This is a genomic window from Nonomuraea glycinis (genome assembly GCF_014646515.1).
Taxonomy (GTDB): domain Bacteria; phylum Actinomycetota; class Actinomycetes; order Streptosporangiales; family Streptosporangiaceae; genus Nonomuraea; species Nonomuraea glycinis.
In genome coordinates this window covers 115,344-343,005 of the sequence record NZ_BMNK01000006.1, presented here as the reverse complement: position 1 = coordinate 343,005, position 227,662 = coordinate 115,344, and the positions used below count along the sequence as shown (strand labels likewise).

Annotated in this window: 209 protein-coding genes, 2 tRNA genes, 1 pseudogene and 4 CRISPR repeat arrays (1 of these 216 running past the window's edge); of the genes and pseudogenes, 92 read left to right on the top strand and 120 right to left on the bottom strand. The window is 70.2% G+C overall.

Features of this window, described 5'->3' with window-relative positions; all coding sequences use genetic code 11:
- Window positions 1–173 precede the first annotated feature (173 nt).
- Window positions 174–930: direct repeats of the CRISPR family, unit length 30 nt; unit sequence GTTGAGACCCCTCGCAGGGGCGATGAGGAC.
- A 268-nt stretch (window positions 931–1,198) separates the two neighbouring features.
- From IEY87_RS19845 to IEY87_RS19810, 8 genes are all read right to left on the bottom strand, one after another.
- Window positions 1,199–2,242 carry a hypothetical protein gene (locus IEY87_RS19845; RefSeq protein WP_189140171.1) on the bottom strand — a complete coding sequence of 348 codons (1,044 nt, stop codon included), beginning with the start codon at window positions 2,240–2,242 and terminating at the stop codon, window positions 1,199–1,201.
- 163 nt (window positions 2,243–2,405) lie between these two features.
- Window positions 2,406–4,601, bottom strand: a complete 2,196-nt coding sequence (locus IEY87_RS19840) for a hypothetical protein (RefSeq protein ID WP_189140170.1) — start codon at window positions 4,599–4,601, stop codon at window positions 2,406–2,408.
- A gap of 104 nt (window positions 4,602–4,705) precedes the next feature.
- Complete coding sequence (locus IEY87_RS19835; protein WP_189140169.1) at window positions 4,706–6,928, bottom strand: TIGR03986 family type III CRISPR-associated RAMP protein; 2,223 nt, start codon at window positions 6,926–6,928, stop codon at window positions 4,706–4,708.
- Window positions 6,925–7,473 (bottom strand): type III-D CRISPR-associated protein Csx19, encoded by a 549-nt coding sequence (csx19, locus tag IEY87_RS19830; RefSeq protein ID WP_189140168.1) that lies wholly within the window; start codon window positions 7,471–7,473, stop codon window positions 6,925–6,927. Before csx19 ends, IEY87_RS19835 begins: the two co-directional genes overlap by 4 nt.
- On the bottom strand, window positions 7,470–9,062 hold the full coding sequence (locus IEY87_RS19825; RefSeq protein WP_189140167.1) for an RAMP superfamily CRISPR-associated protein: 1,593 nt from the start codon (window positions 9,060–9,062) through the stop codon (window positions 7,470–7,472). The genes csx19 and IEY87_RS19825 overlap by 4 nt, the downstream gene beginning before the upstream one ends.
- On the bottom strand, window positions 9,059–11,344 hold the full coding sequence (locus tag IEY87_RS19820) for an RAMP superfamily CRISPR-associated protein (protein WP_189140166.1): 2,286 nt from the start codon (window positions 11,342–11,344) through the stop codon (window positions 9,059–9,061). The genes IEY87_RS19825 and IEY87_RS19820 overlap by 4 nt, the downstream gene beginning before the upstream one ends.
- Window positions 11,341–12,897, bottom strand: a complete 1,557-nt coding sequence (locus IEY87_RS19815) for a Cas10/Cmr2 second palm domain-containing protein (protein WP_189140165.1) — start codon at window positions 12,895–12,897, stop codon at window positions 11,341–11,343. The genes IEY87_RS19820 and IEY87_RS19815 overlap by 4 nt, the downstream gene beginning before the upstream one ends.
- Window positions 12,882–13,874: a hypothetical protein gene (locus IEY87_RS19810; protein ID WP_189140164.1), complete on the bottom strand. Its 993-nt coding sequence runs from the start codon at window positions 13,872–13,874 to the stop codon at window positions 12,882–12,884. Before IEY87_RS19810 ends, IEY87_RS19815 begins: the two co-directional genes overlap by 16 nt.
- Window positions 13,875–14,317: 443 nt before the next feature.
- Window positions 14,318–14,876: a CRISPR direct-repeat array (repeat unit 30 nt; unit sequence GTTGAGACCCCTCGCAGGGGCGATGAGGAC).
- Window positions 14,877–15,156: 280 nt separating this feature from the next.
- Between IEY87_RS19810 and IEY87_RS19805 the strand changes: the two genes are divergently transcribed.
- The 13 genes from IEY87_RS19805 to IEY87_RS19745 all read left to right on the top strand — a co-directional run bounded on the left by IEY87_RS19805 (window position 15,157) and on the right by IEY87_RS19745 (window position 32,144).
- Window positions 15,157–15,885: a CRISPR-associated endoribonuclease Cas6 gene (locus IEY87_RS19805; RefSeq protein WP_189140163.1), complete on the top strand. Its 729-nt coding sequence runs from the start codon at window positions 15,157–15,159 to the stop codon at window positions 15,883–15,885.
- Window positions 15,882–17,285, top strand: coding sequence for a hypothetical protein (locus IEY87_RS19800; RefSeq protein WP_225277501.1), 1,404 nt, complete (start codon window positions 15,882–15,884; stop codon window positions 17,283–17,285). The genes IEY87_RS19805 and IEY87_RS19800 overlap by 4 nt, the downstream gene beginning before the upstream one ends.
- Window positions 17,286–18,320, top strand: coding sequence for a type I-B CRISPR-associated protein Cas7/Cst2/DevR (cas7i, locus tag IEY87_RS19795; protein ID WP_189140162.1), 1,035 nt, complete (start codon window positions 17,286–17,288; stop codon window positions 18,318–18,320). It abuts the gene before it with no gap.
- Entirely contained in the window at window positions 18,317–18,994 is a 678-nt protein-coding gene (gene cas5 / locus IEY87_RS19790) for a CRISPR-associated protein Cas5 (protein WP_189140161.1), read from the top strand. Before cas7i ends, cas5 begins: the two co-directional genes overlap by 4 nt.
- Window positions 18,991–21,327 (top strand): CRISPR-associated helicase Cas3', encoded by a 2,337-nt coding sequence (gene cas3 / locus IEY87_RS19785; RefSeq protein WP_189140160.1) that lies wholly within the window; start codon window positions 18,991–18,993, stop codon window positions 21,325–21,327. The genes cas5 and cas3 overlap by 4 nt, the downstream gene beginning before the upstream one ends.
- Window positions 21,324–21,821, top strand: a complete 498-nt coding sequence (locus tag IEY87_RS19780; protein WP_225277500.1) for a CRISPR-associated protein Cas4 — start codon at window positions 21,324–21,326, stop codon at window positions 21,819–21,821. Before cas3 ends, IEY87_RS19780 begins: the two co-directional genes overlap by 4 nt.
- Window positions 21,822–22,802, top strand: a complete 981-nt coding sequence (cas1, locus tag IEY87_RS19775; RefSeq protein ID WP_189140159.1) for a CRISPR-associated endonuclease Cas1 — start codon at window positions 21,822–21,824, stop codon at window positions 22,800–22,802. It begins immediately after the preceding gene.
- A gap of 6 nt (window positions 22,803–22,808) precedes the next feature.
- Window positions 22,809–23,072 (top strand): CRISPR-associated endonuclease Cas2, encoded by a 264-nt coding sequence (gene cas2 / locus IEY87_RS19770; RefSeq protein ID WP_189140158.1) that lies wholly within the window; start codon window positions 22,809–22,811, stop codon window positions 23,070–23,072.
- 133 nt (window positions 23,073–23,205) lie between these two features.
- A CRISPR array of direct repeats spans window positions 23,206–24,090; the repeat unit is 30 nt; unit sequence GTCCTCATCGCCCCTACGAGGGGTCTCAAC.
- Window positions 24,091–24,134: 44 nt separating this feature from the next.
- The gene (locus IEY87_RS19765; RefSeq protein WP_189140157.1) at window positions 24,135–25,610 is read left to right on the top strand and encodes an SAVED domain-containing protein; all 1,476 of its coding nucleotides are present in this window, start codon (window positions 24,135–24,137) and stop codon (window positions 25,608–25,610) included.
- A gap of 268 nt (window positions 25,611–25,878) precedes the next feature.
- A CRISPR array of direct repeats spans window positions 25,879–26,445; the repeat unit is 30 nt; unit sequence GCCCTCATCGCCCCTACGAGGGGTCTCAAC.
- Between the two features lie 402 nt (window positions 26,446–26,847).
- The gene (locus tag IEY87_RS19760; RefSeq protein ID WP_189140156.1) at window positions 26,848–28,068 is read left to right on the top strand and encodes a sensor histidine kinase; all 1,221 of its coding nucleotides are present in this window, start codon (window positions 26,848–26,850) and stop codon (window positions 28,066–28,068) included.
- The gene (locus tag IEY87_RS19755; RefSeq protein ID WP_189140155.1) at window positions 28,065–28,730 is read left to right on the top strand and encodes a response regulator transcription factor; all 666 of its coding nucleotides are present in this window, start codon (window positions 28,065–28,067) and stop codon (window positions 28,728–28,730) included. The genes IEY87_RS19760 and IEY87_RS19755 overlap by 4 nt, the downstream gene beginning before the upstream one ends.
- Window positions 28,731–28,878: 148 nt before the next feature.
- Complete coding sequence (locus IEY87_RS19750; RefSeq protein ID WP_189140154.1) at window positions 28,879–29,649, top strand: ABC transporter ATP-binding protein; 771 nt, start codon at window positions 28,879–28,881, stop codon at window positions 29,647–29,649.
- A complete protein-coding gene (locus IEY87_RS19745; protein WP_189140153.1) occupies window positions 29,646–32,144 on the top strand; it encodes an FtsX-like permease family protein in 2,499 nt (832 codons plus the stop codon). The genes IEY87_RS19750 and IEY87_RS19745 overlap by 4 nt, the downstream gene beginning before the upstream one ends.
- A gap of 216 nt (window positions 32,145–32,360) precedes the next feature.
- Here the strand turns inward: IEY87_RS19745 and IEY87_RS19740 are convergent, their stop codons facing one another.
- Window positions 32,361–33,017, bottom strand: a complete 657-nt coding sequence (locus IEY87_RS19740; RefSeq protein ID WP_189140152.1) for a TetR/AcrR family transcriptional regulator — start codon at window positions 33,015–33,017, stop codon at window positions 32,361–32,363.
- A gap of 84 nt (window positions 33,018–33,101) precedes the next feature.
- On the opposite strand from IEY87_RS19740, the gene IEY87_RS19735 reads away from it, so the two are divergent.
- Entirely contained in the window at window positions 33,102–33,563 is a 462-nt protein-coding gene (locus IEY87_RS19735; protein WP_189140151.1) for a cupin domain-containing protein, read from the top strand.
- Window positions 33,564–33,625: 62 nt separating this feature from the next.
- Here the strand turns inward: IEY87_RS19735 and IEY87_RS19730 are convergent, their stop codons facing one another.
- The 3 genes from IEY87_RS19730 to IEY87_RS19720 form a co-directional block, all read right to left on the bottom strand.
- A complete protein-coding gene (locus IEY87_RS19730) occupies window positions 33,626–36,256 on the bottom strand; it encodes a hypothetical protein (protein ID WP_189140150.1) in 2,631 nt (876 codons plus the stop codon).
- Between the two features lie 164 nt (window positions 36,257–36,420).
- Window positions 36,421–37,044 carry a DUF6461 domain-containing protein gene (locus IEY87_RS19725; protein WP_189140149.1) on the bottom strand — a complete coding sequence of 208 codons (624 nt, stop codon included), beginning with the start codon at window positions 37,042–37,044 and terminating at the stop codon, window positions 36,421–36,423.
- A 137-nt stretch (window positions 37,045–37,181) separates the two neighbouring features.
- Window positions 37,182–37,796 (bottom strand): TetR/AcrR family transcriptional regulator, encoded by a 615-nt coding sequence (locus IEY87_RS19720; protein ID WP_225277499.1) that lies wholly within the window; start codon window positions 37,794–37,796, stop codon window positions 37,182–37,184.
- A 49-nt stretch (window positions 37,797–37,845) separates the two neighbouring features.
- Here IEY87_RS19720 and IEY87_RS19715 point away from each other — a divergent pair, with 49 nt between their 5' ends.
- Window positions 37,846–38,796 (top strand): NADP-dependent oxidoreductase, encoded by a 951-nt coding sequence (locus tag IEY87_RS19715; protein WP_189140147.1) that lies wholly within the window; start codon window positions 37,846–37,848, stop codon window positions 38,794–38,796.
- 31 nt (window positions 38,797–38,827) lie between these two features.
- Here IEY87_RS19715 and IEY87_RS19710 read toward each other — a convergent pair whose 3' ends face one another.
- A complete protein-coding gene (locus IEY87_RS19710) occupies window positions 38,828–39,295 on the bottom strand; it encodes an adenylyltransferase/cytidyltransferase family protein (protein WP_189140146.1) in 468 nt (155 codons plus the stop codon).
- 158 nt (window positions 39,296–39,453) lie between these two features.
- On the opposite strand from IEY87_RS19710, the gene IEY87_RS19705 reads away from it, so the two are divergent.
- A complete protein-coding gene (locus tag IEY87_RS19705) occupies window positions 39,454–39,897 on the top strand; it encodes an ATP-binding protein (protein WP_189140145.1) in 444 nt (147 codons plus the stop codon).
- 29 nt (window positions 39,898–39,926) lie between these two features.
- On the opposite strand, the gene IEY87_RS19700 is transcribed toward IEY87_RS19705, so the two are convergent.
- On the bottom strand, window positions 39,927–40,898 hold the full coding sequence (locus IEY87_RS19700; protein WP_189140144.1) for a helix-turn-helix transcriptional regulator: 972 nt from the start codon (window positions 40,896–40,898) through the stop codon (window positions 39,927–39,929).
- A 207-nt stretch (window positions 40,899–41,105) separates the two neighbouring features.
- On the opposite strand from IEY87_RS19700, the gene thrS reads away from it, so the two are divergent.
- From thrS to IEY87_RS19680, 4 genes are all read left to right on the top strand, one after another.
- Complete coding sequence (thrS, locus tag IEY87_RS19695; RefSeq protein WP_189140143.1) at window positions 41,106–42,281, top strand: threonine--tRNA ligase; 1,176 nt, start codon at window positions 41,106–41,108, stop codon at window positions 42,279–42,281.
- A 92-nt stretch (window positions 42,282–42,373) separates the two neighbouring features.
- Window positions 42,374–44,383, top strand: a complete 2,010-nt coding sequence (locus IEY87_RS19690; RefSeq protein ID WP_189140142.1) for a TRAP transporter permease — start codon at window positions 42,374–42,376, stop codon at window positions 44,381–44,383.
- Window positions 44,380–45,321 carry a TAXI family TRAP transporter solute-binding subunit gene (locus IEY87_RS19685; protein WP_225277497.1) on the top strand — a complete coding sequence of 314 codons (942 nt, stop codon included), beginning with the start codon at window positions 44,380–44,382 and terminating at the stop codon, window positions 45,319–45,321. The genes IEY87_RS19690 and IEY87_RS19685 overlap by 4 nt, the downstream gene beginning before the upstream one ends.
- A gap of 20 nt (window positions 45,322–45,341) precedes the next feature.
- Window positions 45,342–45,875: a DUF1850 domain-containing protein gene (locus IEY87_RS19680; protein ID WP_189140141.1), complete on the top strand. Its 534-nt coding sequence runs from the start codon at window positions 45,342–45,344 to the stop codon at window positions 45,873–45,875.
- On the opposite strand, the gene IEY87_RS19675 is transcribed toward IEY87_RS19680, so the two are convergent.
- Complete coding sequence (locus tag IEY87_RS19675) at window positions 45,770–46,738, bottom strand: magnesium transporter CorA family protein (RefSeq protein WP_225277496.1); 969 nt, start codon at window positions 46,736–46,738, stop codon at window positions 45,770–45,772. The two genes, IEY87_RS19680 and IEY87_RS19675, sit on opposite strands and share 106 nt — an antisense overlap.
- Entirely contained in the window at window positions 46,739–47,452 is a 714-nt protein-coding gene (locus IEY87_RS19670; protein ID WP_189140140.1) for a DUF72 domain-containing protein, read from the bottom strand.
- 72 nt (window positions 47,453–47,524) lie between these two features.
- On the opposite strand from IEY87_RS19670, the gene IEY87_RS19665 reads away from it, so the two are divergent.
- Window positions 47,525–49,108, top strand: coding sequence for a YibE/F family protein (locus IEY87_RS19665; protein ID WP_189140139.1), 1,584 nt, complete (start codon window positions 47,525–47,527; stop codon window positions 49,106–49,108).
- Here the strand turns inward: IEY87_RS19665 and IEY87_RS19660 are convergent.
- Both IEY87_RS19660 and IEY87_RS19655 read right to left on the bottom strand, forming a co-directional pair.
- Entirely contained in the window at window positions 49,039–49,914 is an 876-nt protein-coding gene (locus IEY87_RS19660; RefSeq protein ID WP_189140138.1) for an NAD(+)/NADH kinase, read from the bottom strand. The genes IEY87_RS19665 and IEY87_RS19660 overlap by 70 nt on opposite strands.
- A 208-nt stretch (window positions 49,915–50,122) precedes the next feature.
- Window positions 50,123–50,196: transfer RNA gene (locus tag IEY87_RS19655), tRNA-Pro, on the bottom strand.
- Between the two features lie 157 nt (window positions 50,197–50,353).
- Here IEY87_RS19655 and IEY87_RS19650 point away from each other — a divergent pair.
- From IEY87_RS19650 to IEY87_RS19635, 4 genes are all read left to right on the top strand, one after another.
- Window positions 50,354–50,779, top strand: a complete 426-nt coding sequence (locus IEY87_RS19650) for a helix-turn-helix domain-containing protein (RefSeq protein ID WP_189140137.1) — start codon at window positions 50,354–50,356, stop codon at window positions 50,777–50,779.
- Window positions 50,780–50,847: 68 nt separating this feature from the next.
- Complete coding sequence (locus tag IEY87_RS19645) at window positions 50,848–51,393, top strand: hypothetical protein (protein ID WP_189140136.1); 546 nt, start codon at window positions 50,848–50,850, stop codon at window positions 51,391–51,393.
- Between the two features lie 5 nt (window positions 51,394–51,398).
- A complete protein-coding gene (locus IEY87_RS19640) occupies window positions 51,399–52,085 on the top strand; it encodes a hypothetical protein (RefSeq protein ID WP_189140135.1) in 687 nt (228 codons plus the stop codon).
- 6 nt (window positions 52,086–52,091) lie between these two features.
- Window positions 52,092–52,286, top strand: coding sequence for a hypothetical protein (locus IEY87_RS19635; protein ID WP_189140134.1), 195 nt, complete (start codon window positions 52,092–52,094; stop codon window positions 52,284–52,286).
- 92 nt (window positions 52,287–52,378) lie between these two features.
- Here the strand turns inward: IEY87_RS19635 and IEY87_RS19630 are convergent, their stop codons facing one another.
- The gene (locus IEY87_RS19630; RefSeq protein WP_225277495.1) at window positions 52,379–52,768 is read right to left on the bottom strand and encodes an ATP-binding protein; all 390 of its coding nucleotides are present in this window, start codon (window positions 52,766–52,768) and stop codon (window positions 52,379–52,381) included.
- A gap of 42 nt (window positions 52,769–52,810) precedes the next feature.
- Window positions 52,811–53,584 (bottom strand): SigB/SigF/SigG family RNA polymerase sigma factor, encoded by a 774-nt coding sequence (locus IEY87_RS19625; protein ID WP_189140132.1) that lies wholly within the window; start codon window positions 53,582–53,584, stop codon window positions 52,811–52,813.
- 213 nt (window positions 53,585–53,797) lie between these two features.
- Between IEY87_RS19625 and IEY87_RS19620 the strand changes: the two genes are divergently transcribed.
- Window positions 53,798–54,154 (top strand): STAS domain-containing protein, encoded by a 357-nt coding sequence (locus IEY87_RS19620; RefSeq protein ID WP_189140327.1) that lies wholly within the window; start codon window positions 53,798–53,800, stop codon window positions 54,152–54,154.
- On the opposite strand, the gene IEY87_RS19615 is transcribed toward IEY87_RS19620, so the two are convergent.
- Complete coding sequence (locus IEY87_RS19615) at window positions 54,151–54,852, bottom strand: ANTAR domain-containing response regulator (RefSeq protein ID WP_225277494.1); 702 nt, start codon at window positions 54,850–54,852, stop codon at window positions 54,151–54,153. The genes IEY87_RS19620 and IEY87_RS19615 overlap by 4 nt on opposite strands.
- Before the next feature lie 73 nt (window positions 54,853–54,925).
- On the opposite strand from IEY87_RS19615, the gene IEY87_RS19610 reads away from it, so the two are divergent.
- From IEY87_RS19610 to IEY87_RS19600, 3 genes are all read left to right on the top strand, one after another.
- Window positions 54,926–56,758, top strand: a complete 1,833-nt coding sequence (locus tag IEY87_RS19610) for a SpoIIE family protein phosphatase (protein ID WP_225277493.1) — start codon at window positions 54,926–54,928, stop codon at window positions 56,756–56,758.
- 163 nt (window positions 56,759–56,921) lie between these two features.
- A complete protein-coding gene (locus IEY87_RS19605) occupies window positions 56,922–57,968 on the top strand; it encodes a glycosyltransferase (protein WP_229699359.1) in 1,047 nt (348 codons plus the stop codon).
- A 27-nt stretch (window positions 57,969–57,995) separates the two neighbouring features.
- On the top strand, window positions 57,996–58,589 hold the full coding sequence (locus tag IEY87_RS19600) for an FMN-binding negative transcriptional regulator (protein ID WP_189140129.1): 594 nt from the start codon (window positions 57,996–57,998) through the stop codon (window positions 58,587–58,589).
- Window positions 58,590–58,696: 107 nt separating this feature from the next.
- Here the strand turns inward: IEY87_RS19600 and IEY87_RS19595 are convergent, their stop codons facing one another.
- Window positions 58,697–59,749 (bottom strand): PucR family transcriptional regulator, encoded by a 1,053-nt coding sequence (locus IEY87_RS19595; RefSeq protein WP_189140128.1) that lies wholly within the window; start codon window positions 59,747–59,749, stop codon window positions 58,697–58,699.
- Window positions 59,750–59,824: 75 nt separating this feature from the next.
- Here IEY87_RS19595 and IEY87_RS19590 point away from each other — a divergent pair, with 75 nt between their 5' ends.
- Together IEY87_RS19590 and pruA are read left to right on the top strand one after the other, a co-directional pair.
- The gene (locus IEY87_RS19590; protein WP_189140127.1) at window positions 59,825–60,742 is read left to right on the top strand and encodes a proline dehydrogenase family protein; all 918 of its coding nucleotides are present in this window, start codon (window positions 59,825–59,827) and stop codon (window positions 60,740–60,742) included.
- Window positions 60,743–60,744: 2 nt separating this feature from the next.
- Window positions 60,745–62,370 carry an L-glutamate gamma-semialdehyde dehydrogenase gene (pruA, locus tag IEY87_RS19585; RefSeq protein ID WP_189140126.1) on the top strand — a complete coding sequence of 542 codons (1,626 nt, stop codon included), beginning with the start codon at window positions 60,745–60,747 and terminating at the stop codon, window positions 62,368–62,370.
- Between the two features lie 66 nt (window positions 62,371–62,436).
- Here the strand turns inward: pruA and IEY87_RS19580 are convergent, their stop codons facing one another.
- From IEY87_RS19580 to IEY87_RS19565, 4 genes are all read right to left on the bottom strand, one after another.
- Window positions 62,437–64,743, bottom strand: a complete 2,307-nt coding sequence (locus IEY87_RS19580) for a xanthine dehydrogenase family protein molybdopterin-binding subunit (RefSeq protein WP_189140125.1) — start codon at window positions 64,741–64,743, stop codon at window positions 62,437–62,439.
- Complete coding sequence (locus IEY87_RS19575; protein WP_189140124.1) at window positions 64,740–65,729, bottom strand: FAD binding domain-containing protein; 990 nt, start codon at window positions 65,727–65,729, stop codon at window positions 64,740–64,742. Before IEY87_RS19575 ends, IEY87_RS19580 begins: the two co-directional genes overlap by 4 nt.
- Window positions 65,726–66,226, bottom strand: coding sequence for a 2Fe-2S iron-sulfur cluster-binding protein (locus IEY87_RS19570; RefSeq protein WP_189140325.1), 501 nt, complete (start codon window positions 66,224–66,226; stop codon window positions 65,726–65,728). The genes IEY87_RS19575 and IEY87_RS19570 overlap by 4 nt, the downstream gene beginning before the upstream one ends.
- Before the next feature lie 77 nt (window positions 66,227–66,303).
- Entirely contained in the window at window positions 66,304–66,963 is a 660-nt protein-coding gene (locus tag IEY87_RS19565; RefSeq protein ID WP_189140123.1) for a TetR/AcrR family transcriptional regulator, read from the bottom strand.
- Between the two features lie 183 nt (window positions 66,964–67,146).
- Here IEY87_RS19565 and IEY87_RS19560 point away from each other — a divergent pair, with 183 nt between their 5' ends.
- On the top strand, window positions 67,147–67,389 hold the full coding sequence (locus IEY87_RS19560; RefSeq protein WP_189140122.1) for a hypothetical protein: 243 nt from the start codon (window positions 67,147–67,149) through the stop codon (window positions 67,387–67,389).
- Window positions 67,390–67,424: 35 nt separating this feature from the next.
- The gene (locus tag IEY87_RS19555) at window positions 67,425–67,823 is read left to right on the top strand and encodes a PIN domain-containing protein (protein ID WP_225277491.1); all 399 of its coding nucleotides are present in this window, start codon (window positions 67,425–67,427) and stop codon (window positions 67,821–67,823) included.
- A gap of 24 nt (window positions 67,824–67,847) precedes the next feature.
- Here the strand turns inward: IEY87_RS19555 and IEY87_RS19550 are convergent, their stop codons facing one another.
- Entirely contained in the window at window positions 67,848–70,823 is a 2,976-nt protein-coding gene (locus IEY87_RS19550) for a DUF7824 domain-containing protein (RefSeq protein ID WP_189140120.1), read from the bottom strand.
- 176 nt (window positions 70,824–70,999) lie between these two features.
- On the opposite strand from IEY87_RS19550, the gene IEY87_RS19545 reads away from it, so the two are divergent.
- The 3 genes from IEY87_RS19545 (at window position 71,000) to IEY87_RS19535 (ending at window position 75,194) form a co-directional block, all read left to right on the top strand.
- Window positions 71,000–73,276 (top strand): hypothetical protein, encoded by a 2,277-nt coding sequence (locus IEY87_RS19545; RefSeq protein WP_189140119.1) that lies wholly within the window; start codon window positions 71,000–71,002, stop codon window positions 73,274–73,276.
- A 572-nt stretch (window positions 73,277–73,848) separates the two neighbouring features.
- Complete coding sequence (locus IEY87_RS19540) at window positions 73,849–74,901, top strand: hypothetical protein (RefSeq protein ID WP_189140118.1); 1,053 nt, start codon at window positions 73,849–73,851, stop codon at window positions 74,899–74,901.
- A 113-nt stretch (window positions 74,902–75,014) separates the two neighbouring features.
- Window positions 75,015–75,194 carry a hypothetical protein gene (locus tag IEY87_RS19535; protein ID WP_189140117.1) on the top strand — a complete coding sequence of 60 codons (180 nt, stop codon included), beginning with the start codon at window positions 75,015–75,017 and terminating at the stop codon, window positions 75,192–75,194.
- A 72-nt stretch (window positions 75,195–75,266) separates the two neighbouring features.
- On the opposite strand, the gene IEY87_RS19530 is transcribed toward IEY87_RS19535, so the two are convergent.
- The 20 genes and pseudogenes from IEY87_RS19530 to IEY87_RS19435 all read right to left on the bottom strand — a co-directional run.
- Window positions 75,267–75,680 carry a type II toxin-antitoxin system VapC family toxin gene (locus IEY87_RS19530; protein ID WP_189140116.1) on the bottom strand — a complete coding sequence of 138 codons (414 nt, stop codon included), beginning with the start codon at window positions 75,678–75,680 and terminating at the stop codon, window positions 75,267–75,269.
- Window positions 75,677–75,901, bottom strand: a complete 225-nt coding sequence (locus IEY87_RS19525; protein WP_225277490.1) for a FitA-like ribbon-helix-helix domain-containing protein — start codon at window positions 75,899–75,901, stop codon at window positions 75,677–75,679. The genes IEY87_RS19530 and IEY87_RS19525 overlap by 4 nt, the downstream gene beginning before the upstream one ends.
- Window positions 75,902–76,106: 205 nt before the next feature.
- The gene (locus tag IEY87_RS19520) at window positions 76,107–76,394 is read right to left on the bottom strand and encodes a hypothetical protein (RefSeq protein ID WP_189140115.1); all 288 of its coding nucleotides are present in this window, start codon (window positions 76,392–76,394) and stop codon (window positions 76,107–76,109) included.
- A gap of 161 nt (window positions 76,395–76,555) precedes the next feature.
- The gene (locus tag IEY87_RS19515; RefSeq protein ID WP_189140114.1) at window positions 76,556–76,798 is read right to left on the bottom strand and encodes a hypothetical protein; all 243 of its coding nucleotides are present in this window, start codon (window positions 76,796–76,798) and stop codon (window positions 76,556–76,558) included.
- A gap of 113 nt (window positions 76,799–76,911) precedes the next feature.
- On the bottom strand, window positions 76,912–77,280 hold the full coding sequence (locus IEY87_RS19510; RefSeq protein WP_189140113.1) for a hypothetical protein: 369 nt from the start codon (window positions 77,278–77,280) through the stop codon (window positions 76,912–76,914).
- 236 nt (window positions 77,281–77,516) lie between these two features.
- Window positions 77,517–78,071 (bottom strand): hypothetical protein, encoded by a 555-nt coding sequence (locus tag IEY87_RS19505; protein WP_189140112.1) that lies wholly within the window; start codon window positions 78,069–78,071, stop codon window positions 77,517–77,519.
- A gap of 87 nt (window positions 78,072–78,158) precedes the next feature.
- Entirely contained in the window at window positions 78,159–78,353 is a 195-nt protein-coding gene (locus IEY87_RS47195) for a NucA/NucB deoxyribonuclease domain-containing protein (RefSeq protein WP_225277521.1), read from the bottom strand.
- 48 nt (window positions 78,354–78,401) lie between these two features.
- Window positions 78,402–78,632 carry a hypothetical protein gene (locus IEY87_RS19495; protein ID WP_189140111.1) on the bottom strand — a complete coding sequence of 77 codons (231 nt, stop codon included), beginning with the start codon at window positions 78,630–78,632 and terminating at the stop codon, window positions 78,402–78,404.
- A 253-nt stretch (window positions 78,633–78,885) separates the two neighbouring features.
- A complete protein-coding gene (locus IEY87_RS19490) occupies window positions 78,886–79,404 on the bottom strand; it encodes a hypothetical protein (RefSeq protein WP_189140110.1) in 519 nt (172 codons plus the stop codon).
- 564 nt (window positions 79,405–79,968) lie between these two features.
- Window positions 79,969–80,595, bottom strand: a complete 627-nt coding sequence (locus tag IEY87_RS19485; protein WP_189140109.1) for a DUF6461 domain-containing protein — start codon at window positions 80,593–80,595, stop codon at window positions 79,969–79,971.
- Window positions 80,596–80,606: 11 nt separating this feature from the next.
- Window positions 80,607–81,344 carry a VOC family protein gene (locus tag IEY87_RS19480; RefSeq protein ID WP_189140108.1) on the bottom strand — a complete coding sequence of 246 codons (738 nt, stop codon included), beginning with the start codon at window positions 81,342–81,344 and terminating at the stop codon, window positions 80,607–80,609.
- Between the two features lie 67 nt (window positions 81,345–81,411).
- Window positions 81,412–82,755, bottom strand: a complete 1,344-nt coding sequence (locus IEY87_RS19475) for a class-II fumarase/aspartase family protein (RefSeq protein ID WP_189140107.1) — start codon at window positions 82,753–82,755, stop codon at window positions 81,412–81,414.
- Entirely contained in the window at window positions 82,752–84,242 is a 1,491-nt protein-coding gene (locus IEY87_RS19470) for an NAD-dependent succinate-semialdehyde dehydrogenase (RefSeq protein WP_189140106.1), read from the bottom strand. The genes IEY87_RS19475 and IEY87_RS19470 overlap by 4 nt, the downstream gene beginning before the upstream one ends.
- A 66-nt stretch (window positions 84,243–84,308) precedes the next feature.
- Window positions 84,309–85,001 carry a type 1 glutamine amidotransferase domain-containing protein gene (locus tag IEY87_RS19465; RefSeq protein WP_189140105.1) on the bottom strand — a complete coding sequence of 231 codons (693 nt, stop codon included), beginning with the start codon at window positions 84,999–85,001 and terminating at the stop codon, window positions 84,309–84,311.
- Between the two features lie 167 nt (window positions 85,002–85,168).
- Complete coding sequence (locus IEY87_RS19460; protein WP_189140104.1) at window positions 85,169–88,675, bottom strand: type 1 glutamine amidotransferase family protein; 3,507 nt, start codon at window positions 88,673–88,675, stop codon at window positions 85,169–85,171.
- Window positions 88,672–89,484 carry a carbohydrate ABC transporter permease gene (locus tag IEY87_RS19455; protein WP_225277488.1) on the bottom strand — a complete coding sequence of 271 codons (813 nt, stop codon included), beginning with the start codon at window positions 89,482–89,484 and terminating at the stop codon, window positions 88,672–88,674. The genes IEY87_RS19460 and IEY87_RS19455 overlap by 4 nt, the downstream gene beginning before the upstream one ends.
- Entirely contained in the window at window positions 89,481–90,404 is a 924-nt protein-coding gene (locus IEY87_RS19450; protein WP_189140103.1) for a carbohydrate ABC transporter permease, read from the bottom strand. Before IEY87_RS19450 ends, IEY87_RS19455 begins: the two co-directional genes overlap by 4 nt.
- Complete coding sequence (locus IEY87_RS19445; protein WP_189140102.1) at window positions 90,401–91,702, bottom strand: extracellular solute-binding protein; 1,302 nt, start codon at window positions 91,700–91,702, stop codon at window positions 90,401–90,403. Before IEY87_RS19445 ends, IEY87_RS19450 begins: the two co-directional genes overlap by 4 nt.
- Complete coding sequence (locus IEY87_RS45855) at window positions 91,699–92,025, bottom strand: alpha-L-rhamnosidase C-terminal domain-containing protein (protein WP_229699366.1); 327 nt, start codon at window positions 92,023–92,025, stop codon at window positions 91,699–91,701. Before IEY87_RS45855 ends, IEY87_RS19445 begins: the two co-directional genes overlap by 4 nt.
- Window positions 92,026–92,031: 6 nt before the next feature.
- A pseudogene (locus tag IEY87_RS19435) lies at window positions 92,032–94,225 on the bottom strand (family 78 glycoside hydrolase catalytic domain); the annotation flags it as partial.
- A gap of 124 nt (window positions 94,226–94,349) precedes the next feature.
- On the opposite strand from IEY87_RS19435, the gene IEY87_RS19430 reads away from it, so the two are divergent.
- Window positions 94,350–95,135 (top strand): DeoR/GlpR family DNA-binding transcription regulator, encoded by a 786-nt coding sequence (locus tag IEY87_RS19430; RefSeq protein WP_225277487.1) that lies wholly within the window; start codon window positions 94,350–94,352, stop codon window positions 95,133–95,135.
- 17 nt (window positions 95,136–95,152) lie between these two features.
- Here the strand turns inward: IEY87_RS19430 and IEY87_RS19425 are convergent, their stop codons facing one another.
- Window positions 95,153–96,022: an AraC family transcriptional regulator gene (locus IEY87_RS19425; protein ID WP_189140098.1), complete on the bottom strand. Its 870-nt coding sequence runs from the start codon at window positions 96,020–96,022 to the stop codon at window positions 95,153–95,155.
- Between the two features lie 92 nt (window positions 96,023–96,114).
- Here IEY87_RS19425 and IEY87_RS19420 point away from each other — a divergent pair, with 92 nt between their 5' ends.
- Window positions 96,115–96,906 (top strand): phytanoyl-CoA dioxygenase family protein, encoded by a 792-nt coding sequence (locus IEY87_RS19420; RefSeq protein ID WP_189140097.1) that lies wholly within the window; start codon window positions 96,115–96,117, stop codon window positions 96,904–96,906.
- A gap of 56 nt (window positions 96,907–96,962) precedes the next feature.
- Here the strand turns inward: IEY87_RS19420 and IEY87_RS19415 are convergent, their stop codons facing one another.
- A complete protein-coding gene (locus IEY87_RS19415) occupies window positions 96,963–97,721 on the bottom strand; it encodes a VOC family protein (RefSeq protein ID WP_189140096.1) in 759 nt (252 codons plus the stop codon).
- Between the two features lie 281 nt (window positions 97,722–98,002).
- Between IEY87_RS19415 and IEY87_RS19410 the strand changes: the two genes are divergently transcribed.
- Window positions 98,003–98,965, top strand: coding sequence for a TIGR01777 family oxidoreductase (locus tag IEY87_RS19410; RefSeq protein WP_189140095.1), 963 nt, complete (start codon window positions 98,003–98,005; stop codon window positions 98,963–98,965).
- A gap of 9 nt (window positions 98,966–98,974) precedes the next feature.
- Here the strand turns inward: IEY87_RS19410 and IEY87_RS19405 are convergent, their stop codons facing one another.
- Together IEY87_RS19405 and IEY87_RS19400 are read right to left on the bottom strand one after the other, a co-directional pair.
- Window positions 98,975–100,387: a WGR domain-containing protein gene (locus IEY87_RS19405; protein WP_189140094.1), complete on the bottom strand. Its 1,413-nt coding sequence runs from the start codon at window positions 100,385–100,387 to the stop codon at window positions 98,975–98,977.
- Window positions 100,388–100,651: 264 nt separating this feature from the next.
- A complete protein-coding gene (locus IEY87_RS19400) occupies window positions 100,652–101,059 on the bottom strand; it encodes a RidA family protein (RefSeq protein ID WP_189140093.1) in 408 nt (135 codons plus the stop codon).
- Window positions 101,060–101,122: 63 nt separating this feature from the next.
- Between IEY87_RS19400 and IEY87_RS19395 the strand changes: the two genes are divergently transcribed.
- Window positions 101,123–101,761, top strand: a complete 639-nt coding sequence (locus IEY87_RS19395; RefSeq protein ID WP_189140092.1) for a TetR/AcrR family transcriptional regulator — start codon at window positions 101,123–101,125, stop codon at window positions 101,759–101,761.
- A gap of 82 nt (window positions 101,762–101,843) precedes the next feature.
- On the opposite strand, the gene IEY87_RS19390 is transcribed toward IEY87_RS19395, so the two are convergent.
- From IEY87_RS19390 to IEY87_RS19380, 3 genes are all read right to left on the bottom strand, one after another.
- Entirely contained in the window at window positions 101,844–102,329 is a 486-nt protein-coding gene (locus IEY87_RS19390) for a hypothetical protein (RefSeq protein WP_225277486.1), read from the bottom strand.
- Window positions 102,330–102,439: 110 nt separating this feature from the next.
- Complete coding sequence (locus IEY87_RS19385) at window positions 102,440–103,168, bottom strand: DUF4142 domain-containing protein (RefSeq protein ID WP_189140091.1); 729 nt, start codon at window positions 103,166–103,168, stop codon at window positions 102,440–102,442.
- A gap of 88 nt (window positions 103,169–103,256) precedes the next feature.
- Complete coding sequence (locus tag IEY87_RS19380; RefSeq protein ID WP_189140090.1) at window positions 103,257–103,871, bottom strand: helix-turn-helix domain-containing protein; 615 nt, start codon at window positions 103,869–103,871, stop codon at window positions 103,257–103,259.
- Between the two features lie 68 nt (window positions 103,872–103,939).
- Between IEY87_RS19380 and IEY87_RS19375 the strand changes: the two genes are divergently transcribed.
- Together IEY87_RS19375 and IEY87_RS19370 are read left to right on the top strand one after the other, a co-directional pair.
- Window positions 103,940–105,265: an MFS transporter gene (locus IEY87_RS19375; RefSeq protein WP_189140089.1), complete on the top strand. Its 1,326-nt coding sequence runs from the start codon at window positions 103,940–103,942 to the stop codon at window positions 105,263–105,265.
- 34 nt (window positions 105,266–105,299) lie between these two features.
- On the top strand, window positions 105,300–106,106 hold the full coding sequence (locus IEY87_RS19370) for a serine/threonine-protein kinase (RefSeq protein ID WP_189140088.1): 807 nt from the start codon (window positions 105,300–105,302) through the stop codon (window positions 106,104–106,106).
- Window positions 106,107–106,113: 7 nt separating this feature from the next.
- Here IEY87_RS19370 and IEY87_RS19365 read toward each other — a convergent pair whose 3' ends face one another.
- Window positions 106,114–106,866, bottom strand: a complete 753-nt coding sequence (locus IEY87_RS19365) for a lysophospholipid acyltransferase family protein (protein WP_189140087.1) — start codon at window positions 106,864–106,866, stop codon at window positions 106,114–106,116.
- Window positions 106,867–106,972: 106 nt separating this feature from the next.
- On the opposite strand from IEY87_RS19365, the gene dhaK reads away from it, so the two are divergent.
- From dhaK to IEY87_RS19350, 3 genes are all read left to right on the top strand, one after another.
- Window positions 106,973–107,953 carry a dihydroxyacetone kinase subunit DhaK gene (dhaK, locus tag IEY87_RS19360; protein WP_189140086.1) on the top strand — a complete coding sequence of 327 codons (981 nt, stop codon included), beginning with the start codon at window positions 106,973–106,975 and terminating at the stop codon, window positions 107,951–107,953.
- The gene (gene dhaL, locus IEY87_RS19355; protein WP_189140085.1) at window positions 107,953–108,570 is read left to right on the top strand and encodes a dihydroxyacetone kinase subunit DhaL; all 618 of its coding nucleotides are present in this window, start codon (window positions 107,953–107,955) and stop codon (window positions 108,568–108,570) included. The genes dhaK and dhaL overlap by 1 nt, the downstream gene beginning before the upstream one ends.
- A gap of 87 nt (window positions 108,571–108,657) precedes the next feature.
- Complete coding sequence (locus IEY87_RS19350; protein WP_189140084.1) at window positions 108,658–109,032, top strand: PTS-dependent dihydroxyacetone kinase phosphotransferase subunit DhaM; 375 nt, start codon at window positions 108,658–108,660, stop codon at window positions 109,030–109,032.
- On the opposite strand, the gene IEY87_RS19345 is transcribed toward IEY87_RS19350, so the two are convergent.
- From IEY87_RS19345 to IEY87_RS19335, 3 genes are all read right to left on the bottom strand, one after another.
- Window positions 109,029–110,693 (bottom strand): thiamine pyrophosphate-binding protein, encoded by a 1,665-nt coding sequence (locus IEY87_RS19345; protein WP_189140083.1) that lies wholly within the window; start codon window positions 110,691–110,693, stop codon window positions 109,029–109,031. The genes IEY87_RS19350 and IEY87_RS19345 overlap by 4 nt on opposite strands.
- Entirely contained in the window at window positions 110,690–111,451 is a 762-nt protein-coding gene (locus tag IEY87_RS19340) for a cyclase family protein (protein ID WP_189140082.1), read from the bottom strand. Before IEY87_RS19340 ends, IEY87_RS19345 begins: the two co-directional genes overlap by 4 nt.
- A gap of 69 nt (window positions 111,452–111,520) precedes the next feature.
- The gene (locus IEY87_RS19335; protein ID WP_189140081.1) at window positions 111,521–111,823 is read right to left on the bottom strand and encodes an Rv1352/Rv1906c domain-containing protein; all 303 of its coding nucleotides are present in this window, start codon (window positions 111,821–111,823) and stop codon (window positions 111,521–111,523) included.
- Between the two features lie 4 nt (window positions 111,824–111,827).
- Between IEY87_RS19335 and IEY87_RS19330 the strand changes: the two genes are divergently transcribed.
- The gene (locus tag IEY87_RS19330; protein WP_189140080.1) at window positions 111,828–112,124 is read left to right on the top strand and encodes a hypothetical protein; all 297 of its coding nucleotides are present in this window, start codon (window positions 111,828–111,830) and stop codon (window positions 112,122–112,124) included.
- Between the two features lie 41 nt (window positions 112,125–112,165).
- On the opposite strand, the gene IEY87_RS19325 is transcribed toward IEY87_RS19330, so the two are convergent.
- A complete protein-coding gene (locus tag IEY87_RS19325) occupies window positions 112,166–112,594 on the bottom strand; it encodes a CBS domain-containing protein (RefSeq protein ID WP_189140079.1) in 429 nt (142 codons plus the stop codon).
- A 157-nt stretch (window positions 112,595–112,751) separates the two neighbouring features.
- Between IEY87_RS19325 and IEY87_RS19320 the strand changes: the two genes are divergently transcribed.
- Genes IEY87_RS19320 through IEY87_RS19280 form a run of 9 tightly spaced genes read left to right on the top strand, consistent with a single transcriptional unit; the run spans window position 112,752 to window position 121,383 of the window.
- Entirely contained in the window at window positions 112,752–114,146 is a 1,395-nt protein-coding gene (locus tag IEY87_RS19320; protein WP_189140078.1) for an aminopeptidase P family protein, read from the top strand.
- Between the two features lie 50 nt (window positions 114,147–114,196).
- Window positions 114,197–114,805, top strand: coding sequence for a 4'-phosphopantetheinyl transferase family protein (locus IEY87_RS19315; RefSeq protein ID WP_225277485.1), 609 nt, complete (start codon window positions 114,197–114,199; stop codon window positions 114,803–114,805).
- 9 nt (window positions 114,806–114,814) lie between these two features.
- Entirely contained in the window at window positions 114,815–114,991 is a 177-nt protein-coding gene (locus IEY87_RS19310) for a hypothetical protein (protein ID WP_189140077.1), read from the top strand.
- Window positions 114,992–115,032: 41 nt separating this feature from the next.
- Window positions 115,033–115,491: a MarR family winged helix-turn-helix transcriptional regulator gene (locus IEY87_RS19305; protein WP_189140076.1), complete on the top strand. Its 459-nt coding sequence runs from the start codon at window positions 115,033–115,035 to the stop codon at window positions 115,489–115,491.
- A 59-nt stretch (window positions 115,492–115,550) separates the two neighbouring features.
- Window positions 115,551–116,204, top strand: a complete 654-nt coding sequence (locus IEY87_RS19300) for an LppX_LprAFG lipoprotein (RefSeq protein WP_189140075.1) — start codon at window positions 115,551–115,553, stop codon at window positions 116,202–116,204.
- Window positions 116,201–117,730 carry an MFS transporter gene (locus tag IEY87_RS19295; RefSeq protein ID WP_189140074.1) on the top strand — a complete coding sequence of 510 codons (1,530 nt, stop codon included), beginning with the start codon at window positions 116,201–116,203 and terminating at the stop codon, window positions 117,728–117,730. Before IEY87_RS19300 ends, IEY87_RS19295 begins: the two co-directional genes overlap by 4 nt.
- A gap of 41 nt (window positions 117,731–117,771) precedes the next feature.
- Window positions 117,772–118,863 carry a GNAT family N-acetyltransferase gene (locus tag IEY87_RS19290; RefSeq protein WP_189140073.1) on the top strand — a complete coding sequence of 364 codons (1,092 nt, stop codon included), beginning with the start codon at window positions 117,772–117,774 and terminating at the stop codon, window positions 118,861–118,863.
- The gene (locus IEY87_RS19285) at window positions 118,860–120,026 is read left to right on the top strand and encodes a DegT/DnrJ/EryC1/StrS family aminotransferase (RefSeq protein WP_189140072.1); all 1,167 of its coding nucleotides are present in this window, start codon (window positions 118,860–118,862) and stop codon (window positions 120,024–120,026) included. The genes IEY87_RS19290 and IEY87_RS19285 overlap by 4 nt, the downstream gene beginning before the upstream one ends.
- On the top strand, window positions 120,016–121,383 hold the full coding sequence (locus tag IEY87_RS19280; protein WP_189140071.1) for a lipopolysaccharide biosynthesis protein: 1,368 nt from the start codon (window positions 120,016–120,018) through the stop codon (window positions 121,381–121,383). The genes IEY87_RS19285 and IEY87_RS19280 overlap by 11 nt, the downstream gene beginning before the upstream one ends.
- Before the next feature lie 44 nt (window positions 121,384–121,427).
- Here the strand turns inward: IEY87_RS19280 and aspS are convergent, their stop codons facing one another.
- The 5 genes from aspS to IEY87_RS19255 form a co-directional block, all read right to left on the bottom strand.
- Window positions 121,428–122,693, bottom strand: coding sequence for an aspartate--tRNA(Asn) ligase (gene aspS / locus IEY87_RS19275; RefSeq protein ID WP_189140070.1), 1,266 nt, complete (start codon window positions 122,691–122,693; stop codon window positions 121,428–121,430).
- Between the two features lie 299 nt (window positions 122,694–122,992).
- Window positions 122,993–124,387 (bottom strand): ribosome biogenesis GTPase Der, encoded by a 1,395-nt coding sequence (gene der / locus IEY87_RS19270; RefSeq protein WP_189140069.1) that lies wholly within the window; start codon window positions 124,385–124,387, stop codon window positions 122,993–122,995.
- A gap of 30 nt (window positions 124,388–124,417) precedes the next feature.
- Complete coding sequence (gene cmk, locus IEY87_RS19265; RefSeq protein ID WP_225277484.1) at window positions 124,418–125,074, bottom strand: (d)CMP kinase; 657 nt, start codon at window positions 125,072–125,074, stop codon at window positions 124,418–124,420.
- 52 nt (window positions 125,075–125,126) lie between these two features.
- Window positions 125,127–126,485, bottom strand: a complete 1,359-nt coding sequence (locus IEY87_RS19260) for a carotenoid oxygenase family protein (protein WP_189140068.1) — start codon at window positions 126,483–126,485, stop codon at window positions 125,127–125,129.
- 62 nt (window positions 126,486–126,547) lie between these two features.
- The gene (locus tag IEY87_RS19255) at window positions 126,548–127,180 is read right to left on the bottom strand and encodes a TetR/AcrR family transcriptional regulator (protein WP_189140067.1); all 633 of its coding nucleotides are present in this window, start codon (window positions 127,178–127,180) and stop codon (window positions 126,548–126,550) included.
- 123 nt (window positions 127,181–127,303) lie between these two features.
- Here IEY87_RS19255 and IEY87_RS19250 point away from each other — a divergent pair, with 123 nt between their 5' ends.
- Window positions 127,304–128,167: a glycosyltransferase family 2 protein gene (locus IEY87_RS19250; RefSeq protein WP_225277483.1), complete on the top strand. Its 864-nt coding sequence runs from the start codon at window positions 127,304–127,306 to the stop codon at window positions 128,165–128,167.
- Window positions 128,168–128,241: 74 nt separating this feature from the next.
- On the opposite strand, the gene IEY87_RS19245 is transcribed toward IEY87_RS19250, so the two are convergent.
- Window positions 128,242–129,336, bottom strand: coding sequence for a prephenate dehydrogenase (locus tag IEY87_RS19245; RefSeq protein ID WP_189140066.1), 1,095 nt, complete (start codon window positions 129,334–129,336; stop codon window positions 128,242–128,244).
- 21 nt (window positions 129,337–129,357) lie between these two features.
- Window positions 129,358–129,717, bottom strand: coding sequence for a chorismate mutase (gene aroH / locus IEY87_RS19240; RefSeq protein WP_189140065.1), 360 nt, complete (start codon window positions 129,715–129,717; stop codon window positions 129,358–129,360).
- A 352-nt stretch (window positions 129,718–130,069) separates the two neighbouring features.
- Between aroH and IEY87_RS19235 the strand changes: the two genes are divergently transcribed.
- The gene (locus IEY87_RS19235) at window positions 130,070–131,212 is read left to right on the top strand and encodes an RNA-guided endonuclease InsQ/TnpB family protein (protein WP_189140064.1); all 1,143 of its coding nucleotides are present in this window, start codon (window positions 130,070–130,072) and stop codon (window positions 131,210–131,212) included.
- Between the two features lie 220 nt (window positions 131,213–131,432).
- Here IEY87_RS19235 and IEY87_RS45850 read toward each other — a convergent pair whose 3' ends face one another.
- The 7 genes from IEY87_RS45850 to pyrG all read right to left on the bottom strand — a co-directional run bounded on the left by IEY87_RS45850 (window position 131,433) and on the right by pyrG (window position 139,960).
- Window positions 131,433–132,482, bottom strand: coding sequence for a pseudouridine synthase (locus IEY87_RS45850; protein WP_225277482.1), 1,050 nt, complete (start codon window positions 132,480–132,482; stop codon window positions 131,433–131,435).
- Between the two features lie 1,268 nt (window positions 132,483–133,750).
- Window positions 133,751–134,323, bottom strand: a complete 573-nt coding sequence (scpB, locus tag IEY87_RS45845; protein ID WP_268241360.1) for an SMC-Scp complex subunit ScpB — start codon at window positions 134,321–134,323, stop codon at window positions 133,751–133,753.
- A gap of 541 nt (window positions 134,324–134,864) precedes the next feature.
- Window positions 134,865–135,683, bottom strand: coding sequence for a segregation and condensation protein A (locus IEY87_RS19220; protein WP_189140063.1), 819 nt, complete (start codon window positions 135,681–135,683; stop codon window positions 134,865–134,867).
- Entirely contained in the window at window positions 135,680–136,621 is a 942-nt protein-coding gene (locus IEY87_RS19215) for a ParA family protein (protein ID WP_189140062.1), read from the bottom strand. The genes IEY87_RS19220 and IEY87_RS19215 overlap by 4 nt, the downstream gene beginning before the upstream one ends.
- 144 nt (window positions 136,622–136,765) lie before the next feature.
- Window positions 136,766–137,671 (bottom strand): site-specific tyrosine recombinase XerD, encoded by a 906-nt coding sequence (locus tag IEY87_RS19210; protein WP_189140061.1) that lies wholly within the window; start codon window positions 137,669–137,671, stop codon window positions 136,766–136,768.
- A gap of 16 nt (window positions 137,672–137,687) precedes the next feature.
- Entirely contained in the window at window positions 137,688–138,299 is a 612-nt protein-coding gene (locus tag IEY87_RS19205) for an NUDIX domain-containing protein (protein WP_189140060.1), read from the bottom strand.
- On the bottom strand, window positions 138,296–139,960 hold the full coding sequence (pyrG, locus tag IEY87_RS19200; protein ID WP_189140059.1) for a CTP synthase: 1,665 nt from the start codon (window positions 139,958–139,960) through the stop codon (window positions 138,296–138,298). Before pyrG ends, IEY87_RS19205 begins: the two co-directional genes overlap by 4 nt.
- 109 nt (window positions 139,961–140,069) lie before the next feature.
- Between pyrG and IEY87_RS19195 the strand changes: the two genes are divergently transcribed.
- The 3 genes from IEY87_RS19195 to IEY87_RS19185 are packed head-to-tail and all read left to right on the top strand — an operon-like array spanning window position 140,070 to window position 142,654.
- Window positions 140,070–140,735, top strand: a complete 666-nt coding sequence (locus IEY87_RS19195) for an acyltransferase (RefSeq protein ID WP_225277481.1) — start codon at window positions 140,070–140,072, stop codon at window positions 140,733–140,735.
- Between the two features lie 9 nt (window positions 140,736–140,744).
- Window positions 140,745–141,869 carry an NAD(P)H-dependent flavin oxidoreductase gene (locus tag IEY87_RS19190; RefSeq protein ID WP_189140057.1) on the top strand — a complete coding sequence of 375 codons (1,125 nt, stop codon included), beginning with the start codon at window positions 140,745–140,747 and terminating at the stop codon, window positions 141,867–141,869.
- Window positions 141,866–142,654, top strand: coding sequence for a GntR family transcriptional regulator (locus IEY87_RS19185; protein ID WP_189140056.1), 789 nt, complete (start codon window positions 141,866–141,868; stop codon window positions 142,652–142,654). Before IEY87_RS19190 ends, IEY87_RS19185 begins: the two co-directional genes overlap by 4 nt.
- On the opposite strand, the gene IEY87_RS19180 is transcribed toward IEY87_RS19185, so the two are convergent.
- Window positions 142,611–144,992 (bottom strand): GcvT family protein, encoded by a 2,382-nt coding sequence (locus tag IEY87_RS19180; protein ID WP_189140055.1) that lies wholly within the window; start codon window positions 144,990–144,992, stop codon window positions 142,611–142,613. The genes IEY87_RS19185 and IEY87_RS19180 overlap by 44 nt on opposite strands.
- Before the next feature lie 69 nt (window positions 144,993–145,061).
- Here IEY87_RS19180 and IEY87_RS19175 point away from each other — a divergent pair, with 69 nt between their 5' ends.
- The 3 genes from IEY87_RS19175 (at window position 145,062) to IEY87_RS19165 (ending at window position 147,434) form a co-directional block, all read left to right on the top strand.
- Entirely contained in the window at window positions 145,062–145,967 is a 906-nt protein-coding gene (locus IEY87_RS19175) for a phosphotransferase (protein WP_189140054.1), read from the top strand.
- 4 nt (window positions 145,968–145,971) lie between these two features.
- Window positions 145,972–146,568, top strand: a complete 597-nt coding sequence (locus IEY87_RS19170) for a DUF4126 domain-containing protein (protein WP_189140053.1) — start codon at window positions 145,972–145,974, stop codon at window positions 146,566–146,568.
- Window positions 146,569–146,828: 260 nt separating this feature from the next.
- Complete coding sequence (locus tag IEY87_RS19165; RefSeq protein WP_189140052.1) at window positions 146,829–147,434, top strand: hypothetical protein; 606 nt, start codon at window positions 146,829–146,831, stop codon at window positions 147,432–147,434.
- Here the strand turns inward: IEY87_RS19165 and IEY87_RS45840 are convergent.
- On the bottom strand, window positions 147,395–147,973 hold the full coding sequence (locus IEY87_RS45840; RefSeq protein WP_225277480.1) for a hypothetical protein: 579 nt from the start codon (window positions 147,971–147,973) through the stop codon (window positions 147,395–147,397). The genes IEY87_RS19165 and IEY87_RS45840 overlap by 40 nt on opposite strands.
- 116 nt (window positions 147,974–148,089) lie before the next feature.
- Between IEY87_RS45840 and IEY87_RS19155 the strand changes: the two genes are divergently transcribed.
- Together IEY87_RS19155 and IEY87_RS19150 are read left to right on the top strand one after the other, a co-directional pair.
- The gene (locus IEY87_RS19155) at window positions 148,090–148,950 is read left to right on the top strand and encodes an SDR family oxidoreductase (RefSeq protein WP_189140051.1); all 861 of its coding nucleotides are present in this window, start codon (window positions 148,090–148,092) and stop codon (window positions 148,948–148,950) included.
- Between the two features lie 351 nt (window positions 148,951–149,301).
- A complete protein-coding gene (locus IEY87_RS19150) occupies window positions 149,302–150,747 on the top strand; it encodes a carboxylesterase/lipase family protein (RefSeq protein WP_229699358.1) in 1,446 nt (481 codons plus the stop codon).
- A gap of 284 nt (window positions 150,748–151,031) precedes the next feature.
- On the opposite strand, the gene IEY87_RS19145 is transcribed toward IEY87_RS19150, so the two are convergent.
- Entirely contained in the window at window positions 151,032–151,901 is an 870-nt protein-coding gene (locus IEY87_RS19145) for a class I SAM-dependent methyltransferase (RefSeq protein WP_189140049.1), read from the bottom strand.
- 318 nt (window positions 151,902–152,219) lie between these two features.
- Here IEY87_RS19145 and IEY87_RS19140 point away from each other — a divergent pair, with 318 nt between their 5' ends.
- The gene (locus tag IEY87_RS19140; RefSeq protein ID WP_189140048.1) at window positions 152,220–153,215 is read left to right on the top strand and encodes an NAD(P)/FAD-dependent oxidoreductase; all 996 of its coding nucleotides are present in this window, start codon (window positions 152,220–152,222) and stop codon (window positions 153,213–153,215) included.
- A gap of 491 nt (window positions 153,216–153,706) precedes the next feature.
- On the opposite strand, the gene uvrB is transcribed toward IEY87_RS19140, so the two are convergent.
- Genes uvrB through IEY87_RS19120 form a run of 4 tightly spaced genes read right to left on the bottom strand, consistent with a single transcriptional unit; the run spans window position 153,707 to window position 157,864 of the window.
- A complete protein-coding gene (gene uvrB / locus IEY87_RS19135) occupies window positions 153,707–155,812 on the bottom strand; it encodes an excinuclease ABC subunit UvrB (RefSeq protein WP_189140047.1) in 2,106 nt (701 codons plus the stop codon).
- Between the two features lie 35 nt (window positions 155,813–155,847).
- The gene (locus IEY87_RS19130; protein ID WP_189140046.1) at window positions 155,848–156,081 is read right to left on the bottom strand and encodes a helix-turn-helix transcriptional regulator; all 234 of its coding nucleotides are present in this window, start codon (window positions 156,079–156,081) and stop codon (window positions 155,848–155,850) included.
- Window positions 156,082–156,095: 14 nt separating this feature from the next.
- Window positions 156,096–156,950, bottom strand: a complete 855-nt coding sequence (locus IEY87_RS19125; protein WP_189140045.1) for an ABC transporter permease — start codon at window positions 156,948–156,950, stop codon at window positions 156,096–156,098.
- Window positions 156,947–157,864 (bottom strand): ABC transporter ATP-binding protein, encoded by a 918-nt coding sequence (locus IEY87_RS19120; RefSeq protein ID WP_225277479.1) that lies wholly within the window; start codon window positions 157,862–157,864, stop codon window positions 156,947–156,949. The genes IEY87_RS19125 and IEY87_RS19120 overlap by 4 nt, the downstream gene beginning before the upstream one ends.
- 141 nt (window positions 157,865–158,005) lie before the next feature.
- Here IEY87_RS19120 and IEY87_RS19115 point away from each other — a divergent pair, with 141 nt between their 5' ends.
- The 7 genes from IEY87_RS19115 to IEY87_RS19085 all read left to right on the top strand — a co-directional run bounded on the left by IEY87_RS19115 (window position 158,006) and on the right by IEY87_RS19085 (window position 164,668).
- Entirely contained in the window at window positions 158,006–159,607 is a 1,602-nt protein-coding gene (locus IEY87_RS19115) for an SPFH domain-containing protein (RefSeq protein WP_189140044.1), read from the top strand.
- Window positions 159,604–160,833 carry an SPFH domain-containing protein gene (locus IEY87_RS19110; RefSeq protein ID WP_189140043.1) on the top strand — a complete coding sequence of 410 codons (1,230 nt, stop codon included), beginning with the start codon at window positions 159,604–159,606 and terminating at the stop codon, window positions 160,831–160,833. Before IEY87_RS19115 ends, IEY87_RS19110 begins: the two co-directional genes overlap by 4 nt.
- 9 nt (window positions 160,834–160,842) lie before the next feature.
- Window positions 160,843–161,616, top strand: a complete 774-nt coding sequence (locus IEY87_RS19105) for a sporulation protein (RefSeq protein ID WP_189140042.1) — start codon at window positions 160,843–160,845, stop codon at window positions 161,614–161,616.
- Window positions 161,617–161,793: 177 nt separating this feature from the next.
- Window positions 161,794–162,870 (top strand): hypothetical protein, encoded by a 1,077-nt coding sequence (locus tag IEY87_RS19100; protein WP_189140041.1) that lies wholly within the window; start codon window positions 161,794–161,796, stop codon window positions 162,868–162,870.
- Between the two features lie 9 nt (window positions 162,871–162,879).
- On the top strand, window positions 162,880–163,494 hold the full coding sequence (locus IEY87_RS19095; protein ID WP_189140040.1) for a hypothetical protein: 615 nt from the start codon (window positions 162,880–162,882) through the stop codon (window positions 163,492–163,494).
- 10 nt (window positions 163,495–163,504) lie between these two features.
- On the top strand, window positions 163,505–164,308 hold the full coding sequence (locus IEY87_RS19090; protein WP_189140039.1) for an inositol monophosphatase family protein: 804 nt from the start codon (window positions 163,505–163,507) through the stop codon (window positions 164,306–164,308).
- 207 nt (window positions 164,309–164,515) lie between these two features.
- Window positions 164,516–164,668 carry a hypothetical protein gene (locus IEY87_RS19085; RefSeq protein ID WP_189140038.1) on the top strand — a complete coding sequence of 51 codons (153 nt, stop codon included), beginning with the start codon at window positions 164,516–164,518 and terminating at the stop codon, window positions 164,666–164,668.
- 79 nt (window positions 164,669–164,747) lie between these two features.
- On the opposite strand, the gene IEY87_RS19080 is transcribed toward IEY87_RS19085, so the two are convergent.
- Together IEY87_RS19080 and IEY87_RS19075 are read right to left on the bottom strand one after the other, a co-directional pair.
- Window positions 164,748–165,209 carry a hypothetical protein gene (locus tag IEY87_RS19080; RefSeq protein ID WP_189140037.1) on the bottom strand — a complete coding sequence of 154 codons (462 nt, stop codon included), beginning with the start codon at window positions 165,207–165,209 and terminating at the stop codon, window positions 164,748–164,750.
- A 38-nt stretch (window positions 165,210–165,247) separates the two neighbouring features.
- Window positions 165,248–166,420 (bottom strand): ArsB/NhaD family transporter, encoded by a 1,173-nt coding sequence (locus IEY87_RS19075; protein WP_225277478.1) that lies wholly within the window; start codon window positions 166,418–166,420, stop codon window positions 165,248–165,250.
- 57 nt (window positions 166,421–166,477) lie between these two features.
- On the opposite strand from IEY87_RS19075, the gene IEY87_RS19070 reads away from it, so the two are divergent.
- Together IEY87_RS19070 and IEY87_RS19065 are read left to right on the top strand one after the other, a co-directional pair.
- The gene (locus IEY87_RS19070; protein WP_189140036.1) at window positions 166,478–172,057 is read left to right on the top strand and encodes a WD40 domain-containing protein; all 5,580 of its coding nucleotides are present in this window, start codon (window positions 166,478–166,480) and stop codon (window positions 172,055–172,057) included.
- A 139-nt stretch (window positions 172,058–172,196) separates the two neighbouring features.
- Window positions 172,197–172,691 (top strand): Rossmann-fold NAD(P)-binding domain-containing protein, encoded by a 495-nt coding sequence (locus IEY87_RS19065; protein WP_225277477.1) that lies wholly within the window; start codon window positions 172,197–172,199, stop codon window positions 172,689–172,691.
- A gap of 13 nt (window positions 172,692–172,704) precedes the next feature.
- Here IEY87_RS19065 and coaE read toward each other — a convergent pair whose 3' ends face one another.
- The 6 genes from coaE to polA form a co-directional block, all read right to left on the bottom strand.
- Window positions 172,705–173,307, bottom strand: coding sequence for a dephospho-CoA kinase (gene coaE / locus IEY87_RS19060; RefSeq protein WP_189140035.1), 603 nt, complete (start codon window positions 173,305–173,307; stop codon window positions 172,705–172,707).
- Between the two features lie 20 nt (window positions 173,308–173,327).
- On the bottom strand, window positions 173,328–173,774 hold the full coding sequence (locus IEY87_RS19055) for a GNAT family N-acetyltransferase (protein WP_189140034.1): 447 nt from the start codon (window positions 173,772–173,774) through the stop codon (window positions 173,328–173,330).
- 9 nt (window positions 173,775–173,783) lie between these two features.
- Window positions 173,784–174,995 (bottom strand): epoxide hydrolase family protein, encoded by a 1,212-nt coding sequence (locus IEY87_RS19050; RefSeq protein ID WP_225277476.1) that lies wholly within the window; start codon window positions 174,993–174,995, stop codon window positions 173,784–173,786.
- 213 nt (window positions 174,996–175,208) lie between these two features.
- Complete coding sequence (rpsA, locus tag IEY87_RS19045) at window positions 175,209–176,690, bottom strand: 30S ribosomal protein S1 (protein ID WP_189140033.1); 1,482 nt, start codon at window positions 176,688–176,690, stop codon at window positions 175,209–175,211.
- A 202-nt stretch (window positions 176,691–176,892) separates the two neighbouring features.
- The gene (locus tag IEY87_RS19040) at window positions 176,893–177,984 is read right to left on the bottom strand and encodes a polysaccharide deacetylase family protein (protein WP_189140032.1); all 1,092 of its coding nucleotides are present in this window, start codon (window positions 177,982–177,984) and stop codon (window positions 176,893–176,895) included.
- 102 nt (window positions 177,985–178,086) lie between these two features.
- Window positions 178,087–180,777, bottom strand: coding sequence for a DNA polymerase I (gene polA / locus IEY87_RS19035; protein ID WP_189140031.1), 2,691 nt, complete (start codon window positions 180,775–180,777; stop codon window positions 178,087–178,089).
- Between the two features lie 104 nt (window positions 180,778–180,881).
- Here polA and IEY87_RS19030 point away from each other — a divergent pair, with 104 nt between their 5' ends.
- The 6 genes from IEY87_RS19030 (at window position 180,882) to IEY87_RS19005 (ending at window position 186,167) form a co-directional block, all read left to right on the top strand.
- Complete coding sequence (locus IEY87_RS19030; RefSeq protein ID WP_189140312.1) at window positions 180,882–181,253, top strand: PaaI family thioesterase; 372 nt, start codon at window positions 180,882–180,884, stop codon at window positions 181,251–181,253.
- Between the two features lie 562 nt (window positions 181,254–181,815).
- Window positions 181,816–182,967 carry a branched-chain amino acid ABC transporter permease gene (locus IEY87_RS19025; protein ID WP_225277475.1) on the top strand — a complete coding sequence of 384 codons (1,152 nt, stop codon included), beginning with the start codon at window positions 181,816–181,818 and terminating at the stop codon, window positions 182,965–182,967.
- A gap of 11 nt (window positions 182,968–182,978) precedes the next feature.
- Window positions 182,979–183,965, top strand: coding sequence for a branched-chain amino acid ABC transporter permease (locus IEY87_RS19020; protein WP_189140029.1), 987 nt, complete (start codon window positions 182,979–182,981; stop codon window positions 183,963–183,965).
- Entirely contained in the window at window positions 183,955–184,890 is a 936-nt protein-coding gene (locus IEY87_RS19015; protein ID WP_189140028.1) for an ABC transporter ATP-binding protein, read from the top strand. The genes IEY87_RS19020 and IEY87_RS19015 overlap by 11 nt, the downstream gene beginning before the upstream one ends.
- Window positions 184,887–185,684 carry an ABC transporter ATP-binding protein gene (locus IEY87_RS19010; RefSeq protein WP_189140027.1) on the top strand — a complete coding sequence of 266 codons (798 nt, stop codon included), beginning with the start codon at window positions 184,887–184,889 and terminating at the stop codon, window positions 185,682–185,684. The genes IEY87_RS19015 and IEY87_RS19010 overlap by 4 nt, the downstream gene beginning before the upstream one ends.
- Window positions 185,685–185,765: 81 nt before the next feature.
- Entirely contained in the window at window positions 185,766–186,167 is a 402-nt protein-coding gene (locus tag IEY87_RS19005) for a hypothetical protein (protein WP_189140026.1), read from the top strand.
- Window positions 186,168–186,239: 72 nt separating this feature from the next.
- On the opposite strand, the gene IEY87_RS19000 is transcribed toward IEY87_RS19005, so the two are convergent.
- Window positions 186,240–187,535 (bottom strand): ABC transporter substrate-binding protein, encoded by a 1,296-nt coding sequence (locus tag IEY87_RS19000; protein WP_189140025.1) that lies wholly within the window; start codon window positions 187,533–187,535, stop codon window positions 186,240–186,242.
- A gap of 190 nt (window positions 187,536–187,725) precedes the next feature.
- Here IEY87_RS19000 and IEY87_RS18995 point away from each other — a divergent pair, with 190 nt between their 5' ends.
- Window positions 187,726–188,580, top strand: a complete 855-nt coding sequence (locus IEY87_RS18995; RefSeq protein ID WP_189140024.1) for a hypothetical protein — start codon at window positions 187,726–187,728, stop codon at window positions 188,578–188,580.
- Here the strand turns inward: IEY87_RS18995 and IEY87_RS18990 are convergent.
- On the bottom strand, window positions 188,577–189,161 hold the full coding sequence (locus IEY87_RS18990) for an ANTAR domain-containing response regulator (RefSeq protein ID WP_268241359.1): 585 nt from the start codon (window positions 189,159–189,161) through the stop codon (window positions 188,577–188,579). The genes IEY87_RS18995 and IEY87_RS18990 overlap by 4 nt on opposite strands.
- A 105-nt stretch (window positions 189,162–189,266) precedes the next feature.
- Here IEY87_RS18990 and IEY87_RS18985 point away from each other — a divergent pair.
- From IEY87_RS18985 to dapD, 3 genes are all read left to right on the top strand, one after another.
- Window positions 189,267–189,350: transfer RNA gene (locus IEY87_RS18985), tRNA-Leu, on the top strand.
- A 175-nt stretch (window positions 189,351–189,525) separates the two neighbouring features.
- The gene (locus tag IEY87_RS18980) at window positions 189,526–189,945 is read left to right on the top strand and encodes a pyridoxamine 5'-phosphate oxidase family protein (RefSeq protein ID WP_189140023.1); all 420 of its coding nucleotides are present in this window, start codon (window positions 189,526–189,528) and stop codon (window positions 189,943–189,945) included.
- A 43-nt stretch (window positions 189,946–189,988) separates the two neighbouring features.
- Window positions 189,989–190,957, top strand: a complete 969-nt coding sequence (dapD, locus tag IEY87_RS18975; RefSeq protein ID WP_225277474.1) for a 2,3,4,5-tetrahydropyridine-2,6-dicarboxylate N-succinyltransferase — start codon at window positions 189,989–189,991, stop codon at window positions 190,955–190,957.
- Between the two features lie 60 nt (window positions 190,958–191,017).
- On the opposite strand, the gene pyk is transcribed toward dapD, so the two are convergent.
- The 4 genes from pyk to gltB form a co-directional block, all read right to left on the bottom strand.
- Window positions 191,018–192,448, bottom strand: a complete 1,431-nt coding sequence (pyk, locus tag IEY87_RS18970) for a pyruvate kinase (RefSeq protein WP_189140021.1) — start codon at window positions 192,446–192,448, stop codon at window positions 191,018–191,020.
- Window positions 192,449–192,584: 136 nt separating this feature from the next.
- A complete protein-coding gene (locus tag IEY87_RS18965) occupies window positions 192,585–194,168 on the bottom strand; it encodes a S8 family peptidase (RefSeq protein ID WP_225277518.1) in 1,584 nt (527 codons plus the stop codon).
- Between the two features lie 198 nt (window positions 194,169–194,366).
- The gene (locus IEY87_RS18960; protein WP_189140019.1) at window positions 194,367–195,845 is read right to left on the bottom strand and encodes a glutamate synthase subunit beta; all 1,479 of its coding nucleotides are present in this window, start codon (window positions 195,843–195,845) and stop codon (window positions 194,367–194,369) included.
- Window positions 195,846–195,859: 14 nt separating this feature from the next.
- Window positions 195,860–200,365: a glutamate synthase large subunit gene (gltB, locus tag IEY87_RS18955; RefSeq protein WP_189140018.1), complete on the bottom strand. Its 4,506-nt coding sequence runs from the start codon at window positions 200,363–200,365 to the stop codon at window positions 195,860–195,862.
- 197 nt (window positions 200,366–200,562) lie between these two features.
- On the opposite strand from gltB, the gene IEY87_RS18950 reads away from it, so the two are divergent.
- Complete coding sequence (locus IEY87_RS18950; protein WP_225277473.1) at window positions 200,563–202,095, top strand: bis-aminopropyl spermidine synthase family protein; 1,533 nt, start codon at window positions 200,563–200,565, stop codon at window positions 202,093–202,095.
- A 342-nt stretch (window positions 202,096–202,437) separates the two neighbouring features.
- On the opposite strand, the gene IEY87_RS18945 is transcribed toward IEY87_RS18950, so the two are convergent.
- The 14 genes from IEY87_RS18945 to IEY87_RS18880 form a co-directional block, all read right to left on the bottom strand.
- Window positions 202,438–203,031: a hypothetical protein gene (locus tag IEY87_RS18945; protein ID WP_189140017.1), complete on the bottom strand. Its 594-nt coding sequence runs from the start codon at window positions 203,029–203,031 to the stop codon at window positions 202,438–202,440.
- Window positions 203,031–203,846 (bottom strand): hypothetical protein, encoded by an 816-nt coding sequence (locus IEY87_RS18940; RefSeq protein ID WP_189140016.1) that lies wholly within the window; start codon window positions 203,844–203,846, stop codon window positions 203,031–203,033. The genes IEY87_RS18945 and IEY87_RS18940 overlap by 1 nt, the downstream gene beginning before the upstream one ends.
- Window positions 203,843–204,547 (bottom strand): VIT1/CCC1 transporter family protein, encoded by a 705-nt coding sequence (locus tag IEY87_RS18935; RefSeq protein ID WP_189140015.1) that lies wholly within the window; start codon window positions 204,545–204,547, stop codon window positions 203,843–203,845. Before IEY87_RS18935 ends, IEY87_RS18940 begins: the two co-directional genes overlap by 4 nt.
- Window positions 204,544–205,590 carry a prolipoprotein diacylglyceryl transferase gene (lgt, locus tag IEY87_RS18930; protein ID WP_189140014.1) on the bottom strand — a complete coding sequence of 349 codons (1,047 nt, stop codon included), beginning with the start codon at window positions 205,588–205,590 and terminating at the stop codon, window positions 204,544–204,546. Before lgt ends, IEY87_RS18935 begins: the two co-directional genes overlap by 4 nt.
- Window positions 205,591–205,616: 26 nt before the next feature.
- Window positions 205,617–206,369 (bottom strand): DsbA family protein, encoded by a 753-nt coding sequence (locus tag IEY87_RS18925; RefSeq protein ID WP_189140013.1) that lies wholly within the window; start codon window positions 206,367–206,369, stop codon window positions 205,617–205,619.
- Entirely contained in the window at window positions 206,335–206,895 is a 561-nt protein-coding gene (locus tag IEY87_RS18920) for a MauE/DoxX family redox-associated membrane protein (protein ID WP_189140012.1), read from the bottom strand. The genes IEY87_RS18925 and IEY87_RS18920 overlap by 35 nt, the downstream gene beginning before the upstream one ends.
- A gap of 326 nt (window positions 206,896–207,221) precedes the next feature.
- Window positions 207,222–208,022: a tryptophan synthase subunit alpha gene (trpA, locus tag IEY87_RS18915; RefSeq protein ID WP_189140011.1), complete on the bottom strand. Its 801-nt coding sequence runs from the start codon at window positions 208,020–208,022 to the stop codon at window positions 207,222–207,224.
- Between the two features lie 122 nt (window positions 208,023–208,144).
- Entirely contained in the window at window positions 208,145–209,365 is a 1,221-nt protein-coding gene (gene trpB / locus IEY87_RS18910) for a tryptophan synthase subunit beta (RefSeq protein WP_225277472.1), read from the bottom strand.
- A 23-nt stretch (window positions 209,366–209,388) separates the two neighbouring features.
- Window positions 209,389–210,228, bottom strand: coding sequence for an indole-3-glycerol phosphate synthase TrpC (gene trpC, locus IEY87_RS18905; protein ID WP_189140010.1), 840 nt, complete (start codon window positions 210,226–210,228; stop codon window positions 209,389–209,391).
- Window positions 210,229–210,349: 121 nt separating this feature from the next.
- Window positions 210,350–210,781, bottom strand: a complete 432-nt coding sequence (locus IEY87_RS18900; protein ID WP_189140009.1) for a DUF2752 domain-containing protein — start codon at window positions 210,779–210,781, stop codon at window positions 210,350–210,352.
- A gap of 5 nt (window positions 210,782–210,786) precedes the next feature.
- Window positions 210,787–211,374 (bottom strand): CD225/dispanin family protein, encoded by a 588-nt coding sequence (locus tag IEY87_RS18895; RefSeq protein WP_189140008.1) that lies wholly within the window; start codon window positions 211,372–211,374, stop codon window positions 210,787–210,789.
- A 212-nt stretch (window positions 211,375–211,586) separates the two neighbouring features.
- Window positions 211,587–212,189, bottom strand: coding sequence for a Trp biosynthesis-associated membrane protein (locus tag IEY87_RS18890; protein WP_189140007.1), 603 nt, complete (start codon window positions 212,187–212,189; stop codon window positions 211,587–211,589).
- Complete coding sequence (gene hisI / locus IEY87_RS18885) at window positions 212,190–212,564, bottom strand: phosphoribosyl-AMP cyclohydrolase (RefSeq protein WP_189140006.1); 375 nt, start codon at window positions 212,562–212,564, stop codon at window positions 212,190–212,192.
- A gap of 48 nt (window positions 212,565–212,612) precedes the next feature.
- Window positions 212,613–212,948: an STAS domain-containing protein gene (locus tag IEY87_RS18880; RefSeq protein ID WP_189140005.1), complete on the bottom strand. Its 336-nt coding sequence runs from the start codon at window positions 212,946–212,948 to the stop codon at window positions 212,613–212,615.
- Between the two features lie 149 nt (window positions 212,949–213,097).
- On the opposite strand from IEY87_RS18880, the gene IEY87_RS18875 reads away from it, so the two are divergent.
- Together IEY87_RS18875 and IEY87_RS18870 are read left to right on the top strand one after the other, a co-directional pair.
- A complete protein-coding gene (locus tag IEY87_RS18875; protein WP_189140004.1) occupies window positions 213,098–213,934 on the top strand; it encodes an MEDS and STAS domain-containing protein in 837 nt (278 codons plus the stop codon).
- On the top strand, window positions 213,927–214,313 hold the full coding sequence (locus IEY87_RS18870; protein ID WP_189140003.1) for an ATP-binding protein: 387 nt from the start codon (window positions 213,927–213,929) through the stop codon (window positions 214,311–214,313). The genes IEY87_RS18875 and IEY87_RS18870 overlap by 8 nt, the downstream gene beginning before the upstream one ends.
- 149 nt (window positions 214,314–214,462) lie before the next feature.
- On the opposite strand, the gene IEY87_RS18865 is transcribed toward IEY87_RS18870, so the two are convergent.
- Window positions 214,463–216,262 carry an ABC transporter ATP-binding protein gene (locus IEY87_RS18865; protein ID WP_189140002.1) on the bottom strand — a complete coding sequence of 600 codons (1,800 nt, stop codon included), beginning with the start codon at window positions 216,260–216,262 and terminating at the stop codon, window positions 214,463–214,465.
- Window positions 216,259–218,118: an ABC transporter ATP-binding protein gene (locus IEY87_RS18860; protein WP_189140308.1), complete on the bottom strand. Its 1,860-nt coding sequence runs from the start codon at window positions 218,116–218,118 to the stop codon at window positions 216,259–216,261. Before IEY87_RS18860 ends, IEY87_RS18865 begins: the two co-directional genes overlap by 4 nt.
- Window positions 218,119–218,169: 51 nt before the next feature.
- On the opposite strand from IEY87_RS18860, the gene IEY87_RS18855 reads away from it, so the two are divergent.
- Window positions 218,170–218,811 carry a TIGR03085 family metal-binding protein gene (locus tag IEY87_RS18855; RefSeq protein ID WP_189140001.1) on the top strand — a complete coding sequence of 214 codons (642 nt, stop codon included), beginning with the start codon at window positions 218,170–218,172 and terminating at the stop codon, window positions 218,809–218,811.
- 122 nt (window positions 218,812–218,933) lie between these two features.
- On the opposite strand, the gene IEY87_RS18850 is transcribed toward IEY87_RS18855, so the two are convergent.
- Window positions 218,934–219,560: a MerR family transcriptional regulator gene (locus IEY87_RS18850; protein ID WP_189140000.1), complete on the bottom strand. Its 627-nt coding sequence runs from the start codon at window positions 219,558–219,560 to the stop codon at window positions 218,934–218,936.
- A gap of 262 nt (window positions 219,561–219,822) precedes the next feature.
- Here IEY87_RS18850 and IEY87_RS18845 point away from each other — a divergent pair, with 262 nt between their 5' ends.
- Both IEY87_RS18845 and IEY87_RS18840 read left to right on the top strand, forming a co-directional pair.
- Entirely contained in the window at window positions 219,823–219,984 is a 162-nt protein-coding gene (locus IEY87_RS18845; protein WP_189139999.1) for a hypothetical protein, read from the top strand.
- Window positions 219,985–220,023: 39 nt separating this feature from the next.
- A complete protein-coding gene (locus tag IEY87_RS18840; RefSeq protein WP_189139998.1) occupies window positions 220,024–221,385 on the top strand; it encodes a glutamine synthetase family protein in 1,362 nt (453 codons plus the stop codon).
- Here IEY87_RS18840 and hisF read toward each other — a convergent pair.
- The 9 genes from hisF to hisD are packed head-to-tail and all read right to left on the bottom strand — an operon-like array spanning window position 221,382 to window position 227,352.
- Window positions 221,382–222,143 carry an imidazole glycerol phosphate synthase subunit HisF gene (gene hisF / locus IEY87_RS18835; RefSeq protein WP_189139997.1) on the bottom strand — a complete coding sequence of 254 codons (762 nt, stop codon included), beginning with the start codon at window positions 222,141–222,143 and terminating at the stop codon, window positions 221,382–221,384. The two genes, IEY87_RS18840 and hisF, sit on opposite strands and share 4 nt — an antisense overlap.
- Entirely contained in the window at window positions 222,140–222,514 is a 375-nt protein-coding gene (locus IEY87_RS18830) for a Rid family hydrolase (RefSeq protein WP_225277471.1), read from the bottom strand. Before IEY87_RS18830 ends, hisF begins: the two co-directional genes overlap by 4 nt.
- 48 nt (window positions 222,515–222,562) lie before the next feature.
- Window positions 222,563–223,285, bottom strand: a complete 723-nt coding sequence (priA, locus tag IEY87_RS18825) for a bifunctional 1-(5-phosphoribosyl)-5-((5-phosphoribosylamino)methylideneamino)imidazole-4-carboxamide isomerase/phosphoribosylanthranilate isomerase PriA (protein WP_189139996.1) — start codon at window positions 223,283–223,285, stop codon at window positions 222,563–222,565.
- Window positions 223,285–223,614: a hypothetical protein gene (locus tag IEY87_RS18820; RefSeq protein ID WP_189139995.1), complete on the bottom strand. Its 330-nt coding sequence runs from the start codon at window positions 223,612–223,614 to the stop codon at window positions 223,285–223,287. The genes priA and IEY87_RS18820 overlap by 1 nt, the downstream gene beginning before the upstream one ends.
- Window positions 223,607–224,242 (bottom strand): imidazole glycerol phosphate synthase subunit HisH, encoded by a 636-nt coding sequence (gene hisH / locus IEY87_RS18815; protein ID WP_189139994.1) that lies wholly within the window; start codon window positions 224,240–224,242, stop codon window positions 223,607–223,609. Before hisH ends, IEY87_RS18820 begins: the two co-directional genes overlap by 8 nt.
- Window positions 224,236–224,391, bottom strand: coding sequence for a CG2302 family histidine operon protein (locus IEY87_RS18810; RefSeq protein WP_189139993.1), 156 nt, complete (start codon window positions 224,389–224,391; stop codon window positions 224,236–224,238). The genes hisH and IEY87_RS18810 overlap by 7 nt, the downstream gene beginning before the upstream one ends.
- On the bottom strand, window positions 224,388–224,981 hold the full coding sequence (hisB, locus tag IEY87_RS18805; RefSeq protein WP_189139992.1) for an imidazoleglycerol-phosphate dehydratase HisB: 594 nt from the start codon (window positions 224,979–224,981) through the stop codon (window positions 224,388–224,390). Before hisB ends, IEY87_RS18810 begins: the two co-directional genes overlap by 4 nt.
- Window positions 224,978–226,048 (bottom strand): histidinol-phosphate transaminase, encoded by a 1,071-nt coding sequence (locus IEY87_RS18800; RefSeq protein ID WP_189139991.1) that lies wholly within the window; start codon window positions 226,046–226,048, stop codon window positions 224,978–224,980. Before IEY87_RS18800 ends, hisB begins: the two co-directional genes overlap by 4 nt.
- The gene (gene hisD / locus IEY87_RS18795) at window positions 226,045–227,352 is read right to left on the bottom strand and encodes a histidinol dehydrogenase (RefSeq protein ID WP_189139990.1); all 1,308 of its coding nucleotides are present in this window, start codon (window positions 227,350–227,352) and stop codon (window positions 226,045–226,047) included. The genes IEY87_RS18800 and hisD overlap by 4 nt, the downstream gene beginning before the upstream one ends.
- Before the next feature lie 171 nt (window positions 227,353–227,523).
- Here hisD and IEY87_RS18790 point away from each other — a divergent pair, with 171 nt between their 5' ends.
- A protein-coding gene (locus IEY87_RS18790) for a hypothetical protein (RefSeq protein WP_189139989.1) crosses the window boundary here: on the top strand, window positions 227,524–227,662 show its 5' portion. 65 nt of this gene lie beyond the right edge of the window; 139 of the gene's 204 nt are visible here — the first part of the coding sequence; it begins with the start codon at window positions 227,524–227,526; its stop codon lies beyond the right edge, outside the window.

Sequence of the window (227,662 nt, the reverse complement as noted above, 5' to 3'; positions counted from 1 at the left end):
AGGACCAGATAATGGCCGGGCCGATGCTGGTCAAGGACGGGTTGAGACCACTCGCAGGGGCGATGAGGACCAAGGACGAGGGTCCCTCCAGTCCTGAGCCGTTGTAGTTGAGACCCCTCGCAGGGGGCGATGAGGACCAGCTGGTCGGCACCCTGGCGTCAGCCCTTCTACCTGGTTGAGGCCCCTCGCAGGGGCGATGAGGACGCCCTGCCCCTACGGCGCCGCCATGCCCAGGCTCGTGTTGAGACCCCTCGCAGGGGCGATGAGGACTCTTCGCGCCGTAGGCGCGCTACCCACCGTCACGCGCGGTTGAGACCCCTCGCAGGGGCGATGAGGACGGCGCGGTCAAGAAGCATCCGTGCGGCGCCGTCTGCGGGTTGAGACCCCTCGCAGGGGCGATGAGGACGCGGGTGCCATGGCGGTGAATGCCTCGGACAAGCTGTTGAGACCCCTCGCAGGGGCGATGAGGACGGGCACGCGAGGACGCCGAGGGCGCGATCACGGTCGTGTTGAGACCCCTCGCAGGGGCGATGAGGACTCGGGCAAGCTGAGCGGGCCCGGCACGGGCACCTCGTTGAGACCCCTCGCAGGGGCGATGAGGACCCCCGGTAGCTTCCGGATCTTCACCACCAAGCGGTTGAGACCCCTCGCAGGGGCGATGAGGACTCGAAAGGATCAGCATGGGCAAGCCCAAGACAGCCCGGTTGAGACCCCTCGCAGGGGCGATGAGGACGCCACGGCAGGAACCGCGCCGCTGACCATCACCGGGTTGAGACCCCTCGCAGGGGCGATGAGGACCGCAGGTCGGCGGCGTCCGCCGGGCGGGGACCTTGTTGAGACCCCTCGCAGGGGCGATGAGGACGAGCGGCTGGTAGGTGGTCTTGCGGCTGATGGCGACGTGTTGAGACCCCTCGCAGGGGCGATGAGGACCCCAAAGTAAAGTCCCAGGCCAGACTACGCAAGAGGACCCGCTTACTGAGCCATTCTGCAGCGAACCTCCGGTAACGCAGTAACCCCCGGAGGTTCGCTGCACAAACCAGCTCAGCAGGCACGAGGGGACCACGTTCGAGCTGCCGGTGAAATATGCCCCCCATACGCTTTCTATCCCGGGATGCCGAGGACGATCTTCCCCTACCTCAGCCGTTAGCGTTGCCATTCCACGATCACCTGCCTGTTGGATACCCGATGCCTCGATAGATCATGTGCACTCTGCGGCCACCCAGTCCAGGCCGGCCGAGCAGGCGAGCCGGATCAGGGTTCGTACGAAGGTCTCGGCGGCTTTCATGTCGATGCTGAACTGCCGGGTGACCCACGCGAGCAGTTGCGGGCCGCTGGGGAGGACGGTCGCCGAAATGGCCCTGAGGAGGGCCCGGTAGTGGTCTTTGGCCTGTCGGGCTCCCTGGTCGGCGATGAGTGCGGTGAGGGTTCGACGAGCGAAGTGGGCGTTCTCTCGATCGATGATCAACTCTTCGGGCGCGGAGACCGTGGTCTGAGCGGACGCCGACAGTTCCTCTGTCGTGGACAGGTAGGTGACCACGTTGGCGCAGTAGAAGGCGGGGTGTAGCTGGCGAAGCTGTTCCAGCTTGTTCCGAAGCATGCGCTGCGCGTGTGAGCGGTCCATGCCGGAGGCGCGATCGATCAGGTCGCCGGGGATGTCCAGCGGGTCACGGGCGCCCTTCCGCAGGCGCAGGATGGCGTTGAGGAGCAGCTCGAACTCATGGTCGTCGGTGCGCAGCGGTGCCGCCCAGGCCGCTGTCTTGAGGTCTCGGGCCGGTTGCGCGGAGGCGCCGCGGGCTTGGGCATCGGCTCGGGCCACTTTCGCTTCGATGCTGCGCAGCTCGTAGTGCACGAGCTGCGCCCGGGCGGCACGGATGTACGGCAGCTCGTGCGGCGCTGGGCGGCGGCGGATCTGAGCGGCGGCCTGATGGAGCTCTTCGGCGGTCAGGGGGGTGGCCAGCCACTGCGCGATGGCGTCCATTTCCCGGATGGGTTCACCGGTCTTCGTCCGTGGCGGGGTGCCACTCATGGTGTCGCTGAGCCGGTTGTATCCCTCCAGGAGGAGGTCAGCGATGGTCTGCTCACATTCGTCGCACCAACGTGGAGCTTGTACGCCCTGACACGGCCGGCCGCGATGGCGGGCCCGACGGAGGGGCCGGGCTGCGGCGTCGCGAAGCGCGGGGGAAACGAGAATGAAGTAAGAGCAGAAATCGATGGGCTTGATACCCAGGTCGGCGATGGACACGCGAAAGCTCCCTCCGAGTTCGGCAGAGGGCGTCGGGGGACGCGCTCTGACGGCATCGGCTCCCGAAGTCTCGGGAACCCTCAGAAGAAGCGATATGCATCGCTCAGGTCCGCTGGCAGTCGCCGTTGGACATCACGAGATTGGCAGGAACCTTCCCACCACGTCAACCGCCTTCCTGAAATATGAATTCAAGTGCTTTTGTAACCGATTTGTACTTCATGATGAGTTCTGTGTCCGTTTTAGACGGTCCCTTAAGCTCGCGTACGGCTTGCAGCAGAAGTTCGTGAATTTCACCGCCGCCACCCCGGCGACGAGGAGCACGCCATCGACGGTCCAGACCATGGCCGTGTGCCGAACGGTTGGCCCGCAGCGACAGCTTGTCGATGGCAGGGCGGGGTTCGCGGATCTCTTCCCAGCGACTCCAGGGGAACAAGGCCGGCCGGAGCGCTGTGACCGCCAGGTACGCCGCCAGGTCGGGCTGGTCGCCGTGCACATGGGCGATGAGGAGCAGCCTCTGCCGGGCAAGGGCGAACTCGTCTGGGCCCCTTGGGATGCGTGGACAGGCACCGTACAGGTTGACTTCCAGGCTTTCGAGAGCAGGCAGCACGGAGCGCAGTTGGGCGGAGCCGCGTTCCAGCAGTCGGCGGGCCGTGCGGAGGTCGAGGCGTTTGACGGCGCTTACGGCAAGCTGCGCCAGCATCCGATCAGCGCCGAGCCGAGCGAGTACCGGACGACCCCCTCTTACCTGCGGTGAAGAGCCAACGCGGGTCAGCTCCATCATCGACAGGGGACACGCGGCTGTCAGTGACCATGCCACTCCTGCGGCGATCATGCCGTAGTTGGTCAGAGGAGGGCCGGGGTTGAGGAACAGGACGATCTCGTCCACGTCTCGCAGACTGCCCGATCCGGTGCGGCCGGTGGGCTGAGCTTCCGCCCTCATGGCGTCGACGACGGTGTCACGGACGCGGTCGACCCCTCCCTGGACGCCTTCCACCACACGGACGTCCACGTCGGCGTAAGTCATGGTGATCTTCCGCGCGATGCGGCGGGCCCGGTCGAGACTCTCGGGACTGGCCAGTAGGCGGATCCGGGCCATGCCACGGCGGAGAAATCGCTCCCGTCGTTTCCAGAGCTCGGTGAGGATGACTTCCGCGGTGTGCCGGTCTTCCACCTCAACGCCCTCGCGGTCGAGGCCGACTCCGACAAGGGCGAGGACGTCGCCGCTGCCGACGACGGGCCACGCGGTCTGCCCGGTATCAGCGATGAGCCGGTTCGCTCGATCCCCGTTCTCCCATCGTTCGATGACCGTCAGCAGAGTCGGCGGGAGAGGGCCCGGGTGGAGTTGTCCAGGTTTCAGGTGTGCGCGGTGCGTGGCGGCGGCGGTGTACAGCTCGGTCAGGGCCGAGTCGCGAATCATCCGTACGCAGGCCGAGTCCAGGTCCTCGTTAATGGACCTGGCGATCTGCCGGATGAGCGCGGACAGACCCCCATCCTCCGCGACCCTGGTCCCCAGCGCATCGATGAGGCGCTCAACCTCCCTCCTAGTGGCCGGAGCCAACGTGGCCTTCTCCGCATCGAAGAAGCGGCGTAGTTGTTCGCCGTACCAGGCGCGCAGGAGGCCATAGTCGGCGGCCTCGCCCCGGCCGAAGCGCTCGGACACGGCTGCCTGAACGGTCGCCCACGTTCCTGCCGAACCTGACCACTCCGGCTGACCGGCAGCGAGGTGTTTCATCAGCCCAGGGTCGGCCGCCTGACGGGCCGCGAGGATCTGCCACAGGGGTGCGTTGACGGGATCTACATCGGAGAGCGCATCCCAGAAGCGGTGCCTTAACAGCCAGGACTTGAGGTGCGAGTCCGGGTCGGCGGGCTGGTTCAGTGTGTAGGGCTCTGTCGGTGCGTCGATGTGGAAAATGCGGACCGGATGATGGGTCTCCAGGGCGGCGCAGACGGCGCCGACGCTGAGGGAGAAGGCCCCTGAACCGCAAGTGACCAGGAGCTCTGAAGCCGGGTTCTGATCCAGCCAGTCGCACAGCGCAGCGGAAGTGTCGTGAATGGTGGGGCCTGCGACTTCGACCACAGAGACGGTGGACGACGGGAAGCGGGCTCCGCACAGGCCGTCGTCCGAGGTCAATCCGGCTTTGATCTCCGCGGCGCAGGCGGCGAATGTGGCGAGATGCGCGCCACGGCTGTTGGTGGTGCCCAGCAGGACGATGCCGGTGATGCGGAGCCCGGCGGCCATCGCGTCGAAGATCTTGCGGAGGGGGCGACGATCTTTGTCTGCCCCCTCCGGGTCGCCTTCGAGGTCGGGTGCGGAGCCTGGAACTCCGAACCCCAGGTCTCCGTCGCCGACGGCATGCACCAAAAGCACTCGGGTGTCTGGAATCTCATCCTCCGCGACAGAGAAACCGAAGCGAACTGGATGAGACTAGCCCCCGCCGCCGACAATTCGGATGCGATCGAAAACTAGTTCTGTTTCCGGTCCTTACGATTGGCCCGACGCTCTTGATGCCCGTTTTTCCCGTTTCGAGGTCGACTTCGCCCGCCCGTATCTCTTGATGCGGACGCGTTCCCGTTCTCGTCCATATAGATCTCCAAGGGCGGTTCACTTCCCACCGGCCGTGGCAGCGAACGTCCCCGCCCATGCACGCTCGCATTACCTTTCAGCTGTTCGTTGGCGGTAAACCACTTGTATTGGACGCCACGCGGGTCAGGCGGTGTCGCGGCCCTGACATCGAGACCTTCGCGCCGGACCCGGGGATAGTGGACCGGCAGAGTCGGGACACCACGTGAGACGGCGAGCATCGCCTCGTGCACGGTCTTCAGGACAGGCGAGGCTTCCGCCAGGGCGTTGAACTTCTCAAGCGCCGTGTCCAGGACCGCACGGCAGTCCCTTTCCGGAAGTACTCCGGAGAGCGTCTGGTAGTACCTCCTGTAGTCGGACCCGTCATGCAGTTCGGCCTGTTCGATGGCCATACGAACGCTGCCGAAGCCTAGAGGGCGGCCGAACCCGAGGCGGTGGAAGTGACCGGGCGGGAGATCGAACAGCCAGGCAAGCGCACCCAGTTCGTATTCGTCGACGTCACGGACCTCCACCGTGAAGCGGAATGTGGTTCCGGGGAGCACCCAACCCCCGATCGAACGGTTCTGGCTGTCTCGCTGCTCGGGGTACGTGGTGGCGAAGCGTCTACGGTCGGGCGTCAGCGGGGCGGAGTCGTCGATCGCGGTACGCGGGCGCAGGTATTCCCGGTAGCGTCCGCCGACCGCGATCTGGGTGGGATCTGTGCCTCCGCTCGGCACCTTCCAGTGTTGCTCCGCATCCAGTCCGGCGTGATGCCAGTACATCTTGCGGCCACGCAGTCCGCGCCCGTGGCGGTAGATGTCGGCCTTCTTGGTGCCGTCTTTGACGGGCTGATCGGGGCGTGCGGCACTCTCCGCGACGTAGAAGCGGCCCTGCTGTGGCTTGGGCGTGCTGAGGATGGCCAGAGGAAGCCCGTCCGGGGAGAGGTCGCGTATGACTGTTGGCTCGCGGTCGCATGTCACTGGACCGACGCGTAGCCGGCCTCGATAGCCGGCATTCCCTGCGTTCTTGCCAGGAGCGACCCAGCCGAACAGACGATCGGCGGGCGACATTTTGCCATAGTTGAAAGTGGGAGCGAGGGATTCGTCGAGAAGATCGCCGGGGGAGACATTGTAAACATCGCGTGGGATAGGGACCGGATAAAGCCGTTCGACTTCACGGCTCTCTTCGTGCACAAGGGCATAGCACACCGTGCCGACCTTGAGTTCCTGGTGATCGGCATTGTGGATGTGCGGACTCCAGGCAAGCTTTCCCGGCCCCTCCCCGATTCGTTCACCGGGGTCGGCCGGGCGGCCATCGTCAGTCGTGCGCTCGTAGAGCTCTGCAGGGGGATGCGCGCTCTTGTAGCTTGCGATGAGATGGTTCCAGTCAGTGACGATTTCTGCCCAGGGGCGCGCAAGTTTGAGTTGTTCAGGTTTTGGCATTCCTGGGTAAAAGATCCTCTCGAACCGCTTTCCCTCGATTGTCGGCCCGGTGATATAGGCGATACCGTTGACCAGCCGCTCTTCCCCCCTCTCTCTCAAGACTCTGGCGTCAGCGTTGGGAACGAAGTCGATGACCTCCATCCGGTTCAATTTTCCGCGTTTGATGATGGCGCGAACGCGCTGCATGTGAGCCGGCGGGCGCTGAACGAGTTGCTTGCCTTGCTTGTCGTACATCTCCAGGAGCGCTGTTTCGAATCGAAGCAGCCTGCCGTCCCCCGCCACCCAGACGGGCACCAACTTGAGCGCAAAACCGGCGTCCCGACGGAACCCCAGCGGCTCCTCGTGCCCGTGGAAAACGCCGAAGCGCGAGTTGGTGACCGTCTCGAAGGCTGATCGCAGCATGCCCTTCACGGCGGTCGCCGCCAGATAGGGACGACCATCACGCAGCCGAACGGGATATACGTCATGGCCTTCCTCTCCGCTCGACGGAGGATACGCCCGCGCCGGATCCAGGAGCAGGAGCGGTGTTTCGGTGGTCAAGGCGACTTCGATGCGACCGCTCCAGCGCCCCGGATGCAGGCGAGCCCGGGAAGGCGGTGGCCCGTCCTGAAGCGGCTTGGGCAGTCCGTCACGGGGAAATGCCGGGGCGAAGGTGTACGGGTTGAGAAAGCCTTCGGCCATCATGCCGGTCCTTCCACTGAATAGGGCTCGAAACCGACGAGCCTCTCCTCGGCGACATAGGCGTTGCCGTGTTGGTCATCGGCGACGACGTATTCCCGGGCGACCAGCCGTACCCGCTCCGCTGCCACGCCGGCCATCGGAAGGGCGAGCGTGCCGACCTGCCTGGAGCGCAGCGTCACCCATCCTGCCGCAGGTGCCGCGTCCTTGCCCCACACCAGGTAGTGAACCGGCAGGGTGGTCACAGCCCGCATCGGCTCCAGGCGCCCGGGGAACGTGGACGGAAGCAGTTGCTCTTCTTCGGCCAGCACCACAGCGCGCTGCCCGCTTTCCACCCAGCGGAGCTCGACCTGGGGTGTGAACACCCGAGCTTCGAACACGGGGTCCAGGTCGACCGCGCCTGCGGGTGTCCGGCACTCACCAGCCTGGACCTGGGCGACGCGGTAAGCCGCGGGCGAGGTCAGCAGGGCGCAGCCTCCTTCGACGCCTGCCTTAGCCAACGCCTCGCCCAGAGCGAGATCGTCGGCGTAGGCGGTGTAGAGCATGGTCATGATGCCTCCTGCGCGAGGTACACGGCCCACGCCTCGGACAGGGCAGAGGCTGTGGATCCGGTGAGGGCGTTGGCGAGCGACACCTGATCCGGCCACGGGCCGCCGGTCAACTTGATGTCGAGGACCTCCACGTCACCGAACCCGCGGTTGGTGGCCGCGCCGATGGCGATCCGGCCCTCCGCCAGGTCGCGGAGGACGAAGAGCAGCAAGGCGAGACCGATGTTCTCCGCCGTGTCGAGGCGAGTGAGGTCCACGGAGAGCCGGATCGGCTCCCATCGCACGTTGTACGGCTCCAGCACGCTGAACAGCCGTCCGTCCGACGCGCCTCCGGTCCATCGGTCGAGCGCGACGTGGTCCGAGCGTTCCAGCCCCAGGTCTGCCAGACGGTCACGGACCTGCTCCGGCATCGAGGGCGACTGGTCACCTTCCGAAGGCCCGGTCTCCTCGTCGAATCCCGTCACCTTCGCCCACAGCTCTTGGGGGATGGTCACGTCGGCCAGGCATTCCTCCGCACGCAACGCTCCCGCTCCCCTGCTGCCAGCGTCGTCTCGTGCCGCGCCGAACAGCGTGCGTACCGCACAGAGCTGGTCGAGCTGTGCTCGGAACGCTGCACTGTGTTTAGCGGCCGATTCGCCAGGCAGGGCCGAAGGCGCGGGAATGCCTCGTACGGTGCGCTCGACCAACTCGGCATGCGTACGCAGCATCCCCTTGATCGATGAGCCCGGCAGCACCAGCGTGAGATGTCGTCCGTCGATCCGGGTGGTCAGGGGCATGGTGTCGACGAACAGCCCGTCGGCGCCGGAGCGCACCATGACCGGCGCGGTGGGAGTCCACGCGATCCGTACGTCGAGAATGCGCCGGCGCTCCGGCAGCTCCAATGATGTTGAGCGCAGTGAGGCGACCGTCCGTTGCCTGGAGGGATCGTTCCGCAGTACGGCCAGGAGCCCTTCAGGAGAGTCGAACCGGTCGACGACCACGTCAAGCGGGTCGTCCAGCAGCCGTACCGAGCCGAGCCCTTTGCTGGTCGCCGCGCCGAGGCGGACCTGTTGTCCGCTGAGCGCGCCCAGCAACGCCCCCAGCAGGGCCTCATCACGGTCGGCGGCATCCCTCGACTCGATGACGAGCTCCAGCCGCAGGTAACAGCCGATGGGGACGACGTGCCTGCCGTACAGGAACTCCGGCGCCGCCGCGCCGGTCACCCGGTCGATGCCCACGGACGGCCGGAACTCCAGAGCATCGGGCTCAAGAGGATCCACCGGAACGCCACGCTCGTCGGTCGCCGTCGTGTCGGCCACCAGCGCGTCCGCGACGATCACCCGGCTGGCCTGACCGTCATCGCCCTCCTCGGGGGCGTACCCCCACAGCTCGTCCATCGCGGTGGAGGTCCCGCCCGCGCCGCGGCACCAGGCCCGCAGTACTCCGGCGAGCGTGGTGCCCGGCACGTACAGCCGGCCCTTTCCGTCCACGGCGATGGACTGGGGTTCGGACGGGTCGTGGCCGAGGCCGCCGACGTGCAGAGGCGACTCGGTACGCAGCCAGCCTCGCACTCTGATCCGGCTGGTCACCCGACGCTCTGTCAGCGCGCTCATCGCTTGCTCCCTTCGACTTCCCCGGCTGCCTCGGCCCGGCCGTGTGCGGCGAGACAGGAGTCGACGAGGACGCGCAGGGCCTCCGCCCGCAGATCTGCTCGTAGCCTCTCCGCACCGTCCGTCGTGGCGACCAAGCGGTCCTCCTGAAGCGAGAGCAACGTCCAGATCTTGTCCGGGTCTTCGAGCAGTTCACGAAACCCATCGACCTCTTTCTGAGGCCAGTCGGGGCGGCCCGCCTTCTTCCGTGTCAACCAGAGGAAACGGGAAACAGCCCGCCCGGATGACAGCTCACGGACGATCGCGCGCAAGGCGTTCAGCTGGGTGGGCCTCACTCCGGCAGGTACGATCTCGGCGCGACGCTGGCTGTCGCCGCGGATGCCGTCACAGCTGCGCCGGATCTCGCTCAGCCACGCCGCACGCTCGAAGATCCGCGCTTCCTCGTATCCCTTCTCACCGGGCGCGAGCAGAGGTTCGGTGTGGGCAGCGCCCTGCTCGGCCGTCTTGGCAGCCGTCCCGCCTGCGGAGATGGAACGAGTCAGCAGGTCGTGATCCAGTTCCAGTTGCCCGAAGCCTTCGCTTCGACGCTCCCCGACGCCCGCGGCACGCACTTCCGCCAGTACATGGGCGGGGATGGGGCCGCCGGTGACCGCGAACGTGAGGCAGCTTCCGGCGGCCAGGCCGTACAGGGTGGTGCGTGGCATACGCCAGCCACGGTGCCAGCTCTCCGTACGATGCGCGCCGACCGCGACCGTCGCGCGGCCTTCCTCCGGGGCGATCTCGGGTTCCAGGTGCACGCCGGGGGCACCTGCTTGCGCCAGCGCCTGCTCCAAGGCCCGGGCGACGTCGTTCAGGTCCGTGCTGGGACGTAGCCGACAGTCGCGGACCAGCAGATCCGACAGCAGCCACACCCGGAGCTGATCAACGGCTCCCCTGTCGCCGCGCTGATCGGCGACGGGCCGTACGGTCACCTTCGCTTGCCCGTAGTCGTCCTTGGAGGAGCGGCCGATCCGCCAGCGGCCCGACATCCGCTGCTCCCAGCCAGGATCCAAGCGACCCGCTCGGACGCGTACCTCGGCACGCAGCACCGTCCGGGCGGCCAGCGCCCGATAGACGTAAATGCCGCCGATCTCCCTGGTGGGCCGTTGCGAGAGGTCCTGGATGCTGTTGTGCATCCGAACCGTGGTGTACGGCTCGACGATCTCCGCCGTTTCTGGGACGACATATCCGTTCTTGCACGGCTTGCCCGTCTCGACAGAGCCCGCCATCCGGTTGCCGATGACCTCCTTGCCGCCCTTTGCGCGCACGAGCACGCGAGGCGCGGGAAGTGTACGTGCACCAGTCGCGGCCTGGGGTGTCGCGGCCGTCACCACGAGATCGCCGGTGCGTACCAGCGCGTGGGCCTTGCCGCCGAGCCTCCGGACCACCTCCGGCATCAGGCACCAGCCGGGAACATGGGTCTCGCCGCTCATGACGTTGCCCAGAACCGTGGTGGCGGCCAGGATCGGCTGCTCGACGGCGATGACGAGCTCCACCCGCTCCCAGCCCTGCTCTCCCCCGGCCGGCGCTGTCGTGTGGACCGGGATGGCGCATTCGGGAGCCGGAGGTGGACCGGGCACGTCCGTGATCGACCAGTCCGGTACGGCATCCGGCCCTTCGAGAGCCATCGTGCAGCGGCCCGCGCCGCGCCGCCGCTTGCCGCCGATGTTCTCCAGCAGTCGCGCCCCGGCCGTCAGCAGCAGCATCGCCGCCCGGCGCTGCCCCTCGTCCAGGTCGGCGAACCCCTCGACGCGGCCACGCCCGGAGAGCGTCAGCCCCGCCCGGGCCATCTCGTCGAACCAGAGCTTGCCTTCACTGGCGGTCCCCGAAGCCGGATCGATGGCCACGCCCGGCTTGCGGAACGTGGTCGCCCAGGCCAGTTGCGGCCGTTCCCGCAGCAACCGGGTCAACCTCTCCGGCAGCCGCAACGGTCCTTCGACCGTCAGTGCGGCGGCTCGCAGGAGGCCGTCACCGGTCGCGTACTGATCACCGAACAAGAAGCCCAGCCACTCGTGCCATACCCCGTCGGCTCCGCTGTCGAGCGCCTGCGCCGCGACTTCGCAGGAGTCCCGCCACACTCCCACGAGCGTCTTGGCCGGGATGATGGGCGCGGCAGGGCCGCCGGAGCCGTCCTCGCCGTCCCGCTGGACGATGCGATCGACGTAGCCCCGCGCCCCCGTTCCCGTGCCCACCCGCCAGTCGCTCATCATGAACAGCGAGATCGTGAACTTTCCGTCGCCGCTCATCGTGCCTCCGGCAGGAACTGCAGCGCCGCCATCGCATCCAGCAAACCCGTCACCTGCTTGCCCTCGCTTCCGTCATGGACGGTCCACACCAGTTGGCCCTCGTGCGTCAGGTCTTCCAGAGCCCGTTTCCGCACCCTGTCCCCGGCGTATCGATGGCGGAGCAGTTCGAGCCGGGAGGCGGCCACGTCCGGCGCGAGGCACAGCCCTTCGCGCAGGTCGTGTGCCGCCCCGCGGGCGATGAGCAGCTCGCCGTGCTCGTCCTCCCGCCGCAGCGCCGCCACTCGCCGCTCCAAGTCCTCCCAGGTACGCCCATGAGCGCGCTCCTCCCGCGCACCAGCTCCGACCAGGTACGGAGAAGCGGAGCGGCTCGATCCGCCGGAGAGCGAGACGCTCGTACGGATCCGGTCCAGGTTCGGCGCCGAGCTCTCGTACAGCGCCACGAAGGCCAGCGCGGAACTCCACTGCTTGACCTTCTTCGCCTCTTCAGTGGCGAGCTTCTCCGCGAGCTCGTACGCGAAGTGGAAGGGATAGTTGCGCTTCACGATCGCCACACCGGCGCCCGCGCCCAGATGCGGAAGCTCCAAGGCGTCGAGCAACGGGCGCAGGTGCTCGTCGCGGGCCGTCTCTTCCTCGAACGCCTCCAAATAGTTGCGGGTGAAGGGCAGCGCCACGTCCCCCTCACACACCACCGTGAGGTCATCGCCTCCGACCACGAGCGGCAGCACCGGAAGCGCCGCCTGCCCTCGGCTCGTACGTTCCAGTGCGCTGGTCAAGGCACGCTTCGCGCAACCGTCCACCCCGAGCGAAAAGCTCCGTAGCGCGTTCGCCTGAGCTCGGTCGTCGTCACCGTTCCTGGACTCGACCACGCTGCGGAACACCTCACCCAAGCCGTTGCCGTCAGCGTGCACCACCGCCACCCAGTCGGCCTCCAGCCCCAGCCGGTCCACCATCTGCCGCATCCGCCGCCGATCAGCCGAAACCCGCTCGCCCAACCGCTCCAGCGCTCCGGGATAGGCGGCCAGCTTCTTCATCGCCTCCGCCGACCTCGCCTGCACGGGTTCGTCCCGTCCTTCACGACGCATGCCCGAGGCGGGCAGCCCGCTGGACGCGCAGTCGGCGACCAGCGGCAACCGCAGGAACCGGCCCTCAGGGCTCGGTCGCAGCTCCCGTACGGCACCGAGCCGCGACTGCGCGCCGCGCAGGACGGCTGCCAGCTCGCCGGGGGGACATGCGATCACCGCTCCGCAGAGATCCAACCCAGGCGCCTCTTCCAGAGCCCGGCGGGTCAGCACCGTCACCAGTCGGCGTCCGGCGTCCGGATCCTTGACCAGCACCGAAATCCGGCCTGCCGCAGCTACCAGGAGTTCCGCCTCGTGGGTCTCGATGCGCCACGTACGGTGATCGAAACCCTGGAATGTGTCGGCCAACGCCTCGAACACCCAGGTCTCGTTCACCCTGGCGATGAGGTCGGACGCACCGACGATCTCCTGGCGTTTGCCCGAGGCGAAGATGTATCTCTGGTTGCCGGCTGTGGCCATCACGACGAGGTGCACGGCTCACTTTCCTTCCGGTAGGGGTTCGGCACGGCTCGCACCTTGTGGCCGAGGAGCCAGCCCAGGGCCAGCGCGACGCTGGTGGGTGCGGCCAGGAACAAGCGGGGCTGTAGGGAGGCGTACTCGGGGTGGGCGGTGTTCCAGGTGCGCCAGGTCGCGTATACCAACCGCACCGCCAGCTCGAAGTCCCGTACGGTCTCCGGGATGTTCGCCGGGCCGCCGTCGATGACGAGCGCCGCCCGGCACTTTTCCTTGCGGCCGTCAGTGTCAGCGCAGCCCTGCTGAGCTGCGAGGAGCGCCTCGGCCACCATCTGCGGGTTGTCCGACAGATGCACGATGAGCGCGACGGCCTGGCCGTCCGGGTCGGCCTTGAACGCGGGCTCTTCGATCACCGTGGCGAGCCTGGCCGCCTGTGCCGCTTCGTCCTTCGTCAGCGGCTCCTTCAACCGGCTACTCAGCCGTACAGCAGGGAAGAAGTCCGCATCGACGCTTTCCGAGCGCTGCGGGACGACCGGCGTGATCTCCCCAGGCCGCTGCCGGTCTGGATCGACGCCAAGCCCTCGTAACTCCCGGTGGACGTGGAACTTGAGCTTGGTCCCCAGCTCGAAGGCGTCGGGGAGGGCGGCGTTGATGTAGATCGAGACCGGGGTGGCCGGGTCGGATTCGGACAACTCCATGAGCCGAGCCGTCACGAGGCTACGGACCAGCTCCAGCGTGTCCGCACGATCCCGCCGCGCGGCCGAACGGGCCTCAGCGTCCGCCTCCGGTAATGGCCCGGAGATGTCCCGCTCCACGGTGAAGCAGGAGTCCCTGTGCCGTCTGGCATGATCGATCGCTGCCCTGGTCCACTGGCTGTTCCACGGATCCCGCCAGGGGGCCCTGGGCAACGTGATGACAATGCCCACACCCTTGCTGCGCTGCTGCCACAGGTTGATGCCGGCGAAGACCCCGGCCGCCCCCAGACACAAGATCGTCAACAACCACTGCTGTTGACCCAGCCAACCTTTGATCACATCGGGCAACGTTCCGGCAGCCACGGCCGCCGCCACACCCGCAAGCGCCGCCACTATCCAGCCGGATGTCTTCCCCCAAAGGTTCCCAGGCCCTCTGAGCACCGCCATGCGCATTCCCTCCCAAGCTTGCCCTCCATCTCTTACTGATGGACGACGCGCGGAGCCCGCTGAAATGGGCGCGCTCGTCGCTATGCCTGGGAGGTAGATCCGGTTGGACCTTGCAGAGGCTATGAGCGCCACCGCACTGATGCTGCAGCGCCTTGATCAGGTGGAGTTGAGACCCCTCTCAGGGGCGATAAGGCCCCGCAGACCGCTACCTGGTGGTCGGCCCGGAGATGTTGAGACCCCTCTTTAGGGGGCGATGAGGACCTCGACTGGTCGGAGGGACCGAACAACGTCGCTGTGATGTTGAGACCCCTCTTAAGGGCGACGAGGACCGCCCCCGCCGACATCAGGAACCTGGTACCCGAATGGCTGTTGAGACCCCTCTTAAGGGCGATGAGGACTTAGCTGCACCCGTCGATGACCTACGAGCGTCGCTCGTTGAGACCCCTCATAAAGGCGACGAGGACTGGCCTACCGGTCCCATCCGTCACGCTGAACTTCCGGTTGAGACCCCTCGCAGGGGCGATGAGGACTAATGGCTTCACCTGACGGCGCTTGCCCACTTCTACGTTGAGACCCCTCGCAGGGGCGATGAGGACACCCACTACGTCGGCCCCGAAGTCCGCACCAGCACGTTGAGACCCCTCGCAGGGGCGATGAGGACCGGCCAGCAGCTGGCCGACTCGTCCGTCCTCGTCATGTTGAGACCCCTCGCAGGGGCGATGAGGACGTCATCGCCGCCGCCGGTGGTATTCGCGTTTCACCTGGTTGAGACCCCTCGCAGGGGCGATGAGGACAGCCGTCGGAGGCGTGGAGCGCCGAGAAGCAGGCGTTGAGACCCCTCGCAGGGGCGATGAGGACCCCAAGGTAAAGCCACTGGTCAAACGGCACAAGAGATGCGGCTTCAGGAGTTGTTTTGCAGTGAACCTCCGGTTGTGCAGAAAACTCTGGAGGTTCGCTGCAAAACCATGATCACATGACGGCGCCTGATCACGTTGAGGACCACGAGCAACCATACCAACTGATCTCGTGACCGCTCGTACCACCTTCCTGGCCTGCAGGAATGACCTCCGATCGGGGTCAGCCGAGTCTTCGTCCATCTGTAGTAGGTGGAAGGCGACGAAGAGCAGAGGAGACAACGATGCGGGTGCGCGTGGAGGTCAGTACGACGGCCGCAGAGATCCCGTGGGGCATGGTGCTGGCACCGGGCAGGGGGCTGATCTATGACGTGCTCAACCGCGAAGCCCCCGTGGTCGGTCGGTACTTCCACGCCGGGGGGATGGAGCCGTACGGCATGGTGCCTGTGGGGCATGGGGCTCCAATGTTTCCGCTGGCGAAGCGCCGGAAGGGGAAGTACGCGGCGGGCGGGCAGGGCTGGTTCGAGGTGGGAAGTCCCATCCTCGATGTGGCGGCCGTGCTCGTACAGGGCATCAAGCAGCGCGAGCTGCTCGACTGGGGCGGGACGGCGCTTCACGTGGTGAGCGTGACCGCGGTGGATCCGCCGGAATTCGCCTCGGGACGGGCGCGCTTCAGGACGAGTACCCCGGTCGTCATGAAGGGGTCGGGGCGCGACTCGGCAGGGATTCGGACCACTCGGCAGGCGTGGCTGCTGCCGACGGATCCGGAATTCCCGGCGTACCTGCAAGGCAATCTCCGGCGCAAGGCGGAGACGCTGGGGCTGGACCCCAAGGTGTCGCTGACGGAGATCTCCTGGGTCGGAGGCAAGCGCTCCTATCGGGTCGGGCAGGGGGCCAAGCCGGGAGCACCGATAGAGGTGGAGCTGGTCGGGGCGCCCGAGACTCTGCAGGCCATCTGGAGCTGGGGGCTGGGGCAGGCCAACGCCGCCGGCTTCGGCTGGGTGTCCGCGTGAGCGAAGCCGGCCACCAAAGCCGACTGGCGCTGACAGCCCACCCTCTTCAACGGATAGGCGCGTACGCGCTGGTGCACCTGGGGAAGGGACCCGCACCTGAGTCGCTGCTGCCCGAGGCGTTCGACCGTGCCGTGGAAACGGTGACGAAGGACGCCGTCCGTGCCGCGTTGGTGCGGGACGGCAAGAGCGCGGAGGGGTTCTGGCTCAAGGCGAGCATGTCGTTCTTCCCGAACTCCAAGATGAATCATCACAGCAATGCGAAGAGGGACGACACCACGATCGGCGACGCCGTGCGGACCTGGCGTCGGATGCCGGACGAAGCGCTGTGGCCGGCGGCGGGGTGCATGCTGTGCGGGTGGCAGGCGGTGGGGTTCTTCGGCAAGGTGGATGTCCCGCTGGCCGAGAGCGATCTCTACCGGAACAACACGCCCCGAGGGCACTCCGGGATGGCTCTCTGCTGGCCGTGCCTGTGTTGCTTCTACGCCCTTCCGTACGGTTGCCGCCTGACCGGTGGACCGTCGATCGCGCTGCACAGCTGGGACGAGCGGTTCATGGCGCGGACCCTGTCACGGCGGGTGGAGCGGAATCAGCAGCTGATCGCGTTGGGCAAGCCCGAGTCGAAGGGCGTGGGCACTGACGAGGTGCTGGCCCTGCAGGCGTTGAGGCTGCATGAGGATCGGCTGACGGCGGGCGTGGAGTTGCTGGTATTCAGCAACAACAACCGCGGCCAGATGCTTGAGATCCAGTCCTTGGAGCAGCCGCTGGCCGAATGGCTGCGGCGCTCGTCACGCCCGCCGCGCTCGCGTGGCTTCGCGGCGCTGCTACGCGCCCATGCGACTGCGGACAAGGCAGGCATCGTCGCTCTGGCGCGCAACGCCTTTCGCGCGCCAGAGCGCATCGTCGCTGCCTGCAGCCGGTATCTGACGGCACACCTCGACCAGGGCCTGATCCGCAAGGACACCACGGAGCTCGCCGAGTTGTGCCTGTCCTTCGTGAGCGAGGTGACGCGAATGAACCAGAACGAGATCGACGAGATCAAGGCCGCAGGCGCGCAGGTCGCGACATGGCTGAAGGCGGATAACTCCGCCGGACAGCTACGTGCGTTCAACGCGACCCTTAAAGAGCAGCCACGGATGCGGCATTGGCTGATGCGTCGCAATATCGATGCGCTGCTCGATACGGCAGACAGAATCGATGGTCCGCTCATCACCGAGAGCCAGTTCCGGCTGCTGTTCGACCCGGAGGTCGACCAGGCCTGGTTCCACCGGCAGCTACTCGTCGTGTCGGTGGTCCAGCATCTGCACGAGCTCGGCTTCGCGCCTGCGGATCGGGCGGAGGTAGCCGACGAACATCAAGAACACCCCGAGGACCTGGACTATCTCAAAGGCGAGGAGTCGTAGATGAGCTACTTGGTGGGGAAAATCGTCCTGGACGTGACCGCCGGGGCGCCGAACAACGGGCTGGGCGAGGACAACGTCGCCCGGGTGAAGCAGCTACGGGTCGGCCGAGACGTCCATCCGTACGTCTCGGCGCAGGCGTTCCGGCGTTGGGTCAGGGACTCGATGCCCGCGAACGAGCCGGTGTCGCCGGTGATCCGTTCCGGCAGTGGTCAGAAGCAGCAGGCGTACACCAGCGGCCGGCCCGACCTCTACCTGGACGACGACATCTTCGGCTACATGGTCGCGGTGAAGGGTGACAAGGCCAAGACCTGCCAGCGTGACACCGTCCTCGCCACGGGGACGTTCGTCTCGGTCGCGCCGCGCCGCCCGGATCGGGACTTCGGCACGATGAGCCGTGGTTTCGCTGCGGGCGAGAATCCGGTGCTGCACGGGCATGAGTTCTACAGCGCTGAGCTGGCCGGCGACGTCCTGCTGGACCTGCCCAGGGTCGGCGTGTTCGAGACCGACGGCGGCGGGCTGAAGGTGGCGCTTCCCGAGCCGGCCGCCAAGGAGGCCAAGGAGAACGGCGCGGAGGACGTCAGCTTCAGGGGGGCGTCCGCATTGCGGCTGGGGATCGTGGAGCGGCGCCGCCGGGCCGCCCTGCTGCTACGGACCCTGTCCGCCGTACGCGGCGGGGCCAAGCAGTCGCTGCACTACGGTGATCGGACTCCGGCCATGGTCCTGCTGGCGCCGGTCAAGGGTGGCATCAATCCGTTCACGAGGGTGCTCGGGGTGCGGATGGAGTGTACCCAGTTCGACGCGGCGGTGCTGCGGGCTGAGATAGAGGCGTGGGCCGATGAGCTGGACGGCCCGGTCCTGCTCGGCTGGGCGCCCGGGTTTCTCGGCGCGCAGCAGGATCACGTACGGTCCGAACTCGCCGAGCTGATCACCGCGGGCACCCTCATCCTCGATCATCCGAGGTCGCTGCTGAACGCGCTGGCCCAGCAGATCGAGCGCGGCGAGCGGGATTCCTGGTTCGAGGACCCGAAGGGATGACGACGCCAGTTGAGGCGTTGCGGGTGACAGTGACGGCGCCGATCGTCTCTTTCCGCAACCCGCTGTACGCCGGAGTCCAGCTGACGCTGCCGTGTCCGCCGCCCGCTACGGTCGGCGGCATGCTGGCCGCCGCAGCCGGCGGATGGGACGCGGTCGACCCGGCACTGTGCTTCGGGATGGCGTTCCACGCTCGTGGGACGGGAGCCGATCTAGAGACCTACCATCCGCTGGACGCCACGGGGAAGAAGGCCGATCCGACGCCGCGAGAACGTGGCTTCCTCGCTGACGCCACGCTCACCCTGTGGCTGAACACCGACCTTGAAATGTGGGAGCGCCGGCTGCGCAGGCCGGTATGGCCGCTGCGGCTCGGCCGGAGCCAGGACCTGGTCGCGGTCACCACGCAGCGTGTGATCCTGCACGTGGGGTCGGGACTGCAGGGTCACGCCGTACTGCCCGAAGGCTCAGAGCCGCGGCCGGTCGGCACTCTGCTGCGGCTGCCCACCGCCATCTCCGTGGATCGGGGGCGCACCCGATGGGACAGCTATCACTTCGACGCCACCGGCCGCGGAAGCATCCTGGTGGCCTGCGATTGGGTCGACGAGGAGGGGCAGGCGGTCGCGCTCGTGCCGCCGGTCCATCCCTGCCAGTTCACCGCCGTGAGTACGTCGTCATGAACCTGCAAGGTCTCCTCGCCAAGAGCCGGCCACGTGAACAGCTCACCGCGCATCTGGCTGCGACTCTGGACGGCGCCATCGCCCTGCGCTGGCGCGTCGGTACCGTCTCCGCTCTGGATGAGGCGACCGATGGGCTGTTCTGGGCGGCGGCGTGCCTGGCCGGGCTGTGCCATGACGCCGGCAAGATCCCGGATGGCTTTCAGGCGATGCTGAAAGGCCAGATCAAGGCTTGGGGAGAGCGGCACGAGGTCGTCTCCCTGGGATTTCTCCCGGCGTTGATCAAGGATGATCACCTGCTGCTGTGGACGGCGACAGGTGTCGCCACCCACCACCGCTCGCTGGAGGGCGGCCGTGGGCCACTCCTCTTGGCCTATGGAAACGCCTCCGACACCGAATGGCGTGACCGTCTTCAGCCGATTCCGCAGAACGCCGCCGTGGAGTTGTCCATTTGGTTGCACGGCACGGCACAAGGGGCACAGCTACCGACAACCCCGGACCCCCAGCATGAATTCGACGTCATCGGGGAGGCCCGGCAGCTTTTCGACTCCCTGTGGCAGTGGTGGGAACAGCCGGCCTCGCACAAACGAGGGCTGGCCGCGGTTCTCCTGCAAGGGGCTGTCACGCTGGCCGACCACGTCTCCTCCGCCCACGGCGTCATGCACATGCGTCAACCACTGGATGCCGCATTCCGCCCTCAGCTGGAACGCGTGCTGGCGGACAAGGGCCATCAACTCCGCCCTCACCAATCCGACGCCGCGGCCACCGACGGCCACCTGCTGCTCCGCGCCCCCACAGGCTCAGGCAAAACGGAGGCCGGGCTGCTCTGGGCTGCCGCGCAGGTAGGCCAGATCTCCACCGAGACAGGCGGCATCCCCCGGGTCTTCCTCACCTTGCCCTACCTCGCCTCGATCAACGCCATGGCAGTCCGGCTCGGGCGGCTGCTGGGAAACGACGACCTGGTCGGCGTGATGCATTCCCGCGCCGCCTCCTTCCACCTGGCCGGCGCCATCTGCCCGGACGACGAGATCGCCGCCGCCCGCAAGGCCGTCTCCCGGGCGGCGGCGACCCGGCTGTTCCGGGAGACCGTACGCGTCGGCACGCCGTACCAGATCCTGCGCGGTGTACTGGCTGGGCCGGCGCACTCCTCCACGCTGATCGACAGCGCGAACTCGGTGTTCGTCCTGGACGAACTGCACGCCTACGATCCTCGGCGGCTCGGCTACATCCTGGCCATGGCGGGCCTGTGGGAGAAGCTCGGCGGACGTATCGCCGTACTTTCAGCGACCTTGCCCGATGCCCTCGCCGACCTGTTCCGCACCGCGCTGGAGGCGGCGATTCAGGTGGTCGAAGCCGACACGACGGATACGCCGCTACGCCACCGGCTCGGCTTGCGCGACAGGCACCTCACCGACCCGAAATCGGTCGAGGAGATACGGCAGCGACTGGCGGAGCATGAGGCGGTGCTGGTGGTGGCCAACAACGTGGCCGATGCCCAGCACCTGTTCGCCGAGCTCTCACCCGCTGTGGACGAAGACGCGGCCTACCTGCTGCATTCACGGTTCCGGCGCATGGACCGCTCCGCCCTGGAGACCGCCATCGGGAAACGTTTCGGCGTCGGCTGTGGCCGTCATCCAGGGTTGGTGGTCGCCACCCAGGTCGTCGAGGTGAGCCTGGACGTCGACTTCGACTGCCTGTTCACCTCGGCAGCGCCCCTGGAGGCCCTGCTGCAGCGCTTCGGCCGGGTCAACCGCATAGCGGCCCGGCCGCCGGCCGACGTCATCGTTCACCCGGCCACGTTCGCACCTCGTCGCGCCCAAGGCCCGGATTTCGCCGACGGCGTCTACCCGCGAACACCGGTGGAGAGCGGATGGAACATCCTCAGCGCGTACGACGGCGAACCGGTCGACGAAGCCCAGGCTCGGCTCTGGCTGGACGAGGTGTACGGCACGGCGTGGGGCCAGGAATGGCATGACGAAGTCGAGCGCCACCGTCAGGAGTTCACCGACGCCTTCCTGGGATTCGCCCACCCGTTCATCAGCAGGGACGACCTCGCCGAACGCTTCGACGAGTTGTTCGACGGGACAGAAGCCGTTCTGGCGGAAGATCGTGATGCGTACGAAGCGGACCTGCACAGCGCTGACGGGGACCAGAAGGCGGGACGTCTGCTCGCCGAGCGGTATCTCATCCCGATGCCCTATTGGGCTGCGCCCCTCACCACCTGGGAAAAGAAACTCGGCGTACGCCTCCTGAACGCCGACTACGACCCCCGGCTGGGCCTGGGCCAGATCCGGGGACCGGCCGTACAAGCCTATGAAGCAGGGGAGGTCCTGTGATCACGGCAGATGATGTGGGCGGGGTTCATATCAAGTACCTCTACCACTGCCGGCGCCAGTTGTGGCTGTACGTCCGAGGGTTCCGGCCCGAACAGCTCAGCAGCACCGTCCAACTCGGCGAAGCGGTCCACGAAACGTCCTACAGCCGGAGCTCACCCATCGACCTGGGCGCCGCGAAACTCGACCACCTGGACGGCGCCGCCTGGGTGCACGAGATCAAGTCCTCCGCCAAACCCCGCCGAGCCGACGAAGCTCAGGCCATGCACTACTGTCTCCGACTCCATGACGTCGGAGTGGCCGCACAGGGCGGGATCCTCCACTATCCCAAGACCCGCCGCACCAAGCGCCTTCCGTACACCTCCGAAGCCGCCGAACAGGCCGCCGCCGACATCCGCGAGGTGCTCGCGGTCGTCTCAGAGCCCGAATCACCACCGCGGTTGTCACGTTCGGCCTGCCGTGGCTGTTCCTACACCGACTACTGCTGGAACGAGTAGATGCCTACTGCCTCCCGCACCTACTGGCTCACTACACCCTGCCGGATCCAGCGCAAGGACCAGTCCCTGCGTATCGAACGGATCGGAGGCGAGCCCCTACACATCCCGATCACCGACGTACGCGACATCGTGGCGTGCGAGTCCGTCGACCTCAACACCGCCGTGATCAGCCTGCTCAACCGCCATCACATCAACGTCCATTTCCTGAGCCATTACGGCGACTACGCCGGCTCACTCCTGACGGCCGACACCAGCGCCTCCGGTCAGACCGTCCTCGCCCAAGCCCGCCTGGCCGGGGACGACGCGGCCTCTCTGGACATCGCCCGTGCCATCGTGACCAGCGCGGCGGCGAACATCCGTCGCGTGATCGACCGCAAGCTCCTCGCCCGCCCCATGGAACGCCTCGAATCCTCCGTCGCCGCGGCGGCCACCCGAGAAGAACTCATGGGCGTCGAAGGGACCTTCCGCCGCTCGGCCTGGGCCGTCATGGACACCCGTCTGCCCGACTGGCTGAAACTGGAGGGCCGGAGCAGGCGGCCGCCGCGCAATGCCGGAAACGCCTTCATCAGTTACGTCAATGGCATCGTCTACGCCCGGCTGCTGTCCGCGGTCCGCCTGACGCCCCTGCATACGGGCGTGGCCTTCCTTCACAGCACCATGGAACGCCAACGGCACTCGCTGGTCCTCGACCTGTCGGAGGTGTTCAAACCGCTCTTCGCCGAACGTCTCCTGCTACGGCTCGCCAGCCGGGGGCAGCTCAAGCCCACCCACTTCGACCTCGACGTCAACCAGGCCATGCTCAGCGAGACCGGCCGCCGCTTGGTCGTCCAGACGGTACGGGACGAACTGGCCGTAACGATCCATCACCGTGGTCTGGGACGCAACGTCGCCTACGACGAACTTCTTTACCTCGAGGCTCTGCAGCTCACCCGCCGCTGCCTGGAAGGCGTCCCGTACAAGCCGTTCAAGATTTGGTGGTGACGCGACATGTACGTCGTGGTCGTCTACGACACCCTCGCCATACGGAACGCCGCGATCTTGAGGCTGTGCCGACAGTACCTGCACCACGTGCAGCGCAGCGTCTTCGAAGGCAGCCTCAGCCCGGCGCAGCTACGACGTTTCCATCATCAGGTGAAGGAGGTGATCGACGCTGGGTACGACAGCGTGCTGGTCTTCACCTTTCCCCCTGGGACGACACCTGAGCGGCAGGAGTGGGGGGTCGGCCAGCCCGCTCCGAGCGACATCCTCTAGAGACCACGACCATATGATGATCAAGGATTTTTGCAGCAGACCTCCCGGCTCGCCTGCACGACCGGAGGTTCACTGCAAAACATGCCCGATAAGCCAAGCTAAAGAGGCTCCTGAGCTGTGGCTTTACCTTGGGGTCCTCATCGCCCCTACGAGGGGTCTCAACCGAGGCACCTGCTTCGTCACGACCAGCCCTTCCCGCTCGTCCTCATCGCCCCTACGAGGGGTCTCAACTTGATGTGGATAGGGAGAACGGCGGGCACGGCGAGGGTCCTCATCGCCCCTACGAGGGGTCTCAACCACTCGCCTTCCGCGCCCGCCACGAGAAGGACATCCGGTCCTCATCGCCCCTACGAGGGGTCTCAACGCATGATCGAGGCCGAGTCTGCGGAGCTGATGGAGGTCCTCATCGCCCCTACGAGGGGTCTCAACACCATCTTCATGAAGGCGATTCGCTGGAATCTGAGTCCTCATCGCCCCTACGAGGGGTCTCAACCCGGACAGGCCGAACGACTGGGCGCTGTAGCCGGTCGTCCTCATCGCCCCTACGAGGGGTCTCAACGACTCCGTTTCGACGCTGCCCCACATGGACATCGTCCTCATCGCCCCTACGAGGGGTCTCAACGACCTGACCGGCTCGCGCGGCGCGGCGGCCGTACCGGGTCCTCATCGCCCCTACGAGGGGTCTCTACCTCATGATCAGTCCTTTCGCTACTTGACGAGGAGGTCCTCATCGCCCCTACGAGGGGTCTCAACGTGGAGACGGAGCGGAAGCTCGCGACCATCAGAGGGTCCTCATCGCCCCTGCGAGGGGTCTCAACGTGCACGTGGACGACCATGGCGGTTGGTCGTACACGTCCTCATCGCCCCTACGAGGGGTCTCAACGCGTCCGGATTTCGGCGCTGGGCAAGTTTTGTGCCATGTCCTCATCGCCCCTACGAGGGGTTCCAACATCCGGATGTCGATGCCGCCCGTGATGTCCAGCGTCACGTCCTCGTAGCTCCTATGAGGGGTCTCAAATGGACCTGCCGCTCAGCGTCACCCAGTTCGCCTCAGGAGGCCCAATGACCGTACTGCGACCCGCCACCGGCCCCAACTCTCGCAGCGGCGTTCGCCGCTCCGGCGACCGTTACCAGGACCTGATCGGGTGGAGCGCCGCCATGCGCGTCATGCACCCCACGAACGACATTCAGCGACTGGAAATCGAGGTCAATGGCGTCGGAAACATAGACGACGTGGTCCTTCGTTCCGCGAGCGGACGGCACCACTATGCCCAGGTCAAATGGACCACCAATCCAACCAACATGATCGACCACTCCTACCTCACCAAACAAGACACCAAGAAGAGCAAGTCGCTGCTGCAGAAGCTCTTCCACAGTTGGAAGAAACTCACCACAGCGGGAGACCCGCCGGTCATGGAGTTGGTCACCAACCGCGTCCTCGACCCAGGCGATCCCCTGCTCAGCCTGTTGGACGGTCGAACTGACCTGCTCAATCCCGCTGCCCGCCTGCTGACACCAGGCTCGGCCGCTGATGCACGTCTGAACGAATGGGCAGAGCACCTGAGCTGTACCCGCGGGGAAGTCCTCGACATGCTCGACTCGCTCCACTTCAAGCCCGGCCTGTCGATCAGCAGCGAGCGAGACCGAGCCCAGAGCCTCATGCTGGCAAACGGACTCCTCGGCGACGCCGACGCCCTTGATCGCGGCATCGGCATCGTCACTGACTGGGTTCTCGAAGGCCGCCGAGAAATCACCCTCGACGACATCACCATGGAGGTCGAACGTATGCGACTACGCTCCGACGACCCACGCGCGGTGCTCCTCATACAGGCCATCGACCGCGACCCGAATCCCGGCGACGCCACGGTGGCGTTGGACTGGGTCGACTTGTATGAGGAAGATTCACCGCCGACCAGACGCCAACCGCGTGACCCCGCCGACTGGGCTGCCATGAGCAACGATATCGATGACGCCGTAGCGCGCCTCCGCTCCCAAGGCTTTAAGGATGTTGTCGTCCGCGGCGCAATGCGACAAGCCACCTTCTTCACGGTGGGTGCCCGACTGGCACAGGTAACCGGAACAAACGTCAGCCATGTCCGATTCGGCATGCCCTGGGCTTCCAATGCTCCGCGGATCGCAGTCCCGGATCTCCAGCGCTCACTCGTCCCGATCGACGCAGGCAACCACCTGGCAGTCGCCATCGGCATGACCGACGACCCGGTCCCAGCAGTGACCGCCTTCGTGAAGGCTACGAACCTTCCCGTCCGATCCCTACTTGCCCTCACACCCGCTGAAGGCCCCAATGATCAGTCGGTGGCCGGCCCTGGTCAAGCCGTTGCATACGCGCAATCGCTGCGCAACGCGGTCCGCGCACAGCTCGAAAGCACACCAGCCGAGCGGGTACACCTCTTCCTCGCCGGCCCTGGAGGCCTCGCCCTGCTGCTTGGCCACCGGTGGAACCGCGTCGCGCCCACCACCGTGTACGAGGATCTTGGCTCAGGCCACGGCTATACCGCGGCGTTCTCCATCGACGCATAGACGGTCAAACCACAGAAGGCCAAGGGCGCTGAAGCCATAGACAGCGAGGGCAACGGTGTTGTGTTGATCAAGAAGCTGCCCCTCTTCTTGCCTCGCCCAACTCAGATGCACGTTGGTCTTTGCTCCACCCTCTAGAGAGCGCGAAGCACAAAATGATCAAGGATATTGCAGCAAACCTCCCGGCTTTTCTGCACGACCGGAGGTTCACTGCAAACCCTCCCCGCTTGACGTACCTGAAAGGGCTTCTGAGCTGTGACTTTACGTTAGGGCCCTCATCGCCCCTACGAGGGGTCTCAACGTCCAGGGCTTGGGGAGGCGGAGGGTGTGGTTGCGGGCCCTCATCGCCCCTACGAGGGGTCTCAACATGGTGGCGGGTGACTTCTCCTCTTCGGCCAGGGCCCTCATCGCCCCTACGAGGGGTCTCAACTGGATGGCGTAGTCGTACGGGCTGTAGGTTGGCGCGCCCTCATCGCCCCTACGAGGGGTCTCAACGTGTACTCCTGGGCGTTGTACTCGGCGCGGCAGGCCCGGGCCCTCATCGCCCCTACGAGGGGTCTCAACCTCCTTCAGCTGAAGCTCACCCCGGGCGCTTCCGCCCTCATCGCGCCCTCATCGCCCCTACGAGGGATCTCAACATCACGGCTGGCGCTATCGCGGCCAACGCGATCACCGTCCTCATCGCCCCTACGAGGGGTGTCAACGCTCATCCTGCGGCGGTAGCCAGCCCTTGCGAGCGGTCCTCATCGCCCTTACGAGGGGTCTCAACCCGACGCCTTGGCCGTAGCGTAGCCGTAGCCGAGCTGTTGTCCTCATCACCCCTACGAGGAGTTTCAACAAGTTCCCGAGCTCCTCCGCGTACCCCTGCACGATCTTGTCCTCATCGAGGGCTCGGGCCGCTGATATTGGGGGCGGTTCTGCGTCTGCCACCCCTCGGTGTCGGCCAACCCCCTGGAAAGCCCAGGTGGGGATCTGCCCAGCGGCTTGGCGATCGCTCAGGCTTTTAAGGTCTGCTGCAACCATCCTTGATCATCGTATGGCGTGGTCTCTAGAGGATGTCGGTCGGAGCGGGTTAGCCAGATTACCGGCCGGTTCGTCGGTCAGGTGCAAGCCGAGCTGGCCGTACACCTCGCCCTTGTCCTTCGGATTCGTGCTCCTGGACGCACATACGTTGCAGCCGACTGACTACGACCGTGGTCGGATGGCAGCGGCTTCGGTCCCGTCTACGGTGGTAGGCGTCATGCCTTCTCCGGACCGCTCCGCCCTCGGCCGGCTGCTCCGGGACGCCCACCCCGTCGGCCGGCTGCTCCGTGATGCCCGGCTCGCCGTCGGGCTGGCTGCGGCCGGTATCGCCGTCTACCCGCATCTGCCCCAGGCGGTGCTCGTCGTGGCGATGTGCGCCCCTCTGGTGCTGCGCCGCACCTACCCGTGGGCGGCGCTGGCCGTGTCGGGCGTCGCGGGCGTGGTTCACGTCGTGGTGCTGGCTGATCCGACGCTGTCGGTCGTGGCCGTGCCGGTCGTGGTGCACAGCCTGGCCCGCTGGTCGAGGATCGGGGCGGCCCGGGCCGCGCTGGTGGTGGGGCTGATCGGAGCGGTGGTCGGGCCGGCTCGGTGGCTGATCGGCCGGCCGGAAGCGCCGACCCTGAGGGATTGGGTGACCTCGATCGCGGGCAACGGCGCCGTTGTCGTCGCCGCGTTCGTCGTCGGCCGGCGGGCCCGCGAGCAGGAGGAGCTTCGGGCGCGGCGGGAGCGGGAACAGGCCGAACGGCAGCGGCTGGCGCTGGCCGAGCACGAACGGACCGTCCAGGCGGCGGCGGCCGAGGAACGCACCGCGGTGGCCCGGGAGGTCCACGACATCGTCGCGCACTCGCTGTCGGTCATCGCGGTCCATGCCGAGGGCGGCCGGGCGCTGACGGCGCGGCACCCGCAGCGTGCTCCGGAGATTCTGGAGACCATCGCCGAGACGGCCCGGGAGGCCCTCGACGATCTGCGGGAGCTGGTCGCGATGCTGCGCGGCGACGGACCCGCGACGGCCGACCGATCGGGAGCCAGTTACCGACCGGCGCCCGGGATCGGCGACATCGACGAGCTGGTGTCCCGGCTCGACGGCCGGGTCCGGCTGCGGGTCGCCGGCAACCGGCGGCAGGTCGGCCCGGTGGCCGGGATGACGGTGTACCGCCTGGTCCAGGAGAGTCTGACCAACGTGCTGCGGCATGCCGGACCCGACGCCGCGGTCGACGTACGGCTCGACATCGGCGAGCGGGCGATCGACCTCGTCGTGCGCGACGACGGGTACGGTGCGGCGTCGGTCGCCAACGGCCGGGGCACGGGCCTGGCGGCGATGCGGGAGCGGGTCCAGTTGCATGACGGCACCCTGACCGCGGGCCCTCGCGCCGGCGGCGGCTTCGAAGTGCACGCGGTCCTTCCGGCGCACCGTACGACGGGATCGGCGGGCGGATGACGCTCGGCCTGTTCCTCGTCGACGACCAGCGGCTCGTCCGCGCCGGGCTGCGGATGATGATCGAGGCGCAGGACGACCTGACGGTGGTGGGTGAGGCCGGTGACGGCCGGGAAGCCGTCACGAAGCTGCAAGGCGTCGCCGCCGACGTGGTGCTGATGGACGTCCGGATGCCGGTCATGGACGGCGTCGAGGCGACCAGGCGGTTGACCCGGCTCGGACACCCGGCCCGGGTCCTGATCCTGACCACGTTCGATCTGGACGAGTACGTGTTCGCGGCGCTGCGGGCCGGTGCCGCGGGGTTCCTGCTCAAGGACTCCCGCCAGGAGGAGCTGCTGGCGGCGGTCCGCGGCGTCGCCGCCGGCGGCTCGGTCGTCGCGCCGACCGCGACCCGGCGGCTGATCGCCCACTTCGTCGACCGATTGCCGGGCGGGCCGGCCGCCCCCGACGAACGCCTCGGGCTGATCACGCCCCGGGAGGTCGAGGTGCTCGACGCGATCGCGTCCGGTGCCACCAATGCCGAGATCGCGGACCGGCTGCATCTGGCCGAGGGCACGGTGAATACCCACATCGGCAACCTGTTGTCGAAACTGCAGTGCCGCGACCGGGTCGCCTTGGTGCTCTTCGCGTTCGAGGCCGGCGTGGCCACACCGGACCGCCGGTAATTTCCGGACTTGTCCTCCCACGACGCCGCAGTCCTACGACCACGGTCGTAGCGGCCGATCCGAAGACCGGACCGTGGGCCGATCCGTTCCCGCCTGCGGCTTCGTACGTTGGGGCGCGACGGAATCGGCAGCGACAGACAGGGTTTTCATGACCGCACACAGCTCCGCCGTGGACCGCCAAGAGCCGCAGGGCGCGACCTCCGCGGCCGCCGCACGGGACCTCACCAAGACTTACGGCACCGGCGACACGGCCGTAGCCGCGCTGCGTGGCGTCACGGCCGACTTCGGGCACGGGACGTTCACCGCCGTCATGGGCCCGTCCGGCTCCGGCAAGTCCACGTTCATGCACTGCCTGGCCGGGCTCGACCGGCCCACCAGCGGTCAGGCGTACATCGGCGGCCAGGACATCTCCACGCTCGACGACCGGCGGCTGACCCGGGTCCGGCGGGACCGGATCGGGTTCGTGTTCCAGTCGTTCAACCTGCTTCCGACGTTGACAGCGGTGCAGAACATCCTGCTGCCGCTGGATCTCGCAGGCCGTCCGGCGGACCCCGCCCGGCTCGCCACCGTCGTGGACTCGCTGGGTCTCGGCGACCGTCTGGACCACCGTCCCGCCGAGTTGTCCGGCGGGCAGCAGCAGCGGGTCGCGATCGCGCGTGCCCTGGTGACCGGACCGGAGGTGGTCTTCGCCGACGAGCCGACCGGCGCCCTCGACTCCCACACCGCGGCGACCTTGCTGGCCTTCCTGCGCCGCTCCTGCCGTGAGCTGGGCCAGACGATCGTGATGGTGACCCACGACCCGATCGCCGCCTCCTACGCCGACCGGGCGCTGCTGCTCAGCGACGGTCGGATCGTGGACGAGCTGAACGACCCCACCGCGGACGCGGTCCTGGGAGCGATACGGAGGCTCGCCGCATGACCACCGGCCGCCAGACCCGCTTCCCCATGACCCGCAACGCGCTCGCCGAGTTGCGCCACAAACCGCGCCGCGTGATCGCCGTCATCGTCGCGATCATGATCAGCGTCGGTTACCTCACCGCCTCTGTGACCATCCTCGCCGGCGAGACGGCGACGTTCGAGCACAGCACCATCGCCCGGGTCTCCGAGACGGACGTCGTGGTCACCGTCCGCACCGACGACCCGGCCGCGCAGGCCGATCTGGTCGCCAGGGTCACGGACGTGGCCGGGGTCGCCTCGGCCGACCTCAGCTTCCTGTCCCGCGGATGGGTGACCGGCGCCTCCGATTGGGTGCAGCAGCAGTCGGTCCCGGCCAACCCGAAGCTGCGCTGGACGGACCTGGCCGAGGGGCGCTGGCCCGGGACGCCCGACGAGATCGTCCTCGGTAACGTCACCGCGCGGCAGCTCAACCTGCGCGTCGGGGACCGGGTCACGATCAACGACAGCAACACGATCAACGGCAGCAGTTCGTCCGCGACGCTGACCGTCACCGGCCTCACCCAGGAGGGCGACACTCTGCTGTCCGGGCTGGCCCTGAGCTCCTTCGTCGCACCGTCGTTCTACACCGTCGCCGACGCGATCCACACGTCGGGGCAGACGGAGATCCTCGTCATCGGCGACGGCACGGTCTCGCAGGAGCGGCTCGCCGAGCGGGTCACGGCGGTGGCCGGAGGCAACCGGGTGGAGACGTCCTCGGGGATGGTCCAGCGCATCATCTCCCAGAGGACCCAGGGCGTGTCCATCTTCCTACTTCTGCTGCTGGTGTTCGGCGCGGTCGCGCTGCTGGTCGGAAGCATCATGATCGTGAACACGTTCCTGATCCTGGTCGCACAGCGGCGTCGGCAGATCGGGCTGCTACGGGCGGTCGGCGCCCAGCGCGACCATATCCGGCGCGGACTGCTCGTCGAGGCGACCGCGATCGGCGTCACCGGGTCGCTGCTCGGCGTCGGGCTCGGCGTGGCGCTCTCGGCCGTGGTCGCGGTCGTGCTGGGCGGGCAGTTCGCCGTGCCTGCCGGGCAGGTGATCGCCGTCGCCGTCGTCGGGGTCGCGATCGCGGTGCTGTCGGTGCTGGTGCCGGCGCGACGGGCGGCCATGATCGCGCCACTGGACGCGCTCCGCACCGTCGCCGGCGACGCGATTGGGCGCCGGACGTCGCTCGTCCGTCGTGCCGCGCCCCTGGCCCTGGTCGCGCTCGGGCTGGCCGCGATCGGCCTCGGCTTCACCGGCACCGCTTTCGCGCTGCTGTACTCCGTCGGCGGGTCGTTCGTGTGCGCCGTCGGGCTGCTCGCCGCCATCGGGCTGTACCTGCCCGCGCTGCTGCGCGGCCTGGGCTCGACCCTCCGCCGTACCGGCCCGACCGCGCGGCTGGCCACCGACAACACGTTGCGCAATCCCGGCCGGGCGGCCGCGACCGGCGCGGCGCTGATGCTCGCCGTCGGGCTGGTCGTCTCCCTCCAGGTCGGCGCCGCGAGCATGAATGCGACGGTCGACAGCAATCTCGACGCCCGCTTCCCGGTCGACGTCACCGTGTCGATGTTCGAGGGGCCGCTGCCGGCCGGCGTGGTCAGCGACATTTCCGCGGTCGCCGGGATCTCCGACGCCACGGGGGTACGGTCGGCGCGGGTCACCTTCGAAGGCGGCGGGAAGCCGAAGCCCGTCCGGGCGCTGAGTCCCGACGTCGAGGCGATGGCCATCGTGTCGGCACCGCGCCCGCCGATCACCGCCGGGGTCATTCTCGCCGACCCGTACCTACTGGCCGACGCCGGCATCCGGGACGGCAGTTCGGTCACCGTCACCGGCCGGTCCGGGTCGGTGACCTTACCGGTCGAAGGGGACCACCTCGCACCCACCGACGGGCTGATCGTCGCGCCCCGTGTGCTCTCGGCCCTCGACGGAGATGCCCCCGTCAGCACGGTGTGGGCGAAGGCCCGGCCGGGGGCCGACATCACCGAGCTGCGGTCGCGGCTGCGTACCGTCGTCGAACCCCTCACCGGCGCGGAGATCGGCGGTGGGCTGACGGGGAAGGCCATCTACCACACGGCCCTCGACCGGCTGCTGGCGCTGACCACCATGCTGCTCGCGGTGGCGGTCTTGATCGCGCTCGTCGGCGTCGGCAACACCCTCGGCCTGTCGGTGTTCGAACGTACCCGCGAGTCCGCGCTACTGCGCGCCCTCGGGCTGCAACGTCGGCAGCTGCGCTGGATGCTCGCCATCGAGGCGGCCCTGCTCAGTCTCGCCGGTGCCGCCGTCGGCATCGCCGCCGGGACGTTCTTCGGCTGGGTCGGCACCTACGCGGTCAGCCGCGAACTGAGCCTGGAGAACATCCGGTTCGCCATGTCGGTGTCGCAGACACTCGGGGTCACCGTCGTGGCCGTCGTCGCCGGTATCCTCGCTTCGGTCCTGCCCGGCCGGCGGGCGGCCCGGGCGACGCCGGTGGAGGCCCTCGCCGAGACATGACCGCGCGGGCCTCGCAAAACGTGACCGCGCGGGCCTCGATCGTGGCGGACCTCTTGCGATCGGTGCCCAGCTTTCGACCCTTATGGGAACCGTAGTCCTTTGTCGAGACGGCATCCCCTTGCAGAGCTGGACGAGTAAGTCCCAGGTGGCCGTGATGCGGAGCCGACGTGGACGACGCTGCGTCGGCGGTGCCGTCAAGCTGCGTCGGCAGTGCCGTCAAGTCGGGAGGGGCGGGTCGACCGAGTTCTGGTTGGGGTCGACCGAGTTCTGGTTGGGGTCGACCGAGTTCTGGTTGGGGTCGACCGAGTTCTGGTTGACGGTCGTGCGCAGAGAATGCAACGCGTCCGGCAGAAGATCGCGCAAGGTTCGGGTCTCGCCCGGTCGCGTCCATTTCCGGAATGCCGCCTGCTGCGCGAGCATGGCGGCACCGGCGGCGAGGAACGCGGTTTCAGGATCACCGCACCGCGCGTGCAGCACGGCTGCGATGGCCTCGGTGAGCGCGGCGTTCTTGCTGAGCTCGCGCTCCTGCAACTCCGGGTTGGCGGCAATGACAGCGTAACGGCGCGTCACCACGGCACGGCGATTCTCCAGCATCTTGTCGGCGACGACTTCCAGCGCGCGCACGACGGCGTCGAGCGGCGGCAAGGTGTCGTCGCCGCCCGCGATCTCGCCGATGATCTCCTGCTGCAACTCTGCGCTCAACCCGAACAGCACCTCGCGCTTGTCGGCGAAGTGGTTGAAGAACGTCCGCTGGGTGAGCCCCGCCCGCTGGACGATCTCGGCGACCGTCGTGCGCTCGAACCCTTGCTCGTCGAAGAGCTCCAACGCGGCGGCCTGCAGGCGCTCGACTGCGTCCGGTTTCCATCGCGGCATGCCATGAGTCTAGCGACTGCACAATGTGCAGTCACCGGTGCTACAGTGATTGCACAAGATGCAATCACATCAGGAGGCTTCCCCATGGCTGAGGTATCGATCGTCGGCCCCGGCGAGGGCGAACTCATCGCCAACGGTCCGTCGCAGATCCGGATCCTCGAAGACGGCAGTAACACCGATCACCGCCTGGGAATCGGTGAAGTCGTCATTCCCCCGCACACTCCCGGTCCTCCGCAACACCGCCACGCACAGCACGACGAAGGCTTCTATGTGCTCTCGGGCAACGTGCGGTTCACCATAGGGACGGACAACCACGACGTCGGTCCCGGCACCTGGGTCACGGTCCCGCCGGGCGCACCGCACACCTTCGCCAACATGGGCGACGACCCGGCGGTCATGCTGACCACCTTCACGCCGGATCTGTACGTGCAGTACTTCCGCGACCTCAAGGCCATGGTCGAGTCCGGGCAGCCCATGTCACGCGAGACCATGGCGCCGATCTGGAAGAACTACGCCACCGAACCATCCACCGAATTCGCACGGTAACCGCCTGCCGGCATCGCCTCCGCTACGTAAGCGATCGTCCGCGGATTCCTGGCACAAGGACGCTATCCGGACAGCACCTCGTACAGGTGCCGGGCCTCGTGCAGCACGAGGCTCGGCCCCTTGCGCGCGGCCAGCGCCGCCAGCCCGTCGATCTCCCCTCTCGCGCCCGCGAGCGTGGCCGCCCGCGCGGCGACGCCCAGCAGGTCGCCCAGCCCGGCGCGCGGCCGTTCGCCATCGGAGGGGATCAGGCGGGGAAGGGCCGCGGTGAGCAGCCGCCACACCTCGGCGTGCGCGCCGGCGTCCGTCAGGTCGCCGAGCGCTGCGGCGCTCCGCTTGAGCACGACGAACTCGAGCCGGATCAGCTCGATGAGGGCCGCCCCGCACGCGGCGGCCGGGAACCGCCCGCGCGCGGCCAGCGTGAGCGCCGCGTCGGCCGCCGCCGCCCGCGGCTCGTCCCGCCGGTGGCCCAGCCCGCTCACGAGCACGGCCGCGGTGGCCGCACCCACCGGGCCGTCGCCGTGGGCCAGAGCCGCCAGCGTCTCCATCCTGGGGTCGTTCGAGCTGGACAGGTCGGGCCCGGAGCGGATGAGCCAGGCGGCCACGATCTCGCGGTACGACGGCATCATCACCGGCCACCACACGACGTCGTGCCGGTAGGAGAGGTAGACGTAAGGGGAGTCGAAGACCCACAGCTCCTCCAGCCAGTCCGGCAGTCCCTCAGGTGGCACGACCTTGGGCAGCAGCCGGCGGTCGGACAGGTAGTACGCCTGCTCGTTCTGCACCGCCCAGTCCACGTCGGGATCGGGCCAAGCGCCGTCGCGCAGCCACGCGGCCAGGGTGCGGCCCGCCTGTGAAGGCAGTTTCTCCGCTCGTACGAGCAGGTCGGGATCGGTGTTCCGGGGCAGCCGCAGCAGCGCCTGCTTGAAGTCGGCGGGCAGCGGCTCGGTGCCCGCCAGCCGTTCCATGCGCTCCACCAGGGTCGCGGCCTCCACATGGCCGGTAGGAGCGGTCGGCGTGGCGAGCAGCGCGGGGATCGTCTCTCCGCGCTCGAAGAGCGCGATCACCTCCTCCAGGCGATGCCGGAGGAGACGCTGGGGTGGCCAGTCCTCAGAGCCGCGGTACGTGCGCGTCCCGGCCGATGACGTGCTCACCCGCCGGCTCTGCTCGGGCGCCACGATCGCCAGGGCGCAGCGGGCCAGCAGGGTACGGGTGTCGCGGTGGTAGGCGTTGCGGTCGAACACCTGGCTGTCGGGGTCGCACGGCAGCGATCGGGTCTCCTCCCACCACTGCCACAGCGCCGCCGTCATCGCGTCGCGATCGCCATGGGTCAGTTCGACCAGCCCGGCCAGGACGCGTTCGCAGCGCAGCGGTTCATCCATCCAGCTCAGCGCCCGCAGTTCCGTGACCACCTCGGCCGGTGAGGTGAACGGCGGTGCGAGCCCGGGCAGCGCGGGCATGCGCAGCACGGCGGCGGCCGGCCGCTCCGGCTCTGTCTCGTCGACCGGGCCATAGGCAGCGGCGACGCGTTCGCGCAGGGCGCTGGGCAGCCTGGTCGCGGCCTCGCGGATCGACTCGCGGCCGGGGGCGTCCACATACGGGACCAGCTTGACCGCTAGCCGTACCGCGCGCTCGCGCAGGGCAGGGGTGTCCACATCGAACACGACGGCCAGTGCGGGCACCGCGCCGCCACCCCTCGACGCGGGCGTACGCGCCAGCCACTGCACGGCGGCCCGTAGGAGGCCCTTTTCCCGCCGGTATACCAGCGACCCCAGGGCCTCGGCGAACAGCTCGTCGTCCAGCAGGTCCGCGGCCTCGGCCCGCTGCAGCTCGTCCACCGCGAGCTGCGCCAGCGGCGGCGCGGCCGACGGCAGCAGGCGCACGAAGTCCAGGACCGGGATGTCCGCCGGTTCCGGCCGCAGCAGCCGCCACAAGCCTACGAACGGACTGATCTCCATGTCCGAGCCGCCGGTCATGAACCGCCTGGCGCAGCCGGCGATGAGCGTCGCGCGCGGTATCCGGCCTTTGTCCGCCAGCTCCGCCAGCTCGCCGATGGTGCTCCGCCCCAGATCCCAGCGCAGCTCCATGACCAGGGGAGCGGCCACGCCCGGCACCTCGAACAGGCGCGGCAGCAGGGCGTCGAGCAGCGGATCACCGTCGAGGAGGTTGCCGTGGACGCGTCGCCGCCATACCTGCCGCCAGACCCATCCGGCGACGAACGCGTCGCCGTCCGGCGGCTCGACGCCCGTCTCGGCCACCAGTGCGGCGGCCAGCTCCCAGCCCGGCATGCCATCGCTGCGCCGCGACGCCCTGCCGGTCGGCGGCCTCAGCCGGTCCGCCAGCCGGACGGCCAGGTCGCGCCGCCACTCCAGGGGACGGTGCCGCAGCAGGGACACGATGCGGGCGGCGTCCTGCTCGGGGGCTCGCGGCTCGCGCAGCTCCCTGCGGTTCAGCCAGGTCGCCACCTGCTCGGCCCCAGACAGGCAGGCCGCCCCTGTCAGCCGGTACCCGGACGCCAACTGCGTCTCGATCTCCCATCGGGCCTCGAACCCGCCCCGGAGCTCCTCGGCCAGATGCGCGGGAAGCTGCACAGCGACCGCCTTCCGCCCCAGATCGCTCAGCCCGTCCAGGAAGGTCGTCAGATCTTCGTCGTCGCGCGCTTCGATGCGGTCAAGGACCTCGTGCCAGGGGTTCATCCGGACACCTCGCACCAAGAATCGATCATGGTCCCGGACCCTAACCACCGGCTCCGACAATCCAGCCTTCCACGACCGGAGCCCGGACCTCCGCGCGGGTTGGGGGTTCCACTCTTCAAGGTCATCGCGGCGTGTGAGAGCCGTCCCCGAAACGGCACCCCCATTCAGACGTCGTGGTCATCGCCTTCCTCTCGAGCGGACGCGGGAATGACGTATCTGGTGTGCGGGCCGTTCAGCCACGCCTGGTCGAGTTCCCTCCCCGTGACGCGGCCGATGAGGCGTAGAGCCGAGGTCACCTCGGCTGCGGCCGTGTCGCCTTGGAAGGCCAGCCCGTCCAGGTAGGCGTCCAACGCATCCGGATCAGTGCCGTCCCGCTCCTCCGGATCCCCGACCACCAGGGTCGTCATGACCTCGCCGTTGACCACGTATTCGAGGTCTTCGACCCCCTCCAGTTCGTACAGGGGCCAGCCGAGATAGAGCAGCCGCCCGCCGTCCCGAGTCAGCTCGACCCAGGACCGCCATCGCCACGCGTCGTACCCGTCGAGTTGGATCACCTGGACCCAGCCCGGTGCTTGCGGGCCGATCCAGATGACGCCATCGCCGTGCTCCGTGTAGCTGCCGGTGACGATTTCCCGCCAGCCGCAGGCCCGGGCACTGCTCGGATCGGCGCCCAGCCTCCGTGCCACCTCTTCGACCTCCAAGCCTTCCACCCAGATGCTCCGGAACGGCGTGTCGTAGTCGATGCCGTGAGCGACGAGGAGCTCCCAGAGGTCCTTGTCGGTGTCCAATTCCGCGCTCCTTCTTCACGTACGAGGGCCGGTACGCGGGAGCGGCGACTCCCGCGCACCGGCATGGCACTGATCCAGCGCCCCCTCTCGGTCGTTCACGAGGGCGACAGGATCGCCGGGAGGTGGACGCTGAGGCGCTACTGAACGGCCGGCAGCAGGCGGACAGCCGGTGGGAGGGGGGCGGGGGCGGGGGCGGCGTGGAAGGACTGGGTCATCAGGGCGGCGAAACGGCGTGATGCCGCTGCTCGCTGTTCGGGTGACTCGGCGCGGATGCCCTCGTTCGCCATCATCGCCATGATGAAGTCCTCCAGGACGAAGTCGGCCCGCAGGCTTCCGGCCTCCTTCGCACGCCGGATGAGGTCGAGCAGCAGCCGGATCGTCCGGTCGCGGTCTGCCTTGAAGTACGGGAGCCGTGAGGTGAAGGCGCTGGACAGGCCGCGGTCGAGGGCGTGTGCCTCCATCAGTTTCTCGATCACCAGGCAGAACCCGCGCCACGGGTCGGCCTCCGCCAGCCCTTGCTCGACGACTGCCGAGCACAGGGCCATCGGCTCGGCGAGGACCTCGCTGAGCAGTGCTTCCTTGGTGGGGAAGTGCCGATAGACGGTGGCCGCGCCGACCTGGGCCCGCCGGGCGATCTCGCGGATCGGCACCTCGAGGCCCTCGGCGGCGAAGGCCGCGCGGGCGACCGCGAGGATGCGCGCGCGGTTGTCGCGGGCGTCCGAGCGCTGCTGCTGACTCACTTCGGCCGTCACCGCTCTCACTTTAGTCAAACGGGCGGGGTGTTCCGTTACGGTGCGGCGCATGAGAGCTGTTCAGTTTTCCGAGTACGGCCCGGCCGGCGTGGTGCATGTCGCCGAGGTCGAGGAGCCGCATGCCGGGCCGGGGGCGATCCGTATCGCCGTACGGGCGTCCGGATTGTCGGCGGGAGAGACGTACATCCGATCGGGGAAGATGCGTGCGGTGGTGCCGGCGACGTTCCCGTACCGGACCGGGTTCGACGCCGCGGGCGTGGTGGACGAGGTCGGTGCCGGCGTCACGGGGGTCGGGGTCGGCGACGAGGTGTTCGGCATGACCGCGGCGACCGCGCGCGGCGCCAACGCCGATCACGCGGTCCTGGTCGCCTGGGCGCCGAAACCGGCCGCGTGGAGCTGGGAGGAGGCCGGTGGCGCCGCGGGCAGCGTCGAGACGGCCACCCGGGTGCTCGACCGGCTCGCGGTCGGCGCCGGGCACACCGTGCTGGTGCAGGGCGCGGCCGGCGGGGTGGGCACGGTCGCGGTGCAGTTCGCGCTCGCCCGGGGCGCCACCGTCATCGGTACGGCCGGGGAGCACAACCACGACTTCCTGCGCTCCCTCGGCGCGCAGCCGACGACGTACGGGGCGGGCCTGGTCGAACGGGTCCGCGCGCTGGCGCCGGGCGGGGTGGACGCGGTGTTCGACTGCGCGGGAGGGGCGCTGCCCGACCTGATCGCCATCGCCGGGGATCCGGCGCGCGTGGTGACGATCGCTCCGGACTTCACCGCGGCGGCCCTCGGCGTGCACCTGTCGCACGGCGCGCCGGCCGGTGACCCGGCGACGGCCGTTGGCGCCGCCGACCCGCTGGCGGTGCACGGCCTCGGCATCGCGGTCGAGCTCGCCCAGCAGGGCCGGCTGCGGGTGCCGGTCGCGGCGGCGTTCTCGCTCACCGAGGCCGCCTCCGCGCACGAGCTGAGCGAGAGCCGGCACGCCCGCGGGAAGATCGTGCTGGTGAACTGACCAGCCCCACCGCCGCTCGCGGGGGCTGTCGTCAGCCCTTGCCCGCGGCGTTGACGATGCGGGTGGTGGAGCGGTCCGGGATGGCTTCCAGCTCCCAGCACTCCGCCTCCAGCAGCGCGGCGGCCGTGCGGCGGGCGGAGGCGTGCGGGTCTCCCGCGGTGTGCGCGAGCGCGCCGGGCCGCATCGGGGCCAGCAGGTCGATGTAGTCCTCGGGTCCGTGCGCGTCCGGCGGTCCGGTGACGATGAACACCCCCGTCACGAACCGCAGCGCCGCCATCACCTCGGCCCGCTCCGGGGCCGGGTTGAACGGCCGCGACGGGCCCTTCCAGGCCCGCACCCGCGGGTCGTCCTCGATCCCGACGACCAGCGGCCGGCCGCGCGCGGCGACGGAGCTCAGGTAGCGCACGTGTCCCACGTGCAGGATGTCGAAGACGCCGGTCACGACCGCTGCCCCCGGGTGGTCGTACCGCTGCACCCAGACGGCCTCCAGGCTGCTCACGCAGGCACTCCTCCTAGTCGACTCGTCGATCGCAGCGTACTCGGTCCACCCGTGCCACCGTGCGAGCGACCTTGAGAAAGGGCATTCCTACCTTTTCGCGATAGTCCCTGGCACCAGTGTGGCGCGTCTCATGACGTCGCCGTCATCAGGGGGTCGCCGTGACACCGTCCTCGCAAGAGACCATCGATTCGGGCTCCCACCGGCTCGAACTCCGCTTCCCGGGGATCCCGTCCGAGGTGGCGGGGGCGAGGCGTCTGGTGACCGCCGTGCTCGGGCGGGACCACCCGCTGCACGACGACTGCGTGCTGCTGACCAGTGAGCTGGCGACGAACGCGATCCTGCACTCCCGGTCGGGGGCCGGTGGCGAGTTCAAGGTCACCGTGCTGGCGGCGCCGGACATGGTGCGGGTGTGCGTGGAGGACGGGGGCTCCGACGAGCCGCCGTGCGCCTGCCGTACCAGCGCGCAGTCGACCGGGGGGCGGGGGCTGCCGCTGCTGGAGGCGATCAGCCACCGCTGGGGGTTCATCCGCGGGGAGGGCAGGACGGCGGTCTGGTTCGAGTTGCCGCTGGCGACGGCCCCAGCGGGCTGGGCCGCCGTCTGAACGTCCCGCCTGCATAAGCCCTCCGCCGCTTAGACGTCCAACCGGCACAGGCCCTCCGCCAGTGCCTTGGTGGTGAGGCGGGTGCGGCTGTCGCAGCCGAGTTTGGCGAAGATGTGCTCCAGGTGGGTCGTCACGGTGCGCACGCTGAGCACCAGGGCGGCGGCGATCTGCGGGTTGGAGTCACCGGCCGCGACCCGGGTGAGCACGTCCACCTCCCGGCCCGTCAGGTCGTACGGCAGCGAGCAGGGCCGCTCGGCGACCACCGCGCCCTGCAGCGCGCCCTGGAAGCCGACTCCGGCCCGCATGAGCCGGGTCTCGTGCCACTGGCCGCGCGGGTCGAGCCAGAGGCCGTGCCGGTTGAGCTCGCGGGAGTCGATGAACGCGCGGGCGTAGCCGGCCATCGCCGGGTCGTCCCACAGCGCCGCCGAGGTCTCCAGGCCGGGCACGTCGCGGCGGGTGCCCACCCGGTCGAAGGCGACCGCGCGGAACCCGGCGGGCAGCCCGACCGGGTCGATCACGCACTTGGCCAGGTCGGTGACGTGCGCCAGCATCGGGCTCGCGGCGGTGACCAGCGCGGGGGTGACGTCGGCGAAGGCGTCCCTGGTGGTCAGGTGCAGCAGCCCGGTGTAGCGGCCCTCGGTCAGGAACAGCGGCGCGGTCAGCCCGGCCCGCCAGCCGTAGGGCGCCAGGTGGCGGCGGAAGTAGCGCTCGGTGCCCGGCTCGGGCATCGTCACCGGCTGCCGGGTGGCCAGGGCCGCGCGGTAGGCGTCGAGGCCCGCGTACTCCTCGGCCGCGTCGCCGTCGATGCGCGCGTGCCCGTCGGAGACGACGCTGTGGTGCCGGCCGGTGGCGGAGTCGAAGGCGACGAACTCGTAGGCGTCGAGGGGCACGACCCGGCGCAGCGCCGTCATCGCGCCATGTGCCCCGCTGCCGCCGGCGACCTGGTAGCCGACCTCGGCGAACGCCCGCAGCTGGCGGAGGTTCAGGGTGATCTCGGCCACGGCTCTTTATATCATTTTGACCTTTTCTTGACGCTTCGTCGTGCCGAAATTCAAGAGCCGGAGCGGGAGCGCCGGTGCTAGCGTTGCGGCCATGCAGCGCGCTTACGTCACGACGACGCCGGACCCTGTCCCGGCGCGCTGATTCCTGCTCCCCGGGCGAACGCCCGGGGAGATCGGTCGTTCGCCCCTTCCACCCAAGGGATGATCATGAACGACCACCGCAGGCTCGGCCGTGAGCTCGGCCTCTTCGACGCCGATCCGCTGATCGGCTCCGGCCTGCCCTTCTGGCTGCCGGCCGGCGCCGCCGTCCGCAAGGCCATCGAGGACTACGTGCACGAGCTCGAACGCCGGCACGGCTATCAGCACGTCAACTCGCCCGTGCTCGGCAAGCGGGAGCTGTACGAGAAGTCGGGGCACTGGGCGCACTACGCCGAGGACATGTTCCCGCCGATGGCGGTGGGCGGGGAGGAGTTCGTGCTGCGGCCGAGCCTGTGCCCGCACCACGCGCTGATCTACCGCTCCCGGCAGCGCAGCCACCGCGACCTGCCGCTGCGCATCGCCGAGCTCGGCGGCATGTACCGCGCCGAGTTGTCGGGCGTGCTCGGCGGGCTGAGCAGGGTGCGGGCCATCCAGCTCAACGACGGGCACACCTTCTGCGCGCCCGAGCAGGCCGCGGCCGAGGTGTCGGCCGCGCTCGACCTCATCGAGGCCGCGCACGCCCAGCTCGGCATCCGGGCCGCCCGCTACCGGCTGTCGCTGCGCGGCGAGGGCGCCAAGTTCGTGGACGACCCCGGCATGTGGCAGCGCTCGGAGAGCGTCCTGCGCGAGGTCCTGCGGCAGCGCGGGCGCGCCTTCGACGCCGAGCCCGGCGAGGGCGCCTTCTACGGCCCGAAGATCGACGTCCAGATCGCCGACTCCGCCGGGCGCGAGTCGACCCTGTCGACCGTTCAGGTGGACTACTACCAGCCTGACCGCTTCGACCTCGGCTACGCCGGCGGCGGCCGGCCCGTCATGGTGCACCGCAGCGTGGTCGGCGGCCTGGAGCGGCTCATGGCCCACCTGATCGAGGTGCACGCCGGCGCGTTCCCCGCCTGGCTGGCGCCCGTGCAGGCGGTCGTGCTGCCACTGTCCGACGCCGAGCTGCCCGCCGCCGAAGATCTGGTACGGCGAAGCGTCGCGGCGGGGCTCAGGACCGAGTTGGCCCCGGCTGACCGGGGGACCCTCGGCGCCCGGATCAGAGCGCACCGGCTGGTGCCGTACCAGCTCGTGGTGGGGCCGCGTGAGGTGGCGAGCGGACAGGCGTCCGTGCGGCTGCGCGACGGCAGCCAGGCGGGCCCGGTGCCACTCGCGGAATTGGCCGATCGGTCCAGGTCGCGGTTCTGAGCCGGGCGATTGATCAAATAAAGGTAACAGAGGCTTCCCACAGCCAGTAAAGGGACTTTAAATGGCCCCAACGCCCTGTCGGGAGGAACGACTTGACCGAGCTCAGTGACCGGGAGGCGGAGCTGGTCTCCGCCCACGAGCAGGAACGACCCGCCCGCCGATTGCCCGACCCCCTCAAACTCGGCGCCTGGATCGTGGGCGGATCGCTGTCGGCGTACTCGATCGCGGTGGTGTTCTTCCCGGTCGAGGCGCTGCAGCATCGGATGACGTTCCTGGCGGTGGCGCTGCCGCTGGTCTTCCTCAGCTACCGCTCCGGGCTGGGGCCGGCGATCCGGCGGCTGCGCGAGCGCCGCGCCGGCCCGCCGGACCCGACCGCCGTGCCCGTGACGGCGGGCGGGCAGCCGCCGGTGGGGGCGCGGGTCGAGTGGCCGAGTGTGGGTGACTGGCTGCTGGCGGCGGCCTCCCTGGCGGTGCTGGTCTATCCGCTGCTCGGCATCGACGCCTTCCGCGACCGGGGCTCGGGCGCGGCGCTGAGCGAGCTGGACGTCGTGGCGGGGCTGGTGCTGACGGTGCTGCTGCTGGAGGCCGTCCGGCGCACCGTCGGATGGTCACTCACCCTTATCTGCGCCTTTTTCCTGGCGTACGCCTATTTCGGCGCATATTTGCCGATCAACTGGACGATCGGGCACCGAGGATTCGACCTTGACCAGATCGTGTCGCAGCTCTACACCGGCACCGAGGGCTTTTTCGGCGTCCCTTTGCAGGTGGCGGCCAGCTACATCATCCTTTTCACCATCTACGGCGCCGTTCTGGATTTCTCCGGCGCCAGCAAGTTCTTCATCGACCTGAGCTTCGCCGCCTTCCGCAAGTCCCGCGCCGCCCCCGGCCGCACCGTCACCACGGCGGGCTTCCTGCTCGGCACCGTCTCGGGATCGGGCGTGGCGACCACGGTCAGCCTGGGCAGCGTCGCCTGGCCGGTGCTCAGGCGGGCCGGCTACCCGAAGGAGCCGGCGGGCGGCATCCTGGCGGCGGGCGGCATCGGCGCGATCCTGTCACCGCCCACGCTGGGCGCGGCGGCGTTCATCATCGCCGAATATCTCCGGGTCAGCTATCTGGAGGTGCTGGTCTACGCGACGATCCCGACGATCCTCTATTACCTGGGCATCTTCCTGGCCATCGAGATCGACTCGCGCCGCTTCAACACCCACGCCGTGGCGGTGGACGCGCCCAGGGCCGGCCGGCTGCTGCTGCGCTTCGGCTACCACTTCAGCTCGCTCATCCTGATCGTCGTGCTGATGGCGCTGGACCGCTCGGCGTTCCAGTCCGTGGTGATCGCCACCGCCATCGCGTTCGCGCTGTCCTTCCTGGACCCTGCGCACCGGATGGGGCCGGGCCGGATCGGCCAGGCGCTGGCCAAGGGCACGCTGGAGGTGCTGCCGGTGACCGCGGTCTGCGCGGCGGCGGGCATCATCGTCGGCGTCATCACCCAGACCGGGCTCGGGCTCAACCTCAGCTCGATCATCGTGGACCTCGCCGCCGGCAACCTCGTCCTGACCACGGTCATGTCCGCCGTGGCGGTCCTGCTGCTCGGCCTGGCGGTGCCGGTGACGGCGAGCTTCATCATCGCGGCGGTGATCATCGCCCCGGCGCTCACCGCGCTCGGTGTGAGCCCCGCGGAGGCGTACATGTTCGTGTTCTACTACGCGGTCCTGTCGGAGGTGAGCCCGCCCACGGCGCTGTCGGCGGTCGCGGCGTCGGCCATCACGGGCGGCAACACGTACAAGACCATGATGATGACCTGGCGTTACACGTTGCCGGCCTTCCTGGTGCCGTTCGCGTTCGTGCTCACGCCGAATGGACAGGCGCTGCTGGGCCAGGGGCCGATCACCGTCGTGCTGCTGATGGCGGCGGTCTCGGCGGTGGCGGTGGCGGCGCTCGCCATGGCGACCGGCGGGCTCAGCGGCCCGGTGGAGCGGCTGCTGGCGACGGTCGCCGCGGCGCTGCTGCTCTTCCTCGAACCCGTCCCGATCGCCGCGGGCTTCACTGTGCTGGCGGTCGCGGCAGCCGTTCATCTCTTCAGAAGAAGGAGCGTTTCAGCGTGAAGCGGATCATGGCGCTATTCGGCGTGGCCGTTCTGATCGCGGGCTGCGGCGGTGGCTCGGGGGGTGCGGGCAACCGGCTGTCGATCGCCACCGGTGGCACCACCGGCGTCTACTACGTCTACGGGGGCGGGCTGGCCAAGCAGTTGTCCGCCAACATCGCCAACACCCAGGCCACCGCCTCGGTCACCTCCGCCTCCATCGAGAACATCAAGCTGCTGGCCACCGGCAAGGCCGACATCGGCTTCTCGCAGTCCGACACGGCGGCCGACGCGGTCAACGGCACCGGCTCCTTCACCGAGAAGCAGCCGATCAAGGCGCTGGCCCGCATCTACGACAACTACGCGCACGTGGTGGTCGCGCCGGGGGTCGCCGCCGGGAAGGTGGCCGACCTGAAGGGCCGGACGGTCTCGCTCGGCCCGCCCAACTCTGGTACGCAGGTCGTGGCCAGGCGCATGCTGGAGGCCGCCGGGCTCAACCCGGACAGCGACATCTCCAAGCAGCAGCTGTCGATCAACGAGTCGGTGCAGGCGGTGAAGGACGGCACCATCGACGCGTTCTTCTGGGTGGGCGGGCTGCCCACGGCCGGGGTGGTGGACCTGGCGACGACCCGGTCGGACATGAAGATGCTCGACACCTCTGACGTGCTCGCAAAGATGCAGGCCGAGCACGGCGAGCAGTACGTCGGCCTGGACATCGACATGAGCGTCTACAAGCTGACCGGCACGATCAAGACGGTCGGGATCGCCAACGTGCTGCTGGTGCCGGACACGATGAACGAGCAGCTCGCCTACGACATCACCCGGACCCTGTTCGAGAAGAAGGCCGAGCTCGCGGCCGTGCACCCGGAGGCGAACAAGCTCGACCTGAGGCTCGCCCAGCAGGTGGCGCCGGTGGCGCTGCATCTGGGCGCGGTTCGCTACTTCAAGGAGGAGGGCTGATCAGACTGGTTCTGGCGCTGGTGACGGTGCTGGCGGCCGGCTCCGGAGGCGGGGCCGGGCGCCTGTCCGTGAACGGGCTGGTCCTCCCCCGCTCCGGCGTGTTCGCGATCGGCTACGTGCACAGCGTCTACCACGCCCCCTCCGCGGAGGTGTTCACCGTCGAGGGCGGCCGCTTCACCATGCGCGCCGTCGTCTCCGACAGCGGTGGCGTGCTCGACTACTACGCGCTGGACGGCGAGCGGAGCCGCACGCCGGGCGGGCGGTGGCTGCTGCGCCTGGCCGTGCCCGCGACGTACGACGAGCTGCCGCTGCTCACGACGCCCATCGGCCGCAGGACGCTGCTGGCGGGCGGGCGCTGCCTGCCGCTGTATCCTGCGTCGGGAGCGCGCCGGGTGCGGGTGGCGGTGGAGCTGACCTCGCACGACCGGGGCGGCCCGTGCCCGCCGCCTTACAGCCAGTCCTTCTTCTTGAACGCCGCGTACAGCACCACCGAGGCGACGGCCACCAGCACCAGCGACAACCAGAAGCCCCACGGCTCATTCGAACCGGGGTAGGGCACGTTCTGGCCGTAGAAGCCGGTGATGGCGGTCGGCACCGCGATGATCGCCGCCCAGCTCGTCAGCCGTTTCATGATCTCGTTCAGCCGGAAGCCCTGCTCCGCCAGGCGGGTCTCCCGCATGTTGGCCAGCAGGTCGCGCAGCGACTCGACCCATTCGCTGGTGCGCAGCGCGTGGTCGTAGACGTCCTCGTAGTAGGGGGCCATCCTGGGGTCGGCGGCCAGCTCCTGGTCGCGGCGGCGCAGGGTGCCGACGACCTCCCGCATCGGCATCGTGACCTTGCGGAACCTGACCGTGGCCTTGCGCAGGTCGTACATCCTGCGCTGCAGCTCGCGACCGCCCGACGGCCGCTCCTCGAACAGCGCGTCCTCCAGTGTCTCGGCCTGCGCGTCGAGCTCCTGGACCACGGCGAGATGGCCGTCGACCACGTAGTCCAGCACGCCGTGCAGCAGGAAGGCGACGCCGTGGCCGGCCAGGTGGGGAGCGGCGTCCCAGCGCCGCAGCACCTCGTCGATGTCGAAGCGGTCGCTCTGCCGCACGGTGACCAGGGCGTTCGCGGTGACGAAGAGGTCGACCTCGGCGAGGTCGACGTTCTCGCCGTCGAAGTGTGCGGCATAGACGGCGATGAACAGGTGATTGTCGTATATATCGACCTTCGGGCGCTGATGGTCGTTGTGCACGTCTTCGACCGCCAGCTCGTGCAGCCCGAGCTCCTCCCCGACCACGGCGAGCTCCTCGACCGTCGGGGAGCACAGGTCGAACCAGACGACGTTCCGGCCGTCGGCCACGTAGTCAGAGACCTCCGCCACCGGGAAGCCTTCCTTCTCCAGAAGGCCGTTTCTGTACAGACGTGTACGCACTTAGATGAGTCTGGCAAAGCGCTCGGCATTCCGCACGGCGGCACCGTGGGGATCGTTGTTGAAATACACGTACGCGTCCCGCCAGCCCGCCTCGCGCACCCGCCTGGCCCAGGTCCTCAGCGCCGTGTCACCGTACGAGGGCGTGGGGGTGGCGCGGCCCTCGTGCAGCCGTACGTAGCCCCAGGACGCGGTGTCCCAGAACGGGTTCTGCGGCCGGCCGAGCCGGTCCGCCCAGCACAGCGCCGCCTCGTGGGCCCGCAGGACCTTGCGCGTCTCCTCCGTCCACCACGACGCGTGCCTGAACTCCACCGCCACCCGCACCCCGCCCGGGAAGCAGCCCAGGCACCGGTCCAGCCTGCCCGGATCGGCCTTCAGCGTCGGCGGCAACTGCAGCAGGATCGGGCCGAGCTTGTCCCCCAGCCCCGCCACGGCCTTCATCAGCCGCTCGACCGGCTCCTCCGGCTCGCCCAGCCGCTTGATGTGGGTGAGAAACCTGCTCGCCTTCACGGCCATCACGAAGCCGTACGGAGTCCGCTCGCGCCAAGCGGCGAACGTCTCCGGCGACGGCAGGCGGTAGAAGGCGTTGTTGCTCTCGACCGTGCCGAATCGCTCGCCATAGGTCTCCAGCCAGAGCCGCTGCGGGACGTCCTGCGGGTAGAGCACGCCGCGCCAGTCGCGGTACTGCCATCCGGAGGTGCCCACCAGCGTCGTCATGCGAGCGGTCTACCCAGCAGGTCGAGGTGCAGTACTGTCTCATCGCGAAGTCCACGGGGAGGCCGATTCGGGATGGGCGCCAATCACTCGCACGGCACCGCCGTGCCCGCGTCACGGCGGGCCGTGGTCGCCACGCTGGCCGTGCTGCTGCCGCTGGCGATCGCCACGCTGGTGGCGCTGGTGTGGCTGTGGCCCGAGGGCAGGACCGGGTCGGCGGTCCAGGAGTCCGGCTTCCAGCGCCTCACCGGCACGATCACCGCTGTGACCCTGGAGCCCTGCGGCGAGACGCAGCCGGGGGCGCCCAAGCCGCACCCGGCCACCTGCGGGAAGGCCACGGTCTCGGTCGAGGACGGCGAGCGGGTGACGCTCTCGCTGCCGAGCGGCCCCGGCTCGCAGCGCTTCGCCGCGGGCGACGACGTGATCCTGCTGCACCACCCGGAGGCCGAGCCCGGCACACCCGCCTACCAGCTGTCCGACCATGACCGCTCGACGCCGCTGTGGCTGTTCGGCGCGGCCTTCGCGCTGGCGGTGATCGCGTTCGGCCGCTGGCGCGGCGTCACCGCGCTGGCCGGGCTGGCGATCACGTTCGTGCTGCTGCTGACATTCGTGATCCCGGGCATCCTGGAGGGCCGGCCGCCGATGCTGGTGGCCATCGTGGGCGCGGCGGCGATCATGCTGACGGTCCTCTATCTCACCCACGGGTTCACGCTGGCGACGTCGATGGCCCTGCTCGGCACGCTGGCCAGCCTCGTCATCACCGGAGCGCTGTCCTACGCCGCGATCGGGCTGGCCCGGCTCAACGGCATCACCGACGACAGCTCCTTCACCCTGGACATGAGCCTGTCGATCGACACCCAGGGGCTGCTGCTGGCCAGCATCATCATCGGCGCGCTCGGCGTCCTCGACGACGTGACGGTCACCCAGTCGGTCACCGTCGCCGAGCTGGCCGCCGCCAACCCCTCCTACGGGTTCCGCCGGCTCTACCGGGCGGGCAGCCGGGTCGGCCGGGCGCACATCGCCTCGGTGATCAACACCATCATCCTCGCCTATGCGGGCGCCTCGCTGCCGCTGCTGCTGCTCTTCAGCATCGGCGAGCAGCCGCTCGGCGAGGTGCTGACCACGCCGGTCCTCGCCCAGGAGATCGCCCGCAGCGTCGTGGGCACGCTCGGCCTCATCGCCGCCGTGCCGATCACCACCGCGCTGGCCGCCCTCGTGACGGCCCGCCGCGACCCGCCGGACACGGGCGCGCACCCCGACCCGCACGACCACACCGACCCGGACGACCACCCGGACCACCCGGACCGCCCCGACCGCCCGGACCCGCACGACCTGTGGACCCCCCGCGACCGGGCCGACCCGTACGACCGCGCCGACCCGTACGGCCGACCGGCCGCGCACGATCCCGCCGAGCCACCGTCCCGACCGGCCCGGCACCGCCGCTCACCCGCCCAGCCCACCTCGGCCGCCCAGCCCACCTCAGCTCAGCCCACTTCGGGCCGGCGCAGCTCGGCCCAGCCCAGCCCAGCTCAGCCCACCTCAGCTCAGCCCACTTCGGGCCGGCGCAGCTCGGCCCAGCCCAGCCCAGCTCAGCCCACTTCGGCTCGGCCCACCTCGATGCTGCCGTCCACCCGTAGCTTGCGCCGCGCCCGTTCGTAGAAGGTGGTGCCGAGACGCACCACCTTGGCCGCGCCCGGCACGGCGGTCACCGTGATCCGGTCGCCCGGCCGCACGTGCCCGACCACCATCCCGTCCAGCTCGACCGCCAGCCGCCCGCTGGCCGGCAGCAGCTCCAGCGCCACCTCCTCGTCGGCGGGCAGCACCAGCGCCCGGTTGAAGGAGGAGTGCGCCGCCGCCGGCACCACGAGCACCGCCTCCACCCGGGGCGACACGACCGGGCCGCCGGCCGAGAAGCTGTAGGCGGTCGAGCCGGTGGAGGTGGCCACGATCACCGCGTCGGCGGCGTAGTTCACGAACGGATGCCCGGCCGGCGTGATGGTCACCGCGGCCAGCCCCTCCCCCGGGGTGCGGACCAGCGCGATGTCGTTGAACGCGGTCAGCTCCGCCGTGTCCGCGAGCCTGGTGCGCACCGCCATCCGCGGCTCGACGGTGTAGCGGTGTCCATCGATGGCCGACAGGGTGTCGGGCAGCTCCTCGACGTCGATCTCGGCCAGGAAGCCGAGCCGCCCCAGGTTGACCCCGAGCACCGGCGTGTCGCGCCCGGCGATCAGCCGCATCGTCCGCAGCATGGTGCCGTCACCGCCCAGACTCACCAGCAGGTCGGCCCGCTCCACCAGCGAGTCGGCGTCCACGGCCACCGCGCTGCAGTCGATCCGGCCCACCTCCTCCGGCAGCCCGAGCACGGTGACGCCGCGCTCGGCGGCCCACCTCAGGATCGTGTCGATCGCCTTCTTGGAGTCGCGCCTGGGATGCAGCACCAGGCCGACCGTTCCCACCATGCCCATACAGACACCATAGGGGGCCCACCACGACACCTCGGGAGCCCGGCTCGGCCCGGAGCGGCCGGTCGCGCCGCGCGCATCGCCGTACGGGGTCCGTTCGCGGTCCGCTCAGGGCCTCGAACGGGTTCGCACGGGCTCCGAACGGGTCTTTCGGGCCGGGAAACGAGAAGGGCCCGATCAACGATGTTCGCTGATCGAGCCTCTCCATGCGTCGGGGTAACCGGATTCGAACCGATGACCTCCTGACCCCCAGTCAGGCGCCCTACCAAGCTGGGCCATACCCCGGAAACTGCTGCTCAGAGCCGTGGCGAATGTGGTGGATTCCCTCGGTTGCGCAGGAGAAAGACTATCACGGTTGCGAGCCTCGCGATCCGTGCTCGAACCGCCTGGCCGATGGGCCGGCACCGTAGTCTGAGAAGGTACGGGAAGCGGAGGTGGCCGGGTGGGACGCAGGCCGACGATCGATCGGGACGAGCTGGCCAGGCTCGTCGCCGAAGGGCTGAGCGTGCAGGAGCTGGCCGCGCGCTTCGGGGTGAGCGAGTCCGGGGTGCTGCAGGCCAAGCGGGCGGCCGGGCTGGCCAAGCCGATGCTCGACCACAGCCGCGCCGTCCCGTGGAAGCTGGCGCGCGCGCACGCCCAGTCCGGGCCCGCCACCAACCTGCGCAACCTGTCGGCGGCGGCACAGGGCAGGCCGCCCGCGGCCGAGCGGCTCAACACCGCGCTGCGCTGGGCCCAGCGGCTCGTCGACGCCGGGCTCGACGTGAGCTACGACCCGGCCGCCGGGTTCACCGAGGTCCCTGCGGACGCAGCCGGCTCACATGTCGCATCCGTGCTGGCCGCGGCCGGGCAAGGCCTGCAACAGGGCTGATCCGGGCGTTTCGCGGGCCCGTTCTCGGGAAGACGCCGGTCTCAACACAGAGACCGGAGGCGAACATCATGACCACCTTCATCTGGGTGGCCGTCGTCGTACTCGCGGTAGTGGCGATCGCCGCGGTGGGCTATGTCGTGCTTCAGCAGCAGCGCCGCAGCCACCTGCGCGAACGCTTCGGCCCCGAGTACGAGCGCATGATGGCCGAGCACGACAACAAGCGGGAAGTGGAGCAGGAGCTGATCGCCCGCGAGCAGCGCCACGCCGACCTCGACATCCGGCCGTTGCCGGAGGAGTCGCGTGAGACCTACGCCAGCCGCTGGACCGAGGTGCAGGAGCGCTTCGTCGACTCGCCCGGCTTCGCGGTGACGGAGGCCGACCAACTGGTCGCCGCCGTCATGGCCGAGCGGGGTTACCCGACCGAGAACTTCGAGCAGCGGCTGTCCGACCTGTCGGTGGGCCACGCGAGCACGCTGGACCACTATCGCAAGGCTCACGACATCAGCGGGCGCGCGGCCAGGAAGGCGGCCTCCACGGAGGAGCTCCGCCAGGCCATGGTGCACTATCGCTCGCTGTTCGAGGAGCTGCTGCACGAGACCTCCAGAGGACGGTGACAGACATGCACGACGAGCTCAAGGTGCCCTCGCAGCGGGCGGACGACGCCCGCGACGGCACCCAGGACGACCACGAGGACCCCACGTACCGCGCCCCCTACGCCGGCACGGACGACGACATGCTGGTCGCGGCCGACCCCGACCCCCGAACCGGCCCCCACTCCCGGACCGACCCCGACCCCGACTCCCTCACCGCCCCCGAGCACGAGAACGACTTCGAGCACGAGAACGACGTCGACTCGCGGACCAACTCCGGTCCCGGGAACGATTTCGACTCCCGGACCCACCCCCACCACAGGACCGCCCCCGGGATCGAGCCCGATGCCGGCACGGACTCCGAGGCCGTGATCGTCACCGAGACCGGCCGGCTCCCGGCCGACGAGACCCCCTCGCACGCGGCGCCCAAGGAGATCGTCCTGTTCGACCAGGACCCCGCCGAGGCGCAGGCCCGCTGGCGCGACCTTCAGGCCTCGTTCGTCGACGACCCAGGCCAGGCCGTCCACCGTGCCGACGACCTGGTCGAAGAGGTCGTCGAGGCTCTCACCAGCTCGCTGACCGCCCGTACGGGCGAGCTGCGTGAGCGGTGGAAGAGCGCCGACGGCGGCGACACCGAGCAGCTCCGCCTGGCGCTGCGCGACTACCGGGGCGTGCTGGAGCGCCTGCTGGCCCTCTCCGAACCGAACACGAGGTGATGTGACATGCTCGCCATCGTCGCAGCGATCATCTTCGGGCTGGGCTTCCTGCTCGACCTGCTGGACACGCAGATCGCCGGGAGCATCTCGGGGACGACCTTCATGCTGCTCGGCCTGACCCTGCTGGCGCTCCACCAGGCCGGCATCGGCACGGCCAGCATCAAGACCAACGGCGGATGGCGCGGCCGCGCCCGCCGCTGACCCGTACCTGTCGCAGCACTTTCGCGGCGCACCCGAACCACCGGGTGCGCCGCGCGCGGCGTTGTCAGGCGTCAGGTGTCAGGCGTCAGGCGTCAGGCGCTGGCAGGGAACCGCATGACCACCGTGCTGCCCCGGCCGCCGATGCGCAGCGTCAGGTCGGAGGAGAGCAGCCGGGCCACCCACAGCCCCATGCCGCCCACCGCCCCGGGCACCGGCCCTGCCTTCCAGTTGCCCTCGTCGTGCACTTCGACGACGATGTCGCCGTTGTCGGACCAGGTGCGCACCTGGGCGTCCCCGGCGCCGTGGGTGACGGCGTTCGTGGCCACCTCGTTGACGGCGATCACGAAGTCGTTGACCGACTCTTCCGACATGCCGACATCACGCGCCCCGGATTCGGCGAACTCCCGGACCTGAGGCAGGTCCGGGAGCCCGAAGCTGAGCCGTCGTACGGGCGCGCCGGGTGGCGGACTCGTGGAGTCCACCCGAGGATCCGCGTCCTCTCTCATCACCCGGCAACCGCCTTCTCAGCCGACCAGAAGCTCTGCGCGCAGTTGGTCGAGAACCTTACGGAGAATTCTGGACACGTGCATCTGCGAGATGCCGAACTCCGCCGCGATCTCGGCCTGTGTCATGTTGCCGAAGAAGCGCAGCAGCAGGATGTGCTTCTCTCTGGACGGCAGCGCGTCGATCAGCGGTTTGACCGCCTCCCGGTCGACCATGGTGCTGAGGGTGTCGTCGTCCTCCGGGATGACGTCGCCGAGCGAGGCGGCGTCGTCCTCGGTGCCCAGCGGCGCGTCGAGGGAGAGCGTGCTGTAGGCCGCGGAGGCGTCGAGGGTGAGCAGGACGTCCTCCTCGGAGATGTTCATCTTGGCCGCCAGCTCGGCGATGGTGGGCGAGCGGCCGAGGTCCTGGCTGAGGTCGGCGACGAGCCGGTTCAGCTCGGAGCGGCGTTCCTGGTAGAGGCGGGGCACCCGGATGGCCCAGGTGCGGTCGCGGAAGTGGCGTTTGACCTCTCCGGTCATGGTGACCACCGCGTACCCCCTGAAGGCGTGGCCGAGGGTCGGGTCGAAGCCGTTGATGGCCTTCATCAGGCCGACGTAGGCCGCCTGGAGGAGGTCTTCCAAGGGCTCGCCGCGATAGCGGTAGCGCCTGGCGATCTCCATGGCGAGCGGCCGATGCATCTCGACGATACGTTCGCGTACCCGTTCTCGCTGGCTGTGCGGGGCGTCGTGCCTGACCATCTCGGCCAGAAGCGCTTCGGCGGTCATCTCTTCGAGGACGAGTGTCTGCGCAGCCATGGCTGCTCCTCATCTGGGTTTCAGGCGCCCCCCGCATGAGAAAAAGCCCATGCAGCGGCGCGCCTCGCTCTACTTCGAGACGAAAGCCCTCTGCTGGACTTCTCCCCCAGTATCCCCTATCTTCCGCGAAATATCCCGTCTTGCGTCACGGGAGGGCCGCAATGCGTGAAGGCCAAGGCTTTCGGTGGACTTCGGTAATGTTGCCCCGTGACAATGCCCGAGAACGGCGACGGGTCAGTGGCGGCCCTGACCCTGACATCGTCGACAGCGGCCGAGATCTCTGTGATCAAGGTCGACGGTGTCCTTGACGCCACCACGCGCGAACAGTTCGCCGACTACCTCTCGCTGGCCGGTCCGGATCTGATCCTGGACCTCGGTGGGGTGACGTTCATGGACTCGCGCGCACTGGGGCTGATCGTCCACCACTGGCAGACGAGCCTGACCTCGGAGACCAAGTTCGCCCTGATCGGTGTGGAATATTCGAAGTCCAAGGTGATGTGGATCACCGGACTGGCCCAGCGACTGCCGATCTACGACACCCTCGACGACGCCCTGGCCGCCATCGGCTAACGACGATTCTTCGTCTGATGCTCCTCGACCAGCAGGCGCGCCAGGTCAGCCACCTTCACCTGGTGATGCTGGGAGATCCGGCGCAGCTCCTCGAAGGCGGCCTCGGCCGTGCACCCGCTGGTCTGCATGATGATGCCCTTGGCCTGGTCGATCAGCGCCCGGCCGGCCAGGGCCTCCTGCAGCTGGGCGGCGTCGGTGCGCACCTCTTCGAAGTCCCACATGTTGGCCATGGCCACCCCGACCTGCTCGGTCAGCATGCCGGCGAGCGACTGGGCGCCCTGCGGGGAGAACGCGCCGCGGCGTACCGAATACAGGCCCACGATCAGCAGGACGGGGGACACCTCGATCGGGACCGCCAGGACCGAGCGCACGCCCCAGCGGGTGGCCAGAGCGGCGTAGCGCGGCCAGCGGCTGTCGGCGAGCACGTCGGCGACGGCGACGCGGTTGCCGGTCTTCCTGGCCTCGATGGACGGCCCTTCGCCCAGCTCACGCTCGCTTTCGACGAGCATGATGAGCTCGCTGTGCGAGCCCGACACCAGGACGCGATGGTCGCGCCAGTGCTCGGCCGAGCCGCCCGAGCAGCCGGGCACGCCGCCCGCCAGCGCCGTGGTCAGACCGCGCAGCACGCTCTCGGTCGAGGTGTCCTCGCCGAGCCGGCCGAGCGTCGCCAGATTACGGGCGAGCCCAGGAGTGATCATCGCAGTGGATTCCATAACATCAAGCCCCTACCCCTTATGGCGACCATTATCCCGTGTGGCGTAGCGTCGGAGGATGACCATGCCGGACCTCGATCACGCCCTCAACGCACTTGAGGGGCGTGTCTCGTCGTTGCGTGAGGCGAGGGCCGCATATCCCGCGGATCTCGGCCCCACCCTCGATGCCGCGCTCGCGGAGCTGGACACCGCCGCTGAGCTGCTGGCCGAGGCCCGCGAGCAGTTGGGCAAGGCGCCCCGGCGCTCCGCCGGGAAGAAGGACGGGTCGCAGCGGGAGCTGAAGCTGCTGCGCCAGGTGTTCCGGGCCTTTCCGGTGCCGGTCATCGTGCTCGACGGCGGCGGCATGGTCAGGCGGATCAACCCCGAGACCTCGCGGATGCTCGGCAGTCCCGACGGCTATCTCGTGGGCCGGTCGTTCCCGCTGCTGGTGGATGTGTCGCGCCGGGCGGCGTTCCGGTCCCATCTGACGTCGGTGCTGCAGATCGGGCAGCCGGCGGCGTTCGAGACCCGGCTGGCGCACCAGGGCAGGACGCACACGGTGCAGCTGGCGATCTCGCGGCTGACGATGCCGGGCGAGCCGCAGCAGATGGTGGCCGTGGTGGCGCTGCCGACGCAGGTGCAGCTGCCCGAGCCGGGCTCCCGGCGGCCCGAGCTGTCCGACGGCGCGCTGGTGATGGCCGCGGCCAAGCGCCAGGACCTGCTGGCCAGGATGGGCAGGCTGCTGCTGGACGAGGAGGCGCTCCGCCAGCCGGTCGCGCTGCCCAGAGCGACCCGGCTGCTGGCCGCCGAATGGGCCGACTGGGTGATCGCGGACATGGTCCGGGACGGGCTCCCCCGGCGCTCGGTGGTGGCCGGGCCGAAGAACCTCCCGGTGGCCGAGCTGACCCGGCAGGTCGAGGCGACCGCCCCGGCCGGCGCCCAGGTGGTGACGCAGGTGCTGGAGCGCCGCTCGGGCGTGGTGCACGAGATGGTCGACGACGAGACGCTGCTCGGGTTCTGCGCCGAAGGGCCGCTGCTGACCGTGATGGGCGCCGGGTCGCTGCTGTGCGTGCCGATCGGCGACGGCGACGGCGTGCTGACGCTGGTACGCGCCCACGACCGGCCCCCGTTCACGCTGGCGGACCTGAGCGTCATGCAGGACATCGGGATGCAGCTCGGCTTGGCGGTGCGCGCGCAGAGCAGCTTCCAGAGCCGTTCGCGGGCGGCCGACGCGCTGTCGGCCAGCGTCGCCCCGCGGAGCCTGCCGGACGTGCCCGGTTACGAGGCCGCCGCGGTCTACCGGCCCGGTTCGTCGGTCGGCGCCGAGTTCTACGACGTGTTCCCGGTCGGCGGCGGCTGGGGGTTCGCGCTGGGCGGCGCGGCCGGTAAGGGCGAGGAGGCCGCGTCGGTCAGCGCGATGGTCAGGGGCGGGCTGCGGGTGCTCAGCGTCTGGGAGTCCGACCCGGACCCGGTGGTGCGCAAGGTCAACAAAGCCCTGGTCGAGCAGGGCACCGGCCTGTTCGTGATGGCCCTGGCCGGATTCGTGAAGGGCCGCCGGATCCGCATGTCCTCGGCCGGCCACCACCCGGCGGCGCTGGTGCAGCCCGACGGCTACGTACGCTTCGCCGCCGGCGGCGGCGTCCCGCTCGGCATCGCGCCCGAGGCGGAGACCAGCACGGAGGAGATCACGCTGGCCGTCGGCGAGACGCTGGTGCTCTATTCGGAGGGCCTCATCTCCTCCAGGAACGAATTGGGCGAGCCGTACGGCGAGGAGCGGCTGGCGGACGTCCTGGGCAGATGTGCGGGGCAGGGGCCGTCCACCGTGGTCAAGGCCATCGAGGAGGACCGCAACGCCTTCTCCGCCGGGCAGGTCTGGGACGAGATCGTGGTGCTTGCCCTACGCGGTGTCTGATTCGGCAGGGTTTGCGAATCGGCAGAAAATGGGTATGGTCTTGCCGTAGACCGACGTGCCTAAGACGCAGGCACACCTTGAAGGCTTTTCAACGCTGAGGTGTGCCATGAATATCGCAATCGTCGCTTCCGGTTCCGGCAATAAGCGTCACCAGATCCTTTCGGTGGCCCGTGAGCTTGGACGTGAGCACCACGTCACGATCTACTCCCGCCGCGAGAGCGCCGACGGCAAACCCAGGACGAGGGTGGCCCCGGGTGTCACGGTGGAGCACATCGGTGTGGGACCGGCCCGCAGCTTGAGCCCGGCCGACGTGGTGCCGTTCCTCAACGACGTGGGCGACCATTTGATGAAGCGCTGGCAGCAGGACCGCCCCGACGTGATCCACGCGCACTCGTGGACCTACGGCCTGGCCGCGGTCACCGGCGCCAAGGGCCTGGACGTGCCGGTCACCCATACCTTCCACACCGTCGACGCGGCGCACCTGAAGCTGGAGCGGGCGCTCGGCCGCCGGGCCAGGGTGGTCATCGCGGGCTCGGGCGACGAGGAGTCGGCGCTGATCAGGATCGGCGTCCCGCGCAACCACATCGCCATCGTGCCCTACGGCGTGGACACCGAGCGCTTCCACCGCCAGGGCCTGACGGCCGCGCGCGGCGCCCGCAGGCGACTGCTGCACGTCGGCCCGCTCTCCCCCGACCGGGGCGCGCACACCATCGTCCGCGCGCTGCCTGGCCTGACGGACGTGGAGCTGGTCATCGCGGGCGGCCCCGACCCCGAGGAGCTCGAGGACGACAGGGACGCGCGGCGGCTGCGCGCCCTGGCCGAGCAGCTCGGCGTCGCCGACAGGGTGACGATGCTGGGCCAGGTCAAGCGCGCCTCGGTGCCCAAGCTGATGCGCAGCGCCGACGCCGTGGTGTCGGTGCCGCGGGAGGCCACGAGCGGCATCGTGGCGCTGGAGGCCATGGCCTGCGGCGTGCCGGTGATCGCCTCGGCCGTCGGCGCCCACCTCGACTCCGTCATCGACGGCGTCACCGGCCTGCTGGTGCCGCCGGACCGGCCCGCCAGGACCGCGCGGCTGGCCCGTGAGCTGCTCACCGACCCGACGCTGCGCACCGCGCTCGGCTACGCGGGCGCCGACCGGGCCCGCTCGCGCTACTCCTGGGAGCGCGTCAGTCAGGAGCTCCTGCGCGTGTACGAATCCGCCTGCGCGTAGCGAACCGGCGTCTTATATGGTCACCGCATGCTGATCCACCCCTGGGATGCGGGCACCGAGGACCAGGCGCTCGCGTACGTGAAGGACAACCAGTTCGGGCACCTGATCGCGGCCGGCCGGGGCCGGGACGTGCCGGTCGTGGTGCCCACCCAGTTCCTGCTCGTGGACGATCGGACGGTCTGGCTGCATCTGGCCAGGCCCAACCCCATCTGGCCCGCCATCGAGGAGAACCCCGCGGTTCTGCTGTCGGTGGCGGGCCCGTGGGCGTACATCGACGGCCGGTGGCGGGCCGAGCCCGGCACCGACCCCGCGCTCGGCGTCCCCACCACGTACTACTCCTCGGTCCAGCTCACCTGCCGGGCCGAGATCGTCGCCGACCCCGAGGGCAAGCTGGAGATCCTGCGCGCCCAGCTCGGCGACCTGGAGCCCGGCCACGGTGATCCGGCCGCCATGCCGCGGCTGCTGTCGGGGCTGCAGGGCCTGCGGCTGGCCGTGACGGAGATCCGCGGCAAGTTCAAGTACGACGGGCACAAGGACGCCGGGGTGCGCGAGCAGGTCGCCCGGGGCCTCACCGAGCGCGGCGGCCCCGGCGACGAGGCGGCCCTGCGCCACCTGGCCTGACCCTCAAGCCACCCGGCCTGACCCTCAAGCCATCCGGCCTGGCCTTCAAGCCCGGCCTGGCCTGACCCTCAAGCCCGGCCTGGCCCCCAGGCCACCAGGCCTGGCCCTCACCGCAGCCGGCCGGCCTTCAGCCCCAGGTGGACGGCGAGGCGGTCGTCGCCGTCGGACAGGTCCCGGTGGGTCAGCCGCTCGGCCTTGCCCAGGCGGTAGTAGAGCGTCTGGCGGTGGATGCCCAGCTCGGCGGCGGCCTTGTTGGCGTGGCCGCCCAGGTCCAGATAGGCCTCCACGGTCTGGGCCAGCTCCGGTTCGAGGGCGGCGACCTCGGCCGCCAGCTCCCGGAGATCGCCGGGACCGAGCCTGGCCAGCAGCCGGTGCACGCCGAGATCCTCCCAGCGGGCGACGGGGGCGAACCTCGGGAAGTGCTCGGCGATGCGCAGCGCCTGCTTCGCCTCCCGCCAGCTCTGCCAGGCGTCCGCCGGATCGGCCCGGGGCGCGCCGAGTCCCGCGACGGTGCCGTACGCGCGCTGGGTGGTCTGGGCGACCTCGGCGGCCAGGTGCGCCGGGGCGAGCAGCGCGACCGGTGAGCCGGCGCGGGCGAGCACGCCGCGCGGGAGCGTCCACAGGGCGGCGACCCGCTCCTGTGACTCGCGCACCGCGATCACGGTCACCGGGCCCGGCAGCTCGATCGAGACGTCGGCGCGCTCCTCGGGGTCGGCGGACAGCAGAAGTGTGAGGCTCCGGCCGAGGTCCTGGCGGCTTCTGGCCTCCTGGGCGAGCGCGGCGGCGGCCCTGGAGACGAGCGGCGCGACCCGCGCCAGCGCGTCGTCGGTCAGGCTGCCCGACTCCAGCAGCCACAGGTAGCCGTAGACGACGTCGCGGTGGCGCAGCGGCCAGCAGACCCTGGCCAGCACCTTGAGGTCGGCGTCGGCGGGGATGCGCACCGGGTCGTGCGCCCGGGCGATGCCGTAGCGCTCGAAGTAGTCGCGCACCTCCCCCGTGGCGCGCCGGCGCAGGATGGACTCCTGGCGGACGGTGTCGATGTCGCCGTGCTGCGCGCCGTACGCGAGCAGCCGGAACGAGCGGTCCTCCAGCGTCGCCGACGCGCCCAGCACCCGGGCTATCTCGTCGACGATCTCCTGCAGATCGGTGGCTTTGTACATATGTATGACAGCCTGCCACACCCCGCGTTACGCCCGTCAATGGCCCTGCCTGAACAGGCGTTTTAGGCTGAAGACATGTTGGGTCAGCTGCTGTTCGCCGCGTCCCGGAACGCGCTCGTGCGCCGCTCCGTGACCGCCTTCCCGCTCACGCGCAAGGTGGTCGACCGTTTCGTCGCCGGGGAGAGCGTCGCGCAGGCCCGCGACGCGGTCCGGCGGTTGTGCGGCGCGGGCCTCACCGTGACCGTCGACCATCTCGGCGAGGAGACCCGCGACGCGAGCGCCGCGGCCGCCACCGCGAGGGCGTACGTCACGCTGCTGGAGGCGCTGCGTCCGCTGGAGCTCGGGGGCAAGGCCGAGGTGTCGGTCAAGCTGTCGGCCGTCGGGCAGGTCCTGGACGAGACGATGGCGCTGAAGCACGCCCGCGAGATCTGCGCGGCCGCCGACGCCGCCGGCGCGACCGTCACCCTCGACATGGAGGACCACACCACCGTCGACTCGACGCTGCGCATCCTGCGCGAGCTGCGCGCCGACCACCCGTCGACCGGCGTGGCCATCCAGTCCTACCTGTTCCGCAGCGAGGAGGACTGCCGGGCGCTCGCCGCCGAGGGCACCCGCGTACGGCTGGTCAAGGGCGCCTACAACGAGCCCGCCTCCGTCGCCCACCAGAGCAGCACCGAGGTGGACAAGGCGTATGTGCGGTGCCTGCGCATCCTCATGTCGGGGAAGGGGTACCCCATGGTGGCGACGCACGACGACCGGATGATCTCCATCACCGAGCTGTTCGCCGACCGCTACGGCCGCTCCCGGGGCGACTACGAGTATCAGATGCTGTACGGCATCCGCACCGACCGGCAGGAGGCCCTGGCCGGGGCCGGTCACACCGTCCGGGTCTACGTCCCCTACGGCGGCGACTGGTACGGCTACTTCATGCGCCGCCTGGCCGAGCGCCCCGCCAACGTCGCCTTCTTCCTTCGTGCCCTTGGGGGTAAGTGAAAATGGACGCCATCAGCAACGTGCCGGTTCCCGCGAACGAGCGGATCTACGGTTACGCACCCGGCAGCGCCGAGCGCGCCGCGCTGGAGAAGCGGATCAAGGAGCTGGCCGGCACCACGATCGACCTGACCATGACCATCGACGGCGACCAGCGGCTGGGCGGCGGCACGCCCATCGACGTGGTGCAGCCGCACAACAAGGCTGCCGTCCTGGGGCGTATCAACGACGCTACGGCCCAGGACGTGCACGACGCCATCGCGAGCGCGCTGCGGGCGGCCCCCGACTGGCGGGCGCTGTCCTTCGACGAGCGCGCCGCGATCTTCCTGAAGGCGGCCGACCTGCTGTCCGGGCCGTGGCGGGCGACGCTGAACGCCGCGACCGTGCTCGGCCAGTCGAAGTCGGCGCAGCAGGCGGAGATCGACGCGGCCTGCGAGCTGATCGACTTCCTGCGGTTCAACGTCTCCTACGCCCGGCAGCTCTACGCCGACCAGCCGATCTCCTCGCCCGGGGTGTGGAACCGGATGGAGTACCGGCCCCTTGAGGGCTTCGTGCTGGCGATCACGCCGTTCAACTTCACCGCCATCGCCGGCAACCTGCCGACCGCGGCCGCCCTGATGGGCAACGTGGTGGTGTGGAAGCCGTCGCCGACGCAGCAGTTCGCGGCGCACTTCACCATGCGGCTGCTGGAGGCGGCCGGGCTGCCTCCGGGCGTCATCAACATGGTGACCGGCAACGGCCAGGCGATCTCCGAGGTCGCGCTGACCCATCCGGAGCTCGCCGGGATCCACTTCACCGGCTCGACCGCGACCTTCCAGCACCTGTGGGGCACGGTCGGCGCGAACATCGCCTCCTACCGCGGCTACCCGCGGCTCGTCGGCGAGACCGGCGGCAAGGACTTCGTCATGGCGCACCCGTCCGCCGACCCCGGCGTGCTCGCGACCGCGCTGATCAGGGGCGCGTTCGAGTATCAGGGGCAGAAGTGCTCGGCGGCCTCGCGCGCCTACGTGCCGCGCTCGGTGTGGAGCCGGATGCGCGACGACTTCGTGGCCACGGCCGAGTCGCTGACCGCCGGGGACGTGGCGGCGAACCTGTCGACCTTCATGGGCGCGGTGATCGACGAGCGGGCCTTCGCCAAGCACAAGGCCGCCATCGACCGGGCTCGTGAGGTGTCCACCATCGACGTGCTCACCGGCTCGTACGACGATTCACTCGGATATTTCGTGAAGCCGACCATTCTGGAGTGCGCCGACCCCACGGACGAGATCTTCGTCAAGGAATACTTCGGCCCGATCCTCGGCGTGCACGTCTATGACGACGGCGACTACGACGCGGTGCTGAACCAGATGGAGAGCATCGCGCCGTACGCCCTGACCGGGTCGATCATCGCCCAGGACCGTTACGCCATCGCGGCGGCCTCGGAGCGGCTGCGTTTCGCGGCGGGCAACTTCTACGTCAACGACAAGCCGACCGGCGCGGTCGTCGGCCAGCAGCCCTTCGGCGGCGCCCGCTCCTCCGGCACCAACGACAAGGCGGGCTCGATCTACAACCTGATCAGGTGGGTCAACGCCCGCACGATCAAGGAGACCTTCGTCCCGCCGACCGATCACCGCTACCCGCACATGGGCTGACGACCGATCCGTCCCGCGCCCTCGGCTCCACGAGAGCCGGGGGCGCGGGCGTACCACCTCAGCCGTTCACAGCAGCTTGTCCAAGGTGATGGGCAGGTCGCGGACGCGTCTGCCGGTCGCGTGGTGGACGGCGTTGGCGAGCGCGGCGGCGACGCCGGTGATGCCGACCTCGCCCAGCCCGCGCAGCCCGAGCGGCATGGTCGGGTCGGGCTCGTTCAGGTAGTGGATCTCGATCGGCGGGACGTCGGCGTGCACCGGGACGTGGTACTCGGACAGGCTCGGGTTCATGATCCGGCCGGTGCGCGGGTCGATGAGCGTCTGCTCGCTCATCGCCATGCCGATCCCCATCACGATGCCGCCCCGGAGCTGGCTGCTCGCCGTCTTCGGGTTGATCACCGTGCCGACGTCGAACGAGCCGACCCAGCGGGAGACGCGGACCTCGCCGGTGTCCGGATCCACCCGTACCTCACAGAAGTGCGCCCCCGTCGCGGCCTTCACCCAGCGTCGCCGGTCCCGGAGGAACTTCGTCATGAAACGGACCTGTCCGGCCACCGCCCCGAGCCCGGTGTCGGACCCGACCGCGGCATCGACCGAAGGCCGGCCCGCCCGTCCGAGAATGTCGGTGTACTTCTCCCCCACGCCCGGCTTGCCGATCTGGTAGAGCCCGCCGTCACGGGCTTCGAGGCGGTCCAGGCGTTGACCGCGCAGCGGCGACTCGCCCGACCGTCTGGCCAGGGCGAGCATCGACCGCTTCAGCTTGTCGCACGCGGCCAGCAGGGCGGTGGCCACGCTCGCGGTCTGGGTGGCGCCGCCGGCCATCGGCGCGATGGGCAGCTCCGAGTCGCCGTACTCCACCTTGACGGAGGCGAGCGGCACGCCGAGCGCGTCGGCGGCGATCTGCCCCTGTACGGTCGCCCCGCCCATCCCCATCTCCTGGAAGCCGCACCGCACCACGACGGTGCCGTCGACCGACAGCCGTACCGTGATGTTGGCGTTCAGTTGCACGGGCGGATGGTAGGCCGACGCGACGCCCATGCCGACCAGCCATCTGCCGTCCCGCATCGAGCCCGGCTGCGGCGTCCGCCGCGACCAGCCGAACTTCTCCGCCCCGAGCGCGTACGCCTCCCGGAGCATCCGGTTGGAGAAGTCCTTCCCGTCGAGTGGATTCTTGGCGGGCTCGTTGCGCATCCGCAGCTCGATCGGGTCGAGGCCGAGCTCGCCGGCCAGCTCGTCGACGGCCGCCTCCAGCGCGAAGGTGCCGATCGACTCGCCGGGCGCGCGCATGAACGTGTTCGGCAGCAGGTCGAGCTCGACGATGTTCTGCTGGAGCAGGATGGTGGCGGCGTCGTAGAGGTGCCCGGACGCGGCGGTCACCGGCTCGGGCCTGCCGCCGATCCTGCCGATCCGCGACACGCTGGTGTGGATCAGGGCGGTCATCCTGCCGTCGGCGTCCGCGCCGAGCGCCACCCGCTGCGCCGAGGGGGTGCGTCCGCCGACCGTGTGGTAGATGCTCTCGCGGGTGAGCACCATCCGCACCGGCCGGCCGGTCACCCGTGCCGCCATCGCGGCGAGGATGGTGCCGGCCCAGACCGAGCCCTTGCCGCCGAAGCCGCCGCCGACGTACGGCGCGATCACCCGCACCCCCGCCACCGGCACGCCGAATCTCAGGGCGAGATGCTTGCGCACCCAGTCGATGCTCTGCGTCGCGTCGTGGACGGTGAGCCGGTCGCCGTCCCACGCCGCCGTCGTCGCGTGCGGCTCGATCGCGTTGTGGTGGTACGGCGGCGTGGTGAACCGCAGGTCCACCGAGACCGGCGCCGCCGCCAGTGCGGCCTCCGCATCGCCCTTCTTCTCTTCGCCGGGCGATATCAGGTCGCCCTTGACCGGTGTGGCGTTCTTCTCCTCGGCCGCGAAGTCCACCGTGGCGGGGAGTTGATCGTAGGTGACCCGGACCAGGAGCGCGGCGTGGCGCGCGGCGTCCAGGGTCTCCGCGACGACGACCGCGACCGGCTGGCCGTTCCAGTGCACCTCGTCGGTGTTGAGGTAGTCGAGCGACGTGCCGGAGACCATGCTGCTCAGGTTCAGCGGGCTCGGCGAGAGCGCCGGTTTCAGCGCCGGCGCGTTCTCATGGGTGAGCACCGCCAGCACGCCTTCGACGGCGGACGCGTCCGCCGTGTCGATCGCGGTGATCCGGCCGCGGGCGACCGTCGCGTGCACCAGGGCGGCGTGCGCGAGGTCGGGATAGGGGTATTCGGCGGAGAACCGGGCCGTGCCGGTCGTCTTGGCCGTGCCGTCCACCCGGTCGATCGGCTTGCCGACGCTGAGTTCCTTCGCCTCGCTTCGGGGCGGGCTCGCCACCTCGGTCTGGGTCATGCCACGCTCCCGTCCAGCGCACGTAGCGTCGCCACGATCGCGCGCCGAGCCAATTCGATCTTGAATTCGTTCTCCGGCCGGCCGACCGCGGCGCTGAGCTCCGCCGCCGCCGCCCGCTGGTAGGACTCCTCGCCGGCCGGCGCGCCGAGCAGGATCCGCTCCGCCTCATGCGCCCGCCACGGCTTGGTGGCGACCCCGCCGAGAGCCAGCCGGACCTCCGACACCATGCCGTCCCGTACGTCCAGCGCGGCGGCGACGGAGACCAGGGCGAAGGCGTAGGAGGAGCGATCCCGCACCTTGCGGTAGCGCGACTTCGCCGCCACCGGCAGGGCCGGCAGCTCGACCGCCGTGACCAGCTCGTCGGCGGCCAGCTCGGTCTCGAGGTGCGGGGTGCTGCCCGGCAGCCGGTGGAAGTCGGCCAGCGGGATGCGGCGAGTTCCGCGTACGCTCTCCACCTCCACGATCGCGTCGAGCGCGGCCAGCGCGACGCACATGTCGGAGGGGTTCGTCGCGATGCACGACTCGCTCACGCCCAGGACGCCGAGATTGCGGTTGAACCCGCCGATCGCGTCGCAGCCGCTGCCCGGCTCGCGCTTGTTGCAGGCCGCGGCCGAGTCGTAGAAGTAGGCGCAGCGGGTGCGCTGCAGCAGGTTCCCGCCGACGGTCGCCATGTTCCGCAGCTGGCCGGACGCGCCGCTGAGCAGCGCCTGGGACAGCATCGGATAGCGTGTCCTGATCAGCCGGTCGGCGGCGAGGTGACTGTTGCGGACCAGCGCGCCGATCCGCACGCCGCCGCCGGGCAGCTCCTCGATCCCGGTCAGCGGGAGCCTGGTGATGTCGATGACCGTGTCGGGCGTCTCGATGTCCTCGCGCATCAGGTCGACGAGGTTGGTGCCGCCGCCGATGAACTTCGCGTTGGGGCTGGCCCCGATCGCGGTGATGGCCGAGGCGACGTCGGGGGCGCTCACGTACGCGAAGGATCTCATCGGGCGACCTCCTGGATGGCGTCGACGATGCCGTTGTAGGCGCCGCAACGGCACAGGTTGCCGCTCATCCGCTCCCTGATCTCGGCCTGGGTCAGCTCGGCGTCGGTCAGCTCTGCGTCGCCGTGCCGGTGCTCGGTCACGGCGCTCGGCATGCCGGCGGCGTGCTCGGCCAGCATGCCGATGGCGGAGCAGATCTGGCCGGAGGTGCAGTAGCCGCACTGGAAGCCGTCGTGCCGGACGAACGCCCGCTGGAGCTCGCCGTCGGTGACGCCTTCGATCGTGGTGATCTCGCGGCCGGTGTACTGCACGGCGAGGGTCAGACAGGCGTTGATCCGCTCGCCGTCGGCCAGCACCGTGCAGGCGCCGCAGGCGCCCTGGTCGCAGCCCTTCTTCGTGCCCATCAGGCCCAGGTGCTCGCGTAGCGCGTCGAGCAGGCTGACCTGCGGCGCGAGCTGGAGTGTCCGGTCAGCGCCGTTCACCCGCAGCCGTACCTCCATCGTGTGCCCGGCCGGACGCGGCCGTACCTCAGGATGCAACGTCACCGATTCTCCAATGATCAATGGTTATGTCAGGCTCAACCGCAAGGGAAACGCGGCGACTCGCGGCCCTGCTGCGAGCCCTCCGCCGCGGCTTGACGAAGCTGCTGTTCGACGAGGGCGCGCGTGGTGCGGGCCGCCCGCGCCTCGGCTGCCGCGAGGGGGGTCAGTTCGTCGCCGGGGACGCCCTCCTGCAGGAAGAACGCGAGGCCGTGGGCGGCGGAAGCCATGCAGATGAGCAGGTCGAAGGCGGCGGCCTCCGTGGTGGTGACCCGCCTCGCGATCGGCAGCAGCGTGTCGAAAAGGGCGTGGACGACCTCGGCCAGCTCGGGATGTCGGGTCTTGTCCAGGCCGGCGTTGAACATGATGTCGAAGAGCGCCTGCTCCTCGCGGGCGAAGCGCACGTACGCCGCGGCCAGGGCGGCCAGCTGCTCGGTGGGGTCCTCGATCCCCGACATGGCCTCCCTGAAGCGCCGATCCTGCTCGCGGTAGCCCTTGACGGCGAGCGAGGCGAGCAGGGCGTCACGATCGGCGAAGTGCTTGTACGGCGCGGCGACGCTCACCCCGGCCCGGCGACAGGCCTCCGCCAGGGTGAACCCATGCGGCCCACGCTCGGCGACAAGCACAAGCGCCGCCTCCTCCAGCGCCTTACGAAGGTCCCCATGGTGCTGCCCGGTACTACGCCGTCTGCCGATCACGCCATGAGGTTAACACTATTCACCTGTTGAGGTGAATAGCATTTACCTATTAAGGTTAACGAGATTTACCTATGGGAGACGTTCCTTCTGAGCCCCGAGCAGGCGCAGACGTCCGGCCCAGCTGATCATCCACCAGGCATCCGATCAGCCTCGCTATGCGACTTCTAGTGGCATACTTGTCTCATGGCCTTTCCACAGCCCGCAGACCCGACGGTGAAAAAATCGGTGACTCTTCGCCGTTCGCTCGCCGAAGAGATCGAGAGCCGGACCGGTCCTCGTGGGTTCTCCCACTTCGTCGACCAGGCGGCCGAGTACGGCTTGGCGCTCCTCAAGGCCGAGGAGATCGTCACCGATCACGAGCGCAGGGTGGGCCCGCTGTCCGATGAGGTCATGGAGGAAGCCCGGCGGGCATGGTCCGGCGAGTAGGGCGAGCGGGCGCTTCGTTCCCGACGCCCTTGTTCGTGCTGGACGCGCAGCCGTTCTCCCTCCTGGGAGAGGATGACGCCAAGATCGTGGCCCGGATCGCTGTCGCCCGGGAGGAAGGGTTCATCCCGGCGATCAGTGCCGTGACGCTGGCCGAGGTGCGCCGCTCAGGAGCGATCGGGAGGCGTCTCATCTGGCAGCGGGCGCACTTGACTGTCGTTCCCGTGACCGAAGCAGTAGCGGATCTCGCCGGCCTCCTGTTGGAGGACGCGGGCTTGGATGGACACGAGTGTGTTGTGGACGCCCTCGTCGTGGCCTCGGCCGCCGCAGGAAACGGTCCGGCCAAGGTGGCGTCCAGCGACGGTTCACACGTCCCCAAACTGATCGGCGCAGCCAGGCTCAGACGAGATGCGCCGATCGGATGGGTGCCGGTCTAAGCAGATCGAGTTCGTCACGGCCTGTCATGACGCTCCCAAGCCATGTACCGGATGGCCGAGCTGGTCACGCAGTCGTGCGCATTCGCGCACGAACCGGCTGCGGCCCCCGCTCGCCGCGTACGCCGTCACCTGCGGGATCGCGCCCCGCGCTCCCGCCCAGGTCGCCGTGTCCGCCGCGAGCGTCATCGCCTCGGTGTGCACGACGGCCGGTCGCTCGCCGGGGCCGGGCAACAGGGCGGGCAGCAGGGTGGTGAGAAGCCGCCAGATCGTGGCGTACGCGCCCTGCCGCGCCGCGTCCGTCAGCACCCGCACCACTGCCCGCTCCTCGAACCTCGGCGTGCGCCGGAGCAGCAGCGCGACCTGTTCGCCCACCGCCTCGGCCGGCAGATCTCCTCTGGCCGCCATCCGCAGCAGCAGCGGCGCCGCCTCCGGATGCCCGGCGGCCACGAAGTAGGCCAGGGTGAGGGCCATCGCCTCTCCCGTGGGCCCGTCCGCGTCGGCCAGTGCCGCCACGAACACCGGCGCGATCGTCGGGTGGAGCAGGAACCGCAGGTAGTTGGTGGCCACGACCTCCCGGTGCGACGGCAGGACCGCCGGCCACCAGCCCTTCTCGCCACCGTGGTCGTCCCAGCCCCAGCGCGTCGGCTCGCGCAGCAGCTCGTCCAGCAGTTCGTGGCCGGTCGGCTCGGCTCGCAGCCTCGGCCTCAACCGGATCTCCCACGGCCGGTGATCCGGCTCGTGCTCGTCGAAGTAGCGGTCGATGGCGCCGTCCAGGTAGCCCCACCGCAGGCCCGTCTCCGGGTCGGGCAGCCCCTCCCCCGCCAGCCAGGTGGCGGCGGTCGCGGCGGCCGGCGAGCCGACGCGCGCGGCCCTTCCGGCCGCGTCCGGGTGGCGTCCCCGGGGCAGCCGCACCAGTGCCTGCGCCAGGTCGGCGGGCAGCGGTTCGACGCCCGCCGCCGCGCACTCCGCCAGCCGGTCCACCAGCACGTCCGGGTCGAGATGGCCGGTCATGAGCGTGGGCGTGGCCAGCAGCACGGGCGGCAGCGTCCCCGCCCGCAGTCCCGCGTAGATCTCACTGAGCCGGTGCAGCACGAACATGTGCGGCGGCGAGACCTGCGACGGCTGCGGCAGGCGGTGCCTGCGGCGCGACTCCACCGCCGGATCAGGCGGCTCGGGCTTCATGAACAGCGGCCGGGGCCCGGAGTAGGCGATCCGGACGCGGAAGCCGCGTGGCTCGCCAGGCGCCGGCGGAGGGACGTGCAGCCCGTCGCGCATGGCCGCCACGCGCTCCTTGGACACGCCGAGCTCCAGCAACTGCTCGAAGATCTCCTCGCGTACGTGCTCGGGCACGTGCCCGAACGCTCGCTCCGGCTCGCTCTCCTCCTCCGGCTCCCCGTCCCCGTCGTCCTCCTCCTCACCGTCCGGTACGAGTCCGACGCGCACCCGGAAGCTCGCCCCCGCCCAGGGGTCGAAGGGCTCGGGTTCGGGCGGCCCGGGGTCGGTGCCGGGGGCCAGCACTTCCTGCGTCAAGGCGGTGAACCAGGATCGGGCGTCGACCCACCTGTCCTGCTGGAACAGGTAGGAGTTGTCTCCGCCGTGGCCGGCGGCCAGCGTGCGCCGCATCTCCTCCCGATCGCCGGCGGCCTGCCGTACGAACGCGGCCAGCCACCGCTCGTAGTCGGGCCACTGATACATGTTCCAGGGCAGGTGCAGGGTGGGCTCCGGGAACGGCTCGGGCGCGGGTGACGCGGGCAGCGGCGGTGGGGTGAACGCCTCGCGCTGTTCCTGGGCCGTCACTTCCCCGCCGTACACGGCCGCCACCCGCGTGCCGAGCGCCGCCGGCAGCATCGGCACGGCCTCGGCGACGGCCTCCCCGGCCGGGGCGAAGGCGGCGGCGTGCTTGAGCGCGATCCTGGCCGCCCGCCCCTGGACCTCGTAGGAGGCGTGCCCGAACGCCGTCGCGAGCGCGGGCGCCAGCTCGGCGGCGTGCGGCAGCTCCCGCTCCAGCCAGCGCAGGCCCTCCAGGGCGAGCTTGGCCTCGGGCCGGAAGGTCAGCGCGCCGATGGCCTCGACGACCTCGGCTTCCTCGTGCGGACCGCCGTACCGGACCTGGGCGAGCGCCAGCTCGGCGACCGTGCCGGGAGCGGCGGGCAGCAGCCGCAGGTAGTCGCGGACCCGGGCGGCGGCCTCCTGCGGCGTGGGGTCGAGCATCCGGTGCAGCCGGACGAAGAAGCGCAGGCCGGTCGCGTCCCCGCCGCGCAGGAAGCGGCGCAGGCAGCCGTCCAGCAGCTCCGCGCGCGACACCCGGCCGGTCTGCTGCAGCCGTCCGAGCAGGGACAGCCAGCGGGTGGGGACGGGCTCCAGGCGTTCCTCGCGCAGCACGCGACCGGCGCCCTCGGCTTCGAAGATCCGCGGCAGCAGCGGGCCGATCAGCGGGTCGTCGGCGGCCGGCCTGGCGCGGAGCCAGGCGGTCACGAGCGGGTCGTGCTCGGGCGGCGGGGCGCCGCAGGCCCGCAGCAGCGCCAGCGCCAGCGGGGCGTTGCGGTCGTCGGCCGTGCGGATCTTCCGGGCCAGCCGGACGGCCACCTCCGCCTGCCAGCCGGCCGGGCGCGCGGCCAGCACCCGGACCACCTCCTCCACCCCGGCCCGCCGGCCCGCGAACTCGCGCCGGGTCAGCCAGGCGACAGCGGCGGCGGGACCGGCCAGCACGCCCGCCCCCGCGATCCGCAGCACTTCCCCGTGCCCGTCGATCTCATCCCGCTCGCCGCTGTCCCACTCCCCCTCCCACTCCCCCTCCCCGTCGCCTTCGCCCTCGTCCTCGCCGAGCGACCAGCGCTCTCTCGCCTGGCGGTCGGCGGCCGCACGCAGGTCTTTACGCAGCTCCGGCAGACGCCGGGCGACCTCGGCGCGCTCGGCGTCGGACAGGGTGACCACGAGGTCGGCCAGACCGCGGGCGTCGCGGGCGGTGATGCGGTCGCGGACCTGCGCCCAGGCCGTCATGAGGTCACCTGTGCGGAAGTTGATGAACACGTCATGGACGGCAACATAGAGATCATCTCCGACAATCCGCGTCGACCAGGATGGGCGATCGTCGCGTCTTGATCAACTTTCTGGTGGCCCGCTAGGGTTGGGCGCCTTTGTTCGGATCTTGATCACTCGTTCCCGAGGATGTTCCCGTGCGCCGCTACCGTTTCGGCAGAATCGCCGCGTTCGTCGCCGCCGTCTACGTGGCCGCGGTCGTCGTGTCCGGCGTGCTCGCGCTGACCACCGGCGACCCGGCGCTGCTGCGCGAGATCGTCACCGGGGGCTGGGATCCGGACTTCATGCCCTACACCTGGTGGGTGGAGCTCCTCATGGTGGCGGGCGGGATCCTGCAGGGCTGGGCCTACTGGCAGGTGCTGCGCGGCCGGCCGGCCGGCGCGGCGGCCGTCAACGACAGGCCGGTACGGCTGCTGCGGGTGGCCCTGTATCTCAGCGTCGCCTGCACGCTGCTGTACCGGCTGCCGATCCCGTACGAGTGGTGGCTCGGCCTGCCCGGCGATCTGCTCGACTTCGCCGTCGTCTGGCTGTTCTTCGTCGTCCTCGCCGGCGCATTGCCCCGTTGGCTGCGGGTGCTGGGGCTCGTGGTGGGCTTGGTGGACGCCGCTATGGGAACGGCCGCCACCGTCGTCTACGGCCTCGGCCTGTGGTCCGCCGCGCCCTACGTCTCTCCGTACCAGCTCGGCAATGTCGTCTACCTGCTGTGGCTGGTGCCGGTCCTGGCCGGGCAGGCCAGGGACGCGCGCTGGTCCCGGGGGACCGTGCGCATCGGCATGGCCTCGGCGGTGCTGTCGCTGCTGTCGTCCGGCGGGCATTCCATCGTCTCGTTCGGCGGCTGGGGCGTCGACTACGACCTGGTGATCATGATGGTCCTGGGCATCCTGGGCGTCTTCGGGACGGTGTGGCTGGCCCGCTCCGCCCACGACCTGGGCGGCCCGCCGCCCGTACCGTCCCCGCCGCCTCCCTCCCGGGTCGCGCCGGCGCGGCCGTGGCCCCTCGCCGCCGTGGCCGTGGCGCTCCCGCTGATTCCCGCGGCCGTCAACCTCGCCGGTGGGATGCCCGTATGGACCGGCCCTCGGGGATGGGTCGACGACCTCTTCCACGGGTACGTGGGCTACCCGGCGACCGTGCTCTGGGTCGTCGTGGACGTGCTCGTCGGGGTCGGCGCGCCGGCCGTGCTGATCCTGGTCGCGGTCGTACGCAGGACCCAGCGACTGCTGCGCGTCACGATGTCGGCCCTGATCGTCGCGGCCGCGGCGGGCGTCGTCAGCGCGACCACCACCGAGCGCGAGGCGGACTGGCAGCTCATTCCCGACATGGCCGAGCAGCGGCTGGCCCTTTACCCGGGCGGGGTGTTCGACCTGAACGACAACGGCGAGGTCCTCTTCGGCCTCTCGCCGTCGTGGTACAGCGCCGCCCTGGCCGCCTCCGCCCTCGTGCTGCTCCTCCTGTACGGCGCCCCGCCCGCCGCCCGTCTGCGACACCACGTCCTCGTGACGGCGCTGGCCGCCTCCGTCGCCCTGTGCTTCCTGCCGGCCGCCGACCAGTCACGCGGCCCGGTCACCACAGCCAGGGACTGCTCACCACCCGAACCCTGGGAGACGAACGGCGAGCCGGTGGCACCCGAGCCGCTCACCGGCCCGCGCGCCTTCATTTGCGCGGTACGCCAGCGGCAGACGCTCGCGTTCGCCGCCACCACCCCCGACCAGGTGCTGCTCGACCACGGCCGCCGCCTGTGCGGGGCCTACACCCGTAACGACCCGCGCGAGCTGGCCCGCCTGCGGGACACGGAAGGGCTGAGCGTCGACCATCTGAGCGGAGTGCTCGCCGGGATCTGCCCGGCCGCGAACGCGAAGATCACCGCGGAGGCGGCCGCCCGGCAGCGCGAGTCCGAGGAGTTCGTCGCCGAGGAGCGGCGCAAGTGCGACGCCACCCCACGCCACCACCCCCTCATCCGGCCCGCCAAAGCGATCCGCCTCAAGGAGCCGGAGTGGCCGGAGGTGGGGCTGGGGCTGTACGACGAGCCCTCTGCCGAGGGTAAAAGCACCAGCGTCGGCCCGGTCAACGTCGCCCCCGGCCAGGTGACGGTGGGGACGCATCCCGACTTCCACGTGTGCGTCACGCTGGAGACCTACACGCGCCGCCCACCGGTCGAGACCAAGGGCTGGGACCATGTCGTCGAGGTCGGCTTCACCAACCGGAGCGGCGAGATGACGTTCACGGACAGCCTGAGCGGCACCGAACTGCCCGACCTGTCGCTCAACGGCCGCAAGGGGCACTATCGCATCCGCGTGCACCGGGCCTGGTTCCCCTGGAAGGGCGACGAGTACGGCACCCAGCGGCTGCTGATCATGGCGTACCCGGGACCGGGAGACAAGGCCGTCGTCCACCGCAAGCCCGCCAAGAACCGCTGACAGCCGTGGCCGTGGGGGTGGCATGTCTGGGGCTCACCGTGCTGCTCCTGAGCACTCGCTCCGCGCGGGTCGCCTTCCGGGCACTACGCAACCGATTCACGATCCGCTAGCGTCAGCTTCCGCGTATGTGCGCCGTCCACGTGCTTACACCGCCCGCTTGTCCAACACCATCCCCGCCTGGCGCCCTCATCCCCCGCAGATCAAGCCTGCCCGCATGGCACCCCCCCCGGCAGGGCTCGCCGTCCGCGCTTGGGCCATTGCGCCGTCGTCCCAGACGGCCACATGTTCACCCTCGAAGACGACCTCCCGACCAGCAAGGTACCGTCGCCGGGGTGAAGTATCCGCTGACGCTCGCGGAGCCGCACCTCGCGTAAACACCTCCGGCAGCCCGATGGCGGCTAGCCCAACGCTTGCGAATCAACGAAGAAGCGTCCGTATCATGTGCGCCTTGTTCCATCTGCCGAGGTCACACGATACGGCTGGCTTCACGAGCAAGAGCGGAACACTACAGAATTGCAGGCAGCGGCGCACTATACCAGACACATAACGACTGTCTAGGTTACGCTCACACGGTGGGAGTAGCCAACTGGATCGCGGTCGCGGCCGTACTGGCCGCGCTCCTGGGATCTGGAATCACCCTGTACATAAGTCGGCACCGCCGTCCGAAGATAAAATCTGACATTCGGGTCAACGGATTAGGGACTGATGGCTATCCCCGCCTCGATGTGCAGGGGATCGAGACCCCACAGGGGGTTCTGAGTCAGACCGCGCCGACGATAGATGTCCGCCTCGTGAATTCAGGAACCGGCACGACTCTGATTGTCGGCTGCGATATCGAGGTCATTTGGGCTCATCGGTTCAAGCACGTTCGACCACCCATCGCGAAGCATGACCGAGGCGGCGCCGCCCTGCTTCCAGCGTCCGCACACTATGTAGCACTTCTGCCGAGCCCGGAGGAAGCCAACGGACGGTCGTTCACGGGTAGGAAGGCCGAGCCGCACCCGTTGGAGGTGGCGCTTCGCGGATCCGACGGGCTGAACTTGTCTCACGAGTTGAAACCGGGCGAGGCAGACCGGTTCGTCGTTCGAGTCGAGGTCAAGCCGCATGGAGGCGGGACGCTCTTCGATCATGCGATGCCTGGCGACGATAGGCTGGCCTACCAGGTCCGGTTGTCGATCCGATACGTCGGCGGGCGTAGGACGCAGCAGCTCGTCACCGACAAGATCGGCATCGTCTCGCCCGCGAATGAACTCACCTTTCCGGAAACGGGGCAGATTCGGGAAATCGTTGACCGGTTTCGCCGCGAGGTTACCGAGATAGAGAACGAGATCAACACAGGCCTCCGCGATGCCGGCCGAAGGCCGTTCAACTGGGCGAAGCTGAGGAGTTCCAGCGCACGTGACCTCGAAGCGTTCCACGACACAATCGGGCGAAGCAGGATGTTGACTCCTGCCTTTCTGTCTCCCGACGAAGCGGTCCGTACTTTTCTGGACGACTTGAAACAATTCTGCCGCTCGGTTCTAGACGAAATACCGCGAGAATCCGATCTCGCGCAAGTCTTCTTTCCTCCGGCGCGAAGGACACTGGTCGAGATCGAGAAGGTCCGCTCCGAGGAGTTCGGATAACCGGCGGCACGTGTTGTCATGGACGCTTCATGTAGTTAGGTCGTTCATCCGACCGTTCTTCACCCCACGACGGACCGTCATCCGCGCAATGCCGTACTGCACCATGCGAAGGCATGCAGCCGGTTCACCGCGTGACCATCACGAAGACGACTGAGCGGCACAAGATCCACTCATCCAAGGGGGCGTTCATCCGCGAGATCGACCGGCGCTTCCGGTGGTCGGAGCGCCCGTGCGGGCTGCACGAGGTGGCCGAGTCCACGGGCGAGGGCCCAGCGACGCAAAGCCGGGCATGACGTCCTGCTCGGACGAGGCGAGGTCAGCCGCGGCCGGCACGTGGCTGAGCAGCGCTTCGGGCGGCACGATGTCTATGCCGGTGGCGTTGGGTAGCGGTGGATCTCGGCCCGGTGGCCCGCCGAGCCGGCGAACTTCGCGTCGTCGGTGAGCAACGGCACTCCCAGCAGTTCGGCGAGGGCCACATACATGCCGTCATAGGCGGTCATGTCGTTGCGCAGCTCCAGCACGCGTGACTGCAGAGGCAGCATGGGATGCCGGACGATCCTGAGTTGCGCGTAGCGCTCCAGCATGACCTGCGCCCTCGCCTCGGAGATGCGCACCTCCGGCTTGCTGGTGATCACATGCCCGCGCACGACCGAGGCGATCTCGACATCGATCAAGACCGGGGCGTGCAGCCTGCGAGCCAGCCGCTGCCGAAGAAGGCCATCGCCCTTCACATTGGCCAGCAGACGGAAGACGATCGAGGCGTCGACGACCAGGCTCACCTACCGCCCTCGCGCATCGTCTCGCGAACGAAGTCGGGATCGTACGGCACCGGCTCGTCGGCGGCGATCCTGGCCATCACTTCGTCCAGCGTCGGGGTGCCCGCCTCCTCGTTCAGAAGGTCGCGCACGAAGGCGGTCAGCGACTTGCCTTCACGCTCGGCCCGAGCTTTCAGCGTCCGCTCCGTCACATCAGGAACATCCCTGATCTGTATCGTCCCCATGCCACCAATTCAGCATGCACATTGCATGCACGCTCGCCGTCCCCGTGTCCTCGAACTCGTCTACACGGCGAACGACATGGCCGGGCTCGCCCATGACCTCGGCGATCCGACCTCCCCCTCACTCCGCCCCCAGGCCACGACCCCCGCCACAGCCCGAACGGGACTTGAGGAAGCCTCGCGAGCCTAGGACGAGCAAGCCGCACTGCTATTTGGCCCTGCCCGCGAGGATCATCAACCACAGCTCTTCAGCCTCGCCGAAGGAGCGCGGATGACTCTCACTGACCTTGACCATGGACTTGAGCCGGTCAGTCCTGCGCACCCACGCCAGCCCTCCAGCGGTGCGGAGCTCGTAGACGCGCGGCCCGCACTCACAAGTGTGCCGTCGCACCCGGACCCAATGAAAGCGCGGCAGCGGCTCGCACCACTCGACCGACTCGGCGTCAAACCGCCGAGGGCGGACGTGCGGGCCGCGAAAATCAGGGGACTCCTCCATAGTCGCCTCCACAGGTTGAGCGGCTGCTTGCTGTAGGTGGCCCCGCTCCCCCGTCCCTCCAGTCGGAAGAGCGGGAACCACCCCCACCCGGCGTCCGCGCTACGGACCGGGGTCTTGCCTGCCCGACTCGCGCAGTCGCCAGTGGACGGGAGCCAGGCCGTCTATGGGGCGTGGTTCTGCGTCGCGGCCAGGTGCTGCGCCACCAGCTCGCGGAAGATGTTCCGAGCGGCGAGGGCAGGGCCACGGGCGATCTCCTGCCAGGCAGCGGCGTATGACTTGCGGTGGGTGACCAGGTGCACGCCACCTTCGCGGCGCAGCTGGTACAGGCCGCAGCACGACATCTCGATCACACGCAAGCGCACGCCGGTGGCGGCGTAGGGAGACCACTCTGGCTTGTCGATCATATTGGGGGCTCCTCTCGGCGCAGCCCTCAGGTGTGCACCATCAGGGCGCGGGCCAGTGTGCGAGGCAGGGCATGGGTGGCGTTCAGCGGGATCTCGTACATGAGGCCGGGCCACTACGTGTCGAAGGAGTGACGGTACGTCAGGGAGAAGCATGGGAAAAATGTAGACCCGCCGGATCCGACGCCGATGGGCCATCTTCCTGACGTCGAACCCAGTAACTCGGAGCTCGCATGGCGCGTGGGCCGTACCGTTGACCTGTGATTGACGCCGGCGGTGAACAACCGGTCTACCTGCAGGTCGCAGCGGTCCAGGTCGTCGATGTCGTCGGCGCCGCAGGCCATCCCGGCGACGATCGTGGTGACCTTCGCCGCCGCGTTGGCCCCCTCCGCGGCGCTCAGGGCCACGTACTCGCCGGCCAGACGCTCCAAGCCCGCCCGCTCGGCCAGTCGCAGCGCCGGAGCCAGCCCGCCGTAGGCGATCACGTGCTCATCGTCGAAGATCGCATGCGTTTTGTCAGCGGCGTGGGAGAATCGCACTTACGAGGTGCCCTTCTGATCTGGCTGATTGAAGCGTAGAGAACTCCAATCCTCCCAGGTCAAGGGGCACCTCGCCTCATTTCACGACATACGCATCAGATTTCAAGCCGTGGATCCAGGCTAAACGGCATTGGGGGCCGCCAGGCGGTCGGAACAATCAGCCGATATGACCGAACCGTTAGTCATTGAGGTGGGGGCATGACGCACAAGAGTCCCTGTGATGAAATCCAGGCGCGGTCGAGGAATCGCCCGGTAATTCTTCCCAGAATGATCAGAAACTGGTCCAGTATCTCTGCGTCTGACAAACTGTGGTCGCTGGTCAGATCTTCCCCATGGGCGCGGTATTCTTCCTCGTCTTCGATACTTCTATACTCACCATCGTGCGTATATACCGGCTCATCCAGTTCCTCGATTGCGCCGATGTAGGAAATTTCAAATGCACGCCGGCCATAGCGGCTGAGCGCCTCTGCAGACGATTCTTGCCCACCGGCGAGGACAAGAACATGGGACCAGCCGGGTGCATGCGACGTGATCCAAACTCGCTGCTCAGAACTCGCGGCATCGTACGACCTCATGGCCTTTTGAAAGTCGCACGTCTCCGTGGCCTCCGCCGGGAAGCCCAGACGCCGGGCCACCTCGTGACCATCCTCAATGCTGACCCATAGGGCGCAGAACCATCCGTCGAGCCCGTGCTCCACCAGAAGACGCAATTGGCTTTCGACCGGAAAGAGACTCACGAAATTATCCAGCTTCCCCTGCCTGAGAGCCCGAAAGAAGGACAACGAACGGCAGTACGCCTTTCGCTGCTCTCCTCTTGTCAGGCCTCAGGGCTCAATGAGCACCCAGAAGGAGTTTCCTGTCCCAACTCGATACTCAGTGTACCACGCGCCGATTTTGCGGCCATGGGTCAAGCTGTGGGACTTGTTCAAGGCCCGCAGCGAGTAGTTGCCCCGGGCGGTGCCGGCCCCTTCCTTGGACGAGGCGAATGGATACTCGTCGCAGCTGCTGGGTCCACTTATAGGCAGTTTGTCCGGCCTCCAGGCAGCCAGATATTTGTCCGGCTGATATTATTTGCAGTAGTTGATGTAAACTTTATGCCGATCATTGTTCGCGGGGATCAGCCAGCTCATTTCCTGCGACGTTCCCACATCCATGAACATCTCGATCTTGGAGAATCGCGTCCTGTTGACGTCCTGGTCCCCAGACTTGAGTTCTGTCAGCGGGGTACTCTTGGCTGCCCAGTTCCCGACGGTTATCGTCTTTGGCTGCTCGGTGCCGAGCGTCTTGCGGGTGGGCACGCAGTCGGCGTTCTTCGTGCAGGAGTCGCGCGACGTACTGAACGAGTGCACGGGAGACGTCGAGCGTGGCACGATGAGCAATCACGTGGAGCCTTCCGGCTGGCTGAGATTCTTGTGGTGAGAGCTCTTTTACCGGGGGCTCCACGTCTGTTTCCGGCGTTCGGCGACTCCTCCCGAAAATCCCGGAATGCCGCTGACGGCGTCCAAGAAATCCCAATTGCCCGCACTATTTCGCTGAGATCACCTCAGTGAGTCAACGAGGCCAGGCGCCTCTGGGGACACGGTAGAGGACGCGCGACGCCGTGAACCAGTCCCGATCGAGGAACCGACGCGTGACCCGCCCCGCCAGGATGAGATAGCTCTCCACCATCTCCTCGAACCCGAGATTGTAGCGTTCTTCCAGATCAAGCGTGTAATTCCGGAATTCTTCGAGCACCCCCAGCGGGCCCAGGAGTTCTCCATCGTAGTAATAGAGCATTCCCTCATCATCGAGTTCGGCTAGGTCAGCCCTATGGTGATGAGTGATGATTCGCCTACCTCCGGAGCTCGCCGCCGGTTGAAATGGAAGCCACCCCGTCAGGGTGACGGCGACGGACCAGCCAGGAGAATGCATCCCAATCCAGGTCATGGTGTCCCCGGAGTCATCGTCGGCCAGGTCGAATGACGTATCGAGATCACAAAGAATGCCCGAACTCGGATCGGCCCGGAATCGTTGCGCGGCCTCTTCGATATTCTCCGTGTCGATCCAGGTCGCATCGAACGAGCCGTTCAAGAGGTACTCCTCCAAGAGGTCCCATTGCCTCTCCGCAGGAATTGCCTGCGACATGTCTGCCATCTCACTTCTTCGGTTCTTCGATTCTCGGAAAGAGTGTGGGGTGGAGGCGATCTCATAGCCGCCTCCACCCCACAGTTGGCCCACTGGACCCCGGGAACCTGCCAAGCCGGTTAGGTTGCCGTGCCGTCCGGCCATTCTGCGGTCAGGGCTAGCTCACGATCTTGACCCAGAACTGATTATCGGTCACTACCCGGAAATCTGCCTAGAAGTAGGTGAGTGCATCTCCATGCCGCGAGGCGATCGCCCGGCTCGACCTCGCCATCGCGCTGGCCGACCTCGGAGCCCCCGAAGACGCCCTGAGTGTTGGCCTTCGGGCCCTCGATTCACCCAGAATCGTTGCCCCTGTCTGTACTCGCGCGACTGACCTGGACCACGCACTCGCCGCCAGATATCCGGGAACGAGCCAGGCCGAGGAGTTCCACGGCCGCCTGACAATGCTGTACCAGGCCATGACGTTGCGTGATCTGATCTCCGGTCAGGTGGGACGCCCGTGATCCAGTCTTAAGGCCAGAGCTCGCCATCGTCAGGCGGCACATCACGGGCGTGAGGCCCTTGGACGAATCGCACGTGCTCACGGCTCAGCCACTCAGCGATCAGACGGACTCCGGTGATCCGCTCCACCAGGATGAGGGCGTGCATCTTCCACTCGTCGAACGGCGGCGTCCCCGACGTCACCAACAGCCCTGAAAGAAGATCGGCAACCGGGGATGGGTCACCGTCGGGCTCGGCTCCCCACCGGAAGCGGCACAGCTGTTCTCCCTGTCGGGCATAGTGCAAGTCGTAGTGCCCGAGCGTGTCCCCAAGATGTATGGACACGGCTTCCCCACTTTCGGAGAGCCTCGGCAGGCTTTCGGAGCCATTCCAGTCGTCGGGTTCCACAACGACGAACCAGGAACCCAGCTCTCCGATGACCAACGTTTTCCCATGGCCGGACCACTGGACGTGGTGCCCCGCCTCCCCCCTCGCCTCAGACAGGGAGCAAGGCACGGCGCTGGAGAGCTCTCCTCCAAGGGCAACGGCCACGTCCTCGGCGCTCGCAGCCTGACACCAGGTGATGCTTCCGTCGGGAAGAGATTCGGCAAGGTCGGCAACGACGCCGCGGTAGAAGGCTTCGAGGTCAGTCGACATTGATGTCTGCGTCAGCCCCGTCCGAGGACGCAGAACTCGTTGCCCTCCGGGTCGGCCAGGACCGTCCACGGGACATCGCCCTGGCCCACATCGGCGGCGGTGGCGCCCAGGGTCCGTAGCCGGGCCACCTCCGTCTCTTTAGCTTCAATGGGGTCCGGCAGCAGGTCGAGGTGGATGCGGTTCCATACGGTCGGTGGGCCGGGCGTGCGGAGCAACTCCAGGTAGGGGCCCACGCCCTTGGCGGAGCGCAGGCTCGCGTGGTCGTCGGTGACCTCGTGCAGGGTCCAGTCCAGCGCCTCGTCCCAGAACCGGGCCATGGCTCGCGGGTCGGCGCAGTCGACCACCACCGCGGCGATCGGCCCGGTGTCCCGGTAGATCTCCCGGGGCTCCAGCACGCAGAACACGTTGCCCTCCGGGTCGGCCAGGACCGTCCACGGCACGTCGCCCTGGCCCACGTCGGCGGGCGTGGCGCCGAGCTCCCGCAGCCGCGCGACCAGCTCCGCCTGATGCGCGGCGGAGGTGGTCGCGAGGTCGAGGTGCACGCGGTACTTCACCGTTTCGGGGTCCGGGACGGTGACGAGATCGACGTAGAAGGCGTCGGGGTCCGGCCAGGCGAAGCCCTCGGGTTCGAGGTTGGTCACGCCGGGCGCCTCGCTGGACATGCCCCAGCCGAGCGCCGCCGCCCAGAACCGGCCGAGCGCCACGTCATCCCGAGCCTTGACGTTCACCTGGATCAGTCGCAGTGCCATGCCACCGATCATAGGACCGGGCCCTCACGCAGCGTCTCGCGTACGAGGCCGAGATCGTGCGCACGGGCTAGCCGGTGATGGACCGGGTCATCGCCTGGGCGCTGCCGAGGTAGGCGGTGGGGTCGCTCAGCTGCCGGATCCGGTGCTCGCCGAGGCTCGCGACGACGGCCGGGGTCTTGAGCAGTTCGTCTACGAGGCCGGTCCCCGCTTCCGTGGCCCGGGTGCACGCGTCGGAGACGAGGTGGTGGGCTCGCTGACGGCCGAGGTCGGGCGCGAGGGCCATCATGACGGCCTCGGCGAGGATGAGCCCGCCGGTCAGGCCGAGGTTCTCGCGCATCCGTACGGTGTCGACCTGTAGGTTCGCCAGCGCGTGGGCGGCCTGGGTGAGAGAAGAGGACAGGAGCAGGAACGCTTCGGGGATGACGGCCCACTCGACGTGCCACGGACCGGTGGCGCGCTCGAAGTCCTGCAGCGCCGCGTCCAGCATCGCCGAGGACTTGTCCCGGAGGAGCTTCGCGGCGGCGATCATGAGCTCGCTGGAGATGGGATTGCGCTTCTGCGGCATGGTGGAGCTCGCGCCGCGCCCCGTGACGTACGGCTCGGCCAGTTCCCCGAACTCGGTCGAGCACATCAGGGCGACGTCCGTGCCGATCTTGCCGACGGATGCGCCGATGGCGGCGAGGAGCCCGACGATCTCGGTGAGACCGTCCCGCGCGACGTGCCAGGTGATCCCGGGGTCACGGAGGCCGAGCTCCGCGGCGAGTTCGGCGCGTACGCGCAGGGCGTCGGGGCCGGGCCCGAGGGAGGCCAGGGTGCCGGCTGCGCCGCCGAACTGGACCATCAGATCGCGTCGCCGCACGTCGGTGAGCCGCTCGGCGTGCCGGTCCAGTGCCGAGAGCCAGACCGCGACGCGGTATCCGAAGGTGATGGGCAGGGCGTGCTGGAGGTGGGTCCGGCCGACGGTGACGGTGTCGATGTGCGTGGCGGCCAGCCGTCGAAGGTGATCGCGCAGCCGGTCGAGGGCATCGGAGATCAGGTCCAGGCCCCGGGCGCACCGCAGCACCGTCGCGGTGTCCATGATGTCCTGCGTGGTCGCGCCCCAGTGCAGGTAACCGCCCGCGTCGCCGCATTGCTCGGCGAGCTGGGTGACGATCGGCAGGATGGGGTATCCGACGTTGGCGGTGTCGCGGCGCAGCCGCTCACGGTCGAGGCGTGCGGGGTCGCAGCGTGCGGCGATGGCGGCCGCGGCGCTCTGCGGGATGATCCCGACGCGGGCCTGCGTCCGCGCCAGCGCCACTTCGACGCGGACGACCGTGCTCAGGTACGCCTCGTCGCCGAAGACGGCCCGCATCTCAGGCGTGCCGAACATGTCGCCGAACAGCATGGAGTCGAAGACGGTGCTGCCGCTCATCGGACACTCTCCGGGTGAGGCGCCAGGTCGATGGCGAGGTATTTCTGTTCCAAGTACTCGTCGATGCCGGTGTTGCCACCTTCCCGGCCGATGCCGGACTGCTTCATGCCGCCGAACGGGGCGCTGGGGTCGGAGACGTATCCGCGGTTGAGACCCACCATGCCGGTTTCGAGCCGCTCGCTCATCCGCAGGGCCCGGTTCAGGTCCCGGGTGTAGAGGTAGCCGACGAGGCCGAACTCGGTGTCGTTCGCGTCGCGGAGCGCTTCGTCCTCAGTGGTGAAGGTCCGGATCGCCGCGACCGGGCCGAAGATCTCCTCGCGGGTGATGCGCGCGCCGGCGGGGATGCCGGTGAGCACGGTCGGGGGGTAGAAGTAGCCGGGGCCGTCCGGCAGCACGGCGCCGGCCCGTACCCGCGCGCCGGCCGCGACCGTTTCGTCCACCAGGTCCGCGACGCGGCGGCGCTGGCGTTCGTCGATCAGCGGCCCGAGGTCGGCCGCGGGGTCGGTGCCCGCGCCGAGGGCGATCGTGCCCATGCGCGCGACCAGCTTCCGGGTGAACTCCTCGGCGACGCCGGCGTGGACGAGGAAGCGGTTGGCGGCGATGCACGCCTCACCGATGTTGCGGAGCTTGGCGGTCATCGCGCCGTCGACCGCGGCGTCGAGGTCGGCGTCCTCGCACACGATGAACGGGGCGTTGCCGCCGAGCTCCATCGAGGTCCGCAGCACGGTGCCGGCCGCTTGCGAGAGCAGGAGGCGGCCGACGGGGGTGGACCCGGTGAAGGACAGCTTGCGCAGCCTGCCGTCCCGGAGGAGAGGCTCGGTGACCGCGGCGGCCTGGCCGGTGGGGATGATGTTGAGGACGCCGTCGGGCAGCCCCGCCTCGGTGAGCACACCGGCGAGCGCGGCCGTCGTGAGCGGTGTCTGCGCCGCAGGCTTGACGATCATGGTGCAGCCGGCTGCCACGGCCGGTCCGATCTTCCGCGCCGGCATCGCCAGCGGCGCGTTCCATGGGGTGATCAGCAGGCAGGGGCCCACCGGTTGACGGGTGACCAGGACGCGGGCCGTGCCGTCCTCGCTGACCTTCCAGGTGCCGTCGATCCGGACGGCCTCCTCGCCGAACCAGCGCAGGTAGTGCGCGCCGTACCGTACCTCCGCCCGGGACTCGGCCAGTGACTTGCCCATCTCCAGGGTGATCAGCAACGCGAACTCTTCCATGCGCTCGATCAGCAGGTCGTGAGCGCGACGCAGGATCTCTCCCCGGCGGCGCGGGGGGACCGCCGCCCAGCCGGGCTGGGCCGCGCTCGCGGCGTCGAGGGCGGCCAGCGCGTCCGCCGGGGTGGCGTCGGACACCTCGCACAGGTGCCGGCCGGTGGCGGGGTTCTCCACCGGGAACGTCGCGCCGCCGGTCGCGGGCCGCCACCGCCCGCCGATGAGCACTCCCTTCTCCACCTGACCGATGACGTCGTACTGGGGCAGGGTCGTTTCCACAGAGCTCTTCCTTCGAGGGATCGTGGCAGGGCGGGCGCTTCCGGCCGGGAAGGGCCGTGCGGTCGGTCAGGCGAGTGCGGCGATCATGTCGGTGGCCAGGGTGGCGCTGGAGGCGGGGTTCTGGCCGGTGAACAGGTTGCCGTCGCGCACGTTGTGCTGCTGGTACGCCGGGCCGCCGGAGTGCCGCGCGCCCAGCTCCCGCAGCCGGGAGGCGAGCAGCCACGGGGCGCCTTCGGCCGTGCCGAACAGCTCCTCCTCCTCGTCGGTGAACGCGGTCATCGCACGCCCGGCGAAGAGCCAGTCGCCGTTGGCGTCCACGGCGCTGAGCAGGCCCGCCGGGCCGTGGCAGACGGCGCCGATGATCTTCCCAGCCGCGTCCGCCTTGGTGAGCAGCCGGCCGAGGTCGGCGTCCTGGTAGAGGTCGACGACCGGGCCGTGCCCGCCGGGCAGGACCACCGCGACATAGTCGTCGATGTCGACCTCGTCGAGTTTGAGCAGGGGGCCGAACTCCCGCAGCGCCTTCTCGGCGTGCGCCACGTAGTGCGCACTATCGGCTCCCGCGATCTCCGGGTCGGCGCTGTGCAGGTCGAGCGGCTGCAGCACCCCGCCCGGGGACGCGAAGTCGACCGTGTATCCGGCCTCGACGAACTTCTCGTGCGGCGCGGCCACCTCCTCGGCCCAGTAGCCGGTCGGGTACGCCGAGCCGTCGGTCCGCTCCCAGACGTCGGCGGCGGACATGACGATCAGGACCTTGCTCATGGGACTGCGCCTCTCTGCGGTGATCAGGCGTGGGGCCGCCCCGAGCGGTTCTCGGGGTACGCCTCCAGCTTGGTCCGCCTTGCCCGGCCGTGGCGGCGCATATCACGCCCTGTACGACCGCGGACGGGGCAACCTAGGACGCACAGACCCAGCCCGGCTCCGCGAGCTCAGGGCAGGCGCAGGCGTACGGGGCCGAACAGTCCGGTGGTGCGCTGGCCGGCGAAGACGAAGTGGGTGGGGCTCACCTCGTCCAGGTAGGGGGCGAGCGTGCCGAGGACCAGGATCTCGATGGTGTTGTCGCCGTCGTCCAGCCGGACGTCGAAGGTGTACGGCGAGCACACCCTGATGCCGCAGGGCCGCCCGTTCACGCTGACCTCGGCGGTGCCGCGGACCCGGCCCAGGTCGATCAGGCCGGGCCCGGCCGTGGCGCTGACCGTGGTGCGGTAGCGGACGCCGCCGCTGTAGCCCGCCAGCCCGTGCTCCTCCCAGTCGCCGAGCCGCATGCGGCCGGGCCCGCAGGTGTAGCGGACCGGTCCGGTCAGCGCTGCCCCGGACCGGGCGCCGGGGGTCGTCGTCACCCGGAGCTCGCGGCCGTCGACTATCTCCACGGGGCCGGCCGCGTCCACCTGGATGCCGGTCACGCCGGGAGGCGGGTCCAGCAGGAAGCGCTCGACGCCGGGCCGGCTGCCCGGCAGCGCGAACCCGGCGGGCAGCGCGGCCGGACGTCCGTCCAGCCAGCCCGCCTCGGGGAGCGGATGCGGCCGGGGGCGCAGGTACAGCGCCGCGGGATCGCCGTGCTGGCGTCGCCGTACGCGCGGCCGGGACGACCAGCCGGGACCGGAGACGACCAGCCCGTCGACCAGCACCCAGCCGTCGGACTCCACCCGGATCGTGTTGTCGCCGGGCCGCAGCAGGTGGGCGACGTCGTAGCGGCGCACGCGCGGGATGTCCGCCTCCTCGTACGGGTCGAACCCGCCCTGCCTGCCCGCCTCCGCGCCGTTGACGTACACCACGCAGGGCGCGGTCGAGGCGACCTGGATCAGCTCGGGCGCGCCGGCGGGCACGGTCGTCTCCAGCGGGCCGGCGATCCACTCGGGCCGGGCCGCGTCGGCGGGGTCGGCCACCAGGCAGACGTAGGCCCGCAGGTCGAGCTCCTCGTCGGGGACCAGGAGCAGCTCCAGCGCGTGCTCGCCGGGCGCGAGCGGTGACAGGGTGACGGCGGCGTAGCCCGGGTCGTCGAGCGGCTGCTCGTCGCCGTCCAGCCAGAGGGTCTTCGCGGCGCCGGCGCCGACGGCCAGCCACGCGGGCCGGCCCGGCGGCACGGTGAGGACGCTGCGGAAGCGGGCGTGCCCGCCCGCCTCGACCCGGCCGAAGGCGAGGAACTCTCCCGGTACGTGCCCTTTCGGGCCCAGCGTGTCGCGGTGGATGGGGTCCTTGCGCAGCCCGCGCGAGGCCGACCAGACCGAAGGCGTCCACGGGCCGTCAGGGGCGCGCGCCCGATCGCGGTCCGCCCCGGCGACACCGCCTTCGGCCCGCCCGCCGCCGACCCGCTGCTCCCCACGGGGGCCGAACGTCGCGTGCACCGGCTCCCCGTCCGGCGTGCGCAGCGTCCAGTGCTCGACGGTGGCGCCGCTGCCGAAGTCCGACCAGGTGTCGTCCAGGGTCGGCACGAGCTCGACGGCCCACTCCTCCCCCAGATCGACCTCCTTAAGGTACGGCGTGGGCGGGGCCTCGACGGCGACGTCACTTCCGTCGAACACGAGCAGCGCGGCGGGCCCGTCGTCGAAGGGCACGACGACCTCCACGGCGTCGCCGTCCAGCGTGTACGGCAGCGCCCTCGGCTCGCCGCCGAACAGGCGGGCCAGCAGCGGGGTGCCCGAGACGCCCCTGACCTTGACCCGCATCTCGCGCGCGTACCTGCCGGGGTCGAAGTCGATGGCGGCGTCCAGCCAGCCCAGGTCCACGCCGCGCTCCTCGGGCCGGCCCACCCCGATCCGGCTGGCCATGGGAGACGCTGCGGTGAGGAACACCAGCGTGGTGTCGCCGACCTCGCGCACCAGCGGCGGCACCGGCGCCTCGACCCGCCGGACGAGCCCGGCCAGCGCCTCGCCGAGTTGCTCGCTCGACGCCACGTACGCCGCGTCGCCCGTCTCGAACCGGGCCCGCAACCGCGGCGAGTCCGGCAGCGCGCCCACGGCGACCAGCAGCCCGCCGCCGCTCACGAACTCATCCAGCCGGGCCGCGACGTCCTCGTCGAGGACGGTGACGGCGGGCAGGACGAGCGCCCGGTACGCCTCGGTGGAGACCGTCAGCCTGCCGCCGGTCACGGCCGCGCGCCGCACCGAGTCGTCGTCGATCACGTCGGCGTCGAGGCAGAGCCGGTCGAGCGCGCCAGGGACGGTGGCGAACCACGCCATGTCCCCCACGATCTCCCGGTACACCCGCTGCGCCCGCGCCGCGTCACCGCCAGGACCGAGGTCCGCCGAGGACGACGGCATGGCCGGGACACCCGCCGTACCCGCTGTGCCCGCCTGCGCGGTCGTGGTGGGGAGCAGGACCGCGACGTCGCAGGCGTGCCGGCCCAGCGACAGCGCGGCGCACAGCCGGGTGACCGCGTCCGCGAAGACGCGGTGGTGCCGCCAGTACGGCTGACGCCAGTCGGTGGACGGCGGCGCCCACTCCCACCAGCCGCGCTTGGTCGAGTAGTAGACCGCGTGCGGGTTGTAGAGGGTGGCGCCGGCCCGCAGCCAGGGCAGCAGCCAGTCGAAGGTCTCCTCAAGGGTGCCGCCCCACCCGCTGGAGTGGAACGCCTCGATCCAGGTCCGGGGCCTGCCGTACAGGTGGGCGAGGGAGGAGTGCAGGCGCGCGTCGCCGTGGTGGTCGGATCCGGGCGCGCTGAACCAGCGGTGGGTACGGGCATAGTCGGCGTAGAGCCGTACACCGTCGACGGGGTGCCCGGCGCGGGCCGGGTCCTGCTGGTCGCACCCGTTGAGCAGCCCGTTGCGCTCGTGCCAGGCGGCGAGCGGGCGGAAGAACGCCTCCTCGGCCAGCTCGGCGCGGGTCACCTGGTAGGCCCGCCAGTCGGGGTCGGCGATGGAGAACTCCCGCCCCCGCCGGGCCGCGTACTCCTCGGCGAAGGAGGCCGACCAGGTGGGCAGGGTGGGCAGCTCGTCCTGGAACGACCCCACGATCACCCGGCCGAACCAGTGGCCGAGTCGGCGCTCGAACTCCCCGTGCACCCGGTCGAGCAGCACCGCGCAGGCCGTACGGGACAGGTAGTCGAAGCCGCGGACGGAGACGGACCCGTCGGCGGCCAGCCACTGACCGGCGAACTCCGGACGCTCCTGCACCAGGCGCGCCTGAAGGTCGGCGCCGGAGAAGCCGAGCTGGTCGTAGAACCACAGGTAGGCGCCCAGCTCATGAGCGTCGGCGCAGACCTCGTCGAGCAGCCGCCACCACGCCTCGGACAGGAACGGCGGGTCGTCGGCGTCGGCGCCGAACAGCGGCCCTGACGGGGCCAGGTTCAGGATGACGAGGTTACGCACCCCGCCGGCGACCAGGCGTTCCATCTGCCAGCGCAGCCGGTCCCGGCGCAGCGGCTCGCCGCTCCACCACCAGATGGCCGCCGGCGAGTGGGAGGCGGGCGGCTCGCGGAGCACGTCGAAGACGTTCATCCCTTGAGCCCGCTGGCGAAGCCCTTGATGACGTAGCGCTGCAGCACCAGGAAGACCGCCACGATCGGCAGCGCGCCCAGCACCAGCCCGGCGAAGACCAGGCCGTGGTCGGAGACGTACTGCCCGACGAAGGCGAAGACGCTGACCGGGACCGTCTCGAAGCCCGAGCCGCCGAGGTAGAGCAGCGGGGTGAAGAAGTCGTTCCAGATGAAGACCGCGTTGAGGATCAGCACGGTGCCGGTGATCGGCCGCAGCAGCGGGAAGACCACGCGGGTGAACGCGGTCAGCTGGGAGGCGCCGTCGATCTGGGCGGCGCTGGCGTAGTCGGCGGGCAGCGCGCGGATGAAGCCGGTGTAGAGGAAGACGGTGAACGGGAGCTGGATGCCCGTGTAGAAGATGATCATTCCGGCGTGCGTGCCGAGCAGGCCGAGGCCGGTCACCAGCTCGTACAGCGGGATCATGCCGAGCTGGAACGGCAGCACGATGCCCAGCAGGAACAGGATGTACAGGCCGTAGCCGAGCCGGCTCTTCACCCGGGCCAGGTAGTAGGCGGCGAACGAGCCGAGGGCGATCAGCGCGATGAGGCTGGCCACGGTGATCACGGTGCTGTTCATCAGCGACGGGCCGAGCGCCGCCGCCGTCCAGGCGTTGGCGAAGTTGTCCAAGGTGGGCGGGGCGGGCAGGGCCAGCGGCGTCTGCGAGATCTGCGCCGGGTCCTTCAGGGACAGCGCGACCAGGGTATAGACGGGGAAGAGGAAGGCCACCGCCACCGCGATCATGACGATTTCGAGCAGGAACGTTCTTCTCACGCGGTCACCTCACGGCTGCGCAGGTAATAGACCTGGACGAGGGAGACGGCCGCCACGAACAGGGCGAGCACGAGGGCGATGGCGGTGCTGTAGCCGAACTTGCCGAAGACGAACGCCTGCTTGTACAGCACGGTGGACAGGGTTTCCGTGGCGTAGCCGGGGCCGCCGTTCGTCGTGGCGAAGATCTGGTCGAACAGCTTGAGCCCGCCGATCGTGGAGAGCATCATGTTGATCGTCAGGGCGGGGGCGAGCAGCGGCCAGGTGACGTAGCGGAAGCGCTGGAAGGTGCCCGCGCCGTCGATCATCGCCGCCTCGTGCAGCTCCTTGGGCACGCCCTCCAGCCCGGCCAGGAAGATGACCATGGAGTAACCGGCGTACTGCCACACGACCATGCCCGCGACCGACCACAGCGCGACCGACGGGTCACCCAGCCAGTTGACGTCCAGGCCGAGCAGCCCGTTCAGGCCCGCCGACGGGTCGGGGTTGTAGATGTACTTCCACAGGAACGCCACCATCACCGGGCTGACGACCACCGGCGCGAAGAAGATCACGCGCAGCAGCGCCCGGCTCCTGAGTTTGGCGTGCACGCCCAGGGCCAGCAGCAGCCCGATGCCGTTCTGCACGGCCACGATGGCCAGGGTGAGCAGCAGCGTGTTGCCGATCGAGCCCATGGCCTGCTCGTCGCCCAGCAGCGTCCGGAAGTTGGCCAGCCCGACGAAGGACATGTCCTCGCCGATCCCGCTCCAGTCGGTGAAGGCGTAGAACACGCCGCTGATGGCGGGATAGAGCACCACCAGCGCGTAGACGAGCAGAGCGGGCGCGGCGAAGAGCCAGGACGGGGTAGTGATGCTGAAGCTCCGCCGCCGGCCCGGCCTCCTGGTGGCGGCCGGGCGCGACGTCGCGGTGGTGGTGGGGGTCACTTCTGGTACGCCTCGTCCATCTTCTTCAGTGCCTCGTCGATCGTGGCCTTGCCCGCGAGCAGCTCCTGCACGACCGCGAAGTGCACCGGCTGGACCTCGGCGTTGGGCCAGCGCTGGTCCATGAACGGCACCGCCCGGTCCTTGGTGAACGGCAGGAACGACTCCACCGCCGGGTCGATGGTCGAACTCGCGTCCTGGGTGAGCGGGATGGCGGCGATGGCCTTGGCCCAGGCGTTGATGCTCTCCTGCTTGCCGAGGAAGTCGATGAACGCCTTCGCCTCCTCGACGTTCTTGCCCTTGGCGCTGGCCCCCAGCCCGACGACGACGCCGGCCGGGATCCACACCGAAGCGGCGTCGTCGGCCCCCGGCACGGGGAACATCGACAGATCGTCCGCGGCGGAGGCCGCCTTGCGGAAGTCGGGCAGCACGGCCGACACCTGGATCGCCATGGCGGCCTTGCCGGTGGCCACCATCGAGATCTGCTGCTCGAATGTGGTGCCGTTCGGCTTGTCGTTGAAGAAGCCGCGCTTCTGCAGCTCCAGGTACATCTCCATGGCCTGGCGCCAGCCGGAGCCGGCGAAGGTGGCCTGACCGGCGCTCTGCTTGTCGTCGAACGTCGGGTCCTTGGCGTAGACGGTGGAGGGCACCAGCGCGTACGTGATGAGCTGGGTGACCCACGGCGTCTGCGCGCCCAGGGCGATCGGGGTGATGCCGGCCTTCTTGAGCTTGTCGCACACGGCGAGGAACTCGGTCCAGGTGGTCGGCGGCGCCGCCACCTTCGCCTTCTCGAAGGCCTTCTTGTTGTAGATCGCGCCGATGACCGACGATCCGGCGGAGTAGATGTAGGTCTTGCCGTCGAGCTGGAAGGCGGGCTTGAACCCGGCGGGGATCGTCCGCGTCCACGGCTGGGCGGACAGGTCGGCCAGCAGTCCGGCCTGGCCGATCTGGGTCATCGACATCGCGCTGCCGCTGCCCGGGTACACCACGTGCAGGTCGGGCGAGTTGCCCGCGCCGAGCTGGGTGCGCACGGAGGTCTGCACCTGGTCGGTGGGCGCGAAGGAGGCGTTGATCCGCACCGACGGCTTGGCCTGCTGGTAGGCGGCCAGCAGGCTGTCCATCGGCGCCTTCTGGTCGGCCACGCCGACGAACTTCAGCTCGGTCGTGGCGCTCGGGCCGCCCGTGGTGGCGGCGGTGTCCGGCCTGGTCGAGCAGGCGGTGGCGGCGGCCGCCACCGCGAGCCCGCCCATCATGCGGAAGAACTGGACGCGGCTCATCCTGGCGTTGCGCAGATCGGTCATGCTGTCGTCTCCTCGGTCGTGCGAAAGGTGTGATCCCCCGAGGGCACCTGGTGGGTCTGCCCGTCGGGCAGGTGGACGGTGGCGCTCGCGCCGGGCGGGACGGTCACGGCGAGGTGGAAGTCCCCGCCGCGGCGCTCCCAGGACACGGCGATGCGGCCGCGTACGGACTCGTAGGAGGCTCGGGCCCAGGTCAGCTCGCCGGGCAGCGGGCGGATCACCAGCTCGCGGTAGGCGACCGAGTCCGGCGCCTGGGCGATCCCGGCGACGCCGCCGTACAGCCATTCGCCGACCGAGCCGAACGCGTAGTGGTTGAAGGAGTTCATCGAGGGGGCGCCGGCGCCGTCCCACCGCTCCCAGACCGTGGTGGCGCCGCGCCGTACCTGGTAGCGCCAGGACGGCGGTGCGGTGCGGTTCAGCAGCGCGTGCGCCAGGTCGGCGTGGCCGTGCTCGGACAGGACGGGGCAGAGCAGGTTCACGCCCAGGAATCCGGTCTGCGGGCCGTGCTCCCCGACCAGCTCAGCGAGCCGGCGCGCGGCGGGAACGATCCACTCCGGCGGCAGCAGGCCGAAGGCGAGAGCCAGCAGGTATCCGGTCTGGGTGTCGCCGGTGAGCCGCCCCGGAGCCGATGCGAACGTTTTAATGAAGGCTGCGCGAATATCGTCGGCCAGCGCCCTCATCCGCTCCGCCTCGGCGGTCCGGCCGATCACCTGGGCGGCCCTGGCGGTCAGGTCGGCGCTGCGGTGGAAGAAGGCGGTGGCCAGCAGCTCGCGCGGGGTGGCGGGGCCGGGTGACAGCCAGTCGGCGTAGTGCGGGCCGGTCCTGGCGCGCCAGGACCGGGTTGTGCCGCCGGACGAAGTCGACCCAGGCGGCCATAGAGTCGATGTCGAGGAAGCGGGGATCGCCGTACACGCGGTACAGGTGCCAGGGGATCAGGACTCCGGCGTCCGCCCAGCCGGGCGCGCCCTCCTCGGCGACGCCGCTCAGCCGGGGCGCGACGTTGGGGAAGCCGCCCTGCGGGGTCTGCGCGTCGCGCACGTCCCGCAGCCACTTGGCGAAGAACGCGGCCACGTCGGCGTTGAGGCAGGCGGTCGGCAGGAACACCTGGGCGTCCGCCAGCCAGCCGAGCCGCTCGTCGCGCTGCGGGCAGTCGGTCGGAACGCTGACGAAGTTGCCGCGCTGCCCCCACTCGATGTTTCGCTGGAGCTGGTCGAGCTCCGGGTCGGAGCACGCGAACGTGCCCGCCTGCGGGGTGTCGCTGTGCAGGACCACGGCCTTGACCTCGCCGAGGACCTCCACTCCGGTGATCTCGGCGTAACGGAAGCCGTGGTAGGTGAAGCCGGGCTCGAAGACGGTGGCCGGTCCCGCGCTGATCAGCACATCGGTCGCATCGGCCGTGCGCAGGTTCGCGGTGTCCAGGCCGCCCTCGGCGTCGAGCGTCTCCGCGTGCCTGATCGTCACCCGGCTGCCCGGCTCCAGAGCCGGTACGGCCAGGCGGACGCGGCCCGCCAGGTTCTGCCCGAAGTCGACCAGGTGCGTGCCGGGGCCGGTGCGGGTGACGGCGGCCGGCGCCAGGTCGCGTACCGCCCTGACGGGCTCGTCCAGCGACGGCACCAGCGGCGCGTGGTCGTGGCCGGTCACCACGGCCGGGCTCCAGGAGGTGTCGTCGAAGCCGGGGAGCCACCAGCCGGGCGTGACCGCGCGCAGGTCGTGGCACTCGCCCTTGAGCAGGTCGGCGTAGCGGACATGGCCGCGGCCGGCGCGCCAGCCGTCACCGGTGGCGACGATCTCGGCCGAGCCGTCGGCGTAGGTGAGGTGCAGCTCGGCGATGAGCTCGGGGAACGTCCCGTAGTGGTAGCCGGGCCGGCGCGGGTCGAAGCCGGCGAAGCCGCTCCACCAGCCGTCGGCGAGGGTGACGGCCAGCACGTTCTCGCCCTCGGTGAGACAGCTCGTCACGTCGTAGGTCTGGTACTGGATGCGCCGGCGGTAGTCCGTCCAGCCGGGGGCGAGCTCGGCGTCGCCCGCGCGGTGGCCGTTGATCCTGGCTTCGTAGAGCCCCTTCGCGCTGACGTACAGCCGGGCCGCCGCCACCGGCGAGCGGGCCTCGAAGGCGCGGCGAAGCTGGGGGCAGGCGGCCAGGCCGTGGTCGCGGAGCGCCAGGTCGCCCTCGGTGGGCGGGTCGACGTGCTCGACGGCGTCGGGGTCGGCCGCGATCCAGGCGGCCGTCCAGTCACCCTGGCCGGTCTCGAACCACGAGCGCGCGGTGCTCGACGTTCCGTCGCCGGCCCAGAGCGTGACCTGCCAGCTGTACCTGGTGCGCGGGCGCAGCGGCGGCCCGGCGTACCTGACGCCGATCGCGGCGGGGTCGTCCAGCCGCCCGCTCGACCACAGGCCGTCCACCTCCACGAGGCAGGCCACCGGGTCGGCGCCGCTGAGCCGCCAGGACAGCAGCGGCGCGGAGGCGTCCGTGCCGAGCGGGGTCGCGCGGTGGTCGCAGCACAGGCCGTAGGGCCGCACGGAGCCCATGCCGCACCTCCATGTTGCTTGAGTGTTAACTTAACGCCAGATTTGTTAAAAGGGACGGTATGAGTCGCCCAAGATGACTGTCAAGAGTAGGATTCGCGCGGTCCAGGAGAAGGTGGGAGCTCAGGTGAACGCACGGCAGCACATCTCCGGCAGGTCCGCGCGGCGGCAGGAGATGGCCGAGCACATCGTGCGCCAGGGTTCGGTCTCGGTGACCGAGCTCGCCGAGAGCTTCGCCGTGAGCGTGATGACCGTCCACCGCGACCTCGACGAGCTGGAGCGCCAGGGCATGGTGCGCAAGGTGCGCGGCGGCGTCACCGCCCAGGCCTCCAACGTCTGGGAGAGCAACATCGCCTACCGGCTCAAGGCGCACATCGCCGAGAAGGACGCCATCGCCCGGCTGGTGGCCGGCCTGATCGAGCCGGGCAGCTCCGTCATGCTCGACGACTCGACCACGGCGCTCGCCGTCGCCGGCCATCTGGCCGAGGCGGCGCCGCTGACCGTTGTGACGAACTTCCTCGAGGCGATCAGGCTACTCGCCGGCAATCCCGACATCCGGCTCATCGCGCTCGGCGGTGAATATCACGCCACCCATGACTCCTTCCTCGGCCTCGGCTGCGTCGAGGCGGTCGACGCGGTGAGCACCGACGTGGTGGTGGTCTCCACCTCGGCGGTCTCCGACCAGTACGCCTTCCACCAGGAGCAGGAGATCGTCCTGGTCAAGCGGGCGATGCTGCGCTCGGGCGGGCGGCGCATCCTGGCCGTGGACGGCTCCAAGCTGGCCCGCGTAGCGCTGCACCGGGTCGCGCCGCTCGCCGACTTCGACGTCATCGTGGTCGACTCGAACGCGCCGCACGAGCTGCTGCAACGGCTGCGGGACCACCACGCCAACGTGCAAGTCGCACAGTTATAACACGATCGGCGTTATTTCTAACAGCCCCGCGTGGGTCCGCTCCGTCGCCGGTATTCCGTGGGCGTCAGCCCGACCAGCGTCCGGAATCGGCGGGCGAAGTACGTCGGGTCGTCCCAGCCGACGGCGGCGCCGACCCGGGCGACCGGCAGGGTCGAGTGGGCCAGCAACGTCGCGGCGCGCTCGGCCCGCAACCGGGCCAGGAAGCCCAGCGGAGTCACCCCGGTGTACTGCCCGAACAGCCGGCCGAGATAGGCGGGATCCAGGCTGACCGCCCGGGCGAGCTCGTCCAGTCGCCACGGGACCTCGGGCGCCGCCTCCAGCCGGGCGACCGTGGCGGCGACCGCGGGATGGACGGCCGGGCCGGGCGCCTCCCGTTCCGGAGCACGGCCGTCGACCAGGATGCCGAGCACCGTGACCAGCCTGCCCAGCACGCGGCCCGGCCGGGCCTGACCGGCCCCGAGGTCCCGTTCGAGCAGGCCGATCTCCACGATGGCCTCCTCGGCGGCGGCCGGATCGACGCTCGTGACGGCCACGCCGTGCGTCCCGGACGCCACCGGGTCGGTCCACAACACCCGGCGCAGCATCGGGATGTCGGACAGCGCCGCCAGCTCGGTCCGCAGCGCCTGGGTGGACAGGCAGCAGTTGGCGACGGTCAGGCCCGCGCAGTCCCGGAACCCGTGCCAGGCGCCCGGCCGGAGCACGATGACCGCGCCGAGCCGCAGCGCCTGCTCGCCCTGGCTGGTCACATGCCGGCCGCTGCCGGCGCCGATCACCGCGATCTCGAGAAAGTCGTGCGCGTGCGGCTCGATGCCGGCCTCCAGCCGGTGAACGCCTCCCAGGACCGGGCCCCCGGCGAACAGCGCGTGCTCGTGCAGCGTGGCAGGCATGTCGGGATCGTACGACTACTCGCCGGAATAGGGCTAGCCCGCGGCGGCGGCCCGCGACGACGCTGGGAGCATCCCCACTCTGGAGGTCAGCGATGACAACGACCACGACCGAGCAGTCCCGTAGCGACCTCGGCGCGGACGGCACGGTGCCGGACGAGCTTGTCCAGGCCTATCGCGAGCACGGATTCGTCCGAGTGCGAGGCGTTCTCGAGCCGGCGCGGACCGAGCGCTTCCGGGCCGGCGCGGAGGCGTTCCTGGCGGCGCATCGTGCGGAGAGCCTGGAGCAGCGGGGCGTCTTCAGCCAGCTCGTCAACGTCTGGCAGCGTGACGGGACGCTGCGGGAGCTCACGCTGGACCGGCGGCTCGGCCGGATCGCCGAACAGCTCGCCGGGTTCCCGCTGCGGCTCTGGCACGACCAGATGCTGGTCAAGGAGCCGCACAACAACGCCGCCACCGAGTTTCACCAGGACCGTCCGTACTGGCCGCACGCGGGCGACCGGCTCCCGCTGTCGGCGTGGATCGCCCTGGTCGACGTCCCGCCGGAGCGCGGCTGCATGACCTTCCTGCCGGGCACCCAGCATCGCACCGGCCTGCGCCCGCAGGACCTGCACCAGGAGGAGGACCTGTTCGCGGCGGACCCTTCCCTGCGCTGGATCCCCCGCGTGACCCTGCCGCTGCGCGCCGGCGACTGCACCTTCCACAGCGGCTACACCGGCCACATGGCGCTGCCCAACCGCACCGATCAGGCCCGGCTGGCGCATGTCACCATCTACATGGACGAGGCGACCGCCTACAGCGGGACCTCGCACGTCGTGACCGACCCCCTCGGCCTCACGGCGGGCGACCGGCTGGACGGCGACACCTTCCCCCGCCCCTGGGCCTGACGACCGCCGCCCGGCTCGCCTGCGGTGACAACCGTCAGGCGGGGCTGGGCGGCAGCTCAGACGGAGCTGGTGACGACGGCGAAGCGGGCCTCGTGCGGGTCGGCCAGCACCGCCATCCGGCCCACGCCCTTGACGTCCTCCGCCGGGGCGTGGACCGTACCGCCGAGCTCGCGGCAGCCCGCCACGGCGGCGTCGCAGTCGCGCACCTCGAAGTAAGCCAGCCAGTGCGGCAGGTCACCGGACTCGAGCGGGAGCAGGCCGCCCATGGACGAGTCGGCGTCGCCGCCGGCCGGGGAGATCAGCGGGTAGGTCGTGTCCCCCATCGGCCTGTCCTCGAACCGCCAGCCCAGGACCGACTTGTAGAAGGCGCGGACGGCCGTGCTGTCGGGCGCGTGCAGCTCGACCCAGGCCAGCGAGCCGGGTTCGTTCACCAGGTCCACACCGGGGACTTCGGCGGGCCGCCAGGCCGCGAACCGGGCGCCGGCCGGGTCCTCGAACTGTGCCATCTGCCCCTGGGGCGCCAGCTCCACCGGCTGCAGCACCACGGTGCCGCCCGCCGGCTCCACGGTCCGGGTGGTGGCCTCGCAGTCCTCCACCGAGAAGTAGGGGATCCAGGCCGAGGTGACCGCCTCCCCCATGAGCGCGCCGATCCCGGCGACGTTCCTGCCGCCGACCTGACAGAAGGTGTACTCGGGCACCTGATCCTGGAACTCCCAGCCGAACAGGCCACCGTAGAACCGCTTCGCGATCTCGATGTTGAAACTGTCGAGCTCGATCCAGCACAGGGAGCCGGGCAGGAACTGGGTGGTGAGCATGGCGTGCTCCATAGTCACTATGTGACGGTGGTGCGAGGGCGCCACCCGTCACTCCGAGCCTGGCATGGGTCCCCCGCAAAACAAGTACGACCAGCACAAACGAACAATGTTTGACCGGCGGCAGGCCGGGACTTGAGCATGGCCCTGCCCCGCTGCCACCACGGCGACGTCCGCGCGGACATCCGATGTCGCGCCAGTGGCCGAAGCCCTCGGATGGGGCCCGTTTTGAACGCGTTCAACTCGCTGCGCTAGGGTCGTCCCAGACGCCTGGGGGGACCCCGATGAAGATTGTGATACCCGGCGGAGCCGGGCAGGTAGGCACGATCCTGAAGCGCGCGCTGACCGCGGCGGGCCATGAGGTCGTGGTCCTGACCAGACGGCCGGCGCGCGAGCGTGAGGTCCGCTGGGACGGCGAGAGCCTGGGCCCGTGGGCGGCGGAGATCGACGGCAGCGACCTCGTCGTCAACCTGGCCGGGCGCAGCGTCAACTGCCGCTACACCGGGGCCAACCTGCGCGCCATGATGGACTCGCGGGTGCACTCGGCCAGGGTCGTGGGCGAGGCGATCGCCGCCGCCGTACGGCCTCCCCGGGTCTGGTTGCAGATGAGCACCGCCACCGTCTACGCCCACCGCTTCGACGCGCCCAACGACGAGACGACCGGCGTCATCGGCGGCGCCGAGAGCGGCGTCCCGGGCTACTGGGCCTACAGCGTGGAGATCGCGAAGGCGTGGGAGCGGGCGCAGGAGCGCGCCGAGACCCCGCGCACGCGCAAGGTCAGCCTGCGCACCGCCATGGTGATGAGCCCCGATCGCGGCGGCGTCCTCGACACCTTGCTGCGGCTGACGCGGCTCGGCCTCGGCGGCCCGATCGCGGGCGGCGCCCAGTACATCTCCTGGATCCACGACCGCGACTTCGTCCGCGCCGTCGAGTTCCTGGCCGACCGGGACGACCTCACCGGGCCGGTCAACCTCGCCGCGCCCGATCCCTTACCGCAGCGCACGTTCATGCGCGTGCTGCGTGCCGCGTGGGGTGTCCCGGTGGGCCTGCCCGCGACGAGGTGGATGGCCGAACTCGGCGCGTTCGCGCTGCGCTCGGACACCGAGCTCCTGCTGAAAAGCCGCCGCGTCACCCCCGGCCGCCTCCTGGAGGCGGGTTTCGCCTTCGACCACCCCCGGTGGCCGCAGGCCGCCGACGACCTCGTCCGACGCGTGCGCGGCGGGCTTGTCCCCCACGACATCCGTTGACGGAACGGGTCAGAGCAGGCGCCTGATCTCCCCGTAAACGCGGTAGAAGCCGCCGCGTCCCGCGGAGCGGACGCCGTCGACGAGGTAGCGGGCGCCCGGTTCGCGGATCTCCTTGGGAAACTGCACGTTCCACGGCTCGTGGCCGGGCGTGACCACGCGGACCCGCAACCGCTCACCCTCGCGCAGGCACTCCACGATCACGCCGTTCGCCGCGTCGGTGGTGGTCTCCAGCGCGACCGACGGCTCGACCGTCGCCAGCGACGCCGCCGCCTTCACGTCCACCCGCTGCGGCACGGTGCCCGCGCGGGCCGCCGTGATCGCGGCCTCGCTCGCGTCGATGCAGGCCAGCGAGCCGTCGGTGGTGACGATGTAGAGCCGGTCGTCGAGGAACTGCATGGAGAAGGCCGAGCCGCAGCCGGTGCCGAGCTTCCACAGCCGCTCACCGGAGGCGTCGAAGCAGTAGACCGAGGAGTGGTTGTCGCCCGCGAAGACATAGCGGCCGCCCGGCGAGGTGGCGCACGAGTAGACGGCGCCGTCGCATCGGTAGACGGCCTCGACCCGGCCGTCGCTCTTGGCCAGGCGGTGTACGGAGCTTCGGGCGGTGCCGGCGTAGACCGCGTGCTCCTCCTGCCAGCCGAACAGCACGTCTTTCACCTGGGCGTTCTCCCAGACGGGCGTGCCGTCCTCCACGTTGTAGCGGGCCACGCCGTTGGAGTGCCCGTGGTAGACGCCGGTCTCGTCGCACCTGACCATCCAGCCGGAGTCGCCCCGGCCGGTGCGCGCCCACTGGAACTCGTCCTCGTAGTCGATCGTGGTGATCCGTCCGGCCCCGTCGGAGACGCCGAGGACGCCGTCGTGGATGTCGAGCCAGTAGATGTCCACGTCGGCGGTGATCTCGTACGCGGCCCTCGGGACCTTGCCGCTGAGGTCGTACACCTTGCCGTCGTCGCAGCCCGCGTAGATCCAGAAGTCGTCGGCGACGATGCACTTGACGCCCTCGGGCAGGCGGTAGCGGTTCGTGACGGTGCCGGTGTGCGTGACGGTGTAGACGTCGCCGTGCTGGTTGCCGACCCAGCAGCGCTCCTCGTCGACGAAGATCCCGAAGGCGGCGGCGCCGCTGTCGAAACGCCACAGGACGGGCGCCTGCTGGGCGGTGGAGCGGCTGCTGGCGATGGCTCTGCGGGTGACCGCCCTGCGCTGCCGGACGCCTCGTACGGCGGGCGCGTAGCCCTTGCGGACCTTCTCGCCGATCTTCTTGGCGGCCACGGCCTGCGCCTTGGCCTGGTCGGCGAACGCGCTGACCTTGGTCTGGCCGCTCTCCCCGATGCGCCCGTAAGTGATCGCGACCTGCGATCCGGACACGATCACCTCGTAGAACTTGTGCGCTCCGCCGCCGTCCTCGGACAGTTCAAGGTAGGTCATGTCCCGCTCTCCAGATGGTCCAGGGCCGATCAACTCCCCGAGACGCTAGAGCATGGCGGTGACAAAGACGGATATTTCCTAATCACTCCAGGAGACTGGCGTCGACCACGGCCCGACCCGCGACTGGCGGGCACGCCGCGGCCGGGGACGGTGCCGCGACGGCATCCGCCAACTCACCACCAGCCTGGCCCGCCCCTACGGCACCATCGGCCGCTCACCCGAGGCGCGCGATCAGTGCGGCGAGGTCCGACCGTACGCGCGGGGTCAGTCGAGGACGGCGGTGGCCTCGACCTCCAGCAGGATGTCAGGCTCGGCCAGGGCGGCGACGCCCACCAGGGTGGCCGGCGGGACCGGGGCGACCCCCAGCTTCGCGGCGGCGCGGGAGACCCCTTCCAGGAACAGGGGCATCTTGTCGAGGCTCCAGTCGACGACGTAGACGGTCAGTTTCGCCACGTCGTCGAAGGAGCCGCCGATCCCGGCCAGGGCGGTGCCGACGTTGAGGTAGCACTGCTCGGCCTGGGCGACGAGGTCGCCTTCGCCGACCCGGCCGCCGTCGGCGTCGCGGGCGACCTGGCCGGCGATGAACACCAGCTTCGATCCCGTGGCGATCGACACCTGCCGGTAGATCTCGGGCTTGGGCAATCCGTCGGGGTTCACCAGGGTGATGGGCATGCGGCCTCCTTGTTCGTGGGTTCCTCGATACTATAGCAGTGCAATGCTATGTATTCTGGTGCCATGGCGAGGACGAAGGATCCGGCGGTCCGCACCCTGCTCATCGAGCGGGCCGCGCACATGCTGCGCACCCGCGAGCCCATCACCCTGCGCTCGCTGGTGGCCGGGACGGGCGTGTCGACGATGGCCGTCTACACCTACTTCGGCGGCATGGACGGCATGTGGCAGGCCCTGCGGCAGGAGGGCTTCACCCGCCTGGGCGCCCGGTTCACAACGATGACGATGTCCACGGACCCGGTGCGGGACCTGACCGCCCTGATCGCGGCCTACCTCCGCAACGCCCTGGACCACCCTGACCTCTACCGGGTCATGTTCGACGCGAGCGTCGGCCTCGAAGACCTCAAGGCCGCGGACGCGACCCTGGAATACCTGGTCCAGGCCGTCCTGCGCGCCAGGGACACCGGCCGCTTCCACGCCGGCACCGTCCCCTTGGAGCTCGCGATCCAGAGCTGGGCCGTCGCCCACGGTCTGGTCTCCCTGGTCGCGGGCGGCCCGCTGCCCCGCCAGACGCTCGACCACGGCGTGCCCATGCTGACCGCGCTGTTCGTCAGCGCGGGCGACGAACCCGGCAGATGCCGCCGATCGGTCGAGCACGGCTGGCGGCCGTTGTCCGGCCCGGACGCCGGATCGCAGCCGGAATGAGTCCTACGGCCGCTCTCCCGGCCCGACAGACGCCGGCGACGTCAAGTTGGCGACAGCCATGGCCCGGGAGACGCCGGCGACGTCAGTCGGCGTCGGCCATGGCCCGGCGGTGCCGGGACTCCGTCGCCGCCGTCCCGGAGCCGGCGAAGGTGGCCAGCAGCACCAGCAGGGCCGCCTGGGCGAGCATGCCGGGCGCCAGCGGGGGCGCGTTGCCGACCGCCTTGGTGAGCGCGTACCAGTACTGCGAGACGACGGACATGCCGGCCCAGGTCCCGTCGAGACTCTGGTCGAACGAGCCCATGGTGAAGTTGGCGGACACGTGCGCGTACACCCCGATGGCGGAGGCCAGCAGCACCGCGCCCGCGATCACCCTGATCGTGCGGGTCAGCCCGCGAGACTCCTTGAGCAGCAGCAGCACCGCGGCGACGGCCAGAAGCGCGAGGGCGGCCCACGGGACGAGCTGCTGCGGGCTGCGCCAGTGCCGCTCGGCGAACAGCTCGAACGCCGCGCCTAAGACGGCGATCGCCGTCAGTGCGGCCAGCGCCCGCCGCATGAATGTCGCGCTCATCTTCACTGAGCCCATGGTGACCCGTCTCCCTGTCTCGGCCTGTGCCGTCCATGGTCACCGTGTCAGCTGAAAGTGATCTCTGCGGAAGATGAAGGTCTCATGAGAAGAGGTCAGACCGGGGGCGGGGTCGGGAAGGCGTCGGGGCCGGCCAGGCCGGTGCTCTCCAGCAGCCGCTGGTGGTTCAGCACCGCCGCGTTGCACTCCTCCGCGTACTTGCGCACCAGCGTGTTCTGGGTGGTCCCGCGCACCGAGCCGATCGCGGGGAAGATCCCGCCGTGCGCCAGCCGCAGCCACTTGACGTAGGTGACGTCGTAGTCCCGCCCGGTCCTGCTGGTGATGTCGGCCATCCAGCGCGCCTGATCCTCGGTGGGCTTCACCGGCAGCCGGATGTCGAACTTCTTCGCCAGGTCGAGGGCCCCTTTGTCCAGTACGTGATGCTGCGCGGCGATCTCCTTGCTGATCGTGCGCACCTTGGCGCTACTGGCGCGCTGGATCGCCTCCTGGGCCATCGTCATCTCCCACAGCGTGGCGAGCCGTACCTTCTTGATCAGGTCACGGTCGAGGGGCGACAGCGGACCCCATTTCGTGGGCCAGGTGCTGTTGTCGTCCTTGCCGCCCGCCGTCGCCGCGGGCGCCGCCGACGGGTCCGGTTGGGTGAGGCTGGTGGCGGCCGGCGCCAGCTGATCTTCCGGAATCTCCTCCGCGGGTAACGAGGCGGCGTCGGCGACCCTCGCGGTGTCGGCGCTGCGCACGCCCGCGGGGAGGGAGCAGGCGGCGGTGGTGAGCGCGACGGCGCCGCACGCGGCGGCGAGAACGAGACGGCCACGTCGAGAGCGCATCTGCCGTCATCCCCTTCCAGATCGTCGGGTATGACTTGACCAGTTATGCACCGATCTACAGGGGGTACGCACGGCAGCGCGAGATCGTTCACCGCGCCGGCCCGTCCACCTCCTCGACCCCCACGGGGAAGACGTCGAAGTGCACGATCACGTGCGCCGTGCCGGGATCGGGGGCGCCCGGGGACGCGCCGATCCGGCGATCCGAGAGTGCGCGGTAACGCTCCAGCACCTCGAAGATTTCGTCCCGCATCCCCGCCGTCTCCCCGGCCGTGAGCCGCAGGGAGCGGCGGCCGAGGCCGCTGGCCTGGACCCACTCCTCCGGCGTGCTGTCGGCCTCCTCGCGCCACCGGGTCAGCTCGGCGCCGCGCTGGCGTACGACCTCGTCGAGCAGGAACGCGAGCGCGCCGGCGGCGTCGGCGTCGGCGGGCGACTCGCCGTAGGAGAAGCCGCCCGGCGCCACCCGCCAGTATTTCTCCTTGCCGCGCCCCAGCTCGGGCACCGCCTCGATCATCTCGTGCCGGGCCAGCTCGCGCAGGTGGTAGCTGGTCGCGCCGGTGTTCTGGCCGACCAGTCCGGCGAGCCGGGTGGCGGTGGACGGGCCGTGCTCCTCCAGCAGCTCGTACAGGCGCAGGCGGAGGGGGTGGGCGAAGGACTTGAGCGCGTTGGCGTCGAGAGTCCGGGCGGAAAAGCTCTTGCGCGGCATCGGTGTGCAAACCTATCTTTGCAAAGTAATCTATGCACAGCTTTCCTTACACACTAGCGGAGTGAGTCATGGCGCGTCTCGGCCGATCGTTCGGCTTTCTGCTGTCCGCCACCGCGCTGTCGAACCTCGCCGACGGCGTGCTGAAGGTGGGCGCGCCGCTGCTGGCGCTGACGTTCACCCGCTCCCCCGTCCAGGTGGCGCTGGTGGGGGCGGCGGCCACGCTGCCCTGGCTGCTGCTGGCCCTGCACGCGGGCGCCCTCGCGGACCGGCTCGACCGCAGGCGCATCATGGTGCTGGCGAACGTGATCCGCGCGGCCGTCCTGATGGCCGTGGCCGTGCTCGGCGCGCTCGGCCTGATGAACCTGTGGATCATGCTGGTGGCCGTGCTGCTGGCCTGCGTGAGCGAGGTGTTCGCGGACGTCTCGGCGCAGTCGGTGCTGCCGATGACGGTCGCACCCGCCCACCTCACCACGGCGAACGGGCGCGTGGTGAGCACCCAGACGATCGGCAACGACTTCGCCGGCGCGCCCGTGGCCGGCCTGCTGGTCACGCTCCTGCCCGCCGCCGTCTTCGGCGCCCCGGCCCTGCTGTACGGCGCGGCGGGCCTGCTCCTGCTGGGCATGCGCGGCCGCTTCCGGCCACAGCCCGAGAACACCGGACCAAGGCTCCCGGACCGGCACCCTCGACCCGAGAGCACCTCAAGCGGCACCGGGCGGCGGTCGATGGCCGGGGACATCGGTGAGGCGCTGCGCTACCTGTGGCGGCATCGCTTCCTGCGCACGCTGGCCGTCTCCGCCGGACTGCTCAACTTCGCCAGCGCCGCCTACTTCGGCGTGCTCGTGCTGTGGGTCGTCGGCGACGGGTCGCGGATCGGGTTGGATCCGGCCGGCTACGGGCTGGTGATGACGGCGCTCGCCGTGGGGGCCGTGGCCGGGTCGCTGGTGTCGGACCGTGTCGTCCGGCTGTTCGGCGAGGGCCGGGCACTGGCAGGCCTGTGGCTGATCAGCGCGCTGCTGCACCTGGTCCCCGTACTGCTGCCGATCGCCTGGCTGCTCTATCCGACCGCCGTGGTGTGGGGCGCCGCCGGGGCCGCGGCGAACGTGCTCGTCATCACCGCCCGCCAGCGGCTCATCCCCGCCGGCCTGCTGGGCCGGGTGAACTCCGCCTACCGTCTGATCGGCATGGGCGGGATGCCGATCGGGGCGGTGCTGGGCGGGGTGCTGGGCGAGTTCGCCGGGCTTCCGGCGGTCTTCCTGAGCGCCGCGGGCGTCTGCTTGGCCGCTGTCGGCCTCCTGTGGCGTGTCGTACCCGATCGAATTTCATCGCCTCTGACCAGCGACGCTTCGATTCCCGACATATCCAGATCACGTTCGGCACCCAAAGGCCTGCGCTGAGATGACATGATTACCCCGTCAATGAGGGGATGGTATGCGGGAGATCGGCGGACGGTACCTCCTGAACGAGGAGGCCGGTCGTGGGGGCATGGGCGTCGTCTGGCGTGCATTCGACCAGCTTCTGCACCGAGAGGTAGCGCTCAAGGAGCTGACGCTGGCCGGGGAGGCCGAGATGGTGCGCCGGCGCGTGCTGCGCGAGGCGCGCATGGCGGCCAGGTTGTCGCACCCCAACATCGTCACGGTCCACGACCTCATCGAAGAGGGCGGCAAGCTCTGGATCGTGATGGAGTACCTTGACGGGCTCTCTCTTCACCAGTTGCTTTCCCAGGTGGGCACGCTGCCCGCGCAGTCGGTGGCGGCGATCGGCCAGCACCTGCTCGCGGCGCTGCGCACCGCCCACCAGGCCGCGGTGCTGCATCGCGACGTGAAGCCGGCCAACGTCATGCTGACGGGCGACCGGGTGGTGCTGACCGACTTCGGCATAGCCACGGCCGAGGGCGACATCCGGAAGGTCACCTCCAGGCGGCTGCGCGGCACACCCGCGTTCATGGCCCCGGAGCGGCTGCACGGCGGCCCGGCCAGCAAGGAGGCCGACATGTGGTCGTTCGGCGCCACGCTCTACAGCGCCATCGAAGGCCAGCCGCCCTACCCCGGGCAGGACGCGGCCACGGTGCTGGGGATGGCCCGCAGCGGCGGCTACCCGCCGCCGCGCCGGGCCGGTGTGATGCGCCCGCTCATCGAGGGCCTGCTGCACAACGACCCGGTGCGGCGCTTCACCCACGAGCAGACCGCCGGGTTGCTCGCGGGCATGCGCGCCGGCAGCTACCAGGCGGCCATCTAACCCGCGCTCAGTCCTTGGCCTTGGCGGCGCGGGCGCGGGCCTCTTCCTCGTCCATGGCGGCCGCCTCCTCGGGGGTGGGCGCGGTGCCGCCCAGGTGCGCGGGCTGCCACCAGACGCCCTGCGGGGTCTCCGGATAGGTCCGCTGCGCCCGGTCCACCAGGCTCGACAGCCGGGCGTGCAGGTCGGCCACGTGCTGGTCGACGTCCTCGCCCCGGCGCGGATTCATCGGCTCGCCGACCAGGATGGTCAGCGGCACATGGCGCTGCAGGAGCTGCTTCTTCCTGCCCTTGGTCCAGATCCGCTGGCTGCCCCACAGCCCGACCGGGATGATCGGCACCTTGGCCGCCTGCGCCATCCGGATGGCGCCGTTCTTGATCTCCTTGACGGTGAAGGAGCGGCTGATCGTGCCCTCGGCGAACACCCCCACCACCTCCCCCGCCTTCAGCATGCGCAGCGCCGTGGCGTAGGAGCCGGCGCCCGCCTCGCGGTCGACCGGGATGTGGTGCATGCCGCGCATCAGCGGCCCGGAGATCCGGTGGTCGAACACGTCCTTCTTAGCCATGAAGCGCACCAGCCGCTTGGCCGGCAGCGCGCCGTATCCGGCGAAGATGAAGTCGAGATAGCTGATGTGGTTGCTCACCAGCACCGCCCCGCCCGAGCGCGGCACGTGCTCGGTCCCCTCCAGGTGGAAGCGGTAGTCCAGCACGCGAAACAGGGTCCGCGCGGTGGCCAGCACCGGCGGGTACACGATCTCAGCCATGACCAGAAGGTAGCCTATTCCGGCCGGTTCCTTGGCATGCCCGCCCGCCGCGAGCGATTCGCCGACGGCGCTTGCCGCCGGGCGAAAACGGGCAGATGTTACGACCATGAAGAAGCTCATCAACGCGGCCGACTCCGTGGTCGAGGACGCCCTGGCGGGCCTCGCCGCCGCGCACCCGGCGCTGCGGGTCCGCAACCGGGTCGTCCACCGGGCCGACGCGCCACGGCCGGGCAAGGTCGCCTTGGTCTCCGGCGGCGGCTCCGGGCACGAGCCGCTGCACGCCGGGTTCGTCGGGCACGGCATGCTCGACGCGGCCTGCCCCGGAGAGATCTTCACCTCGCCGGTGCCCGACCAGATCATCGACGCCACCCAGGCCGTCGACGGCGGCGCCGGTGTGCTGCACATCGTCAAGAACTACACCGGCGACGTGCTCAACTTCGAGATGGCCGCCGAGCTCGTCGAGGACGTCGAGGTGGCGAGCGTGCTCGTCGACGACGACGTGGCCGTCCAGGACTCCCTCTACACGGCGGGCCGGCGCGGCACCGGGGCGACGCTGTTCGTGGAGAAGATCGCCGGCGCGCTGGCCGAGGAGGGCGCGCCCCTGGCCGAGGTGGCGCGGGTGGCGCGCGAGGTGAACGAGCGCAGCCGCTCCTTCGGCATCGCGCTGACCTCTTGTACGACACCGGCGGCCGGCCGGCCCACCTTCGATCTGCCACCGGGCGAGGTGGAGCTGGGCATCGGCATCCACGGCGAGCCGGGCCGGACCCGGGTGCCGCTGGCGCCGGCGCGGGAGCTGGTGGCGGTGGCGATGGCCGCGATCCACGGCGACCTGCCGCTGCGGGACGACCTGCTCGTCCTGGTCAACGGCATGGGCGCCACCCCGCTGATCGAGCTGTACGTCGTCTTCGCCGAGGTGGAGGCGATCGTGCGCGGCAAGGGGGCCCGGGTGGCGCGCTCGCTGGTGGGCAACTACGTGACCAGCCTGGACATGCAGGGCTTCTCGGTGACGGTCTGCCGGCTCGACGCCACCCTGACGCGGTTGTGGGACGCGCCCGTCGAGACGCCCGCCCTGCGCTGGGGACGCTGATGGACACCGACTTCTTCCTCGCCTGGTTCGCCGGCATGGCCGAGCTGATCCGGCTGCGCCGCGACCACCTGACCGAGCTCGACGCCGCCATCGGCGACGCCGACCACGGCACGAACCTCGACCGCGGGTTCGCCGAGGTGCGGCAGGCCCTGGCCGAATGGCCGCCGACCTCGCCGGAGCAGGTGCTCCTGTCCGCGAGCAACACCCTGATCCGCCGCGTCGGCGGCGCCTCCGGGCCCCTGTACGGCACGGCGTTCCGGCAGATGGGCAAGGCGCTGGACGCCCCGGTCACGCCGGCCGGGTTCGCCGCGGCGTTCGAGGCGGGGGTGCGGGCGGTGGCGCGGCTGGGCAAGGCCGCTCCCGGTGACAAGACCATGCTGGACGCGCTGGCCCCCGCCTCCAGGGCGCTGACGCAGGCCGTACAGGAAGGGGTGGAGGTGCGGGAGGCGTTCGAGCGGGCGGCGCGCGCGGCCGAGGAGGGGGCGCTGGCGACGATCCCGCTGCTGGCCCGCAAGGGGCGGGCGAGCTATCTGGGCGAGCGCAGCATCGGGCACGAGGACCCGGGCGCGGCGTCCTCAGCGCTCATCATGGCCGCGCTGGCGTCGGTGGAATCCTGATGAGGCGCTCGGCGCCGTCCCGCAGTGCGGCGGTCTTGTGATGGCCGGGATCGTCCACGGCGCCGGGCTCGCGGCGGAGGTCTGCTGATGGTGGGTGTGGTGCTGGTGTCCCATAGTGCGGGGCTGGCGGAGGAGGCGGTGGCGCTGGCGCGGGGGATCGCCGGGGAGCGGGTGCCGATCGTGGCGGCGGGGGGCACCGAGGACGGCGGGCTGGGCGCCAGCGTGGACCTGATCGAGCGGGCGGTCCGGGACGCCGACCAGGGCGACGGGGTCGTTCTCATCCCCGACCTGGGCAGCTCGGTACTCACCGCCCGGCTGCTGGAGGTGCCGGGGCGGATCGTGCTGGCGGACGTGCCGTTCGTCGAGGGCGCCGTCTCGGCGGCCGTGGCGTCGGGCGGCGGCCTGCCGCTGGCCGGCGTGCTCGCCGCCGCCGAGGAGGCGCGCGGTCACCGCAAGCTCTAGTGCCCCCTGAACGCCTCCTCCAGCCACCAGGACGGGCGCTCACGGGTGACCTTGGCGTTGACGAGCAGCGGGCGGTCCCGCGGCCCCGTCAGCCAGCCGGCCACCCCGGCCAGGTCGGCGGGCTCGGTGACCGTGACGGCGTCGAACCCGTGCCCCCGGGCGATGGCCGCCAGGTCGGCGGGCGGGAACCTGACCGTGTCCAGCGGGTGCCCGTGCGGCCCGAAGTGGTGCACCTCCGCGCCGTAGGCCTCGTCGTCGTAGACCACGACGAGCATCGGCAGCCCGAGGCGTACGACGGTCTCCAGCTCGGCGGCGCTCATCAGGGCCCCGCCGTCACCGAGCGCGGCCACCGGCAGCCGGTCCGGCCGCGCGACGGCGGCGCCGATGGCGGTGGCCAGCCCCAGCCCGACCGCCTGGAACGCCTGCGTGAAGCAGAAGCCTGCCTCATCAGGGACATCCAGCATCATCGCGGGATATCCCATGAAATTTCCGGAATCAGTGGAGACGAGCCGTTCGTCGGGGAGCAGGTCGTCCAGCCCGATCGTGAGTGTCCGCGGGTCGATCCGCCCGTCGCCACCCTCGTCGGTGTACGGCACCGCCCGCCACCGCCCCTCCTCCCGGACCCGCCCGGCCACCACCGCCGACCGGTAACCCCGCTCCTCGCGCGGCCCGGAGGGCTCGACGATGTCCCGGACCTGCCGGGCCACCCGCGCCACGTCCCCCACCACGCCGAGGTCCGCGGGCACGTAACGGCCCACGGCCGCCCGCTCGAGATCAACCTGGACGACCTTCGCCTCCGGCCCGATCAACGCCCCGTGCCGGGTGGTCCACATGTTGAGCCCGCACCCCCAGCCCACCACCAGGTCCGCGTCGCGGATCAGCTCGGCGGCCAGCGGCGTGGCGAACCCGCCGCTCACGTCCAGGTCCCACGGGCTGCCCCGGAACAGGCCCCGGGCCACCGCCGAGGTGGCCAGCAGGGCGCCAACGAGTTCGGCCAGCTCCTCCAGCTCGCGCCGGGCCCGGCGCGCCCCGCGCCCGGCGACGAACACCGGCCGACGGGACGCCATGAGCAGCCGCCCCAGCGCCGCCACCTCCTCCGGCAGGGCGTCCACCGGAACGGGCGAAGGCCGGTCGCGGAGCCGACCGGCCGCGCGCTCCAGCCGCTCCCAGGACTCCCCGGCCGCCGCCGCCTGCACGTCGAGCGGGAGGTTGAGCAGGACCGTGCGCCGCTCCTCGACGGCGATCCGGAACGCCTCCAGCGCGTCCTGCCCGGCCGTGCCCGGGTCGCCGGCGCGCATGGGCACCGCGCCCACCGCGCGGGCCACCGCGTCCTGGTCCATGGCGAAGTTGGAGCGGGCGTCGGTGGCCTCCCCGGCCAGCACCACCATCGGGGTCCGGCTCTTGGCCGCCTCGGCGAGCCCGGTGAGCGCGTTGGTGAAGCCGGGGCCCTGGTGCACGGAGACGACCGCGAGCTTGCCGCTCATCCGGGCGTAGGCGTCGGCCATGGTGGCCGCGCCGCCCTCGTGCCGGGCCGCGACGAACCGCGCGCCGTGGCGGACGAGCGCGTTGGTGACGTGGAAGTTGCCGCTGCCGACCACGCCGAAGACCACCTCGGCCCCCGCCGCGGCGAGAACCCCGCCGACGGCATCGGCGACGATCAACGCTCGACCAGGGCCAGGACTCGCACCGGGCTGCCGGAGCCGCCCACGATGGGCAGCGGCGGGGCCACCACCACGGCCCCGGTCACCGGCAGGCGGTCGAGGCCGCGCAGCTGGGTCAGGCCGTACTTGCCCGCGCCGAGCAGGAAGGAGTGGCAGGGGAACGCGGGCTCGAAGGAGTGGGCGGCACCCGCGTCGGTGCCGACGGTCTCCACCCCCACCCCGAGGATCGGCGTCTCCTCGGCCAGCCACTTCGCGCACTCGACGGAGATGCCGGGGGTGCGCGCGCCGTTCAGGAACTGGTCCTGGTCGTCGGACCTGGCATCCCAGCCGGTGCGGTAGAGGAGCCAGCCGCCGTCGGGCAGGGCGCCGTTGACCCGCTCCCACTCCTGGACGTGCTCGATCTGGAGCAGGAAGTCGGGGTCCTCGGCGGCCTGGGCGGCGAAGTCGAGCACCACGGCGGGCGCCAGCAGGCTGGTCACCGGCACCTGGGAGACGTCCTGCCCGTCGGCCCCGGTCACCCAGTGGATCGGCGCGTCGAAGTGGGTGCCGGTGTGCTCGCCGGTGTGGATGTCGTTCCAGTACCAGGCGGGGCCGCGGTCGTCGTAGCGGCTGATCTCCTCCAGCCGGAACGGGATCGTGTTGCTGAACGGCTCGGGCAACTGGAGGATCGGTGTCTTCTCGGTCAAGGGAGCGGTCAGGTCGATCACCTCGATCGAGCCGTTACGCACGCTGTCCATAAAGCTCCGCAACACCGACATGTCATCCTCCTTGGTGGCTGAGGGCAGTCTGCTACGCGCGCATGGCCTGTGCAAACACCGTTCGAGGTGTCACCCCTTGGTCCACTCCGCGCAGCCCGCCGTCTGGAAGCCCTTGTCCGTGGCGAGGATGGTGACGCTGGCGGGGCCCGGCGGCAGTCCGGCCGCGATCACGTCCCCGGCGTCGCCGCCGGTGCTGTCCAGGCGGGCCCAGTAGCACTTGTCGACGCCGGTGATGGGGCCGGTGGTCCGGTAGGTGCCCGGCTGGATGTCCACGCCGACGACGAGCGTGCGCATGGCCCCGAAAGCGCCGAGCAGGTCGGCGCCCGTCCCGTCCTCGGGCAGCCCCGTCTGCGGCACGCCCGTGGAAGGCACGCCCGTGGACGGGGCTCCTGTGGCCGGTGATCCCGTGGAGGGGGCTCCCGTCGAAGGGGCCCCCGTCGCCGGGGGCCCGGAGGTCGCGGGCGGGGCGGTGGCCGAAGGGGACGCGGAGGGCTGGGCGGGCGGCTGCTCGGCAGGGGTCGTGCCCTCCACCGTCACCGTGACCCTGGGCGCGGGTGAGGACGACGTCTCACCCGAGCCCATCCCGGTCAGGAACCCGAGGAGGAACCCCAGCACCGCGGCCATCCCGGACACGAGCAGGATGATCGTCGGACTGCTCGACGCGCGTGGGTAATCAGAGGGCCCGTACATCACCTGGACAGCGTCCCACCCGCGTCAACGCTGCAAATAGTCCACCAGCGACGCCTTCTCGATCTCCAGCTCCTCGATGGCGCTCTTGACCACGTCACCGATGCTGACGATGCCGATCAAAAGGCCGTTCTCGACCACCGGCATGTGCCGCACCCGGTGGGTGGTCATCGTCGTGCGGAGCTCTTCCACGTTGTCGCCCGGTCCGACCGTACGGACCTCGGCGGTCATGATCGACGAGACCGGCTCGTCGAGGATCGCGGCGCCCCGGTCGTGCAGGCGGCGCACCACGTCACGCTCGGAGACGATCCCCGTGATCGTGACCCCGTCAGGGGAGACCACGACCGCTCCGATGTTCCGCTCGGCCAGCTGTGCCAGTAGTTCGCGGACGGTTGACTCCGGCGTCACCGTCGTGACGTCGCTTCCCTTGCCGCGCAGGATCGTACCGATGAGCATCTGCACCACCTCGGCCTTCAGTTACCCGAGCGGGACCCGGCTAAAGCGCTCCGCTCGACCTGGTTCCAAGGCAAGCGCGCTGGTAGGGACGGCGTCAAGGGAGTGCCGTTAAGCTGCGCGTACAGAAAACCACGCGAAACCACCCGCAGGGACACGTATGACCGAGCCGCTCAACATCGGAAGCCATGATCTGCCCGTCACCGAGGAGCTGACCGCGTTCATGCGCACGGGGTGGGCCGACACCCGGCGCACCGGCGTGCCGGCGGTGGCGGTCGCCCCGTGGGCGGCCAAGCGGCGGGCCGCGCTGGCGGACCGCTTCCCCGGCGAGCGGCTCGTCGTGCCGTCGGGGACGCTCAAGGTGCGCAGCAACGACAGCGACCACCGGTTCCGGCCGCACAGCGCCTACTCCTACCTGACGGGCGCGAGCGAGCCGGGAGACGTGCTCGTCATCGAGCCGTCCGGCGAGGCCCGGCTGTACGTCAGGCCGCGCTCGCCGCGCGAGGAGGGCGAGGAGTTCTACCGTGACCGCCGCTACGGCGAGTTCTGGGTGGGCCGCAGGCCGGATCTGGCCGAGGCCGCGGAGCTCTACCAGGTGGAGTGCGCGCACCTGCGCGAGCTCGACCTGAAGGGCCCGGCCAGGGTGCTGCGCGGGGTGGACCCGTCGGTGGACGCGATGGTGGATCCGGGCGAGGGCGACGCCGAATTCGAGGGCTTCCTGTCGGAGATGCGGCTGATCAAGGACGAGTGGGAGGTCGGCGAGCTGCAGAAGGCCGTCGACGCCACCGCCCTCGGCTTCGAGGACGTGGTGCGCGCCCTGCCGCGGGCGCTCGGGCACCCGCGCGGCGAACGCTATGTGGAGGGCGTGTTCGGGCTGCGTTCGCGGCTGGAGGGCAACGCGGCCGGCTACGACAGCATCGTCGCCTCCGGCGCGCACGCCTGCGTCCTGCACTGGATCCGCAACGACGGCGCCCTGCGCCCGGACGACCTGCTCCTGCTGGACGCGGGCGTCGAGTCCGACACCCTCTACACCGCCGACATCACCCGCACGCTCCCGCTGTCAGGCCGCTTCAGCCCGGTGCAGCGGCAGGTGTACGAGCTCGTCCACGCCGCGCAGGAGGCGGCCATCGGCACGCTCAGGCCGGGCGCCCGCTTCCGTGACTTCCACCTGGCCGCCATGCGCGTCATCTGCGAGGGGCTGCACGAGTGGGGGGTGCTGACCGACTCACCCGACGCGCTGATGGAGTCGGGCCTCTACCGCCGGTACACGCTCTGCAGCAGCGGCCACATGCTCGGCCTCGACGTGCACGACTGCGCCAAGGCCCGGGCGGAGACCTACCTGGACGGGGTGCTGGAAGAGGGCCAGGTGCTGACCGTCGAGCCCGGCCTCTACCTGCAGCCGGACGACCTCACGCTGCCGGCGGAGTTCCGCGGGCTGGGGGTGCGCATCGAGGACGACCTGGTGATCACGGCCGACGGCGCCCGGCTGATGTCCTCGGCACTCCCCCGCCACCCGGACGAGGTGGAGACCTGGATGTCGGCCCTCCTCGGCTGAGATCCCCCACGAACTCGGCTGAGATCCCCCACGAAGGAGGAGACACGCCCATGACGATCGGCCCGGTGGCGATGGGCGGGCGGCCCGAGGAGGTGCGCGCGCCCGAGGAGTGGCTGACCGAGGTGGAGCGCGAGCGGGCCGCGAGGTTCAGGTTCGACGCCGACCGCCGCTCGTTCACGGCCGCCCACCTGCTGGTACGGATCTGCGCCGCCGCGGTCCTGGGCGTCCGGGCCGAGGAGCTGACGCTGCTGCAGCACTGCGACACGCACGGGCCCGGGCACGGCAGGCCGTACCTTGAGCAGGCCCCGGACCTGGGGGTGAGCTTCAGCCACACGCGCGGTTACGTGTGCGCGGCGGCCGGGCCCGGCCGCGTGGGGGTGGACGCGGAGCGGATCCCGGCGGGGCCGCTCGACCAGGCGCTGGCCGGCCTGGCGCTGACCCCGCGCGAGCGGGCGCTGGTCACCGGCAACGACGAGCTGATCAGGCACTGGACGCGCAAGGAGGCGCTGATCAAGCGCGGCGAGCTGACCCTGGACCGGATGGGCGCCGCAGAGCAGGACTGGACGGGCCGGCATCTGCTGGAGTGGCGCGTGGAGCCGGACATCATAGTGGCCGTTATCACCGATGCGGAAGCCGGTAGGCGGCCTATCAGCGGATAGCCTGGAGACATGTTCTACCGTAAGCCTCTCGAAGAGCGTATCGCCGACCGCGTTGCCGCGCGCAAGCCACTCGAAGAGGGCAAGACGTTCGAGCATGGACCGGCCAAGTTCGTCTTCGTCTCGCTGCTCGTCGCCGTCGTGCTCATGCACGTGGTGGGCGTGGCGATCGTGATGGCCTTCCACTAGCCGACCCCGTTGGTTACTCTTCGTACGCTAGATTGGCAATCATGAGCGCGCCTCGCTGGCTTTCCCCCGCCGAGCAGCGTGCCTGGCGCACCCACCTGGCCCTGCACAAGCTTCTCATGCACCGCCTGGACCGGGAGCTGCAGGAGCACGCCCTGTCCCTGAACGACTACGAGATCCTGGTCAACCTCTCGGAGAGCCCCGACCGGCGGATGCGGATGAGCGACCTGGCCGACGCGACGATCCAGTCGCGCAGCCGCCTGTCCCACCAGATCTCCCGGATGGAGATCAAGGGCCTGGTCATGCGGGAGGGCTGTCCCGACGACCGGCGCGGCACCTACGCGGTGCTCACCGACGAAGGGTGGGCGACGATCCAGCGGGTGGCTCCCGTGCACGTGACCGGCGTCCGCGAGCACTTCGTGGACCGGCTCACCGACGACCAGCTCGAAGAGCTGGTCAACGCCTACGATCCGATCGTCGAGCATCTGAAAAAGCTGCGCTGACACCCAACCGATATCGGCGACGGCGCGCGGCCTTTCCGCACGCTCGCTACGATCCGCTCATGCTCAGAAAGCTCCTCGCCTCCGCCCTCGTCTTCGCCGTGCTGTCAGCCTGCTCGTCAGGCGCCGGCGAGGAGCTGCCCGCCGGGCCCGACCTGATGAAGAAGGCCGCCGAGGCGATGAAGACCGTCAAATCGGCCACTTTCTCGATCGCCACCGAGGGCAAGCCGAACGTGCCGGTCAAGAAGGCCGACGGCCGGCTGACCGCGGCGGGCGACGCCGACGGGACGATCACGCTGGACGTGCTGGGCAGCCTGCAGGAGGTGTCCTTCGCCCTGATCGGCGACACCGTGCACTTCAAGGGGCCGACCGGCGGCTTCCAGAAGATGACCAGGCAGCAGCTCGCCCAGCTCTACGACCCCTCGCTGATCCTCAGCCCCACCAAGGGCATCGCGCAGCTGCTCAGCTCGGCGGCGGAGGCCAGCGTGGAGGCCGAGGAGGCCGGCGCCTACCGGGTGGCCACCACCTTCTCCGCGCAGACGCTCGGCACGCTGGTGCCGGGGGTCACGCAGGCCGTCAACGGCAAGGTCTGGGTCGACAAGGCCAGCAGCAGGCTCACCAAGGTCGAGCTGCCGCTGCAGAACGGCGGGGTGACGGTGTCATTGAGCGACTACGACGCGCCGGTGACGGTCACGCCGCCTCCCACGGCCGGATGAGGCGCGCCCGCCGGGTCGCGCTCGGCGTGGGCGGGGCGGTGGTGCTGCTCGCCGCGCTCGACGCCTACGTGGTCGTGACCGTCCTCATCGACATCGCCGCCGATCTCGGCATCCCCCTCAACCGCCTGGAGCGGGCCACCCCCGTGGTCACGGGCTTCCTCCTGGGGTACATCGCCGCGATGCCGCTGCTCGGCCGGTTGTCGGACCGTTACGGGCGGCGGCCGCTGATCCACGCCTGCCTGGCGGCGTTCGCCGCCGGCTCGGTGCTGACGGCGTTGGCGACCGGGGAAGTGACGGTGGTGGCGGGCCGCACGGTCCAGGGGGTGGCCGGTGGCGCGCTGCTGCCGATCACCATGGCGCTGATCGGCGACCTGTGGGGCGAGCGCGAGCGTCCGCTGGCCCTCGGCGCGGTGGGCGCGGCGCAGGAGCTGGGCAGCGCGCTGGGCCCGATCTACGGCGGGGTGCTGGCGCTGATCCCGAGCGCGCCGGTGTTCGGCCTGGAGCTGGGCCGCTGGCACGCCATCTTCTGGATCAACCTGCCGCTGGCGCTCGCCGCGGCGCTGGCCGTGCAGTTCGGCATCCCCAAGGCGCCGGTGCGGACGGAGCGGGCGGCGGGCCGGATCGACGGCGTCGGCGGCGCGCTGCTCGCCCTGGCGCTCGGGCTGCTCGTCGTCGGGCTCTACAATCCCGATCCCGCCAAGGCGATCCTGCCGCCCTGGGGGGTGCCCGTCATCGCGGCCGGGCTCGTGGTGGCGGCGGCGTTCGTGTGGTGGGAGATCCGCTCCCCCGTGCGCCTGCTCGACCTGACGGGCGTCAGGAAGGGGCCGCTGCTGGCCTCGCTCGGCGTGAGCTTCCTGACCGGCGCGGCGCTGCTGGTGACGATGGTGTTCGTGCAGTTCACCGCGCAGACGCTGCTGGGGATGGAGGCGCTGGAAGCCTCGCTCGTGCTGGGCAGGTTCCTCATCGCGCTGCCGGTCGGCGCGCTGCTGGGCGGCCTGCTGACCCGCCGGCTCGGCGACCGGGTCGTCACGGTGGCGGGCCTGCTCGTGGCGGCCGTAGGTTACGCGCTGATGAGCCGCTGGCCGCTGGACCTGGCCGGTGCCCGGTTCGTGATGGACGTCGATCTGGTGGTGGCCGGGCTCGGCGTGGGCCTGGTGATCGCGCCGGTGTCGGCGGCGGTGCTGCGGGTGACTCCGTCCGCGCAGCACGGGGTGGCGTCGGCGGCGGTCGTGGTGGCGAGGATGATGGGGATGCTGATCGGCATCGCCTCGGTGTCGGCGTGGGGCTTCTACCGTTTTCAGTCGCTGACCGCGCATCTCGACACCCCGGTGCCGTTCGGCGTCGACCAGGCCGTCTTCGCCGAGCGGCTGGCTGACTATACGGCCAAGGTGCGGGCGGCGTTACATGTCGAATACACGGAGATGTTTTTGATCACGGCGGTTCTCTGCCTTCTGGGGGCGGGTGTGGCCATGTTCATCAGCGGACGTCAGGCCGACATTCCCACCCAGTCGCATTTAAGCCGGTAAGATCACTTGTTTCCCTTTTGGCGAAATTCTGAAGGAGTGAGATGCCGGAATTCACAGTGATCCGTCCTCATGAGTTGAGCGCCTCCGATATTGCCGCGTGGCGCGAGATGCAGCGTGCCCAGCCCCATCTGGCCAATCCGTTTCTCAGCCCCGACTTCACCCTCGCCATGGGCGAGGTGGACGATCGGGTGCGGGTGCTCATCGTGCGCGACGAGGCGGGCATCGCCGGTTTCCTGCCGTACGAGCGCACCGGCGGCGTGGGCGCGGCCGTGGGCTCGTGGGTGTCGCTGTCCCAGGGGGTGATCCACCGTCCGGGAGCCGAATTCGACGTGGACGCGCTGCTGCAGGCCTGCGGGCTGCACGTCTGGGAGTTCGGCTGCCTGGTGGAGCGGCAGCCCTGGTTCGCCCCCTACATCAGGCAGAGCCTGGAGGCGACGCTGCTCGACCTGAGTGACGGCTACCCGGCCTACGAGGAGAAGCTGAAGGCCAGGTCCCCGAAGTTCCTGAAGAGCACCCAGTACAAAGAGCGCAAACTCGGCCGCGACGTCGGCGAGGTGACCCACGTGTTCGCGGTCGACTCCGACGAGCAGTTCCGCCTGTTAAGGGAATGGAAGTCCGCCCAGTATCTGCGCATCGGCCGCCCTGACCGCTTCAGCAAGGACTGGGTGGTGCGGCTCGTCGAGCGGCTGCACGCCATCGACACCAAGGACTTCGGCGGCGTGCTGTCCATGCTGTACGCCGGCGGACAGCCGGTGGCGGGCCATTTCGGGCTGCGCTCGCACTCGACCCTGATCGGCTGGTTCCCCGCCTACGATCCGGCCTTCTCCAAGTATTCACCCGGCCTGATCCAGCACCTGCGGATGGCCGAGGACGCGGCCGCCCTCGGCCTGGACGCCCTCGACCTCAGCGTCGGCGCGGGCTATGAGTACAAAAGCGCGCTGGAGAGCCGGACCACGCCGGTGAGCGAGGGCATCGTCCGCCGGCACACGCTCCAGGCGGGCGTCCACTGGGCGCGCACGGAGCCGGTGCGCCGGGTGCGGCAGCGGATGCTGGACACCCCGGCCATCTACCGGCTCGCGGACCGGGCGCTCAAGAGCTACGGCCGCATCCGGACGAAGGGCGAGCCTCGATGAAGGTCGCCGACCTCGAGTCCGCCATGGCCGAGCGGATCGGCCAGGGCTGCCTGCACGTGCCGTCCGCGCGGTTCGGGCTGCTGCTGGCACTGCGCCACTGGTTCGCCCCCGGCGACCGGGTGCTGATCTCCCCCACCAACTGCGAGACCGTGCTGTTCATCGCGCTCGCGGCCGGGCTCACCCCGGTGATGGCGCCGGTGTCGTGGCGCGACGGCAACATCGACGTGCCCCGCGTCGACTGGACCGGCCTAGCCGGCGTGCTCACCACGCACCTGTACGGCCAGCCCGACCGGGTGGCCGAGCTGCGCGCCGAGTGCGACCGCCGCGGGCTGGTCCTCATCGACGACGCCGCGCACGCCTTCCAGACCGTGGCCGACGGGCGCCCGGCCGGCCTGTCCGGGCAGGCGGGCGTCTTCAGCCTGGCCAAGCACGGGCGGGCGATGTCCGGGGGCTTCCTCACCACCGCCGACCCCGGCGCGCTGGCCGAGCTGGCCGCGGCGCGCGAGGAGCTCCTGCTGCCCGGCGGCGCGAGACTGGGCGCGGTGCTCCGGCCGGTGCTCCGCGAGACGATCTACCGCACCGGGCTCGTCCGGCCGGTCTGGCACGCGCTCAAGCGGCTCGGCCTGGTCACCTGGACCGGGCACCGCTACCCCACGACGGCGGCGGAGGTGGCCAAGGCGTCCGGTGACCTCGCGGCGATGGACCCGTGGCTCCGCATCGACCTGGACGACTGGCGGGCACGCGCCGGGTCGGCGCTCCTGCGCTTCCAGCGCTCCCGGATGAAGGTGATCGACCGCGAGCGGGACCGCAGCATGGCCGGGGTCGAGCTGCTGCGCGCCACCCCCTGGGCGGCGCAGGGCGTCCGCGAGGCGCCGGTCCAGCCGCTCCTGCGGGTGCCGCTGCTCGTCGCGGACCGGGACGAGGCCGTCACCGCGCTGGAGGGGCAGGGCGTGGTGCCCGGCTTCATCTACGATCCGCCGCTGGACGATTACCTGTCAATGATTCCCCAAGGCCCCACGCCTGAGATCGCGCGCTGGTGGACGAGCCACGTGCTGCCCGCCGACCCGCTCGACGCCGCCCGCATGGTGCGGCTGCTGGAGCGGCTCGGCGTACGGCCCCTCGATCATCCCGCGCCGGAAGGACCCCCGCCCCATGGCCGGTAACCCACCCGAGATGGCCAGTGACGCACCCCAGCAGACCGGACCCGCCCCCAAGGCAGGGCTCGGCCTGGTGCGCAGGCTGCGGACCGACCTGCGCAACCCGCTGTTCCTGCAGGGCTACGCGCTGATGGCCAACACGGCCGCCACCGCCGTGCTGGGCCTGGGCTACTGGTTCCTGGCCGTACGGCTCTACAGCCCCGCCGCGTTCGGCGAGGGGCAACTGATGATCACGGCCATGCGCCTGTTCTCCTCGCTGGTCGGGCTCGCCTTCGTCGGGGTCATGGCCAGATTCATCCCGATCTCCGGGCGCGGCACCGCGAAACTGATCCTGCGTGGCTACGGCGTCGCCGGGGTCACCGCCGTGCTGGCGGCGCTGGTCTTCCTGCTGACCCTGCCCCTGTGGGGACCGGCGTACGCGGAGCTGGACGGCCTGCTGCCCGCGCTGTTCTTCCTCGCCTCGGTGCTCGTCTGGACGATCTTCACCTTGCAGGACGTGGTGCTGGCCGGGCTGCGTCAGGCCGTCTGGGTGCCGGTCAACAGCACCCTGTTCGGCGTGCTGAAGATGGGCCTGCTGGTGGCGCTGGCGTTCGCGCTGCCCCAGGGCGGGCTGTTCGGCGGGATCTTCGTCTCTTGGATCGTTCCCACCGCGGCGGCGCTGATCCCGATCAGCTGGCTCATCTTCCGGCGGGCGATTCCCCAGCACGTGACCAGGACCGCCGCCCAGCACACCGTCCCGCCGGGGCTGCGCGAGATCGGCAGGTTCGTGGCCGGTGACTTCTCCGGCACCCTGTCCACGCTCCTGGTCCTCTACCTGGTGCCCGTCATGGTCGGCGCCTGGCTGAACGACCCCGCGCAGTTCGGCTACTTCTCGGTGACCCACACGCTCGGCTGCATGATGGGCCTGCTGGCGGCGAACATGGCGGTCTCGCTGACGGTCGAGGGCTCCCTCGACTCCGCCCGCCTCGCCCAGACCACCCGCAACGCGCTGCGCCGCACCTTCCTCATCGTCGGGCCCATCGTGGCGGTCGTCATCGCGGCGGCCCCGCTGATCCTGCTCGTCTTCGGCTCCGAGCTGTCCGAGGCCGGCACCCCGCTGCTGCGCCTGATGGCGCTGGGCGTGCTGCCGATGGCGCTGGTGGAGATCCGGCTGGGCACACTGCGGGCGCGCAGCGAGGCCAGGAAGCTCGCGATGATCCAGATCGGCATGACGGTGCTGGTGTTCGGCAGCGTCATCGCGCTGTTCCCGGGCTTCGGCGTCACCGGGGTGGGCTACGGACTGCTGATCAGCCAGACGGTGACCGGGCTGTGCGTGCTTCCCGGGCTGCGCAGGATCGTGGCGCTCTCCCGTACCGAGTCCTGACCCGGCCGCCCCCGGGGCGGGCCCGGGGGCGGCGGGTCAAGCGGTCACGGCGAGAGCCGGTGCAGGTCGCGCGGGAAAGCGGCGGCCTGGCGGATGTTGGCCGCGCCGGTCAGGCGCGCCGTCCAGCGCTCCAGCCCGATGGCGAACCCGCCGTGCGGCGGCATCCCGTACGCGAACGCCTGAAGATAGCCCTCGTACGGCGCCGCGCTCTCACCCCGCTCGGCCAGCGCTCGCAGGTAGTCGCGGTGCCGGTGCAGCCGCTGGCCGCCGGTCACCAGCTCCAGCCCACGGAACAGCAGGTCGAAGCCGTTGGAGTAGCCGGGACGCGCCGGGTCGGGATGGGTGTAGAAGGGCCGCTTGGCCATCGGGTAGCCGGTCACGAACAGGAACTCCGAGCCGTGCTCCGTCAGCGCCCACCGCGACAGCCACCGCTCCTGGGCCGGGGACAGGTCCGGCTCGTCCTCGCCGGTCATCCGCTGCGCCTCGGTGAAGTGCACGGCCGGGATCTCGGCGGGCACCTCGGGCAGCGTCAGGCCGAGCGTGGCGACGGCTGCGGCGGCCCGCTCGCGTACGGACTCCAGCATGCCCGCCACCGCCTCGCGCAGCACCGCCATCACCTCGCGGTGGTCGCGCACGAAGCCCAGCTCCGCGTCGAGACTGGTGTACTGGGCCAGGTGGCGGACGGTGTCGTGCGGCTCGGCCCGGAAGACCGGCCCCACCTCGTAGACCCGCTCGAACACCCCCACCATCGCCTGTTTGTAGAACTGCGGCGACTGCGCGAGGTAGGCGGGGCGGCCGAAGTAGTCGATGCCGAAGACGTTCGCGCCGGACTCGGTCGCCGAGGCCACGATCTTCGGGGTGTGGACCTCGGTGAAGCCGAGCCGGTCGAGCACCGCCCGGAAGCCTGCCACGCTCGCCGCCGAGATCTCCAGCGGAGCTCTGAGCGCCGGGTGCCGCAGGGTGACCGGGGCGTGGTCGAGGATCGTCGGCAGGGTGGCCGGCACGACCGGGCGGTAGAGGTCGAACGGCGGCGCCTCGACCGGCTCGGACAGCACGTGCAGCTCGGGGCCGGTGAGCTCGACACCGCCCGGCGCCCGGGGGTTGGCCGTCACGGTCCCGGTGACCTCGACGACGCTCTCCTCGCCGGGCAGGTCGCCGCCGTGGCAGACGGCCTGCGCCAGCCCGGCGCGGTCCCGGATGACGAGGAAGGACACGGATTTCAGCAGCCGGCGGCGATGGACCCAGCCGGCGATCGTCACTCGTTGGCCGGCGTGCTCGGTGAGCTCCGCCGACAGGACACGAGAGATCATCACAACTCCTCACGAGGAAGTGCATGACCCCTTGGGAGTGCGGGGGAGAAGGGGCTCCCGGTGCCACCGCACTTTCGCCGCCCGCGAGGGGCGGCCTCCACGACCCGATGACGGGGGTCAGACCGGCGGGGCATTTCCTCCCCGCACTCGGGAGTGTCTTCGCCAGGGGGCGCGGGGCCGCCTTTTCAGCGGTCGGCGGCTCTCTCGGCCCGCGCGGGCCCTGGCTACTCGTCTCCGTCTACGCGTTGCCGTGGATCGTACCCAGGCGGGCTCTCGTCAGGCAACGCGATTCGGCGGCGTCAGCGATCCTTCTTCTGCCGCTTCTCCCGGATCTTCATCGTGACCTCGATCGGCGATCCGGCGAAGCCGAACTCCTCGCGGATCCGGCGCTCGATGAAGCGGCGGTAGGTGTCCTCCAGCCAGCCCGAGGTGAACAGCACGAACTTGGGCGGCTCGGTCGACGCCTGCGTGGCGAACAGGATCTTCGGCTGCTTGCCGCTGCGCACCGGCGGCGGCGTCGCGTGCACCAGGTCGGTCAGGAACGCGTTGAGCCTGGACGTCGGCACCCGGGTGGACCAGGAGTCCAGCGCCTTCTCCAGCGCGGGCACGAGCCGGTCCATGTGGCGGCCGGTCAGTGCGGAGATGTTGACGCGCAGCGCCCACGGGGTGCGGACGAGCTGCCTGTCGATCTCCCGCTCCAGGTAGTAGCGGCGGTCCTCGTCGACGAGGTCCCACTTGTTGAAGGCCACCACCATGGCCCTGCCGGACTCGATCACCAGGCTGATGATGCGCAGGTCCTGCTCGGTGAGCGGCTCGCTGGCGTCGATCAGCACGATCGCCACCTCCGAGCGGTCGAGCGCGGCCCTGGTGCGCATGGCGGCGTAGAAGTCGGCGCCCTGCAGCTCGCGGTCGCGCCGCCGGATGCCCGCGGTGTCGACGAACCGCCAGGTCTTGTCACCGAGCTCGATCAGCTCGTCGACCGGGTCGCGGGTGGTGCCGGCCATCGGGTCGACCAGCACCCGCTCCTGCCCCGCGAGCTTGTTGAGCAGGGAGGACTTGCCCACGTTGGGCTTGCCGAGCAGCGCCACCCGGGCGGGCCCGCGCTTGTCGCCGAACGTCACCGCCGGCGTCTCCGGCAGCGCCTCGAGCACCACGTCGAGCAGGTCGCCGCTGGAGCGGCCGTGCAGGGCGGAGACGGCGTGCGGCTCGCCGAGGCCGAGCGACCACAGGGCCGCGGCCTCCATCTCGATCTGCTGGTTGTCGACCTTGTTGGCGGTCAGGATGACCGGCTTGCCGGACTGACGCAGGATGGAGCCCACGATCTCGTCGGCGTCGGTGGCGCCCACGGTCGCGTCGACCACGAACACGATCACGTCCGCCAGCTCGGCGGCGATCTGCGCCTGCTCGGCGATGCGCAGGTTCATCCCGGTGGCGTCAGGGTCCCAGCCGCCGGTGTCGACGACGGTGAACCGGCGTCCGCGCCAGTTGGCTTCGTAGGTGACGCGGTCGCGGGTCACACCCGGCACGTCCTCGACGACCGCCTCGCGGCGGCCGATGATGCGGTTGACCAGTGTGGACTTGCCGACATTCGGCCGTCCGACGATGGCCACGACCGGCAGCGGAGTGCTGTCGGCCGTTTCCTCGGTCACGTCTAGCTCGTCGAGGTCAGCCTCGACCCAATTCCCCGTGGACACGATGTCTCATCCTTTTAGAGTCCCGCACCCTCAGGTGCGCTCCTTGACCAGTCTCAGCACCTCCGCGATGACCTCTTCGAGGTTGAGCGCGGTGGTGTCGAGCTCGATGGCGCCATCCGCCAGCGAGAGTGGATCTGTCTTGCGTGTCGAGTCCAGCGTGTCGCGCCTGGCCATGGCGGCCTGCTGCGCTCGCGCGGTGGTGCCGGTCAGCTCCGCCGAACGGCGCTGGGCCCGGGCCTCGGCGCTGGCCGTCAGATAGATTTTGACGGGCGCGTCCGGGGCGACGACGGAGCCGATGTCGCGGCCTTCGACCACGATGTCACCGGTGCCGACGATCTCCTGCTGGAGCGCGACGAGCCGCGCCCGCACCTGCGGCACCGCCGCCACGGCGGAGACCGCGGAGGTCACCTCGTCCTGCCTGATCGGCTCACCCACGTCGACGCCGTCGACCTGGATGGACGGGGCGTCGGGGTCGGTGCCGGAGACGATCTCGGGCTCGCCGGAGCGGGCCGCGACCGCGGCCTGATCGGCGAGGTCGACGCCCTGCCGGAGCATCCACCAGGTCATCGCCCGGTATTGTGCCCCGGTGTCCAGGTAACGCAGTCCCAGCGCGCGAGCGACTCCGCGCGACGCGCTCGACTTGCCCGACCCCGAAGGGCCGTCCATGGCGATGACCAGACCGGCCACGGTCTCTCCCTCTTCACGTTTGACCTAACCTGAAGAGGTTACCGCCTCCCGGTCAGTCACTCACCCAGCTGCCGTGGAAGCCGAGCGGCACCCGGGCCGGCAGGTGCACGGTGGCGACCGGCTCGCCGGTGAAGTCCTGCGCCGACAGGATCACCAGGTCGGCCGCGCCCCGCTCCGGATCGTTGACGAAGGTCATCACATAGCCGTCGTCCTCGCCCTCGCCCGACTCCACGAACACCGGCTCCCCCACGTAGGCGTCCCGGCCGAACCGCCGCTCCTGCTGGGTGCCGCGCTCCAGGTCGTGCTTGATGAGCGTGTTGTCGAACGCCACGTCCGGGAGGTCCTCCATGGCCAGGTCCCGCTGGTGGACCACATCGACCAGGTCATGGGTGGCCACGGTATAGCCGTAGCGGTACGGCCTGCCGGTGAGCCGCTCGTTCATCCGCGGGAACTCCTGCGTCCGATCGTCCAGCCGGGTCTCGCGCACCGTGCCCGACGCCAGGTCGATCCGCCAGCGGTCCAGCGTGGGGGTGCCGCCCGTGTCGAGGCGGGCGTCGACGAAGCGCTTGGGGTAGCGCACCACGTCGACCACGACCTGGTCGCCGTCGTCGTAGGCGTTGAGCGTGTGGAAGACCCAGCACGGGTTCACCTCGAACCAGCGCACCTCGCCGGTCCGGCGGGACAGCAGCCCGAGCCGGGAGGCGTGCTCGTCGTTCCACGCGTACGGCAGCGGCGTGCCCTTCTCGGCGTGCGCCATGCTGAAGGTGACGGGCAGGTCGTAGAGCACCACGAACCGCTCGGTCAGCGCGAAGTCGTGCATCATGGGCGCGTCCGCGATGGGGATGTCCGTGGTCCGCGTGACGGTGCCCTTGGCGTCGAGCACGATGTGCTGGTGGTGGTCCCAGCCGAAGAAGTACGCCATCGCGTGCAACTCGCCTGTGGCCGGGTCCAGGTGGGTGTGCGCGGCGTATCCGCCGGGCAGCCCGCCGTCGAAGTCGCACGCGCCGATCGTGTCGAGCTCGTAGCTGAGCTCGTACGGCAGCGCCCCCGCCTCCACGGTCGCGAACGTACGGCCGGCCACACCGATCACGTGCGTGTTGGCCGCGAAGTCCATGCCGCCGTGCGTGGGGCCGGGCCTCGGCTCCTCGCCGAGCCGCCGGGCGACCTCGGCGCTGCGCACCCACCGGTTGCGGTACCACTCGGCGCGGCCGTCGCGCAGCCGCACCCCGTGCACCATGCCCTCGCCCAGGAACAGGTGGGAGGCGCCCGGGTCGTCGAGGCCGAGCGGGTTGGGGCCGTTGCGCAGGTAGCGGCCGTTGAGCTCGGCGGGGATGCGGCCGGTGACCGCCAGGTCGAAGGCGGTGATCTCGTCGGTGACGGGGGCGAGACCACCTCGGTAAGGCGTCGACATCAGGGGATCCTCTCGTCGTGCGTCATGAAGGAACGTCGCGTGTCGGGACGGAATGTCGTGCGTCAGGAACACCGTGCGTCAGGAACGTCGCCTGTCAGGAAAGGGCTGAGCACCGAGGCGCAGAGCAGCCGGTAGCGCTGCTCCCCCTCGGCTCGGTCGAAGAAGCCCGCGAGCTCCAGGCTGACCGCGCCGTGCATGGCCATCCAGAGCACGTCGGCGATCTCCGCGTCGGAGCCGCCGTGCAGCAGCCCGTGCGCCAGGCAGCGGCGGACCCCGGCCACGAGCAGGTCGAAGGACCTCTTCGCCTCCTGCCTGGCCGCAGGGCTCGGGGTGAAGCCGGGCACGCCCCCTTGGAACATGACGCGGTAATAGTCCGGCTGGTCCAGCGCGTAGCTCCGGTAGGCGTCGATACCGGCCCGCAGGTGCGTCATGGCGTCCGGGCCAGGGGGCGCGGCCAGCAACCGCCGCTCGAACCTGGCGAACCCCTCCAGCCAGAGCGCCTCGCTGAGCCCGTCCTTGCCGCCGAAGAGCGTGTAGATCACTTTGGTGGAGCAGCCGACCTCGGCGGAGATGCGGCGCACGGTCAGTGAGGCCGGGCCTTCGGTGATCAGGAGGTGCGTGGCCGCGTCCAGGATCGCGGCCCTGACGACATCCTGGCCCTCGCGCTGGGCTTGCTGATAAGTGGTGGCGCTCATCCGAAACATCGTTTCTGTCCGGTAACACTGTTACCCACTCTTTGTACGCCCCTCTCAACGCCCCGTCAAGCACGAGTAAGCGCGGTGTTCCCGGAAAGGAAGGCATGGGGCGAAGGAGCCGAGATGGCGGATTTGAGAGACATGGCCGGCAGGGTGACGGTGGTGGTCGCCACCATGAACCGGCTCCGCGCGCTCCAGCGCTCGCTCCCCCACCATCCCAGCCCGGTGATCCTGGTCGACAACGGCTCCACGGACGGCACCGTCGGCTTCGTCCAGCGCCACTTCCCGCACGTGCGCGTCGTCGAGGCCGGCCGCAACCTGGGCGCGCCCGCCCGCAACCTGGGCGTCGAGCTGGCCGAGACGCCCTACGTGGCCTTCGCCGACGACGACTCCTGGTGGGCCGCCGGCGCGCTGGACCTGGCCGCCGACGTCCTCGACGCCCACCCACGGCTGGCCATGCTCGGCGCCCGCGTCCTCGTCGGGGCCGAGCAGCGGCTCGATCCGGTGAGCGAGGAGATGCGGCGCTCACCTCTCGGCGTACAGGACGACCTTCCGGGGCCCAGCGTGCTCGGCTTCCTGGCGTGCGGGGCGGTGGTGCGCAAGAAGGCGTTTCTGGAAGCGGGCGGATTCGACGAGGTGATCTTCTTCTTCGGCGAGGAGGAGCGCCTGGCCATGGACCTGGCCGCCCAGGGCTGGGGGCTCGCCTACGTCGACGCCGTGGTGGCGCACCACCATCCGTCGCCGCCCCGCGACCCCGCCGGACGGCAGGCGCTGGCGGTGCGCAACGCCGTGCTCACCGCCGTCCTGCGCCGCCCCTGGCGCGTGGTGGCCCTGCGCTCGCTCGGCGCCCTGCGCCGCGGCCCCCTGGGCTGGCGCGGACTGCGTACGACGCTGCCACGCCTGCCCCAGGCGCTGGCCCAGCGCCGGCAGCTCCCACCCGACGTCGAGCAGGCACGCCGCACCCTCGAGCGCGATCACGGTACGTGACCGAAGGGGTGGCAAAGTCAGCGCCGCGCCCTTCCCCAGTCCAGCCTCCGGCGTCGGGCGTCAGGCGTCCAGCGTCAGGGAAGCTGCCAGTCGCGTTCGCGCAGGGCCTGGGCGAGCACCGGGGCCGAGTCCGGCTGCACCGACAGCTCCGCGATGCCGAGCGGCAGGCCGGGCGCGTGCTCCAGGCGCACGTCCTCGACGTTGACCCCGACCTCGTCGCAGATCTGGAAGAGCCGGGCGAGCTGGCCCGGACGGTCGCCGATGACGACCTGGACGACGACGTAGGCGGGAGCCGGGCCGCCGTGCTTGCCCGGGATGCGGTCGTGGCCCGCGACGCCGCGCTTGAGCAACTGGGTGATCTCGCCGTGTGCCGTGCCGTCGCCGTCGGCCAGCGCGCGCAGCGCGGACGCGGCCTCGGCCAGGTCGTGGGAGACCGCCTCCAGCACCTCGGCGACCGGGGCGGCGTTGCCCGACAGGATGCCCAGCCACAGGCCGGGGTCGCCGCCCGCGATCCGGGTCACGTCGCGCACCCCCTGCCCCGCCAGGCCGAGCGCGACCTCGGTGGCGTCGGACAGGCGCGCCGCGACCGCCGCCGCGGCCACATGCGGAGCGTGCGAGACGACCGCCACCGCCCTGTCGTGATCGACGGCGTCCACCTCGACCGGGTTGGCGCCGCACAGCTCGATCAGCCGCAGCACGGCCGCCCTGGCCGCGCCGGACGCCTCGGCCGTCGGGCAGATCGCCCACGGCCGGCCCAGGAACAGGTCCGCGCGGCCCGCGCCGGGCCCGGACTTCTCCCGCCCGGCGAGGGGATGAGAAGCCACATAGCTGGTCAGATCGCAGCCGAGCCGGGCGGCGCACTCGATCGGCTCCGCCTTGACGCTCGCCACGTCGGTGTAGAACCGGGCGACGCCGCCCTTCTGCAGCGACAGCAGCTCGTCGGCGACCTGGCCCGGCGGCACCGCGATCACCGCGAGGTCGATCGCCTCCGCCCGCCGCTCGTCCGGCTGCCATTCCTCCCCCGCGCCCAGCTCGCGCGCCAGCCGGACGGCGCCCTGGTCACGGTCGGCGAGCAGCACCCGCACGCCCTTCTGACGCAGCGCCAGCGCCAGCGAGGTGCCGATGAGACCGGTGCCCACCACCAGAACGGTGCGGAGTTCGGAGGCCATGTCTTCGTCCCGGATGCTTGATTACTGAGCGATGTCCTGGCGCAGCGCGACGGCGCCACGCAGGTAGACGTGCTGGATGGCGGCGCGCGGCCGGTCGGTCTCCACATGCGCCATGAGCCGCACCACCCGGGGCAGCGCGCCGGGCACGTCGATCTCGGTGGTGCAGATCAGCGGCACATCGTGGAAGCCCAGCTTGCGCGCCGCCAGCGCGGGAAACTCCGCGGTCAGGTCGGGCGTCGCCGTGAACAGCACGCTGATCACGTCATCCGTGGTGAGCTCGTTGCGCGCCATGATCTGGGCGACCAGCTCGGTCGTCCCCTCGATGATCGAGTCGCGGTCGTTGGCACCCACCTGGATGGCCCCGCGGATCGCCCTCACCATGCGCTTCGCTCCTTCTATAAGCGGGAGAGCCCGTGCGGAGATTCGCACGGGCTCCTGCGTTCTGGCCAGGCTACCAAAGGTCCGCAAAAAGCCCTGGCCTTCAGGCTGGGGATGAATGCGGTTCCCGTCAGGGGATGGCCTGCCGGTAGGCGGGGCAACCAGGCAGGAGTGCGTGGTGCGGACCATGGACCGGTCGCGCTGGTCGGCGTTGCCGATTGATGCATGCCGCGTCGGTATGCGTCTGGCTTGGACATGGGAGTAGCCGCTAGCATGTTCGAGTTCGCGGAAAGTGTGCGATCCATTGCACAGTGTTAGTGGTTGTGTTTGTGGTCATGGAGAGGGGTGGTGTTCAGTGAAGCTGCGCTACAACTACCGGCTGTACCCGGACGCGCCCCAGCAAGCGTCTCTGGCTCGGTTGTTCGGGTGTGTCCGGGCAGTATGGAACGACGCGCTGGCCCGACGTAAAGCCGCGTGGAAAGCCGACAGGGCACGGATCAGTGGCCCACGGTTGCAGCAGATCTGCATCACCGCCGCCAAGCGCACTCCTGAACGGGACTGGCTCGGACAGGTGTCCCCGGTGCCGTTGCAGCAGTCGCTGCGGGACCTGGACGTGGCCTATGGCAACTTTTTCGCTTCGGTGTCGGGCAAGCGTAAGGGCCCGAAGGTGGGGTTGCCGGTGTTCAAGTCGCGCCGTGATCACCGCCAGTCGGCCCGGTTCACCACCACCGCATTCAGGCTCCGCCCCGGCGGTGCTGGGAATGCGTTGTATCTGGCGAAGATCGGTGAGATCGAGGTGCGGTGGTCGCGCGAGCTCCCCGCTCCGCCGTCGAGCGTGACGGTCGTCAAGGACGCGGCGGGCAGATATTTCGCCTCCTTTGTCGTTGACGTGCCGGACGACAGCCAGGCCTTCCCCCGCAGTGATGCGGAGACGGGGATCGATCTCGGTCTGACCCACTACGCGGTCACCTCCGACGGCGAAAAGATCGCCAACCCGAAGTGGCTGCGCCGCAGGGAACGCAAGCTGAAGAAACTTCAGCGTGCCCTGTCACGCAAGAAGAAGGGCAGCGCCAACCGCACCAAAGCCCGCATCAAAGTCGCCCGTCAGCACGCCAAGGTCAGCGATGCCCGCCGGAACTTCCTGCACCGGACCAGCACCACGATCGTCCGCGAGAACCAAGTGGTGGCGGTCGAGGGCCTGGCCGTGCGAGGACTGGCGCGGGGCAGACTGGCCAAGAGCGTCAACGACGCCTCCTGGGGCACCTTCCTACGCCTGCTGGAAGGCAAAGCCGCCCGCTACGGCCGCAGCTTCATCACCATCGACCGCTGGTATCCCTCCTCCCAGCTGTGCCCCTGCTGCGGCCACCGGATCGGGAAGCTCAGCCTGGATGTCCGTGTCTGGGACTGCCTCTCCTGCGGCGAGCACCACGACCGTGACATCGCCGCCGCACTCAACATCCTGGCCGAAGGCATCCGCCTGAAAACCCGAACGATGTGAACGGCCTGAACGACTCAAACGGCCCGCACGATATGGGGTCGGTGCATGACGTGGCCGCCGGGCTGGCGGACACCCGAAACGACTGTGAAGGGCAGGTAAGACCAGGCAAGGCGATCCCGAACCTGGCACCGCCCGAAACCTCCACCGCGCACGCGGCGTAGAAGCAGCAGTAAACACCCCGCCGCGAGACGGGAGACTCCCGTCTCGCGGCGGGATGAAGTCAAAGCTTCACGGCCGCGTACAGTTCGCCTACTTCCTTCAGGCTCAGCGACCTGATGGTGCCGGGCTTGGTACGGCCCAGCTTGACGGGCCCGAACTCGATCCTGGCCAGGTCGATGATCCGGTGACCCGCCTCTTCGAGCATGCGCCGTACGACATGCTTGCGGCCCTCGTGCAGCACCACCTCGACCAGCGCCTGCTGGCCGTGCTCCTGCACGATCGCGAAGCTGTCGGCCTTGGCCAGGCCGTCCTCCAGCTCGATCCCCTGCTTGAGCCTGCGGCCCAGGTCACGCGGGATCGGGCCGGGGACCTTGGCCCAGTATTTCTTCTGCACGCCATAGCTCGGGTGCGTCAGCCGGTTGGCCAGCTCACCGTCGTTGGTCAGCAGCAGCAGGCCCTCGGTCTCGGTGTCGAGCCGGCCCACGTGGAACAGCCGCGGCGCGAGCTCCTCCACATAGTCGGCCAGGCACGGCCGCCCCTGCGGGTCGTCCATGGTGGAGACCACGCCGATGGGCTTGTTCAGCGCGTAGTAGACCAGGTCGGGCGCGGTCGGGATGCGCTTGCCGTCCACGTGGATGATCTGCGTGGCCGGGTCCACCTTGGCCCCGAACCGCCGCACGACCTGCCCGTTCACGGTGACACGACCGTCACCGATCATCTCCTCGCAGGCACGCCGGCTGGCCACGCCCGCCTGGGCGAGCACCTTCTGCAGCCGGACGCCGCCGGGCACCTCGGTGGTGTCCCGCTCGTCGGTGTAGCCGGCGGGGAAGAGGGCGGGGTCACGCATCGGCTGACGCGCCGTCTTGAACCGGTCCCTGGGCGCCTGCGCCCGCCCGCCACGGCTGTCGCCGTAGCCGGCGCGCGGCGAGCCGCCGACCGTCTGCACGTCATCTCGTCTCGGGGTACGGCCACCGTCCCGGGTACGGCCGGCTCCCTCATCACGCCTGCCGAACCTGGCGCGGGTCGTGCCCCCCTGGGAGGCGCCTTCCCTGCGCCCGCTGCGGTCGGCCTTGAACCCGCCACGGTCCTCGCGGTCACCACCGCCGCGCACCGGACGGGACCCGCCACGATCGTCCCGCGAGCCCGTACGGCCCTCGTCACGGCCGCCACGCGAGTCCGAGCGGAAGTCACCACGAGACGTCGAGCCCTCACGGGGTGCGGAGCTGTAGCCCTCACGGGGTGCGGAGCTGTAGCCCTCACGGGAGCGATAGCCCTCACCCTCGCGGTGAGCGGAACCCTCACGGGAGGTCGACCCGTAACCGTCCCGGGAGGCGGAACCGGAACCCTCGCGGGAACCGTAGCCCCCACGGGAGCCGGAACCCTCGCGGGAACCATAGCCGTCGCGGGAGGTAGAACCGGAGCGCTCGCGCGAAGTCGAGCCGTAGCCCTCACGAGATGCTGAGCCGTAGCCCTCGCGGGAGCTGGAGCCCTCGCGGGAGCCATAGCTCTCGCGGCCGCCGGGGCGGGAGTCGTAGCCGCGCTCGGACCTGCCGCCGGCGAAGCCCGTACGCTCGCGGCTGTCACGCCCAGGCGACCTGCCGTACCTGGTGCGGGCCCCGCCACGGTCGGCGCGGAGCGAGTCACGGCCGGATCCGGCTTCGCTCCTGGAGTCGCGGCCATTGCCACGACCGGCGTCGTCACGGCGGGGGCCGCCGCGAGAATCGGTGCGGGGCGCGCCACCGCGAGAATCGTCGCGGCGGAATCCACCACGGGAATCGTCGCGGCCACCCCGGGCATCGCGGTCATCGCGGCGGAACCCACCGCGGTCGTCGCCACGGGAACTCCCCCGCGAACCGCCGCGGTCATCGTTGCGGGACGTCGTCCGCGAAGCGCCGTAGCCGCCACGGTCGTCGCGGGAACCGCCGCGCGGGCCGCCGAAGCCGCCGCCGCGCGAGTCACCGCCACGGGAGCTGCCGCGCGGGCCACCACGGCTGTCGCCACGGGGGTCATCGCGACGCGGGCCGCCGCGCGCGTCACCGCGCGAGTCGTCGCGGCGCGGGCCGCGTGCCTCACCACGGGAATCGTCGCGGCGCGGGCCGCGTGCCTCACCGCGTGAGTCGTCACGGCGGGGAGCATGCGCGTCGCTGCGTGAGTCGTCGCGGCGGGGACCGCCGCGGGTGTCGTCTCGGTGGGAACCGCCGCGGGTGTCGTCTCGGTGGGAACCGCCGCGGTCGTCGCGGCGGGGACCGTCACGGAAGTCGTCGCGGCGGGGACCGCCGCGCGAGTCGTCCGAACGGAAGGCGGGACGTCCACCACGGCCTGCGCCGCCGGTGCGTCCACGACCGCGTCCATCACCGGACGGGGTGCTTCGCCTGTTGATCACTTTGTTGTCTCCTCGAGGTTTTCCACGTCGTCGGGGAGGAAGGGCGCGAGCTCAGGAAGCTCGCTCAGATCCTTCAGTCCCAGACGTTCAAGGAAGTATGAGCTTGTCCGGTAGAGCAGTGCTTGGCTCTCCGGGTCGGAACCGGCCTCTTCGACCAGCCCCCTCGCGACGAGCGTCCGTATGACGCCATCGCTGTTGACACCGCGTACCGCGGCTACGCGAGCGCGGCTCACCGGTTGCCGGTAGGCCACGACCGCAAGTGTTTCCAGCGCGGCTTGGGTCAGCCGCGTCTGCTGGCCGTCACGGACGAACCGCTCGACCAGTTGCGCACAGTCGGCGCGCGTGTAGTAACGCCAGCCGCCTGCGACCTGTCTCAGATCGAAACCCCGTGCGGCGGCAGTGTATTCCTCGGACAGCTCCCGCAGGGCCGCCGCCACCTCCTGTGTGGGGCGCTCCAGCACCTGAGCGAGGGTGATTTCGGCGACGGGCTCGTCGACGACCAGCATGATGGCTTCGAGCGCCGCCTTGAGCCCGGGCCCCTCCACCTGCTCCTCAACGGACGCCGTCACAGCGGACGCGCCCGTTGCGCCGAACTCCACCGCCCCAGTACTCACCGCACCGGCGCCAGAAAAGGCCACCGGCGAATCCTCCCCCGCGCTTCCGGCACCCTCCGCGCGCCCGGCAGCCTCGGAATCCTCGGCGCTCCCGGCACCCTCCGCGCGCCCGGCGCCCTCGGAACCCTCGGCAGTCCCGGCACCCGCAGCGCTCTCGGTGCCCCGTGCGGTGTCGATGCCCCGTGCGGTGTCGGTGCCGGAAGGATCAGCGCCTGGGTCGGTGACGGCCGAGGTAAGGGCGGCATTGGCTCCAGCGACATCAGGCCCAGCGCCGTCAAGACCAGCGCCGTCTAGGTCAGCGGCATTCAGGTCAGCGGCATTCAGGTCAGCGGCATCTAGGTCAGCGCCGTCCAAACCAGCGGCGTCGAGGGCCTCGGTTGAGTCGGAGGGCTTGGGGGTGGGGATTGGTTCGGGGTCGGGGGGTGGGGAGGCGAGGGAGCCTGGGAGGGTCATCCAGGCGGGGATCCGGTCCGTGTCGAGGGCCTCGTCGGGGTGGTCAGTCATCTGCAGGCTTCTCCGGACTCTCCTCGTAGTCGTCGCCCACCGAGACGTCACCGTCGTCGGCGCCTGTCCAGGTCACGTGCAGGTCGCCGAGTGGTTCGAGCTGGTCGAACGTGACGGCCGACTCCCGGAAGAGCTCCAGGACGGCCAGGAAGCGGGCGATGACCTCGTAGGTGCCCTCGCAGTCGGCGACCAGGGCCCGGAAGGTGGCCCTGCGCATCCGGCGCAGGCGCTGGATCAGGATAGCGGCTTGCTCGCGGACGCTGGCGAGCGGTTGGTAGATGTGGCCGACGTTGACGGTCGGGGGAAGCTTGGGGGTGAAGGCACGGGCGGCGATCCTGGCGAGCTGTTCGGGGCCGATGCCAAGGATGAGCTCGGGCAGCAGGTCGGCGAACTGGGGCTCCAGGGGCGCGGTCCGGGGGAAGCGGAGGGCTTCGGAGGCCATCCGCCCGGCGAAGACCTTGGCCACCTCCTTGTAGGCCTTGTACTGCAGGAGGCGGGCGAACAGCAGGTCGCGGGCCTCCAGCAGGGCCAGGTCCTCCTCGTCCTCGACCTCGCCCGAGGGCAGCAGCCGGGCCGCCTTGAGGTCCAGGAGGGTGGCGGCGATCAGCAGGAAGTGGCTGGTCTGGTCGAGGTCCCACACCGGGCTGCGGGAGCGGATGTAGGCGATGAACTCGTCGGTGACCTGGGAGAGGGAGATCTCGGTGATGTCGAGCTTGTGCTTGGAGATCAGGCCCAGCAGCAGATCGAAGGGTCCCTCGAAGACGTCCAGGTGAACCTGGAAACCCTGAGGCTCGGTCTGCTGCTCGGTCACCTGGCCATTGTGGCAGCCGCGGGCCAGCGCGACAGCACTTCGCGCGCGAGCTCGCGGTAGGCGTTGGCGCCCAGGGACGACGGGTCGAAGGTGGTGATCGGCTCGCCGGCGACGGTGGCGTCGGGGAAGCGGACGGTCCGGTTGATCACCGTGTGGAAGACCTTGTCGCCGAACGCCTCGACGACGCGGGCGAGGACCTCACGGCCGTGCAGGGTGCGGGCGTCGTACATGGTGGCGAGCAGGCCCTCGATCTCGAGGTCCTCGTTGAGGCGCTCCTGGACCTTGGTGATGGTGTCCATGAGCAGCGCGACGCCGCGCAGCGCGAAGAACTCGCACTCCAGCGGCACCATGACGCCCTGCGCGCAGGTGAGGGCGTTGATGGTGAGCAGGCCGAGCGACGGCTGGCAGTCGATGAGGCACACGTCGTAGTGCGGCAGCAGCGGCTTGATGACGCGGCCGAGCACCTGCTCGCGGGCGACCTCGGTGACCAGCTGGACTTCGGCGGCCGACAGGTCGATGTTGCTGGGCAGCAGGTCGAGGCCCTCGACGCCGGTTTCGAGCAGCACGTCCTCGGCGGTGACGTTGCGCTCCATCAGCAGGTTGTAGACCGTGAGGTCGAGCTGGAGCGGGTTGATGCCGAGGCCGACGGACAGGGCGCCCTGCGGGTCGAAGTCGACGAGCAGCACCTTGAGGCCGTATTCGACGAGGGCGGCGCCGAGGTTGATGGTGGTGGTGGTCTTGCCGACCCCGCCCTTCTGGTTGACCATGGCGACCACGCGCGCCGGGCCGTGCGTCACGGGCGCGACCGGCTCGGGGAACACCGGCCGGGGCCGCCGCGTGGGGCCCAGATTGACGCCGCTGGAAGGCGCGTTGGTCTTGGTGTCACCCCAGGGGTTGTCGGGGGTCCCCGGGGTCGAACCGTTGGTCTTCACAGTCACCAGCTCGAACCTCCCTGACGATCCCGAACCGGACCGTCCGGACGGACACTATGGCGTCACCACCAAACCCGGCAAGGCGGCACGCCGGAGTCACACGCGCAAAGGGGGCACGCCGGAGTGCCGCGTGACCCAGAAAACTATAGATCACTTCAGGGCACGGGGATGCGCCGCGGCGTAGACCTCGCGGAGCTTGTCGACGGTGACCAGGGTGTAGACCTGGGTGGTCGTCACCGAGGCGTGGCCGAGCAGCTCCTGGACCACCCTAACGTCGGCGCCGCCGTCGAGGAGGTGGGTTGCGAAGGAATGGCGGAGAACGTGCGGAGATATCCCGGCGAGTCCGGCTCGGTCGGCGGCGGACTGCAGCACCTCCCAGGCTCCCTGCCTGGTCAGCCGCCCGCCCCGGGCGTTGAGGAACACCGCGGGGGTGCCGCGGCCGTGGGCGAGCAGGCCGGGCCTGGCTCTGACCAGGTAGGCGTCGAGTGCCGAGCGGGCGTAGCGGCCGAGGGGGACCACCCTGGCCCGGCCGCCCTTGCCGCGCAGCAGCACCTGCTCGTGCTCCAGGTCGTCGACCGCCAGGCCGATGGCTTCGGAGATGCGGGCGCCGGTGCCGTACAGGACTTCGAGCAGGGCGCGGTTGCGGAGGGTCAGGGGCGCGCCGTCGGGGCCGGAGGCGGCGATGAGCCGCTCGACCTCGTCGACGGCGACGGCCTTGGGGAGCCTGCGGAGCTGGCGCGGCGGTCGTACGGCGCGGGCGGGGTCGTGCTGGGTGGCCCCCTCGCGCAGCGCGAAGCGGTGCAGGCCGCGGACGGCGGAGACGGCGCGGGCGGCCGAGCCGGCCACGAGGGCGGGATGTTCGCCGTCGCCCTCGCGCAGCGCGACGAGGAAGGCCCGCACGTCGGCCTCCCCCACCTCGTCGAGGCGGAGGCGGCCGCGGGCCCGCAGATGCTCCAGATAGCGGCGCAGGTCACGACGGTAGGACGCGAGCGTGTTGGCAGCAAGGCCCCGCTCCACCGCCAGATGGGCGAGGTAGCTGGAGAGCACCGCCTCCACGGCTCTGGTCCTTCCGTCAGGCCTCGGGTGCGTCGGCGGGGCGCATCAGGCCGAACCCCTCAACCGAAGCCGCGTACGCGGCGAGGATACCGGCCACCGCCGGGGAATTGTGGATCATTCCCATGAGGGCTTTCTCGACGGCGTCGGCCAGCGGCACCCATTCGACCGGCATGCCGATCTCCTCGTGCCGGTGGACGAAGCCGTTCTCCTCCTCGGGGATCTTCGTCAGGTCGCGGGCCAGGAAGACGCGGATGCGCTCGTCGGACATGCCGGGCGAGGTGTAGAGGTCGACCAGGGTGTGCCAGGTGCGGGCGCGGTAGCCGGCCTCCTCGGCGAGCTCCCTGGCGGCCCCGGTGACCAGCGATTCGCCTTCTACGTCGCGCAGTCCGGCGGGCAGCTCCCACAGCAGGTGGCGCGTCGGGTGGCGGTACTGCCGGATGAGCAGGACCCGGTCGTCGTCGTCGAGCGCCACCACGGCGACGGCGCCGGGATGGATCACGTAGTCGCGGTCGGCGTCCTCGTCGCCGGGCATCCGCACGGTGTCGGTGACGACGTCCATGACGTGCCCGCTGAAGCGCCGCTTGGACTCCACGACGTCCCACGCCTCGGGCGTGTCCTCGATCTTCACTTGGTCACCTTGTCGGCGAAGCGGCTGTCGGCGTAGACGAGGGCGGCGGTGATGAGCCCCTTGAACATCGGGTTGGCCCGGGTCGGCCGGGAGCGGAACTCGGGGTGCGCCTGGGTGCCGATGAAGAACGGGTGCGTCTCGGGGGGCAGCTCGGTGTATTCGACCAGGCGGCCGTCGGGCGAGAGCCCGGAGAAGACCAGCCCGACCTTCTCCAGCTTGGCGCGGTAGGCGTTGTTGACTTCGTAGCGGTGACGGTGGCGCTCGTCGACCTTGGCCTTGCCGCCGTAGAGCTTGCGGGCCAGCGTGCCGTCGCCGAGCTTGGCGGTGTAGCTGCCCAGGCGCATGGTGCCGCCCATGTCGCGCTCGCCGGCGACGACGTCCTCCTGGTCGGCCATGGTGGAGATGACGGCGTGCTTGGTGTCGGGGTCGAACTCGGCGGAGTTGGCCTCGGTGATGCCGGCCATGTTGCGGGCCGCCTCGATGACCATGCCCTGCATGCCGAGGCAGATGCCGAGCAGCGGGATCTTGTGCTCCCTGGCGTGCCGGATGGCGCCGATCTTGCCCTCGATTCCGCGCACGCCGAACCCGCCGGGGATCAACACGCCGTCGACGCCGTCGAGCTCGCGCTCGGCGCCTTCGGGGCTCTCGCAGTCGTCGCTCTTGACCCAGCGGATGTTGACGCGGGCGTCGTTGGCGAAGCCGCCGGCGCGCAGCGCCTCGGTGACCGACAGGTAGGCGTCCGGCAGGTCGATGTACTTGCCGACCAGGGCGATGGTGACCTCCTTGGCCGGGCGGTGCACGCGGCGCAGGAGCTCCTCCCACTCCTTCCAGTCGACGTCCCGGAACGGCAGGCCGAGCCGGCGTACGACGTAGGCGTCGAGGCCCTCGGAGTGCAGCACCTTGGGGATGTCGTAGATGGAGGCGGCGTCGACGCAGCTGACCACGGCGTCCTCGTCCACATCGCACATCAGGCTGATCTTGCGCTTGATCGCCACCTGCACGGGCCGGTCGGAGCGCAGCACGATGGCGTCGGGCTGGATGCCGATGCTGCGCAGCGCGGCCACGCTGTGCTGGGTGGGCTTGGTCTTGAGCTCGCCGGAGGGGCCGATGTAGGGCAGCAGGGAGACGTGCAGGAAGAAGACGTTGTCGCGGCCGACCTCGTGCCTGATCTGCCGCACCGCCTCCAGGAACGGCAGCGACTCGATGTCGCCGACCGTGCCGCCCACCTCGGTAATCACCACGTCCACCTCGGGGCCCGCCATGCCACGGATGCGGTCCTTGATCTCGTTGGTGATGTGCGGGATGACCTGGACGGTGTCGCCGAGGTATTCGCCGCGCCGTTCCTTGGCGATGACGTTGGAGTAGACCTGGCCGGTGGTCACGTTGGCCGAGCCGTGCAGGTGGGTGTCGAGGAAGCGCTCGTAGTGGCCGACGTCGAGGTCCGTCTCGGCGCCGTCGTCGGTGACGAAGACCTCGCCGTGCTGGAACGGGTTCATGGTGCCGGGGTCGACGTTGAGGTAGGGGTCCAGTTTCTGCATCGTGACGCGCAGTCCGCGTCCCTTGAGCAGGCGGCCGAGGCTGGATGCCGTGAGCCCCTTGCCGAGACTGGAGGCGACACCGCCGGTGACGAACAGATGCTTGGTTTGCGATGCGCTGCGCAAGGAGGCTCCCGTGGCTCGAGGTGTGGTCAAGTGTCCACGGGCTCTCAGGATATCAAACAACGTCCCCGACATGCCCGAACAGGGCGACCTAGCGGTAACTTTGGTCCTTATGTCACTTGTACGGCGGGCGGTGGGCACGCTCATCCACCGTGCCTACGCGGCGATCCGCAGCGCGGGCGCCATCACCCCGGCCTCTCCGGGAGGTCACGCGTTCCGCCGCCTGGGTGACGGCGCGAAGATCGCTTTCCCGCCGGGGGCCATCTTCGGCGAGCAGTGGATCGAGATCGGTGACCACACCCTGATCGGCGAGCGCGTGTCGCTGTCGTGCGGCATGTGGCCGGGCGCCGACCTGGGCCCGGACTCGATCCTGCGGATCGGCCCGAGCTGCTCGATCGGCCGCGGCTCGCACATCGTCGCCCACCAGTCGATCGACATCGGCGCCGACGTCTTCACCGGCCCGTACGTCTACATCACCGACCAGAACCACGTCTACGACGACCCCGAGACGCCGATCGGCAGGCAGTGGCCGCGCAACAGCCCGGTCTCGATCGGCTCGGGGTCATGGCTCGGCACGGGCTCGATCATCCTGCCGGGGACCAGGCTGGGCCGCCAGTGCGTGGTGGCGGGCGGCGCGGTGGTGCGCGGCGAGTTCCCCGACCACAGCGTGGTGGCGGGCGTGCCGGCCAAGCTGGTACGCAGCTACGACGCGGACTTAGGCTGGCACGCGAACGACCGCTTGGTCACCACCTGGACCGAGCATGCTTCTGGCGGTTAGCGTCAGATCATGCGGACCGCTATCTGCGAACGCCTCGGCGTCGAATTCCCCCTGTTCGCCTTCAGCCACTGCCGCGACGTGGTGGCCGCGGTCACCAACGCGGGCGGTTTCGGCGTGCTCGGCGCGATCGCGTACACACCCGAGCAGCTCGACACCGAGCTCACTTGGATCGACGAGCAGGTGGGCGGCCGGCCGTACGGCGTGGACGTGCTCGTGCCCGGCAAGGTCGACGCGTCCGCGCTGGACGGGGGCGCGCGGCTGGCCGAGTCCATCCCCGAACGGCACCGCGACTTCGTCACCCACCTGCTGTCGAAGTACGGCGTGAGCGGCCCGGCGCCGGTGGCCCGCGCCTCGGCGGACGAGCTCGGCAGGCGGGTGACCGCGGCGGGCGCGACCGGGCTGGTCGAGGTGGCGCTCAAGCACCCGATCGGGTTGATCGCCAGCGCGCTGGGGCCGCCGCCGCCGGAGATGGTGGCCGGCGCGCGGGCGGCAGGGGTGCCGGTCGCGGCGCTGGTCGGCACCGTGGAGCACGCGCGCAGGCAGGTGGCGGCGGGCGCCGACCTGATCGTCGCGCAGGGCACCGAGGCGGGCGGCCACACCGGCGAGATCTCCACGATGGTGCTGGTGCCGCAGGTGGTCGACGCCGTGGCGCCGGTTCCGGTGCTGGCGGCCGGCGGCATCGCCTCGGGGCGGCAGATGGCCGCGGCCATGGCGCTCGGGGCGCAGGGCGTGTGGTGCGGCTCGGTCTGGCTGACCACCGAGGAGGCCGAGACGGCGCCCGCGGTGAAGCGGAAGCTGCTGGCCGCCTCCTCGCTCGACACGGTCCGCTCCCGCTCCCGTACCGGCAAACCGGCCCGGCAGCTCAGGTCCGCCTGGACCGAGGAGTGGGACGCCGGCCAGGAGAGCCCGGGACCGCTCGGCATGCCGCTGCAGATGCTGGTGGCCGAGACCGCCATGCAGCGCATCGGCCAGGCCGCCGAGCGGGGCGAGCCCGGCGCGGTGGAACTGGCCAACTACTTCGTCGGGCAGGTCGTGGGCCAGCTCGACCGGGTCAGGCCGGCCCGCGAGGTGGTCTACGAGATGGTGAGCGAGTTCGGTGACGCGGTGGAGCGGCTGGCCCGGCTCTCCCGGTGACGGACCGCCTCGGGGCCTTACCGGAGCTGCTGCGCGGCACCGGGATCCCGGCGCACGTGCAGATCGAGCGGTGGCTGCTGGAGTCGATCGCGGGCGGCGAGATGGAGCCCGGCGACCGGCTGCCCGGCGAGCGCGCGCTGGCCGCGCGGCTCGGCGTGAGCCGGATGACCCTCCGGCAGGCGCTGGCCACGCTGGAGCGTGACGGCGTGCTGGTGCGGGTGCCCGGCCGGCGCGGCGGCGCGTTCGTGACCGAGCCGCGCATCGAGTGCGACCTGACGGGGCTGGCCGGGTTCACCGAGCAGATGCGGCGCGCGCACCTGCGGGCCGAGGCGCGGATCCTGGTGGCCGCCACCGTGCCCGCCTCCCCCGCCGTGGCCGCCGCGCTGGAGGTCCCGGCCGGCGAGCCCGTGCACGAGGTGGCGCGGGTGCGCTCGGCCGGGCAGACGCCGGTGGCGCTCGAACGGTCCTTCTTCCCCGCCCTGCCGGGCTTCCTGGCGCAGGATCTCGGCGGGTCGCTGTATGCGCTGCTCGCCGGGCGCTACGACCTGGCGCCACGCACCGCGCTGGAGCACCTGGACCCGGTCATCGCCGCGCCCGCCGAGGCGGCCGAGCTCGGCATCGAGCCGGGCACGCCGCTCATGCTGATCGAGCGGACCGCCTACGCCGAGGACGGCGTCCCGGTGGAGTACGCGCGCGACCTGTTCCGCCCCGACCGGGTGCGCGTCTCGGTGCGCAGCGGTGTCAGCGCAGCCGCTCCCCCGCCGGGTCGTACAGCGGATCACTGACCACGCTCCCGGCCACCCAGGCGCCTTCCACCTCGACCTCCACCTTGGTGCCGGGCTCGGCCTCCAGGTAGGCGTAGGCGATGGACGACGCCACCGTGTGGCCGTAGCCGCCGGAGGTCACGCGGGCCACCACCTGCCCGTCGATCCGTACCGGCTCGTTGCCGAGGGCGACGGCCGCAGGGTCGCCGAGCGTGAGGCAGCGCAGCCTGCGCGCCGGGTGCGGGTCCAGCGCGTCCTTGCCGAGGAAGTCCTTGTCCCGCTTGACGCAGAAGCCCAGCCCGGCTTCGTACGGGGTCGTCTCCGGGCCGAGGTCGGCGCCCCAGACGCGGTAGCCCTTCTCCAGGCGCAGGCTGTCGATGGCCTTGTAGCCCCCGGCCAGCATCCCCTGCGGCTCGCCCGCCCGCCACAGCGCCTGCCAGAGCGCCAGGCCGTACTCGCTGGAGCAGTAGAGCTCCCAGCCGAGCTCGCCCACGAACGTCACGCGCAGCGCCAGCACCGGCACGTCGCCGACGGTGAGCTCCCGTGAGGTCAGGAACGGGAACTCCAGCGGGTCGGGGGTGAGGGTGGACAGGATGTCGCGGGCGCGTGGCCCCCACAGGCCGAAGCAGGCGTACTGGCCGGTCACGTCCGCGACGCGCACGTCGGCGCCGCGCAGCCGGGCCTGCTTGCGCAGCCAGCCCAGGTCGTGCGAGCCGAAGGCGGTGCCGGTGACGATGAGGAACTCCCGCTCGGCCCGCCTGGTGACGGTGAAGTCGCACTCGATGCCGCCCCGGCGGTTGAGCGCCTGGGTGTAGGTGACCGCGCCGACCTCGCGGGCCACCCGGTTGTCGCAGACCCATTCCAGCAGCGACGCCGCGTCCGGGCCGGTGACCTCGATCTTGGCGAACGAGCTCTCGTCGAACAGGCCCGCCGCCGAGCGGGTGGCCCGGTGCTCGGCGGCGATCGCGGGTGAGAAGTTGCGCCCGGCCCAGCCTCTCGGCCGCTGCCCGTCCGCGCCCTCGGCGTTGCGCTCGTAGTGGTTGACCCGTTCCCAGCCCGCCTTCTCGCCGAAGACCGCGCCGTGCGCGGCGTGCCAGCCGTAGACCGGGGAGACCCGGAGCGGGCGGCCCGCCGAGCGCTCGTCGCCCGGGTAGCGGATGTCGTAGTAGGTCTCGTAGTTCTCCACGGCGCGGGCCAGCGTGTAGGACGGCGAGCGGTACTGGCGGCCGAAGCGGCGGATGTCCATGTGCCAGACGTCCATGCTGGGCTCGCCCTCGACGATCCACTCGGCCATGACCTTGCCGATGCCGCCTGCCCCGGCGATGCCGTGCGCGCAGAACCCGGCCGCCACGTAGAAGCCGCCGACCTCGGTCTCGCCCAGGCAGAACTCGTTGTCCGGGGTGAACGCCTCCGGCCCGTTGATCAGCTTGCGGATGCCGACGTCGCCCATGGCGGGCACCCGGATCCGGGAGTTGTCGGAGATCTCCTCCAGGCGCGGCCAGTCCTCGGCGAGGAGGCGGCCGTTGAAGTCGGCGGGGATCGCGTCATAGCTGGTCCGATCGGCCGTCCACGGCGCGCAGGTGCGTTCGTAGCCGCCCATGACCAGCCCGCTCACCTCTTGCCGGTAGTAGACGAGCAGGTCGGGGTCGCGCAGCGTCGGCAGCCCGGTGTGCTCGTGGAAGCCCTCGGTGACCACGTACTGGTGCGACATCGGCACGATCGGGATCCGCACGCCGGCCATCCGGCCGAGCTCGGCGGCGAACATGCCGCCGCAGTTGACCACGATCTCGCAGTCGATGTCGCCCTGGTCGGTGCGGACCCTCGTCACTCTGCCGCCGGTCACGTCGAGGCCGAGCACGCGGGTACGGGTGCGGATCCGGGCGCCGCCCTGCCTGGCCTTGGCGGCCAGCTCGTAGCACAGCCGGGAGGGGTCGATCTGGCCGTCGGTGGGCAGGTAGGCGGCGCCGACGACGCCCTCGGGGTTCATCAGCGGGAACAGCTCGACGGCCTCGGCGACGGAGATCTCCTCCAGCGGCAGGCCGAACGTGCGCGCCCAGCCGATCTGGCGGCGGATCTCGGCCATCCGCTCGGGGGTGGAGGCGAGCTTGATGCCGCCGCACTCGGTCCAGCCCGCGTCCAGCGTCCGGTAGAGCTCGACGGAGTATTGGTTCATCCTGGTCAGCGTGGGGTCGGCGCGGAGCTGACCGACCAGCCCCGCGGAGTGGAAGGTCGAGCCGCTGGTGAGCTCGTCACGCTCCAGCAGGACCACGTCCCGCTCGCCGAGCCGGGTCAGGTGGTAGGCGACGGAGGCGCCGCCCACGCCACCTCCGATGATCACGATGCGGGCCGAGTCGCTCATGCTGGCGAGGCTAATCGCCGCATGATCAAAGGTCTAGACCGTTCGGCGGGGTGGCGCTTAGCATCGACCATGGCCATGCCCGAGGTCCTCGACCGCATTCCCCTGCTGTCCGGTGTGCCCCGCTCCGTGGAGGAACTGCCCGGCGGGATGACCAATCGCAACTACAAGGTCACCACACCCGGCGGGGCCTACGTGGTGCGGGTGTGGGCGAGCGACGGCTCGCTGCTCGCCATCGACAGGGACGCCGAGCACGCCGCCTCGATCGCCGCCGCGCGGGTGGGGGTGGGAGCGCCGGTGCACGCCTATCTGCCGGCCGAGGGCGTGCTCGTGGTGGGGTTCATTCCTGGGCGCACGTTCACCGAGGCCGATCTGCGGGAGCCGGCCAACCTGCCTCGGGTGGCGCGGGCCTGCCGGCAGTTGCACGCGGGGCCGCGGTGTGTCCGTGACTTCGACATGTTCGACATTCAGCGGCGTTACCTGGCGATCGTGCGGGAGCGGGGGTTCCGGCTGCCCGCCCGGTATCTGGACTTCATGCCGCAGGTGGCGCAACTAGCGAAATGTCTGGAAATACAGGCAGAAGGCACCGTTCCGTGTAACAACGACCTGCTGCCGGGCAACATCATCGACGACGGCGACCGGCTCTGGCTGATCGACTACGAGTACGCGGGCAACAACGACCCCTGCTTCGAGCTGGGCAACGCCTGGAGCGAGTCGGACCTGCCGCTCGACCACCTCGACGAGCTCGTCACCGCCTACTACGGCCGCCGCCTGCGCAACAAGATCGCCCGAGCGCGGCTGCTCGGCCTGATGTCGAAGTACGGCTGGACCCTGTGGGCCTCCATCCAGGACGGCGCCAACGACACCATCGACTTCGACTTCTGGGGCTGGGGCATGGAGAAGTACGAGCGGGCGGTGGCCGAGTTCGACGGACCGGACCTCGCGCGCCTCATGGACGAGGCGGCGCGGGCAGACTAGAGCCATGTTCGCCGCACTCACAGGGCTGGGCCTGTCCACCGCCGCCGGCCTGAACGCCTACATCCCACTGCTGGTCGTCGGCGTGCTGGCGAACCTCACCGACGCGGTGAAACTGCCGGACGGCTACGACTGGCTGTCCAACTGGGGCGTGCTGGCTGTCATCGCGGTGCTGCTGGTGGCGGAGATGGTGCTGGACAAGGTGCCGGTCGTCGACAGCGTCAACGACGCGATCCAGACGGTGGTGCGCCCGGCCTCGGGCGGCGTGGTCTTCAGCGCCACCAACGCCGCCGCCGAGCTCGACGGCTCCACCTGGATGACGGCGAACCCCTGGGCGAGCTGGCTGCTGGGCATCGTGGTGGCGCTGGCCGTACACGCGCTGAAGTCGGCGACCCGGCCGGTGATCAACGCGGGCACCGCGGGGGTGGGCGCACCGGTCGCGAGCACCGCCGAGGACGCCGGCGCGCTGGGCATGAGCCTGATCGCGGTGTTCATGCCGCTGCTGGTCATCGTGGTGTTGGCGCTGCTCGCGCTGGCGGCCTGGTGGGCGATCAGGAGAGTACGCCGCTTCCGGGCGAGAAAACAGAGTCGCCCGGCGGGCTGACCCGCATCCGCCTCCAGGGTGATTCACCGGCACCCCTGACGTCCGTACCGTGAGGTCGAGGCGGACGATCGCCTGCACGAGCCGTCCGGGCCATCGTGGTCCCCGCCCGGCGCCCGGACGTACCCGGGCCCGGCAGCACGTCCCGCTGCCGGGCCCCGGATCGAAGGCCACCCGCCCAGGAACCCCACGTCGCGCCCGCTCGTTGCATCCGACGAGTGCGGCCCAAGGGAGATATCCTCAAGGCGAGAACTCAACAGGAGGTGGCCACGATCAGCGAAATCATCCTCATCGTGCTGGTGATCCTGGCATTCCTCCTACTGGTGGCCGGAGTCGGCATCTACTTCCTGGTCAAAGTAGGCAGGAAGGCCGCGGTCAAGGCGAGGCAGGCCACGACCAGACTCACCACGCACGTCAACGCGATGGGCACCGGCGACGCCGCCGAGGTGGAGCGCCTCCGCCTCGACCTGCGGCGCGAGGTCTCCCTCACCCGCCAGGCCGTGGAGCAGGCCCAGCAGCAGGGCTGGGGCCTCGGCGACCTGCCGGTCCTGCTGGCGGACCTGACCGCCCAGGCCGACGTCCACGACAGCCAGCTCGGCATGTACGCCCAGCAGCGCCGCGTTTCCCCTTACGTCGACCACACCACCCTCGACCGGCTGCGCCAGCACCAGGCCAAGCTGACGGCCATGTGCGCCCGCATCCGCGCCGACCTCCTCAGCGACCAGGTCCAGCACACCGCCACCGGCATCAACGACCTGCACTCCCGCACCGACCTGGAGATCGAGGCCCGCCGCCGCGCCCCCGACCCCCTGGACGAGATCGACGACCTCTACCGCCGCACCATGCAGGACCGCCGAGACCCCTCCTGAGCCCTCCGCCCGACGCCTCCTGACGCCGGGCCGGCCCAGGAGGCGACCCCGAGGACGGCCTCCCCTGACGGATTCCCTCCTCCGCTGGGGCGCTGGACCGCCGACGGTCCCGGACGCGCATCGGTTTCCCGGTCAGGCGCCGAGGCCACCCCGCCACTCGCGGTGAACGATTCGGCGTACTCCGCCGCCGAACCTCCCTTGTCGAGGACCGCGCGGGCCGCCTGCGCCTGTGCGGTGCCGGGGAGATGCCCGTCGAGCAGGATCGGGAGCGAGAGCCTGCGGCCCAGCACCTCCTTCGCCGAGATCCCGTACGGCCTGCGTACCACTGACACGTTGACCCGCAGCGCATGCTCGTTGCCGGGCGGCACGCCGGGACGGTCGACCTCGATGGCGGCGTACCGGTACCTATGGGCCCGGTCACAAGCGGCACAGCCGGCGGGCCCCCGGCTCAGCGCGCCCCCGCACTCCGCGCACGTCAGCCGATCGTAGGCGGCGTCGACGACCCGCCAGAGATGCCGATCGACCTCGTCGACCACCATCTCGGCGATCCTTGGCTCGCCAGGTGTGCCTGACAGAAATCCCAGTCAGCCAACTCACCCACCATCCCACCTGTGCTACGGTTCTTCTAAGTCAGTCAACTAACTAAGGAATCGATATGATCGTTGTAACGGGAGCGACCGGAAACGTCGGACGCACGCTGGTCCGGCTGCTCACCCAGGCCGGCGAGCCGGTGACGGCCGTTTCACGGAAGATCACCACCGCCGACGTGCCGCAGGGAGTGCGGGCCGTCGCCGCAGACCTGGCCGACCCGGCAAGCATCCTGCCCGCCCTCGCCGGCGCCGACGCGATGTTCCTGCTGATCTCCGGCGACTTCGTGGCCGTGGCCGACAACCCCAGCGACATCATCAGCACCACCCTGAGCAACGCCAAGGCCAACGGAATCACCCGCGTCGTGTTGCTGTCCTCCCAAGGCGTGGCAACCCGCCCAGAGTCCCCCTCGCACGGCAAGATGGGCCAGTCCATCGAAGACGCCGTCCAGCGGTCCGGCATGGACTGGACGATCCTGCGCCCCGGCGGTTTCCACTCCAACGCCTACGCCTGGGCCGAGCCCGTCCGTACTCGGCGAACCGTCGCCGCCCCCTTCAGCGACGTCGGCCTTCCGACGGTCGACCCGGACGACATCGCCGAAGTCGCCGCCGTGGCCCTGCGCGAGAACGGCCACACCGGCCGGACGTACGTCCTGACGGGCCCTGCCCTCACCACCCCCCGCGAACGAGCCGCGGCGATCGGCGACGCACTCGGCGAGCCGATCCGCTTCATCGAGCAGACCCACGACGAGGCCCGCACCCAGATGCTCCAGTTCATGCCTGAACCCATCGCCGACACCACCCTGGCCATCATCGGCACCCCCACCCCGGCCGAGCAGCGCATCAGCCCCGACATCGAACGCATCCTCGGCCGCACCGCCACCCCCTTCACCCACTGGGCCCACCGCAACGCCCCAGCCTTCCGCTGACCCAACCGTCACCAACCCCCACTGCCCGGTCGCCGACCAGGGACGGCTTCGGCGCACGGAGCAACATTTCCGGAAGGCGCCAAAAGTCAACTCAATGCAGGTTTCCCACCCATCTGGGCTGCCCCTTAATGCTTTGCCGGTAGATGGCCCGCCCTGAGATGCTCGGCCGAGCAGGAACGGAGAGGAACCCGCAAAGTGGCCGTCACCGCATCCAGCAAGCCATCCGAGTCCGAGCCGGAAGTCCGCACACCGGCCGGCATTCTCCGCGGCGTCCGGGAGGCGGCCTTCCGGGGCGACCGCCAGCCGGACTCAGCGGACCTAGCGAGCTTCCTCGGTGGCCGGGAAGCAGGCTTGGCAGTCTTCCGGGGCATCCCGTTCGCCGAGCCGCCGGTCGGCGCCCATCGTTTCGCCGCGCCGCAGCCGGTGCGCGGCTGGGACGGGGTTCGCCCGGCGGTCGCGTACGGCCCGCCGCCCCCGCAGTCCGGCGTGTTCAGGACGGCCCAGGCCACCACTGGCGACGACGGCGACGACTGGTTGACGGTCAACCTCTGGACACCGGAACCGGATCCGGCGGCGGGGCTCCCGGTGATGGTGTGGATCCCCGGCGGCGGTTACGCCATGGGCGACTCCAGCCTCCCGGAGTACGACGCCGGGCACCTGGCCGGGAGCGGAGCCGTGGTCGTGACCCTCAACTACCGTCTCGGTATCGAGGGGTTCGCGCAGATCGACGGAGCCCCGGCCAACCGGGGACTGCTCGACCAGGTCGCGGCCCTGCAGTGGGTACGGGAGAACATCCGGATGTTCGGCGGCGACCCGGACCGGGTCACGATCTTCGGGCAGTCGGCGGGCGGCGGATCAGTCGCCGCGCTGCTCGCCATGCCGCGCGCCGCCGGGCTCTTCCGCCGGGCGGTCGCGCAGAGCGTACCCGGGACGTTCTTCTCCCCCGAGCTGGCCGCCGACATCGCCGCCGCCTGCGCCGCCGAGCTCGGGGTACGGCCCACGGTGTCCGGCCTGTCGGCGGTGGCCCCGGCCCGGCTGCCCGGCGCGGGCGACGCGATCTTCGCGGAGATGGTCCAGTGGCGGGAGCGCTGGGGGCAGATCACCCACCGGCCGATCCCGTTCGCACCGGTTGTCGACGGTGACGTCCTGCCGGCGACCCCTTGGCAGGCGCTGGCCGACAGCGCCGCCCAGGACGTCGAACTCCTCGTCGGGCACACGCGTGACGAGCACCGGTTGTTCAGCCTGATCGACGGCGTGCTCGGCCAGGTCACGCCCGAGCAGACCGAGACCGCCCTGCGCATGCTCGCCCCCGGCCCGGACGGTGCACGCCGCTACCGGGAGGCTTTCCCGGCCGCGACCGATGAGGAGCTGTACGAGCTGGTCAACGCGGACTGGTTGTTCCGCATGCCGAGCCTCCACCTCGCCGACGCGCAGCTCGCCGGGGGCGGCCAGGTCCACCTCTACGAACTGACCTGGCCCGCCCCGGGAATGGACGGCGCCCTCGGCGCCTGCCACGGCCTGGACGTGCCGCTCGTCTTCGGCAACCTGAGCAGCGGACGGCCCGCCATGCTGATCGGCGACCCGCCCTCCCCAGCGGCGAAGGATTTGTCCGCGCAGATCCGCAGTGCGTGGACGGCGTTCGCCGCACACGGCGACCCGGGCTGGCCTCCGTACGACACCACCCACCGCCTCGCACAGCTCTTCGACACACCGCCAACGGTCGCCCGCTACCTAGAAGAGACCTCGCGACTGCTGTGGCAGAACCACACCTTCCCAGCACTCCCACTGCTCACATAACACGCTGAGGAGATCGAGCAGGGTCCCCCTGGCCCTGGTACCAAGCGACAGGTCGAGTGACCGACGGCATCACGACCAAGAGCGAAGCGCATCTCGCCGCACCTCGAGCAGGGCAGCACGAGCAGAGGCAGCACGGGCCGGCGGCCGATCCCGGGAGATCTCGCTGCCGTTGGTCTCACCAGGAGCTAGCCACGAGGGAACGTTCCGCTGAGACCGGAGCGCTCAACAGCCCGGCCGTGCCCCTCTCCTCCGTCACGAAGGCTGGCCGGCGTGGAGATCGCGGATCAGCTGAGGCGTGCTGCCCAGACGGTGCGCTCGGTGCGTACCGAGAGGTCGTCGCGGCGCAGGATGCTGTGCGGGCCGTCCGTGTCGAGCAGCCGGTCGAGCGCGGCGAGGTCCGCGGCGGGAAGCGCTTGTGCGACGGCACCGCGGATGCGTAGCAGGCTGCTGAGCGCGTAGCGGCCGACGGCCTCGCTGCGCGAGCCTTCGATGTTCACGGCGATGGTGCGCTCGCCTTCGAGGGTGAATTGGGCGGCGGTCAGCATCGGCCCCCAGTCAGCGCCGCGGTGGGGCATGCGTTCGGCGTGGAGGTGTTCGGTCACTGCGTGGCAGCGGTCTTCCAGGCCGGGCCGGTCCTCTGGAGCGTTCTCGGGCAGGAAGCGGGGGAATCCAGCCAACTCGACGACGGCGAACAGCCCGCCGGGCGCGAGCATCCGGTGGACGTTGCGCAGCACGCGATCGGGATCGGCCATGTGGTGCATCGAGGCCGAGGCCCAGACCAGGTCCGGCGTGCCGAGGTCGGGCCAGTCGGCGGCGTCGAGGTCGGCCTGGACGGTGCGTACGCGGTCATCCACCTTCTGGGCGCACGCTTTCTTCCGCAGGCGCTGCAAATGTCCGGGCGAGGCATCGACGGCCAGGACGTGCGCCTCGGGCAAGCGGTCGAGGAGAGCGAAGGTGCCTGCTCCGGTGCCGGAACCCAGGTCCACGATATGGCGCGGGCTGCTCTTCAGGGGCAGCCAGGCGATGATGGAGTCGATGTGCTCGCTCAGGACCTCCGCGTCCAGGTCGAGGATCTCCGCCTGATCGGCGTCGTCCTGCTGGTGATGACCGTGCTGCGCGCCGTGGTCGGTAGTGTGCGGGTGTACGTGGGTCATGCCGCCACCCTAAGGCGACTTTGCCTAGATAGCATGACACCTCCCGTTATACGCAAGATGTTGCCGCCTAACGGTGCCCCACGCGCAAGACGCCCCCGTACGGCGGGCGCGTTGGCGGCGCGGGCGGCCAGCTCTTCCAGGAACCAGCCCTGTGCGACCCGCAGAGCCCGGATGTATTTGCGTACGAGGCCGTCAACGTCACCGATTTATTGCTCCATAAGCAATATCATATGCCTTTGGTGCAAGACGGACCTAGCGTCGTACACAGAAGTACAGAAGGGCCCGAAGGGCCGGGCCCTAACGACGAAAGGACGCGACATGTCTGTACGGACTTCCGCGTACGCGAGTGACGCACTGCCCGGTGAGACCGTGGACGTCGTGGTGATCGGCGGCGGCGCCGCGGGCCTGAACGGTGCCCTGATGCTGGCCCGCTCCCGCCGTTCGGTCATCGTGATCGACAGCGGGACGCCCCGCAACGCGCCTGCCGATGCCATGCACGGCTTCATCGTGCTGGACGGCACGCCGCCCACAGAGCTGCTCAAGCGCGGCCGGGAGCAGGTGCGCCAGTACGGCGGCCGGGTCGTCTTCGGAGAGGTGACCTCTGCCGAGCCGGCCGCCCCGACCCTCGACGGTGATCTGCGTTTCGAGGTCGGCCTGGCCGATGGCCGCACGGTGACGGCACGCCGCGTGCTGGTGGCCACCGGCCTGCGGGACGTACTGCCGAACGTGCCCGGTCTCGCCGAGCACTGGGGGCACGGTGTGGTGCACTGCCCGTACTGCCACGGCTGGGAGGTGCGCGACGAACCGATCGGCATCCTCGCCACCGGCCCCGCCTCGATCCACCACGCGATGCTGTTCCGCCAGCTGACCGACGATCTCGTCTACTTCACCCAGGGCACCGATCTCGACGACGATACCCGAGCGCGCTTCGCCGCCCGCGACATCCGCATCATCGACACCCCGATGCAGGAGGTCGTGACGAGCGAGGACGGCGGCATCGCGGGGGTGCGCCTGACCGACGGCACGGTCGTGGCCCGCCGCGTCCTCGCGGTCGCCACCCGGATGCGGGCCCGCACCGAGGGCCTGAACGGCTTGAAGCTGCCGATGGAGGACCTGCCCGACAACATGGGCTCCCGCTTCGCCTCCGGCATGGCCGGCACCACCGAGGTCCCAGGCGTATGGGTCGCCGGCAACGCCACAGACCTGGCCGCCCAAGTGGGCACCTCCGCCGCAGCAGGCGCCCTGGCCGCCGCCCACATCAACGCCCACCTGACCACCGCCGACACCAACACAGCCCTCACCGCCACCGCCTGACATCAACCCCATCCCAGCCCTCTGCTATCCCCGGCCACGGCGCAAGCGATGACGGACGACCCGACCCGCCACCAAAACCGCCAGCGACAGAGGCACAAGCACAAAAGCGGAAGGCGAACATCATGCCCGCTACGGAGGGCGAGCGACCGTGAGAGGTCAGCTCGTCGCTGCGGCGACCAACCCGCACGTGTGCCGGAAAGTGACGGCTTCAGCTACGGCGAGCTCCCAGCACCGGAGCCCAGCGACGTGCTTCAGCATCGGCGATGCCGGCAAACCCCGAAGCCCCAGCCCGCACCACGGCGCCCGGCAACGAGCAGGCCGGGAACAGTCGAGCGGAGGTGGGCGGGCGTTCCGGCCGACTTAAGACCGTGCCAAGTACCGCCGCACCCGCCCGAGGCCGAAGGCGAACATCACCAGACCCCAGGCAATCGCGGTCGGCCGGAACGCCCGCCCACCTCCGCGGCCACGCACCCCAAGACGCACAAAGGGGGCTACTTGACCCCAGCCTCCCGCATATCCCGCAACTCCCGCTTAAGCTCCTTGATCTCATCCCGCAACCGAGCAGCCACCTCGAACTGCAGATCAGCCGCAGCCTGATGCATCTGCTCAGTCAACGACTCGATCAAAGACTCCATCTGCGCCCGAGGCAGCTCCCCAGCGATGGCCCGAGCATGCTGCCCCGCCTTGGCCGCGAACCCAGGCACCGGCGCCTTGCCCCGAGACTGCTGCCGCCCACCCCCCATGAGCTGCTGCGTATCAGCGTCCTCCCGCTGCAACGAGTCCAGAATGTCCGCGATCTTCTTCCGCAGCGGCTGCGGATCGATCCCCCGAGCCTCGTTGTAGGCCACCTGCTTGGCCCGCCGCCGGTTGGTCTCGTCGATGGCCCGCTCCATGGACGGCGTCACCTTGTCGGCGTACATGTGCACCTGCCCGGACACGTTACGAGCCGCCCGCCCGATGGTCTGGATCAGCGAGGTCTCCGACCGCAGGAACCCTTCCTTGTCGGCGTCCAGGATGGCGACCAGCGACACCTCGGGCAGGTCGAGCCCCTCGCGCAGCAGGTTGATCCCCACCAGCACGTCGTAGTCCCCGCTCCGCAGCTCCCGCAGCAGCTCGATCCGCCGCAGCGTGTCGACCTCGCTGTGCAGGTAACGCACCCGGATGCCGAGCTCCAGAAGATAGTCCGTCAGGTCCTCCGACATCTTCTTGGTGAGCGTGGTGACCAGCACCCGCTCATCACGCTCGGCCCGCTCGCGGATCTCGTGCACCAGGTCGTCGATCTGCCCCTTGGTCGGCTTGACGACGATCTCGGGGTCGATGAGCCCGGTGGGCCGGATGACCTGCTCGACGACCTCGCCCTTGGCCCGGCCGAGCTCGTAGGGCCCGGGGGTGGCCGACAGATAGACCGTCTGCCCGATCCGCTCCAGAAACTCTTCCCACTTCAGCGGCCGGTTGTCGAGCGCCGACGGCAGCCGGAAGCCGTGGTCGACCAGGGTGCGCTTGCGGGAGGCGTCGCCTTCGTACATGGCGCCGATCTGCGGCACGGTCTGGTGGGACTCGTCGAGGACGAGCAGGAAGTCCTCGGGGAAGTAGTCGAGCAGCGTGTTGGGCGCGCTGCCGGGCGAGCGGCCGTCCATGTGCCGCGAGTAGTTCTCGATCCCGGAGCAGGTGCCGATCTGCCGCATCATCTCCAGGTCGTAGGTGGTGCGCATGCGCAGCCGCTGGGCCTCCAGCAGCTTGCCCTGCCGCTCCAGCTCCGACAGTCGCTCGGCCAGCTCGGCCTCGATCCCGGTGACGGCCGCCGTCATCCGCTCCTCGCCGGCGACGTAGTGGGAGGCGGGGAAGATGTAGAGCTCTTCGTCCTCCGTGATGACCTCGCCGGTCAGCGGGTGCATGGTGGACAGCTTCTCGATCTCGTCGCCGAACATCTCGATCCGGACGGCGAGCTCTTCGTACTTGGGGATGATCTCGATGGTGTCGCCGCGCACCCGGAAGGTGCCGCGGGTGAAGGCGAGGTCGTTGCGGGCGTACTGCATGTCGACGAGGCGGCGCAGCAGCTGGTCGCGGTCGACGTCCATGCCGACGCGCAGCCGGGCCATGCGGTCGACGTATTCCTGAGGCGTGCCGAGGCCGTAGATGCAGGAGACGGAGGCGACCACGATGGTGTCGCGGCGGGTGAGCAGCGAGTTGGTCGCCGAGTGACGCAGCCGCTCCACCTCGTCGTTGATCGAGGAGTCCTTCTCGATGTAGGTGTCGCTCTGCGGGACGTACGCCTCAGGCTGGTAGTAGTCGTAATAGGAGACGAAGTATTCGACCGCGTTGTTGGGCAGCATCTCCCGCAGCTCGTTGGCGAACTGGGCGGCGAGCGTCTTGTTGGGCTGCATGACGAGCGTGGGCCGCTGCAGCCGCTCGATGAGCCAGGCCACGCTGGCCGTCTTGCCCGTGCCCGTGGCGCCCAGCAGGACGTTGTCCTTCTCTCCGGCCAGAATGCGGCGCTCCAGCTCGGCGATGGCCGTCGGCTGGTCGCCGGAGGGAGTCATCTCGGTGACGACCTCGAAGGGCGCCACCTTCCGCTGCAAATCTGTCACCGGTCGCATCCTGCCAATGTAGGCGACCCCACCGACAGAAACCCTCAGCCGGTCCGCTCACCGATGCGGGGGAAGGGCGTGGTGGAGAAGATCACCTCGACGGGCACGTCGAAGTAGTCGGCGATGCGCAGCGCCAGGTAGAGGCTGGGGCTGTATTCGCCGCGTTCGAGGTAGCCGACGGTCTGGTAGTGCACGCCGAGGGTGTCGGCCAGCTGCCTGCGGGTGACTCCGCGTTCGGCGCGCAGCAGGGCGATGCGGTTGTAGACGGTCTCGCTCATCGTCGCCCATCTTCTCAGCCGATGCGCTGCAGTGCCCGCTCGCGGCGCGCCATCATCAGCGAGCCCGATTCGCGCCTGGCCATCCTGCGCAGGATCGGCGGCGCCAGCACGAGCCCGGCGACGGACCAGGCGAGGAGCACGCCGAGCGTCTCCAGGGGCCGCCAGGAGCCACCGAGCTCGGCGGCGGCCGCCGCGTCCGGCAGCAGCGCCGCGCGCATGCCGAGGCCGAGCCAGTAGAGCGGGAACGCCTGGGCGACGGCCTGCAGCCAGGTGGCCAGCGCGGTGATCGGATAGAAGATGCCGGAGACGCTGGAGAGCGCGCCGAACAGGAGCATCGACAGGCCCGCTGCCGCCTGCGGGCTGTTGGCCAGCGAGCCGATCACCGCGCCCCACGGCAGAGTGGCCACCAGCCCCAGCGCGGCCACCCACGCCACGGTGAGCCATGCGCCGAGTCCCGCCCCGGTCAGCTCCGGCACCAGGAACAGGCCGGCGACGAGCACGATCAGCAGGCCGGACACGGCGGCGAGCGAGAGCGACACGATCCGGCCGACGAGGTAGCCGACCATGCCCTGCGGCAGCGCCTTGGCCCGTAGCAGGGTGCCGTCCTCGCGCTCGACGGCCAGCGCGCCGACGGCTCCGGAGAGCCCGTTGAAGGCCATGCCGATGCCGAGGACGCCCGGCAGCGTGGCCGCGGCCAGGGACAGGTCGGTGCCCGGCACCTTGGCGTCGCGCTGCAAGTAGAGCACGACGACGAAGGCCGCCGTCGTGACGATGGTGAAACCGATGTCCTGCGGGTTGGTCAAGCTGTGCTTGAACTCGATCCAGCCCCTGGACAGCCCCAGCCGGGCCGCGTACGACGTCGGGTTCATCCTTCCTCCTTCTTCAGGATGGCCATGTAGGTGTCCTCCAGCGTGGCGCGCCGTACCTCGAGGTCGTCGATCTCCTCGCCGTACTGCGCGAACAGGCCGCGTACGAAGCCGGTGGCGTCGTCGGTGGCGTGCACGAAGTGCTCGCCGGCGCGGCTCCAGCGGACCTGCGCGTCGCGGGAGACCTCGCGGGACAGGCGGTCGGCGCTGCCGTCGGCGATGATCCGGCCACCGGTCAGGATGAGGATCCGGTCGGCGAGCTTCTCGGCCTCGTCCAGGTCGTGGGTGGTGAGCAGGATGGTGGTGTCGTCGAGGTCCGACAGCCGGTGCACGAGGTCGTGGAAGTCGCGGCGGGCCTGCGGGTCGAAGCCCGCGGTCGGCTCGTCGAGGAAGAGCACCTCGGGGCGGCCGACGATGCCGATGGCGACGTCGAGGCGGCGGCGCTGGCCGCCGGAGAGCCGGTTGACGCGCCGGCCGGCCTGCTCGGTGAGGCCGACGGCCTCGATGAGCTCGCCGGTGTCGAGGGGGCGGGGCCGGCTCGCGGTGGAATAGGGGGTGTAGTAGCGGCCCAGGTGATCGAGGAGCTGGTGCACGGGCCAGCGGCCGTGGTCGCGCCAGGACTGCAGGACGACGCCCAGCCTGGCCCGCCACCGCTCGTCGCCCTTCGCCGGGTCGGTGCCGAGCACCCGCACGCGCCCGGCGGAGGGCATGCGGAAGCCTTCGAGGATCTCGATCGTGGTGGTCTTGCCCGCGCCGTTGGGGCCGAGCAGCGCGATCACCTCGCCGGGGGCCACGCTGAAGTCGACGCCGCGCAGCACCTCCAGTGGTCCGTAGCTCATGTGCAATCCGCTGACTTCGAGCGCGCTGCCGGCGTTGGTCACATTGGTGTCTCCATCCAGAGCCCTGGTGACGCTCATGACCCCCTCCTTGTAGTAGATCTACTACATTGATAGCACAGCTACTACGAATGGCAACAGTGCTGCGATATTCCGGTGCAAGCGAACATTAAGTCGCACCCGATACGGTCGAATCCGCCTGAAGCGGAAGAGGAAGGTGCGATGTCACGACCAAGAGAGGCCCTTATCCAGGCAGGCCAGGGCGTAGCCCAGGCGGTCGTCCAGGGAGGCAACGTCCGGCAGGCCGTGGGGCAGGCGATCGGCCAGGCCGGGCAGCAGCTCGGACAGCAGGCGCAGGGTTTCGCGCTCAATCCCCATGACTTCGCCGCCGCCCGCGACGGCGGTGTGTCGATCGGCACCCAGATCGAGGCGCGCACCGCATCGCTGAACGACGCCGGCGAGATCGTCAACCGCAGCTTCGCCGAGAACGGCATGCACGTCATCTCGCCGGTGGTGATCCCCAAGGGCAACGTGGCGAAGGTGGTCCTGCAGCTGGGCGTGCTGGTCGTGCTCGGCCTGATCGGCGCGCTCGGCAACGTCATCCCCAACACCGAGCTGTTCTTCGGGCCCCACTACTGGATCGTGCTCGTGCTGGCCGCCGTGTTCCTGTGGTGGCGGCGCAGCGTGGTCATGGTGCCCGAGGGCTGCAAGGCGCTGATCACCAAGTTCGGCAAGATGGTGCAGATCGCGGAGCCGGGCCGGGTGACGCTGTTCAACCCGTGGAAGCGGGTCAGCTACATCGTCAACACCACCCGCGAATACCCGTTCAACGCCCCCATCAGCGAGGCGCCGACCCAGCAGGGCGTCAAGGCGAGCGTCGACCTGTTCCTGCAGTTCAGGATCGAGAACCCGGCCGAGTTCATCTTCGTGCTCGGCTCGGTGAGCGGCTTCCAGTCCAAGCTCCAGAACGCCATCAGCGAGGTCACCCGGTCCCTGATCTACGCCCAGCGGGCCGAGGACATCTACGACCTGGTGGGCGAGAGCACCCTCGGCATGCTGGACAACCTCAACCAGCAGTTCCTGCCCGCCGTACGGCTCACGGACGTGAACATCACCCACGCCGAGCCGTCCAGCCAGGAGTACCGCATGGACCTGGCCGCCCCCGAGATGGTGCGGGTGGCCAAGGAGGCCTACACCTACGAGTACGAGCTGCAGCTGCGCAAGGAGCAGAACGAGGGCGACCTGGTCAAGGAGCTCGCCGGGCTGCAGGAGACGCTGAGCGGGATCCAGGCGGAGATCGCCGGCTATCAGGCGCGCATGGACACCGCCCTGGAGCGGGCCAGCCACCAGGCCACCGCGCAGGCCAGGCAGCGCCTGGTCGAGGCCGAGTCCTCGGCCAAGGCCAACTCGGCCCTGCTGGAGGCGCAGGCGCTCGACATCCGGGCGCTCAGCGCCGCCGAGGCGCCGGAGATCCTCGACTACCGCTTCCAGCAGGATCTGCTGGACAAGCTGGAATCGGTCTCGGCCCGGCTGCCCCAGGTGGTGCAGGTGGGCGAGCAGACCGACATCGACTTCCTGGCACTGGCCCAGCAGCTCATCGGCGGCAAGGGCGCGGCCCTGTTCTCGCCTGAGGACATGGCCACCATCCAGTCCAGGCTGTCGGCGATCGGCGCCCGCGTCTCGGGCCGCCAGGCGGAGATCGACGCGCTGCTCCAGCAGGTCGCGGAAGAGGTCAACGAGGCGCCTGACGCCGACATCGTCACCGTGTCCGCCCCCGCCGAGGGCCGGCACCACACGCAGAGCATCGAGGGTGAGGTCCGATGAGCCGCCAGTTCTCGAAGATCAAGGAGTCGGTGGCCTCCTGGTCCGACATCCGCCAGCTCCTGCGCGGCGGCGAGCAGGGCCAGCTCGTGCCCGTCGTGATCCCCAAGGACCGGCGCGGGTTCGCCTGGATGACCCTGGTCTTCATCGCCATCTACTGCGCCGGGATGGCCGTGCTCACCGACGCGACCGTCGTGGCCGCGCTGGCGGCGGTGTTCTTCCTGGTCGTCGGGCTGATCTGGATGTGGCGCAGGGCGATCATCGAGATCGAGGAGGGCACCACGGGGGTGCACAGCCACTGGGGCGCCATCACCGGCACGCTGTCCCCCGGCCGGCACTACCTCTGGCTGCCGTGGGACCGGGTGGACGCGGTGGTCGACACCTCCACCGAGATCCCTTACTCGGCGCCGATCGTGGCCTGCCCCACGGCCGAGAACGTGCCGCTGAAGTCGATCGAGTTCTTCCTGAAGTTCCGTATCGTGGACCCCGTGGCGTTCGTGCGCACGATCGGGGCCGGCAACTTCGACCTGGTGCTGTCGAGCGCCGTACAGGACGCGATCAGGCAGCGCAGCCGCCGGGTCAACACCGAGCGGGCCTACGACCTGCGCGGCTCCGACGTCGGCGACATGCAGGACGCGCTCAACCGCCAGCTCGGCCGCTACGGCGTGCGCATCACCGGTGCCAACATCCCCGACCTGCAGCTGCCCGACACCTATCAGGCGCACCTGTCCACCCGCGAGAAGGTGGCCAAGGAGCTGTCGGCCTACGAGCGCGAGTGGGAGCTGACCCGCAAGCGCCGCATCGACACGCTGCTGATGGAGATCGAGCGTTCCAAGAAGACCAGGGACGCCCGCGTCGTGGAGGTCAAGGCCGCCCACAACACCGCGCGCAAGGACGTGGCGCGGATGCTGGAGGAGCAGGCGACCGAGGCGCAGCGGGTGCGCTGGGAGATCGAGGCGCGCGGCCGCGCCGAGCTCACCTCCGCCGAGAACGAGGCCAAGGCCCTGCGCAGGCTGGCCGCCTCCTACCGGGACAACCGGGCCGTGCTGCAGTACGAGCTGGCCCGCAGGCGCCTCGACGTGGGCGCCAAGCTCGCGGAGAACGCTCCCCAGCCGCTGGTGGTCCGCACCCAGGCGGGCACCGGCGACTCCGCGCTCTCCACCCTGTTGCTGGCCCAGCTGCTCCCCCGCATCTCGGCCGGCGCGAACGGCCAGGCACCGACCTCATAGGGAGAACTCATGGTGTTCCGCAAACTGATGGCCGCGTTCGGCGCGGGTGTCGAAGTCGACACGGTGCTGACCAACGCCACCGTGCGCCCCGGTGAGCCGCTGCGCGGGGTGGTCAACTTCAAGGGCGGCGGCTCCGACGCCAAGGTGGAGGGCATCTTCATCGACCTCACCGCGGTGGTCGAGGTCGAGTCCGGCGACAACGAGTACAAGACGACCTACAGCTTCCTGCGCCAGCAGGTGGCGGGCTCGTTCCAGCTGGCCTCCGGCGCGCAGCACGCGCAGCCGTTCCAGATCCCCGTCCCGTGGGAGACGCCGATCAGCGCGATCGCCGGGCAGCCGCTGCGCGGCATGCGGCTGGGCGTGCACACCGAGCTGGCGCTGGCCGGCGCCCTGGACAAGGGTGACCTCGACCCGTTGTTCGTCGCGCCGCTGCCGGCGCAGGAGCAGATCATCGCCGCGCTGGACCGGCTGGGCTTCCAGTTCAAGAAGGCCGACCTCGAACGCGGCACGCTGCGCGGCTCGACGATGCCGTTCTTCCAGGAGATCGAGTATTACGCGGGCGGCCGGTGGCGCAGCCACTTCAACGAGCTGGAGCTGACCTTCATCACCGGGCCGCACCAGGTGGACGTCATCCTGGAGGCCGACAAGCGGGGCGGTTTCCTGTCCTCCGGCCACGACGCCTACAACCGCTTCACCGTACGGCACAACGAACACCCCGGCGCGGCCGAGCAGGCGCTGCAGAGCGGCCTGGAGCAGATGGCGCGTAAGCGCGGCTGGTTCTAGCCGGAGCGACGGACGGGCGGCGACGAGCGGAAGCTCGCCGCCGCCCGTCCGCGTCGCCAAGCCGGCACAAGCCCTCAAGGGGTACGACACCCGCGCCTTTTAACCTGCTAGCCGCTGGCATGACGTGGTCGTTACCATGACCAGGGGACTGACTGATCGTCGGATGCGGGGCGAGCGATGGCACGGTTGGTAGGGGCGCTCAAGCAGGTCGCCCCGTGGGCGGCGCAGAACGCCGATGTGGCGATCGCGCTGGCGCTGGCCATCGTCGTGGGCGTGCTCGGCATCATGCCCGAGGAGATGTTCGCCGCCGATCCGGAGCAGGGCGCCAAGGTCCAGGCCAAGTTCGTCACCGCCGCCACGCTGGTGATCCTCGCGCTGGTGGCCACCGCGCTGCTGCGCGACCGGGCCCGGCAGGCCCCCGTCGAGGAGAGCATCACCTCCGGCGCGCTCGCCCAGCTCCCGGTGCGGCTGCAGCGCCTGGAGCAGATCGAGCACCTGGTCACCGGCACCCGCAAGGCCCTGGACGCGCTGCAGCTCGTCAGGGTGCTCGGCAGCCGGCAGGAGATCGCCCAGGCGCACGCCGACGCGCGCAAGGACACCGCCCGGTGGAGCTTCAAGGGCGGCACCGGCACCTACCTGCGCGCCGTCACCCTGCCGCTGTGCGTGGCCGCCGCCCGCCGCGACAAACGCCACCTGACCGTACGGATCGAGGTCATCGACCCGGCGGACACCGAGGTCTGCGAGACCTACGCCCACTACCGCCGATCGCTGTCCGACCTGCCGGACGGCACCGGCGAGACGTGGACGACCGACCGGGTCAGGAAGGAGTCCTACGCCACGATCCTGGCCGCGTTCTGGCACCGGCAGCGCTACGGGCTGCTGGACATCGGCGTCGGCCTGTCCGCCACGATGACCACCTTCCGCTGGGACCTGTCGAGCACCCGCCTGATCATGACGGTGGAGGATCCGAACCGGGCGATGACGGCGCTGGCCGACACCTTCTACTACGAGAACTGCGACACCGAGCTGCGCCTCAGCTTCGAGCAGGCGCGGCGGGTGCCGCTGGAGACGTACAAACGGGTGCCGCTCAGTGACGAGCCCACCATCGAGGAGGTGCAGGAGCTGTTCGAGCGGATCGGGACACCGCTGCCCAAGTCCTACAACGGGCGGGACGTGGTGGACATCGCCAGGAAGGCGCTGCGCGCCATGGATCCCTACGGTGAGCCGGCCGTTCACGGGCGAGACGGGACGTAAGGACACGGCATGAGCTACCAGGGCGTCTACGAGCAGATCGTCCAGGGCCGGGCCGGCGCCTGGGCGCTGGCGGCCCTGTCCGGCGAGGTGCGAGCCGTACGCCATCCGCTCGGATTCGTCTGCCTGCCGCTGGAGCGAGACGGCGGCGAGGGGGTATGTATCCACCTGTGGTCGGATTCGTTCGCCCCGGCGCGCAGCACCACCTCGCAGATCCACTGCCACAGCTGGGATCTGGTCAGCCACGTGCTGTACGGCCAGGTGCGCAACGTGCACGCGGTGGTCACGGACGCGGAGCTGGACGCGACGCACCGCGTGTTCGAGGTCGTCAGCGGCGTCGACGGCGACCGCATCTCTCCCACCCGCCGCACCGTGCGGCAGGCCACCGGGGTGGTGGAGTCGTTCGGGCCCGGCGACCTCTACACCCTGCCGGCCGACCGCTTCCACAGCAGCGTCGTGCCGGAGGGCGGCGAGGCCGCCACGATCGCGCTCGGGCGGGGCCACCCGGGCAGCCACGACCTGTCACTCGGCCCGCTCGGCGCGGGCGATCACCACGTGTCGAGGCGGCCGCTCGACGCCGAGGAGACGGCGCTCGCCGTACGCCTGATCACCGCCCATGTGAGCTGAGGGATGCCCGATGGATCTGGATCACGCTCGCGCGCTCGCCGTGGACGCCGCCGAGGCGGCGGGGAAGCTGCTCCTGGACGGCACCAGGCAGCCGATCGGCGTCCGCCCCAAGGGCGGCTCGGGGGACGTGGTGACCGATCTGGACCTGGCCTCGGAGAAGCTGCTGCTGGAGCGGATCCTCGCGGTCTACCCGTCCCATACGGTCATCGCCGAGGAGTCGGGGCTGCTGGGCGTCTCGGGCGCCGAGTGGACCTGGCTGATCGATCCGCTCGACGGCACCAACAACGTGGCGATCGGCCTGCCCGCCTACGTCGTGGGCCTGGCCCTGTGCCGGGCGGGCCGGCCGATGCTGGGCGTGGTGCACGACCCGGTGTCGGCGCAGACGTGGTCGGCGGTCCGCGGCCGTGGCGCGCTGGCGTCCCCGGGCGCGCGGATGGCCGCCCGCCACCGGCCCTCGTCCCATGGTCCACTGCTCGCTTGGACCCAGGGGTATGCTGTGACCAGGGACGACACAAAGGTGCGCGAGATGAGGCACGCGCTGGAGCTCGGCTCCCGGCGAGTGCTGCAGCTGTGGGCGCCGCTGCTGTCGTGGGCCATGCTGGCACGTGGAGACATCGACGGCATGGTCGGCTACCAGGCCGAGGCCGTGGACCTGCCCGCGGGCGCGCTGATCGCGCAGGAGGCCGGCATCGAGATCCGGGCGCTGGACGGCGGGCCCTTCGAGGACAACATCGAGGGCACGGTCGAGGACCGCAGCTTCGTGGCGGCCCACCCGGAGGCCATCCAGGCCCTGCTGTCCCTTGTCCATCGATGAATCACTGAAGATATGCGCATGGCCCGGCGGCGAAGAGCGCTTCCCGCCCGGTCCGACGTCTGTACCAGAGGGTGCGGAAAGGAGAAACACCATGTCGGCGTTGCTGACGGATCCGACCATGGAGCTGAGTGTGACCGAGTCGGCGACGGTGCTCTCCGCCTCGTCGCATCCTGGAGCCGGCGTGCCGCGCCCGCCGCTGGAGGCGGCATGAGCGGCGAGCGCGCCTCCCGGTGGGCGCATCCGTGGTTCGCAGCGGTGGTCGGTCCCCGGCCGTCGGAGGAGGAGCCGGCCGAGGAGGCCGAGGACAGCGCCCCGAACCGGCGCCGGTCGGCACGGTCCATGACGATCCGCCGCCGCTGAGCGGCGGCTCCTTGAGCAGGTGCCCGCCCGCGCCGAGCAGCGGCCACTTGAGCAGGTGCTCGACCGCGCCGGACGGCGGCTACTTGAGCATGTACTTGCACGACCCCTTGCCCGAGGCGACCTTCTCGCCGTCCACGATGATCCGGCAGGGGGCCGGCTTGAACTGGCCGTTGGCGGCCCGGACCGACCCCGCCACGATCGAGACCAGGCGGCCCACTTCCTGCTCGGCGCCGGTGAGCTCGATCTGGGCGGTCCTGGACCAGGGCAGCTTGGCCTCGTTCTCGACGCCGCTCTCGTCCGCGTTGTACATGATCGGCTGAGCGGCCTTCCCCTTGCCGAGGACTTCGAGCTTGACCAGCCGGACCGCCTTCGGCGGGATCACCGAGACGGTGGCGGACGGCTCGGCCGACGCCTTGGCCGACGCGCTGGGGGGCACGATCGAGGACGCGGTCGTCACGGTGCCGCCGCCGCTGCAGGCGGTCAGCCCGACGGCGGCCAGGAGGACAAGACCGAAACATCTGTTCAGAGGTGATTTGGCCATGGTGACCATTCTCCTCTAGATCAACCGGCGACGAGCCCTCAACCGAAGGTGACCAGGGCCCAGGTCGTCGCCGCCAGGCCCACGACGGCCAGGCCGGCACCGGTGAGCAGGAAGCGGCGCATCGGCACCTTGACGTCGTGGCGGCGGCACGACTCGAACCAGAGCAGCGTCGCCAGCGACGCCCACGGCGTGATGACCGGGCCCACGTTGGCGCCGACGAGCAGGGCGAGAAGCTGACCTCGGTCGTCGGCCGGGATGACCTCCTCGACGGCCTTGAAGGCGGGCAGATTGTTGAGCAGATTGGACAGCCCGGCCCCGACGGCGGCCGTGCGGTACGGGTCCCGCTCGACGCCGAGGAGCCAGCCCATCAGGTCGGCCAGACCGTACCTGCTGAGCGTGGGCACCACCAGGAACAGGCCGGTCACGAAGATGAGCAGCTGCCACGGCACCAGCCGCCAGGTCAGCCGCCCGCGGTCGCGCACCGCGAAGGCGACCACCACGATGAGCGCCGCCACCGTCGCCGCCGTCCACACCTCCACCCCCGCCAGCAGCGCGCCGATGAACAGCAGGCAGGCGGCCGAGGCGGCGCCGAACAGCACCCGGTCGGCGATCGGCTCCAGCAGCGGGGGCGTGTAGCGCGCCTCGCGCCGCTCGCCCCTGCGCCAGAAGAAGGCCCACAGGAACGCCATGGTGACCATGATCGCGACGGCCTGCGGGGCCCACATCCGGGCCGCGAACTCCAGCGGCGACAGGTCGATGGCCTCCATGGCCAGCAAGTTCGTCAGGTTGGACACCGGCAGCAGCAGGCTCGCGGTGTTGGCGAACCAGATGGTGGTCATGGCCAGCGGCAGGGCGGCGATGCGGGCCTTGGGGGCCAGGGCCAGCATGACCGGCGTGAGCAGCACCGCCGTCGTATCCAAGTTCAGAAAAATCGTGATAAATGACGCGAAGGCCGTACAGAGGAGAAAAAGGGCGACGTAGTTGCCGCGGCCGAGGACCGCCATCCTGGCCGCGATCACGTCGAAGACCTGCGCCTCCTTGGTGAGCTCCGCCAGCACGATGATCCCCACCAGGAACACCAGCAACGGCCCGATCTCGCCCATGCTCTCCCGGGCGACCGGCAGCGGGAGCAGCCCGGTGGCCACGAAGACCAGACCGAGCACGAGCAGCCCGACCCTGATCCAGTCGAGCACGCCAAGACGCCGCAACACCCGACGATGATCGCACACGGCATGCGAAACGCCGACCCCACGGGCGATACTGAGGGAATGGCACGTGACGGAAGGCCGACACAGATCTTCGTCAGCTACTCCCCCGCCGACACGGCCTGGGCGACATGGATCGCCTGGGAGCTGGAGGCGGCCGGCTACCGCACGATGATCCAGGCGTGGGACTTCGTCCCCGGCACCAACTTCATCGACTTCATGGACCGCGGCGTCAGCGAGGCGCAGCTCGTCGTGGCGGTGCTCTCGCGCAACTACCTGAGCTCCCGCTACGGCCGGATGGAGTGGCAGGCGGCGATGCGCGCCGACCCCGACGCCCCGTCGAACAAGCTGGTCACCATCAGGCTGGAGGACGTCCGGCTCGAAGGGCTGCTGTCCACGATCACCTGGGTGGACCTGCTGGGCGTGACCGATCCGGGGCACGCCAGGGCGCTGCTGCTCGGCCGGGTCAGGGAGGCGCTGAACGGCCGGGCCAAGCCCGAGGCCGCGCCCACGTTCCCGACCGGCTCGGACCTGCCCGCCCCGCCGCCGACGCTGCCGCCGCCCGGCGGCGGCAGCGGAGTGCGCACCCGCCGCAGTCCGGTGAGCGCGCCGAAGTTCCCGCCCGCCGCCGCCCCGCACGCCCGGCGTGACTCCCTCAGCGTGCTGCACCTGGCCGGCCCCCGGTTCGGGCGGGGGCTGCCGGACCCGGGCGAGCCGTTCACCCCCGAGGACATCCAGGCCCGGATCTGGGCCGACCTCACCGCCATGTACGACAGGGGCACGCCCCGGCCCGACCTCATCGTGGCCAGCGGCGACCTGACCGAGTCCGGCAGCCTGCGGCAGTTCGGGCAGGCCACCCGGTTCGTCACCGACCTGCGGCTGCTGCTCGGGCTGGAGCCGCACCGGCTGGTGATCGTGCCGGGCCCGCGCGACGTCACCAAGGCCGCGGCCAGCGCCTACTTCCTCACCTGCGAGGCCGACGACGTCAGCCCGCAGCCGCCCTACTGGCCCAAGTGGCGGCATTTCGCCGGCCTGTTCGGCGAGGTCTATCAGGGGCTCGACGACCGGGTGTTCGACGTCGGGCAGCCGTGGACCGTGTTCGAGGTGCCCGACCTGAAGGTGGTCGTTGCCGGGCTCAACTCGACGATGGCGATGAGCCACCTGGAGCGCGACGCCTACGCCATGCTCGGTGAGGGACAGGCCGCCTGGTTCGCCGAGCGGCTGCGGCCCTACGAGGAGCAGGGCTGGCTGCGCCTGGGCGCCATCGGGCACCCGCCCGCCGCGCTGCACGACGCGCCGGCCTTCGAACGGCTCCTGGCCCACCGGCTCAACCTGCTCTTCCAGGGGTCCGGCGACCCCGCCGCGGGGGCCGTCACCGCGCCCCGCCGCCACCAGGTCATCGAGATCACCCCCGAGGGGATCCGCACCTGGCTGCCCGACGGCGGCGCGCCCGCCCGGGTCCGGCACGTCTGGCGGGCCGCCCGCGCCACCTTCACCGGCGAGACGCCCGCCGGCCCGCCCCCCGGTGGCGGCTCGGCCCCGGGGCAGGACCGGCGCCAGCCCACCCCGGTCGAGCTGCTGCTCGACCGGATCACCGAGGTCTGCGAGGCCAGGCACGAGCGGGCCAGGATCCGCCGCATGCCCGGCCATCTGGTGGTCACCCACCCCGACGACGGGTTCGTCCGCCAGCTGATGATCGGCGCGCACGCGGGCGAGCTCACCGCCGAGGACGCCGCCGAGTTCGTCCGGCAGGCGCACGCGAGCGAGCTGGCGGCGGAGCTGGTCTACCAGGGGCCGCCGCCGTCGCGCACGCTGCGCGAGGACCTCATGCGCAGGGGGGTGCGGCTGCGCAGCTTCACCGAGTTCCAGGGCCTGCTCGACCTGTCCGGCTACGCCGCCGAGCAGACGGCCAGGCTAACCACCGACCGCCGCTACCCGCCCGCGCTGTACGTCCCGCAGCGTTACCGCGAGCTCGACCGGCCCGGCCACCAGATCAGAGAAGGGCTCACCGACGAGCTGATGCGGCTGCTGGCCACCGACCACGGCAGGTTCCTGCTGCTGCTCGGCGACTTCGGGCACGGCAAGACGTTCGCGCTGCGCGAGCTGGCCAGGCGCATCCCGGCCGAGCTGCCGCACCTGACGCCCGTCCTCATCGAGCTGCGCGCCCTGGACAAGGCGCACTCGGTGGACGGGCTGGTGGCCGCGCACCTGGCCAACCACGGCGAGGAGCTCATCGACCTCAAGGCCTTCCGCTACCTGCTCAGGCAGGGCCGGATCGTGCTGCTGTTCGACGGTTTCGACGAGCTCGTCACCCGGCTCACCTACGACCGGGCGGCCGACCACCTGGCGACGTTACTGGCCGCGGCGGAGGACAAGGCGAAGATCGTGGTCGCCAGCCGTACCCAGCACTTCAAGTCGCACAGTCAGGTGCTGACCTCGCTCGGCGAGATGGTGGGCGTGCTGCCGCAACGGCGGGTGCTGGGCCTGGAGGACTTCACCCACGACCAGATCCGCTCCTACCTCGCCAACCGGTTCGATGACGGTGACGAGGCCGCCGCCCGGATGTCGCTGATGGAGGGCATCAGGGACCTGCTGGCCCTGGCCCAGAACCCGCGGATGCTGAGCTTCATCGCCGACCTCGACGCCGACCGGCTGCGCACGGTGGCCCAGGCACGGCACACGATCAGCCCCGCGCTGCTGTACGAAGAGATCCTGCAGTCCTGGCTGGCCTTCGAGGAGCGGCGGGTCAAGGTGCCGGGGTCGCCCGCCACCCTGTCCACCGCGGAGCTGTGGCAGGTGGTGACGGCGCTGGCGCTGCGGCTGTGGGACTCCGGCGAGTCACTGCTCGGTGTGGACGAGCTGACCGAGATCGCCGAGACGCTGGCCGATCTGGCCAGCGGCCAGCTCTCGGCCGCGCACACCGCCTACGCGATGGGGTCGGGCAGCCTGCTGGTGCGGACCGAGGAGGGGATGTTCGGGTTCATTCACTCCTCGGTGATGGAGTGGCTGATCGCCAGGCATGTGGCGGCGACGATCGACGCGCCCGTGGCGCTGTCGCGCCGGCCGCTGTCGGCGCTGACCGTCGAGTTCCTGTGCGACCTGGCCGACGTGCGGGCGCTGCGGGCGTGGGTGGCCGATCCGCCCGCCGACGACGTGTCCCGCGCGAACGCCGTGAAGATCGCGGCCCGGCTGCGCACCCCCGCCCGGGCCGACCTGCGCGGCGCGAACCTGAAGGGCGAGGACCTGTCGGCCAGGGATCTGCAGGAGGTGGACCTGACCGGGGCCGACCTGACCGACGCGACCCTCGCGGGCACCAACCTGTCCAGGGCGGTCCTGCGGGACGCCAAGCTGGTCGGGGCGCGGCTCGACGGCGCCGTGCTCACCGGCGCCGACCTGGGTGGCGCCGACCTGTCCGGGGCACGGCTGGCGCGCACGGACCTGAGCGACGTGTCGGCCGAGGGCGCCCGGTGGCACCGCGCCACCCTGATCAACGTGACCGGCACGCCGCCGCACCTGCCGGGCGCCGCCGTGGTGCCGGGTCACCCGGTCGAGACGCAGCTCGCGCCCGCCGCGATCGGCGTGCCGTACGGATACAACTTCCACACCAGCCGCCTGCCCGAGCCGATCGCCTACAGTCCGGACGGCTCGACCATCGCGATCGGCAACGAGGACGGCGGCGTGCTGCTGTGCGTCGGCGGGCTGCCGGTGCGCACCCTGCAGGGGCACACCGGCCGCGTCTACTCCGTCTCGTTCGCCGGTGACCTGCTGGCGACCGGCGCGAGCGACGGCCTCGTCATGCTGTGGGACCCCCTCACCGGCGTGCGGCTGCGCGCCCTGACCGGCCACCGCGACGGCGTCTGGCCGGTACGGTTCAGCCCTTCGGGAGAGCTGCTCGCGGCGGGCGGCGGCGACGGCGTGGTCCGGGTCTGGAACACCGCCACCGGCGACCTGCTGCACGAGCTGACCGGTCACCAGGCGCCCATCTACACGGCCTCCTTCCACGGGAACGTGCTGGCGACCGGCGACGCGGCGGGCATGCTGCGCATCTGGAGCCTGTCCACCGGCGAGCTGGCCAGGACCATGGACGACCACCGCGGCCCCGTCTACCGCGCCGTGCACAGCCCGGACGGCTCGGTGCTGGCCACCGGCGACGGAGCGGGCACGCTGCGGGTGTGGGACACCGCCACCTGGACGCGGCGGCACGCGCTGACCGGCCTGCGGGGCAGCATCTACTGCGTCACGTTCTCGCCCGACGGCTCACTGCTGGCCACCGGCGACACCTCCGGCGACGTGCGGCTGTGGGACTCCTCGGGCGAGTTCCGCGGCCTGCACACCACCCACGCCGCCGCCGTCTACCAGGTGGCCTTCTCCCCCGACGGCCGTACGCTGGCCACCGGCGACTCCGCCGGCGTGGTGCGGCTGCAGACGGTCGGCGGGCCGCAGCGCGTCGAGCTGAGCGGTCACCGCAGCTCGGTGTGGCCGTTCGCGTGGCGGCCCGACAGCGAGCAGCTCGCCACCAGCAGCAACGACGGCACGGTCCGGCTGTGGGACCCGGAGTCGGGCCAGTGCCAGCGCGTGCAGCGCGGGCACGGCAGGCGCATCACCTCGGTCCGCTTCAGCGCCAACGGCTCCATGCTGGCGACCAGCGGCAACGACGGCGTCGTGCGCGTGTGGGAGGCCCGCACCGGGCGACGGCTGCGCGAGTTCACCGGCCAGGCCGACCGGCTGATCTCCGCGCTGTTCTCCCCCGCCGGGCCGGTGCTGGCGACCTCCAGCAACGACGGCGGCGTGCACTTCTGGAACGCCACCACCGGCGACTACGAGCGCGAGCTCAACGCCGAAACCGACCACGTGTGGGCGGAGGCGTTCAGCCCCGACGGCACCAAACTGGCCACGGCCAACGACGACGACAGCGTGCGGATCTGGTGGCGGGCGACGGGCCGGCTGGTCGCCAGCCTCACCGACCACCGCGGCCGGGTCCGCTCGATCGCCTTCAGCCCGGACGGCCGCTACGTCGCCACCGGCTGCGACGACCGGCTGGTACGGATCTGGCACGTGGACTCCGGCGGCCGGGTGGCGACCCTGGAGGGGCACTCCGACCGGGTCTACTCGGTGGTGTTCTCGCCCTCGGGCGACCTGCTGGCGAGCGCCGGCAACGACGGCCAGGCCAGGCTGTGGGAGTTGCGGCCGGGCCAGCCCTGGCAGCCGCTGCTGCGGCACACCTTCGACGGTGGCGCGAGACGGCTGTGGACGGTCGACTTCAACGCCGCCGGCGACCGCATCGCCACCGGCGGCGACGACGCCGTGGTGCGGGTGTGGGACACCACCTCCGGCAGGCTGCTGCGCGCGCTCCCCGGTCATGCGCGGCGCGTCTGGTCGGTCGCCTTCAGTCCCTCCTCGGACCTGCTGGCCAGCGCGGGCGACGACGGCGTGGTGATCCTCTGGGAGGGATCGGATCGCCGGATGACCCTGCTCGGGCTGCCGGAGGGCTGGGCGGCGCTGGCGCCGGACGGCCGATACAAGGTCCAAGGGGAGACGGCGGGGCAGTTCTGGCATGTCATCGGCATGTCGCGGTTCGAGCTGGGTGAGCTGGACGCGCACCTGCCCGGGGTCCGCCAGGTGCCCCTCGACGCACCGTTCTAGCCGGGACATCGGGCGGCCGAGCAAGCCCGTCGCCACCCGGCCATCGGGCGGCCCGTCGAGCAGGCCCGCGGGCGCCTCGCCGGGGGCGCTGGCCTCGTCGAAGAGCCGCTTCTCGGAGCCGAAGTAGCGGAAGACCGTCGTGGGCAGCGATCCGGCGAAGGGCCGCCGGTTCGCCGAGGACGCCGAGCGGCTGGGCGCCGGGGAGCGGGCCGCGTTCATCCGCGCCGACCTGACCTCCGTCGCCGAAAACCGACGCGTCATCGAGGAGGTCCGGGCCCGGCACGACCGGCTGGACGGGCTGGTCCTCACCGCGATGAGACACTTCCGCACCCCCGTCGAGACCGCTGACGGCTTCGAGGTGACCTTCGCCCTCTACTACGTCAGCCGGTTCCTGCTGAGCCACGGCCTGACCGGCCTGCTGGCCAAGGCGGAGACTCTCCCAGCCCGCCCGATCCATCGTCCGGGTGCTGGCCAGGCTCTTCGCCCAACCGGTCGCCAAGAGCATCCAGCCGATCATCGAGCTGATGGACGACCCGCCCGAAGGCACCCTGCTCGCCTGCGACCGCCGCGAGCCGATCGACCTGTCACTAGCCCACCCTGGACCCGGGCGACGCACGCCGCCTGTTCGACCTGACCAGCCGCCTGCTCTAGCCGCGGCTCGCGCGCAGCAGCAGCTCCTGCCACACCTCGGCGACCCGGGCTTCGAGCTCGTCGAGAGGGCCGTCGTTGGGAATCACGAGGTCCGCGACCGCGAGCCGGTCCTCCCGGCTCGCCTGGGCCGCGATGCGCGCCTTGGCGTCCTGCTCCGGCATCCCCCGGTGCTCGGCCAGGCGCGCGATGCGGACCTCGTCCGGGGCGTCGACGACGATCACCACGTCGTACATCGGCGCCAGCTTGTTCTCCGCCAGCAGCGGCACGTCGTAGACCACGATCGCGTCAGCGTCGGCCTCGCTCTGCGCCCGCGCCACCCGCTCCCCCACCAGCGGGTGCACGATCGCGTTGAGCGAGGCCAGCTTGTCGGGGTCGGCGAACACGATCGCGCCGAGCTTCTCCCGGTTGAGCGAGCCGTCAGGCCGCAGCACCCCCTCGCCGAAGGTCGCCACCACCCGAGCCAGGCCCGGGGTGCCCGGCTCCACCACCTCACGGGCGATCCGGTCGGCGTCGATGACGACCGCGCCTCTGGCCGCCAGCCGCCTGGCCACCTCGCTCTTGCCGGACCCGATGCCGCCGGTGAGCCCAATCTTCAACACAGACGGCAGCTTATAGGCCGCTAACGCCTCAGATGGACCAGCGTCAGGTGGTCGTCCATGCGCTCCCGGTGCGTCTCCCGATAGCCCAGACGCCGGTAGAGGCGCAGATTGGACCCCGACAGATGACCGGTGAACAGGTCGAACGCCGCCGCGTCCGGCACCTGCTCGTGCAGCGCGGTCAGCAGGGCGGTGCCCAGCCCCTGACCCTGGCGGTCGGGCGCCACGACCAGCCGCCCCACCAGGCAGGTGGTGCCCGCCGGCGTGCCGCGTACCGCGCCGACGATCCGGCCCGCCTCGACGGCCTTGAGCACCACGCCGTTCTCGATCGCCTTGCGCACCTGATCGAGCGACTCCACCAGCGGCGGGATGTACGGATCGCCGTAGAGCTGTGCCTCGCTCACGTAAGCCGCCCGCTGCAGGGTCAGGATCTCGCCCGCGTCCGCGGCCACCGCCCGCTGGATCTCCACTCGAGCACCCTACTTCAGCGATCGATCGACCAGGGCGAAGAAGGCGCGCAGATCGGTCACCAGGCTGTCCGGGGCGGCCATCGCCACCATGTGGCTGGGGCTGGTGTGGCCGCCCCAGTGCACGACGCGGTTGCGGCGCTCGGCGATGCGGCGGAAGATCCGCGGCCCGCCGTGCGACACCCCGGTGGGTACGGCGTCCTGGTCGATGGGCATACCGGCGGCCCCCTCGTAGTAGAGCCACGACGAGGAGGCGCCCGTGGCGGTCAGCCAGTAGACGGAGGCGTTGGTGAGCAGCAGGTCGTGGGCGATGGGCTCGGCCACGTCCGGCTTCTCACCGGGCCAGCCGTCGAACTCCTTGAACCGTTCGACCAGGTAGGCGAGCTGGGCGACGGGCGAGTCGGTCATGCCGTGGCCGAGGGTCTGCGGGCGGGCCGCCAGGTAGGGACCGTAACCGCTGCCTCCTTCCATCCAGCCGGTCGCTTCCTTGAGCTCGGCCAGCTCCTCACCGGTGGCCCCGTCGAGCTCGGCCGGGTCGCCGGTCGGGATGCCGAGGCCGGCGGTGATGTGAGAGCCGATCACATGGTCGCTGTCGAGCGCGGCCAGTTGGGGGGTGACCAGGGCGCCCGCGTCGTTGCCATGCGCGCCGTACCTGGCGTAACCGAGCCTGCTCATCAGCTCCGCCCACGTCCGGGCCACGCGGGCGATGTCCCACGGCCGCTCGTCGGCCGGCTCGGGGAGCGGCTCAGGGAACTGCCGGGGGAACGATTCGTCGGCCGGCTCAGGGAACTGCTCCGGGAACGGTGAGAAGCCGAAGCCCGGCAGGGAGGGCGCGACCACGTGGAAGGCGGTCGCGGGGTCGAGGCCGTGCGCCCGCGGGTCGGTGAGCGGGCCGATGACCTCGAGGAACTCGGCGACGGAGTTCGGCCAGCTGTGCGTCATGATCAGTGGCAGGGCGTGCGGCTCCGGCGACCGGGCGTGCACGAAGTGGATCGACTGCCCGTCGATCTCGGTGGTGAACTGCGGGAAGGCGTTCAGCTTCGCCTCCTGCTCCCGCCAGCTGAACTCGTCGGCCCAGTAGGCGGCCAGCTCACGCAGATAATCCACCGGCACCCCGCGCCGCCACCCCGCCCCGGGCAGTGGCCGCGCCCACCGGGTGCGGTGAAGGCGGTCTCGGAGATCGTCGAGGTCGGCCTGCGGAACGTCGATACGGAAGGGCTTCATGCGGACCACGTTGTCAGCCAACGCGGAAGCATTGCTTCCTCGATCGCGCGCGTACGTTCCCCAGTCGAGACGTACGTTCCTCGATCGCAGGCGTACGTTCCTCGATCGCGCGCGCATGTTGCCGATCGCGGGCGCACACGGTGGCGGAGCGCAGGCGAAAGGCCCCGCACGAACCCGTGCGGGGCCTTTCTTCAACCTGCTGCTGTCAGAGCGTCAGCTCTGGCCGCCCGCGAGCTTCTCGCGCAGAGCGGCGAGAGCCTCGTCGGAGGCGAGAGCACCCGCGGCCGGAGCCGACGAGGAGCCGCCCGCCGGAGCCTGCGTCTCACCGGTGTAGGTCGAAGGAGCAGCCTCGCCCGCTTCGGCCTCGGCCTTGCGCGCCTCCTCGATCTGCTTACGGTGAGCCTCGAAGCGGGTCTGAGCCTCGGCGTACTGCCGCTCCCACTCCTCGCGCTGCTTGTCGAAGCCCTCGAGCCATTCACCCGTCTCGGAGTCGAAGCCGTCGGGGTAGATGTAGTTGCCCTGGTCGTCGTAGGTCGCGGCCATGCCGTAGAGGGTCGGGTCGAACTCGACCTCGGTGCCCACACCCTCGTTGGCCTGCTTCAGCGAGAGGCTGATGCGGCGACGGTCGAGGTCGATGTCGATGATCTTCACGAAGATCTCGTCGCCGACCTGAACGACCTGCTCCGGAATCTCCACGTGGCGCTCGGCCAGCTCGGAGATGTGGACCAGACCCTCGATGCCCTCCTCGACCCGGACGAACGCACCGAACGGCACCAGCTTGGTGACCCGGCCGGGAACGACCTGGCCGATCTGGTGCGTGCGGGCGAACTGCTGCCACGGGTCTTCCTGGGTGGCCTTGAGCGACAGGGAGACGCGCTCGCGCTCCATGTCGACGTCGAGGACCTCGACCGTGACCTCCTGGCCGACTTCCACGACCTCGGAGGGGTGATCGATGTGCTTCCAGGACAGCTCGGACACGTGGACCAGGCCGTCGACGCCGCCGAGATCCACGAAGGCGCCGAAGTTGACGATCGAAGAGACAACGCCCTTGCGGACCTGACCCTTCTGCAGGGTGTTGAGGAACGTCTGGCGCACCTCGGACTGCGTCTGCTCAAGCCAGGCGCGGCGCGACAGAACCACGTTGTTGCGGTTCTTGTCGAGCTCGATGATCTTCGCTTCGAGCTCGCGGCCGACGTACGGCTGCAGATCGCGGACCCGGCGCATCTCGACCAGGGACGCCGGCAGGAAGCCACGGAGGCCGATGTCCAGGATGAGTCCACCCTTGACGACCTCGATGACGGTGCCGGTGACGATGCCGTCCTCGTCCTTGATCTTCTCGATCGTGCCCCAGGCGCGCTCGTACTGAGCACGCTTCTTGGACAGGATCAGACGCCCTTCCTTGTCCTCCTTCTGGAGAACCAGGGCTTCGACATGCTCGCCGACTTCCACGACGTCCGCGGGGTCGACATCGTGCTTGATCGAAAGCTCACGCGAGGGAATGACTCCCTCGGTCTTGTAGCCGATATCGAGAAGGACCTCATCTCGATCGACCTTGACGACGGTGCCCTCGACGATGTCGCCGTCGTTGAAGTACTTGATGGTCTCGTCGATCGCTGCGAGGAAGGCTTCCTCGGACCCGATGTCGTTGACCGCTACCTGCGGGGTGCTCGAGGTGGCCTCGGTGCTGGACGTCATGTGTGGAATTGCTCCGAACGCGGACAGGATGTCGATGTGGCGGATGCGCGGCAGGCCCTCTTCCGCATCAAGCCGATGAAAGACAACGTCGACGTGACCGAGCGCGAGCCCGCTCCATCTGAGGCGCGCGCGAGCCCACAGCGCAGCGATCAGCATACGAGACCATCGGCCTGCGGTCAATCCAGCAGACAATCCGCCACACTCAGTAGGCGTTGACCATCGGTCTGCGCTTGGCCGCTATTTTAACCCGGAGCCTGCTCGGTATGGAGATCCGGTCCGGATCGCCGTCGGCGATGTAGCGCTCGCGGGGGTGCCGGTGCAGCCACTTCAGCCAGTGCTGCGAGCACCACCTGCGGCATTCGCCCTTGTTGCCGTTGCTCTGGATCCGCTGGATCGCGCCGCGATCGAAATCTTTCGCGTACGGCGAACGCGACGGCTCCGCCCCGGCCAGGAAGACGCCGGCGAAATCGTAGCCCGTGCCCTTCCAGGCGCCGCTGCGAGCCGTCTTCTTCGAGCGCGGCATCGAGCCGTACGGCAGGGCCATGGTCCGCGCCGGGCCGGCACCCAGCTCGCGCAGCAGTTTCTCGGCCTTGGCGAGCTGGCGGCGCACCTTCTTCTTCGGCAGCGTCCTGAGGTTGGCATGCGACCAGGTGTGGTTGGCCACCTCGAAGCCGTTGCCGACCAGCCACCGCACGGCGGCGGCCTGCTCCCGCTCGGTCTGCAGCCCGAAGGGGGTGTGGTTGATCCAGAACGTGGCGACCGGCCGGAAGCCCGGATATTTGGCCGCGACCTGGAGAATGATGGCCACGGCCGTGCCGGGCCGGGGATTGCCCGCGGCGTCGAGCCCGAAGTGGCTGGGATGCCCGTCGTCGAAGGTCAGCACGACGGGAGACTTGCCCGCCGGCACCCGGATGTCCCCGGTGGCGAACTCCTTGGCGCTGATCGGCACGTACCCCTGCGCGGCGAGCTTCTCCAGCTCCCGCCTGAGCTGCGCCGGGGTGCGGTCGATGGCGGCGCGCCGCTTCTTGACGATGCGGTGGTACATCAGCACCGGGACCAGGCCGAGCTCGTTGGCCTTGACCTGCTTGGCGAACTCGGGGGTGGCGACCACTCCCGGCGGCTGCCCTGCCTGGGCCGTCCGCTCGCCGCCCGGCCCGGGCGTGGCGCGCTGGGCGGCGGGAGCCTGCGGCGCGGGAGCCGAGGACGGCAGGAACACGAGCCCGAGGACCGCCAGGATCACGACCGCGACGTTCGCGATGCCGATGAGCCGGGTGAGGAACGCTGAGGACCGCACAGAACTCCCGTGCCACTCGGGGAAATCCCTCACAGGATAGTGCAGACCCACCCTCCGTGATCGGCGCGCCTGCCGAGGACCGCGCCGATCACGAGGGACGCGTCAGTGACCGGCGTCCTCCCACGTGCGGCCGACGCCCACGGAGACCTCCAGGGGCACCCGCAGGCGGTAGGCGGCGTTCATCTGACCGGTGACGAGCGCCCTGAGCCGCTCCAGCTCGCCGGGGGCCACCTCGAAGACCAGCTCGTCGTGGACCTGCAGCAGCATCCGCGAGGCCAGCCCTTCCTCGCGCAGCGCCTGCCGCACCTGCAGCATCGCGACCTTGATGATGTCGGCGGCCGAGCCCTGGATGGGGGCGTTGAGCGCCATCCGCTCGGCCATCTCGCGCCGCTGGCGGTTGTCGCTGGTCAGGTCGGGGAGGTAGCGGCGGCGGCCCATCATGGTCTCGGTGTAGCCGTTGGTGCGCGCCTGGCGGACGATGTCCTGCAGGAAGTCGCGGACGCCGCCGAACTCGGTGAAGTATTCCTCCTTGAGCGCCCGCGCCTCGGCCACCGGGATGTTGAGCTGGTTGGACAGCCCGAAGTCGGACAGACCGTAGGCCAGGCCGTAGTTCATCGCCTTGATCCGGGCCCGCAGCTCGCCGTCGATCTGCTCCGGCGGCAGGTCGAACACCCGGGCGGCGGTCGCCTGGTGGAAGTCGTGGCCCGACTCGAAGGCCTCGATCAGCGACTCGTCACCGGACAGGTGCGCCATGATGCGCAGCTCGATCTGGCTGTAGTCGGCCGTCAGCAGTGTCTCGTAGCCCTCGCCGACGACGAAGCCCTGCCGGATGCGGCGGCCTTCGGTGGTGCGGATCGGGATGTTCTGCAGGTTGGGCTTCTCCGAGGACAGCCGGCCCGTCGCGGCGATGATCTGGTTGAAGGTGGTGTGGATGCGGCCGTCGTCGGCGATCTCCTTGATCAGGCCCTCGACCGTGGTGCGCAGCTTGGTCTGGTCCCGGTGCCTGAGCATGATCGTCGGCAGCTCGTGGTCGGTCTGGGTGACGAGCCAGGCGAGCTGGTCGGCGTCGGTGCTGTAGCCGGTCTTGATCTTCTTCGTCTTGGGCAGGCCGAGCTTGATGAAAAGGATCTCCTGCAGCTGCTTGGGCGAGCCGAGGTTGAACTGCTCGCCGACGACCCGATGGGCCTCCTCGACGGCGTGCTTGACGGCCGCGCCGAACTCGGCCTCCAGGCCGGTGAAGTAGGCGCTGTCGACGGCGATGCCCGCCCGCTCCATCTCGGCCAGCGTGGTGATCAGCGGCAGCTCCAGGTCGTCGACGAGCTGCGTGCCGCCGCGCCCGGCCAGGAAGGTCTCCAGCGCCTCGGCCAGCTCGCGCACGGCGTGCGCGCGCAGCGCCAGATCCTTGGCCGGCGCGTCCTCGTCGTCGCCGAACAGCGCCGCCTGCCCGCCGGGCTCGGCCTCGGCCCGCAGGTCGCGGTTGAGGTAGCGCCTGGCCAGGTCCTCCAGGGTGAACGTGCGCTGGCCCGGCATCGCCAGATAGGCGGCCAGGGCGGTGTCGCTGGTCAGGCCGCGCAGCTCCATGCCCTGCGCCCACAGCGCCAGGATCGGGCCCTTGGCGTCGTGCACGGCCTTCGGCCGGGACTCATCACCCAGCCAGGCGCGCAGCGCCACCTCGTCGTCCTCGGTCAGCTTGGCCGGGTCGATGTGCGCGGCGGTGCCGTCGGGAGAGGCGATCGCGATGGCGTCGATGCGGCCGGTGCCGCTGCCGTAGACGCCCTTGAAGGCCAGGCCGGCCCGGCCGGCGGGCAGCGCCGACAGCCAGCCGCCGACCCGGTCGGGGCCGATGATGACGGTCTCCACCTCGAAGCCCTGCTCGGGCTCCTGCTCGCCGGTGCCGAGCGTCTTGAAGACGCGCTCGCGCAGCTCGCCGCGGATCTGGAGGGTGTCGAACAGCTTGTTGACCTCCTCGCGATCCCAGACGCCCTGCCGGAGGTCGGCGAGGTCGGTCTCCAGCGGCACCTCGCGCAGCAGCTCGGTGAGGCGCCGGTTCATCAGCACCTGGGCGACGTGCTCGCGCAGCTTGTCGCCCACCTTGCCCTTGACCTCGTCGACCCGGTCGACCAGGGCGGTCAGCGAGCCGAACTCGCGCACCCACTTGGCGGCGGTCTTCTCGCCCACGCTGGGGATGCTGAGCAGGTTGTCGCTGGGGTCGCCGCGCAGCGCCGCGAAGTCGGGATACTGGGTCGGGGTCAGGCCGTACTTCTCCTGGACCGCCTCCGGGGTGAACCTGGTCATGTCGCTGATGCCGCGGCGGGTCATCAGCACCGTGACGTTGTCGTTGACGAGCTGCAGCGCGTCGCGGTCGCCGGTCACGATGAGCACGCTCATGCCCTCGGCGTCGGCGCGGGTGGCCAGGGTGGCGATCAGGTCGTCGGCCTCGAAGCCGGCCTTGGACAGGTGCGGGACGCGCAGCGTGTCGAGCAGCTCGTAGATGAGCTGCATCTGACCGCGGAAGTCCTCGGGGGTCTCGCTCCTGTTGGCCTTGTAGTCGGAGTATTCCTCATGCCGGAACGTCGGCTCCGAGCGGTCGAAGGCCACCGCGACGTGGGTCGGCTTCTCGTCGCGCAGGATGTTGGTCAGCATCGAGGTGAACCCGTAGACCGCCTCGGTGTGCTGACCGTCGGTGGTCATGAGGTTGGCATCCTTGAGCGCGTAAAAGGCGCGATAAGCCAGGGAATGCCCGTCAAGCAGCAGCAGGCACGGGCGGCTGGGGGTCACTTCACTCTTCGGCACACAGGCAGCCTAGTCTCCACCCACGACAGAAAACCCGAGCTCGAACGACTGGAGGCATCCCCTTGACGCAGACAGATCCCCTCGAACCCGCCTACTTCGCGGCCATGCAGCGCGGCACCCTGGCCGACCGGATGGGCGTCGAGTACGTCGAGGTCAGCGCCGAGCGCGTCGTCGGCCGGATGCCGGTGGCGGGCAACACGCAGCCGTACGGCCTGCTGCACGGCGGAGCGTCGGTGGTGCTGGCCGAGACGCTGGGATCGACCGCCGCGGCGATCCACGCCGGTCCGGAGCGGATCGCCGTCGGCATCGAGATCAACGCCACCCACCACCGCTCGGCGACCTCGGGGCACGTCACGGGCGTCGCCACCCGGCTGCACGGCGGACGCACGCTGGCGACCTACGACATCGAGATCACCGACGATCAGGGCCGCCGGGTCTGCACCTCCCGTCTCACCTGCATGCTGCGTGACCGCTGAACCTCACAAAGCGGAATTCGCCCTTTGCGCGCAGCGCCCTTGAACCTCACAAAGCTCGTTTCGCCCTTTGCGCGCAGCGCCCTGTGCTCGCTACGGTTGTGGGCAGCGGAGCCCGCGGGGAGACCGAGTAGATAACAGTGAGGTCGCGAAGGCCTCATATGGCCCCAAAGGTCTCCCCCGGGCTCGTTACCAACCAGGTCAGCCCGCACAGGAAGCAACGCCAGGCGTCTCCCCCCATTTAGCCCCTGACCTGGCGCGTTGTTTGCTCACATCAGTGACACGCACATGTCTCTAATTGGTGACGAACGACACTGAACCGGGCGTAGCCGCAATAAGCTCCCGCCACAGCATCCCAGTTGTGCCTGGCATGCCCGCGTGTCGAGATGGAGGGGCACAACCCCGCCTTGACCTATTTGAGGGAGCACCATTGCGCAGAGCCGTGATCGCGTTCACGGCCTTCCTGGGTGGACTCATACTCTTGCTCGCCGCTCCGGCCCACGCGGCCGATCCGGAACAGAGCCTGAGGGGAACACTCAAACTCCAAGGCCAGCCAGTGAACGGCGTGAAAATCGTCGTGACCACCGAGAGCGGACAACCCGTCCAGGAGGTCACCAGTAACGCCCAGGGTGCATGGGAGGTGCCGATCGCCGAGCCAGGACCGTACAAGGTCACGCTCGACGTCGGCACCCTGCCCAAGGATGTCGAGGTCCGTGGCGGGACCAACGTGCGCTCGCTGACGGTGTACGAGGGCAACCCGGCCACCGCGCTGTTCGCCCTGCAGGCCAAGAGCGCCGACGGCGCGCCGCCGGGGGACGACGGCGCGTCGAGCGCCTTCTGGCAGCGAGCGGCCCAGCTCACCTTCGAGGGGTTCAACCTGGGGTTGATCATCGCGCTCGCCGCGCTCGGCCTCTCCCTCATCTACGGCACCACGGGCCTGACCAACTTCGCCCACGGCGAGCTCGTCACGCTCGGCGCGCTGATCGCCTATGGCTTCAACACCGGCATCGGCCTGCATCTCATCCCCGCGGCCGCGCTGGCGGTCATCGTGGCGGGCGGGCTCGGTTACAGCCAGGACAGGTTCTTCTGGGGGCAGCTCCGCAGGCGGGGCACCGGCATCATCGCCATGATGATCATCTCGATCGGCGTGGCGCTGTTCCTGAGATACCTGTTCCTCATCGTGTTCGGCGGTGAGAGCGATTCCTTCGTGCAGTACAACGCCCAGCCCGGCATGCAGATCGGCCCCATCTCGGCCGCGCCGAAGAACCTCGTCGCCATGGGCATCGAGCTGACCGTCCTCGTCGTGGTCGGCATCGCGCTGCTGCGCACCCGCACCGGCAAGGCGGCCCGCGCCGTGGCCGACAACCCGGCGCTCGCGGCCTCCTCCGGCATCAACGTCGACCGGGTCATCCGCATCATCTGGACGATGGGCGGCGCCATCGCCGGCCTGGCCGGCATCATGCTCGGCCTGTCGCAGAACCTGAAGTTCACCATGGGCCAGGATCTCCTGCTGCTCATCTTCGCCGGCGTCACGCTCGGCGGCCTGGGCACCGCCTTCGGCGCGCTCATCGGCTCGATCATCGTCGGCCTGTTCGTCCAGGTGTCCACGCTGTGGATACCGCCGGAGCTCAAGAACGTCGGCGCACTGGCCGTACTCATCATCGTGCTCCTCTTCCGGCCGCAGGGCATCCTCGGCCGCCGCGAGCGAATCGGCTGACGGGGGGAACCATGGACTGGACCACGATCATCTCCACCACCGTCAAGGCCGCCATCGGCGTCGAGACGGTCTGGTACGCGCTCGCCGCGATCGGTATCAACATCCACTTCGGCTACACCGGCCTGCTCAACTTCGGGCAGTCGGCGTTCCTGGCGGTCGCCGGATACGGCCTGGCGGTCACCGTCACGGTCATCGGGCTGCCGTTCTGGATCGGCATCGTGGTCGGCCTGGCCGCCGCGGTGCTGCTGGCCCTTCTGCTGGGCATCCCCACACTGCGGCTGCGAGCCGACTATCTGGCCATCGTCACCATCGCGGCGGCCGAGATCGTCCGGCTCATCTTCCGCTCGGTGGCGTTCAAGGACGTCTTCGGCGGCTCTGACGGCCGGCGCGGCTTCTCCGACGGCTTCTACGCGCTCAACCCCTACCCGGACGGGACGTACGGGTTCGGCTGGTTCACCTTCAACGAGCGTGTGCTCTGGGTGCTGACCATCGGCTGGATCCTCGTCGGCCTGTCGTGCGCCGTCGTCTATCTGCTCATGAAGAGCCCGTGGGGCCGTGTGCTCAAGGCGATCCGCGAGGACGAGGACGCCGTGCGCAGCCTGGGCAAGAACGTCTTCTCCTACAAGATGCAGTCGCTGATCCTCGGCGGCGTCATCGGCTCTCTCGGCGGTTTCATCTACGGTCTGGCCTACGCCTCGGTGCAGCCTGACATCTTCGGCACCGAGACCACCTTCTTCGCCTACACCATCGTGATCCTCGGCGGCGCCGCCCGCGTGTTCGGCCCGGTCGTCGGCTCGATGATCTTCTGGGTGCTGCTGGTGCTGGTCAACGGCGTGCTCAGCGGGGCTGTCCAGTCGGGGTTCATCACCTTCATGGACATCACGCAGGTCGGCCCGTTCCGCTTCCTGCTGGTCGGGCTTGGACTGATCCTCTTGCTCGTCTACCGACCACAAGGCATCTTTGGTGACAAGAGGGAGATAGCAATCGATGCACGCTGAAACCACCAAAGAGCAAAAAACGGCGGCGCTGGCCGCCTTCAAGGATCTGGCCCGCGAGCCCGGCGTGCCCAAGCCGGACCCGATCCTCGTGGTCGACAACGTGGTGCGCCGCTTCGGCGGCCTCACCGCGGTCGAGGTCGAGCACGTCGAGGTCCAGCGCGGCTCCATCACCGCGCTGATCGGTCCCAACGGCGCCGGTAAGACCACCTTCTTCAACCAGCTGACCGGCTTCGACACCGCCGACTCCGGCCAGTGGACGTTCAACGGCCGCAACATGAACGGCGTGCCGGCGCACAAGGTGGCCCGCTCCGGCATGGTGCGCACCTTCCAGCTCACCAAGGCGCTGTCCAAGCTCACGGTGCTGGAGAACATGCGGCTCGGCGCGCAGGCGCAGAAGGGCGAGACCTTCTGGCGGGCCCTGGTACCGAGCCTGTGGCGCGGCCAGGAGGACGAGATCACCGAGCGGGCCGAAGAACTGCTCACCCGGTTCAAGCTCGACGCCAAGCGCGACGACTTCGCCGGGTCGCTGTCCGGCGGCCAGCGCAAGCTGCTGGAGATGGCCCGCGCGCTCATGGTCCGGCCGGAGCTGGTCATGCTCGACGAGCCGATGGCCGGCGTCAACCCGGCCCTGACCCAGTCCCTGCTCGGCCATGTCAAGGACCTGCGCGAGCAGGGCATGACCGTGCTGTTCGTCGAGCACGACATGGACATGGTCCGCGACATCAGCGACTGGGTGATCGTCATGGCCCAGGGCAACGTCATCGCCGAGGGGCCACCGGACACGATCATGTCCGACTCCCGCGTCATCGATGCCTACCTGGGCGCCCACCACGACGCCCCTCTCTCGGAGGACGAGCTCGAACAGCAGCTCCACGAGGCCGAGGAGGAACTCGTCGCCGAGAACGAGGAGGAGGCGAAGAAGTGAACGCCGTCCCCGAATCCGCACCTGACTCGCAGGCCGCGGTCACCGACCGCAGCGCGCACCTGGCCGGCGCCGAGAACGCCGTCCTGCGCTGCGACGAGCTGATCGCCGGTTACCTGCCGGGCGTCAACATCCTCAACGGCTCCGACCTGTACGTCGGCGACGGGGAGCTGATCGGCATCATCGGCCCCAACGGAGCCGGTAAGTCGACCCTGCTCAAGGCGATGTTCGGGCTGGTCAACATCCGTAGCGGCACGGTGCTGCTCAAGGGTGAGGACATCACGAACATGAAGGCGCACTCGCTGGTCTCCCGCGGGGTCGGCTACGTCCCGCAGACCAACAACGTCTTCCCCAGCCTCACCATCGAGGAGAACCTCGAGATGGGCGCCTTCCAGGTGCCCGGCAAGTTCAAGGAGCGCTTCGAGTTCGTCGCCGAGCTGTTCCCGGCCCTCAAGGAGCGGCGCAAGCAGCGCGCCGGCTCCCTGTCGGGCGGCGAGCGGCAGATGGTCGCGATGGCCAGGGCGCTCATGACCGAGCCGTCGGTACTGCTGCTGGACGAGCCGTCGGCGGGCCTGTCGCCCAAGCTCCAGGACCTGGTGTTCATCCAGGCCCAGCAGATCAACAAGGCCGGCGTGACCGTGATCATGGTGGAGCAGAACGCCAGGCGCTGCCTGCAGATCTGCCACCGTGGCTACGTGCTGGACCAGGGCCGCAACGCCTACACCGGCACCGGCCGCGAGCTCGCTCAGGACCCCAAGGTCATCGAGCTCTACCTCGGTACGCTCGCCAAGGCCTGACCGCCTGACAGAAACGGAGAAGGGGCTCCTCGTGGGCCCCTTCTCCGTTTTTTTGCTGAGCGATGGTTTTCAATGAGTGGTGTGTTACCACGATTCGCGGCGATCGCCCTCATGTTGCCCGTCCTGGCCGCCTGCCAGCAGACGCCCGCCTCCGGCGGCACGTACAGCACCGGCGGCGACCCCACCGACAGCCCGTGCGCGCGCGTGGTGTCGGCCATCGGCTACGCGGGCCTCCTGCTCGAACCCGAGGGCCGCGAGCAGGCGCAGAACTTCGAGGACGCGCTGCTCGGCCGGCTGGCCGAGGTGCGGGGCATCACGCTCCAGTTCGGCCCGCGCCTGCCGTCCCCCCTCGCTCCGGCCGTCCGTACGGTCCTGACAGCGACCGAAGGGCTGGCACGGGGCGATGTGCCGAAGCAGCGCCAGGCGGCCCTCCTGAAGCGCTACAGGGCCGCCGCGGGGCAAATTACGCGAGGCTGCGCATAGCGGACATGCGGAAGGGCCCGGTCCCAGGGGGGAGGATCGGGCCCTTCGCGGGTTGTCTCAGCTCAGGAGCGACTAGCCGGCGATGTTGCCGGTGCGGTACTCGAGGGCCTTGGTGGCGTACTTGTTGTCGTCGCCGTACTGGTAGATGCCGATGGTCGCGACGGCCGGGTCACCGGCGTCGTTGAACTCGACCGGACCGCTCACGCCGTCGTAGTCGATGTCCTTGCCGGCCTTGAGCAGCTCGTTGCAGGCCTTGAAGTCCTTGCACTTCTCGCCGCCCTTGCTGACCTCGACCAGCTTGGCCGCCACATCGGTGCCGGCGTCGCTCTTGGCGGCCTCGGCGGCCAGCGCGAGCAGGTTGGCGGCGTCGTAGGACTCAGGCGCGTAGCTGAAGTCCTCAAGGTCGGGGTTGACCTCGAGCAGCTTCTTCTGGAACTCGTCCGGAGCCGCGGCGCCGGGGATGGTGCCCTTGACACCCTTCAGGGTGCCCTTGGGCATCTTGATGTAGTTCGTGTTCGAGGTGTTGCCGTCGACCATGTACCACTTGTGCTTGTCGGCCGGCAGACCCTGCTTGATCAGCTCACCGATGACCTTGGCGGTCTCCTCGAAGCCGATGAGCACGATGCCCTTGGGGTTCTTGGCCTTGAGCTTGGCCACGTCGGCGGAGAAGTCCGCCGCCTTCGGGTCGTAGTCGACGCGCTCGACCACTTCGGCACCACTGTCCTGGACCGTCTTGGCGACCTGGTCGGCCAGGCCGGTGCCGTAGGAGTCCTGCATCGCCATGATGCCGACCGTGTCGTTGCCGTCGGCCACGACCAGGTCACCGAGCACGCGGCCCTGCAGCTTGTCGGGCGGCGAGGTGCGGAAGTAAAGGCCCTTGTCCGCGATGGTGGTGAACTTGTCAGAGGTGTTGGCGGGCGAGAAGTGCACCACGCCGGCACCCGTGATCTTGTCGATCACCGACTCCGACACCGACGAGGAAGCCGCGCCGATGATGGCGTCGGCCTGCTGCGCCAGCAGACTGTCCACGGACTGCGAGGCGATGTTCGTGGTGGTGTCGCCGGAGTCCGTGTGGATCTTCTCCACGTCCTTGCCGAGCACTCCGCCGGCCTCGTTGATCTCCTTGATGGCCAGGTCCACCCCCGCGAACTCGGGCGGGCCGAGGAACGCCAGTGATCCGGTCTGCGGCAGGAGGGTGCCGAGGGTGAGCTTGCCGTCACCCTTGGCCGCGGGCGCCGCCGCGGAGGATGAGGCGGCCGTGGGCGAAGCGGGTGCGGCGGTGTCGCTGCCACCACCGCAAGCTGTCAGGGCGAGGCTGGTGGCAGCCACGACAGCTAGCGCCCGCCCCATGGGAGCAATGCGGATCATGAAGTTTGTCTCCTTCATTTACGGTCCGGGATCTCTCAGCACCGCCGAGCACTCCCGATCGAATGACGGAAACGTACAAAATGCCTGCACGTACATGCCAGTCATACAGGTGAACTGTCGGCACTTGGATGCGGAGTCGTAACCAGTCCTCAACTTACGACCCGCCCCCAGCATGCTAAATGTTCATCAGGTGAAGCAGCTGATGGTCTTGCTCGTGCTCGCGGGGCTCGCGTCCGGGTGCGGCGGACCCGCCCCCGCGCCCCCACCCTCCGAGGATCCACCGCCCGGCCTGTCGGTCTCCTTCGGCCAATGGCGCTCCGACGAGCCGGTGCACAGGATGCAGGTGGCCGTCCGCAACACCGGTGCGACGCCGGTCTACTTCGCCGACGTCCAGATCGTCACCCCGTCGTTCACCACGCTCCCGCCGCAGAAGGCCGACATCGACATCCCCCGGACAGACCGGATGGACATCCCCACTCCCTACGGCCAGGCCGTCTGCCCGTCGCAGGGCCTGCCCGCGGTCCAGCCCGCCACCGTGGTGGCCCACCTGCGCGCCGGGTCCGAGCCGGAGCTGCGCCGGGTGGTGTTCAAGGTGCCGCACCCCGACCCGCTGCTGGCCAGGCTGGTGCGCGACGAGTGCGCCGAGCACCTGATCAAGCAGGCGGCCGAGATCTCCTTCGATCCGGAGTGGAAGCCGGTGGGCGAGGCCATGCGCGGCACCCTCACGCTGACCCGCCGCGGCGCCGGCGCCGTGGCCGTGCACTCGATCGGCGGCACCACCCACTACATCGCCACCCCGGTCGGCGAGCACAGCCCCCTGCTGGCGCTCGGCGCGCAGGAGCGGGTGGCGCGGGCGCCGGTCGAGCTCACCCCCGGCCGCTGCGACCCGCACGCCTTCGCCGAGGCCAAGAAGGCCTTCCAGTTCCCGGTACGGGCCAGCGTCGACGGAGGCGAGGAGCGCGTGGTCATCGTCGCCCCGGCCAAGCCGGAGCAGGATCGTCTCATCGACTACGCGCTGGAGGTGTGCGGCCTGAAGCCCTCCTAGCCGCGTTCGGCCGCGTCGTCCATAACGATCTGGGCAACCTCCCGCATGCTCAGCCGGCGGTCCATCGACGCCTTCTGGATCCAGCGGAAGGCCTGCGGCTCGCTCCACCCGTGCTTGGCCATGAGCTGCCCCTTGGCCCGCTCGACCAGCTTGCGCGTCTCCAGCCGCTCCGACAGGCTCGACACCTCGGCGGCGAGCGCCACCATCTCCTCGTGCCGGCTCACCGCCATCTCGATCGCGGGCACCAGGTCGGCCTTGGTGAACGGCTTGACCAGGTAGGCCATCGCGCCCGCGTCCCTGGCCCGTTCGACCAGGTCACGCTGGGAGAACGCGGTGAGGATCAGGCACGGCGCGATCCGCTCGGCCACGATCCGCTCGGCGGCGGAGATGCCGTCCAATATCGGCATCTTGACGTCCAGGATGACCAGATCGGGCCGCTCCTCCGTGGCGAGCCGGATCGCCGTCTCGCCATCACCGGCCTCCCCCACGACGACGTAGCCGTCTTCCTGAAGCATCTCCTTGAGATCGAGGCGGATCAGTGCCTCGTCTTCCGCGATCACCACTCGCCGCTGCGTACTCACGAGCGCAAGAGTACCGATGTCCGGTAGATTAGAGCCACGCCGGTGCCCTCCGCTGGTCCACACCAGGGGCGAGGTACGGCACTTTCCGGACACGTTCGGAAATCAGCCGGAATGGTGGAATAGGCAGACACTGACGCCTCAAAAGCGTCTGCTCGAAAGGGCGTGCGGGTTCGAGTCCCGCTTCCGGCACCTTCACTGACACCTTCACCCATGCCTCCGTGCCGCGGCCGGGGCCGCAGGTACGCGCCGCGTCATGACAAGGCGAAGAACGCGCAAGCCACGCTCCGCACGGTCCTGAGGTGGAGTAGCCGGTCCATCTTCGGTGATGTACACGATGAGGTTGCGATCATCGGAGGTGGGCGTGATGGGGTTGAACGAGCAGGAGCGGACGAAGTTCCTGGCCGAGCCGCACATCGCCGGGCTGGCCGTGGACGCGGGCCCCGGCCGGGGGCCGCTGAGCGTGCCCGTCTGGTACGACTACGAGCCGGGCGGCGAGGTGCTCTTCCTGACCGGCGTGGAGTCCCGCAAGGCCGCCCTGATCGCCAAGGCGGGCCGGCTGACCGTGCTGGTCCAGCGGACGAGCCCGACCTATCGCTACGTGTCGATAGAGGGGCCGGTGGTCGGCTCCGGCCCCACCACGCTGGAGCACCTCACCCGGATCGCCGCCCGCTACCTGCCGCCGGAGGCCGTGCCGGGATACGTGGAAGGCTCCGATCTCCATACGCTGGTGACGTTCCGGGTGCTGCCGCAGCGGTGGCTGTCGGCCGACCTCGGGGCGCTGTGACCGGGCCGGACGCCGGATGGCGGATCACGGTATTTTGAGGTACGTGACTGCTATCGATCCCACCGTGACCGGCGCCTACGGCGTCGGGCTCGCCACCATAGCCGCCGACGGCACCGTCCTCGACACCTGGTTCCCCGCGCCTGAGCTGGGCGATCCTCCCCTCGCGGGCACCGAGCGGCTCGCCGCCGAGGAGGCCGGGGAGCTGGCCTCCCTGGTCGGCCCCGACCCGGCCAGGGGCGTCGAGGTGGTGGCGGTCCGCACCGGCATCGCCAAGCTCTCCGAGGCGCCGCTCGACGCGCACGACGTCTACCTGCGGCTGCACCTGCTGTCCAGCCGCCTGGTGCGGCCGCACGGGCTCAACCTCGACGGCGTCTTCGGCAAGCTCGCCAACGTCGTGTGGACCAGCCACGGGCCGTGCCCCGTCGAGGAGTTCGAGCAGACCCGGCTGCGGCTGCGACTGAGCGCCAAGGGCGCGGTCGCGGTCTACGGCGTGGACAAGTTCCCGCGGATGGTCGACTACGTGCTGCCCACGGGCGTGCGCATCGCCGACGCCGACCGGGTGCGCCTGGGCGCCCACCTGGCCGCCGGCACCACGGTCATGCACGAGGGCTTCGTCAACTACAACGCCGGAACGCTCGGCGCGTCCATGGTGGAGGGCAGGATCTCGGCCGGCGTGATCGTCGGCGAGGGCTCCGACGTGGGCGGCGGCGCCTCGATCATGGGCACGCTGTCGGGCGGCGGCACGCAGGTCATCTCCATCGGCGAGCGCTGCCTGCTGGGCGCCAACGCCGGCATCGGGATCAGCCTGGGCGACGACTGCGTGGTGGAGGCCGGGCTCTACGTCACGGCCGGCACCAAGGTGGCCCTGCCCGGCGGCGACGTGGTCAAGGCCGAGCGGCTGTCGGGCACGAGCGGGATCCTGCTGCGCCGCAACTCCCAGACCGGCGCGGTCGAGGCCGTCCCCCGCACCGGCGGCGGCGTCAAGCTCAACGCCGACCTGCACGCCAACTGACCTGGGCGGCTGAACGCGAAGGGCCGCACCGACCGGTGCGGCCCTTTCGACCCTCTACGGTCAGTTCGCGTGGGACACCGCGGAGCCGATGGTGTGCACGCGCAGCGCGTTGGTGGAGCCATGGCTGCCGGGAGGCGAGCCGGCCACGATGACCACCTTGTCGCCCTTCTCCAGCCGGCCCAGGGACAGCAGCGACGCCTCCACCTGCCTGACCATGTCGTCGGTGTGGTGCACGAACGGCACCTGGAACGTCTCCACCCCCCAGGTCAGCGACAGCTGGCCGCGTACGTGCGGGGAGGACGTGAAGGCCAGCAGCGGGATCGGCGAGCGGTAGCGGGCCAGGCGGCGGGCGGTCTCGCCGGACATGGTGAACGCCACCAGGGCCTTGGCCCCGACGATGGCGCCGACCTCGGCGGCGGCCCTGGCGATGGCGCCACCGGTGGTCTCCGGCATCCGCTCCAGGTGGTGGGTGGCCTGGAGGTAGGCCTTCTCCGCGGCGCAGGAGATGCGGTCCATGGTGGACACCGACTCGATCGGATAGTTGCCGACCGAGGTCTCGCCGGACAGCATGACGGCGTCGGCGCCGTCCATCACGGCGTAGGCGACGTCGGAGGCCTCGGCGCGGGTGGGCCGGGGGGCGCTCATCATCGAGTCGAGCATCTGGGTGGCGACGATGACCGGGCGAGCCTTCTCCCGGCACAGCTCGATGATGCGCCGCTGAACGATCGGGACCTGCTCCAGGGGCAGCTCGACGCCGAGGTCGCCGCGGGCGACCATGATGCCGTCGAAGGCTTCGATGATCTCCGGCAGCCGCTCGACGGCCTGCGGCTTCTCGATCTTGGCGAGCAGCGGCAGCCGCACGCCCTCCTGCTCCATGATGTTGCGCACCACGTCGGCGTCGGAGGGGCGGCGGACGAACGACAGGGCGATCATGTCGCAGCCGATGCGCAGCGCCCAGCGCAGGTCGGCCTCGTCCTTGTCGGTGAGCGCGGGCGCGCTGACGTTGATGCCGGGCAGGTTGAGGCCCTTGTTGTCGGAGATCATGCCGCCGATGACGACGCGGGTGACGACCCGGTCGCCGTCGATCCGGGTGGCCTCCAGGACGAGGCGTCCGTCGTCGACCAGGATGGTGTCGCCGGGGCGCACGTCGCCCGGCAGTCCCTTGTAGGTGGTGGAGACCTGCTCGCGGTCACCCGGGACGTCCTCGGCGGTGATGGTGAAGATGTCCCCGAAACCGAGCCTGACCGGGCCCTCCTCGAACCTGCCGACGCGGATCTTGGGGCCTTGCAGGTCCGCGAGCACACCTACGCCACGGCCCAGGTCGGCCGCCACCTCCCTGACCCGGTCATAGACCTCACGATGCAGGTCATGATCACCATGACTGAGGTTGAACCGTGCTACGTCCATGCCCGCGGCGATGAGCTCGCGCAGGCGTTCAGGAGAGGACGTGGCTGGACCTAGAGTGCAGACGATTTTCGCGCGACGAGTCACGAGTCCTACCTTAATTGGTACAGACCACTTGGCAGTCATTGACGACGCAGAACGTACCCGAGACAGGACAACAGCACGGCAACGGCGGCTGCCGGGCGAGCCAAGTTCGGGTATTGCTCCGCAGGACGCCGGCCGGTCACGGCTCGAAGGTGGCCGCCTGGTACGCGTTGACGACGCCCCGGCCGAAGAAGCCGTTCTTCTTCTTGTCGCCCTTGCAGACGTGGATCTCCTTGTCGCCCAGGAGATCGTATGCGTACGCGCGCGGCGACGGGCAGGGTTTGGCCGTGGCGGTCCGGTAGAGATAGTCCTCGACCTTGGCCGCCGGGAGGGTGAGGCCGCCCTTGCCGGACTTGGCGGGCTTGCCGAAGCGGCTGATCAGGATGGCGGCGACGCCGGTGGCGTGCGGGGCGGCCATGGAGGTGCCGTCGAGATACTGGTAGTAGGAGCAGGGGCTGCGGGTGCAGTCGCGCAGGACGTCGCCGGTCTTGGGCCTGCCGGACTTGTCGATCCGGCCCTTGGCGCGCAGCACGGCCTCGGGGGCGGCGGCCAGGATCGAGCGGGCGGGTGAGGCGGCCTTGCCGTCCAGGGCGTCACCGCCGGGCGCGGACAGGTCGGTCTGCTCGAGGCCGTAGTCGCTGTAGATCGCCTTGCGGCCGGAGGGTCCGACGGAGGAGATCGAGATGACGCCGACGGACTCGGCGGGCACGTTGAGGCAGGAGTTGTCGACCTTGCGGATCCGCTCCCCGCCGCGAGGGTAGCCGGGGCTGGCCTCGTCGACCTTGGGCTTGCCGAGGTCGGAGGCGCCGTTGCCGAGGGCGGAGATGAGGGTGACGCCCTTCTTGCGGGCGTAGTCGAGAGCGCGCTGCATGCCGGTGATGACGGCCCGCTGCTCCAGCCGCTCCTTGGCGCTGTCGGAGGGGTTGGCCCGGCAGTTGAACAGCCACGGGTCGACGTAGTAGCTCATGTTGACCACGTCGACGCCGATGTCGGCGGCGTAGGTGAGGGCGTCGAGGCTGGCCTTGAGGAAGAAGAAGCCGGAGTCCTGACCGGCTCGGATGTTGACGAGTTGCACGTTCGGCGCCACGCCGACGACGCCGATGCCGTTGATCGGGGAGGCGATGGTGCTGGCGACGTGCGTGCCGTGGCCGTCGTCGTCCTGGTCGACCGCGTCCTTGCAGTCGGCGGCCTCGCACGGCCCGTCGAGAGTCTCGCCCTTCTCGTCCTTGGGCCTGTCGGTGACGAAGTTACGGCTGAGCTCACGGTTGAAGTTCGGGGCGATGTCGGGGTGCTTGCCGTCGATGCCGGTGTCGATGACGCCGACGAGGACCTTGCGGCTGCCGGGCTCCTTGGCGTGCGCGCGGTCGGCGCCGATCATCTTCATGTCCCACTGGCGACCGGAGAGCGGGTCGCTCTTGGTGCTCCTGGTGAGGGCGGCGGCGTCGGGCAGGGCGCGCGCGGCGGCGGAGGCGTAGCCGATCCGGCGGTCGGCGGAGACGCCGACGATCGCCGGGTCGGCGCCGATGACCTCGGCGAACGTCGCTCCGCCGCGGGCCACGACGTAGCCGAGCTTGGACTCGGCGCGGACGGTGCTGCCCCCCGCGCCCTTGATGACGTCGAGCGCGTGGGCCTGCCGGCCGTCGGCGTAGAAGACCAGGTAATCCGCCTGGACGACGGCCTGCCGGGCGCTGACGGCCGCGCAGGCGGTGAGCGAGGCCGCCATGGTCACGGCCGCGAGGCAAGAGACAATTCGCCGCATTCTTCCCCCATTAGCCGCATTCCCCTTGAAACTGCATCTTCCCGGCAGTCATCAGGTGATGCAACTTCGCCCGCCCGCTTCGGCATGCCTGGCCCCGCGCGCGGAACGTACAGAAAGCAGGAAAACGCCCGCCCTTGAGGGGGCGGGCGCTCTCACACGTCGCTACACCAGCGGACGCGCCGTCGGCAGGATCGGGTACGGCAGCGCCGTCTCGCCGGTCAGGAACCGGTCGACGCCACTGGCGGCGGCGCGGCCCTCGGCGATGGCCCACACGATCAGCGACTGCCCGCGCCCCATGTCGCCGGCCACGAACACGCCGTCGACCTTGGACATGTACGTCTTGTCCCGCGAGACGTTGCCCCGCGCGTCGTAGAACCCGTCGCCCGCGAGCACCGCCAGGTCGTGCAGCAGCGGGCCCTTCTCCGGGCCGAGGAAGCCCATGGCGAGGGTGACCAGCTCGGCGGGGATCTCCCGCTCGCTGCCGGGGATCGGCTTGAACCCGTTCTGCGGGCCGTCGACCTCGACCAGGCGCAGCGCCCGGAGGTTGCCGTCGGCGTCGCCGGCGAACTCGGTGGTGGAGACCGCGTAGACGCGCTCCCCGCCGCCCTCGGCGAGCTCCTCGTGCGCGCTCTCCATCTTGAACAGGATGGGGAAGGTGGGCCACGGCTGGTTCGCCGACCTGGTGGCCGGCGGCTGCGGCATGATCTCCAGCTGGGTGACGGAGGCCGCGCCCTGCCGGATCGCGGTGCCGATGCAGTCGGCCCCGGTGTCACCGCCGCCGATCACCACGACGTGCTTGCCCTCGGCGGACACCGGCGGGGCGGCGTAATCGCCCTCCTGCACCTTGTTGGACAGGGGGAGATACTCCATCGCCTGGTAGACGCCCTTGAGGTCGCGGCCCGGCACCGGCAGGTCACGCCAGGCGGTGGCGCCACCCGACAGCACCACGGCGTCGAACTCGGCGCGCAGCTCGGCGGCCGTGACGTCGACGCCGACGTTCACGCCGGTGCGGAACTCGGTGCCCTCGGCCCGCATCTGCTCCAGGCGGCGCTCGATGTGCCGCTTCTCCATCTTGAACTCGGGGATGCCGTACCGGAGCAGCCCGCCGATACGGTCGGCCCGCTCGAACACCACCACGTCGTGGCCCGCCCGGGTGAGCTGCTGGGCGGCGGCCAGCCCGGCGGGGCCGGAGCCGACCACCGCGACCCGCTTGCCCGTCCTGCGGGCCGCGGGCTGCGGCGTCACCCAGCCCTCGGCGAACGCCCGGTCGATGATCTCGACCTCGACCCGCTTGATCGCCACCGGGTCGGAGTTGATGCCGAGCACGCACGCCGCCTCGCACGGAGCCGGGCAGAGCCTGCCGGTGAACTCCGGGAAGTTGTTCGTGGCGTGCAGCCGCTCGATCGCCTCCCGCCAGTCGGTCCGGTGGACCAGGTCGTTCCACTCGGGGATGAGGTTGCCCAGCGGGCAGCCGTTGTGGCAGAACGGGATGCCGCAGTCCATGCAGCGGGCCGCCTGCTTGGTCAGCTTCTCCTGCGGGAAGTCCTGATAGACCTCCTGCCAGTCACTGATGCGGACGTCGACGGGGCGGCGCGCCGGCAGCTCCCGGTCGTGCGTGAGAAAACCCTTGGGGTCAGCCATCGGTTACGCCTCCCTTATCCCTTGACCGCGGCCGCCATGACGGCCTCGTCGATGTCCCTGCCTTCGATCCGGGCGGCCTCGGCGGCCTCCATGACCCGCTTGTAATCGGTCGGCATGATCTTGCCGAACCGTGCGAGCGCGTCGTCCCAGTCGGCCAGCAACTGCTTGGCCACCGGCGAGCCGGTCTCCGCGAAGTGCTTCTCCACGATCTCCTTGAGGAACTCCGCGTCCTGCTCGGTGAGCGCCTCCAGGGCGACCATCTCCCGGTTGACCCGCTCGGTCTTGAGGTCGAGCAGGTAGGCGACGCCGCCGGACATGCCCGCCGCGAAGTTGCGGCCGGTCGGGCCGAGCACCACCGTGGTGCCGCCGGTCATGTACTCGCAGCCGTGGTCGCCGACGCCCTCGACGACGGCGGTGGCGCCGGAGTTGCGGACGCAGAACCGCTCCCCCACCACGCCGCGGATGAACACCTCACCGGACGTGGCGCCGTACAGGGCGACGTTGCCGGCGATGATGTGCCCGTCCAGCGGAGCCGCGTCGTGCGGGCGCAGCGTGAGCCGCCCGCCCGACAGGCCCTTGCCGAGGTAGTCGTTGGCGTCGCCGGTGAGCCGCAGCGTGATGCCGCGGGGCACGAACGCGCCGAAGGAGTTGCCGGCCGATCCGGTGAAGGAGATGTCGATGGTGTTGTCCGGCAGGCCCGCGCCGCCGTACCGCTTGGTGACCTGGTAGCCGAGCATGGTGCCGACGGTGCGGTTCACGTTGCGGATGGGCAGCTCCAGCGTCACCGGGGTGCCGTCGTTCAGCGCGCCCTCGGCGAGCTGGATCAGCGTGTTGTCCAGCGCGTGCCGCAGCCCGTGGTCCTGCGCGACGGTGCGCCGCAGCGGGGTGCCGCTGGGCAGCGCCGGCAGGTGCAGGATCGGCGACAGGTCGAGCCCGCTGGCCTTCCAGTGGTCCTCGGCCGCCGCCATGTCCAGCATCTCGACGTGCCCGATCGCCTCGTCGAGCGTGCGGAAGCCCAGCTCGGCGAGGTACTCGCGGATCTCCTCCGCGATGAACTCGAAGAAGTTGACCACGAACTCGGGCTTGCCGGTGAAGCGCTTGCGCAGCTCCGGGTTCTGGGTGGCGACGCCCACCGGGCAGGTGTCGAGGTGGCACACGCGCATCATCACGCAGCCGGACACGACCAGCGGCGCGGTGGCGAAGCCGTACTCCTCGGCGCCGAGCAGCGCGGCGATGACCACGTCGCGGCCGGTCTTCAGCTGGCCGTCGACCTGCACCACGATCCGGTCGCGCAGGTTGTTGAGCAGCAGCGTCTGCTGGGTCTCGGCCAGGCCGAGCTCCCACGGCGCGCCCGCGTGCTTGAGGCTCGTCAGCGGGGAGGCCCCGGTGCCGCCGTCGTGGCCGGAGATCAGCACCACGTCCGCGTGCGCCTTGGACACGCCCGCCGCGACCGTGCCGACCCCGACCTCGGCGACCAGCTTCACGTGCACCCGCGCCTGCGGGTTGGAGTTCTTCAGGTCGTGGATGAGCTGGGCCAGGTCCTCGATCGAGTAGATGTCGTGGTGCGGCGGCGGCGAGATGAGGCCGACGCCGGGCGTGGAGTGCCGGGTCTTGGCGATCCACGGATAGACCTTGTGGCCGGGCAGCTGGCCGCCCTCGCCGGGCTTGGCGCCCTGGGCCATCTTGATCTGCAGGTCCGAGGCGTTCACCAGGTATTCGGAGGTCACCCCGAACCGGCCGGAGGCCACCTGCTTGATCGCGCTGCGCCGGGAGTCGTCGTAGAGGCGCTCGGGGTCCTCGCCGCCCTCGCCGGTGTTGGACTTGCCGCCGAGGCGGTTCATCGCGATGGCGAGCGTCTCGTGCGCCTCCATCGAGATCGAGCCGTACGACATCGCCCCGGTGGAGAACCGCTTGACGATCTCCGAGACGGGCTCGACCTCCTCGATCGGGATCGAGGCGCCCTTACGCAGCTTGAACAGGCCACGCAGCGTCATCAGCCGCTCGGCCTGGGAGTCCACCATGCCGGTGTACTCCTTGAAGATCTCGTAGCGGCGGCTCCTGGTGGCGTGCTGCAGCTTGAAGACCGTCTCGGGGTTGAACAGGTGCGGCTCGCCCTCGCGGCGCCACTGGTATTCGCCGCCGACCTGCAGCCGCCGGTGCGGGTTCTCCGCGCGCGGGTAGGCGTGCCGGTGCCGTCCGGCCGCCTCGCGGGCCAGCACGTCGAAGCCGACGCCGCCGAGCCGGGAGGTGGTGCCGGTGAAGCAGGAGTCGATGACCTCCTGGCTGAGCCCGAGCGCCTCGAAGATCTGCGCACCGGTGTAGGAGGCGACGGTGGACACCCCCATCTTGGACATCACCTTGATGACGCCCTTGCCGTAGGCCTTGATGAGGTTGCGCACGGCGACGCGCTTGTCGAGGGCCAGCGCGCCGGAGTCGACGAGGTCCTCGACGGTCTCGATGGCCAGGTACGGGTTCACCGCGCCGGCCCCGTAGCCGATCAGCAGCGCCATGTGGTGGCACTCGCGGGCCTCGCCGGTCTCGATGACCAAGCCGATCTTGGTGCGGGTCCGCTCCTGGATCAGGTGGTGGTGCACGGCGCCGGTGAGCAGCAGCGCCGGGATCGGCGCGAGCGTCTCGGAGGAGCCGCGGTCGGACAGCACGATGATCCGGGCGCCCTCGGCGATCGCCTGCGACGCCTCGGCCCTGATCTCCCGCAGGCGGCTCAGCAGCGCCTGGCCGCCGCCCGCCACCGGGTAGAGGCCGGAGATCACATGCGGGTGCAGGCCGGGCAGGTCATGCTCGTCGTTGATGTGGATGATCTTGGCGAGCTCGTCGTTGTCGATCACCGGGTACGGCAGCACGAGCTGCCGGCAGGAGGTGGGGCCCGGGGCGAGCAGGTTGCCCTCGGGGCCGACCACGCTGGCCAGGGAGGTGACCAGCTCCTCGCGGATGGCGTCCAGCGGCGGGTTGGTGACCTGCGCGAACAGCTGCGTGAAGTAGTCGAACAGCAGCCTGGGCTTCTCGCTCAGCACCGCGACGGGCGTGTCGGTGCCCATGGAGCCGATCGGCTCCAGGCCGCTCCTGGCCATCGGCGCGAGGATGATGCGCAGCTCTTCCTCGGTGTAGCCGAAGGTCTGCTGCCGCCTGACGAGCGCCTCGTGGGTCGGGATCTCTCTCCGGCGCGCGGGCAACTCCTCGAAGCGCACCAGGCCGGCGTGCAGCCAGTCTTCGTACGGCAACTCGGCGGCGAGCTCGGCCTTGATCTCGTCATCTTCGATGATCTTGCCGCGGGCGGTGTCGATGAGGAACATCCGGCCGGGCTGCAGGCGGCCCTTGCGGACGACGTCCTCGGGCGCGAAGTCGAGCACACCGGCCTCGGAGGCCAGCACGACGAGCCCGTCGGCGGTCACCCAGAACCGGCCGGGGCGCAGGCCGTTGCGGTCGAGCACGGCGCCGGCCAGCGTGCCGTCGGTGAACGTGATCGAGGCCGGGCCGTCCCACGCCTCCATCATCGAGGAGTGGAACTCGTAGAAGGCACGCCGCGCGGGATCCATCTCGGTGTGGTTCTCCCACGCCTCCGGGATCATCATCAGCACGGCGTGCGGCAGGGTGCGCCCGCCCAGGTGGAGCAGCTCCAGCACCTCGTCGAAGGAGGCCGTGTCGCTGGCGTCCGGGTCACAGATCGGGAAGAGCCGCGACAGGTCGCCGGGGATGACGGACGACTCGAGCATGGCCTCGCGGGCCCGCATCCAGTTGCGGTTGCCCTTGACCGTGTTGATCTCGCCGTTGTGCGCGATGTAGCGGTAGGGGTGGGCCAGCGGCCAGCTCGGGAAGGTGTTGGTCGAGAAGCGCGAGTGCACCAGCGCGATCGCGCTGTGGTAGCGCTCGTCGGACAGGTCGGGGAAGAACGGCTCGACCTGGTCGGGGGTGAGCATGCCCTTGTAGACGATGGTCCGGGCCGACAGGGACGTGAAGTACACGTCCACCTCGTGCTCGGCCCGCTTGCGCAGGCAGAAGGCGAGCCGGTCGAGCTCCAGGCCGGACTCGCCGCCGGGGGCGGCCACGAAGATCTGCTTGAAGAACGGCATCACGGCGCGGGCGCTCGGCCCCGGCAGGGCGCGGTCGACCGGCACGTCGCGCCAGCCGAGCACGGTCAGGCCCTCTTCGGCGGCGATCTCCTCGATCATGCCGACACCGATCGCGCGCGCCTCGTCGTCGATCGGCAGGAAGGCGATGCCGGTGGCGTACTGGCCGCTGTCCGGCAGGGCGAACGGGACGCTCGCCCGGTAGAGCGCGTCAGGGATCTGCGTCAGGATCCCGGCTCCGTCGCCGGTGTCCGGCTCGCTACCCTTGGCCCCCCGGTGATCGAGATTGCACAGTGCCGTCAGCGCCTTGACCACGATGTCGTGCCCCCGGCGACCGGCGACGTCGGCGACCATCGCGACACCGCAGGCATCATGCTCGTTGGCGGGGTCGTAGAGGCCCTGGGGCTCGGGGAACCCGAGGTGGGCAGCAGGCATTGAATCCCTCCCGTCGTCTTCGTCTGTCTGAACTGCGTGAACAGGCGGGGACGACGTTGGCCCTGCTGCTTATCGTGGATAGAGGTTACCGCACGCTGCCAGAATGGTGCCCACCGCGCCCACATGGCGAACATTCACCCGATTCCCGGACATCCTGCTCTGCTTCTGGGCGCTGAGCCGCTCGATAGGGTTGGTCCATGGAGCGTGACGGGGTGGAGCGCCTGCTGGCTGCGGCCGGGGTGGACAGCAGGAGGCTCAGGCACGCGCTGACCCTCCTCTGCGACGGCCAGTGGTGGACCCTGGCCGACCTGGTCAGGCAGAGCGCCACGTCCAGGCGCACGATCGAGGAGCTGTTGCGGGAGTTGCGCCTGGAGCGCTCCGGCGACCGGTTCCGGGTAGCACCGGAGCACTCCCCCGACTACCAGGACCTGCTGGCCGTCGCCCCGGCGCCCGAGGACCCCGTCGCCCACCTCCTGCCGCACTACGGGCCGGCGCTGGAGCGCCTGCGCGAGCTCATCGCCAAGGCGCCGCGCGCCCGCCACACGCTGGACCACGTCGCGGCCACCCCCGACACCGTCCTGCGCCGGGCCCTGCTGCTCGGCGCCCGCTTCTGGCTGCCGGGCGCCCGGCTGCTCTGCGTGGGCGACCACGACCTCACCTCGCTCGCGGTCAAACTCGTCCACCCGGAGACGGACGTCACGGTGGTCGACGTCGACGAGCGCATCCTGGCCTACATCGACGAGCAGGATCTGGGCGTACGCACCCGCTGGGCGGACCTGCGCCTCACCCTGCCCCCGTCGGCCCACGACCACGACCTGGCCCTCACCGACCCGCCGTACACCCCTGAGGGCATCAGCCTGTTCACCGCCCGCGCGATCGAGGGCCTGAAGGACGACGGCCGGATCCTGCTCGCCTACGGCGCGAGTGAGCGCACCCCGGCGCTGGCGCTCAAGGTGCAGAACTCCCTGTCGGCACTGAACCTAACTTTTGACGCCATATATCCCGATTTCAACCGATATTTTGGTGCAGAGGCCATCGGGTCCGCCGCCGACCTCTACCTCCTCCGCCCCACCACCAGAACCCGCCCCGCCGCGGCCGCCCGCCTCGACCGCGCCGTCACCGCCATCTACACCCAGGGCCCCCAGTCGATCGAGTCCGCCCGGCCCGGCGCCGAGCCCGCCGACACCACGGCCGACCTCCTGGTCGGCGACTGGCCCAAGCCCCTCCCCCAGCCCAGGGCCAAGCTCACCACCTGGCTGGCCAAGCCCTACGCGGCCACCCTCGACAGCGTGGCCATCGCCGTGCCCGCCGGCCTGGAGAGCGCCATCCCCCGCCTCCTGCTCGCCACCCGCGCCGGCCACGTCCACCTCCACCTGGCTGAGCCGCCCGCCCGGCTCCCCGCCGTCCTGGCCTCGGTCTACGACTGCGTCACCGACGGCACCGTCCTGCGCGCCACCCGCCGCCCCCAGCCGACCGCCCCCGAGGAGCAGGTGCTGCGCCGCATCCTCGACCACGGCCACGCCAAACTCGCCAACACCTGGCGCGAGGCCCTCATCTCCCTGGCTCGCGCCCAGGGCTCCACCCTCACCAAGAACGAGGCCCGCACCCTCATCCGCCAGGCGGCCCCCTGGGCCGAGGACCTCACCCCCCTGGAAGCCCCCCTCCACCGCCTGGCCGCCCTCCCCACCCAGGTCACCACCACCGTCCACGCCCTCACCACCACCACCTGACCACCCGGACGCCCTGCCGCCCTCTGAGCGCCGACCCACTACCGGACGTGCGCGCGACGTCTGCCTCAGTCGGGCGATCATCTTGTACGGCACAGCCAAGTGAACGCCGACCTCCGACCCACTACCGGGCGCGCCGGCGGCGTGTCCCAAGGGTGGGGTGGTCACTCGCCGCAACGGCGCTCGCTCTACCGTCCAAGGGGCGACCCGCCGGCCGGGAAGCCCACGAGCCCCGGTGGCCCACAGAGTCGGGTCAGGCCACGGCCAGGACCCGGGTCAGGTCGCGGCCGGAAGTCGGGTCAGGTCGCGGCCAGGACTCGGGTCAGGTCGCGGCCGGAAGTCGGGTCAGGTCGCGGCCAGGACTCGGGTCTGGATCGCGTTGCCGAGGGCGTCGAGGGCGATGAGGGGCTGCACCAGGTCGGTGCCTCGCTCGGCGGTGAGGGTGCCCAGCCAGCTCACCGTGACGTAGTGGCCCAGGGCGCGGACCTCGGCGCGGCTGCGGGTGGCGTCGAACGGTGTCGTCTGCCGTACGAAACCGTCCTCGCGCAGGGCGGCCACCAGGGCGTCGGCGGCGCGGCCGTCCGGGAGGTTGAAGATGACGAACTGGCCGGCGACGGCCGGGCCCCGGTAGGTGGCGCGCAGGGCCTGGGTGCAGCCGGGCGCGGAGGTGCCCCACAGGGCGTCGTCGCAGTCGGTGAGCTCTTCGACGGCGGTCCTGGTCATCCCGCCGATGGTCTGGGTGCCGGGGGTGAAGATCTCGGCCACCGTCACGGGGGCGGCGTCGGCCTGGCGGGAGTCCACCAGCGCGTACAGGGCGGAGGTGGGCTCGGCGCGAAGAGCGGCGGGGCGGGGCAGATCGCGGCCGAACCACAGCCAGGCACCGCCGGCCAGCACCGCGAGCACGGCCGCCACCAGGCTGACGACGAGGCGCCGGGACATCAGGAGGCCGGCCCGGTGATCGCGACGACCCTGCGGTAGACGGCCTTCTCCGCGCCTCTGAGGGTGAGAGCGAGTGACACGTAGTCGTCCCTGGCGGTGGGCTCCGCGCCGTCGGCCCTGCCGATCCAGACGAGGCCGACATAGTGGCCGAGGGCGTAGGCGCCCGCCTCGGTGTAGCCGCCCGCTGGGAAGGCGGCCTTGGTGCTCGCCAGCGGCAGGGTCCAGCCGCCCCGGTGCAGGGTTTCGAGCGACTCGACGAGCGCGGCGGCCGATTCGCCGTCACGGAGGTTGAGCAGGGTGTACTGGCCGACGTAGCGGCGGTCGGAGCTGAGGTAGAGGCCGCGGACGGCCTGGGTGCACTCGGCGGCCGACACCTGCTCGATCAGCGCCTCGCCCCACAGGGCGGCGGAGCAGTCGGCGTCGAGCTTTCTGCCGGCGAGCCGCAGGGAGAGTTTCTTCTCGCCGGCGAGGGCCCTCTGGCCGAAGACCTCCTTGGCGGTGAGCGGCTGGGTGTCCTTGGCCCGGTCCGCGATCGGCGCGAACAGCTTGGGCGAGGCCCACCCCTGGAAGTCCCGCGGCAGCGCCGCACCGGACTGGACGACGGCGGCGGCGCTGGCCCTACGCTCGGGGGTGTACGTGCCGAGCGAGCCGATGACGGCGACCAGCACGACGGCGCCCGCGAGGACGCCGACGGCCGTGGCGATGATGACGATGAGCCGCTGCTGCTTCGGCTGGAACCCCCAGTGCGTCAGGAGCGGCAGCTCCCAGTCGGAGGGGGGAGTACGGCGCCGCTTGCGAGGTCTGGTGCCACTCACAGTCCGGACGCCCCGATCGCGTTGCCGAGCGCGAACGTGAGCGCGGCGGCCACCGCGCCCACCACGAGCTGGCGGATCCCTGAATACCACCAGCTCCGCGCGGTCACCGTGGAGACGATGACGCCGGCGGTGAACAGCGCCACGCAGGAGACCACGGCGGAGACCCAGAGGCTGACGACGCCGAACAGGTACGGCAGCAGCGGCAGCGCCGCCCCCACGCTGAACGCCAGGAAGGACGACACGGCCGCCACCTTGGGCGAGGGCAGGTCCCCGGGCTCGACGCCGAGCTCGTTCTGGGCGTGGATCTCCAGGGCCTGCTCGGGGTCGCGGGAGATCTGCCTGGCGACCTCGGCCGCCAGCGCGGGCTCGACGCCCCTGCCGATGAAGACCTGGGCCAGCTCCTCCAGCTCGGCTTCGGGGTTGCGGTCGAGCTCGTCGGCCTCGACGGCGATCTCGGCCTGGGCGAGCTCGCGCTGGCTGGCCACGGAGACGTACTCGCCGCCGGCCATGGAGAACGCGCCCGCCGCGAGCCCGGCGACGCCGGCCAGCGAGATGACCTTGGTGTTGGCGGTGCCGCCGGCGACACCGGCGATGAGCGCGAAGTTCGAGACCAGGCCGTCCATCGCGCCGAACACCGATGGCCTGAGCCAGCCGCCGGTGACGTCGCGATGCTGGTGGTGAATCTCCGCGCGGCCGTTCATCGCGAGTTCTTCTCCTCCGGCACGGCTTCAGCCTTGACCTCGGACTCAGCCTCCGCAGCCTCCGCAGATTCCACAGACTTCACCGGCTCCTCGGGCTCGCTCGCAGGTTTCGCCCCCTCATCCTCGGAGGTGTCCGCTGCGGAGGTCGTCGAGGTCGCGACCTCGTGCTCCGGGTCAGCCAGGCTCGACGGGTGGGCGGGGTCGGCGTCCTCCGGGGAGACGACGATCTCTTCGCCGGTCTTGTTCCTGGTGGCCCAGAAGTAGATCAGCGCACCGACGAAGAGCACGATCGCGGTGTACTGGTTGAGCCGCAGCCCGAGGAACTCGACCGCGTGGTCCACCCCGCCGACGGGGTCGATGCGCAGCCCCTCGATCCAGAACCGGCCCAGGGTGTAGCCGGCGACGTAGAGGGCGAACAACCGGCCGTAGCGCAGCCCGAGCCGCTTGCCGATGACGAGCAGCGCGATGCCGAGGGCCAGGTTCCACAGCGACTCGTACAGGAAGGTCGGGTGATAGAGCACCCCGGGCTCGCCGCCGTGCTGCTGGTCGATCTCCAGGCCCCAGGGCAGCGTGGTGGGCGCGCCGTACAGCTCCTGGTTGAACCAGTTGCCCCAGCGGCCGATGGCCTGCGCGAAGGCGATGCCCGGCGCGACCGTGTCGGCGACCGCGCTCAGCGACAGGCCGCGCCTGCGGCAGGCCAGCCAGACGCCGACGCCGCCGAGCGCGACCGCGCCCCAGATGCCGAGCCCACCCTCCCAGATGAACAGGGCCTGGTAGGGCTCCTTGATCGCGCGAGCGCCGAAGTAGGTCTGCCAGTCGGTGATGACGTGATAGAGACGGCCACCGATCAGACCGAAGATCACAGCGGGCACGGCGATGTCGATCATCGTGCCCGCCTGGCCGCCGCGGGCACGCCAGCGGCGCTCGCTCAGCCAGACGGCGACGACGACACCGAGCACGATGCACAGGGCGTAAGCCCGGATCGGCACGAATCCGAGATACCAGACCCCCTGGGAAGGGCTGGGAATCGAGGCTATGGGCATGTCAGGTGAGGGTAGCGGACGCTGAGCTACTTGGCCGCCTCGGTGACCGTATCGCGAAGCTCCCGAGGCGCGGCCGCGACACTGTTGTCGATGACCTCACCGTTGAGCTTGATGGTCGGTGTGCCCCGCAGCTGCTGGTCGGCCATGACCTGCTTGCTCTGGTCGAGGTGGGCCCGCGCGTGCTTCTGCGAGGTGACGCAGGCCGCGAAGCCGGGTGTGGTGACGCCCGCCTCCTTGCCCCAGGCCACGAGCTGGTCGGTGGTGAAGCCCTCGGCGGTCTCGCTGGGCTGGTTGCGGTAGAGGATGTCGTGGAAGGCCACCCACTGCTTGCCGTCGGCCACGCAGCGCGCGGCGGCCGCGGCCCGGACCGAGTTGGACTTGGTGGGCTCCTGGGAGAAGATCGTGAGCGGGTGGAAGACCACCTTGGCCAGGCCCTCGGCGGCGAGGTTCTTGAAGGTCGGGCCGCTGACCCGCTCCAGCTCCTTGCAGGCGGGGCACTGGAAGTCCTCGTAGATGTCGAGCACCGGCGCGTTCACGCCGTCGTTGGCCATCACCACGGTCCCGTCGGCCTGCACCGTGGTGGGCGCCAGTGAGTCTCCCGCCACCTCCGACTGTGACCTGCTCGCGGTGTACCACCAGCCCGCTCCCACGGCGGCCAGCGCGACCGCGCCCGCCGCCACGTAGGTGACCACGCGCTTACGCTGCTCCCGCACGCGGTCGGCGGCCTGCTGCTCCCTGATCTTGTCACGCGCCGACTTCGCCCGGCCGCCCTTGCTCATCACCGTTCTCCTCTTCGTCGAGCAGGTGCTCCGCACCCGCCAAGCCCAGTGGCCGGTCCAACGCGAAGCGTCCCGGCGGGAAACGCACGATCCAGGCGCCCAGCAGCACAAGGCCGAAGTCGCGCAGGATGTCGACCAGGTAGGTCGGCTCCTGCCCGGCGCCGAGCTGACCGCCGCCGCCGAAGCAGCCGCAGTCGATGCGCAGCCCGTGCGCCCACGCCCAGGCGATGCCGAACACGAAGGCGAACATGAGCAGCGCGGCGATGACGGCAGCCACTCTGGTCATGAGGCCTACGATCAGCAGCACCCCGACCACTACCTCCACAATAGGCAGGCCGTAACCAGCGGCCGTGGCCACCTGCTCGGGTAGCAGTTCGTACGCTCGGACCGCCACCACGGAGTCGGCCGGGTTGCCGATCTTGAGCCCTCCGGCCACGATCAGCACCCCGCCCAGAACCAATCGGGCGACGGTCGTGACCCAGGGTATCGCTGATCTCGCGCTCTGTGACGCCGCTGACGCGTTCACGGGCCATCTCCTCTTCCTCTGTGCCGGTAGCCGCACAGTATCCGGGTCCTATCCGATCACGCTCGGGATAAGAGTCGGCTAAGGAGTGGTTCTGGCCCGCGCATGACGCCGAACTGCGGGAAGGCCGGCATTCCGCTGGACGCGGAAACCCGGTGCCCAGCCCTGCGGACCGCCCGGCGAAGGCGTGACGGAACCTTGGAAGGCGCGTCAGGCGTGACGAAACCCTGGAAGGCGTCAGGCGCGGGAGGCGTGACGGAACTCCAGAAGGCGGAAGGCGGAAGGTGTCAGGCGGAAGGTGTCAGGCGGAAGGTGTCAGGCGGAAGGTGTCAGGCGCGGGAGCGGACGCCCTGGGCCATCTCGCGGGCCAGCTCGGCGATCGAGGCGTAGCCGGCGGCCTCGTCGGGGGCGTCCAGGATGCGGCGGATGAACGCCGAGCCCACGATGACGCCGTCGGCGTAGGCCGCGACGTGGGACGCCTGCGCGCCCGTGCCGACGCCCAGCCCGACGCAGACCGGCAGGTCGGTGTGCGCGCGGGTGCGCTTGACCAGGTCCTCGGCCGCCACGTTGACGGTCTCGCGCGCGCCTGTGACGCCCATCAGCGAGGCCGCGTAGACGAAGCCGGTGCAGCAGTCGACGACGGCCTTGATGCGCGCCTCGGTGGAGCTGGGCGCCACCAGGAAGACGGTGTCGATGCCCGCCGCCGCCGACGCGGCGCGCCACGGCTCGGACTCCTCCGGCGTGAGGTCGGGCGTGATGGTGCCGGCGCCGCCCGCGTCGGCCAGCTCGCGGGCGAACCGCTCGGCGCCGTAGCGGTCGATCGGGTTCCAGTAGGTCATGACGAGCGTGGCCGCGCCGGTGGCGGCGACCCCTTCGACGGTACGCATGACGTCGGCGATGCGGGTGCCGTTGAGCAGCGAGCGGTGCACCGCGTCCTGGATGGTCGGCCCGTCCATGAGCGGATCGGAGTAGGGCAGGCCGATCTCGATGACGTCACACCCGGCCTCGACCAGGGCGGTCGCCGCGGCGATGGCGCCGTCCTTGGACGGGAAGCCCGCCGGGAGGTAACCCACGAGCGCGGCCCGGTTGTCCGCCTTCGCCTTGGCGAACACCGTCTGAAGAGTCGTCATTGGTCGTCCGTTCTCACATCGTCGAGCCCCGCCTCCCCGGGCTCCGATCGCCGCGTCCCGCACCGCCGTTGCGGTGCGGGACGACCGGCGTACTCGCGGGGCGGCCGACCCGGTCAGGGTCGTCAGAGATTGAAGTACTTCATGGCCGTGCCCATGTCCTTGTCGCCACGCCCGGAGAGGTTGACCAGAATGGTCGCCTCGGGGCCCAGCTCGCGGCCGAGCTCCAGCGCGCCCGCGAGGGCGTGGGAGGACTCGATGGCCGGGATGATGCCCTCGGTCCTGGCCAGCAGCGAGAAGGCGGCCATGGCCTGGTCGTCGGTGATGCCGTGGTAGGTGGCGCGACCGCTGTCCTTGAGCCAGGCGTGCTCGGGGCCGACGCCGGGATAGTCCAGGCCGGCCGAGATCGAGTGCGAGTCGATGGTCTGGCCCTCGTCGTCCTGCAGCACGTAGGTGCGCGAGCCGTGCAGGACGCCGACCGAGCCCGCGGTGAGCGTCAGCGCGTGCTCGCCGCTGTCCAGCCCTCGGCCGGCCGCCTCGTAGCCGTGGAGCTGGACGCCCTCGTCGCCGATGAAGGCGTGGAAGATGCCGATGGCGTTGCTGCCGCCGCCGACCGCCGCGCAGACCGCGGTGGGCAGGGCGCCGGTCAGCTCCAGCATCTGGCGGCGAGCCTCGACGCCGATGATGCGGGCGAAGTCGCGGACGATCTCCGGGAACGGGTGCGGCCCGGCGACCGTGCCGAACAGGTAGTGCGTGGAGTCGACGTTGGTCACCCAGTCGCGGAACGCCTCGTTGATGGCGTCCTTCAGCGTCTGCGAGCCGTTGGTCACGGGCACGACCTTGGCGCCGAGCAGCTTCATCCTGGCGACGTTGAGCGCCTGGCGCTCGCAGTCGACGGCGCCCATGTAGATGACGCACTCCAGGCCGAGCAGGGCCGCCGCGGTGGCGGTGGCCACGCCGTGCTGGCCCGCGCCGGTCTCGGCGATCACCCGCTTCTTGCCGAGCCGCTTGGTCAGCAGCGCCTGGCCCAGCACATTGTTGATCTTGTGCGCGCCGGTGTGCGTGAGGTCCTCGCGCTTGAGCACGATCCGCGCGCCGCCCGCCTGCTCGGCGAAGCGCGGCACCTCGGTCAGCGTGGTCGGCCGGCCCGCGTACGTACGCAGCAGGTGGTCGAACTCGCGCAGGAACTCGACGTCGTTCTTGGCCGTGGCGTAGACCGAGGCGACCTCGTCGAGCGCCGGGATGAGCGCCTCGGGCACGTAACGGCCTCCGAAGATGCCGAACTTGCCGCGCACATCGGGGTCGTCGCCGTGAACGCCGTTGCCCGCCAGGTCGGCGGCCGTCAAGATGGAGCCTTCGTGTGCCACTGCTATCCCTCTGCTCCGTGGTCGGGGCGGGTCGCCGGGTGGGCGCCGGCGGTCACCAGCGCCTCCACGGCCTTACGCGGGTCCTTGCCGGTGACCAGGCTCTCCCCCACCAGGACGGCGTCGGCGCCTGCCCTGGCGTAGGCGAGCAGGTCGTGCGGCCCGCGCACGCCTGATTCGGCGATCTTGATCACATTATCCGGGACCTTGGGCGCCAGCTTGGCGAAGACATCCCGATCGACCTGAAGTGTCTTCAAGTTACGGGCGTTGATCCCGACGACGCGGGCGCCGGCGGCGACCGCCCGGTCGAGCTCCTCCTCGGTGTGCACCTCGACGAGCGGGGTGAGCCCGATGGACTCGGCCCGCTCGATCAGCGACACCAGCGCCTCCTGCTCCAGGCAGACGACCATCAGCAGCGCGAGGTCGGCGCCGTGGGCCCTGGCCTCCCAGAGCTGGTAGGAGGTGAGGATGAAATCCTTGCGCAGGATCGGGATGTCCACCCGGGCGCGGACGGCGGCCAGGTCTTCCAGGCTGCCGCCGAACTTGCGTCGCTCGGTGAGCACGCTGATGACGTGCGCGCCACCCGCCTCGTAGTCGGCGGCGAGCGCCGCCGGGTCGGCGATGGCGGCGAGCGCGCCCTTGGACGGGCTGGAGCGCTTCACCTCGGCGATCACCGAGACCCGGTCACCGCCGACCGCCGCGAGGGCGTCTCTGGGCGCGGGGGCCCGGTCGGCCTGCTGCTTGAGGTCGTCAAGCGACACGGTCCGCTGCCGTGTGGCGAGGTCGGCGCGCACCCCGTCGAGGATGTCGTCGAGGACACTCGGTCCTTCGGTCCGCTCACTCACGCGCTTGGGATCCCTCCGGTCGACAGTGGGGGTGGAGACCAGGAGTTCGCGTCGCGTCCGCTCCTGGCCTTGTCTTGCGATGGTATCGGCCCGGGGAGGGCTTCTGGTCACAGGGGCGCGGCTATGGCGCCAGGAACGCCCCGAACGGAAGGTTGCGCACCACCCAGTACACCAGGACCAGCGCGAGGAAGGCCCACAAGTAGGCGGGATGCGCCAGTGTCGTGCGCCGGGGTCTGCCCCGCCAGGCGTTGATCATCCAGCGGCCCCACCAGAACAGCAGGAAGGGCACCATGGCCAGGGCGAGCGGGTTCAGGCCGAGCGCCGCCACCGGGTCCAGGTGCGCGAGGGCGTGGATGGTGCGCATCGTCCCGCAGCCCGGGCAGTAGAGGCCGGTCAGCATCAGGAACGGGCAGGTGGGGTAGTGGCCTGGCTCGTTGGGGTCGACCACGCCGACGATCGCGAAGACGGCTCCCGCCGCCGCGGCGACACCGAGCGGCGCGAGCACCGACCTGAGGCGGTCGGTGCCGCGCCGTTCGAGGTTCGCGTTCGTCATGGTGGTCAGTAGGTGGTGGTCGGGATGGTCGAGACGCTCGCCGCGATGATGACGAAGAACAGGACGTAGGCCACGACGATGAGCACCCAGGCGATGGCGCCGAAGATCAGCGACCGCTTCCACCAGGTCTTGGCCTCCTCGGAGGCTTCCATCGCGCCCTGGTAGTCGCCGGACTGCCACTTCTGGTTGACCTGCGACGACTTCACAATGGACACGATACCGAGCGGCAGGCAGCAGAACAGGGTCGTGAGGATGGCCGCGACCAGGTGGTTGTCCGGGGGCGCGCCACCGGGAGGCTGGGCTCCGTACCCGGGGGGCGGGCCGTAGCCGCCACCGCTCGGCGGCTGCTGGCCGTAACCGCCACCGCTGGGGGGCTGCTGGCCGTAGCCACCGCCACTCGGCGGCTGCTGACCATAGCCGCCACCACTCGGCGGCTGCTGACCGTAACCGCCGCCACTCGGGGGCTGCTGACCATAGCCGCCACCGCTGGGGGGCTGCTGGCCGTAGCCACCGCCACTCGGCGGCTGCTGACCGTAGCCGCCACCGGGGGGCTGCGACCCGTAGCCGCCATCGCCCTGGTTTCCGTAACTCATCCGTAAGACTCCTATGTCGTCATGTTTGCGCTGACTTGCGCGCGGCAGCCTAGCGACAAACCTTGGACGACATGCAACAACGTTCGCCTTGCGAACAACTTGTAATCTGCCTGCACGTCTGCGTGACGACGCGTTACCGCAGGTGAAGCCCGATCAGCCGAACCGGTTCGATGCCGAATCGACACCGGCGCGGATCGCCGGATGACGCCGATCTAGCGTGAGGCGGTGGGGTCGTCCCCCCGGTCGAGCGCGTCCCACAGCGCACGGTCGTCGGACGCCTGCGGCGCCGCCGGGGCGGGGGTCCGTTCGTACCGATCCGACATGCCCGCCCACCCGCCGCCGCGCACGACGGCGGCGATGCCGCCCGCGAGCATCAGCACTCCCCCGAGGCCGGCCAGCACCGGCCAGATCACGACGGTGTCCCAGGTGGCCGAGGCCGTCTGGGACACCGTGCCGGCGAGCACGTTGTGCTCGCGCAGCCAGGTCCGTACGCCTGCCTCGTCGGTGGCCGCCCAGGCGCCGAGCGCGGCGCCCAGCCCGCACAGGGCCAGCAGCGCGCCGATGACGCGGCGGCCGGCGCCCTTGGCCGCGAGCACGGCCACCACGCCCGCCAGGCCCGCCAGGGCGAGCGGCGTCAGCACGGGGCTGAGGTCGCCGCCCGTCGGGGAGACCATCTCGGCCAGGCCGCCGGGGTCGCGCGCGTCCGTCACCCAGGCACGGCCCGCGGCGAGCAGCACGAGCAGGCAGCCGGCCACGGTGACGGCCGGCCAGGTCCACCGCCCGCGCCGCCGCCCGGTCTCGCCCCGCGGGGTCATCTAACTCTCCGAGCGCACGGCCGTGACGCCGCCCTGGACCGGTGTCAGCCGATCGGCGTCGAAGCAGGTGCGGTCGCCCGTGTGGCAGGCGGCGCCCACCTGGTCCACCTTGAGCAGCACGGTGTCGCCGTCGCAGTCCAGCGAGACGGCCTTGACGTGCTGCACGTGCCCCGAGGTGGCGCCCTTCACCCAGTATTCGCCGCGGCTGCGCGACCAGTAGGTCGCCCTGCCGGTGGTGAGGGTGCGATGCAGCGCCTCGTCGTCCATCCAGGCGAGCATGAGCACCTCGCCGGTGTCGTGCTGCTGAACGATCGCGGGCACCAGCCCGTTGCCGTCGCGCTTGAGCCGCGCGGCGATCCTGGCGTCAAGGGACATGCCGTCATTCAACCAGGCCGCACGAGCGGTCCGGCAGCGGCGGTGCCGCTAGTCGAGCGCCTGGGACAGCGTGTCGTAGATGGGGAACAGCGGCGCGAGGTTGGTCCTGCGCAGCCGCCGCAGCACCTGGCCGTCCGGAGCGACGAGCGCCATGGTGCCGTCGCGGTCCTGCAGCGTGGCGAGCTGACGCACCAGCATGCCCAGCCCAGTCGTGTCGATGAAGGTGAGGCGGCTCAGATCGACGACGAGACGCGGTCCGTGCGTCTCCACCGCCTCTTCGAGGCATTTGCGAACCTTGGACACGTTGTCCGCATCGACTTCACCGGCGAGGCTGACCACCACCAGCTCCCCGTAGTGCCGACGCGTCATCTGCAGCTCATCCACACGATGCTCCTCACGCGCCTACCCCAAGACGGTTCCAGATGAAGCTACACCGGCGCGGGTCCGTCACGCTGCGTTTTACAGCGAACGCGGAACGTGATAGTCCTCCGGAGGGTAACTCCCCGGAAACGTATGGTAAGGAGGACGCCATCGTGCTACCCGCCGCCGACGCCGTCCTCGATCCGGAGTTCGGGGACCACGTCTGCCTGCCGGTGCGCGGCGAGCCGGAGCGACGGGCGGCGACCGGGGCGTTCACCCGCAACGGCCTGCGCAGGCGGGCCCAGGTTCTGATCATCACGCACACCGACTCCCCCGAGCGGACCCGCGCGTGGCTGGCGCCGCTGGTGCCGGGGTTCGCCGCCGCCGAGTCCGCGGGCCAGATCGAGATTCGCGCCAGCGCGGGGACGCACTACACCGACGGCCGCCTGGATTCGGCCCAGGCGCTGTCCAGTCTGACCGAGGCCGGCGAGCGGGCGCGCCGGCAGGGCCGCCACGGGGTCTACGCGATGATCGACGCCTCATGGGGGGCGCACGACCCGCCGGGGCAGATCGCCTTCGAGGCCGCCACCAACGAACTGTTCGGCCAGCGATGGCTGGCCGCGGTCTGCCAGTACGACCGGACGCTGTTCGCGCGCGAAGCCATCGACAGGGTCGGCTGCGTCCATCCCATCTCGCCCGACCAGGCGGCACTCCGTTACGCCCGTGCCCACCACCCCGCGGCCCTTCGCCTGTGGGGCGAGGTCGACCTGACGAACCGGCACGCGTTCTCCACGGTCCTGATGCCGCTGCGCCAGGAGGCGGGCGAGGTGGTGATCGACGCGAGCGGGCTCCACTTCATCGACGCGGGCTCGGCCCAGCTCCTGGTCGCCACGGCCACGGCCAGGCCGCACGGGCGCACGGTGCTGGTGTGCGGCGAGCCGATGGCCAGGCTGCTGCACCGGATCAGAGCGGACGACGTCATCGACATCCGCCCGGTGGGCGATGCGTAGGCAGGTGCTCTGCGCGAGCTTCTCCCGAGGGCACATCACCGTGCTCCGCCGGACCGTCAGCGAGCGGGCCGCCGGTGAGGGGCTGACCGGCAGGAGCCTGGAGGACTTCGTGGTGGCGGTCAATGAGATCACCACCAACGCCGTGCTGCACGGCGGAGGCGGCGGACGGCTGCGGCTGTGGTGGCAGCACGACCGGCTGTGGTGCGAGGTCACCGACGAGGGCCCCGGCCTGCCGCTCGGCTGGAGCAGCACCGCCCCGCCGCCGTCCGGGTTCGAGGGCGGCGGCAGGGGGCTGTGGCTGACCCGCCTGCTGTGCGACCAGGTCACGATCGTGTCGGGCCCCGGCGGCACGAGGGTGACCTTCGCGGCGGCCAAGTGAACGCGCACAGGCCGGTCGAGCGCGCGCGGTGCCCGGACGATCTCAGGAGCGGGCCGCCGACGTGCGGTGCCCGAACGATCATGAAGACCGGTCGAGCGCGCGCGGTGCCCGGACGATCAGGAGCAGGCCGCTGGCACCCACGCCGCGTGTCAGGAGTGGGCCGCCGAGACCCAGGAGGCGTGCATGTCGGCGTACACCCCCGGCTCGGCGACCAGCTCGGCGTGCGGCCCCCGCTGGACGAGGCGGCCGCCGTCGAACACGAGCACCTCGTCGGCGTTCTCGGCGGTGGACAGCCGGTGGGCGATCGAGACGGCCGTGCGGCCGCGGGTGACCCCTTCGAGCGCGCGGGCCAGGCGCACCTCCGTGGCCGGGTCGACCGCCGAGGTGGCCTCGTCGAGCAGCAGCAGGTCGGGGTCGGCCAGGTAGGCGCGGGCCAGCGCGACGAGCTGGCGCTCGCCGGCCGACAGCGACTCACCGCGCTGGCCGACCGGGGTGTCCAGGCCGGCCGGCAGGCCGTCGAGCCAGTCGGCCAGACCCAGCTCGGTCAGCGCGAGCTGGATCTCCGCGCGGGTGGCCGCCGGCTTGCCGTACCTCACGTTCTCCTCCAGCGTCCCGTCGAACAGGAAGCCGTCCTGCGGGACCATCACGATGCGGGCGCGCAGCGAGGAGAAGCGGACGGCGCGCAGGTCGTGGCCGTCGATGGTGACCCGTCCTTCGACCGGGTCCATGAGCCGGGTGAGGAGTTTGGCGAAGGTGGTCTTGCCCGAGCCGGTCTCGCCCACGACCGCGATGCGCGAGCGAGGCTGGATCCCCACCGACAGCTCGCGCAGCACGGGCGGGCCGCCGGGGTAGGCGAAGTGCACCTGTTCGAAGGCCACCGAGATGGGGCCGCGCGGCAATTCCACGCCGTCGTCGCCGGGGTCGGCAACGTCTGCCGGGGTGTCGATCACGCCCAGGATGCGCCGCCAGCCGGCGACCGCGTTCTGCGCCTCGTTCAGCACCTCGGTGGCGGTCTGCAGCGGGGAGACGAACAGGGTGATGAGAAACAGGAAGGCGATCAGCTGCCCGGCCGTGATGTCGCCGGACACGCCGAGCCGGACGCCGAGCACGACGATCCCGGCGATGGCGACGGCGGCCACGATCTCGGTCAGCGGGAAGACGAATCCGACGATGGTCTGCGCTCTGACCTGGGCGGCCTTGTTGGCGTCCACGGACTTGTCGATGCGCTCGGCGGTGCGCCGCTCGGTGGCGTACGCCCTGATGACGGCCGCGCCGACGACCGACTCGCTGACGGCGGCGAGCATGTCGCCGGTGCGCTCGCGGACCACGGTGTAGGCCCGCGACAGCCAGCGCTGGAAGCGCGGCAGCGCGATCAGCAGCGGGATGAAGCAGATCCACACGAGCAGCGTGAGCTGCCAGGAGTAGATGACCATCAGCACGCTGGCCACGAACAGCTGGCCGAACGCCACGATGATCATCAGCCCGCCCCACTGCATGAAGGTGCTGATCTGGTCGATGTCGTTGGTGACCCGGGAGACGAGGGCGCCGCGGCGCTCGGTGTTCTGGGTGAGCACCGACAGGTCGTGCACGTGCCGGAAGCCGCGCACCCGCAGCGTGGCCAGCGAGGACTCCGTCGCCTTGTACAGGCGCACGTTCATCAGATAGGAGGCGAGGGCGGTCAGGATCACCGCCGCCGCGCACAGCACGACGGCGCGGGTGATGTACGGCATGTCCGGGGCGCCGTCGCCGATCCCGGTGTCGATCGTCTGCTGCACCGCGATGGGCACGATGATCTTGCCTATGGTGGCGACGACCGCCAGGGCGAGCGTGCCCACCAGCCCCTTGCGGAACTCGGGCGTCAGCGACAGCCCCCGGCGGATGGTGGCCCAGGCAGAGCCGCCGGCACCGGTGCCGATGCGCTCCTGCTCCGGCGCGGTCTCCACGGTCATGCGCTGACCTCTGTCTCTTCGAGTCCGAGCGCGGCGTCGGCGTCGAGCGCGGCGCGCACGGCCTCCTCGCGCTCGTAGGCGGTCACCAGGTTGCGGTATCCGGGGCAGCGCTCCAGCAGTTCCTGGTGCGTGCCGCGGTCTTCCACACGCCCGCGGTCGAGGTAGACGACCTCGTCGGCGAGCGCGATCGTGGCCAGCCGGTAGGCGACGACCACGACGGTCGACGCCTCGGCCCGGTCCCGCAGGCCGTACAGGATTCTGGCCTCCACCTGGGGGTCCACGCTGGAGGTGGCGTCGTCGAGGATGAGCAGGCGGGGGCGGCGGGCGATCGCGCGGGCCAGCGCGAGGCGCTGGCGCTGGCCGCCCGACAGGGACGTGCCGCGCTCTCCGACGCGGGTGTCCAGGCCCGCGCCGAGCCCGCTCACGAAGCCGTCGGCCTGGGCCACTCTCAGCGCCGCCCACACCTGCTCATCCGGCATGGGCAGGTCGAGCGCGACGTTGCCGCGCACGGTGTCGTCGAACAGGAACGTCTGCTGCGGCACCAGCGCCACCGACTCGGCGAGCTTGCCGTAGGCGAGCTCGCGCAGGTCCGTGCCGTCGAGCAGCACCCGGCCGGTGTCGGGGTCGACCAGCCGGACGAGAAGCTGGACGAGGGTGGACTTGCCGGAGCCGGTGGGCCCGACGAGGGCGACGGTGCGGCCGGGCGGCAGGTCGAAGGTGACGTCGTGCAGCACCTCGGTCTCACCGTAGGAGTAGGACACGTCCGAGACCGCCAGCGTGGCGGGCTCGTCGCGGCCCGGGGTCTCCTCCCCGTAGACCATCGAGCCCTCGGCCTCCAGCACCGACTGCACCCGGGTCCAGCCGACGACGCTGCGCGGCAGCTCGGCCAGCACCCAGCCGAGCGCGCGGATCGGGAAGGACAGCAGCGTGAACAGGTAAGCGACCTGCACGAGCTGGCCGGAGACGATGTCGCCGGTGGACAGGCGCATCGCGCCGACGCCCAGGACGGCGAGCACGCCGAGCGTGGGCAGCGCCTCCAGCATCGGGTCGAACAGGCCGCGCACCCGGCCGACGGCCACGTTGGCGTCGCGCAGCTCGTGCGCGCGCCGCCGGAAGCGCTCGGCCTCCAGGTCCTCGCGGCCGAGCGTCTTGACGACGAGCGCGCCGTCGAAGCTCTCGTGCGCGATCTCACTGACCTCCGCGCGCAACTGCTGCGCGCGGGTGACCAGCGGGCTGAGCCTGCGCTGATAGACGAGGTTGAGTACGGCGATCGCCGGGAAGACGAGGAAGCCCACCAGCGCGAGCACGAGGTCGGTGAACAGCATGCCGACCGCCGCGGTGACGAGCATGACCACCACGCCCACAGCCATCGGCAGCGGCGCCAGCGGCGCCCACGCCGCCTCGGCGTCGGAGCTGGCGTTGGCCAGCAGCTGCCCGGTCGGGTGCCGCTGGTGCCAGGCCAGCGGCAGCCGCAGGTACTGCTTGGTGACGTCGCGGCGGGAGCGGGCCTGCATGCGGTACTGCATGACGCCGGCGAAGATGCGCCGGCCCGCGATGCCGATCGACTTGAGCAGGGCGGTGCCGATGATCAGTAACACGCCGGTCCACAGCGCGCCCGCGGCGATCTCGCCCTTGCCGAAGGTGGGGATGATGACGTTCTGGGTTGCCCAGCCGAGCGCCCATGCGGAGGCCACGGTCATGCCGCCGTAGAGCGCGCTGGCCACGACGGCCGAGGCGAACACCGCCTTCTCGGCGCGGACGGCCACCCCAAGGACGCGCAGCCCCTGACGCATGACGGCAGAGGTGACCTTATTCGCCACGCGGTGTGTTTCCTTCCAGTGCCGGATTTTCCACATACTGACAATCACGTCTGATCATTGACTTATTCCCACAGGTAGAGTTGCGATGTGACTCACGCTCGTGGCGAACGCGCCGCACTGTGCGACCTGTTCGACTCGCTTGGCCCTGGCGCCCCGACCCTGTGCGAGGGCTGGGACACCTATGACCTGGCAGCGCATCTGGTGCTGCGCGAGCGCAGACCGGACGCCATGCCGGGCATCGCGGTGCGGGCGCTGGCCGGTCACACCGCCTCGGTGCAGCAGCGCCTGAAGGCCAGGCACCCCTTCCCCGAGCTGGTCTCCCTGGTTCGCAAGCCCGGCGGAGTCTACGGTGCGCTGTCGTTCCTGGACACAGCGGTCAACACGCTGGAGTTCTTCGTCCACCACGAGGACGTCCGGCGGGCCCAGCCCTCCTGGGAGCCCCGCGAGCTGCCGGCCGACTTCGAGCAGCTCATCTGGAAGCGCGTGTCCGCCGGGGCCAAGACGATGCTGCGCCGCTCCCCCGTCGGCGTGGTGCTGCACTACCCCGGCGCGGTCGGCTCGCGGGCCGTGGTGCTCGGCGGCGCGAAGCAGGGCCCCAAGGTCGAGGTGATCGGCGGGGCGGGCGAGTTGCTGCTGTTCTGCTTCGGCCGCCAGGCGCACGCCAGGGTGGAGTACGCGGGCGAGCCCGAGTCGATCACCCGGCTGAAGAACGCCGGCTTCGCCGTCTAGCCGGTCATCCGAGCCGTCCAGCCGGCCATCCGAGCCGTCCAGCCGGTCGTCCGAGCCGTCCAGCCGGCCATCCGAGCCGTCCAGCCGGTCGTCCGGGCCGTCCAGCCGGTCATCCGAGCCGTCTAGCCGGTCGTCCGATAGGTCTCCACCGACAGGTGGGCCTGCGCCAGCCGGCGCATGGCCGCCAGCAGCGTGTCGCCGAGCAGGGTGCCGATCACCACGACCTCCACGGCCCGCTCCCGGTCGGTCACGTCGCCCAGCACCCGCAGATCCACTCCGGCGGCCGTCTCGGCGGCGTCGGCGTAGTCGTCCAGCGCGCGCAGGATGTCGTCCAGGCCCAGCTCCAGGAGGCTCGCGAGCACGCCGACCATGGTCCTGGCGGCCTGGTGGCCGGCGGTGTCGTCCCATCCCCTGCGGGCCAGCAGGTCCGCCACGAGGCGCTCGGCCTGCCGGACGTGTTCGCCGGAGCGCTCGTCGTCGTGCGTCGTGACCGTCTTCTGGGCCACGCTCAGCAGCTCGGTCTTGGCGGTGCCGGGATCTTCCATGTGGTCGACGAGTTCGCGGATGGCGGAAATGCTGAGCCCGCCGTAGTCGGCGAGGGCTCGCACCAGTTTCAGCCGTTTGACGTGTGCCGAGCCGTACTCCGCCTGATTGCGGCCCAGCGGCCGGCCAGGGGACAGCAACCCCTCCCGGAGGTAGTACTTGATCGTCGGGACCGGAACCCCTGTGCCGGCACTCAGGTCCGCCATACGCACGACCGAAAACCCCCTTTTGTGGTGGCTGGATAGTCTAGCCATGGATCGTGGAGAGTGCCGCTATCCACAGGCGCCCTGCCGTGGCCGCCACATCGCTGAACCTTCGGCCCAGAAGGCGCTCCCGTCCCGCGTTCAGGCCGTACGATGGGTGGGGAACAAGCCCCCCGGTTATGATCGAAAACATCTTCATAGAAGATGCCACTGATCGCCCAGATCCGGGTATATACGGCTGGGAATGGACTGCAGGAGGCCCCCCATGCAGGTCAAGAAGGTGCTCACGTACGTGGCTGTCGCGTTTGTGGTCTTTTACCTGTTCACCCGGCCGGCCGACGCGGCCGCCGCGGTCAACGGCGTGTTCGACAGCATCGTCAATGGAGCCGATCAGCTGGCTGTTTTCTTTACCAGTGTTCTGACCTGATCGGTGGTCCTGCCTGCTCAGTCGTGTTACGCAGGCAGGATGAGAGACCGTGCAGGCACCGCCAAGCTCGACCCGTCCGATCCCGGCGTCACTCGCATCTGCGAGCGGGCCGAGGTCGAAGAGGTGGAGCTGATCCGATTTCTGTACACCGACCACGGTGGCGTCATCCGTGGCAAGGCGGCATCCCGGGCACGGCTCGCGGATCGGCTCAGCAGCGGCATCGGGCACACCGTGGCCATGATGGCGATGAACATGCTCGACCAGCTCCAAGAGGTCGAGGACATGGGTCCGGTGGGCGAGGTGCGCATCGTTCCCGACCCGTCCACCTATGCTCCGCTCCCCTACGCGCCGGGAGCGGCGGTGATGCTGTCGGATCTGCGCCTGCCCGACGGCTCTGCCTGGGCCGCCTGCCCACGCACCTTCCTCAAGGACGCGATCGGCACGCTGGAGGCCGAGGGCTACACGCTGGAGGCCGCGTTCGAGCCGGAGTTCACGCTCGGCCGGCGGGTGCCCGACCCCGGTGGCGGCCTGGACCGGCTGGTGCCGATCGACGACGCCCTGTGTTACGCCGGCCTCGGCTTCGACGCCGCCCACGACTACACGATCGCGCTCATGCGCGCCCTGCACAGCCAGGGCATGCAGGTCGAGCACTGCCACCCGGAGCTGGGCCACGGCCAGCAGGAGATGTCCGTACGGCACGCGCCCGCGCTGCGCGCCGCCGACAACCACGTCCTCTACCGGGAGACCGTCCGCGGCGTGGCCCTGCGCATGGCCCTGTGGGCCTCGCTGGCCCCCAAGCCGCTGGCCGGCCAGGCGGGCAACGGCGCCCATCTGCACCTGTCCTTGTGGAGCCAATCCCATAACCTTTTCGGCGGCGACAGCGAGGTGCGGGAGTGGTTCATCGGCGGGCTGCTCGCCCATCTGCCCGCGCTGACCGCGCTCACGTGTGGCAGTGTCAACGGCTTCCGCCGGCTGACGCCCCGGTCATGGGCGGGCGCCTACAACGTCTACGGGCCCGACAACCGGGAGGCGGCCGTACGCGTCTGCTCGCCGCTGGGGGACAGCGGTGAGCCCAACCTGGAGCTGAAGCCGTCGGACTCCTCGGCCAATCCCTACCTGGCGCTGGGCGCGGTCATCCACGCCGGCCTCGACGGCATCTGCCGCAAGCTCGACCCCGGCGAGGCGGTGGACGTCGACCCGGACACGCGCCCGGGCCGTTACCCCCGCCTGCCGGCCTCACTCGACGAGGCCCTGGACGCGCTGGAGGCCGACGAACTGCTCATGGAGGCGCTGGGGCCGCTGCGCCGCAGCGCCTATCTGGCGGTGAAGCGCTCGGAGGCGACCGCGTTCGCCGCCGAGGACGCCTCCTACGAGCACTTCCACCACCTGCGCGTCTTCTAGCGGACCGGGTGGCCGGCCATCGCCAGGGTCCGCTTCACTTCGTGGATCTTCAGCGTGCCGAAGTGAAAGACGCTCGCCGCCAGCACGGCGTCGGCGCCTGCCGCGACGGCGGGCGGGAAGTCCTCCAGACGGCCCGCGCCGCCACTCGCGATCACCGGCACGCGGACCGCCGCCCGGACCGCGTGCAGCATCTCCAGGTCATAGCCGTTGAGCGTGCCGTCTCCGTCCATGGAGTTGAGCAGGATCTCGCCCACGCCCAGCTCCTCGCCACGGGCGGCCCACGCCACGGCGTCGATGCCGGTGCCGCGGCGACCGCCGTGCGTGGTCACCTCGAACCCGCTCGGCGTGCCCGGCGCCCGGCGCGCGTCCACCGACAGCACCACGCACTGGGCCCCGAAGCGCCGCGACGCCTCGGTGAGCAGCTCGGGCCTGGCGATGGCGGCCGTGTTGAACGACACCTTGTCGGCGCCGGCCCGCAGCAGCCGGTTCACGTCGTCCACCGAGCGAACGCCGCCGCCCACGGTGAGCGGGATGAAGACCTGCTCGGCCGTCCTGCGCACCACGTCGAGCATGGTCTCGCGCTCGCCCGACGAGGCGGTGATGTCGAGGAAGGTGAGCTCGTCGGCCCCCTCCTCGTCGTAGCGCCTGGCCAGCTCGACCGGGTCGCCGGCGTCACGCAAATTCGCGAAGTTGACGCCCTTGACGACGCGTCCGGCGTCGACGTCCAGACAGGGGATGACCCTGACGGCCACGGTCATGCGCGCATCGCCTCGATCTCGATCTCGATCAGCATCTTCGGGTCGACCAGCCCGGCCACCCGCACCCCGGTGCAGGCGGGGCGCACCTCGCCGAACACCTCGGCGATGGCCTTGCCGGCCAAATCGAAGTGATGCTGATCGACGACGTAGTAGCGGACCATGACAACGTCCTCGACGGTCAGGCCGCCCTTGGCGACGGCCTCCAGGGCGATGTCGATCGCCGTCAGGCTCTGCCGGTAGGCGTCACCCGGGTGCCGGACCTCACCGGCGACGGTCGCCGTGCAGCCGGAGACGATGACCCTCTCGCCCACGACCACCGCACGGGAGTATCCGTACTTTTCCTCCCAGATTCCACCCGAAAACACCCTCATTCCGGTGCTTTCCATGCTTGTACTGCCCATCACGCCCCCTCCCGACTCCTAAGCGCTCACTGTGGCCAGCGCGCTCTCCAGCGTGAAATTGCGGGCGTACAGGGCTTTTCCCACGATGGCGCCTTCCACGCCGTCCGGAACGAGACAAGACAGTGCGATCAAGTCATCCAGGGAGGAGACGCCGCCGCTGGCCACGACCGGCTTGTCGGTGCGGGCGCACACCTGCCGCAGAAGGTCCAGGTTGGGGCCGCGCAGGGTGCCGTCCTTGGTGACGTCGGTGACGACGTAGCGGGGGCAGCCGTCGGCCTCCAGCCGGTCCAGCACCTCCCACAGGTCGCCGCCGTCCTCGGTCCAGCCGCGGGCCGCCAGCGTCGTGCCGCGAACGTCCAGGCCGACCGCGATCTGGTCACCGTGTTCGGCGATGATCTTGCGGCACCAGGCGGGGTTCTCCAGCGCGGCCGTGCCGATGTTGACCCGGCGGCAGCCGGTGGCCAGCGCGGCGGCCAGGGAGGCGTCGTCGCGGATGCCGCCCGACAGCTCGACGTTCACGTCCAGCTTGCCGATCACCTCGGTGATCAGCTCGCGGTTGGAGCCGCGGCCGAAGGCGGCGTCCAGGTCGACCAGGTGGATCCACTCCGCTCCGGCCTCCTGCCAGGCCAGCGCGGCGGCGAGCGGCTCACCGAAGCCGGTCTCCGTCCCGGCCTCACCCTGCACGAGGCGCACGGCCTGGCCGTCCGCCACGTCTACGGCGGGGAGCAATACGAGGGACATCAGGTCCTCCGGTCGAAAGCGAGGGTCACGAGAACAGGAACGAGCAGCAAGGAGAAGATCAGCACGCCGAAGCTCAGCAGCGCCGACCCCCAGATCAGCCAGGCGAGCGCCTGGACGATCAGGAAGGCCAGCGCGACCACCGCGTTCTGGGCACGCTGACGGCGGGCGATCAGGCCGCCCTGCCGGGCGACGCGCACCGGGCGCGGGGTCAGACGCAGGATCACCGCCCGGCGGCGGGCCCGGCGCGCCTGACGCTCCACGTTGCGCCGGATGGCCAGCGCACGCTCCGCCTCACGTGCGGAGCGGCGGTGCGCCCGCTCCTTACTCAACGGTGCCGAGCCAGTTTTCCAGCAGCGCGGCCCCGGCGTCACCGGACTTCTCCGGGTGGAACTGGGTCGCCATGAGCGGGCCGTTCTCGGCGGCGGCCACGAACGGCACACCGTGCTCGGCCCAGGTCACCACCGGCTCGGCGAAACCGTCGCCGGGCCGCAGCTCCCACTCGCGCACGCCGTAGGAGTGCACGAAGTAGAAGCGGGTGGCGGGGTCGATGCCGGCGAACAGCACGCTGCCCTCCGGCGTCTTGACGGTGTTCCAGCCCATGTGCGGCAGCACCGGCGCCTCGAGCCGCTCGACCGTGCCGGGCCATTCGCCGCAGCCCTCGGTCTCCACACCGTGCTCGACGCCCCGGGCGAACAGGATCTGCATGCCGACACAGATGCCTAGCACCGGCCGGCCACCGGCCAGCCGCCGGCCGATGATCTGCTCGCCACGGACGCCCTTGAGCCCGCTCATGCACGCCTCGAACGCGCCGACGCCCGGCACGACCAGCCCGTCGCAGTCGAGAGCCGCGTCGAAGTCGGCGGTGACGGTCACCTCGGCGCCCACCCTGGCCAGGGCGCGCTCGGCGGAGCGCAGGTTGCCTGAGCCGTAGTCCAGCACCACGAGCTTCTTCACCACCACAGCACCCCCGCCGTCACGGCCAGCACCGCACCGACGCCGCAGATCGCCGCGCCGATCTTGAGTCCCTGCTTGGCCAGCGAGATCACGCCGCCGATGAGGAACAGCCCGACGAAGACCAAGGCGATCGCGATCGTGTTCTCGGTCATAGGACGCCCTTGGTGCTCGGCACTCCCGTCGCCCTGGGGTCCGGCTCCGAGGCCGCCCGCAGCGCCCTGGCCAGCGCCTTGAACTGGGCCTCCACGATGTGGTGGGCGTTGCGGCCGTAGGGGACGCGTACGTGCAGGCAGATCGCCGCCTGGGCCACGATGGACTCCAGGATGTGCCGGGTCATCGTGGTGTCGTAGTCCGGGCCGATCATCGGCGCCATGCCCTCGGGCTCGGTGTGCACGAGATAGGGGCGGCCGGACAGGTCGACGGTCACCTCGGCGAGCGCCTCGTCCAGCGGGCAGGACGCATTACCAAACCGCCTGATGCCCGACTTGTCGCCCAGCGCCTCGCGGAACGCCGCACCCAGCGCGAGCGCGGTGTCCTCGATCGTGTGGTGAGAGTCGATGTGCAGGTCGCCCTCGGTCTTGACCGTCAGGTCGAACAACCCGTGCTTGCCGAGCTGCGCCAGCATGTGGTCGAAGAAGCCCACCCCGGTGGCCACCTCCAGCAGCCCGGTGCCGTCGAGGTTCACCTCGACCAGGACGGACGTCTCCTTCGTCGTACGCTCGACGCGACCTACGCGACTCACAGAATCCCCTCCAGCGCGGCACGGAAGGCCGCCATCTCCTCGCCGGTGCCGATCGACACCCGAAGCCATTGTGGCGGCCCGACCTCGCGGATGAGCACGCCCCTCGCCAGCAGCCCCTCCCAGACCGCGCGCCGGTCGGGGAACCGCCCGAACAGTACGAAGTTCGCGTCGGAGTCGGCGACCGTCAAGCCCTTGTCCCGCAGCCACCGGACCGTGTCGTCACGCTCCTGGCGCAGCGCGTCGACCGTCCCCAGCAGCTCCGCCCGGTGCCGCAGCGCCACCCGCGCCGCCGTCTGGGTGAGCGTCGACAGATGGTACGGCAGGCGCACCAGCAGCAGCGCCTCCACCACGGCCGGGTGCGCGGCCAGGTAGCCCAGCCTGGTGCCGGCCATGGCGAACGCCTTGGACATCGTCCGGGTGACGATCAGGCGCGGGTGCCGCGGCAGCAGGGTGAGCGCCGAGGGCGTGCCCTGCCTGGCGAACTCGGTGTAGGCCTCGTCCACCACGACCATGCCGGGCGCGGCGTCGAGGATCGCCTCGACCGTCGCCAGCGGCTGGGCCGTGCCGGTCGGGTTGTTGGGCGAGGCCAGGAAGACGATGTCGGGACGGTGCTCCCCGATCGCCGCGACGGCCTTGCCGGGGTCGAGCGAGAAGTCCTCCTCGCGCGTCGCCTTGATCCACTCGGTGTTGGTGCCGGTGGTGATGATCGGATGCATCGAGTAGGACGGCTCGAAGCCCAGCGCCGTGCGGCCGTGACCACCGAAGGCCTGCAGGATCTGCTGGATGACCTCGTTGGAGCCGTTGGCGGCCCACACCTGCTCGGCGGCCAGGCCGTGCCCCAGATAGGCGGCCAGATCGGCCCGCAGGTCACCGGCGTCCATGTCCGGGTAGCGGTTGAGGTCGCCCGCGCTGCGCCTGATCTCCTCGGCCAGGTCGGCGACCAGCTCCGGGGAGGGCGGGTAGGGATTCTCGTTGGTGTTGAGCCGGACCGGGACGTCGATCTGGGGCGCGCCGTACGGGCTCTTGCCCCGCAGGTCGGCGCGGATGGGCAGGTCGTCGAGGTTCACGAGGGCACCTGCCAGTCGAAGCGGGCGCGGACGGCCGCGCCGTGAGCGGGAAGGTCTTCGGCGTCGGCCAGGACGGACACGTGCGCCGCGGCCCCGGCCAGGGCCTCACGGGTGTAGTCGACGACGTGGATGCCGCGCAGGAACGACTGCACCGACAGGCCGCTGGAGTGGCAGGCGCAGCCGCCGGTGGGCAGCACGTGGTTGGACCCGGCGAGATAGTCGCCGAGCGAGACGGGCGCGTAGGGGCCCACGAAGATCGCGCCCGCGTTGCGGATCCGGGCGGCCACCGCGGCGGCGTCCTCGGTGTGGATCTCCAGGTGCTCGGCGGCGTAGGCGTCGACCACCTTGATGCCGTCCTCGATCCCGTCGACCAGCACGATGGCCGACTGCCGCCCGCCGAGCGCCTCGGCGATCCGCTCGGAGTGCCTGGTCGCCGAGACCTGGCCGGGCAGCTCCTTCTCGACGGCCTCGGCCAGCTCCACGCTGTCGGTGACGAGCACGGCCGCCGCGATCACGTCGTGCTCGGCCTGGCTGATCAGGTCGGCGGCCACGTGCACCGGGTCGGCGGTGTGGTCGGCCAGGATCGCGATCTCGGTCGGGCCGGCCTCGCTGTCGATGCCGATGCGGCCCTTGAGCAGCCGCTTGGCCGCGGCCACCCAGATGTTGCCGGGCCCGGTGACCATGGTCGTGGGCTCGCACTCCTCGGTGCCGTAGGCGAACATGGCCACGGCCTGGGCGCCACCGACGGAGTAGACCTCCTCGACGCCCAGCAGCGCGCACGCGGCGAGGATCGCCGGGTGCGGCAGCCCGCCGTGATCCTTCTGGGCCGGGCTGGCGACGGCCAGCGACGGCACCCCGGCCTCCTGGGCGGGCACCACGTTCATCACCACGCTGGAGGGGTAGACGGCGCGGCCGCCGGGGACGTAGAGCCCCACCCGGTCGACCGGCAGCCACCGCTCGGTCACCGTGCCGCCGGGCACCACCTGCGTGGTGACGTCGGCACGCCGCTGGTCGCGGTGGACCAGCCTGGTCCGCCTGATCGACTCCTCGAGCGCCGCCCGCACCTCGGGCCGCAGCTCCGCGAGCGCCCTGTCGATCGCCGCACGGGGCACCCGGGCGCGCTCGATCTCGACGCCGTCCAGCTCGGCGGTCAGCTCCCGTACGGCTGCCGCCCCGCGATGGCGCACGTCCTCGCAGATGGACCGCACCCTGTCCAGGGCGGCCTCTACGTCGAGCTCGGCGCGGGGCAGCACGTCGCGCAGGTTCGCCGGGAGGGAACCTCGCATGTCGATACGGGAAATCACCCTCCTAGTTTACGGAGTCCACCCGGTGAATCCTGTTCCGTCCACCATCCGGACAGTGGCGTGGCGTGCCGCCTCGCTCCGGACGGCGACCAGGACGCCATCGGACGCCGGAGATTGACCAGATATTTTATACCCTCTTGTCTTTTATGTCCGCTCCCGTACTCTTTGCGAATGGGAGTCTGGCTCGGCCCGAACGGCATCCTGGTGGAAGCGATCATGCTTGACGACCGGCCGATGCTACGTGTCTCACATGTGGTCGACGGGCACCGCTACCTCCAGGGCTACTGCGCCTCGGTCGCCGAGCTCGGCC

Excerpts from the sequence above, each read along its gene's own strand:
- IEY87_RS19665 (WP_189140139.1), top strand. The coding sequence starts at position 47,525 with ATGGGCGCCAATCACTCGCACGGCACCGCCGTGCCCGCGTCACGGCGG.
- IEY87_RS19635 (WP_189140134.1), top strand. The coding sequence starts at position 52,092 with ATGCTCGCCATCGTCGCAGCGATCATCTTCGGGCTGGGCTTCCTGCTC.
- IEY87_RS18890 (WP_189140007.1), bottom strand. The coding sequence starts at position 212,189 with ATGACCCCGCGGGGCGAGACCGGGCGGCGGCGCGGGCGGTGGACCTGG.
- IEY87_RS19170 (WP_189140053.1), top strand. The coding sequence starts at position 145,972 with ATGTTCGCCGCACTCACAGGGCTGGGCCTGTCCACCGCCGCCGGCCTG.
- IEY87_RS18810 (WP_189139993.1), bottom strand. The coding sequence starts at position 224,391 with ATGACCGAGAACACGATCGCGATCGCCTTGGTCTTCGTCGGGCTGTTC.
- IEY87_RS19325 (WP_189140079.1), bottom strand. The coding sequence starts at position 112,594 with ATGCTCATCGGTACGATCCTGCGCGGCAAGGGAAGCGACGTCACGACG.
- IEY87_RS19670 (WP_189140140.1), bottom strand. The coding sequence starts at position 47,452 with ATGACGACGCTGGTGGGCACCTCCGGATGGCAGTACCGCGACTGGCGC.
- IEY87_RS19480 (WP_189140108.1), bottom strand. The coding sequence starts at position 81,344 with ATGGCACTGCGACTGATCCAGGTGAACGTCAAGGCTCGGGATGACGTG.
- IEY87_RS18860 (WP_189140308.1), bottom strand. The coding sequence starts at position 218,118 with ATGTGGAAAATCCGGCACTGGAAGGAAACACACCGCGTGGCGAATAAG.
- IEY87_RS18925 (WP_189140013.1), bottom strand. The coding sequence starts at position 206,369 with ATGAGCAAGGGCGGCCGGGCGAAGTCGGCGCGTGACAAGATCAGGGAG.
- priA (WP_189139996.1), bottom strand. The coding sequence starts at position 223,285 with ATGTCCCTCGTATTGCTCCCCGCCGTAGACGTGGCGGACGGCCAGGCC.
- IEY87_RS19125 (WP_189140045.1), bottom strand. The coding sequence starts at position 156,950 with ATGAACCCGACGTCGTACGCGGCCCGGCTGGGGCTGTCCAGGGGCTGG.
- IEY87_RS19550 (WP_189140120.1), bottom strand. The coding sequence starts at position 70,823 with ATGACGGCCTGGGCGCAGGTCCGCGACCGCATCACCGCCCGCGACGCC.
- IEY87_RS19290 (WP_189140073.1), top strand. The coding sequence starts at position 117,772 with ATGCCGGAATTCACAGTGATCCGTCCTCATGAGTTGAGCGCCTCCGAT.
- IEY87_RS19580 (WP_189140125.1), bottom strand. The coding sequence starts at position 64,743 with ATGACCCAGACCGAGGTGGCGAGCCCGCCCCGAAGCGAGGCGAAGGAA.
- uvrB (WP_189140047.1), bottom strand. The coding sequence starts at position 155,812 with ATGCGACCGGTGACAGATTTGCAGCGGAAGGTGGCGCCCTTCGAGGTC.
- IEY87_RS18980 (WP_189140023.1), top strand. The coding sequence starts at position 189,526 with ATGGGGTTGAACGAGCAGGAGCGGACGAAGTTCCTGGCCGAGCCGCAC.
- IEY87_RS19250 (WP_225277483.1), top strand. The coding sequence starts at position 127,304 with ATGGCGGATTTGAGAGACATGGCCGGCAGGGTGACGGTGGTGGTCGCC.
- IEY87_RS18865 (WP_189140002.1), bottom strand. The coding sequence starts at position 216,262 with ATGACCGTGGAGACCGCGCCGGAGCAGGAGCGCATCGGCACCGGTGCC.
- IEY87_RS19825 (WP_189140167.1), bottom strand. The coding sequence starts at position 9,062 with ATGAGCGCGCTGACAGAGCGTCGGGTGACCAGCCGGATCAGAGTGCGA.
- IEY87_RS18900 (WP_189140009.1), bottom strand. The coding sequence starts at position 210,781 with ATGACGAACGCGAACCTCGAACGGCGCGGCACCGACCGCCTCAGGTCG.
- rpsA (WP_189140033.1), bottom strand. The coding sequence starts at position 176,690 with ATGACGTCCAGCACCGAGGCCACCTCGAGCACCCCGCAGGTAGCGGTC.
- IEY87_RS19260 (WP_189140068.1), bottom strand. The coding sequence starts at position 126,485 with ATGTCGACGCCTTACCGAGGTGGTCTCGCCCCCGTCACCGACGAGATC.
- IEY87_RS19110 (WP_189140043.1), top strand. The coding sequence starts at position 159,604 with ATGAGCCGCCAGTTCTCGAAGATCAAGGAGTCGGTGGCCTCCTGGTCC.
- IEY87_RS19395 (WP_189140092.1), top strand. The coding sequence starts at position 101,123 with ATGGCGAGGACGAAGGATCCGGCGGTCCGCACCCTGCTCATCGAGCGG.
- IEY87_RS19465 (WP_189140105.1), bottom strand. The coding sequence starts at position 85,001 with ATGAGCAAGGTCCTGATCGTCATGTCCGCCGCCGACGTCTGGGAGCGG.
- IEY87_RS19130 (WP_189140046.1), bottom strand. The coding sequence starts at position 156,081 with ATGAGCGAGACCGTCTACAACCGCATCGCCCTGCTGCGCGCCGAACGC.
- IEY87_RS19735 (WP_189140151.1), top strand. The coding sequence starts at position 33,102 with ATGGCTGAGGTATCGATCGTCGGCCCCGGCGAGGGCGAACTCATCGCC.
- IEY87_RS19525 (WP_225277490.1), bottom strand. The coding sequence starts at position 75,901 with ATGGGGACGATACAGATCAGGGATGTTCCTGATGTGACGGAGCGGACG.
- IEY87_RS19645 (WP_189140136.1), top strand. The coding sequence starts at position 50,848 with ATGACCACCTTCATCTGGGTGGCCGTCGTCGTACTCGCGGTAGTGGCG.
- IEY87_RS19105 (WP_189140042.1), top strand. The coding sequence starts at position 160,843 with ATGGTGTTCCGCAAACTGATGGCCGCGTTCGGCGCGGGTGTCGAAGTC.
- pruA (WP_189140126.1), top strand. The coding sequence starts at position 60,745 with ATGGACGCCATCAGCAACGTGCCGGTTCCCGCGAACGAGCGGATCTAC.
- IEY87_RS19245 (WP_189140066.1), bottom strand. The coding sequence starts at position 129,336 with ATGGCCTCCGAACTCCGCACCGTTCTGGTGGTGGGCACCGGTCTCATC.
- IEY87_RS19405 (WP_189140094.1), bottom strand. The coding sequence starts at position 100,387 with ATGACCTACCTTGAACTGTCCGAGGACGGCGGCGGAGCGCACAAGTTC.
- IEY87_RS19620 (WP_189140327.1), top strand. The coding sequence starts at position 53,798 with ATGCCCGAGAACGGCGACGGGTCAGTGGCGGCCCTGACCCTGACATCG.
- IEY87_RS19305 (WP_189140076.1), top strand. The coding sequence starts at position 115,033 with ATGAGCGCGCCTCGCTGGCTTTCCCCCGCCGAGCAGCGTGCCTGGCGC.
- IEY87_RS19315 (WP_225277485.1), top strand. The coding sequence starts at position 114,197 with ATGACGATCGGCCCGGTGGCGATGGGCGGGCGGCCCGAGGAGGTGCGC.
- IEY87_RS19410 (WP_189140095.1), top strand. The coding sequence starts at position 98,003 with ATGAAGATTGTGATACCCGGCGGAGCCGGGCAGGTAGGCACGATCCTG.
- cas1 (WP_189140159.1), top strand. The coding sequence starts at position 21,822 with ATGCCTACTGCCTCCCGCACCTACTGGCTCACTACACCCTGCCGGATC.
- IEY87_RS18870 (WP_189140003.1), top strand. The coding sequence starts at position 213,927 with ATGCGTAGGCAGGTGCTCTGCGCGAGCTTCTCCCGAGGGCACATCACC.
- cas2 (WP_189140158.1), top strand. The coding sequence starts at position 22,809 with ATGTACGTCGTGGTCGTCTACGACACCCTCGCCATACGGAACGCCGCG.
- IEY87_RS19000 (WP_189140025.1), bottom strand. The coding sequence starts at position 187,535 with ATGATCCGCATTGCTCCCATGGGGCGGGCGCTAGCTGTCGTGGCTGCC.
- thrS (WP_189140143.1), top strand. The coding sequence starts at position 41,106 with ATGAACGACCACCGCAGGCTCGGCCGTGAGCTCGGCCTCTTCGACGCC.
- IEY87_RS19730 (WP_189140150.1), bottom strand. The coding sequence starts at position 36,256 with ATGAACCCCTGGCACGAGGTCCTTGACCGCATCGAAGCGCGCGACGAC.
- IEY87_RS19175 (WP_189140054.1), top strand. The coding sequence starts at position 145,062 with ATGGCCATGCCCGAGGTCCTCGACCGCATTCCCCTGCTGTCCGGTGTG.
- IEY87_RS18965 (WP_225277518.1), bottom strand. The coding sequence starts at position 194,168 with ATGGCGGCCTCGCTCACCGCCTGCGCGGCCGTCAGCGCCCGGCAGGCC.
- dhaL (WP_189140085.1), top strand. The coding sequence starts at position 107,953 with ATGGACACCGACTTCTTCCTCGCCTGGTTCGCCGGCATGGCCGAGCTG.
- IEY87_RS19030 (WP_189140312.1), top strand. The coding sequence starts at position 180,882 with ATGCAGCGCGGCACCCTGGCCGACCGGATGGGCGTCGAGTACGTCGAG.
- IEY87_RS18950 (WP_225277473.1), top strand. The coding sequence starts at position 200,563 with ATGGAGCGTGACGGGGTGGAGCGCCTGCTGGCTGCGGCCGGGGTGGAC.
- IEY87_RS19115 (WP_189140044.1), top strand. The coding sequence starts at position 158,006 with ATGTCACGACCAAGAGAGGCCCTTATCCAGGCAGGCCAGGGCGTAGCC.
- trpA (WP_189140011.1), bottom strand. The coding sequence starts at position 208,022 with ATGACGACTCTTCAGACGGTGTTCGCCAAGGCGAAGGCGGACAACCGG.
- IEY87_RS19595 (WP_189140128.1), bottom strand. The coding sequence starts at position 59,749 with ATGTACAAAGCCACCGATCTGCAGGAGATCGTCGACGAGATAGCCCGG.
- IEY87_RS19380 (WP_189140090.1), bottom strand. The coding sequence starts at position 103,871 with ATGCCGCGCAAGAGCTTTTCCGCCCGGACTCTCGACGCCAACGCGCTC.
- lgt (WP_189140014.1), bottom strand. The coding sequence starts at position 205,590 with ATGCCCATAGCCTCGATTCCCAGCCCTTCCCAGGGGGTCTGGTATCTC.
- gltB (WP_189140018.1), bottom strand. The coding sequence starts at position 200,365 with ATGCCTGCTGCCCACCTCGGGTTCCCCGAGCCCCAGGGCCTCTACGAC.
- aspS (WP_189140070.1), bottom strand. The coding sequence starts at position 122,693 with ATGATCTCTCGTGTCCTGTCGGCGGAGCTCACCGAGCACGCCGGCCAA.
- hisF (WP_189139997.1), bottom strand. The coding sequence starts at position 222,143 with ATGACCGTGGCCGTCAGGGTCATCCCCTGTCTGGACGTCGACGCCGGA.
- IEY87_RS19195 (WP_225277481.1), top strand. The coding sequence starts at position 140,070 with ATGTCACTTGTACGGCGGGCGGTGGGCACGCTCATCCACCGTGCCTAC.
- IEY87_RS19575 (WP_189140124.1), bottom strand. The coding sequence starts at position 65,729 with ATGAGATCCTTCGCGTACGTGAGCGCCCCCGACGTCGCCTCGGCCATC.
- IEY87_RS19475 (WP_189140107.1), bottom strand. The coding sequence starts at position 82,755 with ATGAGCGGCAGCACCGTCTTCGACTCCATGCTGTTCGGCGACATGTTC.
- hisI (WP_189140006.1), bottom strand. The coding sequence starts at position 212,564 with ATGTCCCTTGACGCCAGGATCGCCGCGCGGCTCAAGCGCGACGGCAAC.
- dhaK (WP_189140086.1), top strand. The coding sequence starts at position 106,973 with ATGAAGAAGCTCATCAACGCGGCCGACTCCGTGGTCGAGGACGCCCTG.
- IEY87_RS19370 (WP_189140088.1), top strand. The coding sequence starts at position 105,300 with ATGCGGGAGATCGGCGGACGGTACCTCCTGAACGAGGAGGCCGGTCGT.
- IEY87_RS19385 (WP_189140091.1), bottom strand. The coding sequence starts at position 103,168 with ATGCGCTCTCGACGTGGCCGTCTCGTTCTCGCCGCCGCGTGCGGCGCC.
- IEY87_RS19280 (WP_189140071.1), top strand. The coding sequence starts at position 120,016 with ATGGCCGGTAACCCACCCGAGATGGCCAGTGACGCACCCCAGCAGACC.
- IEY87_RS18960 (WP_189140019.1), bottom strand. The coding sequence starts at position 195,845 with ATGGCTGACCCCAAGGGTTTTCTCACGCACGACCGGGAGCTGCCGGCG.
- IEY87_RS18830 (WP_225277471.1), bottom strand. The coding sequence starts at position 222,514 with ATGAGGGTGTTTTCGGGTGGAATCTGGGAGGAAAAGTACGGATACTCC.
- IEY87_RS18895 (WP_189140008.1), bottom strand. The coding sequence starts at position 211,374 with ATGAGTTACGGAAACCAGGGCGATGGCGGCTACGGGTCGCAGCCCCCC.
- IEY87_RS19320 (WP_189140078.1), top strand. The coding sequence starts at position 112,752 with ATGACCGAGCCGCTCAACATCGGAAGCCATGATCTGCCCGTCACCGAG.
- IEY87_RS19095 (WP_189140040.1), top strand. The coding sequence starts at position 162,880 with ATGAGCTACCAGGGCGTCTACGAGCAGATCGTCCAGGGCCGGGCCGGC.
- IEY87_RS19765 (WP_189140157.1), top strand. The coding sequence starts at position 24,135 with ATGACCGTACTGCGACCCGCCACCGGCCCCAACTCTCGCAGCGGCGTT.
- IEY87_RS19375 (WP_189140089.1), top strand. The coding sequence starts at position 103,940 with ATGGCGCGTCTCGGCCGATCGTTCGGCTTTCTGCTGTCCGCCACCGCG.
- IEY87_RS19155 (WP_189140051.1), top strand. The coding sequence starts at position 148,090 with ATGATCGTTGTAACGGGAGCGACCGGAAACGTCGGACGCACGCTGGTC.
- IEY87_RS19600 (WP_189140129.1), top strand. The coding sequence starts at position 57,996 with ATGCTGATCCACCCCTGGGATGCGGGCACCGAGGACCAGGCGCTCGCG.
- IEY87_RS19425 (WP_189140098.1), bottom strand. The coding sequence starts at position 96,022 with ATGCCTGCCACGCTGCACGAGCACGCGCTGTTCGCCGGGGGCCCGGTC.
- IEY87_RS19090 (WP_189140039.1), top strand. The coding sequence starts at position 163,505 with ATGGATCTGGATCACGCTCGCGCGCTCGCCGTGGACGCCGCCGAGGCG.
- IEY87_RS19020 (WP_189140029.1), top strand. The coding sequence starts at position 182,979 with ATGGACTGGACCACGATCATCTCCACCACCGTCAAGGCCGCCATCGGC.
- IEY87_RS19625 (WP_189140132.1), bottom strand. The coding sequence starts at position 53,584 with ATGGCTGCGCAGACACTCGTCCTCGAAGAGATGACCGCCGAAGCGCTT.
- aroH (WP_189140065.1), bottom strand. The coding sequence starts at position 129,717 with ATGGTGAGGGCGATCCGCGGGGCCATCCAGGTGGGTGCCAACGACCGC.
- IEY87_RS19560 (WP_189140122.1), top strand. The coding sequence starts at position 67,147 with ATGGCCTTTCCACAGCCCGCAGACCCGACGGTGAAAAAATCGGTGACT.
- IEY87_RS19390 (WP_225277486.1), bottom strand. The coding sequence starts at position 102,329 with ATGAGCGCGACATTCATGCGGCGGGCGCTGGCCGCACTGACGGCGATC.
- IEY87_RS19760 (WP_189140156.1), top strand. The coding sequence starts at position 26,848 with ATGCCTTCTCCGGACCGCTCCGCCCTCGGCCGGCTGCTCCGGGACGCC.
- IEY87_RS19310 (WP_189140077.1), top strand. The coding sequence starts at position 114,815 with ATGTTCTACCGTAAGCCTCTCGAAGAGCGTATCGCCGACCGCGTTGCC.
- IEY87_RS19640 (WP_189140135.1), top strand. The coding sequence starts at position 51,399 with ATGCACGACGAGCTCAAGGTGCCCTCGCAGCGGGCGGACGACGCCCGC.
- IEY87_RS19255 (WP_189140067.1), bottom strand. The coding sequence starts at position 127,180 with ATGAGCGCCACCACTTATCAGCAAGCCCAGCGCGAGGGCCAGGATGTC.
- IEY87_RS45855 (WP_229699366.1), bottom strand. The coding sequence starts at position 92,025 with ATGAACTCCTTCAACCACTACGCGTTCGGCTCGGTCGGCGAATGGCTG.
- IEY87_RS19140 (WP_189140048.1), top strand. The coding sequence starts at position 152,220 with ATGTCTGTACGGACTTCCGCGTACGCGAGTGACGCACTGCCCGGTGAG.
- cas5 (WP_189140161.1), top strand. The coding sequence starts at position 18,317 with ATGACGACGCCAGTTGAGGCGTTGCGGGTGACAGTGACGGCGCCGATC.
- IEY87_RS19180 (WP_189140055.1), bottom strand. The coding sequence starts at position 144,992 with ATGAGCGACTCGGCCCGCATCGTGATCATCGGAGGTGGCGTGGGCGGC.
- IEY87_RS19615 (WP_225277494.1), bottom strand. The coding sequence starts at position 54,852 with ATGATCACTCCTGGGCTCGCCCGTAATCTGGCGACGCTCGGCCGGCTC.
- IEY87_RS19820 (WP_189140166.1), bottom strand. The coding sequence starts at position 11,344 with ATGAGCGGCGACGGAAAGTTCACGATCTCGCTGTTCATGATGAGCGAC.
- IEY87_RS19755 (WP_189140155.1), top strand. The coding sequence starts at position 28,065 with ATGACGCTCGGCCTGTTCCTCGTCGACGACCAGCGGCTCGTCCGCGCC.
- IEY87_RS19285 (WP_189140072.1), top strand. The coding sequence starts at position 118,860 with ATGAAGGTCGCCGACCTCGAGTCCGCCATGGCCGAGCGGATCGGCCAG.
- IEY87_RS19835 (WP_189140169.1), bottom strand. The coding sequence starts at position 6,928 with ATGATGGCCGAAGGCTTTCTCAACCCGTACACCTTCGCCCCGGCATTT.
- IEY87_RS19460 (WP_189140104.1), bottom strand. The coding sequence starts at position 88,675 with ATGAACGTCTTCGACGTGCTCCGCGAGCCGCCCGCCTCCCACTCGCCG.
- IEY87_RS19400 (WP_189140093.1), bottom strand. The coding sequence starts at position 101,059 with ATGCCCATCACCCTGGTGAACCCCGACGGATTGCCCAAGCCCGAGATC.
- IEY87_RS19515 (WP_189140114.1), bottom strand. The coding sequence starts at position 76,798 with ATGATCGACAAGCCAGAGTGGTCTCCCTACGCCGCCACCGGCGTGCGC.
- IEY87_RS18935 (WP_189140015.1), bottom strand. The coding sequence starts at position 204,547 with ATGAACGGCCGCGCGGAGATTCACCACCAGCATCGCGACGTCACCGGC.
- IEY87_RS19070 (WP_189140036.1), top strand. The coding sequence starts at position 166,478 with ATGGCACGTGACGGAAGGCCGACACAGATCTTCGTCAGCTACTCCCCC.
- IEY87_RS19365 (WP_189140087.1), bottom strand. The coding sequence starts at position 106,866 with ATGGCTGAGATCGTGTACCCGCCGGTGCTGGCCACCGCGCGGACCCTG.
- IEY87_RS18845 (WP_189139999.1), top strand. The coding sequence starts at position 219,823 with ATGCAGGTCAAGAAGGTGCTCACGTACGTGGCTGTCGCGTTTGTGGTC.
- IEY87_RS19660 (WP_189140138.1), bottom strand. The coding sequence starts at position 49,914 with ATGGGCATGGTGGGAACGGTCGGCCTGGTGCTGCATCCCAGGCGCGAC.
- IEY87_RS19445 (WP_189140102.1), bottom strand. The coding sequence starts at position 91,702 with ATGACCGATCTGCGCAACGCCAGGATGAGCCGCGTCCAGTTCTTCCGC.
- IEY87_RS19190 (WP_189140057.1), top strand. The coding sequence starts at position 140,745 with ATGCGGACCGCTATCTGCGAACGCCTCGGCGTCGAATTCCCCCTGTTC.
- IEY87_RS19805 (WP_189140163.1), top strand. The coding sequence starts at position 15,157 with ATGCGGGTGCGCGTGGAGGTCAGTACGACGGCCGCAGAGATCCCGTGG.
- csx19 (WP_189140168.1), bottom strand. The coding sequence starts at position 7,473 with ATGACCATGCTCTACACCGCCTACGCCGACGATCTCGCTCTGGGCGAG.
- IEY87_RS19145 (WP_189140049.1), bottom strand. The coding sequence starts at position 151,901 with ATGACCCACGTACACCCGCACACTACCGACCACGGCGCGCAGCACGGT.
- IEY87_RS19740 (WP_189140152.1), bottom strand. The coding sequence starts at position 33,017 with ATGCCGCGATGGAAACCGGACGCAGTCGAGCGCCTGCAGGCCGCCGCG.
- IEY87_RS45840 (WP_225277480.1), bottom strand. The coding sequence starts at position 147,973 with ATGGTGGTCGACGAGGTCGATCGGCATCTCTGGCGGGTCGTCGACGCC.
- IEY87_RS19570 (WP_189140325.1), bottom strand. The coding sequence starts at position 66,226 with ATGGAGGTACGGCTGCGGGTGAACGGCGCTGACCGGACACTCCAGCTC.
- IEY87_RS19745 (WP_189140153.1), top strand. The coding sequence starts at position 29,646 with ATGACCACCGGCCGCCAGACCCGCTTCCCCATGACCCGCAACGCGCTC.
- IEY87_RS19120 (WP_225277479.1), bottom strand. The coding sequence starts at position 157,864 with ATGAGCGTCACCAGGGCTCTGGATGGAGACACCAATGTGACCAACGCC.
- IEY87_RS19535 (WP_189140117.1), top strand. The coding sequence starts at position 75,015 with ATGCAGCCGGTTCACCGCGTGACCATCACGAAGACGACTGAGCGGCAC.
- IEY87_RS18840 (WP_189139998.1), top strand. The coding sequence starts at position 220,024 with ATGAGAGACCGTGCAGGCACCGCCAAGCTCGACCCGTCCGATCCCGGC.
- IEY87_RS19485 (WP_189140109.1), bottom strand. The coding sequence starts at position 80,595 with ATGTCGACTGACCTCGAAGCCTTCTACCGCGGCGTCGTTGCCGACCTT.
- IEY87_RS19520 (WP_189140115.1), bottom strand. The coding sequence starts at position 76,394 with ATGGAGGAGTCCCCTGATTTTCGCGGCCCGCACGTCCGCCCTCGGCGG.
- IEY87_RS19340 (WP_189140082.1), bottom strand. The coding sequence starts at position 111,451 with ATGTCGGTGTTGCGGAGCTTTATGGACAGCGTGCGTAACGGCTCGATC.
- IEY87_RS19750 (WP_189140154.1), top strand. The coding sequence starts at position 28,879 with ATGACCGCACACAGCTCCGCCGTGGACCGCCAAGAGCCGCAGGGCGCG.
- IEY87_RS19100 (WP_189140041.1), top strand. The coding sequence starts at position 161,794 with ATGGCACGGTTGGTAGGGGCGCTCAAGCAGGTCGCCCCGTGGGCGGCG.
- IEY87_RS19300 (WP_189140075.1), top strand. The coding sequence starts at position 115,551 with ATGCTCAGAAAGCTCCTCGCCTCCGCCCTCGTCTTCGCCGTGCTGTCA.
- IEY87_RS19590 (WP_189140127.1), top strand. The coding sequence starts at position 59,825 with ATGTTGGGTCAGCTGCTGTTCGCCGCGTCCCGGAACGCGCTCGTGCGC.
- IEY87_RS19350 (WP_189140084.1), top strand. The coding sequence starts at position 108,658 with ATGGTGGGTGTGGTGCTGGTGTCCCATAGTGCGGGGCTGGCGGAGGAG.
- IEY87_RS19295 (WP_189140074.1), top strand. The coding sequence starts at position 116,201 with ATGAGGCGCGCCCGCCGGGTCGCGCTCGGCGTGGGCGGGGCGGTGGTG.
- IEY87_RS19050 (WP_225277476.1), bottom strand. The coding sequence starts at position 174,995 with ATGAAGCCCTTCCGTATCGACGTTCCGCAGGCCGACCTCGACGATCTC.
- IEY87_RS19015 (WP_189140028.1), top strand. The coding sequence starts at position 183,955 with ATGCACGCTGAAACCACCAAAGAGCAAAAAACGGCGGCGCTGGCCGCC.
- IEY87_RS19420 (WP_189140097.1), top strand. The coding sequence starts at position 96,115 with ATGACAACGACCACGACCGAGCAGTCCCGTAGCGACCTCGGCGCGGAC.
- IEY87_RS19085 (WP_189140038.1), top strand. The coding sequence starts at position 164,516 with ATGAGCGGCGAGCGCGCCTCCCGGTGGGCGCATCCGTGGTTCGCAGCG.
- cas3 (WP_189140160.1), top strand. The coding sequence starts at position 18,991 with ATGAACCTGCAAGGTCTCCTCGCCAAGAGCCGGCCACGTGAACAGCTC.
- IEY87_RS19415 (WP_189140096.1), bottom strand. The coding sequence starts at position 97,721 with ATGCTCACCACCCAGTTCCTGCCCGGCTCCCTGTGCTGGATCGAGCTC.
- IEY87_RS19080 (WP_189140037.1), bottom strand. The coding sequence starts at position 165,209 with ATGGCCAAATCACCTCTGAACAGATGTTTCGGTCTTGTCCTCCTGGCC.
- IEY87_RS18945 (WP_189140017.1), bottom strand. The coding sequence starts at position 203,031 with ATGTCCCGGCGCCTCGTCGTCAGCCTGGTGGCGGCCGTGCTCGCGGTG.
- IEY87_RS18850 (WP_189140000.1), bottom strand. The coding sequence starts at position 219,560 with ATGGCGGACCTGAGTGCCGGCACAGGGGTTCCGGTCCCGACGATCAAG.
- IEY87_RS19715 (WP_189140147.1), top strand. The coding sequence starts at position 37,846 with ATGAGAGCTGTTCAGTTTTCCGAGTACGGCCCGGCCGGCGTGGTGCAT.
- IEY87_RS19610 (WP_225277493.1), top strand. The coding sequence starts at position 54,926 with ATGACCATGCCGGACCTCGATCACGCCCTCAACGCACTTGAGGGGCGT.
- cas7i (WP_189140162.1), top strand. The coding sequence starts at position 17,286 with ATGAGCTACTTGGTGGGGAAAATCGTCCTGGACGTGACCGCCGGGGCG.